The sequence below is a fragment of the Cupriavidus sp. GW823-FHT07A04 genome (assembly GCF_058794615.1).
This window is the reverse complement of sequence record NZ_JBXAHA010000011.1, coordinates 57672-282278: the sequence shown is the minus strand read 5'-3', so window position 1 is coordinate 282278 and position 224607 is coordinate 57672. Positions and strand designations below refer to the sequence as shown.

198 protein-coding genes, 3 tRNA genes, 2 pseudogenes and 1 riboswitch (2 of these 204 running past the window's edge) are annotated in these 224607 nt (G+C 66.3%); of the genes and pseudogenes, 91 read left to right on the top strand and 112 right to left on the bottom strand.

All coding sequences use genetic code 11. The annotated features are described in order from the left end of the window. A protein-coding gene (locus tag AC1Q7Q_RS20840) for a glycosyltransferase family 2 protein (RefSeq protein WP_492373279.1) crosses the window boundary here: on the top strand, positions 1–646 show its 3' portion. Its footprint begins 209 nt before the window's first position; the window shows 646 of its 855 coding nt (coding positions 210–855); its start codon lies off the left edge, out of view; the stop codon is at positions 644–646. A gap of 243 nt (positions 647–889) precedes the next feature. Further along, positions 890–1954 carry an MraY family glycosyltransferase gene (locus tag AC1Q7Q_RS20835; protein ID WP_492387207.1) on the top strand — a complete coding sequence of 355 codons (1065 nt, stop codon included), beginning with the start codon at positions 890–892 and terminating at the stop codon, positions 1952–1954. A gap of 25 nt (positions 1955–1979) precedes the next feature. Here the strand turns inward: AC1Q7Q_RS20835 and AC1Q7Q_RS20830 are convergent, their stop codons facing one another. Genes AC1Q7Q_RS20830 through AC1Q7Q_RS20815 form a run of 4 tightly spaced genes read right to left on the bottom strand, consistent with a single transcriptional unit; the run spans position 1980 to position 6794 of the window. Continuing rightward, complete coding sequence (locus AC1Q7Q_RS20830; RefSeq protein ID WP_492373281.1) at positions 1980–3092, bottom strand: glycosyltransferase family 4 protein; 1113 nt, start codon at positions 3090–3092, stop codon at positions 1980–1982. Beyond that, positions 3089–4300, bottom strand: a complete 1212-nt coding sequence (locus AC1Q7Q_RS20825) for a lipopolysaccharide biosynthesis protein (protein ID WP_492373282.1) — start codon at positions 4298–4300, stop codon at positions 3089–3091. Before AC1Q7Q_RS20825 ends, AC1Q7Q_RS20830 begins: the two co-directional genes overlap by 4 nt. 20 nt (positions 4301–4320) lie before the next feature. Further along, the gene (locus tag AC1Q7Q_RS20820) at positions 4321–5421 is read right to left on the bottom strand and encodes a glycosyltransferase (RefSeq protein ID WP_492373283.1); all 1101 of its coding nucleotides are present in this window, start codon (positions 5419–5421) and stop codon (positions 4321–4323) included. A 59-nt stretch (positions 5422–5480) separates the two neighbouring features. Continuing rightward, complete coding sequence (locus tag AC1Q7Q_RS20815) at positions 5481–6794, bottom strand: sugar transferase (RefSeq protein ID WP_492373322.1); 1314 nt, start codon at positions 6792–6794, stop codon at positions 5481–5483. Between the two features lie 363 nt (positions 6795–7157). Between AC1Q7Q_RS20815 and AC1Q7Q_RS20810 the strand changes: the two genes are divergently transcribed. The 4 genes from AC1Q7Q_RS20810 (at position 7158) to AC1Q7Q_RS20795 (ending at position 11963) form a co-directional block, all read left to right on the top strand. Next, a complete protein-coding gene (locus tag AC1Q7Q_RS20810) occupies positions 7158–8543 on the top strand; it encodes a phosphomannomutase/phosphoglucomutase (protein ID WP_492373284.1) in 1386 nt (461 codons plus the stop codon). Between the two features lie 4 nt (positions 8544–8547). Further along, positions 8548–9615 (top strand): lipopolysaccharide heptosyltransferase I, encoded by a 1068-nt coding sequence (gene waaC / locus AC1Q7Q_RS20805; protein ID WP_492373285.1) that lies wholly within the window; start codon positions 8548–8550, stop codon positions 9613–9615. Further along, positions 9615–10928 carry a lipid IV(A) 3-deoxy-D-manno-octulosonic acid transferase gene (gene waaA, locus AC1Q7Q_RS20800; protein WP_492373286.1) on the top strand — a complete coding sequence of 438 codons (1314 nt, stop codon included), beginning with the start codon at positions 9615–9617 and terminating at the stop codon, positions 10926–10928. Before waaC ends, waaA begins: the two co-directional genes overlap by 1 nt. Positions 10929–11126: 198 nt before the next feature. Next, positions 11127–11963: an META and DUF4377 domain-containing protein gene (locus tag AC1Q7Q_RS20795; RefSeq protein WP_492373287.1), complete on the top strand. Its 837-nt coding sequence runs from the start codon at positions 11127–11129 to the stop codon at positions 11961–11963. Between the two features lie 97 nt (positions 11964–12060). On the opposite strand, the gene AC1Q7Q_RS20790 is transcribed toward AC1Q7Q_RS20795, so the two are convergent. The 6 genes from AC1Q7Q_RS20790 to AC1Q7Q_RS20765 form a co-directional block, all read right to left on the bottom strand. Further along, entirely contained in the window at positions 12061–13548 is a 1488-nt protein-coding gene (locus AC1Q7Q_RS20790; protein ID WP_492373288.1) for a TolC family outer membrane protein, read from the bottom strand. Positions 13549–13671: 123 nt separating this feature from the next. After that, on the bottom strand, positions 13672–13995 hold the full coding sequence (locus tag AC1Q7Q_RS20785; RefSeq protein WP_043348625.1) for a rhodanese-like domain-containing protein: 324 nt from the start codon (positions 13993–13995) through the stop codon (positions 13672–13674). A gap of 14 nt (positions 13996–14009) precedes the next feature. Next, on the bottom strand, positions 14010–14663 hold the full coding sequence (locus tag AC1Q7Q_RS20780) for a protein-L-isoaspartate O-methyltransferase family protein (RefSeq protein ID WP_492373289.1): 654 nt from the start codon (positions 14661–14663) through the stop codon (positions 14010–14012). Between the two features lie 189 nt (positions 14664–14852). Further along, a complete protein-coding gene (locus AC1Q7Q_RS20775; protein ID WP_492373290.1) occupies positions 14853–18059 on the bottom strand; it encodes an efflux RND transporter permease subunit in 3207 nt (1068 codons plus the stop codon). Positions 18060–18071: 12 nt separating this feature from the next. Next, positions 18072–19205, bottom strand: a complete 1134-nt coding sequence (locus AC1Q7Q_RS20770) for an efflux RND transporter periplasmic adaptor subunit (RefSeq protein WP_492373291.1) — start codon at positions 19203–19205, stop codon at positions 18072–18074. Beyond that, on the bottom strand, positions 19202–19993 hold the full coding sequence (locus AC1Q7Q_RS20765) for a TetR/AcrR family transcriptional regulator (RefSeq protein WP_492373292.1): 792 nt from the start codon (positions 19991–19993) through the stop codon (positions 19202–19204). The genes AC1Q7Q_RS20770 and AC1Q7Q_RS20765 overlap by 4 nt, the downstream gene beginning before the upstream one ends. A 168-nt stretch (positions 19994–20161) precedes the next feature. On the opposite strand from AC1Q7Q_RS20765, the gene AC1Q7Q_RS20760 reads away from it, so the two are divergent. From AC1Q7Q_RS20760 to AC1Q7Q_RS20750, 3 genes are all read left to right on the top strand, one after another. After that, entirely contained in the window at positions 20162–20446 is a 285-nt protein-coding gene (locus AC1Q7Q_RS20760; RefSeq protein ID WP_492373293.1) for a YkgJ family cysteine cluster protein, read from the top strand. Between the two features lie 19 nt (positions 20447–20465). Next, positions 20466–21026: a DUF1439 domain-containing protein gene (locus tag AC1Q7Q_RS20755; RefSeq protein ID WP_492373294.1), complete on the top strand. Its 561-nt coding sequence runs from the start codon at positions 20466–20468 to the stop codon at positions 21024–21026. 191 nt (positions 21027–21217) lie between these two features. Continuing rightward, entirely contained in the window at positions 21218–22099 is an 882-nt protein-coding gene (locus AC1Q7Q_RS20750; protein WP_492373295.1) for an undecaprenyl-diphosphate phosphatase, read from the top strand. A gap of 109 nt (positions 22100–22208) precedes the next feature. On the opposite strand, the gene trmB is transcribed toward AC1Q7Q_RS20750, so the two are convergent. The 4 genes and pseudogenes from trmB to AC1Q7Q_RS20730 all read right to left on the bottom strand — a co-directional run bounded on the left by trmB (position 22209) and on the right by AC1Q7Q_RS20730 (position 24516). Beyond that, a complete protein-coding gene (gene trmB, locus AC1Q7Q_RS20745) occupies positions 22209–22976 on the bottom strand; it encodes a tRNA (guanosine(46)-N7)-methyltransferase TrmB (RefSeq protein ID WP_492373296.1) in 768 nt (255 codons plus the stop codon). Between the two features lie 75 nt (positions 22977–23051). Then, positions 23052–23126, bottom strand: a tRNA-Gly gene (locus tag AC1Q7Q_RS20740). Between the two features lie 269 nt (positions 23127–23395). Beyond that, positions 23396–23571: pseudogene (locus tag AC1Q7Q_RS20735) on the bottom strand (methyl-accepting chemotaxis protein); the annotation flags it as partial. A 27-nt stretch (positions 23572–23598) separates the two neighbouring features. Then, positions 23599–24516 carry an aldose epimerase family protein gene (locus tag AC1Q7Q_RS20730; protein WP_492373323.1) on the bottom strand — a complete coding sequence of 306 codons (918 nt, stop codon included), beginning with the start codon at positions 24514–24516 and terminating at the stop codon, positions 23599–23601. 273 nt (positions 24517–24789) lie between these two features. Here AC1Q7Q_RS20730 and AC1Q7Q_RS20725 point away from each other — a divergent pair, with 273 nt between their 5' ends. Continuing rightward, entirely contained in the window at positions 24790–25275 is a 486-nt protein-coding gene (locus AC1Q7Q_RS20725) for a cupin domain-containing protein (RefSeq protein WP_492373297.1), read from the top strand. 45 nt (positions 25276–25320) lie between these two features. Here AC1Q7Q_RS20725 and AC1Q7Q_RS20720 read toward each other — a convergent pair whose 3' ends face one another. Further along, on the bottom strand, positions 25321–26535 hold the full coding sequence (locus AC1Q7Q_RS20720) for a polyhydroxyalkanoate depolymerase (protein WP_492373298.1): 1215 nt from the start codon (positions 26533–26535) through the stop codon (positions 25321–25323). Between the two features lie 502 nt (positions 26536–27037). Here AC1Q7Q_RS20720 and AC1Q7Q_RS20715 point away from each other — a divergent pair. Continuing rightward, the gene (locus tag AC1Q7Q_RS20715) at positions 27038–27694 is read left to right on the top strand and encodes a glutathione S-transferase family protein (RefSeq protein ID WP_416049381.1); all 657 of its coding nucleotides are present in this window, start codon (positions 27038–27040) and stop codon (positions 27692–27694) included. A gap of 67 nt (positions 27695–27761) precedes the next feature. On the opposite strand, the gene AC1Q7Q_RS20710 is transcribed toward AC1Q7Q_RS20715, so the two are convergent. Both AC1Q7Q_RS20710 and ubiD read right to left on the bottom strand, forming a co-directional pair. Beyond that, entirely contained in the window at positions 27762–29798 is a 2037-nt protein-coding gene (locus AC1Q7Q_RS20710) for an acetoacetate--CoA ligase (RefSeq protein ID WP_492373299.1), read from the bottom strand. Between the two features lie 82 nt (positions 29799–29880). Then, positions 29881–31410 carry a 4-hydroxy-3-polyprenylbenzoate decarboxylase gene (ubiD, locus tag AC1Q7Q_RS20705; RefSeq protein WP_492373300.1) on the bottom strand — a complete coding sequence of 510 codons (1530 nt, stop codon included), beginning with the start codon at positions 31408–31410 and terminating at the stop codon, positions 29881–29883. Between the two features lie 632 nt (positions 31411–32042). Here ubiD and AC1Q7Q_RS20700 point away from each other — a divergent pair. Further along, entirely contained in the window at positions 32043–33110 is a 1068-nt protein-coding gene (locus AC1Q7Q_RS20700) for a lytic transglycosylase domain-containing protein (RefSeq protein WP_492373301.1), read from the top strand. A gap of 87 nt (positions 33111–33197) precedes the next feature. On the opposite strand, the gene AC1Q7Q_RS20695 is transcribed toward AC1Q7Q_RS20700, so the two are convergent. The 20 genes from AC1Q7Q_RS20695 to glyA form a co-directional block, all read right to left on the bottom strand. Next, the gene (locus AC1Q7Q_RS20695) at positions 33198–34379 is read right to left on the bottom strand and encodes a pyridoxal phosphate-dependent aminotransferase (protein ID WP_477135379.1); all 1182 of its coding nucleotides are present in this window, start codon (positions 34377–34379) and stop codon (positions 33198–33200) included. 162 nt (positions 34380–34541) lie between these two features. Beyond that, positions 34542–35063 (bottom strand): transcription antitermination factor NusB, encoded by a 522-nt coding sequence (gene nusB / locus AC1Q7Q_RS20690; protein WP_492373302.1) that lies wholly within the window; start codon positions 35061–35063, stop codon positions 34542–34544. After that, complete coding sequence (gene ribH / locus AC1Q7Q_RS20685) at positions 35056–35559, bottom strand: 6,7-dimethyl-8-ribityllumazine synthase (protein WP_150984096.1); 504 nt, start codon at positions 35557–35559, stop codon at positions 35056–35058. The genes nusB and ribH overlap by 8 nt, the downstream gene beginning before the upstream one ends. A gap of 66 nt (positions 35560–35625) precedes the next feature. Next, entirely contained in the window at positions 35626–36738 is a 1113-nt protein-coding gene (gene ribBA, locus AC1Q7Q_RS20680; RefSeq protein ID WP_492373303.1) for a bifunctional 3,4-dihydroxy-2-butanone-4-phosphate synthase/GTP cyclohydrolase II, read from the bottom strand. 258 nt (positions 36739–36996) lie between these two features. Continuing rightward, entirely contained in the window at positions 36997–37626 is a 630-nt protein-coding gene (locus AC1Q7Q_RS20675) for a riboflavin synthase (protein ID WP_492373304.1), read from the bottom strand. Between the two features lie 84 nt (positions 37627–37710). Continuing rightward, positions 37711–38829, bottom strand: coding sequence for a bifunctional diaminohydroxyphosphoribosylaminopyrimidine deaminase/5-amino-6-(5-phosphoribosylamino)uracil reductase RibD (gene ribD, locus AC1Q7Q_RS20670; protein ID WP_492373305.1), 1119 nt, complete (start codon positions 38827–38829; stop codon positions 37711–37713). 60 nt (positions 38830–38889) lie between these two features. Continuing rightward, positions 38890–39462 (bottom strand): GspH/FimT family pseudopilin, encoded by a 573-nt coding sequence (locus tag AC1Q7Q_RS20665; protein WP_492373306.1) that lies wholly within the window; start codon positions 39460–39462, stop codon positions 38890–38892. A 7-nt stretch (positions 39463–39469) separates the two neighbouring features. Next, positions 39470–39919, bottom strand: a complete 450-nt coding sequence (locus AC1Q7Q_RS20660) for a type IV pilin protein (protein WP_492373307.1) — start codon at positions 39917–39919, stop codon at positions 39470–39472. Positions 39920–39984: 65 nt separating this feature from the next. Further along, positions 39985–41517, bottom strand: coding sequence for a pilus assembly protein (locus tag AC1Q7Q_RS20655; RefSeq protein WP_492373308.1), 1533 nt, complete (start codon positions 41515–41517; stop codon positions 39985–39987). Beyond that, the gene (locus AC1Q7Q_RS20650; RefSeq protein ID WP_492387206.1) at positions 41514–42050 is read right to left on the bottom strand and encodes a pilus assembly protein; all 537 of its coding nucleotides are present in this window, start codon (positions 42048–42050) and stop codon (positions 41514–41516) included. The genes AC1Q7Q_RS20655 and AC1Q7Q_RS20650 overlap by 4 nt, the downstream gene beginning before the upstream one ends. Before the next feature lie 86 nt (positions 42051–42136). Further along, entirely contained in the window at positions 42137–43069 is a 933-nt protein-coding gene (locus AC1Q7Q_RS20645; protein WP_492373310.1) for a PilW family protein, read from the bottom strand. Further along, entirely contained in the window at positions 43066–43503 is a 438-nt protein-coding gene (locus AC1Q7Q_RS20640; protein ID WP_492373311.1) for a type IV pilus modification PilV family protein, read from the bottom strand. The genes AC1Q7Q_RS20645 and AC1Q7Q_RS20640 overlap by 4 nt, the downstream gene beginning before the upstream one ends. A 165-nt stretch (positions 43504–43668) precedes the next feature. Continuing rightward, a complete protein-coding gene (locus AC1Q7Q_RS20635) occupies positions 43669–44232 on the bottom strand; it encodes a GspH/FimT family pseudopilin (RefSeq protein ID WP_492373312.1) in 564 nt (187 codons plus the stop codon). A 6-nt stretch (positions 44233–44238) separates the two neighbouring features. Then, positions 44239–44685 (bottom strand): type IV pilin protein, encoded by a 447-nt coding sequence (locus tag AC1Q7Q_RS20630; RefSeq protein WP_492373313.1) that lies wholly within the window; start codon positions 44683–44685, stop codon positions 44239–44241. 18 nt (positions 44686–44703) lie between these two features. Further along, complete coding sequence (locus AC1Q7Q_RS20625) at positions 44704–48675, bottom strand: pilus assembly protein (protein ID WP_492373314.1); 3972 nt, start codon at positions 48673–48675, stop codon at positions 44704–44706. A gap of 30 nt (positions 48676–48705) precedes the next feature. Continuing rightward, positions 48706–49329, bottom strand: a complete 624-nt coding sequence (locus AC1Q7Q_RS20620) for a pilus assembly PilX family protein (protein ID WP_492373315.1) — start codon at positions 49327–49329, stop codon at positions 48706–48708. Next, a complete protein-coding gene (locus AC1Q7Q_RS20615) occupies positions 49320–50252 on the bottom strand; it encodes a PilW family protein (RefSeq protein ID WP_492373316.1) in 933 nt (310 codons plus the stop codon). The genes AC1Q7Q_RS20620 and AC1Q7Q_RS20615 overlap by 10 nt, the downstream gene beginning before the upstream one ends. Positions 50253–50260: 8 nt before the next feature. Continuing rightward, on the bottom strand, positions 50261–50899 hold the full coding sequence (gene pilV / locus AC1Q7Q_RS20610) for a type IV pilus modification protein PilV (RefSeq protein ID WP_492373317.1): 639 nt from the start codon (positions 50897–50899) through the stop codon (positions 50261–50263). A 141-nt stretch (positions 50900–51040) separates the two neighbouring features. Then, entirely contained in the window at positions 51041–51508 is a 468-nt protein-coding gene (nrdR, locus tag AC1Q7Q_RS20605; protein WP_006162931.1) for a transcriptional regulator NrdR, read from the bottom strand. A gap of 159 nt (positions 51509–51667) precedes the next feature. Then, on the bottom strand, positions 51668–52915 hold the full coding sequence (gene glyA, locus AC1Q7Q_RS20600) for a serine hydroxymethyltransferase (RefSeq protein WP_150984111.1): 1248 nt from the start codon (positions 52913–52915) through the stop codon (positions 51668–51670). Between the two features lie 122 nt (positions 52916–53037). Continuing rightward, positions 53038–53140, bottom strand: a riboswitch (ZMP/ZTP riboswitch). Between the two features lie 161 nt (positions 53141–53301). On the opposite strand from glyA, the gene ybgC reads away from it, so the two are divergent. The 10 genes from ybgC to AC1Q7Q_RS20550 all read left to right on the top strand — a co-directional run bounded on the left by ybgC (position 53302) and on the right by AC1Q7Q_RS20550 (position 61040). Beyond that, positions 53302–53706, top strand: coding sequence for a tol-pal system-associated acyl-CoA thioesterase (gene ybgC, locus AC1Q7Q_RS20595; protein WP_043352192.1), 405 nt, complete (start codon positions 53302–53304; stop codon positions 53704–53706). Next, positions 53703–54386, top strand: coding sequence for a protein TolQ (tolQ, locus tag AC1Q7Q_RS20590; RefSeq protein ID WP_043348531.1), 684 nt, complete (start codon positions 53703–53705; stop codon positions 54384–54386). Before ybgC ends, tolQ begins: the two co-directional genes overlap by 4 nt. Positions 54387–54428: 42 nt before the next feature. Next, positions 54429–54866: a protein TolR gene (tolR, locus tag AC1Q7Q_RS20585; protein WP_043348529.1), complete on the top strand. Its 438-nt coding sequence runs from the start codon at positions 54429–54431 to the stop codon at positions 54864–54866. A gap of 15 nt (positions 54867–54881) precedes the next feature. After that, a complete protein-coding gene (gene tolA, locus AC1Q7Q_RS20580) occupies positions 54882–56009 on the top strand; it encodes a cell envelope integrity protein TolA (RefSeq protein ID WP_492387205.1) in 1128 nt (375 codons plus the stop codon). 229 nt (positions 56010–56238) lie between these two features. After that, positions 56239–57567 (top strand): Tol-Pal system beta propeller repeat protein TolB, encoded by a 1329-nt coding sequence (gene tolB / locus AC1Q7Q_RS20575; RefSeq protein ID WP_492376359.1) that lies wholly within the window; start codon positions 56239–56241, stop codon positions 57565–57567. A gap of 17 nt (positions 57568–57584) precedes the next feature. Then, a complete protein-coding gene (gene pal / locus AC1Q7Q_RS20570) occupies positions 57585–58100 on the top strand; it encodes a peptidoglycan-associated lipoprotein Pal (RefSeq protein ID WP_173430687.1) in 516 nt (171 codons plus the stop codon). Between the two features lie 18 nt (positions 58101–58118). Next, positions 58119–58877: a tol-pal system protein YbgF gene (ybgF, locus tag AC1Q7Q_RS20565; protein WP_253928682.1), complete on the top strand. Its 759-nt coding sequence runs from the start codon at positions 58119–58121 to the stop codon at positions 58875–58877. 151 nt (positions 58878–59028) lie between these two features. After that, positions 59029–59712, top strand: a complete 684-nt coding sequence (gene queC / locus AC1Q7Q_RS20560) for a 7-cyano-7-deazaguanine synthase QueC (protein ID WP_043348516.1) — start codon at positions 59029–59031, stop codon at positions 59710–59712. A 65-nt stretch (positions 59713–59777) separates the two neighbouring features. Beyond that, the gene (locus AC1Q7Q_RS20555; protein WP_492376358.1) at positions 59778–60893 is read left to right on the top strand and encodes a YeeE/YedE family protein; all 1116 of its coding nucleotides are present in this window, start codon (positions 59778–59780) and stop codon (positions 60891–60893) included. 71 nt (positions 60894–60964) lie between these two features. Continuing rightward, positions 60965–61040: transfer RNA gene (locus AC1Q7Q_RS20550), tRNA-Lys, on the top strand. An 88-nt stretch (positions 61041–61128) separates the two neighbouring features. Here the strand turns inward: AC1Q7Q_RS20550 and AC1Q7Q_RS20545 are convergent. From AC1Q7Q_RS20545 to AC1Q7Q_RS20525, 5 genes are all read right to left on the bottom strand, one after another. Next, positions 61129–63024: a S9 family peptidase gene (locus tag AC1Q7Q_RS20545; protein WP_492376357.1), complete on the bottom strand. Its 1896-nt coding sequence runs from the start codon at positions 63022–63024 to the stop codon at positions 61129–61131. Between the two features lie 45 nt (positions 63025–63069). Continuing rightward, a complete protein-coding gene (locus tag AC1Q7Q_RS20540; RefSeq protein ID WP_492376356.1) occupies positions 63070–64236 on the bottom strand; it encodes an AI-2E family transporter in 1167 nt (388 codons plus the stop codon). Between the two features lie 163 nt (positions 64237–64399). Further along, the gene (locus AC1Q7Q_RS20535) at positions 64400–64906 is read right to left on the bottom strand and encodes a DUF3318 domain-containing protein (RefSeq protein ID WP_492387204.1); all 507 of its coding nucleotides are present in this window, start codon (positions 64904–64906) and stop codon (positions 64400–64402) included. Further along, positions 64903–65283 (bottom strand): phage holin family protein, encoded by a 381-nt coding sequence (locus tag AC1Q7Q_RS20530; RefSeq protein ID WP_492376354.1) that lies wholly within the window; start codon positions 65281–65283, stop codon positions 64903–64905. Before AC1Q7Q_RS20530 ends, AC1Q7Q_RS20535 begins: the two co-directional genes overlap by 4 nt. Before the next feature lie 170 nt (positions 65284–65453). Next, positions 65454–65729, bottom strand: a complete 276-nt coding sequence (locus AC1Q7Q_RS20525; RefSeq protein WP_006162945.1) for an ElaB/YgaM/YqjD family protein — start codon at positions 65727–65729, stop codon at positions 65454–65456. Between the two features lie 281 nt (positions 65730–66010). Here AC1Q7Q_RS20525 and AC1Q7Q_RS20520 point away from each other — a divergent pair, with 281 nt between their 5' ends. Next, complete coding sequence (locus AC1Q7Q_RS20520; RefSeq protein WP_492376353.1) at positions 66011–66649, top strand: peroxiredoxin; 639 nt, start codon at positions 66011–66013, stop codon at positions 66647–66649. A gap of 159 nt (positions 66650–66808) precedes the next feature. Here AC1Q7Q_RS20520 and AC1Q7Q_RS20515 read toward each other — a convergent pair whose 3' ends face one another. Further along, positions 66809–68002: an acyl-CoA dehydrogenase gene (locus AC1Q7Q_RS20515; RefSeq protein ID WP_006162948.1), complete on the bottom strand. Its 1194-nt coding sequence runs from the start codon at positions 68000–68002 to the stop codon at positions 66809–66811. A 215-nt stretch (positions 68003–68217) separates the two neighbouring features. Between AC1Q7Q_RS20515 and AC1Q7Q_RS20510 the strand changes: the two genes are divergently transcribed. After that, positions 68218–69033, top strand: coding sequence for an IclR family transcriptional regulator (locus AC1Q7Q_RS20510; RefSeq protein WP_043348497.1), 816 nt, complete (start codon positions 68218–68220; stop codon positions 69031–69033). A gap of 54 nt (positions 69034–69087) precedes the next feature. Here the strand turns inward: AC1Q7Q_RS20510 and kynA are convergent, their stop codons facing one another. The 3 genes from kynA to kynB are packed head-to-tail and all read right to left on the bottom strand — an operon-like array spanning position 69088 to position 71952. Continuing rightward, complete coding sequence (gene kynA / locus AC1Q7Q_RS20505) at positions 69088–69963, bottom strand: tryptophan 2,3-dioxygenase (RefSeq protein ID WP_150984125.1); 876 nt, start codon at positions 69961–69963, stop codon at positions 69088–69090. A 13-nt stretch (positions 69964–69976) separates the two neighbouring features. Beyond that, positions 69977–71233, bottom strand: coding sequence for a kynureninase (gene kynU / locus AC1Q7Q_RS20500; RefSeq protein ID WP_492376352.1), 1257 nt, complete (start codon positions 71231–71233; stop codon positions 69977–69979). A 53-nt stretch (positions 71234–71286) separates the two neighbouring features. Then, entirely contained in the window at positions 71287–71952 is a 666-nt protein-coding gene (gene kynB / locus AC1Q7Q_RS20495; protein WP_492376351.1) for an arylformamidase, read from the bottom strand. A gap of 162 nt (positions 71953–72114) precedes the next feature. On the opposite strand from kynB, the gene AC1Q7Q_RS20490 reads away from it, so the two are divergent. Beyond that, positions 72115–72597 carry an Lrp/AsnC family transcriptional regulator gene (locus AC1Q7Q_RS20490; protein WP_043348484.1) on the top strand — a complete coding sequence of 161 codons (483 nt, stop codon included), beginning with the start codon at positions 72115–72117 and terminating at the stop codon, positions 72595–72597. Positions 72598–72610: 13 nt separating this feature from the next. On the opposite strand, the gene AC1Q7Q_RS20485 is transcribed toward AC1Q7Q_RS20490, so the two are convergent. Beyond that, on the bottom strand, positions 72611–73075 hold the full coding sequence (locus tag AC1Q7Q_RS20485; protein ID WP_492376350.1) for a MarR family winged helix-turn-helix transcriptional regulator: 465 nt from the start codon (positions 73073–73075) through the stop codon (positions 72611–72613). A gap of 18 nt (positions 73076–73093) precedes the next feature. Continuing rightward, entirely contained in the window at positions 73094–73648 is a 555-nt protein-coding gene (locus AC1Q7Q_RS20480; RefSeq protein WP_006162962.1) for a flavin reductase family protein, read from the bottom strand. Positions 73649–73819: 171 nt separating this feature from the next. Between AC1Q7Q_RS20480 and AC1Q7Q_RS20475 the strand changes: the two genes are divergently transcribed. The 4 genes from AC1Q7Q_RS20475 to AC1Q7Q_RS20460 are packed head-to-tail and all read left to right on the top strand — an operon-like array spanning position 73820 to position 78639. Next, positions 73820–74926, top strand: coding sequence for a 2,5-dihydroxypyridine 5,6-dioxygenase NicX family protein (locus AC1Q7Q_RS20475; protein ID WP_492376349.1), 1107 nt, complete (start codon positions 73820–73822; stop codon positions 74924–74926). Further along, positions 74923–75786 carry an alpha/beta fold hydrolase gene (locus AC1Q7Q_RS20470; RefSeq protein ID WP_492387203.1) on the top strand — a complete coding sequence of 288 codons (864 nt, stop codon included), beginning with the start codon at positions 74923–74925 and terminating at the stop codon, positions 75784–75786. The genes AC1Q7Q_RS20475 and AC1Q7Q_RS20470 overlap by 4 nt, the downstream gene beginning before the upstream one ends. Before the next feature lie 58 nt (positions 75787–75844). Beyond that, a complete protein-coding gene (locus AC1Q7Q_RS20465) occupies positions 75845–77089 on the top strand; it encodes an acyl-CoA dehydrogenase family protein (protein ID WP_492375086.1) in 1245 nt (414 codons plus the stop codon). Continuing rightward, positions 77086–78639: a class I adenylate-forming enzyme family protein gene (locus AC1Q7Q_RS20460; RefSeq protein ID WP_492375087.1), complete on the top strand. Its 1554-nt coding sequence runs from the start codon at positions 77086–77088 to the stop codon at positions 78637–78639. Before AC1Q7Q_RS20465 ends, AC1Q7Q_RS20460 begins: the two co-directional genes overlap by 4 nt. Here the strand turns inward: AC1Q7Q_RS20460 and AC1Q7Q_RS20455 are convergent. Next, positions 78596–79534, bottom strand: a complete 939-nt coding sequence (locus tag AC1Q7Q_RS20455) for a LysR family transcriptional regulator (RefSeq protein ID WP_492375088.1) — start codon at positions 79532–79534, stop codon at positions 78596–78598. The two genes, AC1Q7Q_RS20460 and AC1Q7Q_RS20455, sit on opposite strands and share 44 nt — an antisense overlap. A 125-nt stretch (positions 79535–79659) precedes the next feature. On the opposite strand from AC1Q7Q_RS20455, the gene AC1Q7Q_RS20450 reads away from it, so the two are divergent. Both AC1Q7Q_RS20450 and msrA read left to right on the top strand, forming a co-directional pair. After that, positions 79660–80670, top strand: coding sequence for a cyclase family protein (locus tag AC1Q7Q_RS20450; protein ID WP_492375089.1), 1011 nt, complete (start codon positions 79660–79662; stop codon positions 80668–80670). A gap of 83 nt (positions 80671–80753) precedes the next feature. Then, entirely contained in the window at positions 80754–81296 is a 543-nt protein-coding gene (gene msrA / locus AC1Q7Q_RS20445; RefSeq protein WP_492375090.1) for a peptide-methionine (S)-S-oxide reductase MsrA, read from the top strand. A gap of 16 nt (positions 81297–81312) precedes the next feature. Here the strand turns inward: msrA and AC1Q7Q_RS20440 are convergent, their stop codons facing one another. From AC1Q7Q_RS20440 to AC1Q7Q_RS20420, 5 genes are all read right to left on the bottom strand, one after another. Further along, positions 81313–82389, bottom strand: a complete 1077-nt coding sequence (locus AC1Q7Q_RS20440; RefSeq protein ID WP_492375091.1) for a DUF72 domain-containing protein — start codon at positions 82387–82389, stop codon at positions 81313–81315. Between the two features lie 8 nt (positions 82390–82397). Then, positions 82398–83630 (bottom strand): class I SAM-dependent methyltransferase, encoded by a 1233-nt coding sequence (locus AC1Q7Q_RS20435; protein ID WP_416049344.1) that lies wholly within the window; start codon positions 83628–83630, stop codon positions 82398–82400. Positions 83631–83828: 198 nt separating this feature from the next. Further along, a complete protein-coding gene (gene pdxH / locus AC1Q7Q_RS20430) occupies positions 83829–84467 on the bottom strand; it encodes a pyridoxamine 5'-phosphate oxidase (protein ID WP_174422553.1) in 639 nt (212 codons plus the stop codon). A 139-nt stretch (positions 84468–84606) separates the two neighbouring features. Beyond that, positions 84607–85800: an MFS transporter gene (locus AC1Q7Q_RS20425; RefSeq protein WP_492387202.1), complete on the bottom strand. Its 1194-nt coding sequence runs from the start codon at positions 85798–85800 to the stop codon at positions 84607–84609. 293 nt (positions 85801–86093) lie between these two features. Next, complete coding sequence (locus AC1Q7Q_RS20420) at positions 86094–88343, bottom strand: AsmA family protein (protein ID WP_492375092.1); 2250 nt, start codon at positions 88341–88343, stop codon at positions 86094–86096. Between the two features lie 188 nt (positions 88344–88531). On the opposite strand from AC1Q7Q_RS20420, the gene tcdA reads away from it, so the two are divergent. Next, positions 88532–89443 (top strand): tRNA cyclic N6-threonylcarbamoyladenosine(37) synthase TcdA, encoded by a 912-nt coding sequence (gene tcdA, locus AC1Q7Q_RS20415; RefSeq protein WP_492375093.1) that lies wholly within the window; start codon positions 88532–88534, stop codon positions 89441–89443. A gap of 16 nt (positions 89444–89459) precedes the next feature. Here tcdA and AC1Q7Q_RS20410 read toward each other — a convergent pair whose 3' ends face one another. Further along, complete coding sequence (locus tag AC1Q7Q_RS20410; protein ID WP_416049340.1) at positions 89460–90038, bottom strand: P-loop nucleotide/nucleoside kinase family protein; 579 nt, start codon at positions 90036–90038, stop codon at positions 89460–89462. A gap of 157 nt (positions 90039–90195) precedes the next feature. Between AC1Q7Q_RS20410 and AC1Q7Q_RS20405 the strand changes: the two genes are divergently transcribed. After that, positions 90196–90636 (top strand): bacteriohemerythrin, encoded by a 441-nt coding sequence (locus AC1Q7Q_RS20405; protein ID WP_174422549.1) that lies wholly within the window; start codon positions 90196–90198, stop codon positions 90634–90636. Positions 90637–90659: 23 nt separating this feature from the next. On the opposite strand, the gene AC1Q7Q_RS20400 is transcribed toward AC1Q7Q_RS20405, so the two are convergent. Both AC1Q7Q_RS20400 and trxA read right to left on the bottom strand, forming a co-directional pair. Further along, on the bottom strand, positions 90660–91049 hold the full coding sequence (locus tag AC1Q7Q_RS20400) for a cupin domain-containing protein (protein ID WP_492375094.1): 390 nt from the start codon (positions 91047–91049) through the stop codon (positions 90660–90662). A 65-nt stretch (positions 91050–91114) separates the two neighbouring features. Beyond that, positions 91115–91960 (bottom strand): thioredoxin, encoded by an 846-nt coding sequence (gene trxA, locus AC1Q7Q_RS20395; RefSeq protein WP_492375095.1) that lies wholly within the window; start codon positions 91958–91960, stop codon positions 91115–91117. Between the two features lie 260 nt (positions 91961–92220). On the opposite strand from trxA, the gene AC1Q7Q_RS20390 reads away from it, so the two are divergent. Next, entirely contained in the window at positions 92221–93936 is a 1716-nt protein-coding gene (locus tag AC1Q7Q_RS20390) for a long-chain fatty acid--CoA ligase (protein WP_492375096.1), read from the top strand. A 57-nt stretch (positions 93937–93993) separates the two neighbouring features. Here AC1Q7Q_RS20390 and AC1Q7Q_RS20385 read toward each other — a convergent pair whose 3' ends face one another. Together AC1Q7Q_RS20385 and AC1Q7Q_RS20380 are read right to left on the bottom strand one after the other, a co-directional pair. Then, positions 93994–94797, bottom strand: coding sequence for an ankyrin repeat domain-containing protein (locus tag AC1Q7Q_RS20385; RefSeq protein WP_492375097.1), 804 nt, complete (start codon positions 94795–94797; stop codon positions 93994–93996). A 16-nt stretch (positions 94798–94813) separates the two neighbouring features. Further along, positions 94814–95518 carry a gamma-glutamylcyclotransferase gene (locus AC1Q7Q_RS20380; RefSeq protein ID WP_253928705.1) on the bottom strand — a complete coding sequence of 235 codons (705 nt, stop codon included), beginning with the start codon at positions 95516–95518 and terminating at the stop codon, positions 94814–94816. A 125-nt stretch (positions 95519–95643) separates the two neighbouring features. On the opposite strand from AC1Q7Q_RS20380, the gene AC1Q7Q_RS20375 reads away from it, so the two are divergent. Further along, the gene (locus AC1Q7Q_RS20375; RefSeq protein ID WP_492375098.1) at positions 95644–96534 is read left to right on the top strand and encodes a DUF1223 domain-containing protein; all 891 of its coding nucleotides are present in this window, start codon (positions 95644–95646) and stop codon (positions 96532–96534) included. A gap of 99 nt (positions 96535–96633) precedes the next feature. Beyond that, complete coding sequence (locus tag AC1Q7Q_RS20370; protein WP_043348426.1) at positions 96634–96954, top strand: hypothetical protein; 321 nt, start codon at positions 96634–96636, stop codon at positions 96952–96954. Between the two features lie 120 nt (positions 96955–97074). On the opposite strand, the gene AC1Q7Q_RS20365 is transcribed toward AC1Q7Q_RS20370, so the two are convergent. From AC1Q7Q_RS20365 to AC1Q7Q_RS20330, 8 genes are all read right to left on the bottom strand, one after another. Continuing rightward, positions 97075–97422, bottom strand: a complete 348-nt coding sequence (locus AC1Q7Q_RS20365; protein ID WP_006162999.1) for an FKBP-type peptidyl-prolyl cis-trans isomerase — start codon at positions 97420–97422, stop codon at positions 97075–97077. 96 nt (positions 97423–97518) lie between these two features. After that, positions 97519–98067, bottom strand: a complete 549-nt coding sequence (locus AC1Q7Q_RS20360) for a YaeQ family protein (RefSeq protein WP_043348422.1) — start codon at positions 98065–98067, stop codon at positions 97519–97521. 96 nt (positions 98068–98163) lie between these two features. Next, a complete protein-coding gene (locus tag AC1Q7Q_RS20355; protein ID WP_492375099.1) occupies positions 98164–98868 on the bottom strand; it encodes an alpha/beta hydrolase in 705 nt (234 codons plus the stop codon). 18 nt (positions 98869–98886) lie between these two features. After that, positions 98887–99198, bottom strand: coding sequence for a hypothetical protein (locus tag AC1Q7Q_RS20350; protein ID WP_441634391.1), 312 nt, complete (start codon positions 99196–99198; stop codon positions 98887–98889). Positions 99199–99343: 145 nt separating this feature from the next. Then, positions 99344–99946 carry a YceI family protein gene (locus tag AC1Q7Q_RS20345; protein ID WP_492375100.1) on the bottom strand — a complete coding sequence of 201 codons (603 nt, stop codon included), beginning with the start codon at positions 99944–99946 and terminating at the stop codon, positions 99344–99346. Positions 99947–99957: 11 nt separating this feature from the next. Then, the gene (locus tag AC1Q7Q_RS20340) at positions 99958–100341 is read right to left on the bottom strand and encodes an MAPEG family protein (RefSeq protein WP_492375101.1); all 384 of its coding nucleotides are present in this window, start codon (positions 100339–100341) and stop codon (positions 99958–99960) included. 79 nt (positions 100342–100420) lie between these two features. After that, positions 100421–100639, bottom strand: coding sequence for an RNA-binding S4 domain-containing protein (locus AC1Q7Q_RS20335; RefSeq protein WP_043348411.1), 219 nt, complete (start codon positions 100637–100639; stop codon positions 100421–100423). 4 nt (positions 100640–100643) lie between these two features. Further along, complete coding sequence (locus AC1Q7Q_RS20330; RefSeq protein WP_492375102.1) at positions 100644–102422, bottom strand: glutamine--tRNA ligase/YqeY domain fusion protein; 1779 nt, start codon at positions 102420–102422, stop codon at positions 100644–100646. A 214-nt stretch (positions 102423–102636) separates the two neighbouring features. On the opposite strand from AC1Q7Q_RS20330, the gene AC1Q7Q_RS20325 reads away from it, so the two are divergent. Next, positions 102637–104076 carry a CoA transferase gene (locus AC1Q7Q_RS20325; protein WP_492375103.1) on the top strand — a complete coding sequence of 480 codons (1440 nt, stop codon included), beginning with the start codon at positions 102637–102639 and terminating at the stop codon, positions 104074–104076. A gap of 53 nt (positions 104077–104129) precedes the next feature. On the opposite strand, the gene AC1Q7Q_RS20320 is transcribed toward AC1Q7Q_RS20325, so the two are convergent. The 6 genes from AC1Q7Q_RS20320 to AC1Q7Q_RS20295 form a co-directional block, all read right to left on the bottom strand. Next, entirely contained in the window at positions 104130–104747 is a 618-nt protein-coding gene (locus tag AC1Q7Q_RS20320) for an FMN-binding negative transcriptional regulator (RefSeq protein ID WP_492375104.1), read from the bottom strand. 4 nt (positions 104748–104751) lie between these two features. Next, on the bottom strand, positions 104752–105399 hold the full coding sequence (locus AC1Q7Q_RS20315) for a pyridoxamine 5'-phosphate oxidase family protein (RefSeq protein ID WP_492375105.1): 648 nt from the start codon (positions 105397–105399) through the stop codon (positions 104752–104754). 96 nt (positions 105400–105495) lie between these two features. Then, on the bottom strand, positions 105496–106356 hold the full coding sequence (locus AC1Q7Q_RS20310) for a PhzF family phenazine biosynthesis protein (protein WP_492375112.1): 861 nt from the start codon (positions 106354–106356) through the stop codon (positions 105496–105498). A 120-nt stretch (positions 106357–106476) separates the two neighbouring features. Then, positions 106477–106875 carry a thiol-disulfide oxidoreductase DCC family protein gene (locus AC1Q7Q_RS20305; protein ID WP_492375106.1) on the bottom strand — a complete coding sequence of 133 codons (399 nt, stop codon included), beginning with the start codon at positions 106873–106875 and terminating at the stop codon, positions 106477–106479. A 173-nt stretch (positions 106876–107048) separates the two neighbouring features. After that, positions 107049–108674, bottom strand: a complete 1626-nt coding sequence (gene ggt, locus AC1Q7Q_RS20300) for a gamma-glutamyltransferase (RefSeq protein WP_492375107.1) — start codon at positions 108672–108674, stop codon at positions 107049–107051. Between the two features lie 70 nt (positions 108675–108744). After that, positions 108745–109722: a Bug family tripartite tricarboxylate transporter substrate binding protein gene (locus tag AC1Q7Q_RS20295; protein ID WP_150984157.1), complete on the bottom strand. Its 978-nt coding sequence runs from the start codon at positions 109720–109722 to the stop codon at positions 108745–108747. A gap of 232 nt (positions 109723–109954) precedes the next feature. Between AC1Q7Q_RS20295 and AC1Q7Q_RS20290 the strand changes: the two genes are divergently transcribed. The 3 genes from AC1Q7Q_RS20290 to AC1Q7Q_RS20280 all read left to right on the top strand — a co-directional run bounded on the left by AC1Q7Q_RS20290 (position 109955) and on the right by AC1Q7Q_RS20280 (position 112120). After that, positions 109955–110872, top strand: a complete 918-nt coding sequence (locus AC1Q7Q_RS20290; protein ID WP_492375108.1) for a LysR substrate-binding domain-containing protein — start codon at positions 109955–109957, stop codon at positions 110870–110872. 150 nt (positions 110873–111022) lie between these two features. Further along, positions 111023–111433 (top strand): MerR family transcriptional regulator, encoded by a 411-nt coding sequence (locus AC1Q7Q_RS20285; RefSeq protein WP_492375109.1) that lies wholly within the window; start codon positions 111023–111025, stop codon positions 111431–111433. Positions 111434–111493: 60 nt separating this feature from the next. Beyond that, positions 111494–112120, top strand: a complete 627-nt coding sequence (locus AC1Q7Q_RS20280) for an NAD(P)H-dependent oxidoreductase (protein ID WP_492375110.1) — start codon at positions 111494–111496, stop codon at positions 112118–112120. A 61-nt stretch (positions 112121–112181) separates the two neighbouring features. Here the strand turns inward: AC1Q7Q_RS20280 and AC1Q7Q_RS20275 are convergent, their stop codons facing one another. After that, positions 112182–113684, bottom strand: coding sequence for a tripartite tricarboxylate transporter permease (locus tag AC1Q7Q_RS20275; protein WP_174422528.1), 1503 nt, complete (start codon positions 113682–113684; stop codon positions 112182–112184). Between the two features lie 12 nt (positions 113685–113696). Continuing rightward, positions 113697–114158: a tripartite tricarboxylate transporter TctB family protein gene (locus AC1Q7Q_RS20270; RefSeq protein WP_043348382.1), complete on the bottom strand. Its 462-nt coding sequence runs from the start codon at positions 114156–114158 to the stop codon at positions 113697–113699. Positions 114159–114504: 346 nt separating this feature from the next. On the opposite strand from AC1Q7Q_RS20270, the gene AC1Q7Q_RS20265 reads away from it, so the two are divergent. Continuing rightward, positions 114505–116235 carry a potassium/proton antiporter gene (locus AC1Q7Q_RS20265; RefSeq protein ID WP_492375111.1) on the top strand — a complete coding sequence of 577 codons (1731 nt, stop codon included), beginning with the start codon at positions 114505–114507 and terminating at the stop codon, positions 116233–116235. Positions 116236–116476: 241 nt separating this feature from the next. On the opposite strand, the gene AC1Q7Q_RS20260 is transcribed toward AC1Q7Q_RS20265, so the two are convergent. From AC1Q7Q_RS20260 to AC1Q7Q_RS20250, 3 genes are all read right to left on the bottom strand, one after another. Continuing rightward, positions 116477–117511 (bottom strand): tripartite tricarboxylate transporter substrate binding protein, encoded by a 1035-nt coding sequence (locus AC1Q7Q_RS20260; RefSeq protein ID WP_492375177.1) that lies wholly within the window; start codon positions 117509–117511, stop codon positions 116477–116479. Positions 117512–117587: 76 nt separating this feature from the next. Further along, positions 117588–118043, bottom strand: a complete 456-nt coding sequence (locus AC1Q7Q_RS20255; RefSeq protein WP_150984164.1) for a DUF2214 family protein — start codon at positions 118041–118043, stop codon at positions 117588–117590. Between the two features lie 159 nt (positions 118044–118202). Next, the gene (locus AC1Q7Q_RS20250; protein ID WP_253928722.1) at positions 118203–119423 is read right to left on the bottom strand and encodes a CaiB/BaiF CoA transferase family protein; all 1221 of its coding nucleotides are present in this window, start codon (positions 119421–119423) and stop codon (positions 118203–118205) included. A gap of 332 nt (positions 119424–119755) precedes the next feature. Here AC1Q7Q_RS20250 and alaS point away from each other — a divergent pair, with 332 nt between their 5' ends. After that, positions 119756–122380 carry an alanine--tRNA ligase gene (gene alaS / locus AC1Q7Q_RS20245; protein WP_492375178.1) on the top strand — a complete coding sequence of 875 codons (2625 nt, stop codon included), beginning with the start codon at positions 119756–119758 and terminating at the stop codon, positions 122378–122380. Between the two features lie 287 nt (positions 122381–122667). Here alaS and AC1Q7Q_RS20240 read toward each other — a convergent pair whose 3' ends face one another. The 3 genes from AC1Q7Q_RS20240 to AC1Q7Q_RS20230 all read right to left on the bottom strand — a co-directional run bounded on the left by AC1Q7Q_RS20240 (position 122668) and on the right by AC1Q7Q_RS20230 (position 125850). Next, positions 122668–123429 carry a slipin family protein gene (locus tag AC1Q7Q_RS20240; RefSeq protein ID WP_492376622.1) on the bottom strand — a complete coding sequence of 254 codons (762 nt, stop codon included), beginning with the start codon at positions 123427–123429 and terminating at the stop codon, positions 122668–122670. Between the two features lie 2 nt (positions 123430–123431). Next, positions 123432–124877 carry an NfeD family protein gene (locus tag AC1Q7Q_RS20235; protein ID WP_492376621.1) on the bottom strand — a complete coding sequence of 482 codons (1446 nt, stop codon included), beginning with the start codon at positions 124875–124877 and terminating at the stop codon, positions 123432–123434. Positions 124878–124971: 94 nt separating this feature from the next. Next, positions 124972–125850, bottom strand: coding sequence for a LysR family transcriptional regulator (locus tag AC1Q7Q_RS20230; protein ID WP_492376620.1), 879 nt, complete (start codon positions 125848–125850; stop codon positions 124972–124974). 122 nt (positions 125851–125972) lie between these two features. Between AC1Q7Q_RS20230 and AC1Q7Q_RS20225 the strand changes: the two are divergent. The 6 genes and pseudogenes from AC1Q7Q_RS20225 (at position 125973) to AC1Q7Q_RS20200 (ending at position 130490) form a co-directional block, all read left to right on the top strand. After that, positions 125973–127177, top strand: a pseudogene (locus AC1Q7Q_RS20225) (YbfB/YjiJ family MFS transporter). A gap of 131 nt (positions 127178–127308) precedes the next feature. Beyond that, a complete protein-coding gene (locus tag AC1Q7Q_RS20220) occupies positions 127309–128082 on the top strand; it encodes a class II aldolase/adducin family protein (RefSeq protein WP_492376619.1) in 774 nt (257 codons plus the stop codon). A 96-nt stretch (positions 128083–128178) separates the two neighbouring features. Further along, positions 128179–128367 carry a 4-oxalocrotonate tautomerase gene (locus AC1Q7Q_RS20215; protein WP_043348354.1) on the top strand — a complete coding sequence of 63 codons (189 nt, stop codon included), beginning with the start codon at positions 128179–128181 and terminating at the stop codon, positions 128365–128367. Positions 128368–128477: 110 nt separating this feature from the next. Further along, a complete protein-coding gene (locus AC1Q7Q_RS20210) occupies positions 128478–129509 on the top strand; it encodes a threonine aldolase family protein (RefSeq protein WP_492376618.1) in 1032 nt (343 codons plus the stop codon). 55 nt (positions 129510–129564) lie between these two features. Next, a complete protein-coding gene (locus tag AC1Q7Q_RS20205) occupies positions 129565–130152 on the top strand; it encodes an NUDIX hydrolase (RefSeq protein WP_043348348.1) in 588 nt (195 codons plus the stop codon). A gap of 110 nt (positions 130153–130262) precedes the next feature. Next, a complete protein-coding gene (locus AC1Q7Q_RS20200; RefSeq protein ID WP_043348346.1) occupies positions 130263–130490 on the top strand; it encodes a sulfurtransferase TusA family protein in 228 nt (75 codons plus the stop codon). Positions 130491–130579: 89 nt separating this feature from the next. Here the strand turns inward: AC1Q7Q_RS20200 and galU are convergent, their stop codons facing one another. Then, positions 130580–131458 carry a UTP--glucose-1-phosphate uridylyltransferase GalU gene (gene galU, locus AC1Q7Q_RS20195; protein ID WP_459371554.1) on the bottom strand — a complete coding sequence of 293 codons (879 nt, stop codon included), beginning with the start codon at positions 131456–131458 and terminating at the stop codon, positions 130580–130582. Positions 131459–131510: 52 nt separating this feature from the next. Beyond that, positions 131511–134378 carry a valine--tRNA ligase gene (locus AC1Q7Q_RS20190; RefSeq protein WP_492376617.1) on the bottom strand — a complete coding sequence of 956 codons (2868 nt, stop codon included), beginning with the start codon at positions 134376–134378 and terminating at the stop codon, positions 131511–131513. Between the two features lie 322 nt (positions 134379–134700). On the opposite strand from AC1Q7Q_RS20190, the gene AC1Q7Q_RS20185 reads away from it, so the two are divergent. Continuing rightward, on the top strand, positions 134701–137067 hold the full coding sequence (locus AC1Q7Q_RS20185; protein WP_492373991.1) for a UvrD-helicase domain-containing protein: 2367 nt from the start codon (positions 134701–134703) through the stop codon (positions 137065–137067). 33 nt (positions 137068–137100) lie between these two features. Here the strand turns inward: AC1Q7Q_RS20185 and AC1Q7Q_RS20180 are convergent, their stop codons facing one another. Next, the gene (locus AC1Q7Q_RS20180; RefSeq protein WP_492373992.1) at positions 137101–138078 is read right to left on the bottom strand and encodes a tripartite tricarboxylate transporter substrate binding protein; all 978 of its coding nucleotides are present in this window, start codon (positions 138076–138078) and stop codon (positions 137101–137103) included. Between the two features lie 69 nt (positions 138079–138147). Continuing rightward, positions 138148–138915 carry a GntR family transcriptional regulator gene (locus tag AC1Q7Q_RS20175; RefSeq protein ID WP_492373993.1) on the bottom strand — a complete coding sequence of 256 codons (768 nt, stop codon included), beginning with the start codon at positions 138913–138915 and terminating at the stop codon, positions 138148–138150. Positions 138916–139042: 127 nt separating this feature from the next. On the opposite strand from AC1Q7Q_RS20175, the gene AC1Q7Q_RS20170 reads away from it, so the two are divergent. Next, the gene (locus AC1Q7Q_RS20170; RefSeq protein WP_492373994.1) at positions 139043–139843 is read left to right on the top strand and encodes an amidohydrolase family protein; all 801 of its coding nucleotides are present in this window, start codon (positions 139043–139045) and stop codon (positions 139841–139843) included. A gap of 45 nt (positions 139844–139888) precedes the next feature. On the opposite strand, the gene AC1Q7Q_RS20165 is transcribed toward AC1Q7Q_RS20170, so the two are convergent. The 4 genes from AC1Q7Q_RS20165 to AC1Q7Q_RS20150 form a co-directional block, all read right to left on the bottom strand. Next, positions 139889–140689 carry a BPSS1780 family membrane protein gene (locus tag AC1Q7Q_RS20165; protein ID WP_006159000.1) on the bottom strand — a complete coding sequence of 267 codons (801 nt, stop codon included), beginning with the start codon at positions 140687–140689 and terminating at the stop codon, positions 139889–139891. 5 nt (positions 140690–140694) lie between these two features. Next, positions 140695–141678, bottom strand: a complete 984-nt coding sequence (locus tag AC1Q7Q_RS20160; protein ID WP_309406871.1) for a homoserine kinase — start codon at positions 141676–141678, stop codon at positions 140695–140697. Between the two features lie 197 nt (positions 141679–141875). After that, on the bottom strand, positions 141876–142310 hold the full coding sequence (locus AC1Q7Q_RS20155) for a hypothetical protein (protein ID WP_492373995.1): 435 nt from the start codon (positions 142308–142310) through the stop codon (positions 141876–141878). A 206-nt stretch (positions 142311–142516) separates the two neighbouring features. Continuing rightward, positions 142517–143455 carry an LOG family protein gene (locus tag AC1Q7Q_RS20150; RefSeq protein WP_254615357.1) on the bottom strand — a complete coding sequence of 313 codons (939 nt, stop codon included), beginning with the start codon at positions 143453–143455 and terminating at the stop codon, positions 142517–142519. A 4-nt stretch (positions 143456–143459) separates the two neighbouring features. On the opposite strand from AC1Q7Q_RS20150, the gene polA reads away from it, so the two are divergent. The 4 genes from polA (at position 143460) to AC1Q7Q_RS20130 (ending at position 149860) form a co-directional block, all read left to right on the top strand. Beyond that, entirely contained in the window at positions 143460–146273 is a 2814-nt protein-coding gene (polA, locus tag AC1Q7Q_RS20145; protein ID WP_492373996.1) for a DNA polymerase I, read from the top strand. A 199-nt stretch (positions 146274–146472) separates the two neighbouring features. After that, positions 146473–147801, top strand: coding sequence for an NAD(P)/FAD-dependent oxidoreductase (locus AC1Q7Q_RS20140; RefSeq protein WP_492373997.1), 1329 nt, complete (start codon positions 146473–146475; stop codon positions 147799–147801). A 159-nt stretch (positions 147802–147960) separates the two neighbouring features. Continuing rightward, positions 147961–148833 carry a dienelactone hydrolase family protein gene (locus AC1Q7Q_RS20135; RefSeq protein ID WP_492373998.1) on the top strand — a complete coding sequence of 291 codons (873 nt, stop codon included), beginning with the start codon at positions 147961–147963 and terminating at the stop codon, positions 148831–148833. A gap of 193 nt (positions 148834–149026) precedes the next feature. Continuing rightward, positions 149027–149860, top strand: a complete 834-nt coding sequence (locus AC1Q7Q_RS20130; RefSeq protein ID WP_492374036.1) for a ZIP family metal transporter — start codon at positions 149027–149029, stop codon at positions 149858–149860. A gap of 30 nt (positions 149861–149890) precedes the next feature. On the opposite strand, the gene AC1Q7Q_RS20125 is transcribed toward AC1Q7Q_RS20130, so the two are convergent. From AC1Q7Q_RS20125 to AC1Q7Q_RS20115, 3 genes are all read right to left on the bottom strand, one after another. Continuing rightward, positions 149891–150748 carry a sulfurtransferase gene (locus tag AC1Q7Q_RS20125; protein WP_492373999.1) on the bottom strand — a complete coding sequence of 286 codons (858 nt, stop codon included), beginning with the start codon at positions 150746–150748 and terminating at the stop codon, positions 149891–149893. 90 nt (positions 150749–150838) lie between these two features. Further along, positions 150839–151759 carry a DMT family transporter gene (locus tag AC1Q7Q_RS20120; protein WP_441634467.1) on the bottom strand — a complete coding sequence of 307 codons (921 nt, stop codon included), beginning with the start codon at positions 151757–151759 and terminating at the stop codon, positions 150839–150841. Positions 151760–152014: 255 nt separating this feature from the next. After that, positions 152015–153118, bottom strand: a complete 1104-nt coding sequence (locus tag AC1Q7Q_RS20115; RefSeq protein ID WP_174428233.1) for an aromatic ring-hydroxylating oxygenase subunit alpha — start codon at positions 153116–153118, stop codon at positions 152015–152017. Between the two features lie 358 nt (positions 153119–153476). Between AC1Q7Q_RS20115 and AC1Q7Q_RS20110 the strand changes: the two genes are divergently transcribed. The 4 genes from AC1Q7Q_RS20110 (at position 153477) to folE2 (ending at position 157706) form a co-directional block, all read left to right on the top strand. Next, positions 153477–153767 carry an exodeoxyribonuclease VII small subunit gene (locus AC1Q7Q_RS20110; protein WP_492374000.1) on the top strand — a complete coding sequence of 97 codons (291 nt, stop codon included), beginning with the start codon at positions 153477–153479 and terminating at the stop codon, positions 153765–153767. Further along, entirely contained in the window at positions 153764–154684 is a 921-nt protein-coding gene (locus AC1Q7Q_RS20105; protein WP_492374001.1) for a polyprenyl synthetase family protein, read from the top strand. The genes AC1Q7Q_RS20110 and AC1Q7Q_RS20105 overlap by 4 nt, the downstream gene beginning before the upstream one ends. Before the next feature lie 59 nt (positions 154685–154743). Continuing rightward, entirely contained in the window at positions 154744–156654 is a 1911-nt protein-coding gene (gene dxs, locus AC1Q7Q_RS20100) for a 1-deoxy-D-xylulose-5-phosphate synthase (protein WP_492374002.1), read from the top strand. A gap of 248 nt (positions 156655–156902) precedes the next feature. Next, positions 156903–157706 (top strand): GTP cyclohydrolase FolE2, encoded by an 804-nt coding sequence (gene folE2, locus AC1Q7Q_RS20095; RefSeq protein WP_150984189.1) that lies wholly within the window; start codon positions 156903–156905, stop codon positions 157704–157706. Between the two features lie 67 nt (positions 157707–157773). On the opposite strand, the gene tsaD is transcribed toward folE2, so the two are convergent. Then, positions 157774–158814: a tRNA (adenosine(37)-N6)-threonylcarbamoyltransferase complex transferase subunit TsaD gene (tsaD, locus tag AC1Q7Q_RS20090; RefSeq protein ID WP_492374003.1), complete on the bottom strand. Its 1041-nt coding sequence runs from the start codon at positions 158812–158814 to the stop codon at positions 157774–157776. Positions 158815–158997: 183 nt separating this feature from the next. Between tsaD and AC1Q7Q_RS20085 the strand changes: the two genes are divergently transcribed. The 6 genes from AC1Q7Q_RS20085 to AC1Q7Q_RS20060 all read left to right on the top strand — a co-directional run bounded on the left by AC1Q7Q_RS20085 (position 158998) and on the right by AC1Q7Q_RS20060 (position 166094). Continuing rightward, positions 158998–160272 (top strand): BaiN/RdsA family NAD(P)/FAD-dependent oxidoreductase, encoded by a 1275-nt coding sequence (locus AC1Q7Q_RS20085; protein ID WP_492374004.1) that lies wholly within the window; start codon positions 158998–159000, stop codon positions 160270–160272. Between the two features lie 110 nt (positions 160273–160382). Then, positions 160383–160595 carry a 30S ribosomal protein S21 gene (rpsU, locus tag AC1Q7Q_RS20080; protein ID WP_043348281.1) on the top strand — a complete coding sequence of 71 codons (213 nt, stop codon included), beginning with the start codon at positions 160383–160385 and terminating at the stop codon, positions 160593–160595. 140 nt (positions 160596–160735) lie between these two features. Then, positions 160736–161185, top strand: a complete 450-nt coding sequence (locus AC1Q7Q_RS20075) for a GatB/YqeY domain-containing protein (protein WP_492374005.1) — start codon at positions 160736–160738, stop codon at positions 161183–161185. 225 nt (positions 161186–161410) lie between these two features. Continuing rightward, positions 161411–163225, top strand: coding sequence for a DNA primase (gene dnaG / locus AC1Q7Q_RS20070; RefSeq protein ID WP_150984193.1), 1815 nt, complete (start codon positions 161411–161413; stop codon positions 163223–163225). Positions 163226–163711: 486 nt separating this feature from the next. Beyond that, the gene (gene rpoD / locus AC1Q7Q_RS20065; protein ID WP_492374006.1) at positions 163712–165988 is read left to right on the top strand and encodes an RNA polymerase sigma factor RpoD; all 2277 of its coding nucleotides are present in this window, start codon (positions 163712–163714) and stop codon (positions 165986–165988) included. 27 nt (positions 165989–166015) lie between these two features. Then, a tRNA-Ile gene (locus AC1Q7Q_RS20060) sits at positions 166016–166094 on the top strand. A 73-nt stretch (positions 166095–166167) separates the two neighbouring features. Here the strand turns inward: AC1Q7Q_RS20060 and AC1Q7Q_RS20055 are convergent. Further along, on the bottom strand, positions 166168–166530 hold the full coding sequence (locus tag AC1Q7Q_RS20055; protein WP_492374007.1) for a hypothetical protein: 363 nt from the start codon (positions 166528–166530) through the stop codon (positions 166168–166170). Between the two features lie 287 nt (positions 166531–166817). Here AC1Q7Q_RS20055 and AC1Q7Q_RS20050 point away from each other — a divergent pair, with 287 nt between their 5' ends. Then, on the top strand, positions 166818–167345 hold the full coding sequence (locus AC1Q7Q_RS20050) for a DUF3455 domain-containing protein (protein ID WP_492374008.1): 528 nt from the start codon (positions 166818–166820) through the stop codon (positions 167343–167345). A gap of 82 nt (positions 167346–167427) precedes the next feature. Here AC1Q7Q_RS20050 and AC1Q7Q_RS20045 read toward each other — a convergent pair whose 3' ends face one another. Both AC1Q7Q_RS20045 and AC1Q7Q_RS20040 read right to left on the bottom strand, forming a co-directional pair. Beyond that, entirely contained in the window at positions 167428–167895 is a 468-nt protein-coding gene (locus AC1Q7Q_RS20045; RefSeq protein WP_492374009.1) for a hypothetical protein, read from the bottom strand. A gap of 53 nt (positions 167896–167948) precedes the next feature. Then, the gene (locus tag AC1Q7Q_RS20040; protein WP_492374010.1) at positions 167949–168281 is read right to left on the bottom strand and encodes a hypothetical protein; all 333 of its coding nucleotides are present in this window, start codon (positions 168279–168281) and stop codon (positions 167949–167951) included. A 326-nt stretch (positions 168282–168607) separates the two neighbouring features. On the opposite strand from AC1Q7Q_RS20040, the gene AC1Q7Q_RS20035 reads away from it, so the two are divergent. From AC1Q7Q_RS20035 to AC1Q7Q_RS19965, 15 genes are all read left to right on the top strand, one after another. Next, entirely contained in the window at positions 168608–170245 is a 1638-nt protein-coding gene (locus tag AC1Q7Q_RS20035; RefSeq protein WP_492374011.1) for a ShlB/FhaC/HecB family hemolysin secretion/activation protein, read from the top strand. Positions 170246–170312: 67 nt separating this feature from the next. Then, positions 170313–172103 (top strand): DUF2341 domain-containing protein, encoded by a 1791-nt coding sequence (locus AC1Q7Q_RS20030; RefSeq protein ID WP_492374012.1) that lies wholly within the window; start codon positions 170313–170315, stop codon positions 172101–172103. A 15-nt stretch (positions 172104–172118) separates the two neighbouring features. Beyond that, positions 172119–172529 (top strand): ExbD/TolR family protein, encoded by a 411-nt coding sequence (locus tag AC1Q7Q_RS20025; RefSeq protein WP_006158977.1) that lies wholly within the window; start codon positions 172119–172121, stop codon positions 172527–172529. Positions 172530–172539: 10 nt separating this feature from the next. Then, positions 172540–173250, top strand: coding sequence for an energy transducer TonB family protein (locus AC1Q7Q_RS20020; protein WP_492374013.1), 711 nt, complete (start codon positions 172540–172542; stop codon positions 173248–173250). Positions 173251–173324: 74 nt separating this feature from the next. Beyond that, the gene (locus AC1Q7Q_RS20015; protein ID WP_492374014.1) at positions 173325–175091 is read left to right on the top strand and encodes a putative porin; all 1767 of its coding nucleotides are present in this window, start codon (positions 173325–173327) and stop codon (positions 175089–175091) included. A gap of 10 nt (positions 175092–175101) precedes the next feature. After that, the gene (locus tag AC1Q7Q_RS20010; protein WP_492374015.1) at positions 175102–175896 is read left to right on the top strand and encodes a hypothetical protein; all 795 of its coding nucleotides are present in this window, start codon (positions 175102–175104) and stop codon (positions 175894–175896) included. A gap of 191 nt (positions 175897–176087) precedes the next feature. After that, positions 176088–177029, top strand: a complete 942-nt coding sequence (locus AC1Q7Q_RS20005; protein WP_492374016.1) for a peptidylprolyl isomerase — start codon at positions 176088–176090, stop codon at positions 177027–177029. 124 nt (positions 177030–177153) lie between these two features. Further along, positions 177154–177675, top strand: coding sequence for a YbjN domain-containing protein (locus AC1Q7Q_RS20000; RefSeq protein ID WP_492374017.1), 522 nt, complete (start codon positions 177154–177156; stop codon positions 177673–177675). Positions 177676–177710: 35 nt separating this feature from the next. Continuing rightward, positions 177711–178193 (top strand): YbaB/EbfC family DNA-binding protein, encoded by a 483-nt coding sequence (locus AC1Q7Q_RS19995; protein ID WP_492374018.1) that lies wholly within the window; start codon positions 177711–177713, stop codon positions 178191–178193. Continuing rightward, positions 178174–179595: a trypsin-like peptidase domain-containing protein gene (locus AC1Q7Q_RS19990; RefSeq protein WP_492374019.1), complete on the top strand. Its 1422-nt coding sequence runs from the start codon at positions 178174–178176 to the stop codon at positions 179593–179595. The genes AC1Q7Q_RS19995 and AC1Q7Q_RS19990 overlap by 20 nt, the downstream gene beginning before the upstream one ends. 133 nt (positions 179596–179728) lie before the next feature. Beyond that, the gene (locus tag AC1Q7Q_RS19985) at positions 179729–180445 is read left to right on the top strand and encodes an STN domain-containing protein (RefSeq protein ID WP_492374020.1); all 717 of its coding nucleotides are present in this window, start codon (positions 179729–179731) and stop codon (positions 180443–180445) included. Continuing rightward, positions 180446–180961 carry an RNA polymerase sigma factor gene (locus AC1Q7Q_RS19980; protein ID WP_150984208.1) on the top strand — a complete coding sequence of 172 codons (516 nt, stop codon included), beginning with the start codon at positions 180446–180448 and terminating at the stop codon, positions 180959–180961. 90 nt (positions 180962–181051) lie between these two features. Then, positions 181052–182044, top strand: a complete 993-nt coding sequence (locus AC1Q7Q_RS19975; protein WP_492374021.1) for a FecR family protein — start codon at positions 181052–181054, stop codon at positions 182042–182044. Positions 182045–183072: 1028 nt separating this feature from the next. Beyond that, a complete protein-coding gene (locus tag AC1Q7Q_RS19970) occupies positions 183073–196677 on the top strand; it encodes a filamentous hemagglutinin family protein (RefSeq protein WP_492387201.1) in 13605 nt (4534 codons plus the stop codon). Between the two features lie 91 nt (positions 196678–196768). Further along, positions 196769–197191, top strand: coding sequence for a hypothetical protein (locus tag AC1Q7Q_RS19965; protein ID WP_492375448.1), 423 nt, complete (start codon positions 196769–196771; stop codon positions 197189–197191). A 7-nt stretch (positions 197192–197198) separates the two neighbouring features. Here the strand turns inward: AC1Q7Q_RS19965 and AC1Q7Q_RS19960 are convergent, their stop codons facing one another. Both AC1Q7Q_RS19960 and AC1Q7Q_RS19955 read right to left on the bottom strand, forming a co-directional pair. Beyond that, entirely contained in the window at positions 197199–197741 is a 543-nt protein-coding gene (locus AC1Q7Q_RS19960) for a GNAT family N-acetyltransferase (protein ID WP_492375447.1), read from the bottom strand. A gap of 107 nt (positions 197742–197848) precedes the next feature. Beyond that, positions 197849–198643 (bottom strand): IclR family transcriptional regulator domain-containing protein, encoded by a 795-nt coding sequence (locus AC1Q7Q_RS19955; RefSeq protein WP_492375446.1) that lies wholly within the window; start codon positions 198641–198643, stop codon positions 197849–197851. 196 nt (positions 198644–198839) lie between these two features. Between AC1Q7Q_RS19955 and AC1Q7Q_RS19950 the strand changes: the two genes are divergently transcribed. Both AC1Q7Q_RS19950 and AC1Q7Q_RS19945 read left to right on the top strand, forming a co-directional pair. After that, positions 198840–200486: an acyl CoA:acetate/3-ketoacid CoA transferase gene (locus AC1Q7Q_RS19950; RefSeq protein ID WP_492375445.1), complete on the top strand. Its 1647-nt coding sequence runs from the start codon at positions 198840–198842 to the stop codon at positions 200484–200486. A gap of 174 nt (positions 200487–200660) precedes the next feature. Then, positions 200661–201659 carry a Bug family tripartite tricarboxylate transporter substrate binding protein gene (locus tag AC1Q7Q_RS19945; RefSeq protein WP_492375444.1) on the top strand — a complete coding sequence of 333 codons (999 nt, stop codon included), beginning with the start codon at positions 200661–200663 and terminating at the stop codon, positions 201657–201659. 109 nt (positions 201660–201768) lie between these two features. On the opposite strand, the gene AC1Q7Q_RS19940 is transcribed toward AC1Q7Q_RS19945, so the two are convergent. Beyond that, positions 201769–202731 (bottom strand): LysR family transcriptional regulator, encoded by a 963-nt coding sequence (locus AC1Q7Q_RS19940; protein ID WP_492375443.1) that lies wholly within the window; start codon positions 202729–202731, stop codon positions 201769–201771. 107 nt (positions 202732–202838) lie between these two features. Between AC1Q7Q_RS19940 and AC1Q7Q_RS19935 the strand changes: the two genes are divergently transcribed. Further along, positions 202839–203816 carry a Bug family tripartite tricarboxylate transporter substrate binding protein gene (locus tag AC1Q7Q_RS19935; protein WP_492375442.1) on the top strand — a complete coding sequence of 326 codons (978 nt, stop codon included), beginning with the start codon at positions 202839–202841 and terminating at the stop codon, positions 203814–203816. Between the two features lie 133 nt (positions 203817–203949). Here the strand turns inward: AC1Q7Q_RS19935 and AC1Q7Q_RS19930 are convergent, their stop codons facing one another. From AC1Q7Q_RS19930 to AC1Q7Q_RS19920, 3 genes are all read right to left on the bottom strand, one after another. Continuing rightward, positions 203950–205725 carry a flotillin family protein gene (locus AC1Q7Q_RS19930; protein WP_492375441.1) on the bottom strand — a complete coding sequence of 592 codons (1776 nt, stop codon included), beginning with the start codon at positions 205723–205725 and terminating at the stop codon, positions 203950–203952. 65 nt (positions 205726–205790) lie between these two features. Then, the gene (locus AC1Q7Q_RS19925) at positions 205791–206450 is read right to left on the bottom strand and encodes a YqiJ family protein (protein WP_492375440.1); all 660 of its coding nucleotides are present in this window, start codon (positions 206448–206450) and stop codon (positions 205791–205793) included. Between the two features lie 63 nt (positions 206451–206513). Beyond that, entirely contained in the window at positions 206514–207212 is a 699-nt protein-coding gene (locus tag AC1Q7Q_RS19920) for a PspA/IM30 family protein (RefSeq protein ID WP_492375439.1), read from the bottom strand. 482 nt (positions 207213–207694) lie between these two features. Here AC1Q7Q_RS19920 and AC1Q7Q_RS19915 point away from each other — a divergent pair, with 482 nt between their 5' ends. Continuing rightward, positions 207695–209185 carry a DEAD/DEAH box helicase gene (locus tag AC1Q7Q_RS19915; RefSeq protein ID WP_492375438.1) on the top strand — a complete coding sequence of 497 codons (1491 nt, stop codon included), beginning with the start codon at positions 207695–207697 and terminating at the stop codon, positions 209183–209185. Positions 209186–209282: 97 nt separating this feature from the next. Here the strand turns inward: AC1Q7Q_RS19915 and gluQRS are convergent, their stop codons facing one another. Continuing rightward, a complete protein-coding gene (gene gluQRS, locus AC1Q7Q_RS19910) occupies positions 209283–210215 on the bottom strand; it encodes a tRNA glutamyl-Q(34) synthetase GluQRS (protein WP_492375437.1) in 933 nt (310 codons plus the stop codon). Positions 210216–210264: 49 nt separating this feature from the next. Beyond that, a complete protein-coding gene (locus AC1Q7Q_RS19905) occupies positions 210265–211188 on the bottom strand; it encodes a LysR family transcriptional regulator (RefSeq protein WP_309403664.1) in 924 nt (307 codons plus the stop codon). Positions 211189–211338: 150 nt separating this feature from the next. On the opposite strand from AC1Q7Q_RS19905, the gene AC1Q7Q_RS19900 reads away from it, so the two are divergent. Next, a complete protein-coding gene (locus tag AC1Q7Q_RS19900; protein WP_492375436.1) occupies positions 211339–212037 on the top strand; it encodes a pirin family protein in 699 nt (232 codons plus the stop codon). Positions 212038–212201: 164 nt separating this feature from the next. Beyond that, complete coding sequence (locus AC1Q7Q_RS19895; protein WP_253931787.1) at positions 212202–213194, top strand: CobD/CbiB family protein; 993 nt, start codon at positions 212202–212204, stop codon at positions 213192–213194. A 66-nt stretch (positions 213195–213260) separates the two neighbouring features. On the opposite strand, the gene AC1Q7Q_RS19890 is transcribed toward AC1Q7Q_RS19895, so the two are convergent. Genes AC1Q7Q_RS19890 through AC1Q7Q_RS19880 form a run of 3 tightly spaced genes read right to left on the bottom strand, consistent with a single transcriptional unit; the run spans position 213261 to position 215896 of the window. Then, positions 213261–213569 (bottom strand): putative signal transducing protein, encoded by a 309-nt coding sequence (locus AC1Q7Q_RS19890; RefSeq protein ID WP_150990815.1) that lies wholly within the window; start codon positions 213567–213569, stop codon positions 213261–213263. Between the two features lie 54 nt (positions 213570–213623). Then, on the bottom strand, positions 213624–214652 hold the full coding sequence (gene rsgA, locus AC1Q7Q_RS19885) for a ribosome small subunit-dependent GTPase A (protein ID WP_043348197.1): 1029 nt from the start codon (positions 214650–214652) through the stop codon (positions 213624–213626). Next, positions 214649–215896 carry a M48 family metallopeptidase gene (locus tag AC1Q7Q_RS19880; RefSeq protein WP_492375435.1) on the bottom strand — a complete coding sequence of 416 codons (1248 nt, stop codon included), beginning with the start codon at positions 215894–215896 and terminating at the stop codon, positions 214649–214651. Before AC1Q7Q_RS19880 ends, rsgA begins: the two co-directional genes overlap by 4 nt. Before the next feature lie 195 nt (positions 215897–216091). Here AC1Q7Q_RS19880 and orn point away from each other — a divergent pair, with 195 nt between their 5' ends. Beyond that, positions 216092–216748 carry an oligoribonuclease gene (gene orn, locus AC1Q7Q_RS19875; protein WP_492375434.1) on the top strand — a complete coding sequence of 219 codons (657 nt, stop codon included), beginning with the start codon at positions 216092–216094 and terminating at the stop codon, positions 216746–216748. Positions 216749–216815: 67 nt separating this feature from the next. After that, entirely contained in the window at positions 216816–217697 is an 882-nt protein-coding gene (locus tag AC1Q7Q_RS19870) for an AEC family transporter (RefSeq protein WP_043348188.1), read from the top strand. 19 nt (positions 217698–217716) lie between these two features. Here AC1Q7Q_RS19870 and mog read toward each other — a convergent pair whose 3' ends face one another. Continuing rightward, positions 217717–218370: a molybdopterin adenylyltransferase gene (mog, locus tag AC1Q7Q_RS19865; RefSeq protein WP_492375433.1), complete on the bottom strand. Its 654-nt coding sequence runs from the start codon at positions 218368–218370 to the stop codon at positions 217717–217719. Positions 218371–218421: 51 nt separating this feature from the next. After that, positions 218422–219039: a ribosome biogenesis factor YjgA gene (gene yjgA, locus AC1Q7Q_RS19860; protein ID WP_416049263.1), complete on the bottom strand. Its 618-nt coding sequence runs from the start codon at positions 219037–219039 to the stop codon at positions 218422–218424. A 57-nt stretch (positions 219040–219096) separates the two neighbouring features. Here yjgA and pmbA point away from each other — a divergent pair, with 57 nt between their 5' ends. After that, on the top strand, positions 219097–220467 hold the full coding sequence (pmbA, locus tag AC1Q7Q_RS19855) for a metalloprotease PmbA (protein WP_492376080.1): 1371 nt from the start codon (positions 219097–219099) through the stop codon (positions 220465–220467). 90 nt (positions 220468–220557) lie between these two features. Here the strand turns inward: pmbA and AC1Q7Q_RS19850 are convergent, their stop codons facing one another. The 3 genes from AC1Q7Q_RS19850 to AC1Q7Q_RS19840 form a co-directional block, all read right to left on the bottom strand. After that, positions 220558–221058, bottom strand: coding sequence for a dihydrofolate reductase (locus AC1Q7Q_RS19850; RefSeq protein ID WP_492376081.1), 501 nt, complete (start codon positions 221056–221058; stop codon positions 220558–220560). Next, positions 221055–221849, bottom strand: coding sequence for a thymidylate synthase (locus tag AC1Q7Q_RS19845; RefSeq protein ID WP_174427375.1), 795 nt, complete (start codon positions 221847–221849; stop codon positions 221055–221057). Before AC1Q7Q_RS19845 ends, AC1Q7Q_RS19850 begins: the two co-directional genes overlap by 4 nt. Before the next feature lie 187 nt (positions 221850–222036). Then, complete coding sequence (locus AC1Q7Q_RS19840) at positions 222037–222735, bottom strand: TerC family protein (RefSeq protein ID WP_492376082.1); 699 nt, start codon at positions 222733–222735, stop codon at positions 222037–222039. 551 nt (positions 222736–223286) lie between these two features. Here AC1Q7Q_RS19840 and egtD point away from each other — a divergent pair. Beyond that, positions 223287–224387: an L-histidine N(alpha)-methyltransferase gene (gene egtD / locus AC1Q7Q_RS19835; RefSeq protein WP_492376083.1), complete on the top strand. Its 1101-nt coding sequence runs from the start codon at positions 223287–223289 to the stop codon at positions 224385–224387. A gap of 150 nt (positions 224388–224537) precedes the next feature. Next, positions 224538–224607 carry the beginning of an SUMF1/EgtB/PvdO family nonheme iron enzyme gene (locus tag AC1Q7Q_RS19830; RefSeq protein ID WP_492376084.1) on the top strand. It continues 1190 nt past the right edge of the window, so only the first 70 of its 1260 coding nucleotides appear in the window; it begins with the start codon at positions 224538–224540; its stop codon lies off the right edge, out of view.

The window sequence follows — 224607 nt, the reverse complement described above, 5'->3', positions numbered from 1 at the left end:
CCAGCGCCTGAACCAGGGCATCGAATTGACGCGCGGGCGCTACATTGCCCGGATGGATGCGGACGATGTCTGCTTTCCCGAGCGCCTGGCCAGGCAAGTCGCGTTTCTGAACGCGCATGAGGAGGTGGATCTGGTCGGGTGCCGGGCCGTAGTCTTTCGGAACGACGGCGATATCGTGGGCCTGCTGCCATTTGCTGGCTCCCATGAAGCCCTGTGTGCCAGGCCGTGGCGGGGCATACCGTTGCCGCATCCGGGCTGGATGGGGCGGCGCGACTGGTTTGTCAGGCATCGCTACCTGTTTCCGGAAGTCAGGCGGGCGGAAGACCAGGAACTCCTGCTGCGAAGCTATTCGGAGAGCCAATTCGCCTGCCTGGACGATGTCTTGCTGGGCTATCGGCAGGGTTTCTTCGACCTGCGCAAGACCTTGCTGGCGCGGCGGTCGCTTCTGGCGGCCCAGGTTAAGTGCTTCCTGGCGCGTGGCCAATGGCCTTATGCGTTCGGGGCGATCGGCTTGACCGCAGCGCGCGTGGCCGTCGACCTGTTGGCCGCCCTGCCGCGCGCGGACAAGTTGTATTTCGTCCGCATGTCCGAGACAGCGTCCGCCGAGGTCGTGCGTACCCTGCGTCAAAGCCTGGACCAAGGCTGAAGCTGGTCCCGCGGGAGGAGGGCGCGGCGGCGCAGGTCGCGCTCTTCCTTGCCTGCGGCAAGGCCGACGCGCAATGACAACATGCATGCCAGTTGGGCGCAGAAGTGCCTCCCCATTTGATAAACTCCGCCAGGAACTGCGTCGGGCAATGTTCCGCGTCCGGACGCGAGAAGGTGACGTGTCGTCCGTTTTTGCCTTCCTAAAACTACAAGAGCCCGAAGGGGTCTCCGCACGAACTTTCCTATGTTTGAATTATTCTGGGTTCCCGCGATCTCCGCCATGTTGAGCGCAGGGGCGATTTTGGTATTGCGCCCGCTCGCGACGAAGGGGGGCTTGCTCGATCATCCGGGGGGGCGCAAGCGTCATGAAGACGCGACGCCGCTCGTTGGCGGCGTCGCGATCCTGATCTCGCTGTGGATATCGACAACGATGTTCATTCGCGGCCCGGACCATTACACGCCGCTGTACGTCGGTCTAACGCTGCTTGCGGTCGTTGGCGTCGTTGACGACCTCAAAGGCGTCTCGCCTCTGACCAAGCTGGCGTTTCAGTTCTGCGCCGCCATCCTGATGACCTCCTGGGGCGGGATCTTCCTGCATTCCCTCGGCGACCTGCTGAGCAAGCGCGACGTGATTCTCTTCAATTGGGGAATCCCGCTCACGTTGCTGGCGGTGTTGTCCGTCGTGAACGCGATGAACATGACCGATGGCATGGATGGCCTCGCTGGCGGGCTTTCGCTGATCGTGTTTGGCTGGTTTGCCTGGCTGGCGCGGGATATCGGGAATCTCACGGGATTCCGGATCTGCCTGATGCTGTGTGGGGCAATTATCGGTTTCCTGGTGTTCAATATGCCGAGTCCGCTGCGCAGGCGGCTGGTGTTCCTGGGCGACGCGGGGAGCTTGTTGCTCGGGTACGCCATCAGTTGGTTTGCCGTCGAACTATCCCAGGTCGAATACAATCCCGGTCGCAACGTCCCGCCCGTGGTCATGCTTTGGGTGGTAGGCCTGATCCTGGTCGATCTGCTGGCGGTCGTGCTCCGGCGGGCGATCCAGGGGAAAAACCCGCTTTCAGCTGACCGTACCCATCTGCACCACGTGTTGTTGCGCCTGGGTTTGAGCAGCAACCAGGCGGTCTGGGCGTTGCTTATCGGCAATTTCCTGTTTGGCCTGGTGGGCGTGGTTGCATGGAAACTGGGTGTGCCGGAATCCATCCTCTTCGTCGCTTTCCTGTGCTTCACCGGACTTCACCTGCTGGTCATGCGTCGCGCCTGGGTGTTCATCCGCTGGGCACGGCGGCTGCGTGTCAGGTAGCTGGCCGGCGCTGTCGACAAGCGACCTATGCCTTGCTGCGGCTGCCCGGTTGGCTCGGCGGCACGCTGAGCAGCGTTTCCCATTGTGCTGCTATCTGGCCTAGCGCATAGTCGGCAGCCGTTGCGCGGCCGGCCACAACAAGGGAATGCTGGAGTTGCGGGTCACCTATCACACGTATCAACGCCTGGGCCAGGGCTTGCGGGGTGTCCGGCGGTACCATCACCGCCTGGACGCCATCTTCTAATAGGGCCTTTGGCCCCGTCTCGCATGCCGTGGAGACAACGGGCAAGCCGAATGCCATGGCCTCCAGCAATACCAGCCCGAATCCTTCGTACCTGGAACTGAGGCAGAAGATGCTGGCATCCCGGTAGGCTGCGTCGATATCGGCGCGCGCGCCGGGCAAGCTGACGCTCTGCTCCAGACCCAGTTCCACGCGTAGTTTCTCAAGCGCGCCGCGCTCTTCGCCCTCTCCCACGATCTGCAATTTCCACTCGGGGCGGACATGCCGGACCTCGCTCCAGGCGCGCAGCAGTACGTCAAAGCCCTTGGCTTGCGAGAGACGCCCGACCGCGAGCACGGTCGGCTGCAACCGTGGCGCAGGAGATCCTGGCAAATCGAAAGGCAGCGGGTTCGGAATGGCAACGATGTTGTGCGGATGCGAGAGCGCGGATTGCCAGCGCGCCTTGTCCCGCTCCGTCAGCACGACCACGCGGGAATTGAAGCGTGCGGCCAGTCTCCTGGCAAGGCGGCGTGCCGGCTTGCCGAGGTCCTGATCGAAGTTGCAGTGTTCCCAGGACACGCGGCGCGTGGGCAGGCCGAAGGTGGCCGGCAGGGTAAACAGCGTCAGCATCGTGTCGACATCGATGAGCACGTCAACATGATGGCGAACAATATACCGCCGGATCCCGCGTACCGTTTGCAGGTACGCGCGCTTGAATGATGGCCGCTGGTCATACAGGGCATCGTGCGTAATCGCCGGATGGAGCGCGAAGCAGGAGCCTCGATCCCACAGGCTGAGGATATGGACGCGGTATCCGCGCGCGGCAAGTTCGCTGGCGATCGTCGCGGTGACACGTTCGGCCCCCGCGAAGGCATTGAGCGTTCCCGTCAGGAAGCAGATGGCCGGGCGTGACGTCATGGCCTGGCCTCGCCCGAGCGCGCGACGCGCAGCCACATGAAGGCGCCGCAGGCGGCCGCCAGCGCGTTGGCCACGGCATACCCCAGGATGGCGCCCCGGGCACCGAAGCGCGGAATGGCCAGGAGGTCGACCGCGACGGTAACGGCAAGGACCAACGCCCATTTGACGGCGATCCACTTTGGCTTGCGCAAATAGACTGCCAGCACGGAGAGTCCAACGTCGGTGAAGACCAGCGAGGAGGCCAGCGCGCTAAGGCGCAGCAAGCCGGTGGCCGAGGCGAATGCGGAGCCGTAGAGCAGATGAATGATCCAGGGCGCCATGAACGCGATGACAATGGCGCCCGCCATCCCAAGCGCGGTCATGGCCGCCGTGAGCTTCAGGACATTGAGGCGCATTTTGCGCGCATCGCTTTGCGAATAGACATAGAGCGGTGCGATGCCGGCAACAAGAATGGTCGCGATGGCGACATAGTTGTCCAGGATCTGCATGGAAGCGGCATAGGCGCCCAACTCTCCCAGCGGTACGATGGGCTTGAGTATCAGTTGGTCGATCCGACGCGCGCCAACCATCATCATGAAGCTGATCCAGAACAGGGTGCCCTCATTGAACAGGTGGCGCATCAGATCCGGATCGTGCACGACCGGTCCGGTCGATGTTTGCAAGCGGTAATAGAGGACCAGGCACAGGACGACGGCGACCGGCTCGAGCGCGAAGGCCGCTGCATACGGCGGTGCTGTGTGCGCGCCGCTCGCCAGCAGCATTGCGACGGTGCCTGCCTTGATGGCCAGTGCCACCAGATTGAAAAGCGTGCCGGGGCGGTTGCGGGCGTGCGCCTGCATCCACGCTGTCACCACCCCAAACGGCTCGCGCAGCAAGATGGCGATACCGAGTATCAGCGCCGCCAGCCATGATTCACGCGGCTGGCCGCTGGCGAGCAGGAAGCCGCAGATCAGCAGGTAGCCCGCGCAGGCCGCGGTAAAGCGCAACCTGAACACATGGACGAGCAGACGGTGCTGAAGCACAGGGTCGGGGGAGCCGACAAGGCGCGGGACCACGACCTCACTGCCGCAGATCAGGGCGACGGAAGCCCCGATGTAGACCAATGACTGCGCATACTGGAAGTGGGCGAAGCCCTCCGCCTCCAGTGCTCTTGCCAGCATGGCCACGATGCAGATACCGGCGATGACTTGCAGGCCACGGTCGAGCAATAGCCAGACAAGATTGCCTGCTATGCGCCGCCGCATGGATCGGAGTGGACCTGGTTCGCGGAGGCAGCACTGCACAGTTGCTGATATAGCGCCAGCCATCTCTCGGCGGCCGCCGAGAGGCTGTACCCGGACGCGATGCGCTGACGCCGGGCTGATTCGTCCTCGCGCGTCCCGGGGCTGGCGGACAGGGCGCCTTGCATGGCGCGCGCCAGGGCGTCGACGTCGTCAATGGGAACGATGCTGCCGGCATCACCAAGCAATTCCGCAACGCCGGGCGCGGCGGTGGCAACCACCGGGCGCCCGCACGCTAGTGCCTCGCCTACTACCAAGGGCATGCCCTCCACGCGGGAGGACAGCACGAACAAGTCGGCTGCGTTCAATAGCGCCGGGATGTCATTGCGGGTGCCTAGCAACCTGACCGACTGCGCAAGCTTCAGTTTGGCGATCTGGGCCTCGAGCGCCGGGCGTTCGGGGCCGTCGCCCGCGATCAGCAGTGTTGTCGACCGGCTCCGCTCCATCCGATAGTAAGCGTCGATCAGCACGGATTGCGCCTTCTCCGCAACCAGGCGGCCGATATTCAATACCAGGCGAGTGCCCGCATCAACACCGAGCTGGGCGCGTGCCAGTTCCCGCAGGTTCGGGTTCGGCTGAAACTGTTCTGTGTCGATGCCGTTGTGCACCACCACGATGCGATCGGCCCGGACCGCGCCGGTCTCGATCATGTGGGCCCGGCTGCCTTCGCTCACGTGCGTGGTCAGGGTGCACCAGCGATCGGTCAGCCGATAGGCAAGCATGCGTTGCGACCCTCCCTCGGAAAAACTGTGGGCTGCGCAGATGAGCGGTGGCGTAGGAGCAATCCTGGTCAGCAATCGCGCAAAGAGATTGGCGTGGAACATATGCGCGTGAATGATGTCTGGCTGCCAGCGCTGCAGGAATCGTCGCGTGGTCAGAAGCGCCTGCGCCATGGACAGCGGGGTCTTGCGCATGTCGAGCATGAGGCGCTCGACCGCATCCGAGATTGGCACTTCGCAATCCGGCGTCAGGCTGACCAGCGCCACCTGATGGCCCCGCGCGATAAACTCACGCGCGAGCGCCGCGACCTGTTGTTCCGCGCCGCCCATGCGCAAACCGGTCGTTACCAGCAAGATGCGCGAGGGCGCGCGAAGCCGAAAATCCGACATTAGCGGGCACCGTATCCCGTCATCAAAGTCCGCAAGGTCTTGACCGCAATCAGGAAGTCGAGCGCAAACGAGCAGTGCTTGACGTAGTACAGATCGTAGCTGAGTTTGGTGACGGTCTCTTCATGCGATCCCGCATAGCCCTGCTGAACCTGGGCCCAGCCAGAGAGTCCCGGCCGTACGAGATGGCGATAGGGATAGTAGGCAATGCTCTGCGCGAACTGCTCGACCATCGGCACTTGCTCCGGACGGGGGCCGATCAGGCTCATGTCCCCGGTAAGCACATTCCAAAGTTGCGGGATTTCATCAAAGCGGTATTTGCGGATGATGCGGCCCACGCGGGTGACGCGCGGGTCCTGTTTCGCCGCGAAGCGGGCGGGAGCGTCGTCTTCGCAGGTCATGCTGCGGAACTTGAGCATGACGAACTGCTTGCCGAACACGCCTACGCGGGGCTGGCGAAACAATGCCGGGCCAGGAGACTCAACACGCACTGCGACGGCCACGAGCAGCCCGAGCGGCAGTGCGAACGGCGCCAGGCACAGGGCGCCGGCAATATCGATCAGCCGCTTGATGAACCCGTAGAGGTAGTGCTCCGCATAGTCATCGAGGAAGTTTTCGTCGATATGCGCCAGGCCCACGCGTGCGGTCAGCATCTCGCCGACCCTCTCAACCGAGTACATGCGCACGTGGCTGAGCTTGAGCTGCGCCAGTGCCCGGGTGCGCTCGGGGTCCGCAGTGGCGCTGCGATCGAGCATCAGGCCATCGCAGCGGATGGCTTCCTGCAGTGAGCTGATGTGTTCGAACCGTGTTTGGCTGGCAGGCGCCGCGCCCGGCATGCTGAGAATCTCTTCGAGTTGCTTGAGTGCACCGGGATCGGTATAGCCGAACATGGGAATATAGTTGCCAACGAAGCGGCGATATCCGAACCAGATCCAGCCGAGCGTCGTGATGTAGCCAATCAGAAGTGCACCACGCGAATACTCGATATGGAAGGCCGCGAAGATCAGCAATAGTGCCCCGTAGGGCAGCGTGGCGGCGAGGCCGACCAGGCTGTTGCCCTCCATCGACGGCAAATGCAGTGACCGGTGGAGCAGCACAAAGGCTACTAGATAAGGCAGGGCAGACCACAACAGCGTGCGCGTGAACAAGCTGGTGACAAAGCCGGCTCGGTGGGCGGTTTCGGCCAATGCTGCATTTAGGGCGAACAGGAGCAGGCCGAGCAGGGCCCAGGCCAGCATCCGGCTTGCTCGCCGCGTCGTTTCTGAGCCCTGCGCGCGCAGGCCGAGAGGGGGGGGGGCGCTATCGATTTTCGTCATCGTGATCGGTGGACTAGCCTGCGTGCAGGGCATTACCTGCAATAACCGGCCTTCCCGAAAATCCGACGCTCGGGACGGTCCCATCCCTCAATGGGACCGTGCCCTGAGGGATGGGACAAGCGCGAACGAAAGGCATTAGCAGAGGCACGAGGCCTGAAAGTATTTTTTTGAGCACTTTTTCGGGACGCGCCAAGGGCGCCGGATGGCGGAAGGCGATGGTTGATATGCGGAATTTCCCGCACAACCTAGTGATTATAAACTGCCGGACTCGGCGCAATCCGGCAAAATATTGGCTTTGGCAAGGCCGTTCGCAACGCTCCCGGCAACGTTCCTCACTTTTACCGCCTACACACAGGATGACCCATGCAAGCAGATCCTTCCATTTTCAAGGCCTACGATATCCGTGGCATCGTCGACAAGACCCTGACGCGTGACGTGGCGCGTGCGATTGGCCTGTCCTTCGGTACGGCCGCCGCAGAGCAAGGCGAGCGCGCCGTGGTGGTCGGGCGCGACGGGCGCCTGTCGGGCCCGGACCTGCTGGGCGGACTGGTCGAGGGCCTGCGCGCCGCGGGCATGGACGTGATCGACCTCGGCATGGTGGCCACGCCCATGGTGTACTTCGGCACCAATGTCGAGCTGGCGGGGCGCCGCGCCACTTCCGGCATCATGGTGACCGGCAGCCACAATCCGCCCGACTACAACGGCTTCAAGATGGTGCTGGCCGGCAAGGCGATCTACGGCGAGCAGATCCAGTCGCTGCGCCAGCGCATCGACGCCGGCAAGTTCGCCAGCGGCGCGGGTGGCTACCAGCAGGTCGACATCCGCCAGCAGTACCTGGACCGCATCGTTGGCGACATCAAGCTGGCGCGCCCGATGAAGATCGCGCTGGATGCTGGCAATGGCGTGGCGGGTGCCTTCGTGGGCGACCTGTTCCGCGCGCTGGGCTGCGAGGTGACGGAGCTGTTTTGCGAGGTGGATGGCAATTTCCCCAACCACCATCCCGATCCGGCTCATGTGGAGAACCTGCAGGACCTGATGCAGTGCCTGCGCGACACGGATTGCGAGCTCGGCCTGGCCTTTGACGGCGACGGCGATCGCCTGGGCGTGGTGACCAAGGACGGCCAGGTGATCTTCCCCGATCGCCAGCTGATGCTGTTCGCCGAGGAGATCCTGTCGCGCAATCCCGGCCAGCAGATCATCTATGACGTGAAGTGCACCGGCAAGCTGGCCCCCTGGATCCGCGAGCACGGCGGCGAGCCGCTGATGTGGAAGACGGGCCATTCGCTGGTCAAGGCCAAGCTCAAGGAGACTGGCGCGCCCCTGGCCGGCGAGATGAGCGGCCACGTGTTCTTCAAGGATCGCTGGTACGGCTTCGACGACGGCCTGTACACCGGCGCGCGCCTGCTGGAGATCCTGTCCAAGCATGCCGACCCGAGCGCGGTGCTCAATGCCTTGCCTAACTCCAACTGCACGCCCGAACTGCAGCTCAAATGCGCGGAAGGCGAAGCCTTCACGCTGCTCGACAAGATCCGCGCCAATGCGAAGTTCGACGGCGCGCGTGAAGTCATCACCATCGATGGCGTGCGCGTGGAGTACCCCGACGGCTTTGGCCTGGCGCGTCCGTCCAACACCACGCCCGTGGTGGTGATGCGTTTCGAGGCCGACAACGATGCCGCGCTGGCGCGTATCCAGGCCGAATTCAAACGTGTGATCCTGGCGGAAAAGCCGGACGCGCAACTCCCGTTCTGAGCGGATGCCGTTGACTGAGCCCCTGACGGGAACAACGGGCAAATCCTTGACCCCGCATGCGCTGCCCGCGCGGCCGCGCATCCTGGTGGTCAAGGTCTCGTCGCTAGGCGACGTGGTGCATAACATGCCGCTGGTGCACGACCTGCGCGCGCGCTGGCCGGATTGCGAGATCGACTGGGTGGTCGAGGAGGGCTACGTCGATCTCGTGCGCTTGCTGCCCGAAGTGCGGCGGGTGATTCCGTTCGCGCTGCGGCGCTGGCGCAAGCGTTTCTACCAGGCTGCAACCTGGCAGGAGATCGGTGCGTTCAAGCGCGCCTTGCGAGAGGACGCCTACGACGCCGTGATCGAGACGCAGGGCCTGCTCAAGACTGCCGTCGTGGCACGCGTGGCCAACAGGCGCGAGGGCGCGCCCGTGATAGGGCTGGCCAATGCCACGCAAGGCTCCGGTTACGAGCCGGCCGCGCGGCTGTTCTATACCGAACCAGTGACCGTACCCCGCCAGACGCATTCGGTGCGGCGTTCGCGCCTGCTGGGCGCGGCGCTGGCTGGTGGCACACCGCCGGAACCGCCTCAATTCTTCGGCCCCGCCGCGCGCACGCTGCATGTCGACGATGCGCTATGGGCCGGCCTGCCAACGCGCTACGCAGTGTGCTTTCACGCTACTGCGGGCGCGAAGAAGAAATGGCCACTGGCGAGCTGGCATGACCTCGGCCGCCGGCTGGTGGGCGAGGGCCTGGCCATGTTGCTGCCCTGGGGCAACGACGCGGAACGGCGCGCGGCGCAAGAGATCGCTGCCGGCGTGCCGCAGGCGCAGGTGCTGCCGCGCTTTACGGTCATGCAGGGGTTCGGCCTGATCAATCGCGCCGAGGTGGTGATTGGCGTCGATACGGGGTTGGTCCATATCGCCGCGGCGCTGTGCCGGCCCACGGTCGAGATCTACACCGCGACGTGGCGCTGGAAGACGGAAGGCTACTGGTCGGACCGCATCGCCAATGTGGGCGACGATGGCATCGTGCCGTCCGTCGATGAAGTCTACGCGGCCGCCCGGCGCGTGCGTGGGCAGGGGAACTGATGCTGCGCGTTCTGTATAACCTGCTATGGCTGCTGGCGCTGCCGGTCGCGCTGCTGCGCCTGGTGTGGCGTGCCCGTAAGGAACCCGGCTACGTGCAGCACGTGGGTGAGCGCCTTGGCGCTTATGGCGGCCTGCCGTCGGCGGGCCCCTGGTTGTGGGTCCATGCGGTGTCGGTGGGCGAAACCCGGGCAGCCCAGCCGCTGATTGACGCGCTGCTGGCGCAATATCCAACCCATCGCCTCCTGCTCACACATATGACGCCCACCGGGCGGCAAACCGGCGCCCAGTTGTACGGTGCCGAGCCGCGCGTGCTGCAGTGCTATCTGCCGTACGACCTGTCGTGGCTGGTGCGACGCTTCCTGCGCTACTTCCGTCCGGATGCCGGGATGCTGATGGAAACCGAGGTATGGCCCAACCTTGTGCGCGGTGCCCGCGTGGCCGGCGTGCCGTTGCTGCTGGTCAATGCCCGGCTGTCGCCGCGCAGCTTCCGCCGCACCGCGCGCTTTGGCAGCGCCGCCACCGCGATGTATCGCGACTTCACCGCGGTGCTGGCGCAGACCCAGGGTGACGCTGAACGCTTCCGCGCGCTCGGGCTGCCGTCGGTGCAGGTGACCGGCAACCTCAAATTCGATATGCAACTGCCCGAGGCAGGCCTGCGGCGCGGCCGCTTGCTGCGCCAGGGGTTTGGCTCGCGCGCCGTGTTCGCCGCCACCAGCACGCGTGACGGCGAGGAAGCGTTGCTGCTGGAAGCGTTCGCGCGTTGGCAGGCGCTTGGCGCCGATGTGCCGCGCCCGGCTTTGCTGCTGGTGCCGCGCCATCCGCAGCGCTTCGATGAAGTCGCGGCGCTGGTCACGCGTGCCGGCTTCACGCTGCAGCGCCGCGGCACGCTTGGCGACTCCGCTGCGTGGGAGCAGGCGGGGCTGCCAGAGCCGGTCACGGCGGACGTGCTGCTGGGGGACTCCATGGGCGAGATGGCGATGTACTTCGCTGCCTCGGATATCGCCTTTATCGGCGGCAGCCTGCTGCCGCTGGGCGGGCAGAACCTGATCGAGTCCTGCGCCGCTGGCACGCCCGTCCTGATCGGGCCGCATACCTTCAACTTCGCGCAGGCCACGGAAGATGCCATCGCTGCCGGCGCCTGCCAGCGCGTGGCGGATGCCGATGCGCTGATGCGCGCGGCGGCAACGATATTGGGCGATGCGCCGGGGCTCGAAGCCATGCGCGGTAATGCGCGCGAGTTCGCGGTGCTTCACCGGGGTGCCACGGCGCGCACGATGGCTGCGCTGGGGCAGGTGCTCGGCCACGCGAACTAGGCGGTTCTGTATGGCAGTGCCGCCACTTTCCGCATGCCGCATGCGGAAATTGTAGGCCGCCGCCCGATGTCCCTCGTCTCCTGACGGTTGTTAAACTATTCCGCACGAGGGCCAGACTCGCGGCCCCACCCGGGCCTGCGAGCTGCCGCCGAGCGGTGCGGGCCGATCAAGCCGCGCGCCCCCACCAGGAGCTTCCAGATGCAGAGAATATTCCGTCTTTCACCCGCCGCGTTCACCGCGCGTGCCGCCGCTGTTGTGCTGCTGGCTGCTGCCCTGGGTGCCTGTGCCACGTCGCCCGCACCGGATTCGCCGGGTGCCGGCACCAGCCTGAACCAGGCGCAGACCGGCGGCCCTAGCCGCTGGGAGCTGGTACGCTGGCAGCTGGCCGATGGCACGCTGAAGTTCATTCCGCATGGCGACAACGGCGAGCCGATCATCTTTGAATTCAATGGCGGAATCGATTCCGCGCAGGGCACGGTGAGCGGGTATAGCGGCTGCAATCGCTTCACCGGGGGCTATGGCAAGACGGCAACGGGCATGCGCTTCGATCGGCTGGCGGGAACCCGCATGGCTTGCGTGCCGCCGCGCGGCGAGCTGGAGGGCGCGCTGCTCAAGGCAATGCAGTCACCGTTCACCACCGTGGGCACGCAGCCGTCGGCCGGGTCAACGGGGCGCCAGATCATCTGGAAGACCGTTGACGGGGACCTGCTGCAGTTCGTCGAGCGCGAGGGCGTGGGCCGGCGCGGCGCAAAGATGGATGCACAGGCGGCCACCGGCGGCGTGGAGAAGACGGTGTACGTGGATTCGCAGCGGGTGGAGTGCTCAGGCGTGGGCCGGCAGACCTGCTACCGCGTGCGCGAGAACCCGGGCGCGCCCTGGACGCTTTGGTATGGGCCGATCGAGGGGCTGGATTTCGAGCCGGGCGTGGCGTACACCTTGCGGGTGCGCGAGACGCGGGTTGAGAACCCGCCGATGGATGCGTCCGCGATTCGCTGGCAGTTGTTGAACGTGGAGTCTCGCACCCGGGCGAACTGAGCAACGCTGCGCCAGCAAGCAAAACGCCGCGGTTCACAGCCGCGGCGTTTTTTTTTTGAGCGGATGCCGATTGCTGCCAGGCTTGCGGCATTCACACTCAGCTGCGTGGCGCGGGCGCTCCGGCAATCGCCTCCTTGCGCGTGGCAGGGCGCTTTGCCGGTGGCGTGCCTGCCGGCAATGCCGTGCCAAGCTTGACCTTCTCCGGCAGCTTGTACATCGAGCCCGGGGTTGAGGTCAGCAGGGTGTTGATCTGCACCACGTCGTCCTCGGTCAGCGCTCCGGTGGCGGCCTTCAGGCGCAGCCCGTTCATGATGGTGTCGTAGCGCGCCTTGGCCAGGTCGCGGCGGGTGGAGAACAACTGCGCTTCGGCGTTCAGCACGTCGATGTTGATGCGCACGCCGACTTCGTAGCCGAGCTGGTTGGATTCCACGGCGCTCTGCGCGGAATGCTCGGCGGCTTCCAGGGCCTTGACCTGGGCGAGTCCGTTGGACACGCCCGAGTAGGTTTGGCGCGCGCTCTGGGCGGCGGTGCGGCGGGCAAACTCGAGGTCACTGGCGGCCTTGTCGGCCAGCGCGGCGGTTTCACGCACGCGCGACTGGATCTGGCCACCGGTGTAGATCGGCACACTCAGCTGCACGCCGATCTGGGCGCTGTTGTAGCGGCTGGAGATATTGACCTGTTGCGCGGCGTTGCCGGTGGAGTTGACAAAGCCGTACGACGCGACCAGGTCGACCGAGGGCAAGTGGCCGGAACGTGCCTTGTTGTACTCGCGCTGGGCTGAGTCGAGGTTGTAGCGTGCCAGGCCCACCTGGGGGTTGGTGTTCTCGGCCTGGCTGGCCCAGGTGTTTACATCGGGCGGCTGCGGACCGGGCAGCGTCGCGGCGGTGCGCAATCCGAGCAGTTCGTCGACCGGCTTGCTGGTGATCTGCTGCAGGTTGGCGCGTCGGATTTCGAGGTCGCTCTGCGCTGCGATCTCGGTCGAGGTGGCGAGGTCGTAGCGGGCCTGCGCGTCATTGGCGTCGGTGATGGTGGCGGTGCCGACCTCGAAGTTGCGCTTGGCCTGCGCCAGTTGCTCGCCGATGGCTTTCTTCTGCGCGCCGGCCAGGTAGAGGTTGTCCTGCGCGGCCAGCACGTCGAAGTAGGCCTGCGAGGTGCGGGTGATCAGGTCGAGCTGCGCCTGGCTGAAGGTCACCTCGCCAGCCAGCGCGGCCAGTTCGCCCTGCTTGTAGGTTTCCCAGCGATCCCAGCGAAACAGCGGCTGGATCAGTTGCAGCGACCAGTTATTGTTGTTGATAAAGCGGTCCGACACCAAGGGCACGGTCTGATCCACATTGGTGCGCGTGGCGTTTAGCGTGCCGCTGACCTGCGGCAGCAAGCCGGAGCGTCCCTGGGGCAGCTTTTCCTGGCTGGCCATCAGCTGCGCGCGCGCGCTGGCGAACTGCGCGTCGTTGGCCTGTGCGTCGCGGTAGACCTGGAGCAAGTCGGCGCCATGCGCGGCCGGCAGATGCAGCAGCGCAAGCAGGGAACCCGTCAGTGCCAGGCGCGTCTTGGGCACGCCCCGCGCAGGGAAAAGCGCAAACCTCATGACATCTCCAGTCTGCCGGGCATCGGGCGCGCGGCTAACGTTTCTAACGATCAGCGTTCAAGGGAGTTGGCGCCGCAGGAGGCCGGCGCCCTGGGGGTGATGCTTGCCGTGCTCTTACTGTGCTCAGTACTTCGGCATGGCCGGGTCGACCTGCTCGGCCCAGGCGTGCACGCCGCCGGTCAGGTTGTAGACCTTGGCAAAGCCTTGCCGCTCGAGGAAGCTTGCCACCTGCATGCTGCGCGCGCCGTGATGGCAGATGCAGACGATATCTGCGTCTTCGTCAAGCTCGCCGGCACGTGCCGGGATCTGGCCCATCGGGATATGCGTGATGCCGGGCATGGCGCAGGTCTGCACCTCCCAGCCTTCGCGTACGTCGAGCAGCACCGGCTGCGGCCGGCTGGCATCCGCCAGCCATTGCACCAGTTCGGGCGCGTTGATTACCTGCATATCTTGTTTCCCGCTCAGAAATGGAAGCGCGACGGCTGCTCTGCGCCCAACAGCGGCGTGATGGCGGTCTCGAACAGGTTGACAGTCTTGTACTCGTTCTCGCTGACGCGCGTGATGATCTGCGCTTCCATGGCCGGCAGCGCGCCGACGAAGGCGGCAATGCGCCCGCCGACCTTGACTTGCGACAGGATGGACGCGGGCACCGAGGGCAACGCGCCGGAAATGCAGATCACGTCGTAGGGGGCGCTCGCGGCCCAGCCGGTGGCGGCATTGCCTTGGGCCACGTCGACATTGGTCACGCCGGCATCGGCCAGGTTCTTGCGGGCCAGCTCGGCCAGTTCCGGCAAGATGTCCACGGTCAGGACGTGGCGCGCACGGTGGGCGAGCAGGGCAGCCATGTAGCCAGAGCCGGCGCCGATTTCCAGCACTTGTTCATGCTTGCGCACGGCCAGGTCCTGCAGGATGCGGGCTTCCACGCGCGGGGCCAGCATGTTCTGGCCGCCCGGCAGCGGGATTTCCATGTCGACGAAGGCCAGCGCGGCATAAGCCTGCGGCACGAACTGTTCCCGCTTGACTACCGCCAGCAGGTCCAGGATTTCCTGATCCAGCACATCCCAGGGGCGGATTTGCTGTTCGATCATATTGAATCGGGCTTTCTCGAGGTCCATCTTGCCATTCCTTCCAATGCCAACCGCTAATCAGTTCAGAGTTCCGGCCGCGCGGTGCGAGGGGCCGGGGAAATCCGTCAAACCTGACATTTTAACCCCGCGCCAAGACACTTGCCCAAGCGCGTCGCCCAAGTTGTGGCCTCCATGCCGCAGTCCGGCCTTGGCTGAGGCATTCCGGGCTGGCTTGCCTCATTCCGCGCTTGCTGGCTTGTGCGCCGCCGTGTCGTCGGCTGCCGGCGCGGTGGCGGAAGCCGCCTGAGCTTGCTTGCCGCGCCACTTGCGGCCCAGCCACGCGCTGAAGTCGTCGAGGTACGTATAGATCACCGGGACCACCACCAGGGTCAGGATCGACGAGGTGATGATGCCGCCGATCACCGTCTGGCCCATTGGTGCGCGTTGCTCGGCGCCTTCACCCAGGCTGAAGGCCAGCGGCACCATGCCGAAGATCATGGCCAGCGTGGTCATCAGGATTGGCCGTAGCCGCACCCGGGCAGCGGCAACCAGCGCGGCCTCGCGCGACATCGGTGGCTGGCCGTCGGCGCCGCGCCGGGCCTGGTTGGCAAAATCCACCAGCAGGATGGCGTTCTTGGTCACCAGCCCCATCAGCATGATGAAGCCGATGATGGAGAACATGTTGAGCGTGGAGCGGAACAGCAGCAGTGCCGCGAACACGCCCACCAGCGTGAGCGGCAGCGAAGTCATGATGGCGATCGGCTGGAAGAAGCTGGCGAACTGCGAGGCCAGGATCATGTAGATGAAGATCACCGCCAGCGCCAGCGCCGACACCGCGAAGCCGAACGACTCGTTCATCGACTTGGTGGAGCCGCCGAAGCGGTACTTGTAGCCCGCCGGCCAGTTCATGCCATCCAGCGCCGCCTTGACCTCGCGTGCCACCTCGCCTTGCGAGCGCCCGGCGGTATTCGCGGTCAGCTCCACTTCGCGTGAGAGGTCGCGCCGGCTGATCTGGTTGGCGCCGGTGGTCGGCACCAGTTCGGCGATCTGGCGCAGGGGCACCATGCGCGGCGAGCCGTCGGTGTTGGTCTGGTTGCCGGCGATCATCAGCGCGCTGAGATCCGCCATGCCGGTGCGGGCGTCCTTGGGCAGGCGCACGCGCACGTCGTAGTTCTGGTCGTCGGGGGCGCGCCATGAGCTGATGGCGTCGCCGGCCAGCAGCGGGCGCAGCGCGTTGCCGATCTGCACGATGCCCACGCCCAGGTCGGACGCAAGCTCGCGGCGGATGCGCACTTCCACGGTGGGGCGGTCGTCCTTCATGCTGGAGTCGAGGTCGGTCAGGCCGCGCACGGCGGCCATGCGCCGGCTGGCTTCCAGCGACAGGCGCCGCAGCGTTTCCAGGTCATCGCCCTGGATCGACACCTGCAGCGCCTTTTGCCCGCCGGCGCCATCCGGCATGCCGACCATGGTCAGCGTGATGCCGGCGATGCTGGCCATGCGCTCGCGGATCATCGGGTTAAGCTCTTTGGTGGTGAGTTTGCGCGCGCGGCGCTCGGTCAGGCGCACCGACACCAGCGCGTTGTTGCGCCCGGAGGTATTGCCCGAGTTGATGGTGGCGTAGGTGTAGGCCACCTCGGGGAAGGCCTTAAGCGCGGCTTCCACCTGCCTGACCTTGGCTTCGGTAACGGCCAGGGAGGTGCCCACTGGCGTGGTGAAGCCTACCTGGGTTTCGCCCAGGTCGGCGGCCGGTACGAATTCCGTGCCGATCAGCGGCACCAGCGCGAAGCTGCCCAAGAATGTCACCGCCGCGATGATGGCGGTGGCCAGCCGGTGCTTGAGCGCCCAGCCCAGCATCGAGCCATAGCCGTGGCCGAGCGCATCCATGCGCGCCGAGAACCAGTCCAGCATGCGGCCCACGGTGCGGCCGTACAGGCTCTTCTTGTTGCCGGTGCCGTGCAGGTCGGGGTCGTGCCAGACCGAGGAAAGCATCGGGTCCAGCGTGAACGAGACGAACATGGAGATCAGCACCGCCGCCACGACAGTCACGCCGAACTGGTGGAAGAAGCGGCCGATGATGCCGCCCATGAAGCCCACCGGCAGGAACACCGCCACGATGGAGAAGGTGGTGGCCAGCACCGCCAGCCCGATCTCGTTGGTGCCGTCGAGCGCTGCTGTGCGATGGTTCTTGCCCATCAGGTTGTGCCGCACGATGTTCTCGCGCACCACGATGGCATCGTCGATCAACAGGCCCACGCACAGCGACAGCGCCATCAGCGTGATCACGTTGAGCGTGAAGCCAAACATGTACATCACGCCGAACGTGCCGATCAGCGCGATCGGCAGGGTCAGCCCGGTGATGACCGTGCTGCGCCACGAGCCGAGGAAGAGGAAGACGATGGCCACGGTCAGGAAGGCGCCTTCGAGCAGCGTGGAGCGGACTTCCTTGACGCTGCTGCGGATGCCGCGTGCGGCGTCGTTGACCACGGTGAGCTGCACGCCCGCGGGCAGCAGCTTGCGCACTTCATCGGTCATCTTGATCAGGCCATCGACGGTGTCGACCGTGTTCTGGCCCTGTGCCTTCACCACCGCCAGGAACAGTGCGCGCTTGCCGTCCAGCATGGCCAGGCTCTCCTGCTCCTCCTCGCCGTCGCGCACGTCGGCCACCTGCTCCAGCGTGACCGGCTGGCCGGCCCGGCGCGCCACGATGATGTGGCGGAAGGCATCCGGCGTGATGACGCGGCCCTTGATCTGCACCACCGTTTCGGTGGAGGTGGAGCGCAGCTCGCCCGCGGGGAGTTCCTGGTTCTCGTTGCGGATGGCGTCCATCACCTGGTTCACGCCGATGCCGAGCGCCTCCAGCTGGGCGGGGCGGATACGGATCTCCACTTCGCGCTTGGTGCCGCCAACGAGGCTGATGGCGCCCACGCCGCGCACGGTCTCCAGCCGCTTGCGCACGATCTGGTCGGCGATGGTGGTCAGCTCGCGCTGCGTGCGCTCGGCCCCAGGCGCGTTCGACACGGACAGGTAGAACACCGGTGCGTCCGACGGGTCGTAGCGTAGCACGCGCGGGTCTTTCACCTCGTCGCGGAACTGCGGGCGGATCAGCGCGATCTTGTCGCGCACGTCCTGCGCGGCCTGGCCGACATCGACGGACAGGTCGAACTTGATCACCACCACCGAGGTGCCTTGGTAGGAGTGCGAGAAAATCTCGTCGATACCCGAGATGGTGTTGACGATTTCCTCGATCTTGCGGGTGACGTCGGATTCCACCGATTCCGGCGCGGCGCCTGGGTACTCGGTCTGCACCACGACGATGGGGAAGGTGATGTCCGGGAACTGGTCAACCGGCAGGCGCTGGTACGAGAACAGGCCGATCACGATGAAGGCCATCATCATCATGGTGGCCAGCACCGGGTTGTGGATGGACAGGCGGGTGAACCACATGGGCGGGGGCTCCTACGCCTTGACCAGCTTGACGCGGCTGCCCGCGCGCAGGGTGCCGAGGTTGTTGCGCACCACCTTGGCGCCGGTGGCCAGGCCGCCGGTGATTTCCACCAGCCCGCTCGCATCGTCGCGGATGCCAAGCTTGACCTGTCGCTCAGCCAGTACGTCATTCTCCACGCTGTAGACGAACGCGCGCTCGCCATCGTTGCGCACTGCTGTGGCTGGCACCGCCACCACGCCGGCGTGGTGGCCGAGCACCAGCGAGCCCTGGGCGAACATGCCCGCGCGCAGGCGCGCCTCGGGGTTGTCCACCCGCACATAGACCATGATGCTGCGTGTGCCCTGGCTTACCGCCGGGTTAATGCGCACCAGCTTGCCCTCGAAGCGGCCACTGCCTTCCACGTCGAGCTGCACGGCCTGGCCGACGGCAACGCGAGCCACATCCGCCATGGGGATCGGCGCCTCGAGTTCCAGCGCGCGCAGGTCGACCACGTCGATCAGGCGCGTGTCGGGCGAGACCTTCTCGCCCGGCTGCACCGCGCGCGCGGCTACCAGGCCATCCAGCGGTGATTTGACGATGGTGTCGGCGAGCGCTTTCTGCGCGACTTCAAGGCCGCCCTGGGCGGCGTCGAGATTGGCGTGCGCCACGTCCAGGTTGCTCTGGAAGTTGTCGAAGGCGGTCTTTGAGATAAAGCCCTTGGCCACCAGCTCGCGGTTGCGCTCGAAGGTCTGCTTCGAATTCTCATACTGGCCGCGCGCGGCCAGCATCTGCCCGCGCGCCTGCGCCACCTTGGCCTGGTATTCGGTCGCATCGATGCGCACGATGACCTGGCCGGCGCGCACGGCTTCGCCCTCGCGCACCAGCACTTGCTGTACCTCGCCCGCGACCTTGGCCTTGACCGAGGCCTGATTGAGCGCCCGCAGCCCGCCCGACAGCGGCAGCGACACGCGCAAGTCTTGCGTGGTGGCCTCGACCAGGTCGGATGGCAGGAACTCCACCAGGTCTTGCACCGCGGCAGCCGGGGCCGCCGGGCCCGCGCCGGGCTTGCCATTGCTTGCCTTGCGCACGGCGGCGGCGGCGCTGAGCACGGCAACCACCGCGATGGTGGCGATCGCAGCGATCAGGATCTTCTTGCGTCGGGTCATGCGGTCTCCGGCGGCGGCGCAGGGATCTCCCGCGCGGCCTGCTGCCCCTGCGCTTGTGCCAGGGCTTCTTGTTGTATCTGTTCCCAGACGTAGGGGCCGACCTTGGGCGGCAGCGGCGTATCGCGCGCCGCGCCGGTGGTCAGGCCGAACAGCAACATCTGGAGCAGGTTGTCGAGGAACGCCTCGGGGTCGATCTCGATGCGCGACGACGCGCTGAACGCACGCTGCCACAGCATCAGGAACATCAGCGGCGCGCAGATCAGCGTTGTGGTCGGGTTGGCCGGCATGTCGCGCAACTCGCCACGCGCCACGCCGCGCTTGAGCACGCGCGCGAACAACTCATCGCCCGGCAGCACCACTTCCTCGTGGTAGAACTGGGCAATGTCAGGAAAATGGCTGGATTCGGCCATGATCAGCTTGGTCAGGCCGGCCACCGGCGTCGCCCCGACCAGGCCCCACCAGCCGCGCAGCAATTCCCTGAGCAACTCCGGCGTCGAGCCCTGGTAGTTCTCCACCAGGTCGATGCCCCTGGTCAGGGTCGGCACCAGGTTTTCGCGCACCACTGTCTTGAACAGCTCTTCCTTATTAGCAAAGTACAGATAGACGGTGCCCTTGGACACGCCCGCCGCGGCGGCGACATCTTCCAGCCGGGTGGCCGCATAGCCGCGTTCGACGAAGAGATCGAGCGCGGCGGCCACCAGTTCCTGTGGGCGCGCGGCCTTGCGGCGAGCCCAGCGTTTGGTGTTGGCGGATTCCTGATTCTGGCTCTGGCCTGGCGGGTTTTTCACTGGGGCGCTGTGCACCTCTGCGGGCGGGCGCTCCGCGAGATTTGCTAATAAATAACTCTTGGGTCAGTAATGTAGTGGAGGGCAATCCGGCGGTCAAGCGCGGGGAGGGCCGTACGGCTTGGGGCACAATATGGTCTGCCGGGCGTTGTCCGCGCCTGAACCATTGCCATGTCCCCTCAGTCTGAACTCACTTGCCGGCCCGATTGTGGCGCTTGTTGCACCGCGCCCTCCATCACCTCGCCGATTCCCGGCATGCCCGATGGCAAGCCGGCCGGCATACCCTGTGTGCAGTTGCTGCCCGATCGGCGCTGCGCGATTTTTGGCGAGCCCACGCGGCCGGCATTTTGCGCCGGGCTCAAGCCCTCTGCCGACATGTGCGGCGAAACCCGCGGGCATGCGCTGGCCTGGCTGACGCAGCTCGAGGTTGCCACCGCGCCTGGCCGCACAGCCTGAACCCGCAAGGAACAAACAGATGGTCATGATCAATCGCCGGCGCTGGCTGGCAGCAAGCGCCGGCGCCGCGCTGGCCGCGGCACTCGTCGGCTGCGGCATGATGGGCAACGACTACACCTTCTCGCAGAGCCAGCTGCAATCGGCCCTGGAGCGCAAGTTTCCGTTCAACAAGCGCTATATGGAGCTGTTCGACATCCAGCTCGCCAACCCGCAGCTCACGCTCGACCCCAGCCGCAACCGGGTGAACGTGCAGTTCGACGCGACAGTGAACAACCGCCTGTTCTCCGGCGAGCCGATGACCGGCCGCTTCGCGCTGGACAGCGGGTTGCGCTACGACCCGGCCAGCCGCGCGGTGGTGCTGCAGGACCCGCAGGTCCAGCAGTTCGACGTCAAAGGCCTGCCGCCTCAACTCACGCGCCAGTTCAACGCGCTCGGCGGCATCCTTGCGGAGCAGTTGCTGCAAGGCTATCCGCTCTATACCTTCCGTCCCGACGAGCTGCGCCTCGCCGGCACCAGTGTCGAACCCGGTACAATCACCGTTTTGCCCAACGGGATCAACGTCAAGATCAATCGGCCTTGATGACGCGCCGCGCCCAGGCATGCACGTTGCGCAGCCACTGCGGTGTCATGGTCGTGGCGGATAGTTGTGATTCCTGGCGCCTGGCGCGTGGCTGATGACATAGGGCTGACGGTTGCCCGTTTCCCTTTTGCTCGCCTGTCCTTGGCTTTTCCTTCGCTCTTCCATTCAGCATTCCACACATTCCAATCAGCATGGATATTGCCCTCGCCCTGAAAGCTGTGATCCTCGGCATCGTCGAAGGACTGACCGAGTTTCTGCCCATCTCCAGCACAGGTCACCTGATCCTCGCCGGCCAGCTGCTCGACTTCAATGATGAAAAGGGCAAGATCTTCGAGATCGTGATCCAGTTCGGTGCCATCCTGGCGGTTTGCTGGGAGTTCCGCCACCGCATCGTCACCGTGGTGGGCGGACTGGCCACCGATGAAAAGGCCCGGCGTTTTGCCATCAACGTGATCGTGGCCACCGTGCCGGCGATCGTGCTGGCGCTGGTATTCGGCAAGTGGATCAAGGCTCACCTGTTTAACCCGATCACCGTGGCCACCGCATTCATCATCGGCGGTGTGGTGATCCTGTGGGCCGAATGGCGGGAAAGCCATCGCGGCCAGGTATCGCACCCGCAGGGCAATGCGCTGCTGGAGGCCGCCAAGGCCGGCGCGCCGCGGATCGAGTCGGTAGACGACCTGAACTGGCGCGATGCGGTCAAGGTCGGGCTGGCGCAGTGTTTCGCGCTGATCCCGGGCACCTCGCGCTCAGGTGCCACCATCATCGGCGGCATGCTGTTCGGGCTGTCGCGCCAGGTAGCCACCGAGTTCTCCTTCTTCCTGGCGATCCCGGTGATCTTCGGCGCCACCGTCTACGAGCTGTATAAGTCGCGCGCGCTGCTGTCCGCCGACGACCTGGGCATCTTCGGCATCGGCTTCGTCTTCGCCTTCCTGTCCGCCTTCTTGTGTGTGCGCTGGCTGCTGCGTTTTGTCGCCACCCATGACTTCAAGCCGTTTGCCTGGTACCGGATCATTTTCGGCGTCGTTGTGCTGGCGACGGCATACTCTGGGCTGATCGCCTGGCATGCCTGAAGGCGATAGCGGTAGATAGTACCGGCGACAACTGTCGCACCATGAAAAAAGCGTGGCTCAAGGCCACGCTTTTTTCATGGTGCGACGGCGTGCGGCGCGGCCTTCGCCTTCAGGCCCGCTTGCGGAACACCACGTCCCACACGCCATGGCCCAGCCGCACGCCGCGGCGCTCGAACTTGGTCACCGGGCGGTAGTCCGGCCGCGGCGCAAAGCCGCCGGCGGCGTCCGAGGTGTTGGTCAGGGTGGGTTCGCCCGACAGCACTTCCACCATCTGGTGGGCATACTCTTCCCAGTCGGTCGCGCAGTGCAGGTAGCCGCCCGGCTTCAGGCGGTTGGCCAGCAGCTTGACCAGCGGCGGCTGCACCAGGCGCCGCTTGTTGTGGCGCTTCTTGTGCCACGGGTCGGGGAAGAAGATATGCACGCCATCCAGGCAGGATGCCGTCAGCATGTGCGCGATGACCTCTACGGCGTCATGCGGCATGATCCGCACATTGCCGATCTCGCGTTCGCCCAGCAGCTTGAGCAGGGCGCCCACGCCGGGTTCATGCACCTCACAGCCCAGGAAATTGTCCTGAGGGCGCAGTTGCGCGATATGCGCGGTGGTCTCGCCCATGCCGAACCCGATCTCGAGGATCGCTGGCGCGGCGCGGCCGAACGTGGCCTCCCAGTCGAGCGGTTGCGGTGCGTAGGGCAGGATGAAGCGCGGCCCCAGGTCATCGATGGCACGCTGCTGGCCGGTGGAGGTTCGCCCCGCGCGGCGCACGAAGGAACGGATGCGGCGCGGGTGTGCCACGTCGCTGCCGTCGGCAGCCTTGGCGGGCGCGTTGTCAGCGTCGTCGGCTGGCGTCGGGTCGGAACTGGGGTCTTGGGGGAGCATGGCAACAAAAAAGCCGCCGGGCGATCCTGATCGGGCATGCGACCAGTGGCGAAGGCGGCTCGTCTCAATCTGATGTGGAGCGGGCGATGGGAATCGAACCCACGTCTTTAGCTTGGGAAGCTAAGGTAATGGCCATTATACGACGCCCGCAAGAAGCGCGATTCTACGCGGGATGCCCCGGCAAGCGCAAGGTGTGCGGGCGCCGGATCCTATGAAAAGTGCATTATCTCGCGCTCCGGCACACCGGCGGAACCGGTGCGCCGGGACCCGCGTGGCCCCTTAGCCGCCAAACACCGGAGTGGCACCGGCGACGTTCAGGGCCCGATCCGGCTGGCCAGATCCATTCCCGCCGATCCGGAACACGGCCACCGCCGCTGACAAGCGGCGCGCCTGCTCTTCCAGGGAGCCGGCTGCCGCGGCAGCTCCGCGCCGGATTCCACGCGCGAGGTCGATGCGCCGATCAGGCCCTTGATTTCCTTGGTGGCGCCCGCGCTGGGCTGGGCGAGCGAGCGCACCTCGGTGGCGACCACGGCGAAACCGCGCCTTGCTCGCCCGCGCGAGCCGCTTCCACCGCCGCTTTCAGCGCCAGGATGTTGGGGAAACTTGAAGGCGCGATGGCGCCCTATGGAGCCACCCGCAGCCGGCAGACCGCCGCTTCCTCCTGGCCCGGCGCGAGCCAGCGCAGCCCCGTGCCGTGGTGGATGGCGTTGGGCAGGCCGAGCCAGGGTTCCACGCAGTAGAAGTCGGAGTCGGCGCGCTCCGACCAGGTGGTGACCGCGAACCACGGCGTGCTGCCAGGCGCGTCCAGCTCGATCACCAGCTTGCGGCCATGCGCAGCGGTGGCATCGGGCGGCGTGGCCAGCGTGCAGTGGCGCGGCGCCGCGGGCTGCGCATGCAGGACGTGAAAGGTGTCTTGCAGGCGCGGGTCGTCGAGCTGATAGGTCTCGGCGCCTTGGCCGTCCGATGCCAGCGAGCCGTCGGGGCGCTGGCGCATCCGTTGCGCGACTGGCATGGCCAGCGTGGAAGCGGCGCGCGCCTGGTGGGCAAGCGGGAAGTAGAAGTGGTGGCCAGCGTAGTAAGGCAGGGCCTGCTCGCCGGTATTGCGCGTGCGCAATGTGGCTTCGAGGTTGTCGTCGAGCAGCCGGTAGGTGACCTCGAACAGGAACTCGAAGGGGTAGGCCGCGCGCGTTGCGTCCGACGCTTGCAGCGTCATGGTCAGGCTGCGTCCCGCCTCAAACCGCGTGACCGCGAAGGGCAGGTCGCGCGCGAAGCCGTGGATCGGCAGCGTCCGCACGGTGCCACTGGCGTCTTTCCATGCGCCGGGCGCGCTGTCGACGAAGTGCCTGGCAATGAAGGGGAACAGTATCGGGTTGCCGCCACGCACGCGGGCCAGTTGGGACCAGTCGGCGTTCTCCGGCCAGTAAAGGATGTCCTCGCCGCGATGCACCCAGCGCACCAGGCGGGCGCCGAACTGCGGGGCGAGCAGCATGAAACTGGAATCGTCTCCGACCCGGATCAGTTCCTGGCCTTGGAAATGCATAGAATTGAGAGGCAGCATGCAAGTTGCGGCGGGAGTGGGCATCGCTGCATGATAGCCGTCAACGTGCCTTGCCGCGGCACCTGCCCGGTGCTCGGCTGCGCCCCGGACGGGTGCAGAGGCGTCGGGCGTTCATCAGACATGTGCTTTTCGCAGCGATCGGTGCGCCACATTCGGACCGGTTCTTGCCGCTTTCGGCGCTGCGTGGGCACGCGGTCGCTGGCGTGAATGTTGCGTCGCAGCGCAGAGCGTTTCCCTCAGCGAAAGGAGCTTGTCATGGCCGAGTCCCTCAGCAAGTCCAGCGCGTCCGCCGGCGATGCCGCCACGGATGCCTCTCCCACGAAGTTCTCCCACGTGCGCCCGCAAGACACTGCCTTCGTCGACCAGGGTTTGCGCGATTTCTTCCTGTATCGCGACCTGGGCATTGCCGAGGCCACCGGCGGCAAGCTGCTGGTGCAACTGGTCAAGGCCAACCAGCCGCCCGAGCAAGGCACCGGCTGGCACCGGCACGAGGCGCAGTTCCATGTGGTACTGATGCTCAAGGGCTGGGCGCGCTTCATGTACGAGGACAAGGAGACACTGGTGGCGACTGGCGATTGTGTGCACCAGCGCCCCGGCATCACGCATTTTCTGTTCGACTACTCGCCGGACATGGAGTACCTGGAGATCGTGGGGCCGGCGGATTTTGGCACCGTCGAGGTCGAGGGTCCGTGCGCGGTGCCGGCGGTGACGCCGTGGCCGGCGGACCAGACCGCTGCCTAGACACCTGGCTACCTGGCCGCGCCGCGCGGCCTTATGCGTTCAACCTCACGCGTTCATATGGACGGCATTGCGCACTAGCGGATAGACCTGCGAATCCCAGCGCTTGCCATTGAAGACGCCGTAATGCCCCACGCCGGTTTGCACGTGGTGCATGCGCATATAGGGCCGCAGGCTGCCGCACAGTTCCTGCGCGGCCATGGTCTGCCCGATGGCGCAGATATCGTCGCGCTCGCCCTCCACCGTGAGCAGCGCCGTGCGGTGGATCGCGTGCGGGTTCACGCGGCGCCCGCCTACGTCCAGCAGGCCCTGCGCCAGCAGGAATTCCTGGAACACCATGCTCACGGTTTCGAGATAGAACTCCGCGCTCAGGTCCATGGTGGCGAAGTATTCCTCGTAGAACACCTGGATCGCATCCGCGCGATCATGCTGGCCGCTGGCACGCAGATCGTAGAGGTCGCGGAAAGCCTGCTGGTGGCGCTCGCTGTTCATGCTCATGAAGGCGATCAGCTGCATGAAGCCGGGGTAGACGCGGCGCATCGCGCCGGCAAAGCGAAGCGGCACGTAGCTGGTGAGCGAGCGCTCGAACCATTCGATGGGCTGGCTGGTGGCGAGCTCATTGACCTTGGTCGGGTTGATGCGCGCGTCGATGGGGCCGGCCATCAGGATCAGGCTCGGCGGCTGCGCCGGATCGCTATCTTCCGCCATCAACGCCACGGCGGCGAGCGCCGCCACGGTCGGCTGGCACACCGCCATCAGGTGCGTGCCGCCGCCCAGCACGTGCAGGAAATCGATCAGATGGTAGACGTACTCGTCAAAGCCAAAGCGGCCGTGCGCCAGCGAGATGTCGCGCGGGTTGTGCCAGTCGGTGATGTAGACATCATGATCGCGCAGCATGGTCTGCACGGTGCCGCGCAGCAACGTGGCAAAGTGGCCCGACATCGGCGCCACCAGCAGCACGCGCGGGTGGCCGGAGACACCGTGCTTGCGAAAGTGCAACAGCGAGCAGAACGGCGTGCTCGCGGTTACTTCCTCCGTAACCTGTACCGGTGTGCCGTTCACCATGACGCTGTCGATGGCGAACGGCGGGCGATGGTGCGTCAGGCGGCTTAGTGCGAGCACCTCGCAGGCCGCGCGCGTGGCAAGCATCGGCTCGCATCCTGCCAGGCGCGGATTTTCTGCTAGCGTGTTCGACACCATGTCGGCCAGGCTGCAGGCGGGCTGCATGAGATCCGCATAAGTCTGGTACACCTGATACAGCATGGCTCGCCCCCTTTTATGCGTTGACCTCATCAGCCGCAATATGCGTGCCACGGCGAATCGTGTTGGCATGAGGCTTGCGGGCCTGCCCGTATGGCGGAACGGGGTGACCTGTTCTGGTTCGTATGCGGCGCAAACGGCGCGCGCGAACTGCGCACGCGGATCTTCGCCAGTACATCTGCCTCATGCTGGTGCTGCGCGGCGCACCGTGCCGGTGCCGCCGTGGCCGCAGGATTTTTAGCCGCGAAACGGCGCGCCTGATGCAGGCTTTTTTCGGCTGCGGCGCAGGCCTCTGCGCCACATCAAGGCAAGAGCAAGGTAAGCGCAATCAGAAACTATGTCCCCGCCATGATGTAGTACAAATTCATAGTAGAAGCAGCGAACACAAAGCACACAACGCATAGCGCGACACTGCAGCGAGAGACACGGGCGCACCGTCTGCTGGCACACAGACGACGGGGTTCGCCCGCCGTGCAACGGCTTTTCCAGGTGGCAAGGAGGCGGGATGGCAAGGACGACACTCACCATCAGCAGTAAAACGTATTCATCGTGGTCTCTGCGCGGCTGGCTGCTGGTGCGCTTCGCGGGACTGGAATTCGAGGAGGTGCTGGTGCCCCCCGATGACGCCGCGGCGCGCGCGGAAATCCTGCTGCTGTCGCCCTCGATTCTCGTTCCCCGCCTGCTGCACCAGGGCGTGACCGTGTGGGACACGCTGGCTATCGCCGAGTATCTCAACGAGGTCCGCCCGAAGGCCGGCCTGTTGCCCGATGACCGTGCCGCACGCGCGCATTGCCGCGCCATCTGCGGCGAGATGCATTCGGGCTTTGCTGCCATGCGCGCGGCGTTGCCCATGAACTTGAAGGGGCACTTTCCTGGCTTCAAGGTGTGGTCGCGCGCGCAGGCCGATATCGATCGCATCGCGCAGATCTGGACCGAGTGCCTGACGCAATACGGCGGCCCCTATCTGTTTGGCGAAACGCGCACCATGGCCGATGCGATGTACGCGCCGGTGGTGACGCGCTTCGTGACCTACGGCGTGATGCTGGATCCGGCGCCGGTGGAGTACTGCAAGCAGATCCTGGCCATGCCGGAGTTGCAGGAATGGATCGCCGCGGCGAAGAAGGAACCCGACGAAATCAGCGAACTCGAAGTGGAGTTCTGACCTTCTTGCCAGGAGAAAGAAGAGGGCGCGCCGCGGCGTTCAAGGTTGCGGTGCGCACTTTCTCCTTTCACACCGCCGCGGACTCGCTGGCGCGCGCCGCGATAAATCGCTCGGCGTAGGCGAAATACCAGTCCAGCGCTTCCGGGTTGGCCATGGCGTCGCGGTTGGCGATCTTGTCGGGCGCGTGGCCCAGCAGCAGCTTCTTGATGGGCACTTCCATCTTCTTGCCCGACAGCGTGCGCGGCACGCCGGGCACCTGCAGGATCTCGTTGGGCACATGGCGTGAAGACAGCGCGCTGCGGATGCGTGCGCGCATGGTGTCGCGCAATGCATCGTCCAGCACCATGCCGTCGCGCAGCACCACGAACAGCGGCATATACGAGTCGCGTCCCAGGTATTCGAGGTCCACCACCATGCTGTCGAGCACTTCCGGCAGGTCCTCCACCACGCGGTACAGCTCGCTGGTGCCCATGCGGATGCCGTGCCGGTTGATGGTCGCGTCCGAGCGGCCGTAGATGATGGCGCCGCCGTGCGCGGTGATCTTGATCCAGTCGCCGTGGCGCCACACGCCGGGATAGGTATCGAAGTAGCTGTCGCGGTAACGCTGCCCGTTCGTGTCGCCCCATAGGAACAGCGGCATCGACGGCATCGGCGCCGTGCAGACCAGCTCGCCCACCTTACCCACCAGCGCATTGCCCGCTTCGTCGAAGGCTTCGACTTTCGCACCCAGGCAGCGGCACTGCATCTCGCCCGAGTAGACCGGCAGGATCGGGCAGCCTGCCACGAACGAGCCGGCGAAGTCGGTGCCGCCGCTCATCGGCGCAAGCCAGATGTCCGCGCCCACGTGGCGGTAGATCCAGTCATAGGCCTCGGCTGGCAGCGGCGAGCCGGTCGAGCCGAGCGCGCGCAGCCGGGAAAGGTCGGCCACGCGCGCAGGCTCGATCCCGGCCTTCATGCCGGCCGTGAAGAACGCCGCGCCAGCGCCAAAGGCGGTGACGCGCGCGGCATCCACGAAGCGCCACAGCACGCCGGCGTCTGGCCAGGCTGGATTGCCGTCGTAGAGCGCGATGGTGCTGCCCAGCAGCAGCCCCGCGATCTGCGCGTTCCACATGATCCAGCCGCTGCTGCTGTACCAGTGGAAGACGTCGTCCGGCCCGAGGTTGTTGTGAAACGCCATCAGCTTGAGCTGCTCGATGACGATGCCGCCGTGGCCGTGCACGATGGGCTTGGGCATGCCGGTGGTGCCGGAGGAGTAGACGATCCACAGCGGGTGGTCGAATGGCACGGATTCAATCGCCAGCGGTACGCGATGCGCCAGCACCGCCTGCCAGGCATGGCGGCGTACGTTGGCGGGAAGCGGGATGGCGTTGGGGGCGGCATGTGCATCAGTGTGCTCGCCCGGCACCAGTAGCAGGTCGGTGAGCGAGGGCAGGGCGGCGGCCAGGTCCGCCAGCACTGGCGCCCGATCGTAGGCCTTGCCGCCATAGCGGTAGCCATCGACGGCGATCAGCACCTTGGGTTCGATCTGGCGGAAACGGTCGCTCACCGCCACCTGGCCCATGTCGGGCGCGCAGCCCGACCAGATTGCGCCAAGGCTGGCGGTGGCCAGGAAGGCGACGACCGTGGCGGGGATGTTCGGCAGGTAGCCTGCCACGCGATCGCCGCGCGCCACGCCCATGCCGCGCAAGGCATGGGCCAGCGAGGCAACCTGCTGCTCCAGCACATCCCAGCTCAGGTCGGTGACCGCGATGGATTCGCCGGCGTAGCGGATGGCCGTGCGCTGGCGCGCGGCGCCGCTGCCGGCATGGCGGAACACTTGCTGCACGTAGTTCAGGCTGGCGCCTTCGAACCAGCGCGCGCCGGGCATCTGCGCGCTGCCGAGCACGCGCTCGGCAGGGCTATCGAAGCGCAGGTCGAAATAGGCGCGGATGGCGTCCCAGAAGGCTTCCAGGTCGGTCACCGACCATTGCCACAGCGCGGCGTAGTCGGCAAAGGCGAGGCCACGCTCGCTCTCCAGCCAGCGCATGAAGTGCGCAATGCGGCTGCCGTCGCGGAACGCCTGTGACGGCGTCCATCTCAGTTGCCCTTCTTCAAGGGTAGTCATGTCTCCTCCTCGGGTCCGTCTCGCGCGGACGTGCGGATGGGTTGCGATGCGGTTTTGGTGTGATCTTACATGCTGGCCGCCATCACGCTTTGGCGCGGGCCTCGAACAAGGCGTCCCACATGCCGTCGACCCGGGCTTTGACCGCGGCATCCATCTGGATCGGACGACCCCATTCGCGGGTGGTCTCGCCGGGCCATTTGTCGGTGGCATCGATGCCCATCTTCGAGCCCAGCCCCGACACCGGCGAGGCAAAGTCGAGGTAGTCGATCGGCGTGTTTTCCACCAGCACGGTGTCGCGCGCGGGATCGACGCGGGTGGTGATGGCCCAGATCACTTCCTTCCAGTCGCGCACGTCGACATCGTCGTCCACCACCACGATGAACTTCGTATACATGAACTGGCGCAGGAAGCTCCAGACGCCGAACATCACGCGCTTGGCGTGGCCGGCGTACTGCTTCTTCATGCGCACCACGGCCATGCGGTAGCTGCAGCCCTCCGGCGGCAGATAGAAGTCGGTGATCTCCGGGAACTGCTTTTGCAGCAGCGGCACGAACACTTCATTGAGCGCCACGCCAAGCACCGCAGGTTCATCGGGCGGCTTGCCGGTATAGGTGGAGTGGTAGATCGGATCGCGCCGCATGGTGATGCGGTCGATGGTGAAGACGGGGAACCAGTCCTGCTCGTTGTAATAGCCGGTGTGGTCGCCGTACGGGCCTTCCAGCGCATGCTGGTAGCCGGACGGGTGATCCGGGTCGGGCTGGATGTGGCCTTCCAGCACGATCTCGGCCGAGGCCGGCACGCTCAGCTCGGACAGCGTCGGCGTGATGCAGCCGGCTAGCGCGGTGCGGCTGCCGCGCAGCAGGCCCGCGAACTGGTACTCCGACAAGGTGTCGGGCACCGGGGTGACGGCGCCGAGGATGGTGGCGGGGTCCGCGCCCAGCGCCACCGCGATCGGGAACGGCTTGCCGGGGTTGGCCAGCGCGTGCTCGCGGAAATCCAGCGCGCCGCCGCGATGCGCCAGCCAGCGCATGATGACCTGGTTGCGGCTGATCACCTGCTGGCGGTAGATGCCAAGGTTCTGGCGCTTCTTGTGCGGACCCTTGGTGATCACCAGGCCCCAGGTGATCAGCGGCGCCGCGTCTTCCGGCCAGCACGTCTGGATCGGCAGGCGCGCCAGGTCCACGTCGTTGCCTTCCCACAGCACCTCTTGGCAGGCTGGGCTGTTGACGCGCTTGGGCGCCATGTCCCACACCGATTTAACGAGGGTGAACAGCTTGCCGGCTTCGCGCAAGCCACGGGGCGGCTCAGGCTCTTTGAGCGCCGACAGAACGCGGCCGATGTCGCGCAGGTCGGTCAGGCTTTCGGCACCCATGCCGAGGGCTACTCTGCGTGTCGTGCCGAACAGATTGGCCAGTACGGGCACGCTATAAGTCTGACCAGGCCGATGGGGATCGCTCGGGTTTTCGAACACGACTGCCGGCCCGCCCGCTCTCAACAGCCTGTCGCAAATCTCGGTCATTTCGAGGTTGGGCGACACAGGCGCACCGATCCGTTTCAGTTCGCCAAGGCCTTCCAGTTGGCCCAGGAAATCGCGCAAGTCGTTGTATTTCATGATTTATTCGATTGAGGCGCAGGCACGTTAGCGCACCTGTCCATGCAAGGTGTGTGATGCAATATTCACATTAATATGATGGGGCACAAAAAAATCGTCCCAATTTGTATGTCCAAATTGTAAATTTTTTGACTCCGCCTCGGTGGGCAAGGAAGGCCTCCATGCTTTGCCAGTACTGAGTTTCACCCAATGGAGGGGGCACGGAAGTGCGTCAAAGACCCTTGTTACATATAACCAAAAGCTTTGTTTATTCGAAACGTTATTCTTGACGATGTATAAAAGGGTTCCTACAATCCGGTTCTGCTCGTTGGAGTGTTGCGGTGCAGCACATTTTCTTCTGCCCTGTCAAGGGGATTAGTGGGGAATTATCCATATCTGATCATATGAGCGGATGCGTCTGAGCAGGACGGATTCGATCGATCGCCCCGGCCGTGGCCGGGTGCTTTGAGTAGTTCGCGGCAGGGCAGGCTCCCCCAAGAGCCTACCCTGTTTCTCGTTGGGCGCATGGGGAGCGCCCACCAACAGGTGCTGGACGTCTTTGCTGGGCGGCGCGGCATCCTTACTTGAATACGCGGTCAACGGGCGTGCGGCGCAGCAGCGTGGCACGAAGCGGACAGCGGATGGAGGTAAGTATGAGTGGTTGGAAAACCCTTCATCTTCCCGGAGTCGGGCGGGCATTGCAGGTCCGTTTCAGACACCCGGTACCCGGAGTGAGTCGGGCATTGCAGGTCCGCCTTGCACATCCGGTCGCTGGCCGCGCTTTACGCAGTGGCCGCGCAACGTTGAAATATGCCCTGAACAGTCTCGGGGTTGTGTCTGTAGTCGCCGCGGTATCGCTATCTGTCAGCCAGGAATGGCGTACGGCCCTGGCCGGTGCGCTGGCTGGCGAGGAAGCGCCTGCGGTATTGATGGAAGCGGCGGTGCCAGCCTCCACGGCCGATGTGGCCGCGGCCAAGCTGGGCCTGGCGATGGCGCAGTCCAAGCCGGCAGGATTGCCGACCGTGTCCGGTACGGACGACTGGGGCCAGCAGCCCGCCGGCAAGGTGCCCTCCGTGGCTCACCTGGCCGCGCAGATCCCGGCACAGCGCGTGGCGCTGGATGCACGTAACCCGGCCACGCTGGGCAGCGCGCGTGAGCAGGCCGTGGTGGCTGAGTACATCGCGCGCAAGTATCGCGTGGCGGCGCAGGCCACCGCGCAACTGGTGAAGGCCGCATACCTGACGGGGCGCGAGGTCGGCATCGATCCGCTGCTGATCCTGGGCGTGATCGCGATCGAGTCCAGCTTCAATCCGTACGCGGAGAGCGGCGTGGGCGCGCAGGGCCTGATGCAGGTGATGACCAAGGTCCATCAGGACAAGTACGAGGCCGTGGGCGGCGTGGCAGCCGCGCTGAACCCGTACGCCAACATCAAGATCGGTGCGCTGGTGCTCAAGGACTGCATCGCCCGCGCCGGTTCGCTGGAAGGCGGCCTGAAGTATTACGTGGGTGCGGCGACCACCAACACCGATGGCGGATATGGCGCGAAGGTGTTGGCAGAGCGTGCCCGCCTGCGCCAACTGCCTGGCGTGCGCAGCGTCGCGGCTGAGCCGGTGTCGGCCAAGCCGGAAGTGGCGGCGGATGCCAAGGCACAGGCCGAGCATCGTCACGGCACGGCCGGCGACAAGCTGGAAGCGGCAGGCAACGTCCCGAAAAGCGCCTGATCGCGGGATCCTCGTATCTCGGGCAGCGCAGAAAAAAAGCACCCTCCGGGGTGCTTTTTTTCGTTGCCTGACGGCTCTGGCTGGCGTTCAGGCGAAGAACTTGCCCAGGCGCGCCATGGCTTCCTCGATGTTTTCCATCGAGGTTGCGTAGGAGATCCGGATGTAGTCGCTCGCCGTGTATGGACCGAAGTCCTGGCCCGGCACCAGCACCACGCCGGCATCGTGCAGCATGGCCTGGGTCAAGGCATCGGCATCGCCGGCGGACGGGTGGTTGACGCCACGGCAGTCCGCATACACATAGAAGGCGCCATCCGGCTTGACCGGCACCCGCAGGCCCAGCGACTCCAGCGCCGGCACGATGGCATCGCGGCGACGGTGGAATTCCGCCTTGCGCGCGTCGTAGATCGCCAGCGCCTCGGGGGAGAAGCAGGCCAGCGCGGCGTGCTGGGCGACGGCTGACGCGCAGATGAACAGGTTCTGCGCCACTTTCTCGAAGGCGCCTACCAGTTCGTCCGGGACCACGAGCCAGCCCAGGCGCCAGCCGGTCATATTGAAGTACTTGGAGAAGCTGTTGACGGTGATCACGTCGTCGTCGAGGCTCAGCGCCGATACCGGCGGTGCATCGTACGACAGCCCCTGGTAGATCTCGTCGACGATGGCAAAGCCCTGGCGGGCCCGCACGGCCTTCAGGATGCGCGCCAGTTCGTCCGGCAGGATTGAGGTGCCGGTGGGGTTGGAGGGCGACGCCAGCAGCACGCCGCGGGTCTGCTCGCCCCAATGTGTCTCCACCTGCTCCGCCGTGAGCTGGAAGCGCTGGGCCGGGCCGCTCGGGATCATCTTCGCGCGGCCGTCGAAGGCGGCAACAAAATGCCGGTTGCAGGGGTAGCTGGGGTCAGGCATCAGCACCTCCGCGCCAATCTCCACCAGCACGGCGCAGGCCAGCAGCAACGCGGCCGAGGCGCCGGCGGTCACCACCACGCGGCGCGCAGGGATGTCGATCCCGTACATGGTCTTGTAATAGCCGGCGATGGCCTCGCGCAGCGGCGCGATGCCCAGCGCGCTGGTGTACTGGGTGACGCCGCGGCGCATGGCGGCCTCGGCGGCCCGCACCACGGGTTCGGCGGCGGTGAAATCGGGCTCGCCGATCCCCATGTGGATGATGTGGCGCCCGGCACGCTCGAGTTCGGCGGCCTGCTTGGCCAGCTCCATCACGTGGAAGGCATCGATATTGGCAAGACGGGAGGCAGTGGCGAGGCGCTGCAGATCCATGGCGGGATAGGCTTGGTGGGCCTGATAGGCGGGTTGATGGGGGTTAGGCTGCAGTTAAGCTGCCGTTAGTCGGGTGTTGGCCGCGGTAGAAGTAAAAACACCCGCCGGAGCGGGTGTCGGTACGGCAAGCATGGCACCGTGAACGGCGCCGGTTGCCGTCGTTCAGCGTCGGGCGGCCAGTTCCGGCGCGCGCACCTTGGCGGCCAGCTTGTCCAGCACGCCATTGACGTACTTGTAGCCTTCGACGCCGCCAAAGGTCTTGGTCAGTTCCACGGCTTCGTTGATGACAACCTTGTACGGGATGTCCACGCAGTGGATCAGCTCGTAGCTGCCGATCAGCAGGGCCGCGCGCTCGACCGGCGACAACTCGCTCACCGGGCGGTCCAGGAACGGCTCGAAGGCGCCCGTCAGCCGGGTTTCTTCGCGGATCGCGCCATTGAGCAGTGCATCGAAGTGCTCGCGGTCAGCCTTGTTGAAGCCTTGGGCGTCGTGCAGGTGGGCCTGGATCGCATCGGTATCGTTGCGGTTCAGCAGCCACTGGTACAGGCCCTGCAGCGCGAGTTCGCGCGAGCGGCGGCGCGCGCTCTTGGGCGCTGCCTTGGGCTCGGCCTTGGCGACGGGCTTGGCGCTGGCGTCGTCCGCCGGCTTGCCGGCGGGGTTGCTGCTCTCGGGCGCGTCACTCATCGTCGTCCTCGTCTTCATCCGCTTCCTGGCTGCGCAGCGAATCCAGCGCGGAGACCAGGTTGGCCATTTCCACCGCGGCGCGAGCGCAGTCGCGGCCCTTCTCGCGGGTACGGGCATGGGCCTGGGCGTCGGTGTCGACGGTCAGGATGCCGTTGGCGATGGGCACATTGAAGTCCAGGCCGACGCGGCTGATGCCGGCGCCCGATTCATTCGACACCAGCTCGAAGTGATAGGTCTCGCCGCGCACGACCGCGCCCAGCGCGACCAGCGCATCGAACTGGCCGCTTTCAGCCATCTTTTGCAATGCCAGCGGGATTTCGAGTGCGCCCGGCACGGTCACCACCAGGGTGTCCTCGCCTTCGATGCCCAGCTTTTCCAGTTCGGCGACGCAGGCTTCGAGCAGTTCGGCGCAAACCGGTTCATTGAAGCGCGCTTGCACGATGCCGATGCGCAGGCCTTCACCTTCGAGGTTGCTGGGGTAGAAACCGTGATCCATCTTATCTTCTCCTGGGTTCGGGGTGGCGGCCCGCGATAGGCTCGCGGCCGCCGTGTATCCGGTAGTTCAGTTAGCCTGGCCGCCGCTCATGGGCTGGTAGCCAGTCACTTCAAGGTCATAGCCGGTCATGCTCGGCATTTTCAGCGGAGATGCCAGCACGCGCATCTTGCCCACGCCGAGATCCTTGAGGATCTGGGCGCCGGTGCCGTAGGTGCGCAGGTCCGGCTTCACGCGCGGGCGGTTTTGCGGCGCGTCGAGCGCCGAGAACTGCGTGAACAATTGTTCGGCCGTGTCGCCGCAGTTCAGCAGCACCATCACGCCATGTTCGGACTGCGCAATAGCCTCGAGCGCGGCGGGCACGCTCCACGAGTGCGTGGTACGCGACACTTCCAGCAGGTCCAGTGTGGAAAGCGGCTCGTGCACGCGCACCAGCGTTTCGTGATCAGCCTGCGGGTTGCCCTTGACCAGCGCCAGGTGGGCGCGGCCGCTCGGCTTGTCACGATAGATGATGCTGTGGAACGTGCCATATGGCGTTTGCATGGTGCGCTCGCCGGCGCGCTCGATGATGCTCTCGGTGCGGCTGCGGTAGTGGATCAGGTCGGCAATGGTGCCGATCTTGATGTGATGCTCTTGTGCGAACTCGATCAGGTCCGGCAGGCGCGCCATGGTGCCGTCGTCCTTCATGATCTCGCAGATCACCGCAGCCGGCGTCAGGCCGGCCAGGGCGCCCAGGTCGCACCCGGCTTCGGTATGGCCGGCGCGGATCAGCACGCCACCGGGCTGGGCCGTCAACGGGAAGATATGGCCGGGCTGGACCAGGTCGGCGGCACGGGCATCCTTGGCCACCGCGGCTTGCACGGTACGGGCCCGGTCGGCCGCCGAGATGCCGGTCGTGACGCCTTCGGCTGCCTCGATCGACACCGTGAAGTTGGTGCCGTGCACCGTGCCGTTGCGGCTCACCATGGGTTGCAGCTCGAGCTGGCGGCAGCGTTCGGCGGTCAACGTCAGGCAGATGAGGCCCCGGCCGTACTTGGCCATGAAGTTGATCGCCTCCGGTGTGACGAAATCGGCAGCCAGGACCAGGTCACCCTCGTTCTCGCGGTCTTCCTCGTCAACCAGGATGACCATGCGGCCGGCACGGATTTCGGCAATGATTTCTTCTGTACGGGCGATTGTCATAGCTTGCAGGCTGGGAAGCTGGCTGAAGTTTGGGCTGGAATTCTGGCTGAATTTCGGGCGGGATGGCTTGCTGGCCGGCTGCCGCTTCAGGGTATACCGGCTGGCCGCGGCAGCGGTCTGGCCCAATATTGTACGTCAACCAGGCGCCGCAGGGCGCGCGGCGCCCGTAGGGCCAATGCAGATGGCCCTGCGGGCGGCGGCGGCCGGCGGAAAGTCAGATGGCCTTGGCAGGCCGCGTGGGTGCCGAAAAGGCGTGGGTCAGGCGGGTTTTGGCGCGCTCAGCATCCGCTCCACATAGCGAGCGATCAGGTCGATCTCCAGGTTCACGCGCGCGCCGGGCTTCAGGTCCTGCAGCGTGGTGACCTCGATCGTGTGGGGGATCAGGTTGATCGAGAACGTGCAGCCGTCTTCGTCGTCGATGACCTTGTTGACCGTCAGCGACACGCCGTTGACCACCACCGACCCCTTGTAGGCCAGGTAGCGTCCCAGCTCGCGCGGGGCGCGCACGCGCAGTTCATGCGACTCGCCGACCGGCGCGAAGTGGGTGACTTCGCCAAGCCCGTCGACATGGCCCGAGACCAGGTGGCCGCCGAGGCGGTCGGCCAGGGTCAGCGCCTTCTCCAGGTTGACCCGGCCGGGCTTGTCCAGGCCAGCGGTCTTGTCGAGCGATTCGCGGGAGACATCGACGTCGAAGGCGTCGCCGTCCAGCGCGATGACCGTCATGCAGGCCCCCTGGATGGCGATGCTGTCGCCAAGGATGACATCGGACAGGTCCAGCCCGTTGGCACGGATGCGCAGGCGCACACCGGCATCGGCTGCGGCTTCGCTGCTGCCCAGCGGGGATACGGTTTCGATGCGGCCGACGGCCGCGACAATGCCAGTGAACATGATCGATGCTTGATGCAATGGGAAAACACGCATGCTAGCAGGTGCGCAGCGGATTCGTTTTGCTCGCGGCTTGCCGGCAGGCGATCAGACGTGATCGGCGCGGCGCGCGATCAAGCGCAGGTCTTCGCCGATCATGCGCACGTCGTGCCAGCGGAAGGCTGCGGCGTCCTGCAGCCGCGCCAGGGGCGGCAACTGGAACATGCCTTGCGCGTCGCCCAGCAGCTTGGGCGCGAGGTAGATCAGCAACTCGTCTGCGCAATGCTCGCGGATCAGCGATCCGTTGAGCTTGAAACCGGCTTCCACGTGCAGCTCGTTGATGCCGCGCCGGCCGAGTTCTTCCAGCATGTGGCGCAATTCCACCTTGCCGTGGGGATTGGGCAGCACCACCACTTCCGCGCCGCGGGCTTCCAGGGCGCGACGGCGCGCGGCATCGTCAAAGGCGCAGAACACCAGCACAGGCTTGGCAAAGTCGCCGGTGTCCGGCGTCAGCAGGCGCGCGTCCAGGGGAATTTCCAGTCGGGAATCCACCACCACGCGCTGAGGCTGGCGCGGCGTGTCCACGGCACGCACATTGAGCTGCGGGTTGTCGTCGCGCACGGTGCCGATCCCAGTCAGGATAGCGCTGGCGCGCGCACGCCAGGCGTGGCCGTCGTCGCGTGCCGCCTGGCCGGTAATCCACTGGCTGCTGCCATCGTGCAGCGCGGTGCCGCCGTCGAGCGAGGCGGCCACCTTGACACGCACCCAGGGCAGGCCACGCGTCATCCGGTTGACAAAGCCGATGTTGAGTTCGCGTGCTTCTTTTTCGAGCAGGCCGCAGCGTACGTCCACGCCGGCTTCGCGCAGCCGCTGCAAGCCACGGCCCGAAACAGTCGGGTTCGGGTCCTCCATGGCCGCCACCACGCGCGCGATGCCGGCGCGCACGAGCGCGTCCGCGCAGGGCGGCGTCCGGCCAAAATGGCTGCAGGGCTCGAGCGTGACAAAGGCCGTGGCGCCCTTGGGATCGTTCCCGCGCGCTGCGGCATCCTTGAGCGCCTGGATCTCGGCGTGATCCTGCCCAGCGGGTTGGGTGAATCCCTGGCCGATGATCTTGCCGTCCTTGGACAACACGCAGCCAACGCGCGGGTTGGGCGTGGTGGTGTACATGCCACGCTCGGCGAGCGCGAGAGCCTGTGCCATGGCTGCGTGGTCGGTATCGGAGAACATGAGGCCTGGTGCTTCCTGCCGCGCGGGCGGTGAGTTGGATATGGTTACAGTCATCAGGTGTCAGGGCGGCTCGGACTGTGCGAGGCCGTCGCAATCGGCATCCTGCCCCGGCGTGCACAAGCGGACGCGGCCGTGGGCACCGAGCCTTAGCTGCCGCTGTTCGCCCCGGCAGGTCACGGTGAAGGTGGCGGCGAGAAACCCGCCTTGCTCTGAGCGAGAGTATCCCACAGCTGTCATGCGCAGCGTATTGCTGCCTTGCGCGGTCGAGCGCAGGGCGATGCGCAGGCAGGCGTCGCGCAGTTCGACGACAGCAAGCAAGGCGGCGTTGCCCTGGCCCGGCTCGTCCCCCGGCTCCAGCGCCAGCCGCCAGCCGTGGTCCAGCGACGAAGCACCCGGCAAGGGCGTCAGTACCACGTCGGATCGCCGGGCTACGGCGGCCGAGCGCGCCACCGCCAGCGAGCCGGCCAGGCGGTCTGCCGCCAGCATCACCTGCTGGCGCGCCTGCAAGCGCTGCCAGGACGGGAAAGCCAGCGCCGCCAGGATGGCCAGCACGGCCACGCAGGTCAGCAGTTCGGCAAGCGTTGCGCCGCGACGCGAATGCCGGTGCCAATTCCGGTGCCAGATCCGACGCACGGCCGCCTCAGCACGCCTGGGGCAGCGGCACCGGCTCCGTGGCAAAGGCCGGCTGGGCAAGCCACTCGCCGGTGCTGCGCAGAATCAGCGTGCCGCATGACGCATCCGGCGTCTGCGGCACGGCGCGCAGCTCCACGCAATGCGCGAGCCCGCTGCCCGGGCAGGCACTGGCATTGATCCAATGACGCGGGCGCGCTGCCTGGGCGGGCACCGACTGCGGCCACTTGCCGGCAGCCGTCGCGCCGCCCGGCTGGGCGGCGAAGGTCATGGTGGCGAGCGCGTGGCGCTCCAGGTCCAGCATCAAGCCGATCAGTGCGCTGCGCGCCTCGGCGCGCCTGCCGCGTTCCATATGCTGGTGCCAGGCAGGCATCACCATTGCCATAAGGATTGCGGAGACAGTCAGCGTGATCAGCAACTCGAGCAGGGTGAAGCCGATTGGGCGGTGGCAAGGTGTCATGCAGGGAGCTCCGGGAAGCGGTGGCGCGGTTGGCGGTGGATTGGTCTGGAAGACGTATCTAGGCCTCACGGCGACCCGGAGCGGATCAGCTCGCGCCAGCTGAGGCGGCCGGTGCGGCGGCTGGCGACGCTGCGGTTGAGTGGCACGGCGCGTCCTTCCTCCAGGGACCAGAGCGTCAGGGTCACGTCCTCACGCGAAGTAATGCCCGGTAGCGGTGCAAGTTTGGGCGGTAGTGCCGCGCGTTCGAGAACGACGGTCGCCTCGGCGCTGGCCCCGAACCCGGTTGCTACGTGAGTGGGAAGCCCGCCAGCCTGCGCGCTGGCAGTGGATTCGCCGCTCAGCGCGTGGATCAGGTACGCGCGCTGGCGCGCGTCGGGCGTCCGAGTGACAAAGCCGAGGTAGCCCGGGTCGGCGGGGAGAAGCCGTTCCAGGCGCTCGCCGGGATTGGGAAGAGGCAAGTGCCAGCCAGCGGTGGATACTTGTCGGCCTTGAATATCCGGCGTGTGAGCCTGCCGGCGCAGCACCACGCCGCCTCCTTGAGGCTGGGCCACAATGCGTGCGCCGCTGCGACTTGGGCTACCTGCGTCTGCGAGGGCCGTGCCGTCGAATACCGCGCTGACATGGGTGCCGGTTCCGTAAACCACCAGGTGGCCGCCAGCGGCGCTGATCAGGGCAGGGGGCACGATTGCGCGCGGCGAAGGTGCTGGGTTGTCCATCCGGTAAATGCAGTCGACGCGCCGGCCGCTATCGCGCCATGGCATTGCACCGCGCAAGTCGAAGCGCCAGAGCCCGCCGAGGGCATCCACCGCGTACGCCGCCAGGGCCACGCCGGAAGTATCTGGCAGGATGCTCGCGGCAAGCAGCGCGGGGTTGGGTCCGGCGCTCCCGCAACCGCCGGCCGGCAGGAGCAGCCGGCGTATCGCGTGGCGTCCTTGCCACGGCGCGTGCGTGGGTTTGTCCAGGGGCAGGATGGCGATGCCGGCCTGTTGCCCCGGCGGATCGCGATGCGGCACGCCTCGGTGGGCTTGGCGACCGTGCGAGGCGCCCAGCGTCACCATGGCGTACCAGCGCGGGCCTTCAGGCGTGGACAGTGCCAATGCGCGGACGGGGCCCGACGGGGCCAGCGGCAGCGTGTCGGAAGCCCTGGCCTCCCAGAGCGGTCCCGCTGGTCGCTGCGTCGCCACATTCGTGATGTCGAGGGCGAAAACACCTGCCTGTGGATCGGCTGCGTCCGCCGGAAGGCCACACAGCAGCACGGTGCGCCAGCGGCCGGGTTCGAGCGAGACGTCGGCAGCCTCGGGGTGGGGGCAGGGTGTGGGACCCTGTTTTGGCATTGGGCGCGGCTGGTAAGCGAGTACTTCGTCGCCGGACGTCGCATTGAACGCGCGCAGCCTGCCATCACGCATGCCTAGCCAGACCAGCTCGGCGCGCGCACCGTGCAGAGCAACGAACTCGGCGTGGCCCGGCCAGCCAGGCATCCACGTGGGAGGCGGCACCAGGACGGGCTGCATGCTGCCCGCGCCCTGTGCAGCGCCAGCGAGCAGCAGTCCGGCGGCGAGTGCGGTCAGCGAGTCGTGGAACCGGGCGGAGCGCGTCATGGCTGGAACTCGCTTTGCAGCAAGCTGCGTACCGCCGCGTCGCGCGCAATGCCTAGCGCAGTAATGCGGAAACGCAGGCGCGGCCCCGTGCCTGAAGCGTAATCGGATCCCAGCCATTCGCCAGGAGGGCGCTCGTGCATCAACTCGACAACGTACCGCGGCATGGCGCTCGCCCCAACCGCTCCGGATGGCAAGGCCGGCAGGGTAACGCCGCTGAATGAGCCCATCGCGATGCCGGTGGTCTCATCCGACCGGCGCGAATCGAGCCAATTCAACCATGGTGGCGGCATGCCCGGGGCGGGCCGGCAGAGTCCCCGCTGCGCGCCGGCGCCGCATTGGCCCGGCGGTGGCCACGCAGCAAGGCGGCTATGCACTCCGGACGCGCCGTTGCTGAGCGCCGCCATCAACTCCGCTTCCGCGTCGAGCAACGCCGTCTCCGCCGCGCGAAAGGCGACCTCCTGTTCGAGCTGGTAAGTGGCCACTTGCCTGCTGGCGAGCAGGAATTGAAGGCCAGCCAGGGTTGTGGCGGCCACAAGCAGAAGCATCGTGGCCGTCAGCAGGAGCGTGGTGCTCCCTCCGGCCCGGTTACCGCGCAGCAGGCAAGGCGCAACCGTCGCGCTCAGCATAGTGTCTGCCTGCAGGGCCAGGTATTGCGCGGGCGCACGGATGCCGAGAACACTCGTCGTATCAAGGCAGGCCGGTCGTGCGGCGAGAAGACGAGGTCGTCGACATGGAGGCCGGTGCCGGCATGCGCGCCCGGTGGGAACAAGGTGAGTACGGCCGGCGCTGCCGGCAGCGCCAGTGGGCGCTCACCACGCAGTACTAGTGCCACCTGCACCACCAGTACCTCGCGCCAGGCCGCATCGCCCCTGGCGCGCAGTTCCTCGGCGCGCAGGAACGCGTCGGCCTTGCCATCGCCATCGGTATCGATGCCGTATCGCAACTGCATGGCCTCCACGCCGCGCACCAGGGCGCCCGAAGTCCAGCTTCCCTCCAGCACCCGCCCGTCGCGCCGGCTGGCATAGCGGCATAACAGTTGCGGCTCGCCATCCGCGCCGGTGGCGATATAGATCAGGCTCTCCCCCGCATAAGCGCGGGCTGCGCCACCAGCCGATCCGCCAACGCTCACCGCCGGCAATGCATACCCGCTGCAATCGATCATGGTCTGGTCCGGTAGCGTCGGATCCTGCACGCGCCCGCTGCCGCTGAATCGCACCAGCAGCGCATCGCTGCCATTGATGCCACGGCGAGTGCAGGTAGGCAGCGCGGCAATGCCCGGCTGGCCGCAATCGTCGCGCCCTGACAGCGCCGGTGGTGCATTGGCCGGCAAGGCCGCGCCGACCGGCTGCCAACCGCTATGCCGGACCAGGTGGGAGAGGATCGCGAGCGCCCGCTGGCCGCGTTCTTCCAGTAGCACGAGATCGACGGCGGTGCGGTAAGTGACCTGGACGGCATGGAACGCAGACACAGCCAGCGCGCTGACCAGCAGGCTGAGAGCCAGGCCGACCATCAGTTCGATCAACGAGAATCCTTGTGCGCGACGAGCCCTCATGGCCGGATCCAGAGAGCGATGACGCGCAGCGCGGACGCGTCCCGCACGCCGCCGGCAGGTCTCGACGAAGCCAAGGACAGCGGCCCGACGACCGCCAGCCTTGATCCCGGCGAGCACCCGCCGCCCTCCGCCGAAGCAAGCGACTGGCACAGTTGGAGGTCATTAGGGCCAATGCCGCGCGCCTGAAGGGGAGACAGCGCGAGGCCCGGATCCCCCAATTCTGCCAATTCCGCGGCGGCCCGTGTAGCGTGGCCAAGAGCCTCATAGCCGCGCAGCGTGCCTAGTGCGAACGGCGCCAGCGCAGCAAGCGGCAGCAGGCCGACGCCGAGGACAGCGAGGGCGGTGAGGGATTCGACGAGGATGAAGCCGCCGCCGCGGCGATACAACGGGGGAAAGGCAGCTTGACGGATACGCGGTCTTGCTCGCACTTGCATGAAGGGCTCCCTTGGAAGGCGTTGTGCCCAAGAGTAGCCAGCATGCGCTCCGGAAAATGTTCCAGACTGTAGAGGTTGTGAGGCGGCTTGTTAATTCTGCGTGCCCGCAGCGCCAATGCGCGGAGCGGCGGCAATCCGATCCATCCGGTTGCCGCGCCAGATGGATCAGGGCGGTGCCAGCGCGCTCGCGGTGCAAGTGGTATCCCGCAACGGGTCACAGACTCGTGATCTGCCGAGCGCATTGATCTCCACCACGCGCTGCAGGGTACCCAGCGTGAAAGTTGCGGTCGCCGTGAGTTGGGATCGTGTAGCCGCCGTGATCGAATAGCCGACCGGTGAAAAGGCGACATATCCCGTTGCATTGGGGTTGGTATTGAAGGTGATGGTGATATCGCTGGGGATCGGATCGTATTGCGAAATCAATGTGTCACTCGTCGTGAAAGCACCGTCAGGCGTGCTGTGTTCAGAGAATACCTGCCAGCCATTGTTCCACGCCGCACCGATGGGAGCGACGGTGACATAGCTGTTGGTTGCGGCTGCCCCGGAGCGCGCCTGCGCGATGGCGGAGGCGAAGCCGTCGGCAGCCGAAACGAGGCGCTGCCGTCGCAGGAAGTCGCTCATGTTGGGCGTTGCCATGGCAAGCAGAATAGCGGCAATCGTCATCGTGATCACCAACTCTATGAGCGTGAATCCGCTCGCACGGGGGGGCTGGATCCGGAGCTTTTGCATACTTGCTTACCAGCAGCCTGCGGTCGTAGCATACACGCCGCTGGTAAGCATGTTGTACTTCTCGCCAGTACTGCGATAGACCAGTGTGCCGCACGTTGAGTCCGGTTTGATCGGGCTGGCTTGCAGTTCCACACACTGTCCATTCGATGCACCACATTGGGCCGCCAGGATCTGGTAGCTGCCGGTGGTGGGAGAATCTCCAGACCAGGTCTTGTAGCCAGTCCAGAGGGTGGTTGTACCCGCGCCGTAGTAGCTGTTTACCTGCGAAAAATGCCGCTCAAAGAGTTGCATGTCTTCGAGCAGGGCGGCCTTAGCTTCAGCACGCTTGCCCTTCGTAACATAGCTCGAGTAATTCGGGTAGGCAATCGCGGAAAGAATGGCAATGATACTCACCGTGATCACGGCTTCAATCAGTGTGAAGCCGCGCTGGGATGTCCTATTGGCGCGTTGCATAGCGAATCCCTTTCGATCCTAGTTCAGCGTGAAATTTCGAATCTCGCGCCATCCGGCACGGGCCTTGCGCATATTTGAATTGGTCGAATTTCCGCTCTGGCCATTGGCTCCGACAGATGCTGTGCCGGATGCGCCAAATGAGATGACCTGGGTGGTCTTCGTTTCGACGATGCCGCCGACCGCGCTGCGATTCGCGTTCGCGACGTTAATGACGATCACCGACGGCGCACCGAGCAGGCCGATGCTGGACAGATAGCCCGAAACCCCGTTTCCCGGCATGCCGGTCAGTGCGCCCAGCGCGTAGCTCCTGCTGCCACCGCTGGTGCCGCATGAATCCGTGCCGGTGTAGAGGGAGTTGAAGTACACGATCCCGTCCTGCGCAACCACGGAAGTGACTTGCCTCTCCGTCGAGTCAAGGAAGTCCAGAACCCAGCCAGGCTTGCGAGGCGCGGCATAGCCCGGAGCGTAAGACGAGGAATTGAAGGTGTACGACTTTCCGTCGGCAGCCGCCTGAATCGTTACTGCATTGAGCTTGCTGCGGTCGGGGACGTAGTTGGTGCCGCCGCCGTCGTAAATGCCATAGAACGAGTTGGTCTGGCTAACTGAGGAGGACGTGTCCGACAGTTCGTAATACTTGCCTGTGCCGAATAGCACCATGTACCCGCCGGGCGCGTAGACCACTTGCGGCTGAACCGTGATCGGCTGACGCCGCCCCTGTGAGTCGGTGGCGACAAACATCGGCTTACCGGGTGTTCCGCCGAAAGCCGGCAGGGCACCGGCGGTTGCATTGCCATTCCACGTGCTTGGGGTGCCAGCCACATTGAACTTCCACAAATTGCCCTGCAGATCTCCAGCGTAGAAGCTTGTGACACGGCCATTGGGGGCGCCAACGGAAGCCGGTGTGCTCAAGCCGTTCGCTGTAACGTAAGGCGGTACTGCCACGGGCGCGGGCGTGACTATCTTGAAGTAATTGCTGTTCAGGGTCCACGCGGTACCCGCTGTCTTGTCCAGTGAAAGCAAGAACAAGGCAGCTGGGGCATTGGCGTTCGAATAGCCGTCATTCTGGTTGGGATTCAGGCCATTGCCGACCACGACAAACCATTTGTAGACGGGGTTGCCGCTGGTATCCGTACCGGTTTGCAGCTTGGCGACGATCGGCGGGCCCATGACATTGCCCATGTCGGCGTCATCCTTGTCGGTGAACTCCCAGAGGACGTTGGCACCGCTAAAGGCTGTACCGCTCTTGCCGCCATCCGGATCGGTCACGTCCAGTGCGTAGATGCCTTGCGCGCCGCCACCGAACCCGCCAGCGAGTACGGATTTCCAGGCGCCGTTGACTTGTGCTTCTGTGACCAGGGGCGTGGCATCCACGTATGGGCGGTGCGAATAGCTCGGTGATGTGAGCTGCGGCAGCGCGCTGAATATGGCATTGGGCACGTAAGCAAGGACTTCGTCGCCAGTATTCGCATTGAAGCCGTGCAGCATGCCGTCGTTGGTTCCGACGTAAACCATCGGGGTGCGGCCGGTGTAGGTGGTCAGGAAGCTGCCGTAGCCACTATCGGTACGGGTTGCGGCAGGGTCACCCACAAAGACCGGGCCTGATCCGATGATGTCGCCGAATACCATCGTGCGGGCTCTGAACGGACCGCCACCGCCTTGCCCATTGCTTTCCTGTGTCCGGTCGCCACGAAGATAGTTGAGGCGATTTTGGCCGTTGCCATCATTCAAGCCAGAGTCAGGGTTGAGATTGAGTAGCGCCTGTTGCGCAGACGAGATGGCGTTCCCGGTGAACTGAAAGGGAACTCCCGCGCCGCTGGTCGAGTTGAGGGTGAAAATGGAGCGCGTACTCGGGCTCTTGCTGGCGAGCCGGTTCCCTGCCTCCCACGTTCTGGTCTGCGCGATCGTTACGGCCGTGCCGTCAGCGCTTTTGGAGATAGCATAGGCGCTCAACTGGCCGTTCCATTTCTGGTCGAACCCGGGCGTGTAGACAAAACCATTCTGCACGATGCGGTTGCTAGTGAGCGCGATGCCGGAGAGCGTGCCCGCGGAACTCGTGATCTGGACGAAGATCTTCTTGATGGCATCGATCATGGCCTGCGGCTGGCTTGCGAGGAACCAGTTCGATGGGACGTTCGATCCCGTGGGCGCAGCTTCCCACTCCGTGTTATTGGTAACGGTCGTTCCGCCCTGGCCGGCTGCCTTGAAGGGATTTCCGTCCCCGTTGCCACCGTCGATCTTATCATCCTTGAATCCGCCGTACTTTGCGGCGAGAAAGATCTGGCTCTGACGCTGGGTTGCGCCGACCGTTCCGTTTCCGGCTTCATTGACATCGATGCCAAACGTCGTGACGCGCGCAGAGGGCATGTCGGGGCGAAACGACGAGGTGTGCGCCCAGTAGGCGACCCCCGCAATGTAATAGGTTGACCAGTTAGAGGTCGGATGCAGGATGTCGCCCAGATTCGTGAACGAGGAGGGCAGGGGGGTGGCATTGCCCGCCGCTGGCGTGTTGGTTTCCAGTGCTCCGACCTTGTTGGTCCACGCTCGCACATCGAATCCGCTATAGCTGTCCACTGCCCGGGCAGGGTCGCCGTGCGAGGTGTCGACGTTGCCTGGAATGTAGTGATCCTCGTGGGTATTGATGTCGCCAATCGTCACGACGTAGTTGCGCTGGCAACTGTTGAGCATCGGGTCGGCATCCCAGGTCGTGTAGACGGGGAAGTTGTCTGCATAGGTCGTATTCGGAAGGCCGCTGATAGCTTGTGGGGTGGGGCCGTCCTTGTGGAACTGGAGGTAGCGGATGCTCTCGTAGAACAGTTCGCTGATCGGGTCATACGTCTTGTAGTTGCCGAGCGGGTTATCTGTTGGGCCGCCAAGGTCGCCCATTGTCTTGCCACTGAGTTGCGTGCTCGTGCGGCCAAACTGATTGAGGTAGTTGATAACCCCGCTGATTCCTTCTGTGCGGTTGAGCGGGTTCCGATAGAACACGCCCGTTGCCGGATCCCATTCCTTTGCGGTATTTGCGATCGTTCTCAGGTTGGAGTCAACCGCAGTAGTGCCGACATACTTCATCGGGGCCCGCAGCACCCCACCATAGCGCTCGTTCGGTGTCTTGCTGGTGTCATTGGTGCCGTCGTTCAGATAGCCGAAAGCCGCAAAACGCACGCGATCGGCATTTCTTTGCATCTGGCCGACGGGCTTGTAGTTGCTGCCATAGTTGTAGCAGAGGTCGGTGCGCGTAGTTGCCTCGCCGCTATCGCAAACCTGAATCTGGACACGGAAGCTACGTCGTTCCGTCAGCTTGCTGTTCTTGTAAACGTCGGCATATTTTCCCGGGCTCCCGCAGTTGCCGCTGCTATCGTCCGCATCGGAGAAGAAGATGTGGTTGCCACACGAAGCAATATAAATCGTGCTGTACGAGAACGGCGTTACCGCACTCGGCGCGCTGCTGATGTTGCTGACGGCCGTGACGCTCTTGACCGGGAAGTAACTATTGCTGCGGAAAAAGTCCGATCGGAGCACGGCACGCTGCAAGACCGTCTGGGTCGTGGTGTCCACCACGCGGTCGCCGCCGGTCATCGCCATCCGCAGTTCGTCGATCGAGGACGACGCGGCCCAGTTCATGAAGTTTCCGCTAAATGCGCTGGAACATTCATGGCCTCCATTGCCGGAGGCGTTGCCGCTGCTTGCAAAATAGCCATTGGTGCTGTCGTATGTATAGCACTTGGCTGCATTGAAGTAACCGAGGTAAGTCGTATTGTAGTTATATGACGTGTCGACGTTCTTCGAATTCAAGGGGCCGCGGTAGGCAGTACCCGTAGTCGGGAACTCTACCGAGAGCGTCATCATCAGGTTGGGGTGAATGTTTTGCGATTGCCCGAATAGAGGGGTCTGCGCAATTGTCACGGTTGGCACGCTAGGCGTGCTTGCCGCCCAAAGTGCAGTAGCCCATAGCATCGCGCACAGAGGCAACAGGCGTCGGAGTGTATTCATGAATTCGTTCCCGATTCGATGCTGGCTGTTCTAGTTGTCCGTCTTGCGGTACAGCGACTGAACCATTGCCTGGGTGGCGTTGTTGGGGCCAAAGCCAACCGCTGTCACCCGATACATATAGCGCGTGTTGTCAACGGCGCCGCCAATGGATTGATCAGGAAGCAACTCGATGATGTAGCGAGGCTTCTGGCTTGGAGTCAGGCCCGTCCCGGTCGGGAATGTCCGGCCCGTAAAGGTACCGTAGGCCACCGTCTGCGGGTTGGTGGCAGAAGCGCTCCAGCTAACGGTGTTCCATATCTGTGCATTGATATTTGCCAATGTATTGCACAGGCCCTGGTAGGGAGCGGCTACCGTTGTCCCGATATTGCATCCACCGTCGACCGTGAAGCCCGTCGCCGCTGTCGGCTGGAAAATTACCGAGCGGCTCTTGGGGCCGGTTGTGTTCTGGATGTCCATTTCGGCATCGCGCAAGGCGGCCTCAGCTGCCTGGAACGCAATCTCGAAATCGCGTTGATTGCGGGTTGTGCGTTTTGAGTCCAGCGCCAATCTCGCGCCACCCAGTGCCAGCACGGATATGACGAGCAGCATGATCAGCGCGGTGACCAGGGCAAAGCCGCGGGCTGGATATTTCACTGCTGGATGGTTCAGAGGCACGAAGGATCTCCCTGCATGCAACTCAGGTAGTTGCGCACTTGCACCGTTGCCGTGAACAGGCGGCGCGCGGACTGTGGGTTTTGAGTCGGCGTGAACGTGCCATCGGCGCCGTTGTATATAGGACCGAAGAGCTGGATCGTGGGCTGCCCGGAACTGTCTGCGCTTGCATTGTCGCCTCGCACGACCAAAGCCACCTTCAGCGCATAGACGCGTGCCCATTCGGCTGCGCCGACCTGGCTGGCGGGAACGAACTTGTCCGCCACTTCATCGTCATCTGTGGATACGCCGTAGAGCACCTGCAAGTTCTCTACGCCCGGGATAAGTTGCTGCGCGACAAAGGTAGACGTCTCCTTGCCGGATGCGCGCCGCCGGTATTTGCACATCAGATAGGGCAGGCCATCGGCGCCGTTCTGCACATAGAGAATCGAGAGTCCGCGTTGACTTGCCGCACTATCGATGCTGGACGGCGCGGCGACGGCTTGTCCGGAGCAATCCACCATGGATCCATCGCTCACGGTCGGGTCAGCCGCCGTCCCGACGCCGAAGAATCGAGTCAGCAACACGTCGCTGGCATTGACGGCGGCGCCAGCATCGCAACCCAGCGTCTCGTTGTCCGAGGGAGTTGAGCAGTTGTCCAGTCCCATCAGCATCTGCGAGCTGATCTGCATTGAGCCACCATCGCTGGCCGGAGGCGTGTAGGCAATCTGACGCAACATTCGTGAAACGACGCCGATCGCGAACTGACCGCGCTCCTCGAGGTTGGCGCTGTCATTGATGCTGCTATAGGTGCTGCGGGTCAGTAGGTAAAAGGAAGTTGATGCAACCAGCACCAGCATGCCAAGCGTCAGTGCAACCATCAGTTCGACCATGGAGAAGCCTGAGCTTCGCCGGCGACGACGGGGTGGTTGTCCGGAGCCGGCCATGAGCGTTCTCAATTGCTGACTCCCGGGTTGGCCACAATAACGATTTGTGGCGTTGCCGAGCCGTCGGCGGCTTGCGTGTCTGGCATGGTTGTACCGGTCGCGACATCTACCCCCGGCTTGTCGGCGAATCGAGATACCCAGCCCATCTTGATGACGATCGGGCTATCGCTGGCTTGGCCCGTGCCGCCGGCCGTGGCGTTGCACGCCCAGGTGTAGCCTGCGGAGGTGGAATAGTTGCTGGAGTCCCGGCAGATTACTGCACGCCCACCCGGCAGGGCCGTCTGGACGCGTCGCGTCCATTCGGCCAAATCGAACGTGACCATGTTGGCTGCGCAAACCGGGCTGCCGGACGTGCATGGAGTGGTAAAGAAATTGGCGCCCGTCGGCACCGCCGGGGCGCCGGTGCTCGTGTCGAAGAAGTAGCTGCTGTTACTGGCGAGCATTTGCGCGCTGTTAGCCCGCATGCGGTCTGCCATATCGCTGGCGAGCTGCAGCGCCAGCGTGTCATAGGACGCTTGTTGGGAGAATCGGAATGATTTGATAAGAAGATTTGCCACGCCGAGCACGCCGATGGCGAGCACGACGATTGCCACCAATGCTTCGAGCATGGTGAAGCCGGCCGTCCCCCGACAGCTTGACTGACCCATCTTGACCCTCGTCCGAAAAGACTACGTTCTTTTGGCTTTGTTCTATTTTTTGTAACTGCAACCCAGGTGGAAATATAGATATAGGAATTGCCACCTAGGACCCAGTTTGGGAGGAATTAAACAACGTCCACGTTACTTTTTCTACTGCTTCCGTGGGGTAGACGCCGAAAACTCATCCAGCATGTCGCGGAATTCCGACACATCCTCAAAACTCCGATACACCGAAGCAAACCGGATATAAGCAATTTTGTCCAACCGGCGCAGCTCGCGCATGACCAGTTCCCCGACCTGGCTGCTGGGGATTTCCTTCTCGCCGAGGGCGAGCAGTTTTTCTTCGATGCGGGTGATGGAGGCGTCGATGGCTTCGGCCGAGACCGGGCGCTTGCGCAGGGCGAGGCGCATCGAGTCTTTCAGCTTGTCGCGGGTATAGTCCGCGCGAGAGCCGTTTTTCTTGACGATGGCGGGGAAGAACAGCTCGATCCGCTCATAGGTGGTGAAGCGGCGGTCGCAGGATTCACAGCGGCGGCGGCGGCGCACCGTATCGCCTTCTTCCGACATGCGCGTGTCCAGGACCTGGGTGTTGGAGTGAGCGCAAAAAGGGCATTTCATGCCTGACCACCTCGAAGTATGAGCCGGGGCGCGTGCCGCGCAGGCAGCGTTTTGTCATTCTGTGTCGCGCCGGGCCGGGTTGGCAAGGCCCGCCGCAGGCGCGGCGTGCGCCGCGGCGGGGCTGCCGGCCACCCGCGGGGGGGCGGGTGGCGCTGGGCTTTAGCCGTAGACCGGGAAACGCTTGGTCAGGGCTGCCACTTGCTCGCGTACGCGAGCGATGTTGGCCAGGTCGTGCGGGTTTTCCAGCACGTCGGCGACGAGGTTGGCCACCAGGCGGGCTTCTTCTTCCTTGAAGCCGCGGGTGGTCATGGCCGGCGAGCCCAGGCGGATGCCCGAGGTGACGAACGGCTTTTCCGGGTCGTTGGGGATGGCGTTCTTGTTGACGGTGATGTGTGCTTCGCCCAGGACCTTTTCAGCTTCCTTGCCGGTGATCTGCATCGCGCGCAGGTCGACCAGCATGACGTGGCTTTCGGTGCGGCCGGAGACGATGCGCAGGCCGCGCTCGATCAGGGTTTCGGCCAACACGCGGGCGTTCTTGACCACTTGCTGCTGGTAGGTCTTGAACTCGGGCGACAGGGCTTCCTTGAACGCGACTGCCTTGCCGGCGATCACGTGCATCAGGGGGCCGCCCTGGATGCCGGGGAAGATGGCCGAGTTGATGGCCTTCTCATGCTCGGCCTTCATCAGGATCACGCCACCGCGCGGGCCGCGCAGGCTCTTGTGGGTGGTGGTGGTGACGAAGTCGGCGTGCGGCACCGGGTTGGGGTACTCGCCGGCGGCGATCAGGCCGGCGTAGTGGGCCATGTCGACCATGAACAGGGCGCCGATGGACTTGGCTACCTTGGAGATGCGTTCGAAGTCGATGCGCAGGGCGAAGGCCGAGGCGCCGGCGATGATCAGCTTGGGCTTCTTTTCCTGCGCCAGCTTTTCCAGTGCGTCGTAGTCGATGTCTTCGTTGGCGTCCAGGCCGTAGCTGACCACGTTGAACCATTTGCCGCTCATGTTGAGCGCCATGCCGTGGGTCAGGTGGCCGCCTTCGGCCAGGCTCATGCCCATGATGGTGTCACCCGGCTTCAGGGCGGCGAAGAACACGCCCTGGTTGGCCTGCGAGCCGGAATTGGGCTGCACGTTGGCGGCTTCGGCGCCGAACAGTTGCTTGACGCGGTCGATGGCCAGCTGCTCCACGACGTCGACGTACTCGCAGCCACCGTAGTAGCGCTTGCCGGGATAGCCTTCGGCGTACTTGTTGGTCAGTTGCGAGCCTTGCGCGGCCATCACGGCCGGCGAGGTGTAGTTTTCCGAGGCGATCAGCTCGATGTGCTCTTCCTGGCGCTGGTCTTCCTTCTGGATGGCGGCAAAAAGCTCGGGGTCGATCTGGTCGATCGTATAGCGGCTGCGTTCGAACATGGCGAAAACTCGTCTGAAAAAAGGGGAATTCCGAATGGCTTCGGGGTAGGGCGCGCGGGGAAGGCACAGGCGACCGGCGCTGGACGCGTTAGCTATCCGGCGCAGGGCGCACCCTGCTTCCCATTCGCTGCCCAGGCGAGCGGCAGGCGCTTGAAACATCGCGCCAGAGAACTTTGCGCTTCCTCGTGGTAGTGCCCACTGACTTCGCCAGTCGCGCAAGATGGAATGGTTGGCGGCAGTTTAACGCGAGGCGCTGGCCCGCTGCAAGACGGTGCTGCGGGGCCAAAGACCGAAAGTCAATGCCTTGTCCGTCAGGTAATGTAATTGTTGTAATGTCGGACAAGGGTTTACACCGGGTCGGGCTGGCTGCCGTTACAATCGCGGCCATGAGCAACAATGTGTGGGCCTTGCGGGTGTACTGGGAAGACACCGACGCGGGCGGCGTAGTGTTCTACGCCAATTACCTCAAGTTCTTCGAGCGCGCCCGTACCGAGTGGCTGCGCTCGCTTGGCATCGAACAGCAAGCGCTGGCCGATGAGTCGGGCGTCGTCTTCATCGTCAGAAGCACGGCGGTGGACTACAATGCCCCCGCCCGTCTGGACGACTTGCTTGAGATCCGGACACAGATTGAACGGGTTGGCCCGGCGTCGGTCCAATTCGCCCAAGAAGCCTGGCGTGGTGAGCAATTGCTGGCTACTGGCGCCATCCGGGTTGGGTGTGTTGATCGTAGCACATTTCGCCCGACTCCCATTCCCGCTCCCGTCCTTGCAACCATCAAGACCGCTCGATGAATCCCGTGACCGTCACGCAAGACCTGTCGATCATTTCGCTGGTGCTGCACGCCAGTGTGCTGGCACAGGCCGTCATGGCCCTGCTGCTGGTGATGTCCCTGTTCTCGTGGACATATATTTTCCGCAAGCATTTCTCCCTGCGCGCCGCGCGGACCCAGACCGAGGGGTTCGAGCGCGACTTCTGGGCCGGCGGCGACCTGCAGGCCCTGTACCAGAGCGCGGCCAACAATCGTCACAACACAGGCGCGCTGGAACGGATCTTTGAGTCCGGCATGGGCGAGTACCTGAAGGCGCGCGAGCGCAACAATGACGCCGGCGCGCTGCTCGATGCCGCACGGCGTGCGATGCGCGCGGCCTATCAGCGCGAGATGGATGTGATGGAGTCGCATCTTCCGTTTCTGGCGTCGGTAGGTTCGGTCAGCCCGTACATCGGCTTGTTCGGCACCGTATGGGGGATCATGAACGCCTTCCGTGGCTTGTCAAATGTGCAGCAGGCAACGCTTGCGGCCGTGGCGCCCGGCATTGCGGAGGCGCTGGTCGCCACCGCTATCGGCCTGTTCGCGGCGATTCCGGCGGTCATTGCCTACAACCGCTACGCCACCGAAGTGGATCGCCTGGCCATCCGCTTCGAGAGCTTCATGGAAGAGTTCCTGAACATCCTGCAACGGCAGACCCGCTAAAGCGCCGAAGCCACCAACGTCTTCGGTCAAGGAGAACCAGCAATGGCAGCGATACAGCGCCGTGGCGGCTCGCGCCGCCGGGCCAGTGCCGACATCAACGTCGTGCCTTACATTGACGTGATGCTGGTGCTGCTCGTCATTTTCATGGTGGCGGCACCGATCGTGAATCCCGCCGTGGTTGACCTGCCCAGCGTGGCCAACGCCACCCAGCAGCAAAAGGCCCCCCCCATTGTCGTGACCGTGCATGAGGACGGCGCACTGACCGCGCGCGGCAAGGATAACGCCGGCAACAGCTTTGAGCGCAAGCTCGACAAGCAGGGCCTGATCGACTTCGTGCATCAGCGCCAGAACGAGAATCCCGATCAGCCGGTGGTGATCGCCGCCGACCGCTCGGTCAAGTACGAGGCCGTGCTGGACGTCATGTCAGTGCTCAAGGCCGACGGCGTGAAGCGCGTCGGCCTGATGGTCAAGCCCAAGTAAGCACCGCCCCACGCGATGAAAACCGCCGCCTATCCTTATCAGCCGGCCCCGGAGCGGGGAACCCTGCGTTCCTTCCTGCTCGCGGTTTTCATGCACCTGTTGCTGGGCATCGTGCTGTATTTCGGCGTGCACTGGCAGAGCAGCACCCCGGTGGGCGCCGAAGCCGAGCTCTGGGATGAGATCCCGGCCACTACCGCACCGCCGCCCCCGCCGCCTCCCGCACCGCTGCCCGTCGTGCAAGCCCGTCCCGCGCCTCCTGCGCCAGCGGTGAGGTCTCGTGCCGAAGAAGACGCCGAGATCGCCCTCCAGCAGCAAAAGCGCCGCCAGGCCGAGGCCGCCGCCCGCGAAGAGGCGCGCCAGCAGGCCGACCTGCGCGCGCGCCAGGAAGCCGAGCGGCAGGAAGCGGCCCGCAAGGAGGCGGCCCGCAAGGATGCACAGCACAAGGAAGACCTGCGCCGCGAAGAGCAACGCCGCGAAGAACAGAAGAAGGACGAGCTGAAGAAAGAGGCCCAGCGCAAGGAAGACGCACGCAGGCAGGCCGCGCTGCAGGAGCAGCGCAAGGAGCAGGTTGAGCGCGAGCGTAAGGAAGCTGACGCCAAGGCCCGCGCCGAGGCTAAGAGCCGTGCCGAGGCTGACGCCAAGGCAAAGGCAGCCGCCGACGCCAAAGCCAAGGCTAACGCCGAGGCCAAGGCCGCCGCCAACGCGAAGGCCAAGGCCGATGCGGATGCCAAGGCCAAGCGCGACGCCGCTGCCAATGCCCAGCGCCACAGTGAACTGGCGCGGCTGCAGGCCATGGCCGGCGGCGGGGCGGCAGTCGGCGGCGCCGGCGGTGTCGGCAGCAGCGCCGGCAGCGGTGCCGGTTCGGGCGGCAAGGCCTCGCCTGGCTACCCGGATCGCGTGCGTCGCCGCGTCAAGCCGAATATCGTATTTACCGAAGACGTGCCTGGCAATCCGGCCGCGGTGGTGTCGGTTCAATTGGCGCCGGACGGCTCCTTGATGTCCGCGCGGCTATCCAAGTCCAGCGGCAATTCGGGCTGGGACAACGCCGTGCTGCGCGCCGTGGAGCGCTCTGATCCGCTGCCCCGCGACGAAAACGGCAAGGCGCCAGCCAGCTTCACGATCACCTTCAAGCCTAAGGATTAAGAGGGACGGCGATGGTGACGACATGGGAACATTCGAATTGCAACATATTGCAACCTACGTCGATGCACCGCAGTCCCAACGCTACGATGACAGGTTGCCTGACGCAGCCGGCAAATGTGCCCGGGGCACGCGATACGGGCATGCGACAAGCCTTCAGCATGCTTGCCCGTTCCACGGCTCCCGTTTGCCGGCCGCGCTCGATGAATATTGATCTCGATTGAGGAGCAGCATGCGAAAGCTTTGGGCCCCCCTTTGGCTGGCCGCGCAGCGGCACGGCACCCGCGCGCACGCCCTGTTTGCCGGGCTGGCCGTGGTGCTGGCTTGTTCGGCCGGCAGCGCACAGGCGCAATTGAACGTTGAAATCACCGGCGTCGGCGCCAGCCAGCTCCCCATCGCCACGGCCAACTTCCAGGGCGAAGCTCAGGCCCCGCAAAATCTCACCGCTATCATCCGCAGCGACCTGCAGCGCAGCGGCCGCTTCCGCAATGTCGACCCGGGCGGCGCCACGGTGGCGGAGTCTGCCAATGCCGATCTTGGCAGCTGGAAGGCGCGCGGCGCCGATGCCTTCGTGGCCGGCAGCGTCACACCCACCGGCAACGGCCAGTACGACGTGCGCTTTCGCCTCTACGACACCGTCAAGGGCACCAGCCTGGGTGGCCTGGCCTTCACTGTCAGCGCAAACCAGCTGCGCGTGACCGGCCACAAGATCGCCGACTACATCTACGAGAAGCTGCTGGGCGAGCGCGGCGTGTTTGCCACGCGGCTGTCCTATGTCTCGCGGGTGGGTGGGCGTTTCCAGCTGCTGATCTCGGACTCCGACGGCCAGAACTCTCAGGTGGCGCTGACCAGCAACGAGCCGATCATCTCGCCTTCGTGGTCGCCGGATGGCAGCAAGGTCGCTTACGTGTCCTTTGAAGCCAAGAAGCCCGTGGTCTACGTGCACGACCTGGCGACCGGCAAGCGCACGCTGGTGTCGAACCAAAAGGGCAACAACAGCGCGCCTTCGTGGTCGCCTGACGGCCAACGCCTGGCGGTGGCGCTGTCGCGCGATGGCAATACCCAGATCTACCAGGTTGGCGCCGATGGCTCCGGGCTCAAGCGCCTCACCCGCAGCAGCGCCATCGATACCGAGCCGCAATACGCGCCGGATGGCCGCAGCATCTACTTCACCAGCGATCGCGGCGGTGCGCCGCAGATCTACCGCATGCCGGCCGGCGGCGAAGAAGGCGGCGCAGCCCAGCGCGTGACCTTCAAGGGCAGCTACAACGTGAGCCCGCGCATTTCCCCGGATGGCAAGCAGCTGGCCTACATCACCCGCAGCGGCGGCTTCAAGCTGCAGCTGATGGATCTCGGCAACGGCGATGTGACCTCGCTGACCGACACCGCCAACGACGAGGCTCCGAGCTTCGCCGCCAACGGCAAGTACATTCTTTATGCCACCCGGGTGGGAGGTCGCTCGGTGCTGGCGGCAGTGTCCACTGACGGGCGTACCCGGCAGGTTTTGTCGCTCCAGTCCGGCGAGGTTCGCGAGCCGTCCTGGGGACCATTCATGCAATAAACGAGGAGTTCCTAGCCATGACCAATATGATGACCAAAACCCTTGCCGTCGCCGCTCTGCTGGCCCTCGGCGCTTGCAGCTCCGGTGTCAAGCTGGACGACACCGCCAACGCCGGTGCCGGCAACAAGGGTACGCCTTCGACCGACGCCCGCGCCGTGGCGCCGGTGGACGTGTCGCGTGATCCGCTGAACGATCCGAACAGCCCGCTGGCCAAGCGCAGCGTGTACTTCGACTTCGACAGCTACAGCGTCAAGTCCGACTACCAGGGCATGCTGTCGGAGCACGCCAAGTACCTGGCCGCCAACAAGGGCCGCCGCATCCTGATTCAGGGCAACACCGACGATCGCGGCACCAGCGAATACAACCTGGCCCTGGGCCAGAAGCGCGCCGAAGCCGTGCGCCGCTCGCTGTCCTCGCTGGGCGTGCCGGAAACCCAGATGGAAGCCGTCAGCCTGGGCAAGGAAAAGCCCAAGGCAACCGGCCACGACGAAGCCGCCTGGGCAGAAAACCGCCGCGCGGACATCACGTACTAATCTGCGGACAGCCATCTCATGAAAGCACGCGTCTCCAAGTTGGTATTGCTTACTGCGATGTCCTGCGCCAGCCTGTTGCCGTTTGCACAGGCGCGGGCCGGCGTGTTCGACGATGACGAGGCGCGCAAAGCCATCGTCAACATGCGGGACCAGTTCAACGGTTTCCAGGCGACGGCATCGCAGCGCATCGACCAGAACAGCCGCGCCCAGCTCGACATGCAGAACCAGCTCGAAGGTCTGCGCCAGGAAGTGGCGCGACTGCGCGGCCAGAACGAGATGCTGCAGAACGAGGTGACGACGCTGCAAAAGCAGCAGAAGGACTACTACGCGGACCTGGATGCGCGCCTGAAGAAATTCGAGCCGCAACAGGTCACCGTGGATGGCCGCGAAGGGCTGTCGCAACCTGGCGAGAAGACCGAATACGATGCCGCGCTCAAGCAGTTCCAGACCGGGGACTTCAAGGGCGCCGGCAACGTGTTCGCGGGCTTCATCAAGAAGTACCCGCAGAGCCCGTACGTGCCGCTGGCGCAGTTCTGGCTCGGCAACTCGCTGTACGCGCAGCGCGACTACCGCGGCTCGACCTCGGTGCTGCAGAACATGGTGCAGGCCTATCCGGATCACCCCAAGGTGCCGGATGCGCTGATCGCCATCGCCAACAACCAGATCGAATCGGGCCAGAAGCCCGCAGCCCGCAAGACCCTGGAGCAGGTGGTAGCCAAATACCCCGGCACCGAGGGCGCGCAGGCGGCGAGCAATCGCCTCAAGACGCTGAAGTAAGCGCCTGAGAGGGCGGGGCGCTGTTAAGCGGCCCAGGTAGCAGTCAGTACACTAAAGGCCCGCATCCGCGGGCCTTTAGTCTTGGGCGCGCTAAAATACCCGATTCGCCTCGAATTTTGCGTGGCGCCTCCAGGCGCCGCGCCGTGCCATCATGAAAAAACGCGCTATCGTCCTGCTTTCCGGCGGCCTGGACTCCGCCACCGTCCTTGCCATGGCCAATGCGCAGGGCTTCGAGACTTATGCATTGTCGATGCGCTACGGTCAGCGCCACTCCTCGGAACTGGAGGCTGCAAAGCGCGTGGCCGCAGCCCTGGGCGCGGTGCGCCATGAGATCATCGACCTGGACCTGCGACGCTTCGGCGGCTCCGCGTTGACCGACGATAGCCTTGAGGTGCCTACGGATGGCGCCGTCGGCGGCATTCCGGTGACCTACGTGCCGGCCCGCAATACCATCATGCTGTCGCTGGCCCTGGGCTGGGCCGAGGCCGTTGGCGGCCGTGACCTGTTCTTCGGTGCCAACGCGGTCGACTACTCTGGCTATCCGGATTGCCGGCCCGAGTACGTGTCTGCCTACGAGGCGCTTGCCAACCTGGCCACCAAGGCCGGCGTCGAAGGCGAGCGCATCCGCGTGCATGCGCCCATCATCGACATGACCAAGGGCGAGATCATCCGCGCCGGCGTCAAGCTCGGGGTGGACTACGGCATGACGGTGTCGTGCTATAAGGCCGACGACGACGGCCGGGCCTGTGGCGTGTGCGACTCTTGCCGCATCCGCCGCGCGGGCTTCGAGGCCGCTGGGGTGCCTGATCCCACCCGCTACCAGGGCGCAGCCTGACGGTTGTCGTTGCCACCAGCGCGCTTGCGCGCACCCACCCGTTCCGCTTCCCCCGCCGGACACCCATGCCCGAAATCGATATTGCCGCGCTCAGCCGTACCATACTGGCGAGCACCTTCATCCTGACCTTCCTGTTTGGGGCGGTGCTCCAGCGCACGCACTTCTGCACCATGGGTGCGGTCTCCGACATCGTCAATATGGGTGACTGGACCCGCATGCGCATGTGGGGGCTGGCCATCGGCGTGGCCATGATCGGCACCGCCGCACTGGCTGCGGGCGGCTACATCGATCCCACCAAGACCATCTATGCCGCCAGCAAGCTCAGCTGGCTCTCCGCCCTGGTGGGCGGGCTGATGTTCGGCTTCGGCATGGTGCTGGCCTCGGGCTGCGGCAGCAAGACGCTGGTGCGTATCGGCGCGGGGAACCTGAAGTCGGTGGTGGTGTTCGTCTTCCTGGGGCTGTCGGCCTATATGACGCTGCGCGGCTTGTTTGGCGTGATTCGCGTGAACACCGTCGATGCCGTGGCGCTCACTCTGCCCACCACGCAGGACCTGCCCTCCGTGCTGGCGCACGCCAGCGGCATGGCGCGCGCCACCCTGCAAGTCGGCATCGCGCTGGTGGTGGGCGGGGCGCTGGTGATCTGGGCGCTGGCGGGACGCGGCTTCCGCACCTTCGATAACCTGCTTGGTGGCCTGGCCGTGGGCCTGATCATCGTGGCCATGTGGTACGTGTCCGGGCACCTCGGCTATGTCGCTGAGGATCCCAATACGCTCGAGGAACTGTTCGTTGCCAGCAACAGCGGCCGCATGGAGAGCCTGAGCTTTGTCGCTCCCTACGCCTACACGCTCGACTGGCTGATGATGTTCAGCGACAAGAGCAAGGTGCTGACCATCGGCATCGTCAGCGTGTTCGGCGTGGTGGCCGGCGCCGCTGCGTACGCACTGGTGACCCGCACCTTTCGCTGGGAAGGCTTTGGCAACGCCGAGGACGTCGGCAACCATCTGGTGGGTGGCGTCCTGATGGGCGCGGGTGGCGTGACCGCGCTGGGCTGCACCATCGGCCAGGGGCTGTCAGGCGTATCCACGCTGGCGATTGGCTCGTTTATCGCGCTGGCCGGCATCCTGCTTGGCTCGGTGCTCGGCTTCCGCTACCAGATATGGCGCCTTGAGCGCATGATCTAGCACGAGTAGTTCGTGTTCAAAGGTTGACTTTAGGGCCAAGATATTCCTATAATCGCGGCTTCAGTTTTTCCGGGTCGTTAGCTCAGTCGGTAGAGCAGCGGACTTTTAATCCGTTGGTCGCGTGTTCGAGTCACGCACGACCCACCAGCATTGCGAAAAGGCGTAGCGGGCAACCGTTACGCCTTTTTTGTTTCATTTGCCCGCGCCCGATGCGCGGGCGCGGAGCGGTCGCAAATCAGCCTTCCCTGGCCAGGTGCCTGGCGAGAAACGCTTCCATGGCTTCGTAGAAGTCGAAGGTGTTTTCCTCGTTGTGGAAGCCGTGGCCCTCGTTTTCCTTTAGCAGGTATTCCACATCCACGCCGCGCGAGCGCAGCGCTTGGACGATCTGGTCGCTCTCCGCTCGCCTGACGCGCGGATCGTTGGCGCCTTGCGCCACCAGCAGCGGCGTGCGGATCTTGTCCGCGAAGAACACCGGCGAGGTATCGTGCAGGGCTTGGCGCTCGGCTTCCACGTTGGGGTTGCCGACCATCTCGTACAGCATGTCTAGCATCGGTTTCCAGTACGCGGGAATGGTCTCCAGCAGCGTGAACAGGTTCGATACGCCGACATAGTCGATGGCCGCGGCGTAGCGCTCCGGCGTGAAGGCGACGCCCGCCAGCGTTGCATAGCCGCCATAGCTGGCGCCGTAGATCGCGATGCGCTTAGGGTCCACGATGCCTTGTGCGACGAGCCAGTCGACGCCATCGTCGATATCGTGCTGCATCGTCTTGCCCCACTGCTTGAAGCTCGCCTCCCAGAATGCGCGACCGTAGCCGGTGGAGCCGCGGAAGTTGATCTGCAGCACGGCATAGCCGCGATTGGCCAGCAGCTGCACCTCGGGGTTGAAGCCCCATACGTCGCGCGTCCACGGGCCGCCGTGCGGGTTGACCACCAGTGGCAGGCCCCGCGGCGCAGGCTCGCCCGCGCTGGCCACCGGCAACGTCAGGTAGCCGTGGATCTGCAGGCCGTCGCGCGAGGTGAAGCGGATTGGCTGCATGCCGGCCATGTCGGCTTCATCCAGCCAGGGCTGCACCTTGCCTAGCGTGACCAGCTTTTGCGTGCCGCTGTCGTACAGGAAGCGCGTGCCGGTGGTCTTGTCGCTCGAGGCGGAGACGATCATGCGGGTCTCAATGCGCGTGATGCTGGTGACGTGGTGCTCGTAGCCCGGCAGTTGCCGCTCCAGGTCGGCATGGATCTGCTCGGCGTGGGCGTCGAAGAAATGGCGGTGTGTCTTCCAGTCGGTGTACCAGGCGGCGGTCAGCACGCGGCGATGCCGCGAGTAGGACAGGCCGCCGACATCTACCTCATCGTGCTCGAAGACCAGGCGGCCTTCCTTGGCGGTCTGCGGATCGAATTCGAATATCGCCGTCTTGTCGCGGCCGCGATTCGACTGCACATACAGCTGCTTGTCGTCGAAGGTGAAGAACAGCGGCGAGACCGTCTCGCGGAAGTCGGTGGTCAGGATCGGGCGGAAAGGCTCGTCCTCGGCATCGCGGTAGAGCAGGGTGGTGTTCACGCCGTCGCTGGCGGTCGCTACCCGCAGGCGGCCTGCGTGGTCGGTGCCCCAGCTCATCACGTTGCCCGGGTTTTCCGCGATCTGCACGGACTCGCCAGTGACGACATCGACGCGCAGCACGTCGAATACTTCCGGGTCGCGCTTGTTGTGCGACAGCAGGATATGGCGGTCATCGTCCTCGAGATCGTCGATGATCTCCGCGCGCACGCCCGGGTACGGGGTCAGGTCGACAGGTTCGCCGCCGTCGATCGGCACCGACAGCACGTGGAAGTTCTCGTCGCCGCCAAAGTCCTTCGCGTACAGGATGTGCGCGTTGCCTTTCCACGTGTGGAAGGGCAGGTCGCGCTCGCTCTCGTGGGTCAGTGGCCGGGCTTCGCCCAACATGTTGCCTTTGGTGTCGATGGCCTGCACGAAGACGTTCTGGCGGCCCTGGTGCCGGGCGAGGAAGGACAGGTGGCGGCCATCCGGCGAGATCGAGAACTGGGAACGGTCCGGTTTGCGGAACAGTTCACGCACGCCGTAGTGCTTCACCTTTGCCGGCGCCTGTGCACCGGTTGATGGGTTGTCTTGACGCAATGCTCACTCCTTGGTGTGTCTGGGGCCGGCAAGCGGCGCCAGGGCTCAGTCCGTGCGCGCCGCCTCGGGGCCCGGTGCCTGGGCGCTGGCTTGCCCGGTTGCGCCTGTGGACGGTGCGGGCGGCGTCGGGTCCTTGTCGTGCGCGGCGTCCCGGCGCTCGATTTCTTCCCGCGTGGACGTGGACAGGTCCCAACTGGCGATAAACAGCGCGGCGATCAGCGGGCCGATGACGAAGCCGCTCAGCCCGAACAGCGCCATGCCGCCCAGCGTGGAGATCAGCACTACCCAGTCGGGCATGCGAGTGTCCTTGCCAACCAGGATAGGGCGCAGCACGTTGTCCACCGCGCCGATCACCACCGCGCAGAAGCCGATCAGGATGGAGCCCTTGCCCACGTCGCCGGTCAGCAGGAAGTAGATCCCCACCGGTCCCCAGATCAGTGCGGCGCCCACCGCAGGCAGCAGCGACAGGAAGCCCATCAGCACACCCCACAGCAGCGAGCCCTGGATGCCGAGGAACCAGAAGGCCAGGCCGCCCAGCGCGCCTTGCACCGCGGCCACGGCGATGTTGCCCTTGACGGTGGCGCGGGCCACGGTGGTGAACTTGCGCAGCAGGTGCTGCTTGTGCGGCTCGCTCAGCGGGATCGCCCGCATGATGATCTTGGAAAGCTGCGGGCCATCGCGCAGCAGGAAGAACAGCAGGTACAGCATCACGCCAAAGCTGACCACGAACTGGAATGTGTTCTGCCCGATGCTGAGCGCCTGCGCGGCGATGATCTGGCTGGCCTGGGCGGCCCCCGCGGTGAGCTTTTGCTGCAGGTCGCCGATATCGGTCAAGCCGAAGCGGTCCAGCACCCTTGTCACCGACGGCGGCAGGGCGTGCAAGGCTTGCTGGAAGTAGGCGCCGAAATTGAGCTGGCCGGACTTGATCTGCTGGTAGACGGTGCTGCCTTCCTGGATCAGGGCGCCGGTGACAAAGATCAGCGGCAGCACGACGATCAGCAGGCATAGCGTCAGCGTGGTCAGCGATGCCAGGTTGCGTCGGCCGCCCATGCGCCGGGTCAGCCAGTTGTTGGGTGGCGTGAAGATGATGGCCAGAATGGCGCCCCAGAACACGGCGCCGAAGAAAGGTCGCAGGACGAAGCAGAAGGCTATCGACACGACTGCCAGCAGCAGGTAGAACGCCTTTTGCTGCATTTCCGCTCGTTGGGTCATTGTGCTGTCACCTTGCGTCGAAAAAGCGTTGGAGCGCGCGCCGCTATGGTGGCGTACGGCGGCTCGCCGCGGCGCGTGGCGCTGATTGCCTTCATTGCCTTATGACAGGCCCTCGGTAGGCAAGGCCGACGCAGGTGGCGGCCTTGCATGGCGCATCGCGGTGCTAACGCACCAGCGGGTCGCGGAACCCTGTGTCGACGGTGTCGGACGGGGTCTTGCGGGCATCCTGGACGGAGCTTTTCTGAAAAGTCTCGTAGGCCCAGTAGCCGGCCGCGGCCAGCGCGCCGAGCTTGGACAGCTTCCAGCCCCAGCGCAGCACCGGGGTCTTGCGCAGCAGCGGCAGCGCCAGGGACACGGCTGAGCTGAGCAACGGGTAGTCCTTGGCGAGTCCAAGCAGCTTGAGCCAGGAGGCGGGCCGGGTCATGCGCGGCAGCCAGGTGCTGAAACGGCCGAGACGGGTCGCGCTGCCACGGACGTGATGGAGCGCCTGGGCGCAGTCGTAGCGCTCAAGCGCGGCGCGCGTGATCAGCAGCTCCTTGCGAATGGCAAGGGGCAGGCGCACCTCCCGCGCGAAACGTACGGGGCGTTGGTGCGAGCGAGGCGCTTTGGAGGTGGGTGCGGTGCCGGCCGCGTTGTCGGCCGGCTCGCCTGGGGTGTGTGGTGTGCTCATCGGCGCAGGATCTCCCGGTCTTTATCGATCTCGGCCAGCGTCGCTTCGAACAGGGGCGGGGCATTGCGCACCAGATGGCGGGCAACCGCGAGGCAGATTGCGCAGGCGGCCAGGTATAACGCAGCCAGCACGCCCAGGGCCTGCCAGCGGTAGGTGTCCCAGAACACGATGGCGATCAATACGGTCAGCGTCACCATTGCCAGGCCAAAGAACACCAGGCCGAAACAGGCCAGCAAGGCCATCTTCATCAGCCGGGAGCGTTCTTCCGCGAGTTCGACACTGGCAAGTTCAAGGCGAGTCTGCACCATTGCCACCAGTGATCCTGCCAGGCTGCGCAGGGCATCCATAAACTTGGGGGAAGAGGTGGGGTCGCTCATTCAATTCCGGCGAAGGCGTGCAGCAGCGAAGCGCTGCACCTGCTGCAGACGGGGAGCCCCGCCAGCGGTGCGGGACTGCTGGCGGGGCGTTGCCCGGCACTGCGCCGCGACATGCTGCGGCCCAGGTGCAAGGCGTTCGGGTTCATGCGCGAGGCCTGCGGCCTGGCGAATTACTTGCGGTTCAGCAATAGGCCGATCAGCAGGCCGACGCCGGCGGCAACGCCGACAGCGCGCCACGGATGGTCATGGACGTAGTCGTCGGTGGCGCGTGCAGCCGCCTTGCTCTTGGTGACCACGGCGTCCTGGAGGTCTTGGGCCTTTTCTTTGGCTTGTTTCAGCAGGCCCATGCCGCGCTCACGCAGTTCGGCAGCTTTTTCGCCTGTGGTCGAGGCCGCTTGCTTAAGCAGTTCTTCGGCATCGGACAAAACGGTCTTGACATCGCTCATCAGTTTCTCCTGTTGCGGGCGGTGGTTTCGGATTGTGACATTTTGCCTTCCCCGCACGTTGTCGGGCAGCTTCTCGCCCTCTTTACTAGCATATGCGGGGAACCGCCGTGGTTTCAACACCACGAGTCCGACACAGCGTGTAGGACTGTGACGCAGGACAAAGGTCTTAACAAAGGTCTTAATACAAAAAGGTGATTTTGTAGTGACTTTATATTCGTTTGGGTTGGATCGCAATCGCACTAGAGTGGTTCCACCCTATTTTGCCTCTTGAGGAGACCCGCATGGCTCTACGTCTCGGTGACATCGCGCCGGATTTCGAACAGGATTCCAGTGAAGGCCCGATTCGCTTTCATGAATGGCTGGGCGACAGCTGGGGCGTGCTTTTCTCGCACCCGGCCGATTTCACACCGGTCTGCACGACCGAACTCGGCCTGACGGCGAAGCTGAAGGGTGATTTTGCCAAGCGCAATGTCAAAGTCATCGCACTGTCGGTCGATCCTGTCGAGTCCCATCGCGAGTGGATCAAGGATATCAACGAGACCCAGGGTACCACGGTCAATTTCCCCATCATCGCCGATGGCGACCGCAAGGTTTCCGAGCTGTACGACATGATTCACCCCAATGCGAACGCGACCTTGACGGTGCGCTCGCTGTTTGTGATCGACGCGGAAAAGAAGGTGCGGCTGACCATCACCTACCCGGCCAGCACCGGGCGCAACTTCAATGAGATCCTGCGGGTGATCGATTCGCTGCAGCTCACCGACAACCATAGCGTTGCCACGCCGGGCAACTGGCAGGACGGCGAGGATGTGGTGATTGTGCCCTCGCTGAAGGACGAGGACGTGATAAAGCAGAAATTTCCGAAGGGATACAAGGCCGTGCGGCCTTACCTGCGGCTGACGCCGCAACCCAACAAGTAAGCAAGCAGCCGGCCGGGGCGCGTAGCGCCGGGCCGGCGGACCGGTGTTGTACAACGATGGGCTCGCCCGTCGTCTCTCCTTGGTAGTGTGCTTGGCCCGGCTTCGCAGCCGGGCCTTTTTATGTCTTGCGAGAGAGCGGGCGGGCCCGGGCGGCGTGCTTTAGAAGAACGCCTGGATGCCGGTCTGGGCGCGACCCAGGATCAGCGCGTGGATGTCATGGGTGCCTTCGTAAGTGTTGACCACTTCGAGGTTGACTACGTGACGGATCACGCCGAACTCGTCCGAGATGCCGTTGCCGCCGAGCATGTCGCGCGCCACGCGGGCGATGTCCAGCGACTTGCCGCAGGAATTGCGCTTCATGATCGAGGTGATTTCCACCGCGGCGGTGCCTTCGTCCTTCATGCGGCCCAGGCGCAGGCAGCCTTGCAGGCCCAGCGTGATCTCGGTCTGCATGTCGGCCAGTTTCTTCTGCACCAGCTGGTTGGCGGCCAGCGGGCGGCCGAACTGCTTGCGGTCCAGCGTGTACTGGCGCGCGGTGTGCCAGCAGAACTCGGCGGCGCCCAGGGCGCCCCAGGCGATGCCGTAGCGGGCCGAGTTCAGGCAGGTGAAGGGACCCTTCAGGCCGGACACGCCCGGCATCAGGTTCTCTTCCGGCACGAACACCTGGTCCATGACGATTTCGCCGGTGATCGAGGTGCGCAGGCCAACCTTGCCGTGGATGGCAGGTGCCGACAGGCCCTTCCAGCCCTTTTCGAGGATAAAGCCGCGGATCGCTTCCTTGCCGTCGTCGCCGACCAGCTTGCCCCACACCACGAATACGTCGGCGATGGGCGAGTTGGTGATCCACATCTTGGCGCCGGACAGCTCATAGCCGCCTGCCACCTTCTTGGCGCGTGTGATCATGGAGCCCGGGTCGGAGCCGTGGTTCGGCTCGGTCAGGCCGAAGCAGCCGATCCACTCGCCGGTTGCCAGCTTAGGCAGGTATTTCTGCTTCTGCGCTTCGCTGCCGAATTCGTGGATGGGCACCATCACCAGCGACGACTGCACGCTCATCATCGAGCGATAGCCTGAATCCACCCGCTCCACTTCGCGCGCGATCAGGCCGTAGGCCACGTAGTTCAGGCCGGGGCCGCCGTATTCCTCGGGAATGGTGGGGCCGAGCAGGCCCAGCTCGCCCATCTCGCGGAAGATCTCGATGTCGGTCTTCTCATTGCGGAACGATTGCAGTACGCGCGGGGCGAGCTTGTCCTGGCAATAGGCCAGGGCGGCGTCGCGCACCATGCGCTCGTCGGCGCTCAGTTGGTCGTCCAGCAACAGCGGGTCAGCCCAGTGGAATTCGGCGTTGGCAGCCATGTAGGTCTCCTTCGGTAGTGCAGGTCTAGTGCAGATCGGGATGGGCGGCCTCGCGAGCCAACCCTGAATTCAGGAAGTATCGGCGCATTCCGCGGTCCGCCGTGGTGCTTTTGCGGTTCCGCATTGCGGAACTTTGTTCCGATGATGTAGTATATCGCAATGCGCGATCCATGCAATAGGGCGCGCTGCCTCCATCCAACCCGCGGAGATCACTTTTGGCCACTGAATCGCAAGCCACGCCTGCGGCGGATGCCGCCAGCGCCACACCGCGCGAGAGCGATCCCAATTTTGTTGCCGCGCTGGCGCGCGGCCTTGAGCTGCTGCGTTGCTTTCGCACTGGCGAGTCGATGCTGGGCAACCAGGATTTCGTGCGCCGCACGGGCTTTCCCAAAGCCACCGTGAGCCGGCTGGCCGGCACACTGGTGCAACTGGGCTACCTGCGCTACGACGATAGCCTGGGCAAGTACGCACTCGATGCCGGCGTGCTGGCACTAGGCTATTCCTACCTGTCCGCGTCCAATGTGGTGACGCTGGCGCGCCCGCACATGCTGGCGTTCGCGCAGGCTTACGGGGTGTCGGTCTCGCTGGGCAAGCGCGAGCGCATGGAGGTGATCTATCTTGAATCGATTCGCAACGATGCGGGCGTGATGCTGGGGCTGGGCGTGGGGTCGCGGCTCTCGCTGGTATCGAGTTCCATGGGCCGCGCTTACCTGGCGGCCTTGCCGGCAGCCAAGCGCGAACGGGTGCTGGCAGAGTTTGCCCTGGCCTATCCCGAACAGTGGAAAACCCAGGAGGCGGCGATGCGTGCCACGGTGGAGCAGGCGTCGACCCTGGGCTATGCGGCGTCGTTCCGTGACTGGCACCCAGCCATCCACGCATGCGCGGTGGCATTCCGTCCGGTGGGGGAGAAGGAGCTCCACATGCTGAGTTGCAGTGCGTCCTATGGCTCGGTCGAGGAAGCGGTGTTTCACGACAAGCTGGCGCCGGCCTTGCGCGCGCTGGCGGCGCGGCTGTCGGACCCGGCGCTCTGAAGCGCGGCGACGCCGGCCTTGGCCGGTGTCGCGTTCCCAATACGTACGGCCCGCTTACAGATCCGTTCGCAGCTTCCACAACTCCGGGAACAGCACCACGTCAAGCATCTTGCGCAGGTAGCTGACGCCTTCGGTGCCGCCGGTGCCGCGCTTGAAGCCGATCACGCGTTCCACGGTGGTGACATGGCGGAAGCGCCACTGCCGGAAAGCATCTTCCAGGTCGACGAACTTCTCGCCTAGTTCATACAGTTCCCAGTGCGCCTCGGGCTTGCGATAGACCTCTAGCCATGCCGCTTCCACCGAGGCGTTCTCGCCGGCCGGCTTGGTCCAGTCCCGCTCGATGCAGGCCGCATCGATGGCAAAGCCGCGCCGCGCCATCAGGCGGATCGCTTCGTCATACAGCGACGGCGTGCGCAGGGCTTCTTCTACCAGCGCCAGGTGTTGCGGCTGGTGCGCATGCGGGCGCAGCATGGCCGCGTTCTTGTTGCCGAGGATGAACTCGATCTCGCGGTACTGGAACGATTGGAAACCAGACGACATCCCGAGGTAAGGGCGCATCGCCGAGTACTCCGGCGGCGTCATCGTCGCCAGCACGCTCCACGCCTGCACCAGTTGCTCCATGATGCGCGAGACTCGCGTGAGCATCTTGAAGGCTGGCGGCAACTGGTCCTGGCGCACGCATTCGCGCGCGGCGCGCAGCTCGTGCAGTGCCAGCTTCATCCACAGCTCGCTGGTCTGGTGCTGCACGATGAACAGCATCTCGTTGTGCTCGGGCGAGAGCGGATGCTGGGCGTTGAGAATCTGGTCCAGCGCCAGGTAATCGCCGTAGCTCATGTCCTTGGCGAAATCCATCTGGGCGTCGTGCCAGCTGGCATCGCTGGTCTCGGTGGCGCCTGCGCCCGACATCGGGCATCCCTTGTGGTTGCTCATGGCGTGCTCCTGCTCAGGTCACCAGGCCGCGCGTCTGGTGACGCTCGGCCTTGTAGGTGCCGCTGTCGAGCACGTCGCGCAGGATTTCCACCGCATCCCAGACTTCGGTGAAGCTGGTGTACAGCGGCGTGAAGCCAAAGCGCGCGATGCGTGGCTCGCGGTAGTCGCCGATCACGCCGCGCTCGATCAGGGCCTGCACCACAGCAAAGCCGTCCGGATGGGCAAAGCTCACATGGCTGCCGCGGCGCGCATGGGCGCGCGGGGTCACCAGTTCGAGCGGGTGCGCGGCGCAGCGTGTTTCCACCAGTGCGATAAAGAGGTCGGTCAGCATCAGCGACTTGGCGCGTAGCGCTGCCATGTCGGTCTGGGCGTAGATATCGAGCCCGCATTCGACCATGGCCAGCGAGGCAATGGGCTGGGTGCCGCACAGGAAACGCGCTACGCCTTCGCGCGGGCGGTAGCCGGGTTCCATCGCGAACGGCGCGGCGTGGCCCCACCAGCCGGACAGCGGTTGCCAGAAGGCATCGCGCAGCGACGGCGCGACCCACAGGAAGGCGGGCGAGCCGGGGCCGCCGTTGAGGTACTTGTACGTGCAGCCGACCGCGTAGTCCGCACCCGATGCCTTGAGCGCCACGGGCACGGCGCCGGCCGAGTGGGCCAGGTCCCACACCGTGAGCGCGCCGCGGGCATGCGCCATCTCGGTCACGCTGGCCATGTCGAGCATTTCGCCGGTCTTGTAGTTGACATGGGTCAGCATCAGCACGGCGGTGTCGGCGTCCACCGCCGCATCGATCTCCTCGGGCGCATGCACCAGGCGCAGCGAATAGCCTTGCTGCAGCAGGTCAGCCAGCCCCTGTGCGATGTAGAGGTCGGTGGGGAAGTTGCTGGCTTCCGATACGATCACCTTGCGCTTCGGGTCGCGGGTCTGCTGCACGCGCAGCGCGGCCGCCAGCACCTTGAACAGGTTGGCGGAGGTGGTGTCGGTCACCACGACTTCGTCCTCGCCGGCGCCGACCAGCGGTGCCAGCATATTACCCAGGCGCTGGGGCAGTTCGAACCACCCGGCCGTGTTCCAGCTGCGGATCAGGCCCGTGCCCCATTCCTCGCTCACCACTTCGGCGGCGCGTGCCGCGGCGCTGCGCGGGCGCGCGCCCAGCGAGTTGCCATCGAGGTAGATCACGCCTTGCGGGAGCGCGAACTGGTCGCGCAGGTGGCGCAGCGGATCTTCTTGGTCGAGGGCGAGGCATTGCTCGCGGGTCAGTGCGGTCATGTGTGAGAGGTTTCCTGGGGGGAGGTTGGGGTCGGGTCGTTCAGTGCGATCGTTCAGGCCAGGCTGCGCAGCACGGCACGCACCGGGCTTGCATCGAGTCCGGCAAAGCGCAGGGGCAGGGCAATCAGTTCGTAGTCGGCCTCGGCCACGGCGTCGAGCACCAGGCCTTCGAGGATGGCCAGGCGATGCCGGCGCACCATGTTATGCGCGGCCATGGTCTTGGATTCCTGTGGGTCCAGCGAGGGCGTGTCGATGCCGACCAGCGTCACGCCGTGCTCTGCGAGCAACGCGATGGTTTCCGGCGCGACCGCGCAGAAGTCCGGGTCCCACTTCGCCAGCGGTGCTTGCTGGTAAGTGCGCAGCAGCACACGCGGCGGTACGCCTGCCAGCGCGTGTTCGATGTGGCGGGGCTCGACCAGCGGGGCCGCACCGATGCAATGGATCACCCGGCACGGGCCGAGGTAGGGCGCCAGGTCCACCGCGCCGATGGGCGCGCCGTCGGCGGCGTAGTGCAGCGGCGCATCGGCATGGGCGCCGGTGTGGGGCGACAAGGTAATGCGCCCGACATTGACGGGGCAGTGGGCGTCGATCTGCCAGTTGCGCTCGAGCTGGAACGGCGTGTCGCCCGGCCACACCGGCGTGTCGGGCGAGAGCGCGGGACTGATATCCCAGAGCTGGCGCGGCCTATCGTTGGTATCGGGGGTGGGGCGGTTCGTCATCGGGGGCTGACGCCTGGGAGCGGCGTTCCAAGGCTCTTCATGGAGCGGATGACGGCATGATAGTCAATATTACGGACAAGAGGCTTGCGAAATGGCCCGTGGATTCCAATGGTTTTCGCATAGAATTTCATTTGTGAAGAGATTTATGGAAGAATCTGCGAAATGAACCTGGATCCCATCGATTTGCGCATCCTGACCTGCCTCCAGGAGAACGGGCGCATCAGCAACCAGGACCTGGCCGACCGCGTGGCGCTGTCGCCTTCGGCCTGCCTGCGGCGGGTGCGTTTGCTGGAGGAGGACGGTGTGATCGGCGGCTACCGGGCGTGGTTCGACGCCGAGCGGCTCGGCCTGGAACTGGAGGCGATCGTGCAGGTGTCGATGCGCCCCGAAACCGAGGGCTGGCACGATACCTTCAACGCGGCGGTGCAATCCTGGCCTGAAGTGGTGTCGGCCTACATCATCACCGGCGACAGCAATTACATCCTGACCGTGCAGGCGCGCAACCTCAAGCACTACTCGGATTTCATCGTGAACCGGCTCTACCGCACGCCGGGCGTGATGGATATCCGCTCGAACATCGTGCTGCAAAGGATCAAGACGGATGGCTCGCCGCTGGCGGTCGTCAAGGGCGAGCCGCGGCCCTGAGGGCTGTCGCCACTCAGCGCGGCGCGTGCAGCGCGATCAGGCGGCGCAAGGTGTCCTTGAGCTGATTGCCCTGCGCGACGCCAAAGTCATCCAGCACTTGTTGCTCGTGGGCGGCGGCTTGGTCTAGCAAGGCGCGGGCGCGGCTGCGCCCGCGCGCGGTGATCGATACCAGCGCATGGCGGCGGTCCAGGGCGCCGTTGCGCCGCGTGACGAGGCCGTCGGCGGCCATGCGGTCGATCAGCTTGGTCAGGGTGGGCTGCTTGGTGAGCGTGATATCGGCCAGCGCGCCGATGGTGCAGTCCGGCCGGCCGGTCAGCGTGGCCAGCACGCGCCATTCGGGCACGGAGAACCCGGCTGCCTCGACCTGCCGGTGGAACTCGCCCGACACAAGGTGGCTGGCCCGCGCCAGCAGATAGGGCAGGTAGCCATCTACAAAAGCGTCTGGGGCCGCCGGGGCCGGCTTGGGCGAATCCTTCATGGCTGCTGCGCCCGGACTTCAGTCCGTCAGCGGATCGGTGGTGGCAAAGCGGCCGTCGTGGAACACCAGCGGGTTGCCCGCGTTGTCGTGCACGCCGCAGCGCTCCACCTCGCCCACGAAGATGACGTGGTCGCCCTCGTCGTAGCGGCTGCGGTTGTGGCATTCGAACCAGGCCAGCGCGTTGGCCAGGATCGGCAGGCCGTTCTCGGACAGGCGGTAGTCGACACCCGCGAAGCGGTCGCCCTTGAGCGTGGCGAAGCGCTGGCACAGGTCCAGTTGCGAGGCCGACAGCACATTGATGATGTAGTGCGAGCCGTCGCGGAACATCGGCAGGCTGTTGGCGCGCGTGGCCATGCTCCACAGCACCAGCGGCGGATCGAGCGAGACCGAGTTGAACGAGCTGGCGGTAATGCCCACGAACGGCGCGCCCGGCGGCGAACCAGGGCCCGCGCGGGTGGTGATCACCGTCACGCCGGTGGCGAACTGGGACAGCGTGCGCCGGAAGTGCAGCGTATCGAAATCGGGAGAAGCGGCCTTGCCGATGATGCTTGGCGTGGCCTCAGGCATGCCCATAGCGCGGGCTCCACTGGGATCCATGAAATTTCATATATTATTTGCGCCAGCGACAAGAATCACAAGCACAAAGCTAATGCGTCCGGCGGGAGGCATCGGTGGGCTGGCGCACCAAGGCCATTCCCCCGGGACCCTGCCAGGATCGCAGCAGATCGCACCAGGAGGAGACCTATGCTCATCGAGCAAATCGAGCACCGCTGGCTGGCGGCTTTTCGGCGCACCCTTGAACTGTGCGCCCTGTCCGCCCAGGAAGTGGTTGGGATTGTAACGGAGTCCCAATCCCGACGCGTCAATGTGGAGTTGGCGGAACTGGCGGTGCAATCGCTGGGCGCCACGCCCGTGCGCATCCGGGTGCCGTCCCCGGCGCTTGCCGCCCCCGCGCCCGTGCGTTCCACCGGCGCCAGCGATGCCTTGCAGCAACTCGCCCCGGTGGTGGCCGCCTTGCAGCGCTGCCACCTGGTGATCGATTGCACCGTGGAGGGCCTGCTGCATGCGCCCGAACTCCCGCTGATCCTCAAAGGCGCCGACGGCGTCGTGCCGCGCCTGCTGATGGTCAGCAACGAACATCCCGAGATCCTGGAGCGCTGCCTGCCCGATCCCGCGCTGGAGAGCAGCGTGCGCGCGGCCATGAAACGGTTGCGCGGCGCAGGCGAGATGCGCGTGCATTCGGCCGCCGGCACCGAGCTGCGCGTCGGGCTCGCAAGCGCGCGCGTCGGCGGCGTCTGGGGCTACTGCAACAAGCCCGGCCAGGTCGCGCACTGGCCCGGCGGCCTGTGCCTGGCCTTCCCCGCCGGCGGGCAGGTCAACGGCACGCTGGTGCTCGCGCCGGGCGACGTCAACCTGACCTTCAAGACCTACCTGCGCGACACCATCGTCTGCCATATCGAGGATGACTACATGGTCGGCATCGAAGGGCAGGGCATGGACGCCGACATGATGCGCGGCTACTACGCGGCGTGGGCCGACCGCGAAGGCACGCGCGACGCCTACGCGGTTTCGCACGTGGGCTGGGGCTTGAACCCGCAGGCCCGCTGGGATGCGATGACGTTCTACGACAAACGCGACTGCAACGGCACGGAGCTGCGCGCCTTCGCCGGCAACTTTCTCTACTCCACCGGCGCCAACGAGGTCGCCGGCCGCCACACGCTGGGCCACTTCGACCTGCCGCTGCGCAACTGCACGATCACGCTCGACGGCGTGGGCGAGGTGGACGAAGGCCGGCTCGCCGGCCCGGCCACGCCCGAAGCGGCCCAAACAAACAACAAGGCAAGCGCATGAACGAGAACGTGAATCCTGGCCCCCAGCCCCAGCCCCAGCCCCAGCCCCAGCCCCAGCCCCAGCCCCATGCCAATGGCATCTCCATCATCGCGCAGGGCACCGGCCCCGTGGCCGTCGTGATGCTGCATGGCATCGGCGGCGGCAAGGCCGCGTGGCCGGCGCAGATCGCTGCGCTGGTGCAAGCGGGCTATCGGGCGGTGGCCTGGGACATGCCTGGCTACGGCGACAGCGCCATGATCGATCCCTGTGATTTCGCCGGGCTGGCGCATGCCTTGCAGCCGGTGCTGCAGGCCGAGCGCGACGCGGGCCGGCGCGTGGTGCTGCTAGGCCACAGCATGGGCGGCATGGTCGCGCAGGAAGCTTACGCAGCCATGCCAGGACTGATCGACGCAATGGTGCTGTCCGGTACGTCGCCCGCATTCGGCAAGGCCGATGGCCAGTGGCAACGCGACTTCGTGGCCGCGCGCACGGCGCCGCTCGATGCCGGCAAGACCATGGCGGAGATGGCCAACGGGCTGGTGCGCGCCATGGTCGCGCCGCAGGCCGAGCCTCGCGCGGTGGCGTTCGCCGCCAGCGTGATGGCGGCCGTGCCGCCCGACACCTATCGCGCCGCTTTGCAGGCGCTGGTGCGCTTTGACCGGCGCGAAGTGCTGGCGCGCATCACCGTGCCGGTGCTGGTGCTGGCCGGCGAACACGACGCCAATGCCGCGCCCGCCGTGATGGAGCGCATGGCGCAGAAGATCGCTGGCGCCGAGTACCTGTGCTTGCCCGCGGTGGGCCACCTGGCTTGCATGGAGCGCCCGGCGGATTTCAATGCCGCCGTGCTCGGCTTCCTGGGGCGGCATTTCCCGCTGCACTGAATCCACAAGAACATCGAGGCATCGCCACGCGTGTGGCCGATGCCCGGGAGACACGATCATGCCATTGGACTTCATCCCCGCCGTCGGCAGCGCCGATTTCACCGAGGCGCAGGAGCGCCTGCTGACGCTCGCCAACCGGCTTGGCCGCGAGCGCTTTGCCCCGCGCGCGGCGCAGTGGGACCGCGAGGCCAGCTTCCCCTTTGCCAACTATGATGATCTGCGCGAGGCCGGCCTGCTGGCCTTGTGCGTGCCGCGCGAGTTTGGCGGAGAGGGCGCGGACTTCGCCACGTATTGCATGGTGGGCGCGGAGATCGGCCGCTTTTGTGGCGCCACCGCGCTGACCTACAACATGCACATCTGCTCCACCATGTGGACCGGCATGCTGGCCGACGGCATCGCCATGACGCCCGAGCAGCGCGCCGAGCACGAGGCCCGGCGCGAGCTGCACTTTGCGCGCGTGGTGAAGGACGGCGCGATCTACGCTCAGCCCTTCTCGGAGGGCTCGGCCGCCGCAGCCGGGCGCGCGCCCTTCGGCACCAGCGCACGCAAGGTCGAAGGCGGCTGGGTGCTCAATGGCCGCAAGATCTTTGCGTCGCTGTCGGGCGCGGCGGACTACTACGGCATCCTCTGCACGGAGGAGTGCGCGGACCACTCGCCCGATATGCGCGACACGCTCTACATCGCGGTGCCGGGCGAGGCCGAAGGCCTCACCGTGACCGGAGAGTGGGACCCGATGGGCATGCGCGGCACGGTGTCGCGCACACTGCTGCTCAAGGATGTGTTCGTCGCCGACCAGGAGCAACTGATGCCGCGCGGCGTCTATTACAAAGCGGCGCAGACCTGGCCAGCCATGTTCTTCACGCTCTCGCCGACCTATCTCGGCGTGGCGCAGGCCGCATACGACTTCACCGTGCAGTACCTGCGCGGCGAAGTGCCGGGCCAGCCGCCGGTGAAGCGCCGCATGTATCCCACCAAGCAGATCGCCGTGGCGCAGATGCGCATCCAGCTGGAGAACATGCGCTCGATCTTCTGGCGCGTGATTCATGAAGCCTGCGCCAGCCCGGGGAAGGATGCGCGCATGCGGCTGTACGCTGCGCACTACAGCGTGATGGAAGGCGCTAACGACATCGCCCGGCTGGCGATCCGCACCTGCGGCGGCCAGTCCATGCTCAAGGACCTGCCGCTGGAGCGGCTCTATCGCGATTCGCGCTGCGGCGCGCTGATGCTGCCCTGGACCGCCGAGCTGATCCTGGACCGCATGGGGCGCGAGACCCTGTACGAGTCGGGCGAGCGCGACGAATGAGCGAGCGCGCCAACCGGCTGTTCGCTGGCACGCCGGAGCCGGGCGCGCTGCTGCGCACGCTGCATGCGCATGTCAGTGCCGCGCCCCTGCGCCCGGCGCTGCATAGCCTCGGCTACACCATCGACTATGGCAAGCTGTGGCGCCGCGTGGAACGCGTCTGCGCACACCTGGCCGGCACCTGGGGCGTGCAGCCGGGCGATCGCGTGGGCACGCTGTGCCTGAACCACGATCTGCAGCTCGCCATCCTGTTCGCGTGCGCAAGGCTCGGGGCCATCTTCGTGCCGCTGAACTTCCGGCTGGCCGTGCCGGAGCTGAGCGCCATCGCCGCGCATGCGGGCATTCGCCTGCTGTTCCACGATGCGCCGCACGCGCAGGCTGCGGCGGCGGTGGCAGCCGCCCTGCCGGAGCCTGCCGCGCGGGCGCCGATCGATAGCCTGATCGACCGGCCGGCGCCGCTGGACACGCCCCTGCCGAGGCCATCGCAGCCGTCCGGCGAGGCGCCCCTGCTACTGGTCTACACCTCCGGCTCCACAGGCCATCCCAAGGGCGCGCTGCACACGCAGGCCGGCTTGCTGGCCAACGCGCGCGCGAGCTGGTGGGCGCACGGCATGACGCGGGACGACCATGTGCTGTCCGTGCTGCCGCTGTTCCATGTGGGCGGCTTGTGCATCCAGACGCTGCCGGCATTGCTGGCCGGGGCGCAGGTGACGTTGCACCAGCGTTTCGCGCCGGATGCCTGGCTCGATGCGTGCGCGCAGACGCAGCCCACGCTGTCGCTGATGGTGCCAGCCACGCTGCGCGCCGTGCTGGAACATCCCGGCTGGCCAAGCGTGGACCTCTCTTCGCTGCGCGGCGTGATGGCTGGCTCCTCGCCGATTCCCCGCGCGTACATTGATGCCTTCCATGCGCGCGGCGTCCCGCTCGGGCAGGTCTACGGCGCTACAGAGACCGGTCCCGTATCGGTCGTGCTGCGCCTGGACCAGGCCAAGGCCCGGCCCGGCTATGCCGGCTGGCCCCAGCCGGAGGTACAGGTACGGCTAGCCGATGCGCAAGGCATTGCGGTCGCCGATGGCGAAGTGGGCGAGCTCTGGCTCGCGGGCGCCAACCTGATGCAGGGTTACTGGCGGCAGCCGGAGCATCCGGATTTCCGCGATGGCTGGTTCCGCTCGGGAGACCTAGCGCATCGCTATACCGATGGTTGCATCGAGGTGGTCGGCCGCAGCAAGGACATGATCATCTCGGGCGGGGAGAACATCTATCCGGCCGAGATCGAGAACGCGCTGCTGGGCCTGCCCGGCGTGCTGGATTGCGCGGTGGTGGGGCTGCCGGACGCGCGCTGGGGCGAGGTGCCGGTTGCCGTCGTGGTGGCTGCCGCCGGCGCGGATCGCGCCGCGCTGGCGCCAGAGGCGCTGCGTGAAACGCTGGCGCTATCGATTGCGCGGTTCAAGCTGCCGCAGCGGGTGGTGCTGGTGGACAGCCTGCCCAGGAGCGCGCTTGGCAAGGTGCTCAAGCCCCAGTTGCGGGCGATGGTGGCGGCGTCGTTGCGCTAGCGTCCGGCTGGCCTTGCAGAGCCTCGGCCAGGAACGCCACGAACGCGCCCACCTTCCGTTGCAGGTGCCGGTGGCTGGCATAGAGCGCATAGATGCTCCGGCCGGCCAGCGCATGCTCCGGCAGCACCCTGACCAGCTCGCCGCGCGCCAGCAGGGGCAGCGCGATGAATGAGGGCAGCGCGCCGATGCCTAGCCCGGCCAGCAGCATATCGCTGAGCAGCAGGCTGTTGTTGGCCGAGAAGCGCGCGGGCACTTCGATGCTGGTGGTGCCTTGCGGCCCTTCCAGGTGCCAGCTGCCGGGATAGTCGGCCAGCTGGTAGGCCAGGCAGTCGTGGTTGCGCAGATCCTCGACGGTGCGCGGCGTGCCGCGCGCTGCCAGGTAGGCGGGGGCGGCGCAGATGGTTTGCTCTACCTTGCCCAGCCGCCGCGCGATGAGGGACGAGTCCGTCAATGCAGAGCGGATGCGCAGCGAGACGTCGAAGCCCTCCGACACCACGTCCAGCAAGCGGTCGTCCAGGGTCAGCTCGACCTGTACCTGCGGATAGCGCGCCATGAACGTCACCAGCAGAGGCGAGAGCACCTTGAGCCCGAACGATAGCGGCGCGTTCACGCGCAGGCGGCCGCTGATCTCATCCGTGCCGGCGGCTGTAGCCCGCTCCAGCGCATCGAGCTCGTCGAGCAGGCGGCAGCACTCGGCAAAGTAGGCGCGGCCGGTTTCCGACAGGCGCATGCGGCGCGTGGTGCGCTGGATCAGCAGCGCGCCCAGGCGCGCCTCCAACTGGCGCACCTGCTTGCTGACCGCGGCGGTCGACTGCCCGAGATCGGCGGCAGCCTGGCTGAAGCTATCGCGTTCCACCACGCGCCGGAAGGTGCGCATCGCCGCGAGCAGATCCATATATTTTCCTGCTGGTTGAATATGTTTGTCTGAATTTGCAGATTATCTACCATCACGTGCCTAATAGGATGGCGGCATGCCTTCCACGTTGCTGTGGAAACCGCCAATCCAGTCAGGAGTCCACTATGTCCTTTCGTCTTACCCCTGCCGCCAGCGCCACGCGCCGCCTGGCCGCTTTTTCCCTGCCGCTGCTGTTCGCGCTACTGAGCGGCGCCGCTGGCGCGGCGCCCCAGGTGGGCGTCAGCCCCTGGGGCCCTAAGGATGAGATCGGCCGCCTCAACCTGATTACCCCGGCCTCGCGCGCCGCCATCATGGCGCGGGTTTCCGGCACGCAGGCCTACGACCTGGCGGTGGACTACTTCATCGGCATGCCGAGCTGGCAGGCCGCCGGCGATCCGCCCTACCAGATGTGGATGACCCATACCCCGCACGGCAACCTGGTGGCTGATTCCATGCAGGTGGGCGAGGCGATGAACCGGCATGTCAGCTACAGCGGCTCGGCGGTTTCCATGTATGCCCACATGGGCACGCATATCGATGCGCTGAACCACTTCGGCCTGAACGGCAAGATCTGGAATGGCTATTCCGCTGCCGAGCACCTGGGCGATCGCGGCTGGAAAGTGACAGGCGCGGAGAAGTTGCCGCCGATCGTCGCCCGTGGCGTGCTGATCGACGTGGCCGCGGCCAAGGGGCTGGACATGCTGCCCGACAACTACCGCGTGACGCGCAAGGACCTGCGCGAAGCGCTGGACAAGCAAGGCGTGGCGCTGGAGCAGGGCGATGTGGTGCTGATCCGCACCGGGCGCATGCAGCACTATGAAAACGCCCAGGCCTATATGGCCAACCCGCCGGGACTGGGACTGGATGCAGCCAGGTTCCTGGTCGAGGAAGGGGGCGCGATGGTTGTGGGGGCCGATAACCTGAGCTTCGAGACGTTCCCGGCGGAGGTGCCCGACAACTACATCCCGGTCCATACTTATTTGCTGGCGCAGCAGGGCGCACCGATCATCGAGCTGGTGAACCTGGAGGCCTTGTCGCGCGAGCGCGTCTACCAGTTCGCTTTTATCGGCGCCTCATTGAAGTTCCGCGGGGCCGACGCCGCGCCGATCCGGCCGGTCGCTTTGCCGATCCGTTAGGCGCGGCGTCCATTGCAGTCTCGGGCGGCGTGAAGGGTGGCGAACGAGTATGCTACCTATAGTCATGAGCCGGAGAGATCAAGATGGACAACGAGCATGAGATTGCCACGCTGGGCGGTGGTTGCTTCTGGTGCCTGGAAGCGGTGTACCAGCAAGTCAAGGGCGTACGGGCCGTGGAGTCGGGCTATACCGGCGGCCACGTAAACCATCCGACTTACGAGCAGGTGTGCAGCGGCGACACCGGGCACGCCGAAGTGGTGCGCGTGACCTTCGATCCCACGGTGATCAAGTTCCGCGAGATCCTGGAGATCTTCTTTGCCATCCACGATCCCACCACCCTCAACCGGCAGGGCAACGATGTCGGCACGCAGTACCGCTCGGTGATCTTCACCAACACGGAGCCGCAGCGTGCCATGGCCGAGTATGTGATGCGGGAGGTGGCGGAGCACAAGCTCTACGATGCGCCGCTGGTGACGCAGATCGAGCCCACGCAACCGTACTGGCGCGCGGAGGAAGGCCACCAGAATTACTTCCAGAACCACCCGAACCAGGGCTATTGCTCGTTTGTGATTTCACCCAAGCTGGCCAAGTTCCGGCAGAAGTTCGCGCATCACCTGAATCGCTGATGCGCCGGGCCTGCGCTCAGCTTGCTTCCAGGCGCTCGGCAATGGCCTCGGCCAGCCGCACACAAGTCAACGGCGCCGAGCCTTCCGCCTTGTTGCTGACGATCACATAGGCGGGCTGGCCCGCGCGCAGCGTGCGCACCACCTGCTCGGCGATCACCGCGCGGGTATGCGGGTCTTCGTCGATCAGCCGGTCAAACGGCGCGTAGCGGGATTCGGCTTGCTCGTAGGCAAAGCCCGCATGCAACATCCACCGCAGCACCAGCGGTCCTGGTGCGCCCTCGTCCATGAGTGCTTGTGCTGGCAGTTGCCGTTCGGCCGGCGGCATGCGCTCGCGCGCGGACAGGCAGAAACGCACGCCGCGTGCGCGCAGCAGCTTGATGAAGCGCGGCGTGAGCAAGGCGGCATCGCGCAACTCCACAGCGTAGCAGGCGTGCGGTGTCGTGGCGGCGTCGAGCGCGGGCAGGGCGCCGAGGAAGGCGTCGAGCCGCGACAGGAAGCCGGCGCTGTCGGTGGCCATCGCACCTAGCGGGGAAAGCTGGAACAGCAGCGGCCCGCACTTGGCGCCGAGGCCCGCGGTGGCCGGCGCGACGAAATCGCGCGCGGCGATCTCGGCATCGAGGAAGCTGGCGTTGGCCAGCCGGCCGGCGCCTTCGGACGTGCGCAGCCACGGATCGCAAACGCTGGCAGGTGCCTTGACCAGGAAGCGGAAGTGCGCGGGCACCTGGGCCGCGTAGGCAACGTAGTCGGCAAGCGGGATCGGCGCGTAGAACCCGCGATCGATGCCGGCGGCACGCAGCAAGGGATGCTGCGAGTAGGCGGCCAGTCCTTTGCGCGAAAGCAGGCTGTCGGTGTACTCCCCCTGGTAGACCAGGCCGTTCCAGCCGCCATAGGACCATGATGATGTGCCGAGATGCAGCCCGGCCGGCAGGCGTTCGGCCAGCGCGAGCAGGGCAGGGTCCGGGGCCGGCGCCAGTACACTTTTGCCGCGCGATGGCTTGGCGGCAGCGGTCGGGGAAGCTCCGGCAAGTGGTGCGGCGCCGGCAGCGGCCACCCCTGGCGGCTCCAGCAGGCCGCCGAACAGGTCTTCAGTCAAGCCGATTTTCAGTCAAGCGATTTGTCGTAGATGTAGCGGCGCGACCAAGGCAAGCTCTGCGACGAGAGGCCGGCCTTGTGGCAAACCACCTGGTAGATCGACATCTGGTCGGTATCGAAGGCATGGCCGCAGCCTGCCAGGTAGACGCGCCAGATGCGGTATTTCTTCTCGCCCACCATGGCCCGGATGGTATCACCCTGCGCTTCGAAGTTGTCCGCCCAATGTTGCAGCGTGCGCCGGTAGTGGCCGCGCATCAACTCTACATCGGTGGCTTCCAGGCCGCCGCGCTGCAGGGTGTTGAGCACCATGCCGATGTGCGGCAGCTCGCCCTGCGGGAACACGTAGCGGTCCATGAACTCGGAGCCGTCCATGGGCGTGGCGCCGCTGTCGGGGTCGGGCGACGTGATGCCGTGGTTCATGGCGAAGCCATCATCGGCGAGCAACTCGCGCATGCGGCCGAAATAGGCGGGCAGGTTGTCCTTGCCGACGTGCTCGAACATGCCGACGCTGGTGATGCGGTCGAAGGTGCCGGCCGTGTCGCGGTAATCCTGCAAACGGATCTCGATGCGGTCGGACAGGCCCGCCTGCCTGACGCGTTCGGTCGCCAGGTCGAACTGGTTCTGCGACAGCGTGATGCCCACGCAGCGCGCGCCGAACTTTTCCGCCGCGCGGATGACCAGCGCGCCCCAGCCGCAGCCAATGTCGAGCAAGGTCTGTCCGGGCTGCAGCCGGATCTTGGTCAGGATGTGGTCGATCTTCTTGCGCTGGGCGGTGGCAAGGTCTTCATTGCCATGCTCGAAGTAGGCGCAGGAGTACACCATGCCCGGGTCCAGCCAGAGCCGGTAGAACGCGTTGGATACGTCGTAGTGATACTGGATCGAGGCCTTGTCCGCCGCCTTGGTGTGGGCGAAATGCTGGGCCACCCGTGCCAGTGCGCCACCGGCCTGCGCGCTGGCGGCAGCCGAGAAGCGGTAAGCCACGGCGATGATGTCGCTGAGCGTGCCGTCCAGGTCGATCTTTTCCTGGACATAGGCTTCGCCGAGATTGTCGAGGCTGGGCGTGAGCAGCAGGGGCAGGGCACCCGCCTCGCGTATGGTCAGGGTCACCGCGGGATGATCGAAGCGGCCGAGCGGATACTCGTTGCCGTTCCATAGCCGCAGCCTCACAGGGAGATTGGCCCGGTCGCGCAGATCGGCGATCCAGTGGTCCAGTTGCTTGTCCAGTGCTTGCTTGAAAAACATGCGGCCTCCCTCCTGATGGTTGCGGCACACTCCTCGAACTACAGCACAGGGCAGGCGGGGCCTGCTCCTGGTGGCCGCTTCCTCACAAAACCGGAAAGCGACCCTGACTTACTTTACGACAATTCCTAATTTTGTGCAGTGCGCGGCCTCGGCAACCGGTGGCACCGCGGCTCATGGCGCTCAGGGCGCTCAGGGCGCTCAGGGCGACAGACGCACGATTTGCCAGCTGCCGTCCGGCGCCAGGCGGTAGGCGATCCGGTCGTGCAGGCGCGACGGGCGTCCCTGCCAGTACTCGATGCGGGTCGGCACCAGCCGGTACCCGCCCCAGTGCGCCGGCCGCGGCGGGTTATCGCCGAACTTGGCGCGGAAATCCGCTTCGCGCTGCTCCAGCACCGTGCGGTCCGCCACCTCGCGGCTCTGCTCCGAGGCCCATGCCCCGAGGCGCGAGCCGAGCGGACGCGTCGCGTAGTAAGCATCGCTCTCGCTATCGGTAACTTTTTCAACGCGTCCTTCCACGCGCACCTGGCGCTCCAGCTGCACCCAGTGGAACAGCAGCGCCGCGCGCGGGTTGGCGGCAAGGTCCAGGCCCTTGCGGCTTTCGTAGTTGGTGAAGAACGTAAAGCCCTGGGTGTCCATGGCCTTGAGCAGCACAATGCGTGCCGAGGGCTGGCCGTCGGCGTCGACGGTGGCCAGCGTCATGGCATTGGGTTCCGGGAGCTTGGCGTGGATGGCTTCATCGAACCAGCGCTGGAACTGGCTGATGGGATCGGACGCCACGTCGGATTCGGACAGCGATCCGAGTACGTAGGTGCGGCGGAGGTCGGCGAGTTGGGTCATGTCGGATCAGGTATCGAGTCAGCAGGCCGCGCGCGGGGCAAGCATGCACGGCGCCGGCGGCCTGTCTGATTTGAGTATAGCGAAAGCGCAGCGGACCGCATTTGCGCCTAAGCAACTTATGCGCGATGCCGTGGGCGCCTCAGGCCGGCGGCTGGGGCAGCTTGCGGGCCTGGCCACGCGAGTAATAGCCGGCCACGCCCATTGCCCCTGCCATCGACAGGAAAATCGGCAGCATGCCAAGCGCCGTGCCGACCACGCCAAAGGTCAGCGGCCACACCACCTGGCTGGTATTGAGCACGGCCGAGCGCAATCCCAGGGCCTCGCCGGCGCGCCCGGTGGGCGAGGCCGTGTGCAGGATGTTCATGACGTTGGGCTGTGCGCTGCCGAGCGCCAGGCCCAGCAGGAAGGCCAGGCAGCACATCAGCCAGAACTCGGCCGCGAAGGGGTAGAGCAGGTAGGCCACCGCCCCGACCAGCAGCGCGACCCGAATCACCTTCCACTCCGAGAGCCGGCGCGACACCAGCGGCATTGCCACACGGATGGCGAAGGTGGCAATGGCGAAGGCACCCAGCACCCAGCCGACCGACGACGGCGAAAGGCCAACCCGGGTGCCCTGGATGGGAATGAGGAAGGCGTGCAGGTCCCAGGCCGCCGACAGGACCGCACTGGCGATAAAGACCGCGCGCAACTCCGGGTGGGCAAGCAAGCCCAATGTGGAGTTGCGGGTGCCGTCCACGATGGCGCCGCGCGCGGCGCGCCCGCCGTGTGCCGGCAGCCGCCCGCGCATGAAGTACAGGCCGACCAGCCCTGCGGCCGCTACCGCCACCAGCACAAAGAAAGCCGGGCGGTAGCCAGCGTGCTCGATCACATAGCCCATCATCACCGGGCCCAGCGTGCCGGAGAACGAGAATCCCAGCGCTTGGAGCGTGTAGTTGCGCAGCCGCGTGCCATCGGTGGAAATCTGCCCGATCAGCAACTGCATGGCGACCTGCACCAGCATGAAGCCGACGCCGATCAGCGCGCAGGAAAGGTAGAGTGCCGCGATGCCCGGCCACACTGCCGGCAGCAGCGTGCCCGCGACCACCATCAATGAGCCCGCGGTCATCGGCTTGCGTGGCCCGATCTCGTCGATGCGCTTGCCGGCATGGATCGCCAGCAGCATCGGCAGCAACGCATAAAGCGACATCAGGATGCCGAGCGTGACGGTCGAGGCTTTGAGCGAGAGGGCAAACAGTGACACCACGACGCGGCTGGCATTGAAGGCTACGTGGTTGCACACCGTTAGGGCGATCAGGCAGCCGATCGGCGGGACGGTGGCATGTAGCGGCGTCATGCAGGGGCGGGGGCTGGAGGGGAAATCGGGAAAAACAAGTGCGGCCGAAACCGCACCCTGAGAAGGACGCCGGCCTCGAAATGCATCGGAGCCAGACATCCGCTTCATGCCACGTATTGGAAACTTCGTTGTAAATGGCCGTTTAATTATGCGGCCGAATGTGGGCGATGCACAACGATGCCTTGCATTGCAATGCACCAAAGTGTTGCGTAATTGCGTCGACGGCGGGATGGGTGTCGCAAGGTGTCGCAAGCAGGCAACGCCCGGCTTGCAACCGAGCGGCGCACCGCCGGTCAGCCGCCCTGATAGAGCGTATTGCCTGGTGCTGGCCGATCGGGTGCGCCGGGGCGCGACGGTGCAGTGGGCTTGACCGGTGCCGAGGCGGCGGGCGTGGCTTGCGCGTCCGGCGAAGGGGCAGGGCCGGCCGCCTGGCTGGTCTTGCCGGTCTTCGGGTCGCGGTAGGCCTGCCCCGGCGGCGGCGCGGTCGGGCGCGTGCGAATCTCCGCCAGCAGCTTGCCGCACTGGCTGTCGGGCGCAGCCGATAGATCGATCAGGGGCAGGACTGCCGTGGCCACCGGCGCGACCAGCGCCAGTGCCACCACGCCGCCGGCGCGCAAGGCCAGCACGCCGATGTCCGGGCTGACCGAGGGCTTCTTCAGCGTGCCGCCCACATAGAGCGGCGAGCGCAGCGAGAAGATGCGCAGCCCCTTGGAATCCGGCCGCACGGTGAGCGCTAGCCGCTCGCTGCCAAGGTCGATGGCGCCGCTGGTGTCGATCACGGCGTCCTGGGTGTCGATGACGAAGACGCGCGAGCGCGCCACGCCGTTGGTGAAGCTGAAATCGCTGACGCCGCAATGGATCTGCACCGGCTTGTCGCCGAACAGCTTGGAGATCACCACGCTGCCCACGTTCAGGCCCATCGCCTCGAGCAGGAACTTGCTGACCGTGCCGTTTTCCACCAGCAGCTTGGCCTCGCCATTGGACGAGCCCAGCAAGGCCGCCACCGAGTTGCCGGTGGCGCTCAGCTTGGCGCTGCCGTTGACCTCACCCACGCTGGCGCGCATCGACTCGAACTTCGGGAACAATTGCTTGAGCTGGAGGTGGCGCGCTTTCATGTCGATGGTGGCGGCGAGCGGCTCGCGCTTGCCGTTGAGCTGCAGCGAGGACATCAGGTTGCCGCCGGCCACGCCGAAGTTCAGCGGGTCCAGTGTCAGCACGCCATCGTCGAGCTTGAGGTGGGTGACGAGGTCGGTGATCGGCAGGTCGGCGGTGCGGATGATGCGCTTGCCGGTGAACTTCACGTCGGCGTCGATGCTGTCCCAGCGCTCGGTACGGAACGGCGCCACCGGCAGCGCCTTGTCGGCGGGCTGGCGCACTGTGCTGTCGGATGCTGCCTGCCCGGGCTTGGCGTCCGCACCGATCAGCGGAGCCAGGTCCTCAAAGCGCAGTTGCTTCGATTCCAGTTCGCCCGACAACAGGGCGCGTGGCTGGCGCTGCGTGTAGGTGAGCGAGCCGTTCAGGTCGCTGCCGCCGACGCGCCCGGAAAACTTGTCGTACCGGTACACGGAAGCACCTTTGCGCAAGGTGGCAACCAGCCGGCCGCGGGTCTCGTAGGGCGGAGTGCTCGGCAGCACGATGCCGGTCAGCGCGTACAGCTTGGCCATGTTGTCGCCGGACAGCTGTAGGTGCATGTCGAGCGCGCCCAGGTGGGCGGGGTTGGTCAGCGTGCCCTCCACGACCGCGCGGGTGTTGCCCACCCGCACATCGGCCTGCAGCGGGAAGGGGTCCTGTGTATCGCGCAGGCTCAGCACGGTGCCGGCCTTGCCGGTGGCGTTGATGGTGGCCTGGTTGTAGCGTCCCGTGGCCTTCCAGCGCAGGCCATAGCGCTGGCCGGCGCTGCCGGGCTGGCCGACGGCGCCGGCCGTGCCGGATGCCGGGGGCGCGATCAGGGCGCCGTCGCGGGTCTTGTCGTAGAGGGCGGCGTCGCCGATGGTGTCCAGGCGCGCCTGCAGCTCAATCTTCATTGCCTGGTCGTCCAGCGCCAGGTCGCCGCGCGCCAGCGAGATCTCGCCGATGTCGAGCCGCCATGGCGATGGCGCCTTGCCGGCGGGCGTGACGAAGGTCCAGTTGTTGCGCTGGTCGGCCAGCCGCTCCAGCCAGACCGCGGGGCTGTCGACGGTAATGCTGGGGATCGAGATCTGGTGGGAGAGCAGGGGCAGCGGGCGTAGCACGAAGATCAGCTCGCGCACGGTGGCAAAGTTGGCCTCCTGTGCCCATTCCGGGTTGCCGACGGTGATATCCCGGGCAGACAGGCGTGGCCAGGGGACCCAGGTGTGCCAGCCGGTCTCGCCCTCGGCGCTGCGCCAGGTCAGGGTGAGGTCGCCATTGACGGCAAAGGGCCGGCCGATGGCCTCGGTAACCTTCTGGTTCAGCCACGGCTTGAGGCGGTTCCAGTCGAAGGTCAGAATGATCACGACAAGCGCCGCGATCAGCACCAGCGGTGTCAGTACACTCCAGAGAACGGCCTTGCGGCGCAGGGGCATGGGATCGGTTTCCTGGTTGGCGCCGGCAGCCGCGCGCACTCTGCGAGACAATGCGGCGGTCGAACCACTGCTGTGGGTATTGTATAGTTGCGCGCCCCGCTCCCCTGTCGGCGCTTGGCTGACAAGGTGCGGCAACGCGCGCTTTTCCCCCGCAGTGTCCTCCAATTCAGCCAGCTTCGAGCGTAGAAATGAGCAACCCCGTCCCCGCAATCTCCACCCAGCCGGAACCGGAGCTGGCGCAACTGCCGCCGGCCCTTACCCACGAGAGCCCGGAGGATGACGACTACCACCGCCGCTTCGGCGGCGTGGCGCGCCTGTACGGCGCGGCGGGCCTGGCGCGGCTGGAGGCGGCCAGCGTTTGCGTGGTCGGCATCGGCGGCGTGGGCAGCTGGGCGGCCGAGGCGCTGGCGCGCAACGCGGTCGGCCGCGTCACGCTGATCGATCTGGACCATATCGCGGTATCCAACACCAACCGCCAGATCCACGCGCTGGGCGACGCCTATGGCCGCGCCAAGGTGCAGGCCATGGCGGAGCGCATGGTGCAGATCAACCCGCGCTGCCGGGTAACCGAGGTGGACGATTTCGTGACCCCGGAGAATCTGGTCGAACTGCTCGACGGGCACGACTACATCATTGATGCGATCGACTCGGTCAAGGTCAAGATCGCCATGCTGGGCTGGGCCCGCCGCATGGGCCGGCGCATCATCACCTGCGGCGGCGCCGGCGGCCAGCTCGACCCGACCCGCATCCGCGTGGTGGACTTTTCCCGCACCGTGCAGGACCCGCTGCTGGCCAAGGTGCGCTCCACCCTGCGCAAGGACTGGGGCTGGCCGCGCAACCCCAAGCGCAAGTTCGGCATCGACGCGGTCTTCTCCGACGAGCCGCTGCGCTATCCGGAGCCCGAGCAGCAGTCCTGCGAGATCGACGAGGCCCCGCAAGCCGCGCCAGGCACCTCGGCTGAGCCGCCGGCCGGCCCGCAGGGCCTGGCCTGCGCCGGCTTCGGCTCCTCGGTGGCGGTCACCGCGGTGTTCGGGATGGTGGCGGCGTCCAGCGTGCTGGCCGCCCTCACGGCGCCGGACGTTTCGACGGCGCCGGAATGAGCATCGCGGCGGCTGGCTACGCCGCGAGCGTGGCCAGCAGGGCGTTCAGCGCGGCGTCGTCCGGCGCCGTATTGTCGAAGTAGGCCAACTCGGGGTACTGCGCCGGCTCGGGCATGAAGCGCCGGGTGCGGTAGTCGTCCCAGTGCGCCAGCTTGTAGGCATCGTTTGGATTGGCACGCTTGACGATGCGCGCATGCGCCTCGTTCTCCGGCAGGTGCACCCACAGGGTGCGCACGATGGTGCCGGCGGGCACGTGCAGCCATTCGGGATCGTGCAGCAGGTGGTCGCGCACCTCGCGCGATAGCGGGCCCACCACGATCACGCTGATGCCCAGGGCGAGGTTCTCCCGCGCGGTATCCAGCAGGCCATGATATTCCGCATTGCGCAGGTACTTGAGGTAGGTCGGGCTGTCGCGGTCGTTCGGGTCCCCAGTCAGCGCGCCCATTGCGGCGGCGCTATAGCCGCCGTAGAGCGTGTCCTTGTCGAGCAGGCAGAACGGCTCGCCGGTGGCCTGCATCAGTGGGCCGATCAGGCGGTGGGCCAGGGTGGTCTTGCCGGTGCCGGCATGGCCGCAGAAGAAGAGCAGTCGGGGCATGGGAAGCCAGGAATCAGCCTGGTGCGGTGATGGAGCCAGCCCTGAGCATACCCTGCGCGTGCCGCCGGCCTTGGCGGCGCTGCGGTTTGTCCTGGATCAGTCCGGGCCGCCGCGGATTCGGTATCCTTGCGGTTTTCGCGATGTTGTCCCTTCCGATATGACCGATTCCTCTTCGCCTGGCACCGCCACGCTGGCCCCCGACCTGTTGTTGGGCGAGCCGGTCACCGATGCCACCCACGCCGAATTCGTCCAACTGCTGGATGCCGCCACGCGCGCCGACGATGCGGGCTTCCTGGCAGCCCTGGACGAGTGGATCGACCACACCCGCCATCATTTCGGCCAGGAAGAAGCGTGGATGGAGGCGATGGCCTTCGGCCCGCAGCATTGCCACCGCGGCGAGCACGAGCAGGTGCTGGCGGTGGCCGGTGCGGTGCGCGACAAGGTGGCCGAGGGCGACCTGGCGCTGGGCCGGCGGCTCTTGTCGGAGCTGCCCGGCTGGTTCGACCAACACGTGAAGGCGATGGACGCGATGATGGTCAACCACATGCGCGAGAACGGCTTTAGCCTGATCGAGGCGCCCTCGGAGCAGGCGGGCTAAATGGCCTGGATGGCCTAGATTGCCTAGCTGGCGTCGGCGGCAGCCCGGTCCAGCACGACAAAGTGCTTGCGCACCGGTTCGAGCACCTCGAACAGGCCGGTGAAGCCGGCCGGGATCACGCAGGCGTCGCCGGGCCCGAATTCACGGGCGTTGCCCGCGTCGTCGCTGATGCGCAGGCGGCCGCTGATGACATGGAAGAACTCCTCCTTGCCAGCCGGAAACGCAATGCGCCACGCGCCCGGCTCGCAAGCCCAGATGCCGCAATCGAAATCGCCCTGGCTGGCGCTGTAGTGCGTCCAGGTGGTGCGGTCCGGGTTGCCGGCAACCAGCCGGTCCGGGCGTGGGCGATCGTGGCTGGGAAGCGGTTCGGGGTCGGTCTGGAAGTCGATCAGGCGGGGCGGGGAGGCAGTCACGGCGGAACAGGGCGGTTGCAGGGAAATAAAACGGCGGGCCCGGCCCGCCGCGTTCACCCGCCAGTTTAATTGAGCGCCGAGGCCAGCAGCCGGCGATAGCGCGACACCACGTCAGGCTGGTCGCTCATCAGCTTGAATACCGACAGCATGGCCGTGCGGCCGATATCGTCCTCGAAGGTGCGATCCGTGCGCGCGATGGCCAGCAGTTGCTCCAGCGCCGGCTCATATTGCCGATGCGCGATCAGCGCGCGCGCCAGGTCCAGCCGCGCCTGCAGGTCACCGGGGGCGTCGGCGACACGGGCCGCCAGGGTGGCCGCGTCGGGCAGGTCCGAGGCACCGCGCATGGCCTCGATCCGGGTGCAGAGCGCAGCGTAGCCGTCCTCCTGGGCCGCGTTGGGGGACAACATGCCGAACTCCGACTGGGCCTGGTCCAGCGCATCCTCGTCCAGCAGGAAACCGATGTATTCAAGGCGAGCGGCATCAAAGCCAGGATCGAATGCCAGCGCCGCCTGGAACGCCGACCTGGCCGCCTCGCGGTCGCCCGCGCCGGCAGCGTCGCGGGCAGCACGCAGGGCCACCCTTCCCGGGTCGGGCATCACCCGGGCAACAAACTCGCGCAGCCCGGATTCCGGCAGCACGCCGGTGAACTGGTCCACCGCCTGGCCGTCGGCGAACGCCACCACGTGGGGAATGCTGCGCACGCCGAAATGCGATGCCAGCTCCTGGTTCTCATCCACGTTCACCTTGGCCAGCCGCCATTTGCCGGCCGCCTCGCCCTCAAGCTTTTCCAGCATCGGCCCCAAGGTGCGGCAAGGGCCGCACCACGGGGCCCAGAAATCCACCAGCACGGGGATGTGGCGCGACGTCTCGATCACGTCGGCGTCAAAATTCTGCAGGGTTACGTCGCTCATGGCTTGGCCTCGGAGTGTGGAACGCCGGCGCGAATGGCTCCACTCGCGCAAAGACGTCTTGTGTCTCATATTGGGACCGCCCCGCCGAATGCAACCTTTGCACGCCGCGCGGCATGGATGCCGGCGCAGGCAAGGGTAAGCGATGGATTGAAAAAAGAACGGTCGTTCGGTTATATTGCTTGACTGATTGCTGGTTTCGACAAATTCATCTCTCGCCTCGCATCCAAGACCAGGTCGGATAGACCGCACAGGAGACCTTTATGCAGACCCCCCAGCCCGCGCGCCCGCATTTCCAGTTCTGGCCCAAGCGCGTGCCCACCAAGATCGTGCTGCCGGAGACCTCGCTCTGGTACAACCTGGTGGTCTCCGCCCATCGCTACGCCGACAAGGCGGCCATCCGGTATTTCGGCAACGCCATCACCTTCCGGGCGCTGGAAGCCCAGGCCAGCGCCATGGCGGGCTGGCTGCAGCAAAAGGCCGGCGTGAAGAAGGGTGACCGGGTGCTGCTGTATATGCAGAACTGCCCGCAGTTCATCATTGCCTATTACGCGATCCTGCGCGCGGATGCCGTGGTCGTGCCGGTCAATCCGATGAACCGGTCTGAGGAGTTCAAGCACTACATCACCGACGCGCAGGCCAGCGTGGCGATCTGCAGCGCGGATCTGGCCATGGGCGCCGAGCAGGCCAATAACGAGTTGCCGCCCGAGCAGCGCCTGCAGCACCTGCTGGTCACGCAATACAGCGATGCGCTGCCGGCCAGCTACGAGAACCCCGAAGACGCTCCAGGCGCCTGGCTGACCACGCAGCATCCGCTGCCGGCCGGCGCCACCCCCTGGGCCGAGGCGCTTGCCGCGCAACTGGTGCCTGGCCCGCATACCGCGGGCCCGGACGATATGGCGGTGATGCCCTACACCTCGGGCACCACCGGCTTTCCCAAGGGTTGCATCCACACCCACCGCTCCGTCATGCATAACGTGATCGGCGGCGGCATCTGGAGCGGTAGCGGCGCGGAATCGACGATCCTGGCGGTGCTGCCACTGTTTCACGTGACCGGCATGCAGTACGGCATGAACGGCCCGATCTACAGCGGCGCTACCGTGGTGATGCTGCCGCGCTGGGACCGCGAAGTCGCGGGCCGGCTGATCTCGCGCTTCCAGATCACGCACTGGACCAACATCCCGACCATGGTGATCGACTTCCTGGGCAGCCCGAACCTGGACCAGTTCGACCTGTCGAGCCTGCGCTATATCGGCGGCGGCGGCGCGGCCATGCCGCAGGCGGTAGCAGAGCGCCTGAAGCAGCAGTTCGACCTTAATTACATTGAAGGCTATGGCCTGTCCGAGACCATGGCGCCGACCCACAGCAATCCGGGCGAGCGGCCCAAGCTGCAGTGCCTGGGTGTGCCCACCTTCAATACCGACGCGCGCGTGATCGACCCGGTCACGCTCAAGGAAGTGGCGGTCAACGAGACTGGCGAGATCATCGTGTGCGGCCCGCAGGTGTTCAAGGGCTACTGGGGCAAGCCGGATGCCACGCGCGATGCCTTCATCGAATTCGAGGGCAAGACCTTCTTCCGTACCGGCGACCTGGGCCGCATGGACGAAGAGGGCTACTACTTCATCACCGACCGGCTCAAGCGCATGATCAACGCGTCGGGCTTCAAAGTGTGGCCGGCAGAGGTGGAGAACCTGCTGTACAAGCACCCCGACGTGCAAGAGGCCTGCATCATCGGCACGCGCGATGCGTATCGTGGCGAAACCGTGAAGGCGGTGGTGGTGCTCAAGACACATGCCAAGGGCAAGACCACGCCCGAGGAAATCATCGAATGGGCCAAGGAAAACATGGCGGCCTACAAGTACCCGCGTGTGGTGGAGTTTGTCGACGCGCTGCCCAAGTCGGGCACGGGCAAGGTGATGTGGCGCGCGCTGCAGGAAAGCGAGAACGCGCGCAGCGCGGAGTCGAAGCCAGCGGCCTGAGTGGCCCGAGCGGGTAGCGTCGCATCGGCGGGATGCGCGGGCACGTCCGTGCCCGCGTCAGTGCCCGCGCACGCGCACCAGCATCTTCACCATGGTCTTGTAGCTGCGCTCGCGGGCGTGCCGGGTTGGGGTGGTGCCATCCCGGTCGGCAAGGTTGGCGTCCGCGCCCGCATCCAGCAGCAACTGCACGGTGTCTTCATACCGCGCGCTGCCGTCGCCCATGACGATGGTCTCCAGCAAGGCGGTCCAGCCCTGGCGGTTGATATGGTCGACCGCCACACCGGCTTTCAACAATACCTTCACCACTTCGGTATTGCCATGCTCGCACGCGGCGATCAGGGCGGTGTTGTCGTAGCTGTCCGTGCTGTTGAGGTCGGCCCCATGCGCCAGCGCCAGTTGCACCAGCTCGAGCTGCCCGGTGGCCGCGGCCAGCAGGAAGGGGCTGTTGGATTCCATGTCCTTGCGGTTGACATCGGCGCCCGCCGCCACCAGCGCCTTGGCTACCTCGGTATGGCGGCTATAGACCGCCACCAGCAAGGCACTGCGGCCGCGTTCGTCGGCGGCCTGGGCGGAAGCGCCCGAAGCCAGCAAGCGCTTGACCAGTTCGAGATCTCCCAGCGTTGCCGCGGCAAGGAGATTGCGGTCGAGCCCGCCAACGCCATCGTGCGCGGCAGCGGCGGAGCCCGCAGAGCCTTGCCCATGCGAGCGCGGCGATGACTGGGCCGGGCCATTGCTGGCAGGGCGCGCCGCCAGCGTCGATCCGCCGGGTCCGGCCAGCAGCGCGCCGCCCATCAGCAATCCGGTCAGCCCCAGCACTTCGGCAAGCACCAGTCGGCGGGGGCGGGCAGCAGGGCGTGGCATCCTGGTCGATCCTGGGTCAGGCGGGTTCGCTGACAGCCTGTGCGGCCGTGGCATCCGTATCCTGCAGCCGGCGCCAGAGCCGGCCCAGGTAGGGGTCGTCGACCCCGTTGGTGGCAAGGCCAAGCAGCGTCTGTTGCAGGTACTCGCGGGCCGGGCCATACAGGCCACAGGCGTGGCGCAGGCAGGCCACCACGCGGTCGTCCGGCAAGCGTCCGGCATAGGCTTCGTGCTCGCGGTTCATCACGAAGGCCAGGGCGCGCTGCCGCGGGCTGCCGTTCATCTTCACATTGAGCCAGCGGGGATGGTAGGCGCCGGTCAGCATCTCGCGGCGCCACAGCAGACGGAATTCCTGCTCGATCATGTGATGGGGGATGCGGAAGACGACGCCCTGGCACGAGCCGCCGCGGTCCAGCGCGAGCACCAGGCCCGGGTCGTCCCAGGTGCCGCGATTGATGCGCGAGTACAGGTAGAAGCCGCGGTGGTAGCCATGCACGGTAGCCAGCTGGCGGTCCGTGTGAATCACCATCGGGTTCCAGATCAGCGAGCCATAGCCGAACAGCAGGACATCGCCGGCCAGCCCGGGCGTATCCGGCCGCTGGTCCAGCGTAGCGCGCAGAGAACGCTCGAAAGCTTCTTCGGGAAGTAGCGAGGAAGCCACCGGCGTGCTGCAAAGAGAAGCACGCAGCCGATCTGTTTCGAGATCTTGTCGGGTGATGGCCATGATGCAAGCATAATCCAAAGCTGCGCGGCAGGCGGCATGGAAACCACATGGCACGCAGAAATGTCTGTAAGGTCCGGCAGGCTGTATGCGACTGACAACGGTCAGGCAGCCTTCGGAGGTCCAGCATGCACAAGCATCTCGAACAATGGGCGCAGGCCAATGCCATCGCGCACCGGGCAGCCGGGCCGCGCACCCCATCGCGGAAATCCTGCAAGCCCAGGTCTTGGCCTGTGCGCTGGGCACCGGTGCTGATGCTCGCCGCGCTGGCCGGCCCGGTGCGCGCGACGGCAGGCTCCGTGCCGGCAGCATGCCTGCACGACAGCCCGCCCCAGCGGCTAGCGCTGATCGAGCTCTACACCTCGGAGGGCTGTAGCAGCTGTCCGCCGGCCGATCACTGGCTCGGCACGCAGGCCGCTCGGCTGCCGGCCTCGCAGGCACTGGCGCTGGCGCTGCACGTCGACTACTGGGACAGCCTGGGCTGGCGCGACCGCTTTGCCAGCCCGGTGTTCACCGCTCGCCAGCGCACGCTGGCGAGCGCCGTCGGCAGTCATACGGTATATACGCCCGAGGTGTTTGTCGGCGCGCGCGAGCAGCGCCGCTGGCACGATGCAGGCGAGGTCGCGGCGCGCGTCGCCGAGATCAACGCGCAAGCGCCCGGCGCCTCGCTTCGGCTGGGCTGGCAGGCGCTCTCCGCCGGGCAAGTGCAGGTCGCGCTGAACGTGACGCCCGCGGCCCGCTCCGGGCCACTGCAGGCCTATGCCGCGCTGGTCGAGGACGGGCTGGTGTCGTCGGTGAAGGCCGGCGAGAACCAAGGCGCCACGCTGCATCATGAGCGTGTCGTGCGGCTCTGGCTGGGCCCCTTCGCGGTGCCGGCCGAGGGGCTGGCCTGGTCGGGCAGCGTGCCGCTGCCAACCGGGGCCGACCCGCACAAGCTGGCCTGGGTTGCCTTCGCGCAGCAGCCCGGCGCCGAGGTGGCGCAGGCGGTGCTGGCGCCGCGCTGCGAATTGTCTGGCTGACGCAGGGATTCCTGTCGCGGACTGGCACTATCTGCCGGGCAAGGTGGCGGTATCGCCTGCTATGTCTTTACAATGGGGCATCAACCAGGAGAACAGGCTATGGCGCGCACGCTCACGGTAGTTTTCGGTACCGGCAAGGAATTTGGCTTCACCATTGGCGACGCAGAGTTGGCGGCGGTCACCGAGGATGCTGGCTGGCGCTGGTTCGACCGCGAGTACGCCGAGCTCGATTGCCAGGCCTCCAGTCCGGTCGGCAAAGTGCTGGTGATCGACAAGATCCTCAGCGTGGCCAAGTTCTCTGGTGAGCAGCGCTTCAGCGGCGATGCCGCGTGGGCCCAGGACTACGCCCGCCATGCCGCCCGCCTGCTGGACCGCGACAAGGTCCGGGTCGACGTGGGCAACGCCGCGATCAGTTTCTGATCGCGGCCTGTCCGCGGCGCAATGCAAAGAGGGGCGCCGGTGGGCGCCCCTCTTTCTTGTGCGATCCGCGCAAGGTGCGGATGGATGCGATCGGCCGCTGCCGCAGCGGCGGCCAGGCGATCAGACCGCCAGCAGTTCCACTTCGAACAGCAGCGTGGCGTTGGGCGGGATCACGCCGCCCGCGCCGCGCGCGCCGTAGCCCAGCTCGGCCGGGATCACCAGGCGGCGGGTGCCGCCAACCTTCATGCCTTGCACGCCTTCATCCCAGCCGCGGATGACGTGGCCGGCGCCCAGCGGGAACACGAACGGGTCGTTGCGGTCCTTGCTCGAGTCGAACTTGCGGCCGGCTTGCTCGTTTTCGTAGAGCCAGCCGGTGTAGTGCACCGTGACATGCTTGCCTGCCGTGGCTTCGGCGCCTTCGCCGGTGACGGTGTCTTCAAATTGCAGGCCGGAGGGAGTGGTATTCATGGATGGCTTCCTTGTGCTGTATCAGCGAGGGTCACGGGTTCGGTGAGGCCGGCGGCAAACCGGCCGCACCGGGCGGATTGGTTGAACGGGTTTGGCTCAGCCCGCGGGTTGTTGCAGGACTTCGAGCGTGATGCGGACGTTGTGGTCGTCGTCGCTGACCCAGATCTCGCTATCCTGGATTGTCACCGACAGCCGCATGGCGCGCTGGGCCAGGGCAGCAAGTGCTTCTACCGCCTCGGCCGGCACATTGTAAATGGTCACGTTGCGCAGCTTGCCCGCCTTGCCGGCCATGCCCTTCCACCATTCACGCGCGCTCGCACCATTGTAGGTGAACACGGTGACGCGATCGGCACGGGCCGCGGCGCGCTTCAGGCGCGATTCGTCGGGCTGGCCCAGCTCGATCCAGTGTGCGATGTCGCCGGTGAGGGTCTTTTCCCACAGGTCCGGCTCGTCGGGCTCGTCCAGGCCGCGGGTGAAGGTCAAGGTGTCGCTGGCTTCGCAGGCAAAGGCCAGCAGCCGCACCATCATGCGCGCGTCGTTTTCCGACGGGTGCTTGGCAATGGTCAGGGCGTGGCTGCCGTAGTAGGGCCGATCCATGTCGGAGACGGACAGTTCGGCCTTGTAGATGGTGGATTTAAGAGCCATGAAGGAAGCGGGGGCGGCAAAGGCTGCGAGAAGCGAAAGGCCGCATCATACGTGAATCGGGCGGGGCGATCTCGCGCCGGACTTTCAAGTGCGCGCTCAGGCGCCCACGGCGCGTAGCGCGATCGTGCTCAGCCGGTTGGCAAAGCCGGGCTGGTTCTGCCAGGCCTCGCCCAGCAAGTGGCCGGTATCCGGCAGGTCGATCACCTCCACGCGCTCGGCCAGGCCGGCGCGTTCGGCGAGCGTATCGGCGATGCCGGGCGGAATGACCGCATCCTCGGCGCCGCGCACCAGCGTCAGGCGGCCGCGGAACCCGGCAATGAGGTCGAAGGCGAGCGAGGCGCGCCAGCTGCCGGGGGTGCGCAGCACTGCCGTAAAGGCCGGGCCGAACGGGAGTTCGAACGCGGCCGGGGCATAGGCGGCGCCCACCAGCGTCAGCAGCCGCCCGATATGGTTGCGCGGGTCGGCGGCCAGCCGCACGGCGATTTCCCCGCTCATGCTGATACCGATCACGGCCCGGGGGGCGGTGCCGTCAAGGTGCGCCAGCGCCGCCTGGGCCTCGCGCAGGCGCTTGGCCAGCGAGTTGGGCGTGCGCGCCGAGCTTTCGCCGTGGCCGGAAAAATCGATGGCAACGCTGCCCACGCCCCGCGCGGCAAGCGCCTGGCGCAAGGCCAGCCAGCGCGCGCGGTGGCTGGTGCCCGCGCCGTGCAGCAGCAGGCAGCTCGCGCCGTTGCCGGCGTCCAGGCGGTCGGCGGCCAGCGTTTCGGCGCCGGCCTCGATGTCAAAGCGCAGGGGCGTGCTCATGGTGGGCCTGGCGGCGCTTCAGCGGGATTTCTTGTAATCGCTCAGGTAGTAGCGCAGCAGCGCCGACGCCAGCGTCAGGCAGAGAAAAGCGAGGGCAATCACCATGGCGTGCCCGGCGGGGCTGTCGATCTGTCCCGACAGGGCCAGGCTGGCCAGCCAGCTGCCTACCGGCAGGATCATCAGGGGCACCAGCAGCGCGCGGCGCCCATAGGTGCGCAGCGCCCACGCGGGGAAATTGCGCAGGAAGGCCATCGGGATGCTGCAGATCAGGCAGGCGCCCGCGGCGGCTAGCGAGGCCGCCACCACATCCCCAACTTGAATCGTGATCATTGTTCTCGGGTTCCCCGTTCAGGAGGGGGCCGGGAAAGGGCCGGCCGGAAAAATGCAAACCGCTGATTCTACAGAAGAATTCCGGTTTTCAGGTGCCGCTGGGCCGACATGTCGCAGCGGCAGGAAGGCGAGCGTGACGTGGCTATCACTCCAGCGCCGGCAGTGCCGGCGTGGCTTCCACCGACAGGGTCAGAACCACGGTATCACCCACGTCCGGCAGGAAGCGCGTCATGCCAAACGCGCTGCGCGACAGCACGGCGCGGAAGTCTCCGCCGCACACGTGGCGCTTGATGCCGAACAGGGAGATCTCGCCGCAGCTGAAGCGCTCGGCTTCCAGCCGCAGCGGCTGCGTGACGCCGTGCAGGGTCAGCTCGCCTTCCACGGCCACCAGCCGGTCCCCGTCCCGCACGAAGCGATTCGCGCGTAGCCGGACCACGGGAAAATTCTGGGCATCGAGAAACTGGGCTGAGCGCAGGATGCCGTCCAGCGTGCGGTTGCCGGAATCGACCGAGTCGGCATCGACCGTGAAATCGATCGCGCCGCTGCCGCTGGCTTCGTCAAAGCTGATGCGGCCATCGATCTTGCCGAAGCGCCCGCGCACCGAGGTCCGCTCAAAGTGGCTGGCGGCGAAGTACACCGTGGTGTGCGTCGGGTCCACCGCGAAGTTGACAGGCTCAGCCTGCACCGTGCCAGGCAGGCACGGCGTCAGCAGGCAGAGCGCGCAGGCGACAGTTGTCGAAAGCCGCATGATGCGTGTCCTTAGTGGACGAACACCGGCAACAGGAAGATACCGATCACCGACAGGAAGCCGATGGTCCAGCACAGCGTGCGCAAGGTGGCGCGATCTGCCAGGTAGCACACGGTGTACATGATGCGCGCGGCGAGGAAGACCAGCGCCAGTTCATCGATGCGCGCCGCCGGTGCTTGCAGGTGCGTGGCGCACAGCACGGCCGCGGCGAAAAAGGGGAAGGCCTCGAAGTGATTGCGGTGCGCCATGTCGGCGCGCCGCGCGCGCCCGCCCTGCTTTTCCAGCCAGCCGCGCGGGTCGTGGTTGTCGTAGGCGCGTCCGCTCGCCTTGGCCACGCCTACCGTCACGACGGGCAGGATCCCCGCCAGCAGCACACACCAGAATGCGATCGGCATTGTCATTTCCTTTGCTTGGAGGAAAACGCCCGGCGACCGGACTGGGCGGCCGCCGGGCGTGCTCGCGAACGCGACGGCCTCAGGCCGCCACCACGCGGATTTTCACACCAGCCACGCTGACCACCTGGCCGGCGCGGATCTTGGCGGTCTTGCGCGATTCCACCGCGCCGTCGACCGAGACTTCACCGGCCGCCACCAGCGCCTTGCCGGCGCCGCCGCTATCGCACACGCCGGCGACCTTGAGCAGGTCGTTCAGGGCGATATGCTCGCCCTCCAGCGGGAAGGTTACGGTTTGCATGGGCCTATTTCCCCCAGCTGTCGCGCAGCCCGACGATGCGGTTGAAGACCGGCTTGCCCGGCTTCGAATCCACGCGGTCGGCGACGAAGTAACCCTGGCGCTCGAACTGGAAGCGATCCTCCGGAGCGGCTTGCGCCAGGCCGGGTTCCAGGTAGGCCGTGACGATCTTCTTCGAGTCCGGGTTCAGCGCGTCGAGGAAGTTCTTGCCGCCGGCGTCCGGGTTCGGGTCGTTGAAGAGGCGGTCATACAGCCGCACTTCGGCTTCATAGGCATGCGCCACACTGACCCAATGGATGTTGCCCTTGACCTTGACGCTGTCCGCGCCCGGCGTGCCGCTGCGGGTCTCGGGCAGGTAGTTGGCGTGCACGGCGATGACCTTGCCGTCGGCGTCGCGGTCCACGCCCGTGCATTCGATCACGTAGCCGTGGCGCAGGCGCACCTTGCTGCCCGGGGTGCCGTCCTCCTTGGGCGCGAACAGGCGGAAGTAGCCCTTGGGCGGCGCTTCGCTGAAGTCGTCGCGCTCGATCCACAGCTCGCGCGTGAGCGGGAAGACGCGCATGCCGAGCTCCGGCTTCTTCGGATGCACCGGCGCCGTGCAGTCGTCGCTCTGGCCTTCGGGGTAGTTGTCCAGGATCAGCTTGAGCGGGTCCAGCACGGCGGCGCCACGCGCGGCGCGCGCGTCGAGGTCGTCGCGCACGGCGCCTTCCAGCGTGCTCATGTCGATCCAGCTATCGGACTTGGCCACGCCGATGCGCTCGCAGAACAACTGGATCGATTCGGGCGTAAAGCCGCGGCGGCGCACGCCCACGATGGTAGGCATGCGCGGATCGTCCCAGCCGTCCACGCGGTTTTCAGTGACCAGTTGCAGCAACTTGCGCTTGCTGGTGATGGCGTAGGTCAGGTTCAGGCGGGCGAACTCATACTGGTGCGGCAGCGGCTCGCTGAACACGCCGCATTCGCGCAGCTGCGCCAGCACCCAGTCGTACAGCGGGCGGTTGTTCTCGAACTCCAGCGTGCACAGCGAATGTGTGATGTTTTCCAGCGCGTCCGAGATGCAGTGGGTGAAGTCGTACATCGGGTAGATGCACCACTTGTCGCCCGTGCGGTGGTGATGCGCGTGGCGGATCCGGTAGATCACCGGATCGCGCATCACGATGTTGGGCGCGTTCATGTCGATCTTGGCGCGCAGCACGTGCTCGCCGTCGGCGTACTTGTCGTCGCGCATGTCGCGGAACAACTGCAGGTTTTCCTCGACGCTGCGGTCACGGTACGGCGAAGGCGTGCCCGGGCGGGAGAAGTCGCCGCGGTTGGTGGCGATCTGCTCGGCGCTTTGGCTATCCACGTAGGCGACGCCGCGCTCGATCAGCTTTTCGGCGAAGGCGTAGAGCTGGTCGAAGTAGTCGCTGGCGTAATACAGGTGCGGCTGCTTGCTGCCGTCCTTGGCCGTGGTGTCCCAGCTGAAGCCGAGCCAGTGCACCGCGTCGATGATGGAATCGACGTATTCGGTGTCTTCCTTGACCGGGTTGGTGTCGTCGAAGCGCAGGTGGCAGCGGCCGCCGAAATCGCGCGCCATGCCGAAGTTCACGCAGATGCTCTTGGCGTGGCCGATATGCAGGTAGCCATTGGGCTCCGGCGGGAAGCGGGTGATGACGGGGGGCAACGGCTCGCCCTGGGCATCCTGGCGGCCGGCGTAGGTGCCGGCGGTGAGGTCCTGGTCGATGATGCTGCGCAGGAAATTGGATGCGGCGGTCGTGCTGTCGTTGGCTTTGGGGTCGTTGCTCATGGTGGCGCCGGTGGGCGGTTAAGTCAGGAGGCGGGGCGGCGGCCGGAGTCTGGCGCGCAGCCTGCCGCGCTGCTCGATTGCATGGCGGAATGCCGGATCGGGTGATTTTACCGTGCCGGGGACCAGAGTCGTGCAAACTCCGCGCACGGGCGCAAAAACACCCGGCACGGCCTAGGATGGAGAGAGCGCACCCGCCCTGTGGAGCCTTGCCGCCATGCCGACGCCAACGATTTCCCAAGCCACCCGCCCAACCCCGCTGGAGGCCGTCGCCGGGCTCTGGCTGGCCGCCGGGCTGCCAGCCGCAGCCCTGGACCGGCTGCAGCTCAGCGGTGCCGATCCGGTGCTGCCGTCGTCGTTCGCCGTGGGCACGGCCGCCCAGGCCAGCCTGGGCGCGTCGGCGCTGGCCGCCGCCATGCTGTGGCAGCAGCGCAGCGGGCGCTGGCAGGACGTGGCCGTCGACATGCGCCACGCCGTGGCCGAGTTCCGCAGCGAGCGCTACCTGCGCGTGGGCGGCGAGCCCGCGCCGGAGTTCCGCGACAAGGTGTCTGGCCTGTACCGCTGCGGCGACGGCCGCTGGGTACGCGTGCATGCCAATTTTCCCCATCATCGGGACGGCGTGCTGCGCATCCTGGGCTGCCCGCACGATCCCGCCGCGGTGCGCTCATCCTTGCAGAAATGGGACGCCGAGGCCTTCGAGGCCACCGCCTCCGAGGCTGGCCTGGTCGTGGCCGCCCTGCGCAGCTTCGACGAGTGGGACCGCCATCCGCAGGGGCAGGCGTTGCACGGCATGCCGCCACTCACCATCGAGCGCATCGGCGAAGCGCCGCCGCAGCCGCTTGCCGCGCTGCCCGCGGCCGGCGCGCGCCCGCTGTGCGGCGTGCGCGTGCTGGATTTCACCCGCGTCATCGCCGGGCCGGTAGCCGGACGCACGCTGGCCGCGCACGGAGCCGATGTGCTGCAGGTGAGCGCGGCCCACCTGCCCAGCATCGCCCCGCTGGTGATCGACACCGGGCGCGGCAAGCGCGCCTGCCAGCTGGACCTGCGCGACCCCGACGACAAGCGCGCGCTGCACAAGCTGCTGCACGGCGCCGACGTGCTGATCCAGGGCTATCGCCCGCAGGGGCTGGCGGAGTTGGGGGTGGGGCCGGAGGCGGTGGCCCGCGCCCGCCCGGGCATAGTCTATGTGACGCTAAGTGCCTATGGACATGTGGGTCCCTGGGCTGGCAAGCGCGGCTTCGATTCGCTGGTGCAGACTGCCAGCGGTTTCAATCAGGCCGAGGCGTTCGCGGCGCGCAGCGAGGAGCCGCTGCCGCTGCCGGCGCAAGTGCTGGATCATGCGGCCGGCTACCTGCTGGCGCTTGGCGCCATGGCCGGGCTGCATCGCCGTGTGGCCGAGGGCGGCAGCTGGCATGTGCGGGTGTCGCTGGCGCAGGTAGGCCAGTGGTTGCGCGGCCTGGGCCGGGTCGAGGGCGGGTTGCAGGCGCCGGACCAGTGCTTTGAGGACGTGGAAGACCTGCTGGTGACGTTGCCGTCGGGCTTTGGCGAATTGCGCGCGGTGTCGCACGCGGGACGCTTGTCCGAGACGCCCGCGTACTGGGCGCTGCCGTCGGTGCCCCTGGGCACGCATGCGCCTGAGTGGCTGCCGCGCGCCTGAGCAGCGCATGGGCTGGGTTCGAAGCTGGCCGTGAGGGGGGCTTCGGGCGTTCTTCAGGCGCCAGTCATGCGCGCCATCCAGTCCGCCATGTCGCGCTCGATGGGGTTGCCTTCCCGCTGGGCCGCGAGAATGCGGACGCGGTCGCCCTCCGGGCGGTTCTGGCTGAGCTTGAACTTGGCTTCGATGCGCGTGGGCACGATGCGCAGGCCCACGATGGCGCCCAGCATTTTCTGCTGGAAATCCTCCGGCAGCGCACGCCACTGTGCAGCGTAGCCGGGCTCGTTCTGCGCGATCAACCGCTTGAGCAGCGCATCCTTGGCGCCGGCGTCATGGATGGTGGCGATCTCTGCGTACACATGCACGGCCACGTAGTTCCAGGTCGGCACCGACAGCTTTTGTTCGTACAACGATGGCGACACATAGCCATGCGGCCCCTGGAACACCAGCAGGGCGCTTGGCGTCTGCTCCAGCCAGCGCCAGTGCGGGTTGGCACGCGCCATATGGCCTTCGATCTGCCAGGCGTCGCCGCTGCGCTGGGCCACCACCGGCAGGTGGGTGGCGAACGGCAGCCCGTCGGCGTCGTTGCCGATCAGCGTGGCAAAGGGGTAGCGGCGCATGACCTCGTCGATGGCGTCGCTTTCGATGCTGGCGAAGTGGGATGGCGTGTACATGGGATCAATACAGGGTTTGCTTCATCCGCGCGGGCTGCGACTCGTCGTAGGCGGCGCCGTCGAAGGGCGCCTGGCTCACGGCGGCGAGGATGGTGCCGTTGCTCGGCAGGCTGCTGCGCGCCACCTGTGTTTCCGGGGCCCACAGCTTGGAGCGCACCAGCGCGCGGGCGCACTGGAAGAACACCGACTGGATCGAAATCACCAGCACGGTGGCCGGCGCCTTGCCATCCACTATGCAGCGCGCGATCAGCGCCGGGTCCACCGAGACATGGGCGGTGCCCGCCACGCGGATGGTCTCGTTGACGCCCGGGATCACGAACAGCAGGCCCACGCGCGGGTCGGTGATGATGTTGCGCAGGCTGTCCAGGCGGTTGTTGCCGCGCCGGTCCGGCAGCAGCAGCGTGCGCTCATCCAGCACCTGCACAAAGCCCGGCGCATCGCCGCGCGGGGAGACTTCCGCGTACTCTGCGCCCACCGTGGACAGCAGGCAGAGCGGGGCGGCCTCGACGAAGGCACGGTAGTGCGGGTGCAGATAGTCGACTTCCTTGGCGAGCGAGGCTTCGCCGGCTTCGGCGTAGTGGGCCTCCAGCTCGGCCAGCGTGGTCAGGGCGTGCGGCGTGGTCATGTCGGTTGGCGCATGTGGGTGGCGCATGTGGGGGCGCTCGTCAGGGCGTTGGGAAGACCTAGCAGACGCTCACTGTAACGCAGTAGCGCGCCCTTTGTCGCGTTGACGCCGCAGTCCTGCGTGTTACAGGTTGATGGTGCCGCGTCCCAGCTCGATCACGCGCCCGCCCACGCGGATGGCCTGCTCGCCGGTGACCTCCAGGCGCAGCGTGCACGGCCGGTCGACCGCCTCGCCCTGCGAGACCTGGTAGGCGGCCGGCAGCGCGTGGTCGTTGGCGATCAGCCAGCCGCCCAGGTTGGCGCAGGCCGAACCGGTGCCCGGGTCCTCGGCCACGCCACCACCTTGCTTGGTGAAGAAATAGCGCGACACCACCTGGCCCGGCCGGGTCGGGTCGAACGCGAAGACGTAAGCCGTCTTGCGGCCCAGGCTGCTCTGCGGCCAGGATGCCAGGCGTGCGCTGTCAGGCTGCGCGCGGCGTACCGCATCCACGCTCTTCACGGCCACCATCAATTGGTCGGCGCCGGTGTCGACCCAGATCGGCGCCGCCAGCAGGTCGGTCTCGGCGAGTCCGAGCAGCGATGCCATCTGCGCGTCCGGCAGGCCCGCCGGCGCGGTCCTGGGCGCACCCGCATGCGGCGCGGTGAAGGTCCACACGTCGCCCTGCGCGGTCACCGGCACCACGCCCGCCTTGAACTCCAGCGTGAGCGCGTCGCCGGTAGTGGCCAGGTCGCGCACCACATGGGCGGTGCCCAGCGTGGGATGGCCGGCAAAGGGCATCTCGTAGCCCGTGGTGAAAATCCGGACGTGCGCGCTGGCCTGCTCGGAGGGGAGGATGAAGGTGGTTTCGGACAGGTTGAACTGCAGTGCCAGGGCCTGCATGGTGGCCGTATCGAGCCCGCGCGCATCCTCGAACACGCACAGGGGATTGCCGCCGAAGGTGGATTCGGCGAAGACGTTGAGCAGGCGGAAAGCGTAGGTGGTCATGGCGGCCGGGGCGAAAGCAAAGGTGAAGGCCTCAGTGTAGTGCCCTACGCGGCGCACACCATGCACAGTCGTCGCCATGGCAAGCAGGCCAGTTGCAGACAGTCGGATGAGGCGCCCGGCTTAGCGCCGGCCCGGCGTGCAGATGCCGTCCGCGCAGCCGTAGCCCAGCAGCCGGCTGGCGCGATAGCGGTTGCGCGCAAACCAGCGGTAGAGGTGCTGCCACGCCGGGCGGGTAGCCTGCAGCCTGAGCGGCCACACCAGCCAGCCCAGGCCGATCAGCGCATAGCTCTCGGCGATGCAGTCGATGCCAACCAGCAATTGGCCGTCGGCGCGCACGCCATGCAGTGCCGTATCCATGGCGGCGAAGGTGGTGCCATAGGCCGCGGGATCGAAGCCCTCGCCGCGCATGTCGAGGTATCCCAGCCGGCCGTGGCGGTCGAGCCTGGCCATGCGCCGCATTTCGGCGGCGCAGAGCGGGCAACTGCCGTCGAAGAACAGCGTCAGTGCGGGCGTGCTCATGTCATGTTCTCCTCCACGTGGTGCGATCTGGCTTGCGTTTTGTCAGTAATTTCTGTCAATACAGAAATTTAAGGTGAGATCGGTCGCCACGTCAAGGTGATCTGCACTGGCGGTGCACAGCCAAAAAAAAAGCCCGCCTTGCGGCGGGCGCTCCCAGTGCTACTTACGGGTACTCAAAACCCTACGGCCTGCCCGTCGCGCCGGCTGTCGCTGGCGGCCACATAGCCATGCTCGGCATCATCCGACAGGCGCCAGATAAACTGCCCCGAGCCGAAATCCATGTACGGGTCGTCGACCGACTTGAGTTGGTGGCCGCGAGCCTTCAGGCCAGCAACGACCGCCGGATCCATGGTGGATTCGACGTCCAGCGTGAAGTCGCGGTTGACCTTCCAGCGCGGTGCGCAGCAGGCGGCCTGCGGCTGCTGGTTGTAGTCCACCATGCGCACCACGGTCTGCAGATGGCCCTGCGGCTGCATGTCGCCGCCCATCACGCCGAAGCTCATCACCGGCTGGCCGTCCTTGGTCAGGAAGGCCGGGATGATGGTGTGGAAGGGGCGCTTGCCGCCGGCCACCACGTTGGGGGATTTCGGGTCCATCGAGAAGCCCACGCCGCGGTTCTGCAGGCTGATGCCGGTGCCCGGCACGACCACGCCGGAGCCGAAGCCCATGTAGTTCGACTGGATGAACGAGATCATCATGCCGTTCTCGTCGGCGGCGGTCAGGTAGATGGTGCCGCCGACCTTGGGCATGCCGAAATCGAAGTGCGTGGCGCGCTCCATGTCGATCAGCTTGGCGCGCGACTTCAGGTATGCGTCGTCCAGCATCTGCTCGGGCGTGACTTCCATGCTGCCAGGGTCGGCCACGTAGCGGTAGAGATCGGCAAAAGCCAGCTTCATTGCCTCGATCTGCAGATGCTGCGACTCGACCGAATCCACCGGCAGCGCGGCCATGTCGAACTGGTCAAGGATGCCCAGCGCCACCAGCGCGGCGATGCCCTGGCCATTCGGCGGGATCTCGTGCAGCTCGTAGCCGCGATAGGCCTTGCTGATCGGCTTGACCCAGTCCGGCTTGTAGTTGCGCAGGTCGTCGGCCGTCATGGCGCCGCCGCATTCCTTGCTGAAGGCGACGATCTTCTCGGCGATCTCGCCTTCGTAGTAGGCGCGGCCATTGCTGGCGCCGATCTTGCGCAGCGTGTCGGCGGCAGCCTTGAGCGTGAACTTCTCGCCCACGTTGGGTGCGCGCCCATTGGGCATGAAGGCCTCGGCGTAGCCAGGCTGGTCCTTGAGTTCCGGCACGGCGGCGGCCCATTTGTGCGCCACCACCGGCGGCACGGCATAGCCGCGCTCGGCGATCTCGATGGCGGGCTCCATCAGCTCGGCAAAGGGCAGCTTGCCAAAGCGCTCGTGCAGCGCGGCCCAGCCGGCGATCACGCCCGGCACGGTGACGGCGTCCCAGCCGCGCACGGGGCGCTTGGCGATGCCGTTGGCGTCCGTGCCGTACTTGCTCTTGAAATACTCGGGGCTCCATGCCGCCGGCGCTACGCCTGAAGCGTTCAGGCCATGCATTTCCTTGCCGTCCCACAGGATCGCGAAAGCATCGCTGCCCAGGCCGCACGAGACCGGCTCGACGATGGTGATGGCCGCCGCCGCCGCGATGGCTGCATCGACGGCGTTGCCGCCCTTGAGCAGCATGCGCAGGCCGGCCTGCGCCGCCAGCGGGTGCGAGGTGGACACCACGTTGCGCGCGAACAGCGGGATGCGCACGGAAGGGTAGGGATTGGTCCAGTTGAAGTTCTGCATGCTTGTCTCGGTTCGATGCGCTGGCAGCGCTTAGCCGCAATGCCGCGGCGGGCTTGCCAGCGTTCGTACGTTATTCCACGGTGATCTTGCGATCCTTGATCAGCTTACCCCAGCGCGCGCTGTCCTTCTTGACCATAGCGGCGAACTGGGCCGGCGTGCCGCCAACGGGTTCCGCGCCCAGCTTGCCCAGGCGCTCCTTCACGTCGGGCGCCTGGATCGCCTTGTTGAACTCGGCGTTGAGGCGGTTCACCAGCTCGGCCGGCATCTGCTTGGGGCCATAGATGCCGAACCAGGTATCGGACTCGAAGCCGGGCAGGCCGGACTCGCTGGCGGTCGGGATCTCGGGCGCCAGCGGCGAGCGCTTCAGGCTGGTCACGGCCAGCGCCTTGAGCTTGCCGTCCTTCACGTGCGGCAGGCCCGAGACGATGCTGTCGAACAGGATCTGCACCTTGTTGGAGATCAGGTCGGGCACGGCCAGCGCGGTGCCGCGATACGGGATGTGCGTGATGAATACGCCAGCCTGCGCCTTGAAGGCTTCGGCGGTCAGGTGCACCACGGTGCCATTGCCGCTGGACGCGTAGTTCAGCTCGCCCGGATGCTTCTTGGCGTAGTCGATCAGCTCCTTGACGTTCTTCACCGGCAGGCTGTTCGGCACCACCAGCACGTTGGTGGCGATGGCCACCTGGCCGATCGGCGTGAAGTCGGTCTCGGTGTTGTACGGCAGGCGCGTGTTGATGTACGGCCCGATCGAATGCGTGCTGGTAGTGGCGATCAGCAGCGTGTAGCCGTCGGCCGGGGCCTTGGCGGCCATGTCGGAGCCGATGGCGCCGCCAGCGCCGGGCCGGTTGTCGACCACGATCTGCTGGCCCATGTTGGTGCCCACTTTCTGCGCGATGGCGCGAGCCAGCAAATCGGTCGCGCCGCTGGCCGGGAACGGTACGATCAGGCGGATCGGCTTGTTCGGGTAGGTGTCGGCGAGTGCCGGGACGGCGCTCAGCGCAAGTCCCGTGGCGAGGCTCGTGCCAAAGAGGCGCAGCCAGTGTTTCATGGTGATCTCCGGATCGGGGAAGCAAGGCAAACGCAGGCCGGGGCCGGCCCTCGGGCAACACACCCCGCCGCGGATGCTGCCAGGCGGTGCTGCGGATCAATTATTCCGTGCAGGTCATCATAATGAAAGCTAATATTTCTTTCTTATGTCTAAAGGTTTTCTTAAGTATTAGTGCGCCGAATAAGACATACGCCAAGCCACGCACCAAGCCACACATCATGACGTTCTCCCCATGAGCACCATCCGTTTCCTGCGCACCTTCGTTGCCGTGGCCGACCACGGCTCCTTTGCCGCCGCCTCCGAGCGAGTCGCCCTGACCCAGGCCGCGGTCAGCCTGCAGATGCGCGCGCTGGAGATGGAACTGCGCCGCGAACTGTTCGACCGGGGCGGCCGGGTGGTGGCGCTCAATGCCGGTGGGCGCGAGCTGTTGCCGCAGGCGCGCCGCATGCTCGCGCTCTACGACGAGATGCGCTTGCCCCCGGAAGCGCCGGACGCGATGGCCGGCGCGGTAGCGGTGGGCGCGGTGGTGTCGGTCATGGGCGGCCTGTCGCATGTGGTGGCGCGCATGAAGCGCGAATACCCGGCGCTGGACGTGCGCCTGGTCAGCGCCAAGTCGATCGAACTGGCGGCGCAGGTGGAGTCCGGTGAGCTGGACGCGGCGATGCTGGTGGAAGGGGCGGGCCGCCTGCCCGGCACATTGGTGTGGACGCCGCTTTACCAGGAGCCGCTGGTGGCGATTGCCGGGCGCGACAGCCTGGGCGCGAACGCGCGCGAAGCGCTGGCGGCCAACCCCTTCCTGCGTTTCGACCGCGGCCAGCGCACCGGCATGCTGGTTGCGCGGGCGCTGCGCCGCGCGCATCTGCGCGTCAATGAGTTCCTCGAGCTGAACTCGATCGAGGCGCTCGTCGAACTGGTGCGTCAGCAGGTCGGCGTGACCGTGGTGCCGTTGCTGCAGCGTGCGCGCTGGCTGGAGGACGAAGCGCTGCGCATCCTGCCGCTGGAAATCGGCGGCGCGCCGGTGCTGCGCACCATCGGCATGCTGGAGCGGCGCGACCAGGCGCGCCGCCACGTCACGGCAGCCGTGCGGGACGCCTGCGCAGGCCTGTTCGATGCCCCTGGCACTGGCGAAAGGCACCTCGGGGGGGCTTGACTCTGCCCCTAAGGGCAAGCCTTACCCTTTGAGGCGCTTGCGGCAAGGTTCGCGCCCAAGGTTCGCGCCATAAGCCAAGCCAGGGCAAGCCGCCGGATGCCACTGGCGTTTCGTGCTTTCGTACCAATACCAATGCAAGGAGGAACGGGGATGTTCATCGGAGAAATTGCCAGGCGCACGGGCGCGTCGCCGAAGGCGATCCGCCACTACGAATCGCTTGGCTTGCTAGGGCAGGTCACGCGCGCCGGCTCATACCGCGTCTACGCGGACGACGCAGTCAGGCAGGTCGGGTTGATCCGGCAGGCGCAGGCCCTGGGCTTTCGCCTGGCCGAGCTGCTCCCGGTGATGGATGCGGGCGCGGGGGAGCCGGACTGGCACCGGCTCGTGCAGCAGGTCGACAGCAAGCGCGCGAGCCTGCGCGAAGAAATCCACAGGTTGCGCAAGCTGGACGCAGAGCTTGGCGAGATCGGCGCGGAAATCCGTGCGTGCCTTGGCCGTGGCGAAGCGCGCGAAGCGGCTAGCGATCCGCCGCACGACGCAATGGCGTGCCCGCAGCCTTGACTCTGCCTCAAGGGGCAAGCCTTACCCTCGCGGCGTCAACCTTTTTTGGAGAGCGTCGCGATGCGGCAGCGAGTACTGGTGATCATGGGTCACCCTTCTAACCATGGCTTGTGCGGCGCCATCGCCAGGACCTATGCGGCCTGCGCCGAAGCCGCGGGGCACGAGGTCCGGCTGCTCAGGCTGGATGTGCTGAAGTTCGATCCCATCCTGCATGCGGGCTACAACGCCATCCAGGGCCTCGAGCCCGATCTGGTCGAGGCACAGGAAGCCATGGCCTGGGCGGGACACCTTGCCTTCGTCTTCCCGATCTGGTGGGGCGGCCCGCCCGCCTTGCTCAAGGGTTTCCTGGACCGCGTGTTGCTGCCCGGCTTCGCCTTCAAGTACCGCGCCGGCAAAGCGTTTCCCGAGCAGCTCCTGAAGGGCCGCTCGGCGCATCTGCTGGTGACCATGGATACGCCGCCCTGGTATTTCAAATGGATCTACCGCATGCCGGGCATCCGCCAGATGCGCAATACCACGCTGGAGTTCTGCGGGATCAAGCCGGTCAGCACCATGGCGTTCGGCCCGGTACTGGGCTCGCAGCCCGGGCAGAGGGATGCCTGGCTGGCGCGAGCCGGCGCGCTCGCCGCCAGCATCCGGGCGCCGCAGCGGGCAAGGCATGAAAAAAGGTGCCTTGCGGCACCTTGAGGGTCTTCTCTGGCATCGTCGCTCGCGGCCTGCACGGATACCGGCCGCGGGACTTGCTCTCTTATTCTTCCTGGAAAGCTTCTTCGCGCTTGTTCTTGATCGACGGCAGTGCCACGATCAGGACCAGCACGGCGGCTGCGATCAGCAGGCCGAGCGACAGCGGGCGGGTCAGGAACACGCTGAACTCGCCGCGCGACAGCAGCAGGGAGCGGCGGAAATTCTCTTCCATCATCGGCCCCAGCACGAAGCCCAGCAGCAACGGCGCCGGCTCGCACTTGAGCTTGATGAACAGGTAGCCGATCACGCCGAAGGCCGCGGTCTGGAACACGTCGAACGTGGTGTTCTGGACCGAGTACACGCCGATGCAGCAGAACACCAGGATGGCCGGGTACAGGTAGCGGTAAGGCACCTTGAGCAGCTTGACCCAGATCCCGATCAGCGGCAGGTTCAGGATGATCAGCATGAAGTTGCCGATCCACATCGAGGCGATCAGGCCCCAGAACAGCGCGGGGTTGCTGGTCATGACCTGCGGGCCCGGCTGGATGTTGTGGATGGTCATTGCGCCCACCATCAGCGCCATCACGGCGTTGGGCGGAATGCCCAGCGTGAGCAGCGGGATGAAGGAGGTCTGCGCCGCGGCGTTGTTGGCCGATTCCGGACCCGCCACGCCTTCGATGGCGCCCTTGCCGAACTCATGCGAGAACTTCGAGGTCTTCTTTTCCAGCGAGTAGGCTGCAAACGAAGCCAGCGCCGCACCGCCGCCCGGCAGGATGCCCAGCGCGGAGCCCAGGAACGTGCCGCGAAGCACTGCCGGGATCATGCGCTTGAAGTCTTCCTTGGTCGGGAACAGGTTGGTGATGTGGTCCGTGAAGGTTTCGCGGGCATCTTTTTGTTCCAGGTTCGCGATGATTTCCGCGAAGCCGAACACACCCATGGCGACCGAGACGAAGTTCAGTCCGTCGGTCAGCTCAGGCACGTCGAACGAGAAGCGCGCTGCACCCGAGTTCACGTCGGTGCCGACCAGGCCCAGCAGCAGGCCCAGCACGATCATGGCGATGGCCTTGACCAGCGAGCCCGAAGCCAGCACCACGGCGCCGATCAGGCCCAGCACCATCAGCGAGAAGTACTCGGCAGGGCCGAACTTGAACGCCAGTTCCGACAGCGGCGCTGCGAACGCGGCCAGGATCAGGGTTGCCACGCAGCCGGCGAAGAACGAGCCTAGGCCGGCGGTGGCTAACGCCACCCCCGCTCGCCCTCGCCTGGCCATCTGGTAGCCATCGATGGTAGTCACCACCGACGACGATTCACCCGGCAGGTTGACCAGAATGGCGGTGGTGGAGCCACCGTACTGGGCGCCGTAGTAAATACCGGCCAGCATGATGAGCGCGGCCACCGGCGGCAGCGTGTAGGTCACCGGCAGCAGCATGGCGATGGTGGCCAGAGGCCCCAGGCCCGGCAGCACGCCGATCAGGGTGCCCAGCACGCAGCCCAGGAAGGCGTATGCGAGGTTTTGCAGGGTCAGGGCGGTCGAGAAGCCCAGGCCCAGGTTGGCTAGTAGTTCCATATGGCCGTCTCCTTATCCTGCCAAGAATGCCGGCCACACCGGCATCTGAAGATTGATGCCGTAGACGAAGGCGCCCAGGCTGATGATCACCAGGACGATGGCGTTGACAACGGCACCCTTCCAGCTGAATTCATGGCTGGCCATCGACGACACCAGCACCAGCACCAGCACCGACAGCACCATGCCCAGCGGCTTGAGCATCAGGCCGAACAGCACCACCGAACCCAGGATCCACAGCAAGGTCTTGATGTCCCAGCGTGCGAGCTGGTCTTCTTCCTTCTTGGCGGACAGGGAACTCCACAGCACCAGCGCGCCCAGCAAGGCGAGCACGATGCCGAGCCAGAACGGGAAATACCCGGGGCCCATCTTCGCGGCAGTACCCATGGAATACCCGCGTGCGACCCAGGAAAAGCTGAATCCGACCAGGATGAACATCAGGCCGGAGGCAAAGTCCTTTTGGCTACGAATGCGCAAAATGATTCTCCTCGAAAAAACTGCTTGAAATCCGTGCGGCTAAGGATGTTGCGGTGCGTCAAAAGCGCGCGCGCAACCGTCCCGCCGCTGGCAGGGAGGAAATTAAGGGGAAGACCTTTCAGCTACCTTTCAGATGTCTGCAAAAATGGTCAATCTGCGGGTATCTCCCTAGGAGACATCCAGGGGCCGCTTGCTTCGTTGCCGGGTGCCGCTTTCACGTCTGCGCGGCAGAGTGGTCATAGGGCTGCGCTATCATCGACGGTTGCACTGCCGTTGCCGATGCGTGCGCAGCCCGTGGCCGATGCGGCACGGCATGAAAAGGTAAAAGGGAAAAGGGAAAGCCGTTTTGGAAAGCATTGACCATGTCATCCTGATCGGCGCCGTCGTGATGTCGCTGGGCATTGTGGTGGGCGCCTTCTCGGCGCGCGCGGGCGTGCCTTTCCTGCTTGTCTTTTTATCGGTCGGCATGCTGGCCGGCGTGGATGGCCCCGGCGGCATCCGCTTCTCCAATACCTGGCTGAGCTTCCTGGTCGGCAATCTCGCGCTGGCGGTGATCCTGCTCGATGGTGGCTTGCGCACCCGGCTGGCCACCTTCCGGGTGGCGCTGAAACCCTCGCTGTCGCTGGCGACCGTCGGCGTGCTGGTCACGACCGGCCTGGTGGGCCTGTTTGCCGCCTGGGTGCTGGAGATCGACTGGAAGCTGGGCCTGCTGCTGGGCGCCATCGTCGGCTCGACCGATGCCGCGGCGGTGTTCTCGCTGCTCAATACCAGCGGCATCCGGCTCAAGGAGCGGGTGGCGAGCGTGCTGGAAATCGAATCCGGCATCAACGACCCGATGGCGATCTTCCTGACCCTCACCCTGATCGACTGGATCGCCGCGCCCGCGGGCCTGAGCCCCGGCGCGCTGTTGTGGCGCCTGGTGGTGCAGTTCGGGGTCGGCGGATTGCTCGGATTAGGCCTGGGCTACTGCATGGCCAACGTAATGGAGCGCATCCGCGTAGCCGAAGGCCTGCAGGCCATCCTGCTGTGCTCGGGCGGCGCCATGGTGTTCGCCATCGTGCAGACGGCGGGCGGCAGCGGCTTCCTGGCCGTCTACCTGACCGGCATCCTGGTGGGCAACCGCGACCGCGCGGTAGGCCCCGACACCATGCGGGCGATGGATGGCATGGCCTGGCTGTCGCAGTCCGCGATGTTCCTGCTGCTTGGCCTGCTGGTGGCGCCGCACCGGATCTGGGAAGTGGCGCTGCCGGCGGTGGCGGTGGCGGCATTCTTGATGCTGGTGGCGCGCCCGGCGGCGGTCTGGCTGGCGCTGCTGCCGTTTCGTTTCAGCGCCCGGGAGAAGGGCTTCGTGGCCTGGATGGGCTTGCGTGGGGCGGTGCCTATCGTGCTGGCACTGTTTCCCATGCTGCAGGGCATGCCTGATTCCGGCTTGCTGTTTCGCATCGCCTTTGCGGTGGTGCTGACCAGCCTGCTGCTGCAGGGCACCACCGTGCCGCTGGCGGCGCGGCTGGCGCGCGTGCTGCGTCCCGCCTATCCGGAGCCCGTGGCCCGCTCGCGGCTGCAGGGCACCCATGCGCCGGCGCTGGAGGTGATGCAGTTCAGGGTCGAGGCTGATTCGCCGATTGAAAACCTGCGCGCCGACCAGCTCGAATTGCCGCCCCGTTGCCGGCTGCTGACCGTGGTGCGGGACAAAGCGCTGGCTGCGCCCGATCAGACCGTGCTGCGGGCTGGGGACATGGTGTCGATTCTGGCGCCGGGGACCAGCGTGCCGATGCTGGCGCTGTTGTTCCATCGGCCTGGGCCGGCACCTGCCTGGGGCAAGGCTAGCCATGATTTCCTGCTGTCCGGGGAGGCCATGCTGCGGGATGTGGCGGGGCTTTACGGGACGCGGGAGTTGAGCCCTGCCGAGGCGGCACGGACACTGGAGGTCGCTTTGCAGGAGGCCTTTACATCACCACCAGTGGAGGGTGATGCCGTGGAGATCGCCGGGCTGAAGCTGACGGTGACGCGGATGGATGGGCCGCGGATTATTCAGGTGGGGTTGTTGTTGCCGCGCGCGGAGCCGGAAGCGATCTGACAAAGCAGGATTTGCGCCGGTGGTCTCCCCTCTCCCACTTGTGGGAGAGGGGCTGGGGGAGAGGGCGGGCGCTCGGTGCGCCTGCGTGCTGGAAAAAACCACGGGCTTAGCTTGAAGTGGCTCCTAGCTAAGCCACCCCTCTCCCCGGCCCTCTCCCCCTGAGGGGCGAGGGAGAGACAGCCGTCGTCATGGCGCGCGGCTTTGGCCCGGCTGGCGGCTTCGGCAAATGTCTCGAGGCGGATCAATCCACCTTGGCGCCCGACACCTTCACGATCTGCGCGTACTTCTTCAGCTCGCGCTGCACCAGTGCGCCGAACTGCTCCGGCGTGGTTGGTGCCGGCTGGGCGCCGATGCGGGCCAGCTTTGCCTTCATGTCGTCGGTCTTGAGAATGGCGACGATCTCGTGGTTGAGGCGGTCGACGATCTCTTTCGGGGTGTTGGCCGGGGCGAACACGCCGAACCACGTGGAAATGTCGAAGCCTTCCAGGCCGAGCCCCTTGCCGGCTTCCGCGATAGTGGGCAGCTCGGGCAGGGCGGCGGCGCGGGTGGCGGTGGTGACGGCGAACGCCTTGAGCTTGCCGGCCTTGATGTTGGCCGCCGCGGAGGCGAGGTTATCGAAGATCATGTCGGTCTGGCCGGACAGCACCGACAGCTGCGCAGGCGAGGCGCCGTTGTAGGGGATGTGGACCATGCTGACCTTGGCCATGCTCTTGAACAGCTCGCCCGACAAATGTCCCGCGCTGCCGTTGCCGCCCGAGGCGTAGTCCAGCTTGCCGGGGTTCTTGCGCGCGTATTCCACCAGCTCACGCACATTGTTGATATGCAGTTCGGCAGCCTTGCCGGGATGCATGACGAGTACGTTGGGCACGTCGGCCACCAGCGTGATCGGGCTGAAGTCCTTCACCGGGTCGTACGGCATCTTGGCGAAGAGGCTGGGGTTGATGGCGTGGGTGGCCACGGCGCCCATCACGATGGTGTAACCGTCGGCCGGCTGCTTGGCCACGTAGTCGGCGCCGATATTGCCGCCGGCGCCCGGGCGGTTTTCCACCACCACGGGCTGGCCCAGGCTGTCCTTGAGCTTGTCGCCGATAGCGCGCGCCACCGTGTCCAGCGGGCCGCCGGCCGGGTAGGGCACGACGAACTTGAGCGGCTTGGTCGGGTAGGCGGCTGCCGCTGCGGAGGCCGGCGCGGCGCTAAAGGCGCTAAATGCGATAAGGGTGCCGATAGCGGGCAGGGCGGCGGCGAGCAGCGCCGCGGCGAGTTTTTTCTTTAGCATGGAGATACGTCGGGTTGGATCGGGAATCTGGGTGCGCCAGGCGCCCTGGGGCATCTGGCGGCGAGGGCGCTGCGGCCTATTTCATGCCGATGCCGCGCGCCATCATTACCGCGCACAGCGGCAGCAGGATCAGCAGGTGGGCCTGGATCATGACCCAGCGCCGCGCGGACTTCAGTTCGGCGGGCATGGGCACGAAGTCCGGCAAGCTGCGCGCCTGGCGGCGCCACCGCTGGATGGCGAAGGTGGGCGGCAGCGAGCACAGGGCGATCACCACGAACACGGTGATCTTGGCGTGGAACCACGGGTTGTGCAGGTAGAACTGTGCGCCCTTGGCGCCGTAGAACAGCCGCAGCAGGCCGGTTGCCAGCACCGCCATGGCAGTGAGGAAGTAGAGCAGGTCGTAGATCGACAGGCGCTTGAGCACGGGCGGCGTCATGCCGGGGCGCAGCACGACCGCCTCGGCGGTCATCAGGGCGATCAGCAGGAAGATGAAGGTGTAGTGCAGGAAGGCCAGCAGGGCGTCGGTCAGCATCCAAACTCCTTTTGTGGTCAGGCATGCGCCGTACGCCGGCGCGCGCGGGGTCAGGGTTCTTGCTTTTTCTCGCTACGGCAACGGTTATGGGAACAACGACGACAAACTCCGGCTCGCCGCCCGCGCGCCGCCACTGCAGGCACACAGGCGGCCAGCACCTTACAGCACGCCCTTGGCGCGCAGCGCGGCTATCTGCTCCGGCGTGTAGCCCAGCATGTCGCCAAGCACCGCGTCGGTGTGCTCGCCCAGCAGCGGCGGGTGGCGCACGGCCTCGGGCGGCGTCGCGCTCATCTTGATCGGGCTGCCCACCAGCTTGACCTCGCCGGCGCTCGGGTGCGGCAGGTCCACGCGCAGGCCGCGCGCCTTGACCTGGGCATCCTCGAACACGTCGTCCAGCGTGTTGATCGGGCCGCAGGGCACGCCGGCGGCTTCCAGGTCGAGGATCCACTGGGCGCGGGTGCGGGGCTTGACCATGTCGGCGAGGATCGGCACCAGCACATCGCGATGCGCAACCCGCTGCGGGTTGGTGGCGAAGCGCGGGTCGTCGGCCAGTTCGGGGCGCCCGCCGGCAACGACGAACTTGCGGAACTGGCCGTCGTTGCCCACCGCCACGATGATCCAGCCGTCGGCCGCCTGGAAGGTCTGGTAGGGGACGATATTGGGGTGCGCGTTGCCCCAGCGCCTGGGCGCTTCGCCGCTGGCCAGGTAGTTGGTGTTCATGTTGGCCAGCATGGCCACCTGCACGTCGAGCAGGGCCATGTCGATGTACTGGCCTTCGCCGGTGCGCTCGCGGTGGGCCAGCGCGGCCAGCACGGCGATGGTGGCGTACTGCCCGGTCATCAGGTCGGAGATGGCCACGCCGGCCTTCTGCGGGCCGCCGCCGGGCAGGTCGTCGCGCTCGCCGGTCAGGCTCATGAAGCCGCCCATGCCCTGGATGATGAAGTCGTAGCCCGGGCGCGCCGCGTAGGGGCCGGTCTGGCCGAAGCCGGTCACCGAGCAATAGATCAGGCCCGGCTTGATCGCCTTGAGGGAGTCGTAGTCCAGCCCGTACTTCTTCAGCTGGCCGACCTTGTAGTTCTCCAGCACCACATCGCTCTGGGCGGCCAGCGCGCGCACCAGTTCCTGGCCCTCGGGCGTGCTGATATCGCAGGTCACCGAGCGCTTGTTGCGGTTGGCGGCCAGGTAATAGGCAGCTTCCGCGGTATCGCGGCCTTCGCCGTCCTGCAGCCAGGGCGGGCCCCAGGTGCGGGTATCGTCGCCGGCGCCGGGGCGCTCGATCTTGATCACGTCGGCGCCGAAGTCGGCAAGGTTCTGGGCGCACCATGGCCCGGCGAGAACGCGGGTCAGGTCGAGGACGCGGAGGTGGCTTAAAGCTCCCATGGGGTGTATTGCGGATCCGGCAAGGGGTGGGCGAGGGAAGGCCGGGCGGCCCCGCCGTCTGGTCTGGGTGGCGGCTTGCAGGGCAATCGGAGGCTGGCGCGAAACCAGGCTCGGGGGCGTCCGGCTGGGACAGCCAGCACTTTACCACCGGCAGGCCGCCGGGCGCACATCGCGGCCGGCCCGGATCGCGGCGGCGCGCGGTATTGCGGGCGGCGCAAGGCGAATCCCCGGCGGAATGCCGCGCGCTCAGGCTTCCCCGTATAATCAACGGTTTGCAAAACCATCTTGACCGACAGCGCCCTGCCACGACGTGGGACGCCCTTGCCCAGAACATGAAAGTCTCCGACATCCGCAGCAAGTTCCTGCAGTACTTCGAATCGAAGGGCCATACCGTGGTCCGCTCGTCCAGCCTGGTGCCGGGGAACGATCCGACGTTGCTGTTTACCAACTCCGGCATGGTGCAGTTCAAGGACGTGTTCCTGGGCACCGACAAGCGCCCGTACACCCGCGCGACCTCGTCGCAGCGCTCGGTGCGCGCCGGCGGCAAGCACAACGACCTGGAGAACGTGGGTTACACCGCGCGTCACCACACCTTCTTTGAAATGCTCGGCAACTTCTCGTTTGGCGACTATTTCAAGCGCGAGGCGATCCAGTACGCGTGGGAGCTGCTGACCAAGGTCTACCAGCTACCGGCCGAAAAGCTGTGGGTCACGGTGTACGCGGAAGACGACGAAGCCTATGACATCTGGGCCAAGGAAGTCGGCGTGCCGCCCGAGCGCATCGTGCGCATCGGCGACAACAAGGGCGCGCGCTACGCCTCCGACAACTTCTGGCAGATGGCCGACACCGGCCCCTGCGGACCGTGCTCGGAGATCTTCTACGACCACGGCCCCGACGTGTGGGGCGGCCCCCCGGGATCTCCCGAGGAAGACGGCGACCGCTACATCGAGATCTGGAACCTGGTGTTCATGCAGTTCAACCGGGACGAGCAAGGCAATATGCCGCGCCTGCCCAAGCCCTGCGTCGACACCGGCATGGGCCTGGAGCGCATCGCCGCGGTGCTGCAGCACGTGCACAGCAACTATGAGATCGACCTGTTCCAGGCACTGATCAAGGGCGCTGCGCGCGAGACCGGCACCACCGATCTCAACAACAACTCGCTGAAGGTCATCGCCGACCACATCCGCGCGTGCTCCTTCCTGATCGTCGACGGTGTGATCCCCGGCAATGAAGGCCGCGGCTACGTGCTGCGCCGTATCATCCGCCGCGCCATCCGCCACGGCTACAAGCTGGGCCGCAAGACCCCGTTCTTCCACAAGCTGGTGGGCGATCTGGTGGGTCAGATGGGCGAAGCCTATCCGGAACTGTCCGACGCCGAAGCGCGCGTCGTGGAAGTGCTCAAGGCAGAAGAGGAACGCTTCTTCGAAACCATCGAGAACGGCATGTCCATCCTTGACTCGGCACTGGCCGACGTCAAGGCCAAGGGCGGTACCGTGCTCGACGGCGAACTTGCCTTCAAGCTGCACGACACCTTTGGCTTCCCGCTGGACCTGACGCAGGACGTGTGCCGCGAGCAGGAAATGACGGTGGACGAAGCCGCCTTCGACGCGGCCATGAACCGCCAGCGCGAGCAGGCCCGCGCCGCCGGCAAGTTCAAGATGGCGGCCGGCCTGGAGTACAAGGGCGACAAGACCACCTTCCACGGCTACGAAAAGCTGGGCGTGGACGGTGCGAAGATCACCGCGCTGTATGTGGACGGCGCATCCGTCGACACGCTGCAGCCCGGCCAGACCGGCGTGATCGTGCTGGATAACACGCCGTTCTACGCCGAGTCTGGCGGCCAGGCCGGCGACCAGGGCGAACTGAAGAGCGGTAGCGCCGTGTTCAGCGTGGTCGATACCACCAAGGTGCAGGCCGATGTGTTCGGCCACCAGGGCACGCTGGCGGGCGGCGCGCTCAAGGTGGGCGACAGCGTCACCGCGCAGGTGGATGCGCAGCGCCGCGCGCGCACCGTGCGCAACCACTCGGCCACCCACCTGATGCACAAGGCATTGCGTGAAGTGCTGGGCAGCCACGTGCAGCAGAAGGGCTCGCTGGTCGACGCGGACAAGACCCGCTTTGACTTCTCGCACAACGCGCCGATGACCGACGAGCAGATCCGTCGCGTCGAGGAGATCGTCAACGCCGAGATCCTGCAGAACGCAGCTACCGGTGCTGAAGTCATGCCCTTCGACGACGCGGTCAAGAGCGGCGCGATGGCGCTGTTCGGCGAGAAGTACGCCGACGACGTGCGCGTGCTGTCGATCGGCAGCTCCAAGGAACTGTGCGGCGGCACCCACGTGACCCGCACCGGCGATATCGGTGTGTTCAAGATCGTGGTGGAAAGCGGCGTGGCAGCGGGCATCCGCCGCGTCGAAGCCATCACCGGCGACAACGCGCTGCATTACCTGCAAGCACTGGACGCCAAGCTGAACGAAGCCGCCGCCGCGCTCAAGGCGCAGCCGTCCGAACTGGTGCCGCGTATCGGGCAGGTGCAGGAACAAGTGCGCGCGCTGGAGAAGGAACTGGAGCGCCTCAAGAGCAAGCTGGCTGCTTCGCAAGGCGACGAGCTGGCGGCGCAGGCCATCGACGTCAAGGGCATCAAGGTGCTGGCCGCACAGCTCGACGGCGCCGACGTCAAGACGCTGCGCGAAACCATGGACAAGCTCAAGGACAAGCTGGGCACCGCGGCCATCGTGCTAGGCGCGGTGGCCGACGGCAAGGTCAGCCTGATCGCTGGGGTGACCGCCGATGCCACCGCCAAGGTCAAGGCCGGCGAGTTGGTCAACTTTGTCGCGCAGCAGGTCGGCGGCAAGGGCGGCGGCCGTCCGGACATGGCGCAAGCTGGCGGCACGGAGCCGGCCAACCTGCCCAAGGCGCTGGCAGGTGTCGGCGAGTGGGTCGCGGGCAAGGTTTGAGGCAGGTCTGAGGCAGATCTGAGGCATTCGCCGAAGCCGAGGAATGGGCCAAAGCCGCGTGCCATGACGACGGCTGTCTCTCCCTCTCCCCTCAGGGGGAGAGGGCCGGGGTGAGGGGTGGCTTAGCTAGGGGCCACTTGAAGCGAAGCCCATGGTTGTTTCCAGCATGACGGCGTGACGAGCACCCGCCCTCTCCCCCAGCCCCTCTCCCGCCCGCGGGAGAGGGGAGTGACCCCCTGCGCAGATCTACCTTTGTCAGCAGTCTGAGGCGCCCCAGGCGCCTTTTTTCACGTCGACTCGCGGCTCAGCTTTCCCACCAGCGTCAGGATGTCGATGGGCAACGGAAACACGATCGTCGAGCTCTTGTCGCCGGCAATCTGCGTCAGCGTCTGCAGATAACGCAGTTGCATCGCTTGCGGTTCCCTTGCCAGCATCTGCGCGGCTTCCAGCAGCTTCACCGAGGCCTGCAACTCGCCCTCGGCATGAATCACCTTGGCGCGCCGTTCGCGCTCGGCCTCGGCCTGGCGCGCGATGGCGCGGATCATGGTTTCGTTGAGGTCGACGTGCTTGATCTCCACGTTGGAGACCTTGATGCCCCAGCTATCGGTCTGGGCATCGAGCGCTTTCTGGATGTCGATGTTGAGCTGCTCGCGCTCGGCCAGCATCTCGTCGAGCTCATGCTTGCCCAGCACCGAGCGCAAGGTGGTCTGCGCCAGCTGGCTGGTGGCCTCGAGGAAGTTCGCCACCTGGATGATGGCGCGCTCCGGGTCGATCACGCGGAAATACACCACCGCATTCACCTTGACCGACACGTTGTCGCGCGAGATCACGTCTTGCGGCGGCACGTCCATCACCACCGTACGCAAGTCCACGCGCACCATCTGCTGCACCGCCGGGATCAGGATCACCAGCCCTGGGCCTTTCACCTTCCAGAAGCGCCCCAGCATGAACACCACGCCGCGTTCGTACTCGCGCAGCACGCGGATCGAGGAAACAATGAGCAAGGCAACGATGAAGACCAGACCGCCTGCGCTGAATCCAAATGCCATGATCATGCTCCTTGGGTGGATGGGGGAATCGGGCCGGATGTCGTTCCAGACGCGTGGAGGGAGCGCACTTCGAGCAGCAGCCCATTGCGCCCGATGACCAGCACCGGCTCGCCGCGCGCCAGCGGCCGCAGGCTATGTACCCGCCAGCGCTCGCCACGCACCTCGGCCCAGCCGTCTTCCTGGAGATCGTCCAGGATCACGCCGGGCGTGCCGATCATCGCGTCGCCGCCATTGATCGCGGGCATGCGCCGCGCGCGCCAGAGCAGCGTCCAGACGGCGAACAGGAACACCGCGCTGGCCAGTGCCAGGCTGCCGATCAGCCACAGCGGAATGCCGAAGCCGGGCACATTCGTATCGATCAGCATCACCGCCCCAAAGATAAAGGCGATGATGCCGCCCACGCCCAGCGCCCCAAAGGTGGGCAGGTATAGCTCCGCCACCATGCAGCCGATGCCCAGTGCGATCAGCCCCAGGCCCGCGTAGCTGACGGGCAGCATATGCAGCGCGAACAGCGCCAGCAGCAGGCAGATCGCGCCGCCAATGCCGGGTACCACCATGCCCGGCGTGGAGAACTCGAAGATCAGGCCGTAGATGCCGGCCATCATCAGGATCAGCGCCACGCTGGGATCGGTGATGACCTCCAGGAAGCTGTCGCGCCAGTCCGGCTCCAGCACCTGCACCGGCGCGTGCGCCGTGCGCAGCACGCGGTCCACGCCGGCGGCCTGGATGTGCTTGCCGTCCACGGCGCGCAGCAGTGCAGGCAGGTCGGGCGCGATCAGGTCCGCGACCTTCTGCGCGACCGCCTCGCTGGCCGACAGGCTGACCGCCTCGCGCACCGCGCGTTCGCCCCACTCGGCATTGCGCCCGCGCAATTGCGCCAGGCCGCGGATATAGGCCGAGGCGTCGTGCATCTGCTTGCGCTCCATGGTGTCCTGCGGCGGCGCGCCGGCAGGGGCGGAGGCTGGGGCCGCCTCTGGCTTCTGTGGCCCGCCGATGCCGATCTGCACCGGGCTGGCCGCGCCCAGGTTGGTGCCGGGCGCCATCGCGGCGATATGGCTGGCGTAGAGGATGTAGGTGCCGGCGCTGGCCGCGCGCGCGCCGCCCGGATAGACATAGCTCGCCACCGGTACCGGTGAGGCCAGGATGCCCTGGATGATCTCGCGCATCGACAGGTCCAGCCCGCCCGGGGTGTCCATTTCCAGCACGATCAGCTGCGCGCCGTCAGAGCGCGCGCGCGCCATGCCGCGCTCGATAAAGCTCGCGCTGGCCGGGCCGATCGCGCCTTTGAGCGGGATGACGAAAACGGGCGGGACAGCGCCGGTGGCCGCGGGCGCGCTCGCCTGCGCATTGGCCGGCGTGGCGGGGACCAGCGGCGTCGCCGCCAAGGCAACGAGGGCTAGCCAGAAGGCCGTTGCAAGCCATCGCAGGAGCATCGGGACATGCTTCATGGCAATGACGCCGGCACGTGGAGTGCAAACGCGGCGCCACTTCCAGTGTAGGCGACCGGGCACATCTTGCCCGGTGTGGCGGCAGCTGGCGGACTCAGGCGGCCGCGGCCAGTCCTGGCCGTGGGGCGCGGAATGTGTCGGCCAAGGCGCCCAGCGCGGTATTGGCCATGGCCGGATGCCAAGCCAGCAACGTGGTGACTTTGCCGGCCTGGCCGAGGTCGTGGAGGCTGATCTTGGGCAGGTCGCGGTACAGGCCAAGTACCGAGCGCGGCACAATCGCCACGCCAATGCCGGCTGCGGCACAAGCAATGATGGCGTGATACGAGCCCAGCTCCAGCACCCGGCGCGGCGGGCTGCCGCTGGCGCCGAACCAGGCTTCGAGCCGGCCGCGGTAATTGCAGCCGGACTCGAACGACAGCATGGTGCGGGTTTCCAGGTCTGCCGCGCTGTGTATGGGAGCATGGCGCTCGCGGGCGATCAGCACCAGCTCTTCCTCGAACGCCGGCAGCGACGCCAGCGCTGGATCGTCCAGCGGCTGGGCCACAAAGGCGCAGTCCACCTCGAAGCGCGCCAGCGCCTGCAAGGCCTGGCGCGTGGGGCAGGTCACCAGCTCAAGCTCCACGTCCGGCCACGCCTGGTGATAGGCGGCCAGCACGGCGGGCAGGCGGCTGGCCGCCGTGCTCTCCATCGAGGCGATGCGCAGGCGGCCTTGCGGCCTGGCCGGCAGCACGGCCTGGCGGGCTTCTTCGGCCAGGTCCAGCACGCGGCGGGCGTAGTCGAACAAAGTCTGTCCGGCCGGCGTCAGCACCATGCGCTTGCCGTCACGCAGGAACAGATCGACGCCGAGCGAGGCCTCCAGCTGGCGGATGCGGGTGGTGACGTTGGACTGCACGCGGTGCAGGCGGGTGGCGGCGCGGGTGATGCCGCCTTCCTCCACGACGCAGCGGAAGATTTCCAGGGAAGCCAGGTCCATTGCGATCCCCTTGCCGGGTGTGATGATGTAGTGATGACGAACAAACGATCATCTCTGAAAAAGATGATTGAGTTCTCAATTATTCATTTTTCGGTTCGTTGACCGGAGCGTAGCATGCGCCTATGAAATCCACATCCACACTGGCACCCCGCAACGCTGCCGCGCCGGCGCAGGCACAGCCTGGCGTCTGGGCCGTGGCCTTGGCGGGGCTGGTGGCGCTGGGCGTGGCGATGGGCGTTGGCCGCTTCGCCTTTACGCCGCTGCTGCCCATGATGCTGCACGACGGCAGCGTCACGCTGGGCGAGGGTGGCTGGCTGGCCACGCTGAACTACCTGGGCTACTTCGCCGGCGCCGCCGCTTGCCTGTTCATCCGGCCCGACCCGGCGCGCATGGTCCGGCTCGGCATGGTGGCCACCGTCGTGCTGACGCTTGGCATGGCCGCGCCCGGCGGCATGGCGGCCTGGGGCCTGTGGCGCGCTGCGGCCGGCGTGGCCAGCGCGATGGTCATGGTCTACGGCTCGGCCTGGTGCATGCACCGGCTGGCCGAACTGGGCCGGGCGTCGCTGGGTGGCGTGATCTTTTGCGGGCCGGGCATTGGCATCGTTATCACGGGCGTTTCCGTCTTTGCCATGGTGAGCGCCGGCTGGCGGGCCAGTTGGGGCTGGCTGGCCTTCGGCGTGCTGGCGGTGCTGCTGGTCAGCGCGGTCTGGCAAGTCTTCACGCCCGCGCCGCGCACGCAGCCGGCCCGGCCGCGTCGGCGCAAGCGGCGCCCCGGCTGGGCCGCGAGACCTGGCTGCTGACCTTTGCCTACGGCCTGGCGGGCTTCGGCTACATCATCACGGCCACGTTCCTGCCGGTGATCGCGCGCCAGGCCATGCCGGGCTCGCTGTGGGCAGACCTGTTCTGGCCCATCTTCGGCGTGGGGGTGACCATTGGCGCCTTCGTGGCCTCGCGCGTCAGCACGGAGCGCGACAATCGCCGGCTGCTGGCCTTTACCTATGTGATGCAGGCGATCGGCGTGGCCATCGCGGTGGTCTGGCCAACGGTGGCTGGTTTCGCGCTCAGCAGCATGCTGGCCGGGTTGCCGTTCAATGCGCTGGTGTCGTTCGCCATGCGCGAGGCGCGCCGGTTGTGGGGCGCACAGGCGCAGCGCCTGATGGGCCTGATGACCGCCAGCTACGGCCTTGGCCAGATCGTCGGGCCGCCGCTGGCCACGGCGCTGGTGGCACGCACCGGCGGCTTCGCCGCCTCGCTTGGTTGCGCAGTGGCGGCCCTGTTGCTGGGTGGCGCGATCTTCGCCTGGATGAGCCGGCAACAACGCAGATAATCCGGCCCTGCCAAGGTGCCGGGGCACGTCCTGACGCAGCGCCTGCCTTGCGCTACAGTATCGCCTTTGCCGCCCCCGGCGCCGGTTGGCTGAACCGGCGCGCGGCACCCGCGCGGCGCAGGAGCCGAACCATGTCCTTTGCCTTGCAGCCCGCCCGTGCCGCGGGCGCCACTCAACCCGTCACGCAAGCCGAGTCGCGCATGCGCGTCGACCTGGCGGCGGCTTACCGCTTGTGCGCCCGGCAGGGTTGGGACGACCTCATCTACACCCATATCTCTGCAGCTGTGCCGGATGAGCCCGATCACTTCCTGATCAATCCGTTCGGCTTTGCCTTTGACGAAATCCGCGCCAGCGACCTGGTCAAGATCAACGGCCGCGGCGAGGTGGTGGGCGACAGCACCCATGCGGTCAACGTCACCGGCTTCGCGCTGCATGGCGCGGTGCATGCAGCACGCCCCGATGCGGTGTGCGTGATGCACCTGCACAACAGCGCTGGCGTGTCGGTATCGGCCCAGGCCTGCGGCCTGCTGGCCCTTTCGCAGCACGCCTTGCGCTTCTATGGCCGGCTGGCCTATCACGACTACGAAGGCCTGGCGTTCACGCCCGCCGAGAGCGCGCGGCTGACCGCGTCGCTCGGCCGGCATCCCGCCATGCTGCTGCGCAACCATGGCACGCTGACGGTTGGCCGGACCGTGGCCGAGGCGTACGTGCTGATGGCGACGCTCATCAAGGCCTGCGAGATCCAGCTTGGCGCGCAGGCTGGCGGACAGGTCGTGCAGCCGCCGCATGCGCTGGCACAACGGGCGTCCGAGCAGCTTGACGACGGCGGCGCCGTCGAGGGCGAACTGGAATGGCCGTCGCTGTTGCGCAAACTCGATAGAATCGATGCTTCGTACCGCGACTGACTTTGACGGGTGCTGGCAGATCCCTCCGCGCATCGCCAGGGCAATCCGCAACGGACAGCGAAAAACAAAACGACAACAGGAAACAGGAAACAAGCCATGCCGACTTACCACGTAGAACTCTTCGAAGGCCGCACCATCGAGCAAAAGCGCAAGCTGGTCGAGGAAGTCACCCGCGTCACCTGCGAAACCCTCGGCTGCTCGGCCTCGGCCGTGGATATCATCATCACCGACATCAAGCGCGAGAACTGGTCCACCGGCGGCCAGCTGTGGGCTGACAAGAAGTAAGCCACGCGCAGCTACGCCGCAGACCGCCCCAGACAAAAACCGCTCCGGGCCAAAGGCCACAAGCCCCGACGCCCATGGCACGCGCCACGCCACCCGCCACGGATCTCCCCATGCAGCATTTCGCCTCCGACAACTACGCCGGCTTCTGTCCGGAGTCGCTCAAGTATTTCCTCGAAGCCAACGGCAGCGGCCACGAGCAGGCCTATGGCGACGATTCGTGGACGCAAAAAGTCTGTGACCGGATCCGCGAGCTGTTCCAGACCGATTGCGAGGTGTTTTTCGTCTTCAACGGTACCGCGGCGAACTCGCTGGCGCTGTCCGCGCTGTGCCAGTCCTACCACTCGGTGATCTGCCATGAGCTGGCACATATCGAGACCGATGAGTGCGGCGGCCCGGAGTTCTTCTCCAACGGCTCCAAGCTGCTGACCGCGCCTGGCGCCAACGGCAAGCTCACGCCCGAAGCGGTGGAAGCGCTGGTGACGCGCCGCTCCGATATCCACTATCCCAAGCCCAAGGTGGTGTCGCTGACGCAGTCGACCGAGGTCGGCACGGTGTACACGGTGGAGGAAGTGCGAGCCATTGCCGCCATCGCCAAGCGCCGCCAGTTGCGCGTGCACATGGACGGCGCGCGTTTCGCCAATGCCGTGGCATCGCTGGGCGTGCATCCGTCGGAGATCACCTGGCGCGCAGGCGTGGACGTGCTGTGCTTCGGCGGCACCAAGAACGGCCTGCCGGTGGGCGAGGCGGTGGTGTTCTTCGACCGCAAGCTGGCCGAGGACTTTGCTTACCGTGTCAAGCAGGCCGGGCAACTGGCTTCCAAGATGCGTTTTATCTCGGCCCCATGGCTGGGCTTGCTCGAGAACGATGTGTGGCTCGGCAACGCCCGCCATGCCAATGCCATGGCGCAGTTGCTGCATGAGCGCATCGCCACCATCCCCGGCGTGCGCATCATGTTCCCGACCGAGTCCAATGCTGTCTTTGCCGAGCTGCCGCTCGCGGCCATCGAGGCGCTGCGTGCCAAGGGCTGGCGCTTCTATACGTTTATCGGCGCCGGCGGCTGCCGCTTCATGTGCTCGTGGGATCTGCAGCCGGAAACCGTCGAGGCGCTGGCCGCGGATATGCGCGCGGCCTGCGGCGCGTGAATGCCGCCGCCCTTATAAAATGGCAACATAACAATACAAAATCAGGAGCTCCCGCATGGCCGTTTACCGATACTGTCCGCAATGTGGATCGCCGCTGGAATTGCTGCCGCATTCCGGGCGCGAACGTGATGCCTGCATCCAGCCAGAGTGCGGCTTTGTCCACTGGAACAACCCGCTGCCCGTGCTGGCCGCGGTGGTGGAATATGAAGGCAAGCTACTGCTGGCGCGCAATGCCGCGTGGCCTGAAAAAATGTTCGCGCTGGTGACCGGCTTCATGGAGCGCGACGAGACGCCGGAGCAGGGCGTGGCGCGGGAGCTCAAGGAAGAAACCAACCTGGACGCGCACTCGGTATCGCTGATCGGCGTGTACGAGTTCATGCGCAAGAACGAGCTGATCATCGCCTACCATGTGCAGGCGAGCGGCACCATCGCGTTGTCCGAGGAATTGGCCGACTACAAGCTGGTGGCGCCCGAGGACATGCGGATCTGGTCGGCGGGCACGGGCTTCGCGGTGGCCGACTGGCTGGCCTCGCGTGGCCATCCGGTGCGGTTCTTCGATCGCCAGACTGGCGAGGACATTCCCGACCCGCGCCGGCGCGAAGGCCTGGGACAGCCGGGCATTTCGCTACAATACCGGCCATAATCATCAGTCATCGATGCGACACGGCAGGCACGGTCCCATGGCCTAATGGCGACTAACGGCCACAACGGGCCATGCCGGACCCTGAGCGCACAGAACCAAGGAAGAGAGGAATGGAGTTCCAGAAAGAAGTAGATGCGCGCGGCCTGAACTGCCCGCTGCCGATCCTGCGCACCAAGAAGGCGCTGGCCGACATGCCCAGCGGCGACGTTCTCAAGATTCTCGCCACCGATCCCGGCGCCACGCGGGATTTCCAGGCGTTTGCCAAGCAGACCGGCAACGAACTGCTGTCGCACCAGGAAGTGGACAAGGTGTTCGTGTTCTACATGCGCCGGCGTTAAATCAACGACAGCTTGACGCGGGCGCGCCCCGCGCCAAATGAAAAAAGCCGCATTTGCGGCTTTTTTCATGGCTCCAGATCTTCTGGCACTCAGATACTATTGGCGCGCGCGCGCAGGTAGGTGCTGAATTCGTCCATCACCTCCGGGTGCTTGAGCGCAAATTCCACGGTGGCCTTCAGGTAGCCCAGCTTGCTGCCGCAGTCGTAGCGCACGCCCTTGTAGCGGTAGGCCAGCACCTGTTCCTGGCTGAGCAGGGACTGGATGGCATCGGTGAGCTGGAACTCGCCGCCCGCGCCCGGCTTGAGGTTGCGGATATGGTCGAAGATGCGCGGGGTCAGGATGTAGCGGCCAACCACGCCCAGGTTGGACGGCGCATTCTCGGGCGCCGGTTTCTCGACAATGTCCGACACCTTGATCACGCCTTCGTCCCATTCGCGGCCATCCACCACGCCGTAGGAGCGGCTCTGCTCCGGCGCGATCTCTTCCACGCCCAGCACCGAGCAGTTGTAGTGGCCGTACATGTCCACCATCTGCTTCATGACTGGCGGATCGCCATCCAGCAGGTCATCGGCCAGCATCACGGCGAACGGTGCGTCGCCCACCAGCTTTTCCGCGCAGAGCACGGCATGACCAAGGCCGAGCGCCTCGGGCTGGCGCACATAGAAGCATTCCACGTGCGACGGCTTGATCGAGCGCACCAGGCTGAGCAGGGCCTGCTTGTTCTTTGCCTCGAGCTCCGCTTCGAGCTCATAGGCCTTGTCGAAGTGATCTTCGATGGCGCGCTTGGAGCGGCCGGTGACGAAGATCATCTCGGTGATGCCCGCAGCCATGGCTTCTTCCACGGCGTACTGGATCAGGGGTTTGTCGACCACCGGCAGCATTTCCTTCGGGCTTGCCTTGGTAGCCGGCAAAAAACGAGTGCCGAGACCGGCTACCGGGAAGACAGCCTTGGTGACGCGGGTTTCCATATCGGTTTTCCTTATCAATTCGGTGTAGACAACCCTGCTGGTGATGCAAAGCTCATGCCGGCAAACGCTGTAGTTGATCCTGCAGCTTGACCAGCGTCTGTTCGAAATCCGACAAACGCTGGGTTTCTTGCGCGACGACGGCGGGCGGTGCCTTGGCGACGAAGCTCTCGTTGGACAGCTTGCCACGGCACTTGCCGAGTTCGGCGCTGATGCGCTCTATTTCCTTGGACAGGCGCACGCGTTCCGCGGCCACGTCGATTTCGATCTTCAGCAGCAGGTGGTTGCCGCCGACGATGGCCACCGGCGCGCCGGCACCTTCCGCCATCAGGGCATTCTGATCTTCGAATACCTTGACCTCCGAAAGTTTCGCCAGCGCCTGCACATAAGCCTGGGCCGACGTCAGGAACGCGCTGTCGCCCTCAGCGTACAGCGGAATGCGCTGGGCCGGCGAGATGTTCATTTCGCCGCGCAGGTTGCGGCAGGCGTCGACCACGGCCTTGAGCTGCGCGGTCCATTGCTCGGCGGCCTCGTCGATCTTTGCCATGGCGGGCAGGGGATAGGCCTGCAGCGCCAGCGTCTCGCTGCCGTCGCCCTTGGCGCGGCCGGCCAGCGGCGCTACCTTCTGCCACAGCTCTTCGGTGATGAAGGGGATGATCGGGTGGGCCAGGCGCAGCACGGTTTCCAGCACGCGCAGCAGCGTGCGGCGGGTGGCGCGCTGCTGCGCGGGCGTGCCGTTCTGGATCTGGACCTTGGCCAGTTCCAGGTACCAGTCGCAGTACTCGTCCCAGACGAACTTGTAGATGGCGCTGGCGATGTTGTCGAAGCGATACTCGGCAAAGCCCTTTTCCACTTCGGCTTCCACGCGCTGCAGCAGCGACACGATCCAGCGGTCCGGCTGCGAGAAATGCAGGTAGCCGTCGGGGCCGCAGTCGTTGCTGCACGGGCCCATGCCGCAGTCGTGCCCTTCGGTGTTCATCAGCACGAAGCGCGTGGCGTTCCACAGCTTGTTGCAGAAGTTGCGATAGCCTTCGCAACGGCCGGTGTCGAAGTTGATGTTACGGCCCAGCGTGGCCAGCGAGGCGAAGGTGAAACGCAGGGCATCGGCGCCGAACGCCGGAATGCCCTCGGGGAATTCCTTCTTGGTCTTTTTCTCGATCTTGGGCGCGTCCTTGGGACGGCGCAGGCCGGTGGTGCGCTTCTTGAGCAGCGGCTCGAGCTCGATGCCATCGATCAGGTCGACCGGGTCCAGGGTGTTGCCCTCGGACTTGCTCATCTTCTTGCCTTCCGAATCCCGCACCAGACCGTGCACATAGACGGTATGGAACGGCACCTTGCCGGTGAAGTGCTTGGTCATCATGACCATGCGCGCCACCCAGAAGAAGATGATGTCGTAACCGGTAACAAGTGCCGACGACGGTAGAAAATGTTGCAACTCCGGCGTCTCGGCGGGCCAGCCCAGCGACGAGAAGGGCACCAGGGCCGAGGAGAACCAGGTGTCGAGCACATCGTCCTCGCGGCGCAGCGGCCCGGTGCTGCCGGCTGCGCGCGCCAGGGCCTGCGCCTCTTTCTCGGTACGGGCGACGAAGCACTTGCCGGCCTCGTCGTACCAGGCCGGGATCTGGTGGCCCCACCACAGCTGGCGCGAGATGCACCAGTCCTGGATGTTCTCCAGCCACTGGTTGTAGGTGCTGTTCCAGTTATCGGGGATCAGCTTGATCTCGCCGCTCTGCACGGCGTCCAGCGCCACTTCGGCAATCGAGCGGCCCGGGTGGAAGGTGCCTTCCGGCGCCGGCTTGCTCATGGCCACGAACCACTGGTCGGTCAGCATCGGCTCGATGGCACTGCCAGTGCGCTCGCTGCGCGGCGTCATCAGCTTGTGCTTCTTGACCTCGGCCAGCAGGCCCTGGGCATCCAGGTCCGCCACGATGCGCTTGCGCGCCTCGAAGCGGTCCAGGCCGGCATAGGCGGCGGGCGCGTCGGCGACGATCTTGGCGTCGAGCGTCAGGATGGACAGCTGCGGCAGCTTGTGGCGCTGGCCAACCGCATAGTCGTTGAAATCATGGGCAGGCGTCACCTTGACCACGCCGGTGCCGAACTCGCGGTCGACGTAGTCGTCGGCGATCACCGGGATATCGCGGCCGGTGAGCGGCAGGCGCACGAACTTGCCGATCAGGTGCGCATAACGCTCGTCCTCCGGGTGCACCATCACGGCCACGTCGCCCAGCATGGTCTCGGGGCGGGTGGTGGCCACCGTCAGGTGGGTCAGGCCGTGCACGGTATCGGCTTCGGCCAGCGGATAGCGGATGTGCCACATCGAGCCATCTTCCTCGACGTTGTCCACTTCCAGGTCGGACACCGCGGTGCCCAGCACCGGGTCCCAGTTGACCAGGCGCTTGCCGCGGTAGATCAGGCCTTGCTCGAACAGGCGCACGAAGACTTCGGTGACCGCCTTGGACATCTCCGGCGACATCGTGAAGTACTCATGGCTCCAGTCGATCGAGGCGCCCATGCGGCGGATCTGGCGCGTAATCGTCGAGCCGGACTCTTCCTTCCACTCCCACACCTTCTCGACGAACTTTTCGCGGCCTAGCTCATGGCGCGATACGCCTTGCGCTTCCAGCTGGCGCTCCACCACGATCTGGGTGGCGATGCCGGCGTGGTCGGTGCCCGGCACCCACAGGGTGTTTGCGCCGCTCATGCGGGCATGGCGGGCCAGGCCGTCCATGATGGTCTGGTTGAAGGCATGGCCCATGTGCAGCGTGCCGGTCACATTGGGCGGCGGCAGCTGGATGCAGAAGTCCGGACGGTCCGGGTCGAGGGTCGGCTTCGCGATGCCGCGCTTCTCCCACTCTGGGCCCCACTTGGCCTCAATGGCGGCGGGTTCGAAGCTCTTGGCAAGGGACTGGTCTTGGGCGGTCATGCTCGGATGTCGATGATTACGTCGGATTCTGCGGGCCAGGCGGGCAGGGGCAACGCGCCGGGAAAACATCAAATTATAGGGGAGGCGGGTGGGGGGCGCGCGATTTCGGCCCGGGATCGGCCGCGCGGCGTCATTTTGCCGGTGCATTGCCCTGCCTGAAAGTGCTCTGCTTACCTCTCGCGAGGGGATCGGCCGCGCTTTTTTGCGCCATTTTGCGTGGTTCCCGGCCCGCCGCCGGACGATCCCCCTGTCCGGCGGCCGGGGCCGCGCGGGCACGGGGGGCACCCCGGTATAATTCGGGGCACTCCACAAGGCCTCTCCGATGTCCGACCTGCTTGCCAATCTCAATGCTGAACAACTAGCCGCCGTCACTTTGCCCGACGAGCCGGCGCTGATCCTGGCTGGCGCGGGCAGCGGCAAGACGCGTGTGCTGACCACCCGGATCGCATGGCTGATCCAGAACGGCCGGGTGTCGCCCGCCGGCCTGCTGGCGGTGACCTTTACCAACAAGGCCGCCAAGGAAATGATGACGCGGCTGACGTCGATGCTGCCGATCAACACGCGCGGCATGTGGATCGGCACCTTCCACGGGCTGTGCAACCGCATGTTGCGCGCGCATTACCGCGATGCCGGCCTGCCGCAGACCTTTGCCATCCTCGACAGCCAGGACCAGCTCTCCGCCCTCAAGCGCCTGCTCAAGTCGCTGAACGTGGATGACGAGAAGTACCCGGCCAAGAACCTGCAGTACTTCATCAACAACGCCAAGGAGCAAGGCCTGCGCCCGGCCGACGTGGAGGCCAACGACGACTTCAACCGCCGCTTCGTCGATCTCTACGCCGCCTACGATGTGCAGTGCCAGCGCGAAGGCGTGGTCGACTTCGCCGAGCTGCTGCTGCGCTGCTACGAGCTGCTGCGCTACAACGACGCGATCCGCCAGCACTACCAGCACCGCTTCCGCCATGTGCTGGTGGACGAGTTCCAGGACACCAACGTGCTGCAGTACCAGTGGCTCAAGATGCTGGCCGGCTTCGGCACGCAGAACCCGGCCGCGGTGTTCGCGGTCGGCGACGACGACCAGAGCATCTACGCGTTCCGTGGCGCCAATGTCGGCAACATGCGCGACTTCGAGCACGAGTTCCGCGTGCGCCACATGATCAAGCTGGAGCAGAACTACCGCTCCCATGGCCACATCCTGGATTCGGCCAACCACCTGATTGCCCACAATTCGCGCCGCCTGGGCAAGAACCTGCGCACCGATGCGGGCCACGGCGAACCGGTGCGGGTGTACCAGGCCGGCACCGACGGCCAGGAAGCCGGCTGGATCGTGGAGGAAATCCGTGACCTGATCGCGCAGGGCATGAGCCGCTCGGAAATCGCCATCCTCTACCGCAGCAATGCGCAGTCGCGGGTGATCGAGCACGCGCTGTTCTCGGCCAGCATTTCCTATCGCGTGTACGGCGGCTTGCGCTTCTTCGAACGTGCCGAAGTCAAGCACGCGCTGGCTTACCTGCAGTTGCTGGAAAACCCGCGCAACGACGCTGCCTTTGGCCGCGTGGTGAATTTCCCCACGCGCGGCATCGGCGCGCGCTCGCTCGAAGCCCTGCAGGATGCGGCGCGCCAGTACAACTGCTCGCTGGCCGAAGCCGTGGCCTTCGTGCCCGGCAAGGCCGGCAGCACGCTGGGCGCCTTTGTGCGGCTGATCGAGCAGATGCGCGCCGAGACACGCCGCATGACGCTGCCGGAAACAGTCGAGTACGTCACCAATACCAGCGGCCTGATCACGCACTACCGCGCTGAAAAAGAAGGCCAGGACCGCATCGAGAACTTGCAGGAACTGGTGACGGCGGCGCAGGCGTTCGTGACGGAGGAAGGCTTTGGGCTGGATGCGCTGGCCAGCGCGATTCCGGTCGGGCGCGATGGCGCGCAGCCGCTGCCCGCGCTGGCCGAGGGCGACCAGGCCCAGCAGGTGCTGGACCCCGAGGCGCTGCCGGCGGTGATGACCCCGCTGGTTGCCTTCCTCACCCATGCCTCGCTGGAAGCCGGCGACAACCAGGCGCAGGCGGGCCAGGACGCCGTGCAGATGATGACGGTGCACGCCGCCAAGGGGCTGGAGTTCAACGCGGTCTTCATCACCGGGCTGGAAGAGGGGTTGTTCCCGCACGAGAACAGCGCCACGGAGGCCGACGGGCTGGAGGAAGAGCGTCGCCTGATGTACGTGGCCATCACGCGTGCGCGCGAGCGGCTCTATCTCTCGTTCGCGCAAAGCCGCGTGCTGCATGGGCAGATGCGCTATCACGTGCGCTCGCGCTTCTTCGAGGAGCTGCCCGAGGAATCGCTCAAGTGGCTGATGCCGCCTGCGCAGGCCTATGGCGGCGGCGGTGGTTCGCAGCGCCGCCAGCAGAACGAGGGCGGCTGGGGCCGCGACTGGTTCAAGAAGGCGGAGGACGTTCCCTATTCGGGCACCCAGCCTACCGGCGGCATGGACACCGGCAACGGCTACGCCGACGCCAAGCGCCAGGCCGGCTCCGGCTTGCGTATCGGCCAGAGCGTGTTCCACAACAAGTTTGGCGAAGGCGTGATCGCCGGGCTCGAAGGCGAGGGCGAAGCCGCCCGTGCAAATATCAAGTTCAAGCGCCACGGGGCCAAATGGCTGGTGCTGTCGGTCGCCAAGCTGGACCCGATCGACTGAGCGGACGGGCGCCCAGTCGACCAGGCAGAGGAATCAGTCCAGCTGGATGTTGCCCTCCTTGATCACCTTGGCCCATTCGGTGGTCTGGGCCTGGATGAACTTCGCCGCCTCGCCCGGCGTGCCGGCCACGATCTCCCCGCCCAGGCTGGTTACGCGCTCGCGATTCTCCGGCAGGTTGATGACCTTGCGGATCGCATCCGACAGGCGCTTGACGATTTCCGGCGGCGTGCCCGCCGGCAAGAACACGCCATTCCACTCGTAGACCTCGTAGTGCGGCACGCCTGCCTCGGCCAGCGTTGGCGTGTCCGGCAGGATGGCCGTGCGCTTGGCGCCGGTCACGCCCAGCACGCGCAGCTTGCCCGCGCGCACATGCTGCAGGCCCGACGCCGTGTTGGCGAAGAACACCGGCACCTGCCCGGCAATCACATCGGCCATGGCCGGGCCGCCGCCCTTGTACGGCACGTGCAGCAGGTCCAGCTTCATGCGCTGCGCGAACAGCGCGCCCGCCAGGTGCTGGGCCGAACCGTTGCCCGAGGACGCATAGGCAATGCTGCCCGGCTTGGCGCGTGCCATCGCGATCAACTCCTGCGTGGTCTTGGCCGGGAACTGCGGGTTCACGACCAGCATGTTGGGATACAGCGCCAGCACCGAGACCGGGATGAAGGACTTGACCGGGTCGTAGGGCAGCCGCTTGTAGAGCGAGGGGTTGGCGGCAAACGAGGCGGCGTCGAGCAGCACCGTATAGCCGTCCGGGGCGGACTTGGCGACCAGGTCCGTGCCGATCTGGCCGCCCGCGCCGGGCCGGTTGTCCACCACGATGGTCTGGCCCAGCTCCTGGCCCAGGCGCGGCGAGATCAAGCGGGCCATGGTGTCGGCACCGCCGCCGGGCGCATAGGTGACTACCAGCCGGATGGGCTTGGCCGCGGGCCAGGCCTGTGCGTGCGCAAGGCTGCTGGTGCCGGCAGCGAGCCAGAACAGGGCGGTGGCGCAAAGTCGGATCGGGAATCGCATGGGTCTCCTCGGAATGTGTAGGTCTGGGTGCTTGCGCCGGCCCGCGCTTGCGGTGGCGTCGCGCGGGGCTCAGCGAACCTCGGCGCGGTAGTGGAAATCGTCGGCATTGCCCAGCGTCTGGCGGAACTCCACGCGCCGGCCCGCCAGGTCAAACGCCACGCGGCTGACCGCCAGCGCGGGATGGCCTTCTGGCAAGCTCAGCTGGGCGGCCTCGCGTGCGCCAAGCCGGGTGAAGCGCAGGTCGTCGACGGCGCGGCCGACCGTGACGCCGCAACGCTCGGCATACATCGGGTAGAGCAGGGGCGCGAACTCGGCCGGCTTGAGCGTGGCCAACGTGCCGAACAGCAGCGCCGGCAGCCAGATGGTCTCGAGCAGGCGGACCTGGCCTTCCCAGCCGCGCTGGCGCAATACGCGCAACACCGGCGTTCCCGCAGCCAGGCCAAGCTGCACGGCGACATCCGCCGGCGCCGCCAGCGTGCGCAGCGACACGATGCGCGACTCGGGAATCTCCGAGCCGGCATCGCCAAAGCGGAAGAACCGCGCCATGGTGGCGCCGGTCAGCGCGCCGCGCACAAAGGTGCCGCGGCCATGCACGCGTTCCAGCAAGCCTTCGTCCACCAGTGCCTGGATGGCGGCGCGCATGGTGCCCAGCGCCACGCCGTAGTGCTCCGCCAGTGCGCTCTCGGCCGCAATGGCGGTACCGGAAGCCCATTCGCCGGCCAGGATGCGGCCCTTGAGCGCGGTCGCGATGCGGGCCCAGCGCGGCGCCGCCAGGCTGGCTGGCGTGGCGTCGAGGCCGGCTCCCGTCGGGTCGGGCAGGGCGGAACGGTCTGGCATTCGTGTCTCCATGCGTGCCCCGGCAGCGGTGCCTGTTCGGGGAGAGAGGTGGGCTCTAGTCATCTATAGGACTAGAGCATAGAATGGAGGGGCGCGGGTGTCAACCGGCGCTACCATTCATGGCGGCATGCGCCGTTCCTTGGGCCAGAACATGTTCCAGATCGATTCCCATTTCCACGTGTTTTCCGCCGAGGCTCCCGCCGTGGGCGGGGCGCGCTACCGGCCCGCCTACGGCGCCAGCCTGGCGCAGTGGCAAGCCATCTCCGGGGCCCATGGCGTGCGCGCGGGCGTGGTAGTGCAGCCAAGTTTTTTCGGCTGCGACAATAGCGAGCTGGAAGCAGCGCTGGCGGCTTCGCCCGCGCTGCGCGGTGTTTGCGTGGTGGGCCCGGAGGCATCCGCCGGCGAGTTGGCGCGGCTGCATGGCCTGGGCGTGCGCGGCCTGCGCTGGAATATGGTGGGGCGGCACGACGACGCATCATGGCGGGATGCGCGCTGGCCCGCGCTGCTGGAGGCGGCCCACGCGCTGGGCTGGCACCTGGAGTTGCACACCGATCCGGGCCGGCTCAACGAGCTGCGGGCCTGGCTGCCGGCGGTGCCGATCGCACTGGTGCTGGATCATTTCGGCAAGCCCGCGCCGGGCGCGCAGGCCGACGCGCCGATGCTGGCTTGCGCCGCGCACTGGCGTGGGCAGAGGGAGGTCTACGTCAAGCTGAGCGCGCCGTATCGCGTGGCGGCGGACCTGGCAGGCGTGGTGGCTGGCTGGCACCACTGCCTGGGCGAGCAAGGCTTGCTATGGGGATCGGACTGGCCTTGGACCAATCACGAGGCCGAGGCCGGCTATGCCGGCCTGCAGTGCAAGGTGTGGGAGTGGCTGGGCCCGCTGTGCGAGGCGCCGGACCGAAACGCGGCCCGGCTGTTCGGCCTGTGAGCCGGGTGACCCGGGTGACCCGGGTGACCGCGGCGTGACCTGCCTTCAGGCGGCCAGGTCCGGCCTGCCGGCGGCTTCTTCCGGCACGACATTGAAGCAGCCGCGGTAAGTGGCGTAGAACGAGCAATACATGATCGCCAGCATCAGCAGCGAGTACGGCGTGACCAGGAAGGACAGCACCGCCTCAGCCCCCAATGCGCCGAACAACGCCTCCAGGAAGAACGGCACCGCCACCAGCAAGACCGCGAACACCACGCCATAGGCCAGGAACGCGCCACGGTTGCGCCAGCACGCGGTCCAGCTGAAGAACAGTGCTTTGACCGGCGGCACGTTGTGCCACGCGGTGAGCAGCGGCGCAAACCAGAACAGCATGGCAATCGGCGTGTACAACGCGGCCCCGATCATCAGCGCGAAGTAAAGCTGCCGCACGGATTCCGCCGACGGCGCTTCTTCCTTGAGCAGGATCGGCACCAGCGTGCTGATGTCCACCAGGCTGCCCGCGATGAGGCTCAGCACGAAGACCAGGCCTGCGTAGATGCCACCCAGCACCAGCAGGTTGCGGCTTGCCTGCTTGCCGTTGCCGCGAAACCCCGCCAGTAATACGGTCGGCAGCACGCGCTTGTTCAGGATCACCTCGCGGCAGGCGGTCATGATGCCGACCGACAGGCCCGGGGTGACCACCAGCAGCGCGATGATGCCGATCAACGGCACGAACACGGCCAGTTGCGCGGCGATCAGGTAGACAAACAACAGCATCAGGAAGGCGAGCGGGTTCTTGCGGAACAGCCAGACACCCTGGCGGAACCAGACATAACCTTCCTTGGCGGAGACTTCCAGTAATTGCATGACGGTCAGGTCCAGGGCAGCGCGGCGGCTTCGATGCGCCGGCGCAGGATGCGTTCAAAGTGGGTCGGGTCATGCGGTTGCAGCATGTCGGCCTCGCGTGGCAGGTAGAAGTCCCACAGGCGGGAAATCCAGAAGCGCAGTGCGCCGGCGCGCAGCATGTCGCGCCAGTGCTGTGCCTCGATGGGGCTCAGCGGCCTCACGGCATGATAAGCCCGCAGCAAGGCCTGGCCGCGGGCGGCGTCGAGCGCGCCGCTGGCCAGGTCGATGCACCAGTCGTTGACGGTGACGGCCAGGTCGAACAGCCACTTGTCGTTGCCGGCGAAGTAGAAATCGAAGAACCCCCCCAGTTTCTCCTGCCCGGCGGGGCCGTCCTCGAACAGCGCGTTGTCACGGAACAGGTCGCAATGGCAAGGGCCGCCGGGCAGCGCCGCGTAGTCCGCACCGCCGAAGAAAGCGGTCTGGTGGGCCAGTTCCTCGCGCAACAGCGCTTGCTGGCCGGCATCCAGGAAGGGCAGGATCTCGCCTTCCGTTTGCTGCCACCACGGCAGGCTGCGCAGGTTGGGCTGCTGGCGCGGATAGCTCTGGCCGGCAAGGTGCATGCGGGCGAGCATGTCGCCGACTTGTGCGCAGTGCCCCACGCCTGGTGCCAGCTGCGAGCCGCCCGGCAGGCGCGTGACGATGGTCGCCGGCTTGCCCTTGAGGGCCCGCAGGATCTCGCCGTCGCGCCCCGGGATGGGCGCCGGCACGCGGATGTCGTGCGCGGCCAGGTGGGCCATCAGGTGCAGGTAATACGGCAGTTGCTCGAACGTCAGGCGCTCGAAGATGGTCAGCACGTACTCGCGTGTGACACCGTCCTGCTCCATGGTCAGGAAGAAGTTACTGTTCTCGATGCCTGAGGCAATGCCGCGCAAGTCGCGCATTTCGCCCAGGTTGTAATCAAGGAGCCAACTGGCGATCTCGTCCGGCGAGACCGTGGTGAATACGGCCATACTCTTTGTGTGAATCGAAACGGATGGCGGCGGGCGCAAGCAGAGCTTGGCTTTCGCGGCACGGATGCCGGAAGCGCCGGCGCGGCCCCGCCGTGATCATCTGGCGGGGTCGTGTGAAATCGGAAAACAGAAAACAAGTAGCAGAAGCGAAAACCAGGACCCGGGAGCCGGGGTGCTAAAACCCGGCACGCCGACGCTCAGAATTGCAGCACTTTGACCGATGGTACGCGGTTCGTGTCGTGGTCCCGGATCTTCGGCGAGCTGTCTTCCGGCTTGCTCATCTGGTATTTGGTGCCCATGCCGGACTTGACCTCGATATCGGTGGCCTGGCCTTTGTTCTTGTATTCCCGGATCTGGGTGCCATCCCGCTCATTGAGCTGGAAGCTCGGTTCGCGCGGCTGGTTCAGCTGGGTCTTGGCCGGCGAGGTGATCGGCCGGTTGTTGATCTGGTTCAGCTCTTGCTGGGTCAGCGCGCCGCCTGCCTGCTCGGCCGGCTGCGCCATCACCGCGGCCGGGGCGCCAAGCGCCACCAATGCTGCAAAAGCCAGCGCGCGCAGGGCGGCCGGACGAGGGGCTCCAAGCGGCTCCGGCGCTTGCGCGCGGGCGGTGGCCAGGAGTGAGGGGGAGGTCATTGAAGGCTCCTGCGCGGCGCAGCAGGCCGGGGGCATGCTGCGCCACAAATGGCGCTGCAGCCCGGCGGCGCCGGGCTTTGGCAGTGTGTCAGGCTTCCATTCTAGCAATTCCTGCCCGCGCCGGGCCCCTTGCGGTGACCCTGCGGGCACCTTTGCGGGGCGGGTGGCGCGCGCGGAAGCAGCCTGGCGGGCCTGTTCTACCTGGCTTACAGGTAGAACATCTCTTCCTTGGGCGGGATCGGGTTGTCGCCACCGCGCTGCTCGTAGTACTCATATACCGCTTCGAGCACTTCGTGCGGCTCGTCCACGATCTTCATCAGGTCGAGGTCATGCTCGGCGATCAGGCCCATCGGCAGCAGGGTGAAGCGGAACCAGTCAAGCAGGCCCTTCCAGAAGCGGCTGCCGAACAGCACCACCGGCACGGCGCGGGACTTGCCGGTCTGCACCAGCGTCAGCACTTCGGCCAGCTCATCCAGCGTGCCGAAACCGCCCGGCATCACGATAAAGGCGTCCGAATTCTTGACGAAGGTGACCTTGCGCGTGAAGAAGTGGCGAAAGCGCATGGCGATGTCCTGGTAGGGATTGCCTTGCTGCTCGTGCGGAAGCTCGATGTTCAGGCCCACGCTGGCTGACTTGCCCGCGTGGGCGCCCTTGTTGGCCGCCTCCATGATGCCCGGGCCGCCGCCCGAGATCACCGCGAAGCCGGCGTCGGAGAACAGGCGGGCGATCTCGATGGTGCGCTGGTAGTAAGGTGAATCCTCGCGCAGGCGCGCGCTACCGTAGATCGATACCGCCGGGCGGATCTCCGAAAGGTACTCGGTCGCCTCGATGAACTCTGCCATAATCGTGAACATTTGCCACGAAGCGCGCGCCTTCTTTGCTGTCGCGCGGTCTTCGTCGGCCAGCGCACGCAGGCTGGGAATCATCTTGCGTGGGTTGGCGCGGATGCCGGCGGCGGGAGACGTATCTCCCGGGCCATCGGCAGCGGCGCTGACCGTCACGTTCACATCCATATCGGCCGCGGTGGTAATACTGCCTTGCGCGGCCTGCTTGAGGGCTGCCGCCGGGTTATCGGCGCCGGCTGCGTCGGAAGGGGGGGCGGCGTTCGCACCGCCTGCGGCGGCACCAGTCAATTTTGAGTCCATGGGAATGTCGGATAGTCCAAAAACACTCTTGCTCGTCGATGGGTCGAGCTATCTGTATCGTGCGTATCACGCTCTGCCGGACCTGAGGAACGGTGAGGGCCTGCCCACAGGGGCAATCTACGGCATGATCAATATGCTGCGCAAGCTGCGCAGCGATTTCCCGGCAGAGTATAGCGCCTGCGTGTTCGACGCCAAGGGTAAGACCTTCCGCGACGACCTGTATCCGGCCTACAAGGAGCATCGCCCGTCGATGCCCGAGGACCTGGCCAAGCAGATCGAGCCGATCCACGAAGCGGTGCGCGCGCTGGGCTGGCCCATCGTGGTGGTGGAAGGCGTGGAGGCGGACGACGTGATCGGCACGCTGGCGCGCCGGGCCACCGCCGAAGGCATGCGCACGGTGGTCTCCACCGGTGACAAGGACCTGGCGCAACTGGTCGACGACCACGTCACGCTGGTCAATACCATGAGCGGGGAAATCCTCGACCCGCCCGGCGTGGCCGCCAAGTTCGGCGTGCCGCCGGTGCGCATCGTCGACTATCTCTCGCTGATTGGCGACGCCGTGGACAACGTGCCCGGCGTGCCCAAGGTGGGCCCCAAGACCGCGGTCAAATGGCTGACCGAGTACGGCACGCTCGACGATGTCATGGCCAATGCCCCCGGCATCAAGGGCGTGGTGGGCGAGAACCTGCGCAACACACTGGCGTGGCTGCCCAAGGCGCGCGAGCTGGTGACGGTCAAGACCGATTGCGACCTGACGAGCTCGCTGGCCGACTTCCACCAGCTTGAGGGTGGCAGCGAGGACAAGGACAAGCTGATTGACTTCTTTGCGCGCTATGGATTCAAGACCTGGCTGCGCGAGGCCACCGGCGAAAGCCTGCCCAACCCGCGCGCCCAGGCACGCGCAAGCGCGGCGCCGCCTGCGGCCGGCGCCGCCGCGGCGGGAGCCGACCCGGGTCCGGCCCAGGGCGGCCTGTTCGACAGCGCCCCGGCCCCGGCCCAGATCCGCTATGAAACCGTGGCCACCGAGGCGGCGCTGGAGGCCTGGATGCGGCGCATCGAAACCGCGCCGCTGGTGTCCATCGATACCGAGACCACTTCGCTGGACCCGCTGCAGGCCCAGCTGGTCGGCATCTCGCTGTCGATCGAGCCAGGCGAAGCCTGCTATATCCCGGTGGCGCACCGCGGCCCGGACGTGGTGGGCCTGGAAGCCAATGGCCAGCTCACGCGCGAGGCCGTGCTGGCACGCATGCGCGCCTGGCTCGAAGACCCGTCGCGCGGCAAGGTCGGCCAGAACCTGAAGTACGATTCCCATGTCTTTGCCAATCACGGCGTCAGCCTGCGCGGCATCGTGCACGACACCATGCTGCAGAGCTACGTGCTGGCGTCCCATCGCAACCATGGCATGGACAGCCTGGCCGAGCGCCTGCTTGGCCTGAAGACCATCAGCTACGAGGAAGTGTGCGGCAAGGGCGCGAGCCAGATCGGCTTTGACCAGATCGACATCGCGCGCGCCACCGAGTACGCGGCCGAGGATGCCGACGTCACGCTGCGCCTGCATTGCAACATGTACCCGCAGGTCGAGGCGTTGCCGGGGGTGCATTACGTCTACGAAAAGATCGAGATGCCGGTCTCGGTGGTGCTGCAGAAGATCGAGCGCAACGGCGTGCTGATCGACGCCGAGCGCCTGGGCGCGCAAAGCACGCAGCTCGGCCAGCGCATGCTGACGCTGGAGCAGGCCGCGTACGAGGCCGCGGGCCAGCCTTTCAACCTGGGCTCGCCCAAGCAGATCGGCGAGATCCTGTTCGGCCAGATGAAGCTGCCGGTGGTCAAGAAGACCGCCAGCGGTGCGCCATCCACCGACGAAGAGGTGTTGCAGAAGCTGGCCGAGGATTACCCGCTGCCCAAGCTGCTGCTGGACTATCGCGGCCTGTCCAAGCTCAAGTCCACCTACACCGACAAGCTGCCGAAGATGGTCAACCCGGCCACCGGCCGCGTGCATACCAGCTACGGGCAGACCACGGCGGTGACCGGCCGGCTGGCTTCCACCGAGCCCAACCTGCAGAACATCCCGGTGCGCACCGAGGAAGGCCGGCGCATCCGCGAGGCCTTTATCGCCGGGCCGGGCAACGTGATCGTGTCGGCCGACTACTCGCAGATCGAGTTGCGCATCATGGCCCATATCTCTGGCGACGAGAACCTGATGCGCTCGTTCGCCGAGGGCGAGGACGTGCACCGCGCCACCGCCGCGGAGATCTTCGGCGTGGCGCCGGATGCCGTCAGCAGCGAGCAGCGCCGCTATGCCAAGGTCATCAACTTCGGCCTGATCTACGGCATGAGCGCCTTCGGCCTGGCCGGCAACCTCGGCATCGAGCGCGAGGCTGCCAAGCACTACATCGACCGCTATTTCATGCGCTATCCGGGCGTGGCGCGGTACATGGAAGAAACGCGCCAGACCGCGCGCGAGCAGGGCTTCGTCGAGACCGTGTTCGGGCGCCGCCTGTGGCTGCCGGACATCAATGGCGGTAACGGCCCGCGCCGCCAGGGCGCCGAGCGCGCCGCCATCAACGCGCCGATGCAGGGTACTGCCGCCGACCTGATCAAGCTGTCGATGATCGCGGTGCAGGACTGGCTGGAACGCGATGGCCTGGGCACGCGCCAGGTCATGCAGGTGCACGATGAACTGGTGCTGGAAGTGCCGCAGGCCGAGCTGGAACTGGTCAAGGTGAAGTTGCCGGAACTGATGTGCAACGTGGCTGAACTGCGTGTGCCGCTGGTGGCCGAGGTTGGCGCCGGCAGCAACTGGGAGGAGGCCCACTAAGCGCGCGGGGCGGCCTTCGGGGCCGCCCCGGGATTGCACCCGTCCCGGTATTCCTGCATCCTGGTTTCGATTGAAGCGACCGCTGAATCGGTGAATGGCGTCTTGCCAGTTGTGCTGCTGTGCAGCAGACTGATGAAAAGCCGAGGTCACTGGCTCGCGTCAGGCCCCGCAAAAGAATATCGACGACACTGGGTAGATCATGAGCACAGAGGGAAGGGCGCATCGCATCATCGTAGTCGGAGGAGGAGCAGGCGGGCTGGAGCTGGTCACGCGGCTGGGCGACAAGCTCGGCAAGGGCGGGGCCGCGCAGGTGGTACTGGTCGACCGCTCCCCCACGCATATCTGGAAACCGCTGCTGCATGAAGTTGCCGCCGGCAGCATGGATCCCCACACCCATCAACTCGAATACGTGGCGCAGGCCCGCTGGCATCATTTCGAATTCCAGCAAGGCGAGCTGACCGGCATCGACCGGGATCGCAAGACGATCTCGGTGGCGGCCTGTGTCGATCTCGACGGCACGGAGCTCTTGCCCGCACGCGATCTTTCCTATGACACCCTGGTGCTGGCGATTGGCTGCGTCACGCATTTCTTCGGCGTGCCCGGCGCCGCCGAGAACGCCATCGCGCTCGATACCGTGGACCAGGCGGAGCGCTTCCGCCGCAAGCTGATCTCGGCCTGCGTGCGCGCCCAGAACGGGCGCGGGCGCATCGGCGAGGATGGCCGCCCGCGCGTGGATGTTGCCATCATCGGTGCCGGCGCCACCGGTGTCGAGCTCTCTGCCGAGTTGCGTAATACCGCGCACGTGCTCAGCGCCTATGGGCTGCATCAGCTTGATCCGCGCCGCGATGTGCGCATCCACGTGGTCGAGGCCGGCCCGCGCATCCTGCCCGCGCTGTCCGAGCGCGTGTCCACCGAAACCACCAAGCTGCTGCACAAGCTCGATATCGAAGTCCTCACCGCCGAGCGCGTGACCGAAGTCACCGAGGATGCGGTGCTGACCGCCAGCGGCAAGCGCATCGACGCCGACCTGACGGTGTGGGCCGCCGGCATTACCGCGCCGGCGGTGCTTTCCACCCTGGGCCTGCCGGTCAGCCGCATGGGCCAGATCATCGTCAAGCCCACGCTGCAAAGCGAGATCGATCCCGATATCTTTGCCTTTGGCGACTGCGCCAGCTGCCCCTGGCCCGAGAAGCAGGGCGCCGTGCCGCCGCGCGCCCAGGCCGCGCACCAGCAGGCCACGTTCCTCTACGGCGCGCTGCGCGCGCGCCTGGACGGCAAGCCGCTGCCGTCTTTTGGGTTCAAGGACCTGGGCTCGCTGGTGTCGCTGGGGCATTTCAGCGCGGTCGGCAGCCTGATGGGCGGCCTGATCGGCGGCTCCATGTTTATCGAAGGGTTGATGGCGCGCGTGATGTACAGCTCCCTGTACCGCATGCACGTCATGGCGTTGCACGGCGCCGTGGGCATGGGGCTGGATACCGTGACCCACTGGCTGCGCAGCAAGACCAGCCCGCGCGTCAAGCTGCACTGACACGCGCCGGCGCAGGGCGAATCGCACTGCGAATCGCCCCGCTTGCCGGCCGCGTGCGCTGGACTCCATGTTTGCTTAGAATCGGATCTCGCCACGGCGGCGGTGCCGCGCCGTGCGTTGTCCATCCAGATTCGCCATCCATGTCAGACAGGAGACCGCATGCTGAAGCCAGAAGTCGACAGCCTCGTACCCAGCCAGTCCTATGACCGCCGCGCCTTCGTCAAGACGGCGCTGGGTTCGGCCTTTGCCGCAGCAGCCTTGCCTGTGATGGCACAGGCCATCAAGACCGATTTCGCAGGCCTTGCCGCCGGCGAGGTGACGATTCCCTCGGGCGGCTTCAACATGCCGGCGTACCGCGCCCAGCCGGAAGGCAAGACCAACCTGCCGGTGGTGCTGGTGGTGAGCGAGATCTTCGGCGTACATGAGCACATCGCCGACATCTGCCGGCGCTTTGCCAAGCTGGGCTACCTCGCCATCGCGCCGGAGCTGTTCGCGCGCCAGGGCGACCCAAGCAGCTTCGGCACCATCCAGGAACTGCAGGCGAAGCTGATCTCCAAGGTCCCTGATGAACAAGTGATGGGAGACCTCGACGCGGCGACGGCCTGGGCCAAGGCCAACGGCGGCAACACCAGCCGCCTGGCCATTACCGGCTTCTGCTGGGGCGGGCGCATTACCTGGCTGTACGCCGCGCACAGCCAGCAGGTGAAGGCAGGCGTGGCCTGGTATGGCCAGCTGGTGGGCGAGCCGACCCCGATCAAGCCGCGCAACCCGATCGACCTGGCCGGCCAGCTCAAGGTGCCGGTGCTGGGCCTCTACGGCGGCAAGGACACCGGCATCACGCAGGAACAGGTCGAGAAGATGAAGGCGGCGCTGGCGGCATCAAGCGACCCCTTTGCCAAGGCTTCCACGTTCGTGGTCTACCCGGAATCCGGCCATGCCTTCAACGCGGACTACCGCCCGAGTTACCGGGAAGCGGATGCCAAGGACGGCTGGCAGCGTTGCCTGGCCTGGTTCAAGCAGCACGGGGTTTGAGGCGCGGCACGCCCTGGTGCGCATTTGCAGCAGGGTGCGGCGCTGTCGCGCCCGTAGCCAGGAGCGGCTTGTGCCACGGGATTTGCAAAACCGGCTGCAACCTACGTACAATGCGGGCTTCGTTTCTTGCAACCGTGTTGCGTTTGAGATCGATGCTGCTCCCTAAGAACGGAAAAGCCGATCCCGGGAGCCCATCATCGATTCCACGCTTGTCTACATCCTGCTTGCAGCCACCATCTCGGGGGTGGGCAGTATCTTTGGCGCGGCGCTGTTGTCGCTGACCGTGGCTTCCCGCGTGGTCGAGCGCATGGTGAGTTTCTCGGTGGGGGTGCTGCTGGCCACGGCGCTGCTGCATTCCCTGCCCGAGGCGTTCGAGTCCGGCGCCGATCCGCGTGCCTTGTTCGGTACCTTGCTGGCCGGCCTGCTCGGCTTCTTCCTGCTGGAAAAAGTCGCGCTGCTGCGCCACTCGCATCATCACGAGGGCGATGGGCACCACCATCACCACGGCCATGACCGAGAGGAAGCCGGCCGTAGCGGCATGACCATCCTGGTGGGCGACACCTTCCACAATTTCGCCGACGGCATCGTGATCGCCGCGGCCTTCCTGGCGGATCCGCATATTGGCCTGGTCACCGCGCTGGCCATCGCCGCGCACGAGATCCCGCAGGAGGTGGGCGATTTCATCGTGCTGCTCAACGCCGGGTTCTCGAAGGCGCGCGCCTTTGCCTTTAACCTGCTGTCCAGCCTGGCGGCGATCGCTGGCGGCGTGGTGGGGTATTACCTGCTCGACCAGATGAGCGGCTGGATTCCCTACGTGCTGGTGATTGCTTCAAGCAGCTTCGTCTATATCGCCGTAAGCGACCTGATGCCGCAGATGCAGCGCAAGCCGCGCTGGCGCGAATCGATCATCCAGGTCGTGCTGGTCGCCACCGGGATCTGCGCCATCTTCTTCATCACCAATGGCGTGCACGAAGCGCATGACCATGGTCATGGCCATGCACATGGCGTGGCGGCTGCCGCCAGGTAAGCTGGCCCTGGCGGCTTGCGCCGCTCGCCATCAGGCCCCGCTTGCTACTGGCCGCGCCGGGTCGGCGCACCACTCGCTCCACGAGCCCGGATAGAGCGCGGCGCCCGGCATGCCGGCTACTTCCAGTGCCAGCAGGTTGTGGCAGGCGGTCACGCCCGAGCCGCACTGCATGATCGCCTCGCTGGCCGGCTTGCTGCCCAGCACTTGCCCGAACTCCTGGCGCAACGCGCTAGCCGGCTTGAAGCTGCCGTTTTCTCCCAGGTTGTCCTTGAAGAAGCGGTTGGCCGCGCCCGGGATATGCCCACCCACGGGGTCCAGCGTTTCATTCTCGCCACGGAAGCGGTCTGCCGCACGGGCGTCCACCACCAGCCGGGCCGGGTTTGCCAGGTTCGCCAGCACGGCGTCGGCGTCCACCGTGGCCACCAGCGCCGCCTTGCGCGTCAGGTTGCCCGGGGTTTCGGGCTCCGGCGTGTTGCCTGCCTCGAGCGGCAGGCCCGCCGCCACCCACGCATTCTTGCCGCCATCCAGCACGGCCACGGCGCCGTGGCCCAGCCAGCGCAGCAGCCACCAGGCGCGCGCCGCGTACATGCCGCCCTGCGCGTCGTAGGCAATGAGCTGGGTGTCTTCGCTAACGCCCAGCACGCGCAGGCGCGCGGTCAGCGTGTTCGGGTCCGGCAACGGGTGCCGGCCGTTGGTGCCGGTTTTCTCGCCGGACAGTTCGTTGTCCAGGTGCAGGTAGAAGGCGCCGGGCAGGTGGCCCACGTGATAGGCCTCGCGTCCGGCGGCCGGGTTGGCCAGGTCGAAACTGCAGTCGATCACGACGCTGTGGCGGCTGCCGTCTTCGCGCAGCGCGCGCAGGTCCTGGCTGGAGATCAGGGTGGTGAACATGGCGTAACCTTGGGTTGGGATCGTTGCGCCGCAACGGCACGGGCAGGCGCGGTGAGAGGGCGGGGTGAGCACGGTCCGCCACCCCCGATGCTACACCTCGGGGTGCACTTCCGCCTCGGCCGACTTGACCGGGGTATCAGCGGTTGGCTGCCGGTTGGAGCCTTCGCGCGCCCGGGTCAGCGTGGTGGCGATGCCGCTGGCGATGATCAGCGCCATGCCGACCCAGGACAGCCAGTTGAGCTGGTCGCGCCAGACAATCATGCCCCATAGGCTGGAGAACACGATGCCGGCGTATTGCAGGTTGGCGGTGAGCAGCGTGTTGCCGCGTTTGTAGGCGCGCGTCATCGCGGTCTGGCCGAGCGTGGCCAGGATGCCGATCGCCAGCAGCAGGCCCGCGCCGCGCCAGGTGTGGGTGCTCGGGCCGGTGTACAGCATCCAGGCCAGGCCGACCACCATCCCGACTGCCGAGAAATAGAACACGATGCGGCCTTCGGGCTCGCCCAGCTGGCCGAGCTGGCGCACCTCGACATAGGCCAGCGCGGTGAACATGCCGGAGATCAGGCCGATCAGGCCACCGGTGAGCTGGTTATGGCCGACAGAAGGCTGCAACAGGCAGATTACGCCGCCGAACGACATCAGGATGGCGCCGATCAGCTTGCGGTCCGCGCCGCCGGTGCCGGTCAAGGCTGCGCCGGCGCCCAGGATCAGCGCGATCCAGACCGGCGACATGTAATTCAGGGTCATCGCCGTGGCCAGCGGCAGCATGGTGATCGAGGTGAACCACAGCAGCAGGGCGGTCACGCCGAACAAGCTGCGCTTGATATGCATGGCCATGTGCGGCGTACGCACCGAGGTGCCCGACGAAGCCAGCACAGTCCACATGATGATCACGCCGATCAGGCTGCGGTAGAACACGATCTCGCCCGTGGCATAGATCTCGGATGCCAGCTTGACGCCCACCCCCATTAAAGAGAAGGCGAAGGCGGCGAACAGCATCCAGAGCGATTGCATGGTGGGGCGAAAGGAAGAATGGACAGCGCGCGAAGCGGGTCCTGGCGGGGGCGGGGATCCGAATCGCGAAAGGCTCCGCATGGGGCGAATGGCCGGCAGGGCAGGCGGCGAGACGCCGGACGCACACCGGAAGCGGCGATTGTATCAGCGAGTGTGCACCGCACCAAAGGCAAAACGGACCGCATGGGCGGTCCGTTTTGCTTGCGTCTGCGCTGCGCTGTCGATGCCGCGGCTCGCTGGGACTTGGCTGGCGGGTCAGTCCGTGAAGGACATGGCGCGGCGATACCATTCATGAAAGTGCTGCATACCGTCTTCCATGGGCGACTGGTATGGACCCGTCTCACTGACGCCGCGTTTGGCCAGCGCCCGGCGCCCGGCATCCATGCGCTCTGCGATCTCGTCGTCCTCGACGCAGGTTTCCATGTAAGCGGCGCGCTCGGCCTCGACGAACTCGCGCTCGAACAGCGCGATCTCCTCGGGGTAGTAGAACTCCACGACGTTGCGCGTCTTGTTCGGCCCGAGCGGGTGCAGGGTGGAGACCACCAGCACGTTCGGATACCACTCCACCATGATGTTGGGGTAGTAGGTGAGCCAGATCGCGCCGTACTTGGGCAGCACGCCGTTGTTGAAGCGCAGCACGGCCTCATGCCACTTCTGGTACGTAGGGCTGCCCGGGCGCTTCAGGCCCGCGTGCAACCCGACCGTCTGGACGCTGTGCCAGTCGCCGAACTCCCAGCTCAGGTCGTCGCAGGAGACAAAGCTCCCGAGGCCCGGGTGGAACGGCACGACGTGGTAGTCCTCCAGATAGACCTCGATAAAGGTCTTCCAGTTGTAGTTGCACTCGTGGATCTCGACGTGGTCGAGCAGGTAGCCTTCGAAGTTCAGGTCTTCGGCCACGCCCAGGCGGGCCAGGTCGGCGCGAACGTCGCGCTGCCCCTCGAACAGCAGGCCGTTCCAGTTCTGTAGCGGCGAGCGGTTCAGGTGGACGCACGGACGCTCGGCGAAATGCGGCGCGCCGAGCAGTTCGCCCTTCAGGTCGTAGGTCCAGCGGTGCAAGGGGCAGACAATGTTCTTCGCATTGCCGCGGCCATTGAGCATGATGGCCTGCCGATGGCGGCAGACATTGGACATGAGCTCGATCCCGTCGGCATTCCGTACCAGGATGCGGCCCTCGTCCTCGGCGGCCAGCGCCTGAAAATCGCCCGTTTCGGGGATCATCAGTTCGTGGCCGACATAGCCCGGGCCCTTCTTGAACAGCAGTTCCAGTTCTTGTTGATGCAGTGCCTCGTCGATGTAGACGTTTACGGGCAACTGCGTATCAGCCGGCACCAGTTTCAGCGCGGTGCTGAGATTGGACATTATCCCCACTCCCTATGACAGGCGAAAGCAGTGAACAACCCAACCATCGAAAAAGAAATCGATTTGGGAAAGACGGTCAGTCGCGCCCTGGCCTGCTTCCGGGCCGACGGATGGGGATCGCGCTGACGAACCGCGGATTGTACCCGAGCGAAAAAGTTAAGGGACTGATTATTTAGCCTTTTTAGCGAAAAAGTCGACCCGGGTCGTCATGGAGGTGTCGTTCAGGGCGCATTCGGAAAGACGACCCAAGCGCACAAGTCACTTTCCGGCAACGCTGTCCATGCCCTCTGTTGCATGGGATGCGGGCAATGTCCCGCTTTGGCGTAAAATCCCAGCTTCCCCAGATTCAATGTCCGCAATGCCAAAGACTACGAGCTCCCCGGCCCAGGCCGATCCGGCCGCGACCGACCAGCGGTCCGCCTCCGCGCCGCCCGCCTCCTACGAGGCTGCCATGGCCGAACTGGAGGCCATGGTCGCCAGCATGGAGGGCGGCGCCTTGCCGCTGGAAGATTCTTTGGCCGCGTACAAGCGCGGGGCCGAACTGGTCAGGTATTGCCAGCAGATGCTCGAACGCGTGGAACAACAGGTTAAAGTGCTGGAGGGCGATGTGCTCAAGCCCATGGCCGCCGACGCCGGAGACCTGGAATGAGCGAATCGCATCAAGCTATCGACGCCGGCGATTTCGCTGCCTGGATGCGCGCCACGGGCGCCAGGACCGAGGCCGCGCTCGACGCCGGGCTGCCGGCTGTGGAAACAGTGCCTTGCACGCTGCACGAAGCCATGCGGTATGCTGTGCTCGGCGGCGGCAAGCGGGTTCGCCCCTTGCTGGTGCACGCGGCCGGTGAAGTAGCGGGCGCTGCCCCTGAGGCCTGCGACGCGGCAGCCAGCGCGGTGGAGATGATCCACGCGTACTCGCTGGTGCATGACGATATGCCCTGCATGGACGATGACGATTTGCGTCGTGGCCGTCCCACCGTGCACAAGGCCTACGATGAAGCGACGGCGCTGCTGGTGGGCGACGCGCTGCAGACCCAGGCCTTCGTGGTGCTGGCCGAATCGGCCTTGCTGGCCTCGCTCGACGCTGCCGCGCGCCTGCGCCTGGTAGCGGAACTGGCCCGGGCATCCGGCTCGGTGGGCATGGCAGGCGGGCAGGCGATCGACCTGCAGCATGTCGGCCTGGCCATGTCGCTGGAAGAACTGGAAGGCATGCACCGCATGAAGACCGGTGCGTTGCTGCGCGCCAGCGTGCGCATGGGCGCTTACTGCGGTGCCGTGGACGAAGCCGGCCTGGCCGCGCTCGACCGCTACGCCGCAGCCGTGGGCCTGGCGTTCCAGGTGGTGGACGATATCCTCGACGTGACCGCGGATACCGCCACGCTGGGCAAGACCGCCGGCAAGGACGCGGCAAACGACAAGCCGACCTACGTGTCGCTGATGGGGCTCGAACCTGCACGCCAGCTGGCGGAGCAGCTTCGGGCCACGGCGCATGAAGCGTTGGCGGTGTTCGGCGCGCGCGCCCGACGCCTGGGCGAACTGGCCGATCTTATCGTGCTGCGCTCGAATTGAATGGATACGCAGGAAAAACTGACAACCGGGCACAAGAATCCGGCCGCCGAACGGACATCATGACCTACGCACTGCTCAAAACTATTGACGACCCCGCAGCCCTTCGCAGGCTGGACCGCCGCCAGCTCAAGACGCTGGCCGACGAACTCCGCGCCTACGTGCTCGAATCGGTGTCGCAAACCGGCGGCCACCTGTCGTCCAACCTGGGCACGGTCGAGCTGACCATTGCCCTGCACTATGTGTTCAATACACCGGACGACCGCGTCGTCTGGGACGTGGGGCACCAAAGCTATCCGCACAAGATCCTGACCGGTCGCCGCGACCGCATGCATTCGCTGCGCCAGTGGGGCGGCATCTCGGGCTTCCCGCGCCGCTCGGAAAGCGAGTACGACACCTTCGGCACCGCGCATTCGTCCACCTCCATCTCGGCTGCGCTGGGCATGGCGCTGGGTGCGCGCACGCTGGGCGAGAAGCGCGTTTCCATCGCCGTGATCGGCGACGGCGCGATGACCGCCGGCATGGCCTTCGAGGCCATGAACAACGCCGGTGTCTACAAGGACCTGCCGCTGCTGGTGGTGCTCAACGACAACGACATGTCGATCTCGCCGCCGGTGGGCGCGCTCAACAGCCACCTCGCGCGGTTGATGAGCGGCAAGTTCTACGCGGCGACCAAGAAGGGCATTGAACGCGTGCTGTCAGTGGCCCCGCCGGTGCTCGAGTTCGCCAAGCGCTTCGAGGAACATGCCAAGGGCATGATGGTGCCGGCGACGCTGTTCGAGGAATTCGGCTTCAACTACATCGGCCCGATCGACGGCCATGATCTCGAATCGCTGGTGCCGACGCTGCAGAACATCCGCCAGCGCGCCCTCGAAGGCGGCGGCCCGCAGTTCCTGCATGTGGTCACCAAGAAGGGCCAGGGCTACAAGCTGGCCGAGGCCGACCCGATCCTGTACCACGGCCCCGGCAAGTTCAACCCGGCCGAAGGCATCCGCCCGTCGACCAAGCCGGCCCGCAAGACCTACACGCAGGTGTTCGGCGAATGGCTGTGCGACATGGCCGCCGCCGATCCCAAGCTGGTGGCGGTGACGCCGGCCATGCGCGAAGGCTCCGGCATGGTCGAGTTCGAGAAGCGCTTCCCCAGCCGCTACTACGACGTGGGCATCGCGGAGCAGCATGCCGTGACGTTCGCCGGCGGGCTGGCCTGTGAAGGCCTCAAGCCCGTGCTGGCGATCTACTCCACGTTCCTGCAGCGCGGCTATGACCAGCTGATCCACGACGTGGCGCTGCAGAATCTGCCGGTGGTGTTCGCACTCGACCGCGCCGGCCTGGTCGGCGCCGACGGCGCTACCCATGCGGGTGCCTACGATATCGCGTTCCTGCGTTGCATCCCCAACTTGATGGTGATGACGCCGGCCGACGAGAACGAATGCCGCCAGCTGCTGACCACCGCGTACCAGCAGGATTGCCCGACCGCCGTGCGTTACCCGCGCGGCGCCGGCACGGGCGTGGCGACCGAGGCCGCGCTCACCGCGCTGCCGGTGGGCAAGGGCGAGATGCGCCGCACGGGCGGGGCGCGCGCCGGCCAGCGCGTGGCTTTCCTGGCGTTCGGCTCGATGCTGCATCCGGCGCTGGGCGCGGCCGAGGCGCTCGACGCCTCGGTGGCCAACATGCGCTTCGTCAAGCCGCTTGACGAGGCGCTGGTGAAGAAGCTCGCGAGCGAGCATGACTACCTCGTCACCGTCGAAGAAGGCTGCGTGATGGGCGGCGCTGGCAGCGCGGTGCTCGAAGCGCTGGCCGCCGCCGGCATCGCCATGCCGGTGCTGCAGCTCGGCCTGCCCGACCGCTTCGTCGATCATGGCGACCCGGCCTTCCTGTTGTCGCAGTGCGGGCTGGACGCCAAGGGCATCGAGCAATCGGTGCGTGAGCGCTTCAACCTGGCCCAGCCTGCCGTCGCCACCCGCGCGGCCTGAGCCAACGGCGCGCCCGCAGCTTGCGGGCGCGCCGGTTTTCCTGATGGTTTCCTGATGCCATCACCCGTGCATCCCGTACGGGTATCGCCCCGCTCGTGGGCAGTCAAAGGCAAATTCCCTTAGAATCCCAGGTTCTGTGTTCGCAGCTGCGGGAAGCCATCGGCTTTGCCATCCCCGCGGTTTCACACTCGTTGCGCGGCAAGGTTGACTGCGAAAAATGCCGCGACCGTAGAGGAAACCTGATCGATATGAATGACATCAATCCCGCCTTTGTGATGCCCGACGTGCAGTCGAGCCTCGATACCCGCCAGATCCCCATCCAGCGGGTTGGCGTGAAGGGCGTGCGTTACCCCCTGTCGCTGAAGACGCCGGCTGGCGTACTGGCCACCGTCGGCACCTTCAATCTCGATGTGCACCTGCCTGCCGACCAGAAGGGCACGCACATGTCGCGTTTCGTCGCGTTGCTGGAAGAAGAGCGCGAGCCGCTGGAACTGGCGAGCTTCCGCACGCTGCTCGACAAGATGCTGGTCAAGCTGGAAGCCGAGGCTGGCCGCATCGAAGTGACCTTCCCGTATTTCATCAACAAGACCGCGCCGGTATCCGGCGTGCAATCGTTGATGGACTATGAAGTCACGCTGATCGGCGAAGTGCGCAACGGCGCCACCAAGGTCTTCCTGAAAGCCCTGGTTCCGGTCACCAGCCTGTGCCCGTGCTCGAAGAAGATCTCGCAGTACGGCGCGCACAACCAGCGCTCGCACATCACCATGAACGTCGAACTGGCGGCCGACCTGCCGGTCGAGGCGCTGGTGCGCATGGCCGAGGAAGAAGCCTCGTGCGAGTTGTGGGGCCTGCTCAAGCGCCCGGACGAGAAATTTGTCACCGAGCGCGCTTACGAGAACCCCAAGTTCGTCGAGGACCTGGTGCGCGATATCGCCATGCGCCTGAATGCGGACGATCGCATCGTGGCCTATGTGCTGGAGGCCGAGAACTTCGAGTCCATCCACAATCACAGCGCCTACGCCGTGATCGAGCGCGACAAGCGCGCGCAGTAAGCCCGCCGTGCCGCAGTAAAAAAAGCCACCGTAAGGTGGCTTTTTTTACTGCATCGAAGCGTTCGCTTCAGGCGGCGGGGCGCTCCGGCAGCCGGATGTCCGACAGCTCCCAGCGCGGCGTCACGCCGTAGCCGTAGTCGCGCTTGGCCAGCTCCGGCGCGGCTTGCAGCCGCATGGCGCCAGCGAAGGCGATCATGGCGCCGTTGTCCGTGCAGAAGGCCAGGTCCGGATAGTAGACCTCGATCTTCTTCTGCGCGCCAAGCTGGTTCAGCCGCTCGCGCAGCTGCCGGTTGGCGCCCACGCCGCCGGCCACCACCAGGCGCCGGTGCCCGGTCTGCTTGAGGGCGGCCATCGACTTGGCGGCCAGCACGTCGACGATGGCATCGACAAAGGAGCGTGCCAGGTTGGCCCGGTCCTGCTCGCACACATTGCCCAGCTTGCGGGTTTGCGTGAGCACGGCGGTTTTCAGGCCGGCGAAGGAGAAATCGAGGGTGCCCGAATGCAGCATCGGACGCGGCAGGGCGTACGTGCCGGGCACGCCGAACTCGGCCAGCCGCGAGACTTCGGGGCCGCCCGGGTAGCTCAGGCCGAGCAGCTTGGCGGTCTTGTCGAACGCTTCGCCGGCGGCATCGTCCAGGGTCTCGCCCAGCAAGGCGTAATCGCCGATGCCGCGCACTTCCATCAGCTGCGTGTGCCCGCCCGAAACCAGCAAGGCAACGAACGGGAATGGCGGCGGATTGGGTGTCAGCAGCGGCGACAGCAGGTGGCCTTCGAGATGGTGCACGCCCAGCATCGGCACGTTCAGTGCGAAGCCCAGGGCGTTGGCCACCGATGCACCCACCAGCAGCGCGCCGGCCAGGCCAGGGCCTTGGGTGAAGGCAATCGCATCGATGTCGGCGCGGGTGCGGCCGGCTTCGTCGAGCACCTGCTGCAACAGCGGCAGCACGCGGCGGATATGGTCGCGCGAGGCGAGCTCAGGCACGACGCCGCCGTAGTCGCGGTGCATGGCGATCTGCGAATGCAGGGCGTGGGCGAGCAGGCCGGATTGCGTGTCGTAGAGCGCGAGGCCGGTTTCGTCGCAGGAGGATTCGATGCCGAGGACAAGCATGGGGCAGGCAAGGCCGGCATCAGCGAGGCCGGCAAATCAAGGGGTTGGAGCGGCCTGACGACCATCGGGCCGGCAGCCGGGCATGAGGCCAGCAGGGTAGCACAGCGGCGCTGGCCATGCTTTTCGCTACAATCGCCGCTTCTTCCGCAGGCACTAATCAGGCATTCATTGGGCAAGACAGACATGGGCAGCAAGCAGACCACAGAGACCGGCCGGGCCGGCGCGCGCGCAGGGCGCTTCGACGTGGCGGTGCTTGGCGCCGGGGCCGCCGGCATGATGTGCGCCGCTGTGGCGGGGCAGGGTGGCGCCAGCGTGGTGCTGATCGACCACGCCACCAAGGTGGCGGAGAAAATCCGCATCTCCGGTGGCGGGCGCTGCAATTTCACCAACCTGCAGGCGGGGCCGGCCAATTTCTTGTCGGCTAATCCGCACTTTTGTCGTTCCGCGCTGGCCCGCTACACGCCGCAGGATTTCCTCGCGCTGATGCGCAAGCATGAGATCGACTGGCACGAGAAGCACCGCGGCCAACTCTTCTGCAACGACAGCGCCGAGCAGGTGATCGAGATGCTGCGTGCCGAATGCGGCGCGGGCAACGTGCACTGGCGCACCGGCTGCGGCGTGGAGGAGGTCAGGCGCGAGGGCGACGATTTCCTGCTGATGACGGCAAGCGGGCCGGTGCGTGCCGGCGCGCTGGTGGTGGCCACGGGCGGCCTGTCCATCCCGAAGATCGGCGCCACCGACATCGGCTACCGCATCGCCCGCCAGTTTGGGCTGGGCGTTGTCGAGACGCGCCCGGCGCTGGTGCCGCTGACGTTCGACGGGCAGGGCTGGGCGCCGTTCGTGCCGCTGGCCGGCGTGTCGATGGAGGTAGATATTGCGACGGGTAACGGCAAGACGGCCGGCGCTTTCCGCGAGGACTTGCTGTGGACCCATCGCGGCCTGTCCGGCCCGGCCGTGCTGCAGATTTCCAGCTTCTGGCGCCCTGGCACGCCGATCACCATCGACCTGTTCGACGGCAACGACGCCAGTGAATGGCTGCTCGAGCAAAAGGGTGGCAGCCGCAAGCACCTGGCCAACCTGCTCGCCGAGCGCCTGCCGGCGCGTCTGGCCGACGCCTGGTGCGCGGCAGCGGGCCTGAACGGCGCGCAGCCGCTGCACGATATGCCGGACAAGGCACTGCGCCGGCTGGGCGCGGCGCTCAACAGCTGGCAACTGGTGCCGGCAGGCACCGAGGGCTACCGCAAGGCCGAGGTCACGCTTGGCGGCGTGGACACGCGCGCGCTGTCGTCGGCGACCATGATGGCGCGCACCGTGCCCAACCTGTATTTCATCGGCGAGGTGGTCGACGTCACCGGGTGGCTGGGCGGGTACAACTTCCAGTGGGCGTGGGCATCCGGCGTGGCCGCCGGGCAGGCCGTGGCAGAGAGCGCAAGGGCCATGGCGGCGGGGACAGCCTGAGTGTCGTAAGCAGCATGGCGGCAAAAAAACCGCCATACGGGCTTGACAGCGGTTGTGCTACACTTGTAGCTTTCGTAAAACCGCTAACAGCTGCTACTTATTTCAGCAAAATGACCACGATCCACCTTAAAGAAAACGAGCCGTTTGAAGTTGCCATGCGTCGTTTCAAGCGCACCATCGAGAAAAACGGCTTGCTGACTGAATTGCGGGCTCGCGAGTTTTACGAAAAGCCGACGGCTGAGCGCAAGCGCAAGAAGGCCGCGGCCGAAAAGCGCCACTACAAGCGCATCCGCAGCCTGATGCTGCCGAAGAAGATGTACTGAGCGTACCCTTCGCGTTCCGCATCAAAACCCGCTGTGGGCAAGGCTCCGGCGGGTTTTTGCATTGGCGGCCCGACGGCCGGCGTTGCGCCTGCCGGCACCATCCCGGCACCATCCCGCCCAAACTTTCCTGGAATAATGCGATGTCCCTCAAAGCCCGTGTAACCGAAGACATGAAGGCCGCCATGCGTGCCCGCGAGACCGAGCGCCTCGGCACCATCCGCTTGCTGCTGGCTGCCATCAAGCAACGGGAAGTGGACGAGCGCATCGAGCTCGACGACACCGCCGTGCAGGCCGTGATCGAAAAGCTGATCAAGCAGCGCAAGGACTCCATCTCCCAGTTCACCCAGGCCGGCCGCACCGACCTGGCCGACAAGGAGAGCGCGGAAATCGAAGTGCTCAAGGTCTACATGCCGGCGGCCCTGTCGGATGCGGAAGTGGCCGCCGAAGTGCAGGCCGCGGTCACGGAAACCGGCGCCACCGGCCCGCAGGACATGGGCAAGGTCATGGCCGTGCTCAAGGCCAAACTGGCCGGCCGTGCCGACATGACCGCCGTCTCCGGTCTGGTCAAGGCCGCGCTGGCGGCGCGTTGAGCGGGGCGGGCCGCCAGCTGGCACCTGGCGGCCGGAGGCCGCGGAGTACGGCTAAAGGCACTTTTTGCCCGGCACCCCTCGCCGGCGCTGGCTGCAATCCGTTGCGTCTGCACTACAATGTAGTGTTAAGAGGCCGGAAAGCGCAGTGCCGGTCACGCACTTCATGAACCAGATATCGCCGCTGCCCGGTACCACGGGCAGTTCGGCCATAGGACGACAAGCCGGGTGATTCCGCAATCCTTCATTCAGGACCTGCTCAACCGTGTCGACATAGTCGATGTGGTGGGCAAGTACGTGCAGTTGAAGAAGGGCGGCGCCAACTTCATGGGGCTCTGCCCCTTTCACAACGAGAAGTCGCCGTCGTTCACGGTCTCGCCGACCAAGCAGTTCTATCACTGCTTTGGTTGCGCAGCGCATGGCTCGGCCATCGGCTTCCTGATGGAATACTCGGGGCAATCCTACCCCGATGCTGTGCGCGAGTTGGCGCAATCGGTCGGCCTGTCCGTGCCCGAGGAGCGCGACCGGCTGCCGCCGGCCCAGCGCGCCGAAGTGCAGGCGCGCTCGCTGGCGCTGTCCGATGCCATGACCCGCGCGACCGAGTTCTACCGCAAGCAATTGCGCAGCGCGCCGCAGGCGATCCAGTACCTCAAGAGCCGCGGCCTGACCGGCGAGATCGCGGCGCAGTTTGGCCTGGGCTATGCCCCGGACGACTGGCAGGGGCTGGAGTCGGTGTTCGGCAATTATCGCGACGATGCGATCGCCGGGCCGCTGGTGGAAGCCGGCCTGATGATCGAAAGCGCCGAGAAGCGCGACGCCGACGGCAAGCCGCGGCGCTACGATCGCTTCCGGGACCGCATCATGTTTCCCATCCGCAGCACCAAGGGCCAGGTGATCGGCTTTGGCGGGCGGGTGATGGGGCAGGGCGAGCCCAAGTACCTGAATTCGCCGGAAACGCCCCTGTTCAGCAAAGGCACCGAGCTATATGGCCTGTTCGAGGCCCGCCATGCGATCCGGGAAACCGGCTATGTTTTGGTGGTCGAAGGTTATATGGACGTGGTGGCCCTGGCTCAGCTGGGCTTTGCCAACGCCGTGGCCACGCTGGGCACGGCCTGCACGGCAGTGCATGTGCAAAAGCTGTTGCGCCAGACCGATGCCGTGGTGTTCTCGTTTGACGGCGATGCGGCCGGGCGCCGCGCGGCGCGCCGGGCCCTGGAGGCCTGCCTGCCGTACGTGGCGGACAACAAGACCATCCGCTTCCTGTTCCTGCCCGCCGAGCACGACCCGGACAGCTATGTGCGCGAGCAGGGCACCGACGCGTTTGCCGCGCAGGTGCGCGATGCCATGCCGCTGTCGCGCTTCCTGCTGCAGGTAGTGTCGGAGGGGCAGGAGCTGCGCCAGGCCGAGGGGCGCGCCCGCGCCCAGTACGAGGCCAAGCCGCTGCTGCAGTCCATGCCTGCAGGCGGCCTGCGGTTGCAGATCGTGCGCGAGCTTGCCGATGCCACCGGCACCACGCCGGCCGAAATCGAAGCCGTCTGCGGGCTGGCGAGCGACCCGGCACGGGTCGGACGCTTTGCCCAGCCGCGGCCGCGCACCAAGCGCCAGGCCCCCACCGGGCTGGAGCAGCGGGTGCTGCAGTTGCTGATGCGCTACCCGCAGCTGTCGAGCCGGCTCGACGCCGATAGCCGGGCACTGCTGCTCGAAGACGAGCAGGCCGACGCCGAAGTGCTGGCGCACCTGGTGTCCGCGTGCGACGAGTTGCAGGGCGAGGTGAACTTCGCGGCCTTTAGCGAGCATCTCGCACAGTCGCCGTACGCCGAGGTCTACGCCAATGTGCGCGCCGCGGTACTGCGTGAAGAGATCGATGAGGAACCTGCCGAGCAGGAGTTCGATACCGCCATCGCCAAGCTGCTGGCGGGGCCGTTGCGCCGCGAGCTCGACATGCTCCAGCAGTCGGTGATCATGGGCACTGCGGATGAGCAAGGCAAGAGCCGCATGCGATGGCTGGTCAGCGAGATCAATCGCCGGCGGCAGTTGGGTTGAATTGGGTTGAATCGGGTTGACCGTCCGGTAGGTCGGGCAAGGTGGGTGGTGACAAATAAGTGAGGGCTTGGCGCGGCATGGCTACGCTTAAGCCTTGATTTTTCAGGTGAAAACCTCACCTGTTGGGAAGCCGGCTAATTGCTAGTGCTACAATAGCCGGTTTGGATAGCGAGATCTTTCTCTCCCCTTCTGGTGAAAGTGAGCGTGCCAATGGCAAAGGCCAAAGCAACCGAAAAGGTTTCCACTAAAACTCCCCAATCGGGGAGCGGCAAGGCGTCCGTGAAAACAACGGCGGCTGCGAAGACAGCCGCGTCAGTCAAGGCGCCAGCCCAGCCTGTGCCAGCTAAGACAGCTCGGAGCGCCAAGGCGCCCGCAGCGTCCACTTCCACCGGGATCCGCCCGTCCGAAAACCTGAAGCCCTCGACTTCGGCACACGAGAGCGGCGATAGCGCCAATACAAGCGGCAAGCACGCCGCATCTGTACCTGTGAAAGGCAAGAGTATTACCGTGGCGAAACAGCAGAATACCGAAGTCGAGAGCAAGAAAGCGGCAGCGACCAGCGCCAAGACCGGAGACGCCAAGCCAGGCGCCGCCGAGCCCGAGGCCACGCCGAATGCCACAACTTCCGCCCCCGTTGCATCCGAGCGTCCCGCCGCTCCGGCAGTCAAGCCGGAGCCGAAGAAGCGTGGCCGCAAGCCCAAGGCCGGAGCGCAGCACGACGACAGCACACCAGACGACGTGACTGAAGAGCTTTACGAAGACGAGATCCCCGCGGCGGCAACGCCGACTGCAGCGCCTAAGAGCGAAAAGCAAAAGGCTCGCGACCGCAAGGCCAAGGAAAAGGCTCTGCTGAAGGAGTTCGCCTCGACGCAGCAGGGTACCGAGGAAGAACTGGAAGTACGCCGCCAGAAGCTCAAGGCGCTGATCAAGCTCGGCAAGTCGCGCGGCTACCTGACGTACGCGGAGATCAACGATCACCTGCCGGACGACATGGTCGATTCGGAAACGATCGACACGCTGGTCGCCACGCTCAACGACATCGGCATCGCCGTCTACGAGCAGGCGCCGGACGCGGAAACGCTGCTGCTCAACGACAACGCACCGTCGGCCACCAGCGAGGAAGAAGCCGAGGAAGAGGCGGAGGCGGCACTTTCCACCGTTGACTCCGAATTCGGCCGCACCACCGACCCCGTGCGCATGTATATGCGCGAGATGGGCACGGTGGAGCTGCTGACGCGCGAAGGCGAAATCGAAATCGCCAAGCGCATCGAGGCCGGCCTGAAAGACATGGTGATGGCGATCTCCGCCTGCCCGGTCACGATCTCCGAGATCCTGGCCTTGGCCGAGCGCGTTGCCAGCGATGAAATCAAGATCGACGAGTTCGTCGACGGCCTGATCGACCCGAACGCCGCGGACGTGCCCGTGGCCCCGCCGGCTCCGGCCGTGGTGGCGGCTGCCGAGGAAGACGAGCCGGAATCTGACGGCGAAGAGTCCGACGAAGACGAGGATGACGATGCCGGCGGCCTGGCTGCCTCGGCACGCCAGCTCGAAGAACTGAAAGTGGCCGCGCTGGAAAAATTCCGCGTGATCGCCGAGCAGTTCGACAAGATGCGCCGCTCGTTCGAGAAGGAAGGCTACAAGTCCAAGTCCTACGTCAAGGCCCAGGAAGCCATCCTGAACGAGCTGATGAGCATCCGCTTCACCGCCCGCAACGTCGAACGCCTGTGCGACACGCTGCGTGGCCAGGTGGACGAAGTGCGCAAGCTCGAGCGCTCCATCCTGAAGATCGTGGTGGACAAGTGCGGCATGCCGCGTGCGGATTTCGTCGCCCGTTTCCCGGGCAATGAGACCAACCTCGAGTGGATCGACACGATTATCAAAGACGGCAAGCCGTACAGCACCATCGTCGAACGTAATGTGCCGGCCGTGCGCGAGCTGCAGCAAAAGCTGATCGACCTGCAGATGCGCGTGGTGCTGCCGCTCAAGGAGCTCAAGGAAGTCAACCGCAAGATGAGCGAGGGCGAGAAGCGCGCCCGCGAAGCCAAGCGCGAGATGACCGAGGCCAACCTGCGCCTGGTGATCTCGATCGCCAAGAAGTACACCAACCGCGGCCTGCAGTTCCTCGATCTGATCCAGGAAGGCAATATCGGCCTGATGAAGGCGGTGGACAAGTTCGAATACCGCCGCGGCTACAAGTTCTCGACCTACGCGACGTGGTGGATCCGCCAGGCCATCACCCGCTCGATCGCCGATCAGGCGCGCACCATCCGTATCCCGGTGCACATGATCGAAACGATCAACAAGATGAACCGCATCTCGCGCCAGATCCTGCAGGAAACCGGCAACGAGCCGGATCCGGCAACGCTGGCCGAGAAGATGGAGATGCCGGAAGACAAGATCCGCAAGATCATGAAGATCGCGAAGGAACCGATCTCCATGGAAACGCCGATCGGTGACGACGACGACTCCCATCTTGGCGACTTCATCGAAGACACCAACACGCTGGCCCCGGCCGAAGCGGCGCTGCACGGCTCCATGCGCGACGTCGTCAAGGATGTGCTGGATTCGCTCACGCCGCGCGAAGCCAAGGTGCTGCGCATGCGTTTCGGCATCGAAATGAGCACGGACCACACGCTGGAAGAAGTCGGCAAGCAGTTCGACGTCACACGCGAGCGGATCCGTCAAATAGAAGCCAAGGCATTGCGCAAGCTGCGTCACCCGAGCCGCTCGGATAAGCTAAAGAGTTTCCTTGAAGGCAGTTGATCGGTATCATGCCGGTCTGACTTTCCAGGGCCTCTAGCTCATGCCTGGTTAGAGCAGCGGACTCATAATCCGTTGGTGCCGTGTTCGACTCACGGGAGGCCCACCATAGTTGAAAAAGCCCCGCAGATTCCTGCGGGGCTTTTTCTTTGCCGCGTCGGACTTAATCTGAGCAGGCCGCCCTATTTGTCCATGCCGGCAGCGGGCGATTTTTTCTGGCTTGACGCCTTGCCAGCTGGCTTCTTGGTAGACGCTTTTGAGTCGGTGAGCGCCGAGGCCGTGTTCTGGTTGGCACCCTGGGTGTACGGGTCAAACTTGTCGTTGGCCTTTGCGGTGTCTGGCACGTAGCCGTCCTTGTTGGTAGCGCGTTCGGCATCGGGTACGTAGCCGTCTTTATTGGTCGTGCGTTGAGGGTCCGGCACATAGCCGTCCTTGTTGGTGCTACGCATGTTGTAGTCGTAGCGATCCGCTGGATTTGCGGGGCCTGCGGCGTAGACGGTAGCAGGCAGGAGAACTGCAATTGCCATTGCGATAGCGATCTTCATGGATGACTCCTTCCAATCAAAGTCGATGCAAAGCCGATGACCCTCGCGCGCTCAACTGGCGCAACGGTCCGCCTATTAGCGTAGCCGTCAGGCTTGCAGAATTCCAGTGATCATTTTGCTGCCCGCCTGTGGCTGAGCCCATGTCTGCAGTTCGCTACTTCAACCGCATCCAGTGGCAACGCGGCCGGCCGGGCCTGCCGCGTTTGCTGCGATTGCCGTGTCTTCCTCCGTTTCCTTGCCATCGCGCCGGAGGTACTATTCTGACCGGGCTCAGGCAAGGAGGGTGTATGCCGCAAGATTTCCACACCAGTCGCAAAGCGCATCGCATTGCCCTCGCCGGAGCATGCTTGTTGGTTTCTTGCGCCGTTGCCCAGGAGGCCGCGCCGCCTGAGCTCCAGCCCGCCGACGTCCATCGTACGATCGCGACCCTGCATGCGTCCGGCGTGCAGATCTATGTATGCAAGCGCGATCAGGGCAGTTCATTGGCGTGGGCGTTCAAATCCCCCGAAGCGGATCTGCGCGACGATTCCGGCAAGCTCATCGCCCGGCACTACGCCGGGCCGACCTGGGAGGCGCCGGACGGCAGCAAGATAACCGGCAAAGTACTGCGGCAGGCCGCAAATGCCAGGGCGCCCGACAGCATTGCGCTATTGCTGTTGCAGGCGACGAGTTCCGGAGGGGCGGGCTTGCTAGCGGGAGTGCATTACGTTCAGCGCTTGAACACGCAAGGCGGCATTGCGCCCGCTCAGGCCTGCACCGAGGAAGGACAGGAAAGCCGCGTGCCTTATCGCGCGGACTATGTATTTCTCGAATAGACGCGTCTCGTCGAGGCAGGCGCGTTCGTTCCGATGGCGTTGCCGTCCGCGCCGCTCGGGCGAGCCGCGCAGCACCAGGCCTTCAAAGCTTCTGCACCGCAGCCAGGTCGAATATCTTCGCCCAGCGCAACGCTTCCTTCCGGCTTGCCATCGGGATCTGCCAACTGTCTTGCGCCTGGTGTTCGAGACGTAAGGCAAGCATCCATGCGCTGCCGTTCTCCAGCGCGGTGGCACTCGCTATATCGGCAAAAATAAACTTCGCCTGCTGTCCGTCGACATCCAGTGCGCCACGCTTGCGCTCCGGATCCACGTGCATCGTCCCCCATGCGCCCTCCAGCGACAGGATGCGCTCGCCCTTGATCTTGACGCCGTGGATCGCGCGGTAGCGGCGGACCAGGCTTGCGACGAATGCCACGAGCAGCGCCGCGCAGAACAAGACGGCGGTGGTCCCGGCGATCGCGCCATAGGCTGCGGCCACCGTGGCGTACAGGCGGACCGCACCATAGATGAGGGCACCGATCAAGGCGAGGCCGGCGATGATGAATGGCACGTCTTTTCCCTTAAAGAAACCGTGGTGAATGGAGTGGCTTGCCGCTAAGGCGGCTATGGCCGCTGCGGCGTGACCGATGTGCCGAAGGTATTGCCCATGCGGTGGCTGGTCGCCGAGTAGTTGAACAGCCCCAGCGCGTTGGAGGGACGCTCCACGATAGCCTCGGACGCCAGCTTGCGCTCCGAGGGTGGCTGGCCGGGGGTGGGCTTGGGGCTTAGCTTCTGCGTCAGGCAAGGAAACGACGGGGCCCGCATGCCATTGACTTCGACCTCGACACAGCTCGCCGTGCCGTCCCCCGTTGGTGGGGATGCTTCCGCGGCGACTAGCGGGCAGGCCGCGCCAAGGCTACCTGCGGCAATCACTACAGCGTTCAGCCATCCGCGCATTTCGTGCTCCGTCTTCATTGATTGCCAACTACGCCATTGGCGACATGCCTGAAGTGTAGCGCTCCATTCCGAGTAGCGCGGCATGCAATTGCTCCGCGATATCGCCGCCGTTGAGGCGCATCGCCATGCCCCGCGCCGGCACATGAAGCTTTCGTGACAAACGACAGTCGGCGCGCGGGCCGTTCGTCTAACCAATCGTACGCGGCGCTGAAATGATGACCGCTCATCATGGCCTCATCGGATGCGATCGCTTACGACTTGCCTCTGGTCGAGGCGCCGGCGCAAGGGAACGACGGCAATTGTTTCGCAAGGGATTGAGCAAACACATGCATGACAAGAACAAGAACGATGCGTCCGCGCGCTGGAGGGCGCTATGTCTGGCGATGCTAGGACTAGGGACGCAGGGAACCGCGATGGCGCAGGCCCCCGCTGCCACCGAGGCGGCAACGCCGGGCGTGCAGGCCGATGCGCAACGGCGCGTCGACATCAACGAGTACATCGTGCGTGGGAACACGGTGCTGGATGCGCGCGCGATCGAGCGCGCGGTCACGCCTTACCTTGGGCCGAAGCGCACGCTGAAGGATATCGAGGGCGCGCGCGATGCGCTGCTGGCGGCCTACCAGGCAAAGGGATACCAGTCGGTCTACGTGGACCTGCCTGAGCAGCAGGCGGTTGGCGGCGTGGTCTTCCTGCAGGTGAGCGAGACCAAGGTGGGTCGTGTGCGTGTGGTGGGAGCGCAGTACAACTCGCCGGTAGAGGTGCGTGAGCAGGTGCCCGCGCTGGCGGAGGGCGCGGTGCCGGACTTCAACCAGGCGCAGACGGAGCTCACTGCCTTGAACCGGACCGCGAACCGGCAGGTGATGCCGCTGGTCAGGCAAGGCGCGCTGCCTGGCACCATGGACGTTGATCTCAAGGTCGAGGACAGCAGCCCGTGGCGGGCAAGCGTGGGCCTGAACAACGACTACAGCGCGGATACCAAGCAACTGCGGGCCACGGCTTCGCTGGGCCACGACAACCTCTGGCAACTGGGGCACAGCGCCTCGGTCAGTTTCTTTGGCGCCCCGCAGGACCTGAACCAGACCCAGGTGTGGTCCGGCTCGTATGTGGCGCCGCTGCGTGGCACTAACTGGGGCCTCGAGGCTTCCGGCTACAAATCGGACAGCAACGTCGCGACGCTAGGCGGCACCAATGTATTGGGCAAGGGCTATGCGGTTGGCGTGAAGGCCACCTACACCGTGCCGAACACCGGCGCATGGTGGCACGCGTTCAGCGCCGGCGTGGACTTCAAGGACAACGACGAGGTGACGCGCCTTGGCAGCGCCGGCGATACGGTGCCGCTCAAGTACGCGCCGATCACGCTTGGCTACTCGGGCTTCGGCCAGACGGAGCGCGGCACCTATGGCCTGAACCTCTCGCTGGTCGCGGGCACGCGCAGCTTCCTTGGCTACGGCAGCACCGCGCAGCAATTCGACTACAAGCGCTACAAGGCGTCGCCGAGCTTCATGGTGCTCAAAGGCGATACCAATGGCTCCTACACCTTCGCGGGCAACGCGCAGCTGGGCTGGCGCCTGGCGGCCCAGATCACGGATTCCCCGCTGGTCTCGAACGAGCAGATCGCGGCCGGCGGCATGAACTCGGTGCGCGGCTACCTGTCCGCCGAGACCACCGGAGACTATGGCGTGGTCGGGTCCGTGGAAATGCGCACGCCGCCGCTGGCCTTCTTCACTTCCGTGGTTGAAAACTGGCGTGCTTACCTGTTTGCCGATGCCGGCCAGGTCCGTCTGCGCGATCCGTTGCCCGAGCAGAAGAGCAACGTCTCGCTCGCCTCGGTGGGGGTGGGCACTACGTTCCGCCTCGGCCAGAAAGTCACCGGGCGCCTGGACCTGGGCTATCCGCTCAAGGACGGGCCACGCACGCAGCGTGGCGACCCGCGCGTGAACTTCAGCGTCACCGCCAGTTACTGAGCGCGTGCGGCGCGCCGCTTCCAACCTGAAACATCGACTCCCGACGAGCTAACCGAGAACCACTGTCATGCGACGCATCCTTTTGCTCGTGCTCACGCTGCTGAGCACACTCCTGCCGGACCTGGCCCATGCCTGGTGGCAGCCCGACTGGGCTTATCGCAAGCCGATCACGATCGACGCCGGCCCCAAGGCCGGCGCGATCGGCGGCGATGCCGGGCGTACCCCGGTGCTGCTGCGCCTGCATACCGGCAACTTCAGCTTTGAAGGCGTGAGCGAGACTGGCGCCGACCTGCGCTTTGTTGCCGCCGACGACAAGACCGTGCTTAACCACCAGATCGAACAGTTCGATCCGCTCTTGGGCATCGCGCTGATCTGGATCGACGTTCCGTCGGTCTCGGCGGCGGGCCCGCAGCAGCTGTGGATGTACTACGGCAACGCCAAGGCGCCGGCATCGGGCAACGGCCAACGGACCTTCGACCCTGACTACACGCTGGTCTACCACTTCGCCGAAGGCAGCGTACCGGCCCGCGACACCACGGCTTACGGCAACCACAGCCAGACCGCTGTGGTGAGCGTCGATGGCACGGTCATCGGCAAGGGCGCGCAGCTCGGCGCCGCCCCGCTGGTGCTGCCGTCGTCGCCGTCGCTGGCGCTGGCCGCGGGCGCGCCGTTCGGCTTTTCCGCCTGGGTACGCCCCGAGAAGCTCGGCCCGCAGCAAGTCGTCTATGCGCGCCGCGATGGCGCGGGCGAACTCGTCATCGGCATCGACCAGGGCGTGCCGTTCGTGCAGGTCAATGGCCAGCGCAGCAATCCCGGCCAGCCCGTGCAGGCGGGGCAGTGGTCGCACCTGGCAGTCAAGTCCGATGGCAAGAGCGTGTCGCTGTATGTCGGCGGACGTCCTGCCGCGTCGCTGGCAACCGCCTTGCCGGCGCTGAACACGCCGGCCACGCTCGGTGCCGACGCGGCGGCGGCCAACACGCCGGCCGCAGCGACCGCGCTGAGCCCGTTCACCGGTGCCATCGATGAAGTGCGCTTGTCCAAGGTGGCGCGCCCGGATGCGCTGATCCTCGCCGACGCCGTATCGCAAGGTGCCGAATCGCGCCTGGCCGTGTTCGGCGCGGACGAGCAGCAGGCCGGAAAGAGCCATTTCGGCTTCATCCTCGCCGCCATGCCGCTGGACGCCTGGATCGTGGTGGGCCTGCTCGGCATCATGATGGCGCTGTCGTGGGCCATCATGATCAGCAAGGGCCGCAGCTACGGCGCCACCTCGCGCGCCAACGCTGCCTTCATGGTGCATTTCCGCGAAGCGGCCGGCGCGCCGCTGGACCAGTTGGCCAAGAGCAACCGCGTACCCGAGGCCGTCAAGGCGGATTCGTCGCTGTGGCGCTTGTATGAAATGGCGGTCGAGGAACTGCACCGCCGCCATCAGATGGGCTACGACCTCAACGCGGTCTCCGACGCGACCATCAGCGCGATCCGCGCGGCCATGGATGGCGTGATGGTGCGCGAGAGCGAGCGCATGGCCAAGCGCATGAACTGGCTGTCGACCACCATCGAAGGCGCGCCATATGTGGGCCTGTTCGGCACCGTGATCGGGATCATGCTGGTGTTTGTCGTGGCGGCCATGGCCGGCGCGGTGGATATCAACTCGGTGGCGCCGGGCATGGCCGCGGCCTTGCTGTGTACCGCCGCCGGGCTGGGCGTCGCGATTCCCGCGCTGTTCGGCTACAACTGGCTCGCCTCGCGCTCGGATTCGATCGGCGCCGACATGGCGGTGTTCGTGGACGAGTTCGCCACGCGCCTGGCCGAAGAGCAGGGCGAGGGACGTCGCGTCCCCGCTGCCCTGCACCGGGCTTAAGGGGAGCGCGCGGCCATGGCATACGCAGCCAAGTTCGGCACCAAGAAGCGCACGGGCGGCATCAACATCACGCCCTTCGTCGACGTGCTGCTGGTGGTGCTGGTGATTTTCATCCTGACCAGCAATGCCAGCATCCCGGGCATCAAGGTGGACCTGCCCAAGGCGAGTTCGTCGGTCGCGCTGGAGAAGCCCAAGACCAAGGCCATCACGATCGACAACGCGGGCCAGGTCTTCCTCGACGCCTATCCGGTGACGCTGCCGGAGCTGGAGGAGCGCTTGCGCACGGAGAAGGCGCTCACGCCGGATTTCCCCGTGATCGTGCGGGGCGACGCCGCCGTGCAGTACGCGAAGGTGGTGGAGGTGCTGGACCTGCTCAGGCGCATCGACCTGAACCAGATCGGCCTCGTCACCGGCAAGCCGGCGTGAGGAGAGTCGGGTGAAACATCGTGATCCAACTCTTCCGCCCCGGCAGCGTGCCATCGCCTTGTGGCGCCGCTGGGGCGGGCTGATCATCGGCGCGCTGGTCATCATCGGGCTGGCCGTGCTGGTCTGGCGCTTGCTGTCCGACACCGCCAGCACCAAGCGCGAGGTGGCGGCCACGCCGATGCTGGTGCTGCCACCGCCACCGCCGCCGCCTCCCGAGCCCGAGAAGCCGCCCGAACCGGTGCCGGAGAAGGTCAAGCCGGAAGTGGTCGAGCCCGAGCCCAAGCCGGCGGACCCGCAGGAAGCGCCGAAGGACGACGCACCCCCAAGCCCGTCGAAGGATCTCGGCGACCCGGTCACGATCGACGGCGCGGCGCAAGCCGGCACGGATGCATTTGGCATCCAGGCCGGGCGCGGCGGCGGCATGACCGGCGGTGGCGGCGGGCTGGGCAGCAGGTCCTATTCGAGCTACGTCTCGGGTGCCTTGCAGCAGGCCTTTGCGCGCGACCAGCGCACCCGGCAGCTGGCGTTCGAGGACATCCGCATCGAGCTGTGGCTGGACGCCGACGGCCGCGCCACGCGTGCGCAACTGGTGCGCAGCACCGGCAACGCGCAGACCGATGGAGCCGTGCTGGCCATGGTGCGCGATTTCCGGGCCGACGAACGGCCGCCGGCATCGCTGCGCTTTCCGATGCGCATGTCGATCAAGGGGCGCCGGCCGTGACGTGGCCAGCAGGCCGCCGCCGCAAGTCTCACCGCATGCCCAACCTATTCCACCTCATTCTCGTGAACGAACCGATGAACCATCCAGCACACTCCCGCCGCCATGCGGAGCCGGCCCGCAAGACCCACGCGCTGGCCGCCGCCATGGCGATCGCGCTGCTCGGCGCAAGCGGCGCGGGCTACGCGCAAGGCGCGGCACCCGCCGATAGCACCATGGTCAAGCTGATCCGTGGCCTGATGCAAAGCGGTGCCCTGAAAAAAGATGCCGGTGAAGCCTTGCTTGCCCAAGCCCAGACCGAAGCCATGGCGCAGCAGCAGGCGCAGCGCGTGGCGTCGGCAGCGCCGGCCGCCGCTGCCGGCGGGTTGCGCGTGGAGCCGGGCGACGTGCGCGTGCCCTATATTTCCGACACTGTGCGCGACCAGATTCGCGACGAGGTCAAGGGGCAGGTCATGGCCCAGGCCCAGGCCGAAGGCTGGGCGGCACCGAACGAAACGCCGGAGTGGACCAAGCGTATCCGCATCGAAGGGGACGTGCGCGTGCGCGACGAGTCGCGCTTCTACTCCAGCAACAACAGCGATATCGCCATCGACTGGGCGGCCATCAACCAGGGCAGCGGCTTTGACGTCAACCCGAACACCAATCTCTCGCTGCCGCCGCTGGTCAACACGCGGCAGAACCGCGTGAGCCTGCTGCGTGCCCGCGCCAGGTTCGGCGTGCTGGCCGATATTTCCGACAGCACGCATGCGGGCATCCGCATTGCCACCGGCAACGACGACAGCCCGGTGTCCACCAACCAGACCCTGGGCGGCGGCCTGGCCAAGAAGAACGTGTGGCTCGATCAGGGCTGGCTGTCGTACAAGCCGGCGGAATGGGTCAACCTCACGGCCGGGCGCTTCGGCAACCCGTTCGTGTCGTCCGACCTGCTGTTCTCGAACGACCTGAACTTCGACGGCCTGGCCGCGCAGTTCGACAAGGCGTTGCCCAACCGGGACGTCGCGCTGTTCGGCACACTCGGCCTGGTGCCGCTCGAGTATTCCTCCGACAGCTTCCCCAGCCGCAGCCAGAACAAGGCGAGCAGCGAGAAGAAATGGCTGCTGGGTGCGCAGATCGGCGCGAGCTGGAAGCTCAACAACGACAATCGCCTGCGCGGTGCGCTGGCGTACTACGACTTCCGCAACGTCAGCGGGCAGGTGTCGCAGCCTTGCGCGTTGTACGCCGGCGCCGACGGCTGCAGCACCGACTGGTCACGCCCGGCCTTCATGCAGAAGGGCAACACGCTGATGCTGTTGCGCAATATCGCGCTTAATCCGCTGGATCCGGCCGGCACGCCGCAGCCGCAATACGTGGGCCTGGCGTCCAAGTTCCAGCTGCTGGACCTGAACTTCCGCTGGGAAACCAAGGTGGCGGGCAGCCTCGGCCTGCGCATGGATGCGAACTACATCCGCAACCTGGCCTATGACGAGGGCGGCATGTTCTCGCGCGCAAACGGCGGCATCGTCAATAACTTCGGCGGCAGCGGCGGTACCAGCCGCGCGGACTTCAAGAGCGGCGGCAACGCCTATATGTTCCAGGCCACGCTGGGCAAGCCCGTGACGCTGGCCAAGGGCGACTGGAACATGCTGCTTGGCTACAAGCGCATCGAGCCGGATGCCATGCCGGACGGCTACAACGATTCGACCTTCCACCTGGGCGGCACCAACGCACGCGGCTACTACGTGGGCGGCTCGTACGCGCTCGACAAGAACACGTGGGTGACCGGCCGCTGGACGTCGACCAAGGAGGTCTATGGCCCGCCGCTGGCGATCGATATCTTGCAGGTCGAGATCAACACGCGCTTCTAGGAGGGATACCGTGTCATCCACATCACGCTTGCGCGGCGCCTGGCGTCCGCTGGCGCTCGCCGCCAGCTTCATGATGGCCGGCGCAGCGGCTCACGCCCAGCCGGCCCAGACCATGGAAGAGCGCCTGCGCGCCCAGTTGCGCATCACCACCACGCAGCTGCAACAGGCGCAGAACGAACTGGCCGCGCTCAAGGCCGGCGCGCCACATGCCGGCGCCGCGCCATCCGGCGCGGACGCCGACGCGAAGAAGGAACTGGAGCGTGCCCGCGCGCAACTCGCTGCCGAGCGCCAGGAGCGCGAGCGGCTGAGCGACAGGAACCAGCAGGCGCAACAGCAGGCACAGGCGGTTGCCGAGAAGGCCAGCACGCAGATTGCACAGTACCGCAACGCTTATGACGAACTGCTCAAGCTCGCACGCGCGGCCGAGGCGGACCGCCAGCGCCTGGCCCTGGAGGCCAAGACGCAGCACGCCACCTTGGCACAGTGCGAGGCCAAGAACGCGAAGCTCTACGCAGTGGGCCAGGAGATCCTGCGCGCCTACGAGACGGTGGACCTGGGTACGGTGATGATCGCGCGCCAGCCCTTCGCGGCGCAGAGCCGGGTGAAGTTCGAGCAGATCGCGCAGGAGTACGGCGACAAGCTGTACGAAGGGCGCTTCGTGGCCGGCGCTGCGGCAGCCGCCGACGCACCCGCGCAGGCGGCCGCCGAGGTCAAGGCTGCGGCGAGCACCACGAGCACCACGAGCACCGCAAGTGCCACAAGCACCACGAGCGCCACGGGCGCGGCAGAGGCGCCACGCCCATGACACGCAAAGCCAGCAACGGACCGTGCATGGCGGTGGCGCCGAGCCTGCTGTTGCTGGGGCGTGAGTGTTTTGTCATGTTGCTGCGATGTCATGAGGCGCGCAGGCCAGTGCGCGGGCAAGGCGATGCCGCCGGTCCGCACAGGCGTTCGCCCGCGCTCCCGGAGAAAAAAGGTAAGACACAGATGATTCGAATGAAATCGCATGTCCAGTCCATGCTGCCGCCCGTGCGCACGGCCATCGGCGTCCTGCTGGCCTCGTGGCTGAGCGCAGCGCCGGTGCAGGCGGCGGAGCCCGCACCGGCAAGCGGTCCGGTGGTGGCGCGCGCCGGCTCGGTCACCGTTGGCCAGGATGACGTGGAGCGGCTGCTGCAAGGCCTGCCGGAAGCGGACCGCGCCGCGGCCAGGAGCAACCGCGCGGGCATCGAGAGCTGGCTGCGCCAGCGCCTGGCCAGTGAAGCGCTGCTGCGCGAGGCACAGGGCAAGGGCTGGGCGGAACGACCCGAGGTGAAGGCGCGCGTCGATGCCGCCGTGCGCGAGATCTCCGCGCGGATCGTTGCCTCTACCTACCTGGAGTCGGTCACGCAGTTGCCGGCGGGCTATCCGTCCGAGCTCGAGGTGAAGGCGGCCTATGAAGACGGCAAGGCGAACTTCCAGGTGCCCGCCACTTACCGCGTCGCGCAGATCTTCCTGGCCACCCAGGGCAGCGATGCCGCGGCCACGGCCAAGGTGCGCGACGAAGCCCGCAAGCTGGCCACGCAGGCACGCCAGGGCGATTTCGCGGCGCTCGCCAAGAGCCGCTCGCAGGATCCCCGCGGTGCCGAACGCGGCGGGGAGGTCGGCACGCTGCCGCTGGCGCAGATGCTGCCGGAAGTGCGCGATACCGTTGCCAGGCTCAAGGTTGGCCAGGTGAGCGACCCGGTGCAATCGGCCGCGGGCTTTCATGTGGTGAAGCTGCTGGACACGCAGGCTGGCCGCACCGCAACGCTCGACGAGATCAAGCCGCAGTTGGTGGCGGCGATGCGCCAGCAACGCCAGCAGCAGCTCGTGCAGGCCTATATGGAGAAGCTGGTGGCGCCAGGTGCGGCCAGCATCGACACCGCCGCGCTGGATGCCGTGCTGCAGAAAGCGAACTAGAAAAACGATGCAGGCACGGATCACGGCGCCCGGTCACGCAAGCCTCAATCCCTATCCAAATTTCAATCCAAATTTCAATCCAAGTTTCAATCCAAGTTCCAATCATTTCAACACCAGGATACCCATGAACACCACCGCAACCCAGATCGACACCTCGGCAGACAGCCAACCCGCACTGCTGATGGCAGTGACTTCGGAGCAGGTCTGCGATGCCATCAAGGCCGCCGGCTGCGCCGTGACGGCCATCGAGCAGGACGGCGTGCTGCGCCTGCACAGCGCCAGCCACGGCGTTGGCTTCCAGGTCCTCTGGGGCAACTCGGCTGCGCCGGATGCGTACCTGGATTTCACGCTGAGCTGTCCGCTGCGGGTGCAAGGCGGCGCGTTGCCCGAGGGTGTGCTGGGCGACTGGCATCGCGCCAAGCGCTTCGCGCGCGTCGCGCAGCACGGCGAATTCCTGGTGCTTGAGATGGACGTGGTGATCTCCGGCGGCGTGGGCCCCGACTATCTCACCGTGGCGCTGCAGCTGTGGACGCAGATGATGGGCCAGTTTTTCCTGCATCTGCGCAACTTCCAGCCGGCGGCATCGGATGCAACTGCGGATGCTCCTGCGGATGCTCCTGCGCAGGAAGAGGCAGCCGCCGCGTAGTGGCCAACGCACCATGACGAAAGACAGGAACTTCGATGCATTCCCCGATTGAGCCAAGCCGGCAGGCCAGTCCTGCCGCGCGCAAGCTGGCTGCGCCCCGGAAAATGTGGGGGCGTTTGCTCCGTACGCTGGGGCTGGTGGGCCTGGGCCTGGGCCTGGGCGCGGCGTCTTCCGCCGCCGCCCCGGCGCAGCCGTTCCCGCAGCACTGGATGCGCTATGCGCAACTGGCCAGCACGGAGTTCCAGGCGCGGCTGGGGGACCCGGCCGACGCGAGCGCCCTGCGTTTGCAGGATTGGATGCAGGCCCGCGCGCAGCCGTCCGCGTCGTTGGTGATGCGTGTGTGGCTTGCTCCCAATGGCCGTGTGGAGCGCATGGAGTTCGACTCGCTGGGCAATCCGCAGGCCGACGCGGACCTGCGCGCGGTGCTGATGACGAAGGCGTTGCCCGAGCCGCCGCCGCCGGATATGCGCCAGCCCATGGTGCTGGAGCTGGGGCTGGATGGCGCGCAAGCGAGCTGACGTGGCGATGGCTTTGGACCCGGGCCGCCGCGGCGGTCTTGCGCGGCGCTCGCTGGCTTTTGCCACCATGGCGCTGCTTTTCGCGCTGGCGGCAGGCACGGCCGGATGCGCGCCGCTGCAGGCGGCGGCGTGGCGAGCCGCGCCCGATTTCTCGCGGCTGGTCCGCGAGAACGGCCCGGCCGTGGTCAACATCGGTGTGGCCCGCGAGGCGTTGCCCGATCCGCTGCGCGGGCGTGCGCAGGGCCAGGACAATGTCGACGAGACCAGCCTGGGCTCGGGCTTTATCCTTAGCGGCGACGGCTATATCCTCACCAACGCGCACGTGGTCGCGCGCGGGTCCCTGGTCAGCGTGAAGCTGACCGACCGGCGCGAGTTCAAGGCCAGGCTGATCGGGCTGGATGCCGTTGCCGACGTCGCCCTGCTCAAGATCGACGCCACCGGCTTGCCGACGGTGAAGATCGGCGACGCCGCGAGCGTGGAGGTGGGCAGCTGGGCCCTGGCCATCGGCTCACCCTATGGTTTCAGTAACTCGGTCACGGCCGGTATCGTCAGCGCCAAGGGCAGGGTGCTGCCTGGCGCCGAGTACATGCCCTTCCTGCAGACCGACGTGCCGGTCAATCCCGGCAACTCCGGCGGCCCGCTGTTCAACCTCAAGGGTGAGGTGATCGGCATCAATTCGCGCATCTACAGCCGCAGCGGCGGCTATCAGGGTTTGTCGTTCGCCATTCCCATCGATGTGGCCATGCGCATCAAGGACCAGTTGCTGCGCCAGGGCGCGGTGACACGCGGGCGTATCGGCGTGGCGGTGCAGGAGGTCTCGCAGGCACTGGCCGATTCGTTCCGCCTGCCCCGGCCTGCGGGCGCGCTGGTGAGCTATGTGCAGCCCGGCGGGGCCGCCAGCCGGGCCGGCATGAAGCCGGGCGATGTGATCCTGCAGGTGGGCGCGCGCGACGTCGTGCAGTCCGCCGATGCGCTGATCTGCATCGCGGACCTGGCCCCCGGCGTTGTCGTCCCGCTGCGCATCTGGCGGGACCGCGCCGCGCTCGTGCTGGAGGTGCGGCCCGATCGCTTCGACGCGCCACGGGTGGCGCGCACGGCGGCGCCCGGGCACGCGCCGCTGGGCATGATGGTCAGGCCGCTGTGGGCGCAAGAGCGGCAGGTGCTGCGTATCGACGGTGGCCTGCTGGTGCAGCGCGTGAACGCGGCTGCGTCGCGCGCCGGCATGAACGCCGGCGACGTGATTCTCGCCGTCAACGGCCAGCCGGTCGACAGCATCGAGGCGCTGGCCGACGAGGCCAGCGCGGCGGACGGCGCGGTGGCGCTGCTGGTCCAGCGTGGCAACGCGCGGTTGTTTATCGCGATCGAGACGCAGCAGCCGGCGGGTCCCGGCCAGGAGGAGTGAGCCATGTCACGGCAGTGGCTGGCACGCCTTCACGGCGGCGTCACATTGGATCCCTACGATGCGCACGGGTATGCACTTGGGCCACGCGCTCGATGCGGCAAGGACTCCTCAACGCACATGGCATTGGATAGTGATGGCAAGCTTGGTCGCAGCCCCCGGTGCGCGCGCACTGGTCGTCTATATGGCGGTCCTGGCCCTCTGCCTCGCCTGCCAGCAGACCCGCGCCCAGCAGCCCGCCAACCGCGGCGCGGTGGAGATGGCATTCGACCTGCCGGCCCAGCCGCTCAAGCAAGCGTTGGCGCAATACGACGCGCAGACCAGCCTGTCCGTCTTCTTTTCCTCCGAGCTGGCAGCGGGGCGAACCTCGACTGCTGTCCACGGCACCTTCAGCCCGGAAAACGCCTTGCGCAAGATGCTCGAGGGCACGGGGCTGAGCGTGCAGGCAGCCGCGGCCGATGCCTTCGTGCTGGTGCCCGCGCCGCGCTACGCGGACACGGCCGTCGCGCAGCCCCCGGCCAGCGCCGCGCGGCAATATGACGGCGCCGTGCAGTCGCAGGTCTATCAGGCGCTATGCGCGCGGCCCGCACTCGCGCTCGGGGACTATCGCCTCGCGCTCTATGTGCAGCTCAACGCGGCCGGCCACGTTGCGCACGTGCGCCTGCTGGACACCACCGGCGACAAGGCACGCGATGCGGCCATCATCGAGACCGTGGAGCACGTCGATGTGGGCCAGCCGCCCGGGGATCCGGCCAAGGCATTCGTGCTGCTGGTCAAGCCGGTGCGCTGTGACGCCGCGGCGGCCCGCTCCGGCTCGTGCCAGCCGCCCTGCGGCCGGCAGGCGAGCCGATAGATGAGCGACTCCAGCCGCTCCAGCTTGCGCGAGCTGCTTGCGCAACGCTACGACGACCTCAAGCGCCGCCTGACATGGCGCCTGGGCTCGGCCGAGCTCGCCAGCGATGCGCTGCACGATACCTGGGTGCACCTGGAAGACCGCAAGGAGGAGGGCGAGCCGGTCAAGAGCCCGGCCGCCTACCTGATGCGCATGGCCACCAACCTGGCGCTGGACCGGCTGCAGCGCGACCGCCGCTACATGAGCGCAGAAGAAATGGAGACGCTCATGGCCGAGATCGTCGATCCCGCGCCCGGCCCCGCGCAAACGGTCGCGGCGCGTGACGAGGTCGAGGCCGTTGCACGCCTTATCGAAAGCATGCCGCCACGCCGGCGGGCGATCTTCCTCGCGGTGCGGGTCGATGAACTCTCGAACCAGGAGGCCGCGGTGCGCTTCGGCGTGTCGCCGCGGCTGATCGGCCTGGAGCTCAAGCGGGCCCATGAGTACTGCATGGCCCATAGCCCCAAGCATGGATGAAAAAAAGCATGCCGATCTGTTGCTTCCCAACCGTCTTGTCTATGTCCATGGGCAAACCACGGTGGCGGCTCGCTTGATGCCATGATACGAATGATGATTCCTGCGCGACAACCGGAACGCACGCTCGACGCGATCGAGCGGCAGGCGCTCGCCTGGGTGCGCCGCGTGGCGGCGGGCGAGATGACGCAGGCCGACGGCGCCGCGCTGCGGCGCTGGTGCATGGCCGATCCCGCCAACCGGGCTGCTTTGTCCGTGGCACGGCAGCGATGGGCGCAGCTGGGCGAGGCCAGCCAGCTGGTGGTGGCCCGCAACCCGGCCAGCCTGCGTTTTGCCGGGACGCCGCGCGCGCCGAACTGGCAGCGGCGTGCATTTCTCGGCGGCGCCATGAGCGCGGCGGCAGCCGCGGCGACGGTGGCCGTCATCCGGCCGCCGCTGGGCCTGTGGCCTTCCGTGGAGGAGATGCGCGCGGATTACCGCACCGCGACCGGCGAGCAACGCCGGCTGGCGCTGGCCGAGGATGTCACCGTCGAGCTGAATACGCGCACCAGTATTGCCGTGCGCTCCGGCGCGGGGCGTGTGCAGGGCATCGACCTGATCGCCGGCGAAGCCGCTGTCGATACCTTGAACGCGCCGCGGCCGTTCGCGGTTGTCGCCGGGCCGGGGCGCGCGTTTGCGCAGAGCGCGCGGTTTGAAGTGCGGGTCACGCCTGCCGGTGTATGCGTGACTTGCGTCGAGGGGACCGTGCAGGTGGCGCACGGCGCAGGCATCGCGACGCTGAGCGGCAAGCAGCAACTCACCTACGATAGTGCTGCGCTCGGGCGCATCGTGCATGTCGATCCGACATGGATGCCGGCGTGGCGCGATGGCTACCTGCGGTTTGCCGATACACCATTGCATGAGGTGGTTGAGGAGATCAATCGCTACCGGCCGGGCAGGGTGGTGCTGTTGGATAAGCGGGCGGCAGGCAGGCATGTGACGGGGCGGTTTCAGATTCGGTCGCTGGATAAGGCGATTGCGCAGATACAGCGCTCACTTGGGTTGGAGGTGCGGTCGTTGCCGGGGGGGATTGTGTTGCTTAGTTAGGTGTTTCTTAGGGGGCTTTTGGTTGCTGCTGACGTGGGTGGGCGGTGTTTTAATGCTTCTAGCTGCTGGCGCGGCTGTACGGTATTGGCTGTTTTAGAACGTGTGAGATGTCACTTTTCTTTACTCGTAAAGAAAAGTAACCAAAAGAAAGCGATCCTTGCAGGAGGCTGGCGTGGCGTCATTGGGAATCCCAATGGTTTCGTCGTACGGCCCTGGGTGCTAATGGACTCGTGCCGTTACCAGTTTAGATCATCACGCCCCAGCCAATGCCCAGGGATTCGTGGTGGCCCCCCCCGGTAGCGGCCACCACGAACTTCAAGCCGTCTATCGCTCGCGGAGTGACCGGCCACGAAGTTGCAGGCGTCCCGTTTCCGTCGTGGGCGCGGTGGCACCGATTTGATAGGCCCGAAGAATCTCTTCACCGCGCCCACCCCACCACGAAACCATCATGGTGTGATATATCGTGGCGCTTCGGACCGGTACCGGCAGATGTGTGAACGAGCAGGGATGCCGCTACCGAGCAGCCTCACCACGAAACCAGCGTCATTTGCTGGATAGTGGTCCTTTAAACCGGTAACGGCACGAGGCCGTTAGAACCCGGGGCCTGACGACGAATCCACCGGGCTGCGCAACCCAGAAAAGCCAGCCTCCTGCAAGGATCGCTTTCTTTTGGTTACTTTTCTTTACGAGTAAAGAAAAGTGACATCTCACACGTTCTAAAACAGCCAATACTGTACAGCCGCGCCAGCAGCTAGAAGCAATAAAACCCCGCCCCCAAACGCCAACAGCAACCAGAAGCCGCCCAATACCCCCCCAATAACCCCCCCAATAACCCCCCCTATCCCCCTGTCACGAAATCTTCAAATAAAACCTTGCCGATTCCCCCGCGCCCAACGGTCTAGATCCCAGGAGCATCGACGGCGCTTGCCATCGATGGACATGATCGCAGTGCCTGTTCGCCAAGCAATGCCGGGCAATGCCGGGCGAGCGGGCCACGCCGAATGAGCTAGACGGGAATGGAAGCCAGAATGAACATGCGCGTTCACTACAAGAAGATGCCCTCGCGACAGACAACGCGATTCAGCAGAACGGTACTCACGATCCGACCCCTGGCCCACGCCATCGCGTTGCTCGTGGCAGCCGGTGGCAGCATGCACAGCGCGCATGCGCAACAAGCCTTCAGCCGCGCCTGGATGGCGCAAAAGAACATGATGCAGGACACGGCGGCGGCAACCGGCCGCCTGCCCAATGGCCAGCCCGCCGCATCGCTGACCAACCCGCAGGCGCAACAGCAACGCGCTAACGAACAACTGCAACGCTCCATCGACAACCTCAACGTGGCGGCGCGCGGCATTGCTGCCATGCAGGCCGCGCAGGCCGCCGCGCGGCAGGCCGCGATGAACGATGCGTCGGTGCCCGATGGCCTGGCCGAAGGCGGCCTGAAGGTGGATACCAACAGCCTCACTGCGGGCTGGATCAATGCGAGGCCGCTGGACAAGGAAACCGGGCAGAAGGTCGTCGACGGCAGGACGCAGGTTACCGTCCGGCAGACCGCGGACAAGGCCATCCTGAACTGGGAGACCTTCAACGTCGGGCGTAACACCACGGTGCAGTTCGACCAGCAGCCGAGCTGGTCGGTGCTCAACCGCGTCAACGATCCGCAGGCGCGGCCCAGCCAGATCCAGGGGCAGATCAAGGCAGACGGCACGGTGATGATCGTCAACCGCAACGGCATCCTGTTCTCGGGCAGCAGCCAGGTCGACACGCGCAACCTGGTGGCGGCAGCAGCGGGCATGACGGATTCGCAATTCCGCAAGGGTCTGTACAGCGATGCGCTGGGCGTCGGCTATGTGCCGACCTTTGCCAACGACCTGGTCAGCACCCCGAGCACGTCATCGAACGGCAATGCCACGGGCGACGTGATCGTCCAGGCCGGCGCGCGCATCGCAACGCGCAAGCCGCAGTCGGTGACCGAAGGTGGCGGCTATGTACTCCTGGCCGGGCGCGAAGCGCACAACCACGGATCCATCTCCACGCCTGGCGGGCAGGTCACGCTGGCCGCCGGCGACAGCTTTATCATCCGCAAGGGCGTTGGCACCGATGCCAACCAGGATTCGAGCACGCGCGGCAACGAGGTCAGCGTGCAGCGCAACGCCGGCAGCCTGGCAGGCCGCGTGAGCAATAGCGGCTTTCTCCAGGCGGCGACCGGCGACATCACGCTGGTTGGCCGCAGCGTGGAGCAGTCCGGCGTGGCGCTTGCCAGCACCTCGGTCAACACGCGCGGCACGCTGCACCTCACAGCCGTAGGCGACGCCGAGAGCCGGGTGATCCTGGCGCCCGGCAGCGTCAGCGCGATCCTGCTCGACGACAGCAACGCAACCGCCCTGGATGCGCAGCGCGATGCGCTGATCAAGGATTCCGCGCGGCCGAGCGATGGCGCCTACAACCGGCGCGACCAGTCTTTGGTGAAGATCGATTCCAGCGGCGACGTCGACTTCCAGTCCGACTCCATGACGCTCGCCACCGGCGGCCAGGTAATGGTGGGCGCCGTGCGCCGCACGCGCGTGGCGGACCGCGCCGCGATCGACGTGGCTGGCGCCGTGGGCGTCAGCGTGGCGATGGAATCCAACAACGTCATGATCAACGTGCAGGGCAACGAACAACGCGACGCCCCGCTCAACCGCGACAGCAAGCTGCTCAACAACGCCAATATCTGGATCGACCGCCGCACCCTGGTGCGCGTCGCCGCGGGCACCAACGGCTATGCCACCGAGCGCATGTACACGGGCGGCGGCCTGCTGGAAGTCAGCGGCTACCTGAGCACCGGCGGCCACAGCATCGGCGAATGGGCGGCGCAGGGCGGCACCGTGGCCTTCAGCGGCGGCGAGCTGGTCACGCAGGCCGGGTCCGGCATCAACGTCTCCGGCGGTTCGCTGAACGTGCAGAGCGGCATCATCAAGCAGACCTGGCTCAGGGGAGCTGACGCTCGCTTGTATAACCTGGCTACCGCGCCTGCGGACAACCTCTACACCGGGCTGTATCGCGGCTTCGAGAACACGCACGCGCGCTGGGGCAAGAACACCACGGAATACTTCCTCAGCCCGCTGATCGCGCCGGGCGAGCGGCTGGAGAACGGCTACACGGTCGGGCGCGATGCCGGGCGCGTGGTTGTTGGCACGCAGTCCGCGGTGCTCGAAGGCCATATCGACACCACGGTATTCCAGGGCGATCGCCAGCGCGACGCGCGGGATGGCAGCCTGGACGGCTACAAGCAATCGCAGATCGCCGCGCCACGTGCCGGCCAGTTGATCGTCGGGCAGCTCACGCCGATCTACGACAGCAAGACCGGCATGCTGCGCGACAGCCCGCAGGCACTGGTGAAACAGGTGGATATCGACGTCGTGCAAGGCATCGCGGATGGCCTGGCCATGACGGACGCGCTGCCCGACGAGCGCAAGGGCAAGTTGCGCCTGGATGCCGGGTGGATCAACGGGCTAGGCCTGGGCGCCTTGAAGGTCTACGCCAGGGACGGCATCGACGTTGGCGCCCCCGTGCAAGTGGCCGCGGGCGGCGACCTCGCGCTGCATGCCACGCAGGTGGATGTGCGGGCGGACCTCGCGGCGCGCGGCGGCCGCATCGCGCTGGGCAACATGATCAATCAGTACACCAGCAGCGCCGGTGGCGCCTGGCTGGATGTGCCGGTGGCGGCGTTACCGGCCAAGGGCTATACGCCCGGCGTTTCGGTGGGGCAAGGTGTCACATTGGATGGGCGCGGGCTGTGGTCCAACCTCGAACTGGACTTCACCCGGATCGGCGGGCTGCCCTACGTCAACGGTGGTGCGATCACCATCAGCAGCACTGGCGACGTCACCCTTGGCACGGGCAGCGTGCTGGATGTGTCGTCGGGCGCGGCGCTGCTCGCCGGCAACAAGGTGCAAGGCGGGCGGGGCGGCAATATCACGCTGTTGTCCAACCAGAACGACGTCGCTGGCAAAGGTTCCGGCGCGTTGCGGATGAACGGCGAACTACGCGGCTATGGCGTCAAGGGCGGGGGTACGCTCACCATCGATACCGGCGTGGGCATTGCCATCGGCGGCGGCTTGCTGGCCGACAGCGGCCTGTTGCCGGCGGGCCAGTCGGTATCGGTCAACCTGACGCTGGCGCAGTCGGTCACGCTGCCGGCCGGCACGGTGCTGCCCAGCGATTTCACCTACGCGGCGGACACCGTGGCGCCGGGCCAGGCGATGCAAGGCAACCCGCTGTTCAGCGCGACGCGCAAGGTCACGCTGCAAGCGCCGTGGCTGGTGCCGCGCGGCACGACCTGGAACTTCGCGGTCATCGACGACAAGGGCCGCTTTTATTCCAATGGCAACATCGCCCCCGCCGGTACCGTGCTGGTAGGCTCATCGGGCGACCTGGCACCGGGCTACGTGGTGCCTGCGGACGTCTTTCCCAACGGCATCCCCGTGCCCGAGTTCAATAGCACCCTGCAGGCCGGCACGCCGTTGCCCAAGGACGTGGTGCTCGCCGAGGGCGCCAGGCTGCTGGCCGGCACGAAGCTGCCGGGCGCGGTGGCGGTCAAGCCGCTGCTGGTGATCGGCAACGAGGTGTTCCAGAGCGGCTTCTCGCGCTACGCCGTGGCCGCCCAGCAAGGCGTGCAGGTCGCCCGGGATGCCAACGTGGCGGTAGCGATGCCGGTGCTGCGCTTTGACGCCTCTGCGGGCCACGCGGTGGCAAGTGGCGCCGATCCGGCGCAAGTCCTGGAGCGCTGGCTGCCGCCCCTGTGGCAGGAAGACCCGCTCAAGGCCACGCTGACCCAGCGCGGCGGCGCCGACCTGGCATTGTCGGCCGGTTCTGTCTACACCCAGGCGCCGCTGGTCATCGGGCAGGGCGCCACCGTGACCGTCGATCCGGGCCGTGCGCTGACCCTGCAGGGCAATGGCCAGATCACCGTCGAGGGCACGCTGAACGCCTGGGGCGGCAATATCGCATTGCTGCCGGGCAAGCTTGGCACCGGCAACCAGGCGGACCGGCCCAACGGCATCGCCGATGCCATGTCGATCTGGATCGGCAACGGCGCCGTGCTCGATGCCGCCGGGCGCGCGGTCACCGCTGTCGACGCGCGCGGGAACGTATATGGCAAGGTGGGCCAGGGTGGCACGATCGAGATCGGTGCGCGCCATAACCTGGACGCTACCCAGATCGACGCCGCGGACGCCTTCGTCGTGGTTCGGCCGGGCGCGCGCATCGATGCCTCTGGCGCTTCCGCGCGGCTGGACCTGCCCGGGCTGGGCGCCACGCAGGTGGCGAGCGACGGTGGCGTCATCGCGCTGAGTTCCTTGCGCGGCCTGTTCCTGGACGGCAGCCTGCGCGCGGCCGCCGGCGGCCAGGGCGCCGCCGGCGGCACGCTGGCGCTGAACCTGGAGACACCGGCCTACGGCCCGGTGGACAACTATACCCAGAAGAGCCCCAGCGTCGAGGACGCGGTGCGGGCCGCGCGCGAGCTGGTGGTGGCGCAAACGCAGGGCGCCACCGCGCTGGCGGCCGGACTGCGGCCCGGCGAGCGCGATGCCGCCCTGGCCTACGGCGCCGGGCGCATTGGCGTGGACCACATCGGGGCGGGTGGGTTCGACAACGTTGCACTATTGGCCAACGGCTTGATCAGTTTCGATGGCAACGTCAACCTGGCCGTAGGGCAGAGCTTGCGCCTGACGACCGGCGCGATCGCGCTGGCGGAGCATGCCGCTGCCGGCACCCAGGTCAGCCTGGCCGCGCCCTATGTTCGCCTGGCCGGCACGACCCGTGTTCCGCCCGACTTCTACTACATGCCCAACCCCACTGTGAACACCGTGGGCGTGCCGCTGGTGTCGCAAGGCACCCGGCTGCAAGTCGAGGCGGATCTGCTGGACCTGGTGGCAGCCACGCAGCTCGGCGTGCGCGGCGTCATTAAACGCAACGCTGACACATCGCTGACGGTGGAGCGAGGTGCCTTCGACGAAACGACCCTGCGCAGCCGCGGCGACATGCGCATGTACCGCGCCGCCTCGCTGAGCGTACCCGGCAACCTCACGCTGGCGGCCGCGCAGATCTACCCGGGCATGGGCGACAGTGGTTCGGTGACGGTCGGACAGCGCAGTTTTCTCGACAACTACGGCAACGTCCAGCGCGAATTCGACCCGGCGCGCCACCTCAACATCGAGCGCGTGGGCGATGAACTGCCCGCCATGCCCTATTCCGTCTTCGGCCGCCTGACCTTGCGCGCCCCGACCATCAACCAGGGTGGCGTGGTGCGGGCGCCGCTGGGCAACCTCGAGCTGGGATCGGTGGGCTATGGCGCTGTGACGGAGCACCTGAACCTGCTGCCGGGCAGCGTGAGCTCGATCAGCGCCAACGGCCTGGTCATGCCCTATGGCGGCTCGCTCGACGGGCTCAGCTACCTGCACGACGGCAAGGACGTGGCGTTCAACGGCGTGGGTAATGGCCCGGCCATCACCCTGGCCGGCAAGACGATCGACGTGCGGCAGGACGCGGTGCTGGACCTCAGCGGTGGCGGCACGCTCACCGGCGCGGCCTTCCTCGCCGGGCGCGGTGGCTCGGTGGACGCGCGCATGAATCCGCTGGTGCAGGTCGGCGCCCGCGGCGGCTTCACCTTGCCGGGCCTGTCGACCAACCCGGTCTATGCGATCGTGCCGGGCGTGCAGCCCGGCTATGCGCCGGTGGTGGCCGAGAAAGGGGCCAGCGATCCGGCCATTGGCCGCCAGATCACCATCGGCGCCGGCGTGCCGGGCCTGCCCGCTGGCACCTACACGCTGTTGCCTTCCACCTTCGCCTTGTTGCCCGGCGCGTTCCGCGTCGAGCTCAACGGGCTTGGCCATGGCACGTTGGCGGCCGGTGGCGCCATGGCCATGCGCAATGGCTCGTACGCGGCCTCGGCGCAGCTGGGCGTGGCCAACACCGGCATCCGCAGTGCCGTGCCTACCCAGGTCTTCCTGACGCCTGCCGACGTATTGCGCAGCTATTCGCAATACAACGAGATGAGCTACGCGGATTTCGCGCTGGCCCAGGCCGCACGCGAGGGCGTGCCACGCGTCCAGCTGGAGCGGGACGCCAAGACACTGCGCTTGTCCTTCGCGCCGAGTGCGCCGCGCGCCCCTGGCGATGAACCCGTCCTGCACTTTGCGGGGCGCACCTTGTATGCGCCCGCCGCAGGCGGTTTTGGCGGCAGTGCGCTGATGATGGGCGAAACCAGCTATGAAATCCTGGCTGCCGGCGCGGCGCCGACGCCGGGCTTTGTCGGCACCTCGCTGTACGCGGCGGATATCAATGCCATCGGCGCCTCGCGCATTGGCATCGGCGGGCTGCCGTCAGTGCGCTATGTCGACTACACCGGCAGCAGGCAACGCGCCAACATCGCCACGTTCGATAGCGGGGCGTGGAGCATCTTCCTGCGCGAAGGCGCGGTGCTGAAGGCCGCCGAGGTGTACCTGGTGACTAGTACCAAATCGGGCGGCATCTTCGTGGAGCAGGGCGGCGGCATCAATACGCTGGGGCAGGGCAAGGCGGCCTGGGATTCCACCAACGGCTATGTCTACGACCCGGGCTCCAGCAGCGTGCTGGCGGTCTCCAACGGCTGGCTGGACATGCTGGCTCCCGGCTATAGCGCGGATCCCGTCCGGGGCGCGGGCCGCATCGACATCGGGGCCTGCAGCCCGGGGGCTGTCTGCCACGGCACCACGCCGCTGTATTCCGAAGGCACCATCGCTGCCTCGACCGACCAGAGCTTCAACCTGCGCGACGCGGCACGCTATGGCACCCGCAACCTGGTGTTGTCGGTCGGCGCAATCAACGCGGGCAACCAGGCGACGCTGGCGGACCTGGCCGCGCGCAATGCGCTGCCGCCAGGCCTGACGCTGAACCAGGAGGTGCTGGACCGGCTCCTGAAGGGCGACACCAGCACCGGCGCGCCGGCGCTGGAGAACCTGGCGCTGACCGCGCGCGACGCGCTGCGTTTCTATGATTCGGTGGAGCTCTCCACCATCGACCCGGCCACCGGCAAGTCCTCGCTCGCGCGCCTGGTGCTGGGCACGCCGGCCATCCAGGGCTATGGCAGTGCCGATGCGCTGGCCCGCATCCACACCGACATCCTGGTGTGGAACGGCGCGACCAATGCGCCGGGGCTGGTGGCAACCGGCGGCGCCGGCACGGGCAGCGGCCGCCTGCAGGTCGACGCGAAGCAGATCGAGTTCGGCTATGGCCCCAACAGCCGCCCCGATACCATCCACGCCATGGACCGGATGGTGCTGGGCTTCGCTCAGGTCGACCTCAACGCCAGCGAGCGCATCACCGCCAACCAGAAGGGGTCGCTCGCGGTCTACCAGTCGCAAGGCGCCTGGGACGACGCCACCAAGGGCTATGCCTACAGCGGCGGCAACCTGAATCTCAACACGCCGCTGCTGACCGGCCAGGCGGGCTCGGTCAACAAAATCACCGCCGGCGGCGACATCCGCTTGACCGCGCCTGCCGGTGCCGCCGCGCTGGCCTTGTCCGGCAAGGCCCTGGCCGAGGCCCTGGGCGCGGAGATCGCGCTCAACGGCAACAGTGTGGCGCTGGATAGCACGGTAGTGCTGCCCAGCGGCAAGCTCACCGTGTCCGCCGAGCGCGACGTGGTGTTGCGCGACGGCGCGCGGCTCGACCTGGCCGGGCGCAAGCTCGATTTCTATGACGTCAGCAAGTACAGCTGGGGCGGCGACGTGGTGCTGGAAAGCCGCGCCGGCGACGTGCGCCAGGCGGCGGGCGCGCTGATCGACGTTTCCGCCAAGGAGAACCGCGCGGGCAAGCTCACCGTGCTCGCGCTGGGCGCGGGCGCGGGCACCATCGACCTGCGCGGCAGCGTGCTGGGCGGCAGCAGCGGCCACTACGATGCCGGCGGCACCCTGGTGCCGTTTGCTGCCGGCGGGGCGGATATCCGCGCGCAGCATATCGCCGATTTCACGGGACTGAACCAGCGCCTCAACGACGGCAAGCTCTCCGGCATCCGCAGCTTCCAGCTCAAGCAGGGCGACCTGGCCATCGGCGACGAGCTCAAGGCGCGCGAGGTCAGCGTGTCGGTGGACGGCGGCAAGCTGACCGTGACCGGCACCATCGACGCCAGCGGCGAGCAGGTCGGCAGCATCCGCCTGGCCGCGCGCAACGGCGTCACCATCGGCGGCGGCGCACTGCTCGACGCGCACGGCACGGTGCTGCGCGTGGACAGCTACGGCCAGGTCATCGAAGCGCCCAACCGCGCCACCATCGAGATCAACGCCGGCACGGGCCGGCTCACGCTGGAGCGCGGCGCGCGCATGGACCTGCGCGCCGGCACCGGCGCAGGCGCACAGTCGCTCGGCACGGTCGAGCTCAACGCCCCGCGCCTGGGCGGCGCCACCGGCAACGATATCGATATCGACGCCAGCGGCGCGCTGCGCATCGACGGTGCGCGCTCCATCGCGGTCAACGGCTTCTGGTCTTACAAGGACGCGGCCTGGGGCACCGATCCGATGGCCGACGGCCGTCCCTACCAGGTCATCAACCAGGCCTACCTGGACGCCAAGCACGCAGATAGCCTGGTGTTCATGAGCAATGCGCTGGCCAACGGCGACCTGATGAACCGCAAGCTCGCCGGCCTGCGCGGCTACGCGGATGCTTTCCACCTGCGCCCGGGCGTGGAGATCGTCAGCGCCATGCCGGATGGCGACCTGCACATCGACGGCGACATCGACCTGTCGCGCTACCGCTATGCCAGCGTCAACCCGCGCACGCAGCAGACCGGCGTCTATGGCTCCGGCGAAGCCGGCGCGCTGGTGCTGCGCGCGGGCGGCAACCTGAATGTCTATGGCAGCCTGACCGATGGCTTCGACGCCTCGGCGCTGCCGGTCACCCCCGACGATCAGGGCTGGGTGCTGGTCAAGGGCAGGGTGCCCTGGGGCGGCGATGTCGTCATCCCGCAGGGCCAGCTGGTCACGCTGGCGGAAGACACCTTCTTCCTGTCCGGCCGCACGCTCAACTACGACCTGCCGATCAAGGCGGTGAGCCTGCGTCCCGGCACGGTGCTGCCCGCGCGCGCCACGCTGGCGGCGGACCTGGTGCTGCCAGCCGGTACGATACTGGGCGGCGCGGTGCGCGATGCGCAAGGCAATGTCGTGCAAGCGGCGGGTACGGTGCTGTCGCAGCCGCTGACGCTGGCCAGCGGCATGCAGCTCGATGCCGGCAACCGGCTTGCCGGCGGAGCCAGCGTGGCGGCCATGACCTGGCCTGCCGGCGTGCCGCTGCCGCAGACCGGCACGAGCGTGGAGACCGCGCCAGGGGTCTACCTGGCGAACGCACTTGCCTTGCGCAAGGGCGCGGTGATCCCGAGCGAAACGGTGGTCAAGCTGCCGGACGACGCGGTCATGGTGTCGCTGCGCCCAGGGGACGCCAGCGGCAACCAGGGCCGCAACTGGGCGCTGGCGCCGATGCTGCCCGAGGGTTCGCAATCGTGGTCGGTGCGGCTGGTGAGTGGCGCCGACACGCAGGCCGCGGACACGCGCGCCTTGCAGACGCACGGCAAGCAGGCGTCCATGCTGCTGGCCGACACCCACTACGGCCTGGTCTCGACGAACGTCTTGTTGCCGGGCACCGGCTTGCCGGGCGAATACGTGTGGGCGGGGGATTCGCTGGAAGTTATCGGCATCGAGCCCGGCACGCCGATCGACCTGGACCAATGGGGCGGCGAGCAAGAGGTCAAGAACCTCAACGACCTGGGGTATGGCTTGCTGGTCGTCAAGGTCAAGGACGGCACGCCCCCGGTGTACAGGACGCAGCTGCAGCCAGCCCGGCAGCAGCTCTTCAGCGTGCTGCGCACCGGCACCGGTGACCTGGACCTGATCTCGGGCGGTGACTTCACCATGACCTCGCCGTTCGGCGTCTACACCGCCGGTACGCAGTCCGCCGGCGTGGGCGCGGCGTACAACCTGCCACGCGCCACTGCCTTCGACGGCACGCTGCTGGGCCCGGATGGCACGACGTTTGCGCCGTATATCGATGGCGGCAGCCAGAGCCTGTACCGCGCCTGGTACCCGGAGCACGGCGGCAATGTGCTGGTACGCGCCCAGGGCGACGTGAAGGGTGACCTGATCGGCGTCAGAGGCAACCAGTCCCGGACCGACGCGATCGGCGCCCTACGCGCCCACGTCGGCTCCACCGCCGTTGGCAACTGGCTGTGGCGCCAGGGCACCGGCAGCGCCGTGACAGGCAGCGAAGGCGTGCCCACCGCCTGGTGGGTCAACTTCGGCAGCTATGTGGCCGGCCCGACGGAAGGCTACGACTTGTTCGCGAGCGCGCCGTTCCTGGTCGGGTTCACCGGCATCGGCACGCTGGGCGGCGGCAACCTGGTGCTGGAGGCCGGCGGCGACGCCGGCATGCTGTCGTCGCGCATGACCGCATCCGGCAGCTTTGTGTCCCGCAGCCAGGGCTTGAACCTGGCGGTGGCCAGCACGGGCCGCGTTTCGGCCGATGGCAAGCAGCTCACCCTGACCGGCGGCGGCGACCTCGACATCCGCATCGGCGGAGGGCTCAACCCCGTGGCGGAAGTGCGCGCCTTCTCCTCGCAGACAGGTGACGTCACGCCGGCCACCCGCTACTCGGGGGTATATAGCGATATCAACAGCACCTTCGTCAACCTGCGCGGGGCGTTGCGCATGGAGGCCGGTTCGGTGGGCGGCATCGAGCTGCGTTTCGACCGCGCGGATCCCGCCGAATCGCGTGCCTACGACGTGTACAAGGCCACGTCCTCCATCGCCGGCGGCGGGCCGGTGCTGGTACCCGGCGATGCCGGCGTGCGCATCGACGCGCGCGGCGACCTGGTGCTCGGCGGCGTGGGCGACCCGGGGCGTGTGGCGCTGGTCAACAACGGCACGCCGTTCCGGGCCAACGGCGCCAGCTACACCGGCGACGGCTGGACCTGGTTCTCGCTGTGGACGCCGGGCACCGCCATCGACCTGTTCAGCGCGGGCGGTAATCTGACGCCGTCCACCGCGGCGGCGGACAATGGCTATTCCGGCAACCATACGGCGACCGACGGGCGTTTCATGATGCCGTCGGTGCTGCGCGCGGTGGCGGCCAGCGGCAGTCTCTACTACGGCAATTCCAGCACCGGCGCCATCGATGGAACGAACCGGCCGGTCCAGTCCAGCACCACGCTGATGCTGGCCCCGTCGCCGGTGGGGCCGCAATACGCCCGCATGGGCGCGGGCCAGCTGGAGCTGCTGGCCGCCGACTCGATCTACGCCGGGGGCTATGGGATCACGCAGTCTGGCGCCGATCCCACTGCCCTGCCAAATCCGTTCAACGCCGCTTTCAGCGGCAGCACGGTGAAGATCATCTACGGCACGCTGAAGCTGAGCAATATCAGCCCGGACGGGCTGGCAGCCAGCGTGTTCCTGGCGAACAACGGCGGCGCAGTTACATACCAGGCCTACCCGTTGTTTAGTTTCACGCCACCCACGGCCTCGGGCTACGCGGTCCCCGGCAGCCAGCCGGCGCGCTTCTATGCGGTCGATGGCGATATCGTCGGCCTGCGCACGGGGTCGATCATTTCCCGTGCCAATGGCGTCGGTTCGGCCCTCACGTTCGGTAACTGGTATGAAGGCAGCGGACCGGTGGCGATCCGCGCGGGGCGCGACCTTGTCAACGCGGGCACAGCGCTGGGCGAGGCCGAAGACGTGCCCGCCGATGGCCACGGCTGGTACCTTCCTCCTCGCCGCGGCGACGGCACCTTTGCCGAGAAGCCCGTCCCGGTCCTGAATGCCAGCGCGCGTGGCAACCTGATCGTGCATAACAACGCGGACGATGTGTCCGTGGTCTCCGCGGGCCGCGATATCCGCATGAGCAACTTCTACGTGGCCGGTCCCGGCCTGCTGGAAGTCACCGCCGGGCGCGACCTGTACATGGCCGACCGGGCCGAGCTCAAGAGCATCGGGCCGGTGGCCAACGCGACCCCGGGCGACCGCGGCAGCGGCGCCAGCATTGCGGTGGCGGCGGGTGTGGGCCGCAACGGGCTGGACTTCAACGCCTTCGCCAGGCGCTACCTGGATCCCGCCAACCAGGCAGACGCGGGCCGCGCGCTTGCCGACCAGCCGGGCAAGGTGGTGGCCATCTACAGCGGCGAGCTGAAGCTGGCTGACTGGCTGCGCGCCCAGTTCGGCTACGCGGGCGACGAGGCCGGCGCGCCGGCCTACCTGCAAAGCAAGCAGGCGGAGCTTGACAGCACGCGCCAGCAAGCCTTGGCGGCCGGCGCGGCCGCCCCCAACCGCGACCTGCGGCGCGAGTACGGGCTGGCCGGCCAGCTGCACCTGGTCAACTGGCTGAGTGGCCGCTTTGGCGGGCATAACGGCCTGGGCCTGCACTTCGACGCGGCCAGCATGGACGCGCGGCAGTTCTTCGCCGCGTTGCCGGCCGAGCAGCAGCGGGCCTACCTGCGCAACGTGTACTACGCCGAGCTCAAGGCCGCCGGGCGCGAGTACAACCAGGCGGGTGGCCCGCGCGAAGGCAGCTACCTGCGCGGCCGCGAGGCCATCGCCACGCTGTTCCCCACGCATGACGCGCAGGGCAACGCGCTTGCCTACGAGGGCGACCTGACCATGTTCAGCAGCGCCAACTACTACGCCCCGGTCTCCGGGGCGCAAGCCACCAAGCGGCCGCTCAAGGGCGTCACCTACCTGCGGCGCGACGAGTACAAGGCGGCCGGCAACCCATACAACGTGGGTGTGTACGACCTGCTGGACGCCGGCATCCATACGGACTTCGGCGGCGACATCGACATCATGACGCCAGGCGGGCGCACGCTGGTCGGCGTGGATGGCGGTTTCGTCCCGGGCGAGGGCTCGGGCGTGCTGACGCAGGGCGCCGGCGAGGTCCAGATCTACGCCAGGGACAGCATCCTGCTGGGGCAGAGCCGCATTTTCACCACCTTTGGCGGCAACATCCTGGCGTGGTCGGCGCAGGGCGACATCAACGCCGGGCGCGGCTCCAAGTCCACCGTGGTCTACACGCCGCAGCGGCGTGTGTACGACGGCATCGGCCTGGTCACGCTGTCGCCCACCACGCCGAACACCGGCGCGGGCATCGCCACGCTCAACCCGGTTCCCGAGGTACCGCCGGGCGACATCGACCTGATCGCGCCGCTGGGCACCATCGACGCGGGCGAAGCCGGCATCCGCGTGTCTGGCAACATCAACATTGGCGCGCTGCACGTGGTCAACGCCGAGAACATCCAGGTGCAGGGTAAGGCCACCGGCATCCCCGTGCTGGCCGCGGTGAACGTTGGCGCGCTGACCAACGCCAGCGCGGCGGCTTCGCAGGCGGTGGGCGCGGCGCAGGACGCGCTGCAGCGCGAGCGCACGGCGGCGCGCCAGGGCTTGCCGTCGATCTTCACGGTGCGCGTGCTCGGCTTTGGCACGGATGCGGATGAGGCAGCGCCCAAGGCGAGGGAAGGCGCCAAGGTGGCGCCGGCCAGCTACGACCCCAACGGGGTGGTGCAGGTGCTGGGCCAGATGGAGCTGAGCGAGTCGCAGCTCAGCCAGCTGAGCGCCACGGAGCGCCGCAATCTCCAGCGCTGAGCGCCTGGCGGGGGCGTTCCCGCGCGCGCGCCGGCTGCAATGGCGCCACCCGTGGTGGGCGTGGCAAGTGTTGTCATGGAGCGTGGCGACCTTGGCTGCGCCTACCTTCCTCACCATCGGCGTGCTGCTGATGCGGGACGCGCGCAGCGATCATCCGTTCTTCTGGCCGTCGCTGATGGGGATCGTGGCGGCAGCCAATGCCGTGGCGATCCTGCGCATCAACCACCTGCACCGGCATGCCGCCTTCACCGGACGCGTGGCACTGGCGCTGCGGTATTCGTGCGCCGGCATGTCGTCGGGCTGCGCCATGTTCCTGGTCCTGGGCTGGGGCACGGGCGTGCTGCCGGAGATGGTGGCGCCGATGGCGGGCACGGTCGACGCGGCCGCGCCCGTGGTGGCGACGGCGCCGTGGAGCGCGGCGATTGCCGTGCTGTTCGGCGTTGGCTCCTTCGCGCATGCTGGCGTGCTGCATGCATGGATCGGCTTTTGCCATGCGCAGGAGGGAGCCGGCTAGCGGATGGCTAGCCAGACTTGCGCACCACCGGCCGCGTGAAGATCAGCGCGGTCTCGGTGCCGGCGGTGTCAGGGTCATAGAGGTCCCAGTCCAGCCCGCACAGCGAGAATCCCAGCGCGCGGTAAAAGCCGATGGCCGGGTAGTTGGTGTTTTGCGTTTCGGCGCGCAGGCAGCGGGCCGGCGTTGCTAGCAGCAGGCGGTTGATTTCCCCCAGCAGCACGCGGCCGATGCCGGTGCCGCGGAACGCGGGCGCGACGATGATGGCGCTCAGCAGCGCGGACCGGTTCCAGGCTTCGAGCCTGACGGCGGCAAAGCCGCCGATGTCGCCGCTTGCGCTCTCGAACACCAGCGCGTGGTCGGCCTTGGCGCAATCCTGCTCGAAGCCGGACGGGTCGTAGTGGTTGAGCACGGGCTGGCCCAGCACCTGCTCCACGAGCCAGATGCCCAGCGGGCCGCTTTTGACCGCGTAGATGCGATCGGTCTCGTAGGTGGTGTCGAGCTTGAGGATGCCGGCGCCGTCACGCGCCCAGTCGAGCGGTCTGATAGTCATGCGGTGATGCTTTCAAGTGCGGTGCGTGCCGGCCTTGACCCGTTTCCCATTCTAGGCGTCCCGCCCTGGTTGTGCATTGCTGATGCGCCGCCCGGGCGCCGATGCCCTCAACGCCGGCGCAGCAGCGCCTCAAGCTCACCCGCGGCGTGCTTGAGCGCCGGCAGGTAGTGCTGCTCCAGGTGCGCCGCGCCACGGCTGCCCAGCACCATGCTCAGGCCCAGTCCCGCCACCACCTTGCCGGACTCGGCGCGCACCGGCACCGAGATGCCGGCGAAGCCGTCCACCAGTTCGCTGATCAGCGTGCAGTAGCCGTCGCCGCGCACTTGCTTGAGCGTGCGCGCCAGTGCCGTGCGCGAGCTGACCGTGAACGGGGTGAGCTTGCGTAGCTGCGCGGTGGCAAGGTAAGCCTCGAGCGCCTTGTCGTCCAGCCCGGCCAGCAGCACGCGGCCGAGCGAGTGGGCGTAGGCCGGCATGCGCCGCCCCACGCCCATGTCGACGCGCAGGATCTGCGGTGGCTCTTCGCGCGCCACCAGCGCCACCGATTCACCGTCCAGCACGCCCAGCGAGCAGGTTTCCCCCGTCTGCTCGGAGAGCGCCTTGAGGTAGGGCGCGGCCAGTTGCGGCAGGTTCATCGATGCAAAGTACGCGTAGCCCAGGTCCATCACGCGCGGGGTGATGGAAAAGTCCCGGCCGTCCTGCGCGACATAGCCATTGTGTTGCAGGGTCAGCAGCAGCCGCCGCGCCGCGGCGCGGGTCACGTCGAGCTGTTCCGCCACGTCCTGCATGGTGAGGCTCCCCGCGCCGGAGGCGAACAGGCGCAGCAGCGCCAGGCCATTGGTCAGCGAATCGAGCAGTTCTTCCTTTTTCTGCGGGTTGGCCAGGGGCGTGTCGGGGCTGTTCATAGCGTGAGGAGACGGAAACAGGGTGATTTTAGTGCGCTGAACGCACTTGCGCGATGTCGGCATGACTACGTATGATAGGTGTTTTGCGAACAAATGTTCGCGGAATATGTGGTGTGCAGCGCGGAGTGCGGTCCGGCGCAATGCGTGCAGGCAGCACGCCGCACGCCGCGCCGAGAAGAACACGATGGAGACAGCCATGAAGGTCATCAGCGCGCAGCAGGCGGCTGCGCTCGTGCAATCCCGGTGGACCGTGGCCAGCGCCGGTTTCGTGGGCGCCGGCCATGCCGAGGCGGTAACGGACGCACTCGAGCGCCGTTTCCTGGACGCCGGCATGCCGCGCGACCTGACGCTGGTGTATTCGGCGGGGCAGGGCGACCGCGGCGCGCGCGGCGTGAACCACTTCGACAACGCGGGCATGACCGGGCGCATCGTGGGCGGGCACTGGCGCTCCGCCACGCGCCTGGCCTCGCTTGCCATGGCCGAGGCGTGCGAGGGCTACAACCTGCCGCAGGGCGTGCTGACCCACCTGTACCGTGCCATCGCCGGCGGCAAGCCCGGCGTGCTGACCAAGATCGGCCTGCACACGTTCGTGGATCCGCGCACCGCGCAGGACAGCCGCTACCACGGTGGCGCCATCAACCGCAGCGCGCAGGCGGCAATTGCCGAGGGCCGCGCGAACTGGGTCGAGGCGGTCGATTTTCGCGGTGACGAATACCTGTTCTATCCGAGCTTCCCGATCCACTGCGCGCTGATCCGCTGCACCGCCGCCGATACGCGCGGCAACCTGAGCACGCACCGCGAGGCCTTTCACCACGAACTGCTGGCGATGGCGCAGGCGGCGCACAACTCCGGCGGTATCGTGATCGCGCAGGTGGAGTCGCTGGTGGATCACCACGACAACCTGCAGGCCATCCACGTGCCCGGCATCCTGGTCGACTACGTGGTGGTGAGCGAGAACCCGGCGCATCACCAGATGACGTTCGCGGAGCAGTTCAATCCGGCCTACGTGACGCCGTGGCAAGGAGAAGCTGCCGGCACTGTCAACGTCACCAGCGCACCGGCGCCAGCGGTGCCGGCAGTGCCCCCGGTGCTTGATGCCCGCACCATCGTGCAGCGGCGCGCGGTGCTGGAGCTGGCGCGCAGGCAGCCGCGCGTGGTCAACCTCGGGGTTGGCATGCCCGCCGCCGTCGGCATGCTGGCGGTGGAGGCCGGCGTTGACGGCTTCACGCTCACGGTGGAAGCCGGCCCGATCGGCGGCACGCCCGCGGATGGCCTCAGCTTTGGCGCATCCGCCTATCCGGAAGCGATCGTCGACCAGCCGGCGCAGTTCGATTTCTATGAGGGCGGCGGCATCGATCTCGCCATCCTCGGGCTGGCCGAGCTGGACGGGCACGGCAACGTCAACGTCAGCAAGTTTGGCGAAGGCGCTGAAGCGCTGATCGCCGGCGTCGGCGGCTTTATCAACATCACGCAGAGCGCCAAGGCCGTGGTCTTCGTCGGCACGCTCACCGCCGGTGGCCTGGAGGTGCGCGCCGAGAACGGCGCCCTGCGCATCGCGCGCGAAGGCCGCGTGAAAAAGATCGTGCCGCAGGTCTCGCACCTGAGTTTCAACGGCCCTTATGTGGCTTCGCTCGGCATCCCCGTGCTCTACATCACCGAGCGTGCGGTCTTTGAGATGCGCCCCGACGCCATCGGCGCGGAGCACCTGACCCTGATCGAGATCGCGCCGGGCATCGACCTGCAGCGCGATGTGCTGGACCAGTGCGCCACCGCGGTCACCGTGGCGCCCGACCTGCGCACCATGGATGCGCGATTGTTCCGCTCAGGTCCATTGAAGCTCTGAAGCTCTGAGGCGCGCCGCGCCGCCGCCCGATAACAAACGACCGGCCATGACCGGTCATGGAGGAGGCCATCGAAGCTTTGTCCTGTCTTTCCCGTTAGTGTTGCTGGATCGCCGACGCGCGCGCGGGCTGTCAAGCCGGCACGCGTCATTGCTGGATTACGTTTCATACTCATCATGCAGAAGACAAGCCGTCGTATTTTCTCGCGCCGCCTGGGTGCGGCCATCCTGGGCGTTTCGCTGCCGCTGTGCGCGCCGCAGGCCTTCGCGCAAGCCTATCCGTTCAAGCCAATCCGCCTGGTGGTGCCGTTCCCGCCGGGCGGCCCGACCGATACCGCCGCGCGCATCATCGGCCAGAAGATGGGCGAATCGCTCAAGCAGACGGTGGTGGTGGACAACCGGCCAGGCGCTTCCGGCACGATCGGCGCGGAAGCCGTCGCCAAGAGCGCGCCGGATGGCTACACGCTGATGGTGCTGGCCACGCCCACGCTGCTGGCGCCGCACCTGATCAGCCGCAAGGGCTACGACATCTTCAAGGATTTCACGCCGATCGGTTCCGCCTACGACCTGCCCATTGTCATGGTGGTCAACCCGCAGGCCATGCCCGACGTGACCGACCTGCAGCAATACATCGCCCGCGCCAAGGCCAAGCCTGGCGCGCTCAACTACACCAGCGCCGGCAATGGCAGCTTTGGCCATCTGTCCACCGAACTACTCAAGAGCACTGGGCATTTCGACGTGCAGCACGTGCCCTACAAAGGCAGCGCGCCGGCGATCTCCGATCTGCTGGCCGGCCAGGTGCCGATGATGTTCTCCGACATGATCGCGGCGCTGCCGCACATCAAGGCCGGCAAGCTGCGTCCCATCGCCGTGGGCTCGGCCAAGCGCGTGAGCTTCACGCCCGATGTGAAGACGGTGGCGGAGCAGGGATTCCCCGGTTTCGAGGCCACCGCCTGGGGCGGCCTGCTGGCCCCCGCCGGCACGCCCAAGGATGTGATCGCCAGGTTGTCGGCCGAGCTGAAGGCGGCGCTGGCCGATCCCGTGGTGCAGGAAAAGATGCTCGGCGCGGGCACGGTCGCTGCCTACCAGCCGCCGGAACAACTGGCATCGCGCATGCGCAACGACTACAAGAAGTGGGGCAAGGTGATCCAGGACAACGGCATCAAGAGCGACTGAGTCTGGCAGGTGCCATCGAACGTTGCCGGCCAGGATTGGATCGGTAGTGGAGAAGGGCCGGACACACGGGGTGTCCGGCCCTTATTCTTTTTTGCTCCGCTTTGGGCGGCTACGAGGCGGGCAAGTCGGACAGGCCGGGCAGAGGCAGCTTGTCGTGCATCGCGGGCGGCCCCGGCAGGATCTGGTGAACCAGGCCGACCAGCGCCTGCGCCGCCGGCGACAGCGAGCGCCCGGCGAGCGAGACCAGCCCATACGCGGCCTTGAGATCGATTGGCGGCGTGACCTGCAGGGCCACGAGCGCGCCGCTGGCTTGCTCCGCGGTCATCATGGCCCTGGGCACCAGGCCGATGGCGTCGGTGTTGAGGATCAGCGTGCGCAGCGTGTGCATGTCGTCGCAGGTCACCGTGAGCAACTCGCGCGCGCCCTCGCCAGCCTCCGCGCGGATGCGCTCGCGAAAGAAGTCCGCCACCCGCGCCGGGATGCGCGGGCCGGCCACGGGAAACGCCAGCAGGCCGGTCAGCGCGGCCGCCCCGCGCGCGGCCAGCGCATGGCCGCTGCGCACGAAGAAGCTGGTCTCCAGCGAGCGCAGGCGGTCGATCCGCAACTGCGCTTCATCCTTCAGGCTCTGGCTCTCGCCCACAAAAAAATCCAGCTGCTCGGCCTTGAGCTTTTGCACCATCGAAGGCGTGTCCGCGATCTCGATGTCGATTCGCAGCTTGGGATAGCGCGCCAGCAGCGCCGTCAGCACGGGCTCCATCAGGATGGCCGCGGCAAACGGGCCAAAGCCTACGCTCACTTCGCCCATCTCCACGTCGCGCAGCAGTTCCAGGTCGCGCCGCAGCTCGCGGCCTTCGCGCAGCATGCGGCGCGCCCGCTCCAGCACGATGCTGCCGGAGGCCGTGGGGCGCGCCTTGCCGTAGCTGCGGTCCAGCAGCTGGCTGCCGAACTCGTCTTCCAGGCCCTGGATGCTGCGCGAGAGCGCCGGTTGCGACAGGTGCAGCGCGGTGGCGGCGCGGGCAAAGCTGCCTTGCTCGATCAGGGTGACGAAATGATGCAGGCGGCGCAGGCCCATGATTTTGTTTTTTATGCATGGAAAACTGAAAAATATTGCATTGGACGTATTTTCTCAAGTCGGTAAGCATGTCCCGACCAATAAAAGAAGATTTCTGGAGACTAGGCATGGTTCGACGCGCTTTGCTTGCGCTTGCCCTTGGCGGCACTTCCCTGATGACTTCCCACGCCATGGCTGATGCTTACCCGGCCAAGCCGGTGCGCGTGGTGGTGCCCTATGCGGCCGGCGGCGGCAGCGATATCGTGGCGCGCGCGCTGGGCGAGAAGCTGAGCAAGAAGCTCGGCCAGCCCATCATCGTGGACAACAAGGCCGGCGCCTCCGGGATCATCGGCACGGACGCGGTGGCCAAGGCGGCGCCGGACGGCTACACGCTGCTGGTCACGATCACGCAGTCCGTGCTGACCAACCAGTTCCTCTACAACCGGCTGCCCTACGATCCGCGCAAGGACCTGACGCTGGTCAACGTGATCGCCGATGCGCCGCTGGTGCTGGTCACCACGCCATCGCTGCCGGTCAAGTCAGTCAAGGAGTTGGCCGACTACGGCCGCGCTCACAAGGGAAAGGTCAGCTATGCCTCCTGGGGTGTCGGCTCGTATCCGCACCTCGCCGGCGCGTATTTCAGCAAGGTCACGCATGGCGATATGGTGCACGTGCCGTACAAGGGCGAGGCCCCCATGCTGCAGGACCTGCTTGGCGGCCAGGTGCAGTGGGCCGTGGCCAGCGTGCTGTCGGCCAAGCCTTACATCCAGAGCGGCAAGCTCAAGGCCATCGCGGTGACGGGCACGCAGCGCAGCCCGGTGCTGCCGGACCTGCCGACCTTCGCCGAGGCGGGCATGGACGACAACGCGTTCAAGGTGTTGGGCTGGATTGGGTTGCTGGCGCCGGTCGGCACGCCCGCGCCGGTGGTGGCGAAGCTGGATGAAGAGGTGCGCGCGCTGATCCAGGCGCCGGACATGCAGGCGCGTTTCGCCGCGCTGGGCCTGCGCCCGGTGGGCAGCACGCCTGCCCAGTCGCAAGCCATCTTTGCGCGGGAATGGCCGGTGTGGAAGACGCTGGTGGCGGAGTCGGGCGCGAAACTGGATTAAGCCGCAATGGAAAAAAGGGCCGCATGCAGTGAATGTATGCGGCCCCTCGCTTGGCCGGTAAGCCTCTTAGCCTCTTAGCCTCTTAGCCCATTAGCCCATTAGCCCATTAGCCTATTCGCCGGTCGGCCAGCCGTCAGTTGCTGGCGTTGCTTCCCGGTTCGATCTCCGGCGCGTTGGCGGCATGGCTGGCGTGCTTCAGCGGCAAGACCTGCGCGTCGTCCGTGTGCGATGCCGCTTGCGCGGCCGCGAGGCTGGGAACCAGGCCCTGCAGCGAGCCGCCGGCCAAGCCCACTTCCTTGAGCAACGAATCGATCAGCGGCGCATGCGCGCGGTAGGACAGCGCGGCGGACATCGCCTGCTCCGCGAGATTGCCGTTGCCATTTCCATTGCCGCCACCGTTGCCTGCGCTGCCGGCTGGCGCCGCGCCGCCGCGGTTGAGGCCGTCGACCTGGATGATCTTGATGCCATCGATCGCCTTCATCGGCTCCACGCTCTGCTGGATCACGCCCGGCAGCGCCTGCAGCAGCGCCAGCTTGAACTTCAGGCTGGTCTGGTCCGACGACAGCGCGTTGATGGCGTCGTTGAGCGCGCGCTGCGCCTCGGCTTCGGCCAGGCCCTTCTTGCGTGCGGCCTCGGCCAGTTCGACGATGGCGGTGGCCTGCATCTGCGCTGCCTCGCGCTCGGCGCGCGCCTGCGTGGTGACGTGCACCGCCTGGGTCTCGGCCTCCTGCGCGGCCTCGATCAGGGCCACCTGCTTGGCCCGGTCGGCTTCAGCGGTGCGCCGTGTGGTCTCCACCATCTGCTCGGCCTTGACCGCTTCAGCCAGCGCCTCGTTGGCGCGCCCCTGCGCCTGCGATTGCGCTTCCGATTTGGCGGCGATCACGATGGCCTTTTCCTGTTCGGCGATTTCCGTCACCTTGGCCTGCTCGATGGCCGCCATCTGGGTGACGCGCTGCTGCTCGATTTCCTTGACCCGCACGTCGCGCTCGGCTTCGACCTTGCGCGTGCGCACGGCCTGCTCGCGCTGGATCTCGGACTCCTGCACCTGGCGCTCGGCGGTGATGCGGCTTTGCTCGGCCTCCTGCTTGCGCTCGGCCTCGTAGGACGCGATGCGCGCGTTCTGCTCGGCGGTGCGGGTCTTCACCTGCTGTTCCTGCTCGAGCTTCATGAACGATTCCTGCTGCTCGATCTCCAGCTTCTTGGCCAGCGCGTCGCGGTTCTTCTCGCGCACGGAGACCTCGGTGTCCTGCTCGACTTCGTTGCGTTCCTTGCGGCGGCGCTCGGTTTCCTGCGTGAGCTTGGTCAGGCCCTCGGCATCGAAGGCGTTGTTGGGGTCGAAGAACTCCTTCGAGGTCTGGTTGAAGTTGGTGAGCGACACGCTCTCCAGTTCCAGCCCGTTCTTGGTCAGGTCTTCGGCCACGGTGTTCTGCACGCCCTGCACGAATTGCTCGCGCGCATCCTGCAGGTCCTGCATGCTCATCTGCGCCGCGGTGGAGCGCAGCGCGTCGACGAACTTGTCGTCCACCAGCGCGCGCAGGCTCTCCGGCGCCAGCGTGCGCTGGCCCAGCGTTTGCGCGGCGGTGGACACGCCTTCCACGGTGGGTTTGACGCGCACGAAGAACGCCACCACCACATCCACGCGCATGCGGTCCTTGGTGATCAGGCTGTCGCGTGAGGCACGGCTGACCTCCAGCTTGAGCGTGTTCATGTTGATCGGGATGATTTCATGGAACACCGGCAGCACGATGGCGCCGCCGCTCATGATCACCTTTTGCCCGCCCAGCCCGGTACGCACGAAGGCGCGCTCGGCCGATGCGCGCGTGTACAGGCGCGAGAAGATCAAGCCGATGATGCACAGGCCGAGTACGCCGGCCAGGCCGATGACACCCCAGAAGATGATGGAATCCATATTGGTTCTGATGCTCCCTTGGAACTTGGAAAAAATACCGCGGACGGCTTGCGTCCGCGTGTGGCCTACAGCAGATCGGGCCGCGGGTTGACGATGGCGCGATACAAGGTGCCGGAGGTGCGCGCGACGATCAGTACGGTTTCGCCGCGCGGAAAACGCTGGCCAGGCTCGTCCGGCTCGACGCGCAGGTAGTGGGCCTGGCCATACTCATCCACCAGGCGCGCTTGCGCCGGATTGCCGGCCGAGGCCTCGCCGAGCGTGACCTGGGCAACGCGCCCGACGAAGTCGAGTTCGGAGATGGCGGAGGATTCATCCTGCGGAAAATAGCGACCCACCACGCCGCCGGTGGCGCGCACGAAGGGCAGGGCGCCCAGCGTGGCGAGCACCACCGCGAGCGACACGGGCAGCAGGTGGCCGGCCACGGCAGCGATCACCCATTGGAGGATCAGGCCGACGATGGCAAAGCCCATCAGGAACAGCACAATCAGCATCAGCAGCGGCACGCGGCCCACGTGCAGCCAGCCGAGAAACTGGCCGATGGCGCTAGCATCGGCCGCGCTGGCGGCGGTGTGGTCCAGCGCGAAATGCGTGACCAGGAAGCTGTCGGCCTGCTGCGACAGGGCGAGGCCAAGCAGCAGGGCCAGCGCCTCCAGCACGCCGATGACTACCATCAAGCCAATCGCCACCACGAACGGGGCATTGCCCGGCAATAACAGCTGATTCATTTCGGCTTTCTTATTGTGCTGAAGCGGTCGGGATCGGCGGAGCCGGTGTTTGGTGTGCGGCGCTCAGGAGCGCGCCGCGCCGCGTGCGGCCTTCAGGCGCTCGAGGCGCTCGTTGATGCGCTGTTCCTTGTGCAGTGTCTCCAGCCGCTTGAGCAAGGAGGCATCGGCGCTGGAGCTGCCGGCGCCGAGCCCGGCCACGCCGGTGGCGCCGGTCATGGCGCGGTTGAAGCCTTGCTCGAGTTGTTCGGCACGCGCGCCGGCGCTGGTGCCTGGCGCGGCGCCAACGCCGGCGCCCGCGCCCGCGCGCTCGGCGGCTGCGCGCGCGGCCACCATGCCGGCCAGCGCCTGCTCCATCTCGGCGCGCTTGGCGCGCAGGCCAAGCAGGTCGGCTTCGGCCGCCTCGGATTTTTCAACGGCTTCCTGCAGGCTGCCGTTGAGCGTGCCGAGCTGGTCCTCGAGGTCGATCTGGCGCTCGGTGCCCGCGCGCGCCGCGGCGTCGTCGCCGTGGTGGAGCGCCACCGTGACTTGTTCGTCGAGCCGCTCGATCTCGTTGTTGAGCCGCGCGATGGCCTTGGCGGCCTGATGCTTGGCGGCCTCGTGCTGGCCCAGCCCGACCCGCGCCTGCGCGATCACCTCGTCAAACTCGCGCAGGTACTGCTCGAGCACGGCTTGCGGCGTGCGCGCCTCCAGTGAGCTGACCAGTGCGTGCACATTGGCGGTCAGCAGTCGTTTCACACGGTTACCCAGGCCTTCTGTCGTCATGGTGTGTTTCCTCGGCAAATCGATAAGACGCCGCCCAGGCGGCGATGGCAACACGAAAAATTGGGATATTAGGTGGTTTTTCGTGCGCTATTAATCGTTTTTGTTATTTTTAACATTTACGGGGCGCCGGCGTCCAGTTCGGCGGACTCGTAGGCCGGCCGCGACTTGACCGCAACACGGCGAGCACGCGCCCGGTGACATAAAGTTGAAGTCCGCGGCGCCGAAACTGGCGTAGCCGCCACACCCGCACTACCCTTAAATGGGCCGCTAATGCTACAATCTAAGTCTTTGATTTACATGAGCTATTGATCGCGCGGCGGAATTGCCCGCAGAGGCACGGACAGACGACGGCTTGCAGTGGCGTGCGGCAACACAGCGCGCCCCACGCGGCCGGCCCCTAAATCCATGCGCAGATCTCCCCCGCTCGGTTCAAGACGCGTGTCCGTTGGCGCCGGGTTCGCCTCCTGCAAGACACGGAAACCATGACGACTACGACCACTGACCAGACCACCCCCGAGATCACCTTCGACAGCTTCGGGCTGGATGCGCGCATCCAGCGTGCGCTGTCCGAGCAGGGCTACACCAAGCCCACTCCCATCCAGGAGCAGGCGATTCCCGTGGTGCTGCTGGGCAAGGACGTGATGGGCGCGGCCCAGACCGGCACCGGCAAGACCGCCGGCTTTGCGCTGCCGATCATCCAGCGCCTCTTGCCGCTGGCCAGCGCCAGCGCCTCGCCGGCCCGCCATCCGGTGCGCGCCCTGATGCTCACCCCCACCCGCGAACTGGCCGACCAGGTCTACGACAACGTGGCCCGCTACGCGCGCTTCACGGACCTGCGCAGCACGGTGGTGTTCGGCGGCGTGGACATGAACCCGCAGACCGAAGCCCTGCGCCGCGGCGTGGAAATCCTGGTGGCAACCCCGGGCCGGCTGCTCGACCACGTGCAGCAAAAATCGGTGAACCTGTCGCAAGTGCAGATGCTGGTGCTGGACGAGGCCGACCGCATGCTCGACATGGGTTTCCTGCCCGACCTGCAGCGCATCATCAACCTGCTGCCGGCACAGCGCCAGACGCTGCTGTTCTCGGCCACCTTCTCGAACGAAATCAAGCGGCTGGCCGCCAGCTACCTGCACCAGCCGGTCACCATCGAAGTGGCGCGCAGCAACTCGGCCAACGAGAACGTGCGCCAGACCGTGTTCCAGGTCGAAGACGGCCACAAGCAGGCCGCCGTGGTGCACCTGCTGAAGACGCGCGCTGCCGAAGGCCTGTCGCGCCAGTGCATCGTCTTCGTCAACAGCAAGATCGGCTGCTCGCGCCTGGCGCGCCACCTGGAGCGCGAAGGCATCAACGCCGCCGCCATCCACGGCGACAAGACCCAGACCGAGCGCATGCAGACGCTGGATGGCTTCAAGCAAGGCAATATCGATGCGCTGGTCGCCACCGACGTGGCGGCGCGCGGCCTCGACATTCCCGACATGCCCTGCGTGATCAACTTCGACCTGCCGTTCAGCGCCGAAGACTACATCCACCGCATCGGCCGTACCGGCCGTGCCGGCGCCAGTGGCGATGCCCTGTCGATCTACGTGCCGGCCGATGAGCGCCTGCTGGTTGATATCGAGAAGCTGCTCAAGCGCAGCCTGCCGCGTACCGCGCTGGTGGGGTTCGACCCCACCGGCGCCGGCGCCCGCGCAGACGAGAATGACCGCCGCCGTGCCCGCACCGAAATGCGCCGCCCGCGCGCCAATGGCGACGGCGAGGAGCCGCGTGCGCGCCGCAACGATCCGGCCAGCTCGCGCAACACGTTCCGCCCCTCCGACGATTCCTTCTTCTCGCGTCCCTACGAGCCGAGCGCCGCGGCGATTGCCGCGCAGCCCGACGTGACGGACAACAATGCCGCCGCCTTTGGCCGCGGCCGTCCGGCGCCCAAGCGGCAGCTGGCGGCGCTGCTGGGCGGCGTGCCGCGCAAGTCCTGAGCGCCACGGAGCGGCACCGCGCGTAGCGGATCGCTGCCGCCGCAGCCAGCAAGACAGGCGCCTTCGGGCGCCTGTCTTGTTTTGGGCCTCATGCCATTCAGGGGGGCGTCGTCGCTTCGCCGTGCGCCTGGGCGGGCAGGCGTTCCAGCAAGGCCGCCCAGCCGGCAGTGGCATCGCTCAGCCAGCTCTCCACCGATTGCGCCGCGCTCGCCAGTCCCAGGTGCGCGCCGGCCGTGCGCAGTGCCGCCAGCGGATCGAGGTCGTCGATGGCCTGCGCGCCGCTTTGCTTGCTGAGCTTCTCGCCCAGCGCGTTGGTCACCACCGGCACGTGCAGGTACGACGGCGTGGGCAGCCCCAGCAGATGCTGCAGGTGGATCTGCCGCGGCGTGGAGTCGAGCAGGTCGGCGCCGCGCACGATATGCGTGATGCCCTGGTGGCCATCGTCGACCACTACCGCTAGCTGGTAAGCCCACAAGCCATCGGCGCGGCGCAGCACGAAGTCGCCGAGCTCGGTCGCGAGGTCCTGGCATTGCCGGCCTTGCCAGCGGTCGTCGAAGCAGATCAGCGCGGCGTCGCCGTCTGGCACCCGCACCCGCCAGGCGCGGGGCAGCTTGCCATGCAGGCCGTCGCGGCAGGTGCCGGGATACCCGAGTGTCTGGTGGCGCTCACGCGCATGCAGCAGCGAGTCGGCGATTTCCTTGCGCGAGCATCCACAGGGATAAGTCCGATGGTCGGCATCGAGCTGGCGCAGCGCTTCGGCGTACAGCGCTTCGCGCCGGCTCTGCCATTGCGGCGGCTCGTCCGGATGCAGGCCGAGCCGCGCCAGGGCGCGCAGGATCTGCTGGTCCGCGCCGCGCACGCAGCGCGGATAGTCGATGTCCTCGATGCGCACCAGCCAGCTGCCTAGATGGGCGCGTGCGTCGAGCCAGCTGGCCAGCGCGGTGACCAGCGAGCCCATGTGCAACGGGCCGGTGGGGGAGGGCGCAAAGCGGCCCCGGTAGCTGGGCGCCGGGCTAGGGCGGGTAGGCATGACGAAAGCAGGTGTTAGGCGGTGATGGGTCCGGCGATGGGTCTGGTGCTTAGTCAGGCTGGCCCGGCTGCTGCTGGAGCAGGGCTTGCGCCAGGCGCGGGTCGTCCAGCTTGTTGGCCCACCATTGCAGCGCCTTGCCGCGCGTGCTGGTGCGCCAGGCTACCTTGAAATTGCCGGGGGCGCGTACCTCCAGGGTCTCGCGTGCCTGCAGCACGCCGCTTTCGATAAAGGGCTGCGCCATGGGCGCCGGCAGCCAGCCGCAGCCCAGGCCGCGGATCTGGGCTTCGAGCTTGTCGCGCATGGTGGGCACCACCAGCACGTCCTGCCCGGCGAGCACGCCATGGGTGCGGGCGGGCAGGTTGCGCGAGGTATCGCCCACGGCCACGATGCGGTGCTTGGCAATCTGCAGGGTGGTCAGCGGGCCGGGCTCGGTCGCCAGCGGATGATGCGCGGCCACCGCGAAGACAAAGGGCATGGAACCCAGCGGGCGCACCTGGAAGCCCTGGGTGCTCGGCGCATCGTAGGCGCCGCCGATCACCAGGTCGGCGCGGCTGCTGACCAGTGCATCCCACGCGCCGCCCAGCACTTCCTTGGCAAAGCGCAGCCGGGTGGCATCGTTCTCGGCATAGAAGTCCTGGATGACCGGCAGCAGGGCGCGGAAATTGATCAGGTCGTCGACCACGATGGTCAGGGTGGCTTCCCAGCCGGTGGCCAGCCGCTTGACGCGGCGGGCCAGGTCGTCGGCGGCGTGCAGCAGGTGGCGGCCTTCGTCCAGCAAGGCGCGCCCGGCGGGCGTGAGCTCGGCGCGGTGGCGGCGTCGGTCGAATAGCAGCACGTCCAGGTCTTCCTCCAGCTTGCGCACCACATAGGTGAGCGCGGAGGGCACTTTGCCCATCTCGTGCGCGGCGGCGGCAAAGCTGCCCTTGCGCTCGATGGCGTCAAGAACTTCCAGGGATTCGAGAGAGAGTGCCATGTTCAGAATTTCTGAATGAATGCTTCTAAGATCGGTCCGCCAAATATACGCCTGCCACCCTAAACTGCCTAGCATCGAAACGTTGCGCAAGGCCAGGACTAGGATAAACCCAGCTCCTGCGCCGATGTGGCCTGAAGGAGGGCCGTCAAAATGATTGAAATCAGAAAGGCGGGTGAACGTGGTTATGCCGATCATGGCTGGCTCAAGTCATACCATACGTTTTCCTTCGCGGACTACTACGATCCCAAGCACGTGCAGTTCGGGCCGCTGCGCGTCATCAACGAAGACCGTGTAGCGCCGGGCATGGGTTTTGGCACCCATGGCCACCGCGACATGGAAATCATCAGCTATGTGCTGGAAGGCGAGCTGGCCCACAAGGACAGCATGGGCAACGGCAGCGTGATCCGCCCCGGCGACGTGCAGCGCATGAGCGCGGGCACCGGCGTGCGGCACTCGGAGTACAACCACGCCGCACACGACACCACGCACTTCCTGCAGATCTGGATCCTGCCGGAGAAGTCCGACCTTGAGCCCGGCTACGAGGAAAAGCACTTTCCGGCGGCCGACAAGCGCGGCCGGCTGCGCCTGGTGGGCAGCCGCGACGGCGCCGAGGGCTCGGTGGTGATCCATCAGGACATGCGCCTGTATGCCGGCTTGTTTGACGCAGACGAGTCCGCCACGCTGGCGCTGGCGCCCAAGCGCAAGGCCTATGTGCATGTGGCGCGTGGCCGCGTCACCGTCAATGGCAAGGCGCTGGAAGCGGGCGATGCCGCACAGCTCGAAGGCGCCGAGGCCGTGACCCTGGCGCACGGCGATGGTGCCGAAGTGCTGGTGTTTGACCTGCCCTGAGGCGTTGCTTCGGCAGCCCGCAGCCCGCCCGCTTTGCCGGCGGGCAGCGGCGCTTTGTCTGGGCGGGTTTGCCGTATGCTATCGTCTCGCTATAGATAAGATAAGCGATCAGCCCGGCACACGCGCCGCCTGATGCGCCCTGGCCATCGACACCCAGACCAGAGATGACATTTGTATCCGTTCTCCTCGCGCTGATCGCCGAGCAGTTCCGCGCCCTGGGCCGCAACAATCCGATCTACGACATCGTGCGCGTTCTTGCCGAGCGCGCCGAGCATGCCTTTGACACCGGGCGCCCGCGCGATACCGCGCTGGCCTGGTTCACGGTGGTGCTGCCGCTCACGCTGACCGCCATGGTGGTGCACTACCTGCTGGCCTCCATCAGCGTGGCGCTCACGCTGGCGTGGAATGTCCTGCTGCTCTACCTCACCCTGGGTTTCCGGCAGTTCAGTCACTTCTTCACCGATATCCACGAGGCGCTCAACCGCGATGACCTGCCGCGCGCCCGCGCGCTGCTGCACCAGTGGACCGGTCTCGAAACCATCGAAATGCCGGTCACGGAAATCGTGCGGCATACCCTGGAAGCCGCCATCGTGGCAGTGCACCGGCATGTGTTCGGGGTGTTCTTCTGGTTCCTGGTGCCGATCGGCCCGGGCGGCGTGGTCTTGTACCGCATCGCCGAGTACCTCGCGCGCCACTGGAATATCCCCTCCACGGAGCGCAGCCCCGCGCTGGGCCGCTTTGCCGCGCGTGCCTTCTACCTGCTGGACTGGATTCCCTCGCGGCTGACCTCGGTCGGCTTTGCCATCGTTGGCAATTTCGAGGATGCGGTCTATGCGTGGCGCAACCATGCGCGCAAGTGGAACGATGCCGTCAACGGCATCCTGCTTGCCAGCGGCGGCGGCGCGCTTGGCGTGCGCCTGGGGGTGCCTCTGGCCGAAGAGAGTACTGCCGTGGTGCTGCGCACCAGCCTGGCCGGCCCGGCGGTGGACTATGCACCGGGCATGGAAGACGATAGCGAGCCCGAGGCGGTCGCGCCGGAATTCGGGGTGGAGCCCAACGTGCGTACGCTGCAATCGGCCATCGGCCTGGTGTGGCGTGCCGTCGTGCTGTGGATGCTGCTGCTGGCGATGTTGTCGCTGGCGCTCTGGGTGGGCTGAGCCAACCCCGCTGTATCCGTTGACCGTTGACCATCGACGCCCGCGCTTGCCGCGGGCGTTTCACTTTCAGGGTTGCCGCGGCGCGCCGCATTGCCAGCACGAGCCGAACTGCGCATCGTGCCATTCCCCGCAGGACACGCAGGCCCACCGCGGCCCCGGCGCCGGATTGGCGGCGGCGTGCAATACCTCCCAGGCCTCGGCCTCCCGTTCATCGTCGATCAGCCAGACCTGGGGCGCGCTTTCGCGAAACGGGATGTCGCCCATGGCGCCAGCCAGCCACGTATTGCGCAGGTCGGCGCGGATGCCGGCGGCTTCCAGCACGTTCTGGCAGTGCGCGGCATGGACGAGGGAAGGGGTCGATAGCAGTAGTTTCATCGGGATCGGGTGCGCTGCATGCCCGTTTGCCTGCAGGCGGTGCGCCCGATTACCTTACCACGGCTTTTGCTGGCGGGATTCGTGCAGCAGCTGCGTGTAGAGCTGGTGGCGCCGGCCGGAGATCTCGCCGGCCTTCATCGACGCCAGTACACCGCAGCCGGGTTCGTTGATGTGGTGGCAATTGTAGAAGCGGCACTCGGTCAGGCGTGGGCGGAATTCAGGGAACGCGCGCTCCAGCATGCCTTCGCTCAGGTGGTGCAGGCCGAACTCCTGGAAACCCGGCGAATCGATCAGGCAGCCACGCTGGCGCGCTTGAGGATCTGCGCCATCCGCGCTATCCACGCCATCGGCCTCGCCATCCACGCTGGCGGGCAGGTGGTAGAGGCGGGTGAAGGTGGTGGTGTGCTTGCCCGAATCCAGCTTGGCGGAGATTTCCCGGGTTTGTGCTTCCACGCCCGGGATCAGCAGGTTCAGCAGGGAGGACTTGCCCATGCCCGACTGGCCGATCAGGATGCTGGCGCGGTGCGCCAGCTGCGGGCGCAACTGCGCCAGCGTATCGTCCGGCGATCCGTGCACCGACAGGAACAGCGTCTCGTAGCCAAGCCCGCGGTACAGCGCCAGGCGGCCGCGCGCTTCTTCCAGCCGCTCGGTCAGGTCGATCTTGTTGAGGATGATCAGCGGGCGGATGCCCAGTGCTTCGGCGGACACCAGCGCGCGGCCCAGCAGGTCTTCCGAGAAGCCCGGCTCGGTCGCCAGCACGATCACTACCTGGTCGATATTGGCGGCCAGCAGCTTGGACTTGAACTGGTCCGAGCGATGCAGCAGGTTCTTGCGCGGCTTGAAGCCGGTGATCACGCACTGGTCGGACGCGGCGCGCTCGATGGTGACGCGGTCGCCGACCGCGCATTCGCTGCGCTTGCCGCGCGGGAAGCCGTGCAGGCGGCTGCCGTCGTCCAGCTCGATCACATAGTGGCGCCCGTGCGCGGCGACGATCAGCGCCTCCTCGGCGGCGGCGCCATTGGCATTGGCTTTGGCAGGGCTTGGGGCGCGCTGCGGGCCTCCCCGGCTGGCGGCGCGGCTCATGCGTGCGCCAGCAGGCGGTCGATCCGCTGTGCTGCCGGTGGGTGCGAGTAGTAGAAGGCGCTGTAGATCGGGTCGGGGGTCAAGGTAGAGGCATTGTCCTTGTAGAGCTTGACGAGGGCAGAGACCAGGTGGCCGGCATCGGTCTGGCCGGCCGCAAACGCATCCGCCTCGAATTCATGGCGGCGCGAGGTCTGGCTGGCCAGGGGGCCGAGCAGGAAGGTGAATACCGGCAAGGTCAGGAAGAACAGCACGAGGGCAAGGGCGTGATTGGTGGTGCCGAGGTTGGGCAGCACGCCCAGCCCGGTGTAGAACCACGTGCGGCTGGAAAGCCAGCCCAGCGCGGCGAGGAAGACCAGGCTCAGCGCAAAGCTGACCAGCATGCCCTTGAGGATGTGGCGCCGCTTGAAGTGGCCAAGCTCATGCGCCAGCACCGCTTCGATCTCGTCATCGGCAAGGCGCTCCATCAGCGTGTCGAAGAAAACGATGCGCTTGGCCGCGCCGAACCCGGTGAAGTAGGCATTGCCGTGCGCGCTGCGCTTGCTGCCGTCCATCACGAACAGGCCGCGGCTGCGGAAGCCGCATTTCTGCAGCAGGCGCGTGATGCGGGCTTCCAGCGAGGCATTGGCCAGCGGCTCGAAGCGGTTGAACAGCGGCATGATCACCGACGGGGCAATCATCTGCACAAAGATGGTGAAGGCGATCCACGTCAGCCAGGTCCAGGCCCACCAGTACTCGCCCATATGTGCCATCAGCCACAGCACGGCGAGCAGCAAGGGCAGGCCTAGCACGCAGCCAATGGCGGTCATCTTGAGCATATCGGCCAGGTAGAGCTTCCAGCCCATGCGGTTAAAGCCAAAGCGCTGCTCGATGCCGAACTGCCCGTAGAGCGAGAAGGGCAGGTCGACCAGGCCCCCGATCACGGCCACGCTGGCGATCAGCGCCACGCTGTAGGCGTAGCCCGGGCCGAAGGTGTCGATCCAGAACTGGTTGATCCACTGCAGCCCGCCCAGCATGGTCAGCACGATCAACAGCGCTGCGCCAGCCAGCACTTCCAGCATCGACAGCCGGGTGCGGGCGATGGTGTAGTCGGCCGCCTTCTGGTGGGACGACAGCGTAATGGTGTCGGCAAAGCGGGCAGGCACCGCATGACGGTGTTGCGCCACATGGCGCACCTGGCGGGCGGCCAGCCAGAGCTTGGTCAGCACCATCAGCATCAGGGCGGCTAGGAACAGAAACGTGAACATCGGGCAGAGCCTTGTCGTGTGAAGCCTTGGCGTACGCGGTGGCGGCCGGACCGCCGAAGCGGGTTTCCGAGCGCGTTGGAACCGGCGGCGGCGGCGGATATGCGAGAATTATAAGTTGTTCGTGCCCGCTGCCCCGTGTTCCTGATCCGGAGCGCGGGCGCGCCCCCTTTTGCTTCTCTTTCGATTGCAGTCCAGATGACCAGCCAAAATACCCACGTCCCCAGCGGCGTCAAATCCGTCAAGAGCGAAAACAACCTGATCTGGCTGGACATGGAGATGACCGGCCTGATGCCCGACACGGACCGCATCATCGAGATCGCCATCGTCGTGACGGACTCCGAACTCAACATCCTGGCCGAAGGCCCGGTGCTGGTGATCCATCAGGAAGACGCCGTGCTCGATGGCATGGACAACTGGAACAAGGGCACCCACGGCCGCTCGGGCCTGATCGACAAGGTCAAGGCCTCGACCCTGACCGAAGCCCAGGCCGAGGTCGAGCTGCTGGCCTTCCTCAAGCGCTGGGTGCCTGCCGGCAAGTCGCCCATGTGCGGCAACTCGATCTGCCAGGACCGCCGCTTCATGGCACGCTACATGCCCAAGCTGGAGGCGTTCTTCCACTATCGCAATCTCGACGTCTCCACGCTCAAGGAGCTGTGCAAGCGCTGGGAGCCGGCCATCCACAAGGGCTTCATCAAGCGCCAGCTGCACACCGCGCTGGCCGATATCCTGGAGTCCGTGGAAGAGCTGCGCTACTACCGCACCCACTTCATCCGCCAGTCGGCACCGGCGGCAGCACCTGCAGCCGCGGCCGAGGCCGAAGCGAGCGCAACGCCGGACACCCCGGCCGCCTGATTTTTTCTCCTCCCATGTCACTGCCAAGGCGCCCTGCGGGGCGCTTTGGCTTAACGGCAGCCCGCCCATGCTTGCGCGCATCGTCTCGATCATCACGCCGGTCATCCTGATCATCCTGGTCGGCTGGCTCTACGGGCGCCGCGCGCATCCCGACATGTCCGGGATCAACCGCGCCACGCTCGATGTGATCGCGCCGCTGCTGGTGGTGTCGGCTTTTGTCAGCAAGGAATTCGTGCTGGCCGACCAGCTTGTGCTGCTGGGTTGCGCGGTTGCCGTGGTGCTGGGCTCGGGGTTGCTGGCGTGGCTTGGCGCGCGGCTGCTGGGGGCGGATCCGCGCACCTTCGTGCCGCCGATGATGTTCAACAATTGCGGCAACATGGGCTTGCCGCTATCGGTGTTCGCGTTCGGGCCGGTCGGGCTGGCGCCCGCGGTGGCGCTGTTCGCCGCGTCCAACCTGATGCACTTCACCATCGGCATGAAGATCGTCAACCGGCACGCGTCGATCACGCAGATCGCGCGCAATCCGATGGTGCTGGCAACGGTGGCGGGGGTGGGATTGTCGCTGGCGCGGCCGTGGTTCTCGCTGCCGGAGCCGGTGTTCCAGTCGATCAAGCTGCTGGGCGACGCCACTGTGCCCCTGATGTTGTTCGCGCTCGGCGTGCGCATGAAGGACGTGAGCCTGCGCAACTGGGGCATGGGCGCGATCGGCGCCGTGGTCTGTCCGCTGACCGGCATCGCCTGCGCCTTGCTGCTGGCGCAGGTGGTGCCGCTGACCCAGCTCCAGCGCGGGCTGCTGTTCGTGTTCGCGTCGCTGCCGCCGGCCGTGCTCAACTTCCTGGTGGCCGATCATTTCCGGCAGGAGCCGGACCAGGTGGCGTCGATCGTGCTGCTGGGCAATGTGGCTGCCGTGGTGTTCGTGCCGGTGGGACTGTATCTGGGGCTGCGATAGCGTGGCTGCCCCCTGAGGTTCACGCGGCGGGTTTGGCGCGGATCGCGTGCTTGGGGCGCCACACCTTGGCCACGGCTTCGTCAGTGTCGATGTAAGGCCCGCCGATCAGGTCGACGCAGTAGGGCACGGCGGCAAAGATGCCTTGCACGATGGATTTGCCATCCTCGCCACGCAGTCCTTCCAAGGTTTCACGGATGGCGCGCGGCTGTCCCGGCAGATTGATGATGAGGGCGGCGCGGCTGGCGGTTTCGCGAATCACCGCCACCTGCCGCGACAGGATGGCCGTGGGCACGAAGTGCAGGCTGACCTGGCGCATCTGCTCGCCAAAGCCAGGCATTTCCTTGGTGCCTACCGCCAGCGTGGCCTCGGGGGTAACGTCGCGGCGCGCCGGGCCGGTGCCGCCGGTGGTCAGCACCAGATCGCAGCCGGCCACGTCGACCAGCTCGATGAGCGTGCGCGAGATCAGCGCCTGCTCGTCAGGGATTAGCCGCTCCACGGCCTGCCAGGGCGAGCTCAGGGCGCGCCCGAACCAGTCGCGCAGCGCCGGGATGCCCTCGTCCTGGTAGGTGCCGGTCGAGGCACGGTCGGAGATCGAGACAAAGCCAACCAGCAGTTCGTCCGGGTGCCTGCGGGCAACGGGATGGACCAGCGCGGGCGTTGTGGTTTGCGTCATCTTGTCCCCATTTCCTTGGTTGCTGCGTTTTGGATGTCGGCTATATGCCGGTTATTCGCCGGCTTCCGGCTCGGGTTCCTGCTCGCCGGTGGCCGTGGCCTGCTTGCTTTCCAGCGCGGTCTTGACGGCCTGGAACAGCTCGCGGAAGTAGCGCGGCGGCTTGTTCATCTCGTGCTCTTTGCGCGCGTTGCGGATGATGTTGCGCAGTGCCTGGACGTCGCTGGCCGGGTGCTCGGCCAGGAATTTCGTCAGCGCGGCGTCGTCCGCCAGCAGCAGCTCGCGCCAGCGCTCGACCAGGTGCAGCTTAGCCGTCTCGGCCTTGCTGGTGCCCTTGAAGCCTTCCAGCACGCGCTGGATGGCGGCCACTTCGTCATCGTCCAGCCTGCGCATGACCTTGCCGACATACTGCATCTGGCGGCGCTTGCCTTCGTGGTTGGTGATGCGCCGCGCGTCGCGGATGGCATCGGCCAGCGCTTCAGGCATGGGCACGCGCGCCAGGCGGTCCTTGGGCAGGGCCTCAAGTTCCACGCCCAGGTCTTGCAGGGCGAGCATGTCGCGCTTTTTCTGCGACTTGCTCTTGAGCATGTCGTCGTCGTCGGCCGGCTCAGGGGTGAACGGGTCGGGGAAGCCGGAGGCGTTCCGGGGGGAGGGGCGGGTGTTTCGCGTCATGGTTGGCATTTTATCTTGCTATGATTCTTGTTTGGACTTTTGATGACCGCGCCCACAATGGATCAATCCGCAGACCAGACCACCCACTTCACTTATACCCAGGCCCAGCTCAGCGAGATGGCCGCCGATGTGCTGCGGGTGGCACGCGAGCTGGGCGCCACCGACGCGGCTACCGAGATCTCCGAGGGCAGCGGCCTGTCGGTGTCGGTGCGCAAGGGCCAGGTGGAAACCATCGAGCAAAACCGCGACAAGGTAGTGGGCGTCACGGTCATGATCGGCCAGCGGCGCGGCAACGCCAGCACCTCGGATTTCTCGCCGGCGGCCCTGCGCGCCACGGCCGAGGCGGCTTACAACATCGCTCGCTTCACCGCGGAAGACGATTGCGCCGGCCTGGCCGAAGAAGCGCTGCTCGAGCGCAACCCGCAGGATCTCGACCTGTTCCACCCCTGGAATATCGACGCTGAGCAAGCCATCGAGCTCGCGCGGCGCGCCGAGGCGGCCGCCTTCGCGGTCTCGTCGCGCATTCGCAATAGCGACGGCGCCAGCGTCTCGGCCCAGCATTCGCAGTTCGTGCTGGCCACTTCGCGCGGCTTCACGGGCGGCTACCCGTATTCCCGCCACTTTATTTCCTGCGCGCCGATCGCCGGCACCGGCAGCGGCATGCAGCGCGACGACTGGTACTCGTCCAAGCGCGCGCCCGGCGCGCTGGCCGCGCCCGAGGACATCGGCCGCTATGCCGCCGAACGCTCGCTGGCCCGCCTGAATGCGCGCCAGTTGTCGACGCGCCGCTGCCCGGTGCTGTTCGAGGCACCTCTGGCCGCCGGCCTGCTCGGCGCCTTCGTGCAGGCCGTGTCCGGCGGCGCGCTGTACCGCAAGTCGACCTTCCTCTACGACACATTGGGCAAGGCGGTGTTCGCGCCGCATATCCATATCCACGAGCAGCCCCACCTGCCGGGCGCCATGGGCAGCGCACCCTTTGACGAAGAAGGCGTGAAGACCCACGCGCGCGATGTGGTGCGCGGCGGCGTGGTGGAAGGCTATTTCCTCTCCACGTACTCGGCGCGCAAGCTGGGCATGACGACCACCGGCAACGCCGGCGGCTCGCACAACCTGACGCTCTCCAGCAAGCTGACCACGCCGGCAGACGACTTCGCCGGCATGCTGCGCAAGCTGGGCACCGGCCTGCTGGTGACCGAGCTGATGGGGCAGGGCGTGAACTACGTGACGGGTGATTACTCGCGCGGCGCGTCAGGCTATTGGGTCGAGAACGGCGTGATCCAGTACCCGGTGGAAGAGATCACCATCGCCGGCAACATGAAGGAGATGTTCCAGCAGATCGTGGCCATTGGCGCCGATGCGCTGGTGCGCGGCACCAAGGAAACCGGCTCGGTCCTGATCGAGCAGATGACCATTGCCGGCGGCAACTAAAACGACAGCGGCGGCCTGAAGACAGGCCGCCGCGCGCGTAAAACGTCAGCGACGTCAGCGACGCTTGAAACTTTCCGTTTGAGGCGGCCGTTATTCCTCGCCCGACGGCGGGCGCTCGTACGTCACGAACGCGTAGTCGAAACCGTTCGCCTCCGAATGATGCCGCTCGCGCTGCGTCGCGACCCACTGCTGCGGGTCGATGGCCGGAAACACCGCGTCGCCCTCCACATCCGCATCGATTTCCGTCACCACCAGCCGGTCAGCGCTGGGCAGGGCCTCGGCATACAGCTGCGCGCCGCCGATCAGGAAGATCTGCGGGGCGCCCACGCATAGCCGCTGCGCTTCTTCCAGCGAGTTCGCCACGTCGCAGCCCTCGATGCGCAGGTCGCGGTTGCGGCTCACCACGATATTGCGCCGGCCCGGCAGCGGCCGGCCGATCGACTCCCACGTCTTGCGGCCCATCACGATGGGCGCGCCCATGGTGGTGCGCTTGAAGTGCGCCAGGTCCTCGGGCAGGCGCCAGGGCAGGGTGTTGTCGCGGCCGATCACGCCGTTGCGGGCTTTCGCCACGATCAGGGTCAGCAACGTCATACGGCCACCGGTGCCTTGATGGCCGGATGCGATTCGTAGCCCACCAGTTCGAAGTCCTCGTATTTGTAGTCGAAGATGCTGTCGGGCTTGCGCAGGATCTTCAGTTGCGGCAACGCCATCGGTGCGCGCGCGAGCTGGGTTGCCACCTGCTCGGCATGGTTGCTGTAAATGTGGCAGTCGCCGCCGGTCCAGATGAAGTCGCCTACCTCCAGCCCGGTCTGCTGCGCGATCATGTGCGTCAGCAGCGCATAGCTGGCGATATTGAACGGCACACCAAGGAAGATATCGGCGCTGCGCTGGTACAGCTGGCAGGACAGGCGGCCGTCGGCCACGTAGAACTGGAAGAATGCATGGCAGGGCGGCAGCTTCATCTGCGCGATCTCGCCCACGTTCCAGGCCGATACGATCAGCCGGCGCGAATCGGGATTGCTGCGGATCTGCGCCATCAGGTCGGTGATCTGGTCGATGTGGCGGCCGTCCGGCGTGGGCCACGCGCGCCACTGCGAGCCATAGACCGGCCCGAGCTCGCCGTTTGCGTCGGCCCATTCGTCCCAGATGCTGACGCCGTTGTCCTTCAGGTACTGGATGTTGGTCGAGCCCTTCAGGAACCACAGCAGTTCGTGAATGATCGACTTCATGTGCAGCTTCTTGGTGGTCACCACCGGGAAGCCTTCGCGCAGGTCGAAGCGCATCTGGTAGCCAAACACCGAGCGCGTGCCGGTGCCGGTGCGGTCGGCCTTTTCGGTGCCATGCTCTTGCACATGGCGCATGAAGTCGAGGTACTGTTTCATCGGCGCGGGTGTTGGGGAAAAGTGACGCGACAGCGGTGTGCGCGTATGGCAGGCAATCTGCTAACCGAATAGCAAATTGCTAAAGGGTTAGCATTTTATCGCAAAGCAAAACGGGCCGCCTTTCGGCGGCCCGTGGCGACCCGTTTTCAGGTTCCAGCTAGCTCGGCGGCGCTGGCGCCGTCGCGCATTACTGCGCGGCAGTAGCCGGAGCCCGGCGCTTTTGCACCAGGTAGCCGCCGCCCAGCACGCCGCCGACGACCACCACGAACAAGCCGTAGTAGGCCAGTGCGTTGCTGTTGAAGAACTCCTTCACCAGCGGCTCGCTGACGATCATCTTGACTGCCGTGAAGGCCAGCACGCCGGCACCCGCGAAGATGATCGAGGGGAAGCGCGACATCAGCTTGAGCACCAGGCTCGAGCCCCACACCACGATGGGGATGCTGATGAGCAGGCCCAGCACCACCAGCAGGAAGCTACCGTGCGCCGCGCCAGCCACAGCCAGCACGTTGTCCACGCCCATCACAGCATCGGCGATGATGATCGTCTTCATCGCGCCCACCAGGGTGGTTGCGCCCGCGCCATGCTCGTCGCCATTGCCGTCATCGGACAGCAGCTTGTAGGCGATCCACACCAGGGCCGCGCCGCCGATCAGCAGCAGGCCAGGGATCTTGAGCAGCCACACCACGCCGACCGTCATGGCCGAACGGACCACGACCGCGCCGACAGTCCCCCAGATGATGGCCTTCTTCTGCAGGTGGGGCGGCAGGTTGCGCGCCGCCAGGGCGATCACGATCGCATTGTCGCCGGCCAGCACAAGGTCAATGACGACGATGGATAGCAGTGCCGTCAGGAACTGCATCGTGAACAAATCGGTAAACCATTCCATGAAATCTCCTCGAACAACGAATAGCTAAGAGCCGTGCGTACGCACCGGTTTGGCCTGGAGACATGATGTGTGGGAGCTTGGGGCGCCTTTGCAAACCATGAAACCAGGTTGCAAAGGTCTTGCTCGACCGCTGATGGTACTTGGCGCGGTCAGCACAACCGGAGACTGTCAGTCCCGGAATGACGATTGTGCTAAGGGCATGGCCCCGGAGCTACTCCCCTTTGAGGGGCGATCCAATCCGGGCGAGCCCGAAGCAGATACGCTGAGGCGGATTATAAACGATGCTGCGTATTTTTTGTGGGGGCGCTGTGGCGGCATTGCGGCGGCAAACTGTTGTTGAACAAGGCGCACTTTCTGGTTTTCACTGCACTGAGGATTTTGTGCAATGCGGTAAGCACACTCCGCGCTCGCCAGCTATCCTGAGAAGACTTGCATCGGCTGATGCGCCCCAGACGTCACCGGAGGCGGATCCCTTGCAACTCCCGCGCATGCCGTGACGTGCGGGCCCCTGGGGGTTTTATGCAGTGCCCATCGACCATCAAGGAAACGTCATGCCGGCAGTCCCGACCCCGCTGAATCCACTGAACGTACGCCTCAATCACACCCAAGCCAATCACAACGGCACCTCGGCCCTGAAACCCAACGGCCCCCCCGCCAGCAGCGTCGTCGTCGGCAACGGCCATGCGCAGCCGAACCCGGTGCCCCGGCTGGATTTCATCCAGCAGTACCACGAGGACAGTGGCGCGCTACGCGGCGAGATCACGCGCGGCCTGCTGGCCGGCGCCGCCAGCATCAGCCCCAAGTTCTTCTACGACGTGCTCGGCTCGCGCCTGTTCGAGGCCATTACCGACCTGCCCGAGTACTACCCCACGCGCACCGAGGCCGCGGTCTTTTCTGCATTTGCTCCCGCCATGGCCGCGCGCGCCGGCAGTGGCTGCGTGCTGATCGACCTTGGCGCGGGTAACTGCCAGAAAGCGGCCCGGCTCTTCGGCAGCCTGCAGCCGGCGCAATACGTGGCGCTGGATATCTCGGTGGAGTTCCTGCGCGGCACGCTGTTCTGCCTGCAGCAGCAGCATCCGCAGATTCCCATGCTTGGCCTGGGCGCCGACCTGTGCGTGCCGCTCGATCTGCCGCCCGAGGTCAGGCACGGGCGCCGCCTGTTCTTTTATCCAGGATCCAGCATCGGCAATTTCGCACCAGCCCAGGCGCAGGCCTTGCTGCAGCGGCTGCGGGCCGCGGCGGGCAGGGGGGATGGCGTGCTGATTGGCGTGGACCTGCTCAAGGACGAGCAGGCGCTGGTGGCCGCCTATGATGACCCGCTGGGTGTGACCGCCGCCTTCAATCGCAATGTGCTGCGCAACCTGAATCGCATCGTGGGCAGCGACTTTCAGCTTGAGGACTGGCGTCATGTGGCCAGCTTCGACCGCGAGGGGTCGCGCATCCAGATGCACCTGCAAGCTGAGCGCGAGGTCACCGTGCACTGGGCGGAGGGTAGCCGCGGCTTCCGCGCGGGCGAGCAGATTCATACGGAGGATTCGTATAAATACCGCCCTGACGACTTCGCTGCCTTGCTCGAGGCTGCGGGCTTCGACGATCCGGTCTGGTGGAGCGATCCGCGCGGATGGTTCGCGGTGTTCCACGCCCGGGTCTGAAGTCTGAGGCTACGGTGCCCACCGCGAGGGGGCGGCTGGGCCTGGTGTCATAATGCCCGCATCTATCCGGCGAAAGGTGCGGCGCATGGCGCACGCGGCTCGCCGGATCACGCAACCGGGTGCCAATCCCATTCTCCGGCAGGGTGTTCGATGAGCGGCTTTTCCATGCTTCCCGACCTTCATTTCAACGGCGGCAAGGCCGTCTGGGCCGATGCCCGGC

Excerpts from the sequence above, each read along its gene's own strand:
- AC1Q7Q_RS20835 (WP_492387207.1), top strand. The coding sequence starts at position 890 with ATGTTTGAATTATTCTGGGTTCCCGCGATCTCCGCCATGTTGAGCGCA.
- AC1Q7Q_RS20830 (WP_492373281.1), bottom strand. The coding sequence starts at position 3,092 with ATGACGTCACGCCCGGCCATCTGCTTCCTGACGGGAACGCTCAATGCC.
- AC1Q7Q_RS20820 (WP_492373283.1), bottom strand. The coding sequence starts at position 5,421 with ATGGGCGGCGCGGAACAACAGGTCGCGGCGCTCGCGCGTGAGTTTATC.
- AC1Q7Q_RS20815 (WP_492373322.1), bottom strand. The coding sequence starts at position 6,794 with ATGACGAAAATCGATAGCGCCCCCCCCCCTCTCGGCCTGCGCGCGCAG.
- AC1Q7Q_RS20810 (WP_492373284.1), top strand. The coding sequence starts at position 7,158 with ATGCAAGCAGATCCTTCCATTTTCAAGGCCTACGATATCCGTGGCATC.
- waaC (WP_492373285.1), top strand. The coding sequence starts at position 8,548 with ATGCCGTTGACTGAGCCCCTGACGGGAACAACGGGCAAATCCTTGACC.
- waaA (WP_492373286.1), top strand. The coding sequence starts at position 9,615 with ATGCTGCGCGTTCTGTATAACCTGCTATGGCTGCTGGCGCTGCCGGTC.
- AC1Q7Q_RS20795 (WP_492373287.1), top strand. The coding sequence starts at position 11,127 with ATGCAGAGAATATTCCGTCTTTCACCCGCCGCGTTCACCGCGCGTGCC.
- AC1Q7Q_RS20790 (WP_492373288.1), bottom strand. The coding sequence starts at position 13,548 with ATGAGGTTTGCGCTTTTCCCTGCGCGGGGCGTGCCCAAGACGCGCCTG.
- AC1Q7Q_RS20785 (WP_043348625.1), bottom strand. The coding sequence starts at position 13,995 with ATGCAGGTAATCAACGCGCCCGAACTGGTGCAATGGCTGGCGGATGCC.
- AC1Q7Q_RS20780 (WP_492373289.1), bottom strand. The coding sequence starts at position 14,663 with ATGGACCTCGAGAAAGCCCGATTCAATATGATCGAACAGCAAATCCGC.
- AC1Q7Q_RS20775 (WP_492373290.1), bottom strand. The coding sequence starts at position 18,059 with ATGTGGTTCACCCGCCTGTCCATCCACAACCCGGTGCTGGCCACCATG.
- AC1Q7Q_RS20770 (WP_492373291.1), bottom strand. The coding sequence starts at position 19,205 with ATGACCCGACGCAAGAAGATCCTGATCGCTGCGATCGCCACCATCGCG.
- AC1Q7Q_RS20760 (WP_492373293.1), top strand. The coding sequence starts at position 20,162 with ATGTCCCCTCAGTCTGAACTCACTTGCCGGCCCGATTGTGGCGCTTGT.
- AC1Q7Q_RS20755 (WP_492373294.1), top strand. The coding sequence starts at position 20,466 with ATGGTCATGATCAATCGCCGGCGCTGGCTGGCAGCAAGCGCCGGCGCC.
- AC1Q7Q_RS20750 (WP_492373295.1), top strand. The coding sequence starts at position 21,218 with ATGGATATTGCCCTCGCCCTGAAAGCTGTGATCCTCGGCATCGTCGAA.
- trmB (WP_492373296.1), bottom strand. The coding sequence starts at position 22,976 with ATGCTCCCCCAAGACCCCAGTTCCGACCCGACGCCAGCCGACGACGCT.
- AC1Q7Q_RS20730 (WP_492373323.1), bottom strand. The coding sequence starts at position 24,516 with ATGCATTTCCAAGGCCAGGAACTGATCCGGGTCGGAGACGATTCCAGT.
- AC1Q7Q_RS20725 (WP_492373297.1), top strand. The coding sequence starts at position 24,790 with ATGGCCGAGTCCCTCAGCAAGTCCAGCGCGTCCGCCGGCGATGCCGCC.
- AC1Q7Q_RS20720 (WP_492373298.1), bottom strand. The coding sequence starts at position 26,535 with ATGCTGTATCAGGTGTACCAGACTTATGCGGATCTCATGCAGCCCGCC.
- AC1Q7Q_RS20715 (WP_416049381.1), top strand. The coding sequence starts at position 27,038 with ATGGCAAGGACGACACTCACCATCAGCAGTAAAACGTATTCATCGTGG.
- AC1Q7Q_RS20710 (WP_492373299.1), bottom strand. The coding sequence starts at position 29,798 with ATGACTACCCTTGAAGAAGGGCAACTGAGATGGACGCCGTCACAGGCG.
- ubiD (WP_492373300.1), bottom strand. The coding sequence starts at position 31,410 with ATGAAATACAACGACTTGCGCGATTTCCTGGGCCAACTGGAAGGCCTT.
- AC1Q7Q_RS20700 (WP_492373301.1), top strand. The coding sequence starts at position 32,043 with ATGAGTGGTTGGAAAACCCTTCATCTTCCCGGAGTCGGGCGGGCATTG.
- AC1Q7Q_RS20695 (WP_477135379.1), bottom strand. The coding sequence starts at position 34,379 with ATGGATCTGCAGCGCCTCGCCACTGCCTCCCGTCTTGCCAATATCGAT.
- nusB (WP_492373302.1), bottom strand. The coding sequence starts at position 35,063 with ATGAGTGACGCGCCCGAGAGCAGCAACCCCGCCGGCAAGCCGGCGGAC.
- ribH (WP_150984096.1), bottom strand. The coding sequence starts at position 35,559 with ATGGATCACGGTTTCTACCCCAGCAACCTCGAAGGTGAAGGCCTGCGC.
- ribBA (WP_492373303.1), bottom strand. The coding sequence starts at position 36,738 with ATGACAATCGCCCGTACAGAAGAAATCATTGCCGAAATCCGTGCCGGC.
- AC1Q7Q_RS20675 (WP_492373304.1), bottom strand. The coding sequence starts at position 37,626 with ATGTTCACTGGCATTGTCGCGGCCGTCGGCCGCATCGAAACCGTATCC.
- ribD (WP_492373305.1), bottom strand. The coding sequence starts at position 38,829 with ATGTTCTCCGATACCGACCACGCAGCCATGGCACAGGCTCTCGCGCTC.
- AC1Q7Q_RS20660 (WP_492373307.1), bottom strand. The coding sequence starts at position 39,919 with ATGACACCTTGCCACCGCCCAATCGGCTTCACCCTGCTCGAGTTGCTG.
- AC1Q7Q_RS20655 (WP_492373308.1), bottom strand. The coding sequence starts at position 41,517 with ATGACGCGCTCCGCCCGGTTCCACGACTCGCTGACCGCACTCGCCGCC.
- AC1Q7Q_RS20645 (WP_492373310.1), bottom strand. The coding sequence starts at position 43,069 with ATGAGGGCTCGTCGCGCACAAGGATTCTCGTTGATCGAACTGATGGTC.
- AC1Q7Q_RS20640 (WP_492373311.1), bottom strand. The coding sequence starts at position 43,503 with ATGCAAGTGCGAGCAAGACCGCGTATCCGTCAAGCTGCCTTTCCCCCG.
- AC1Q7Q_RS20635 (WP_492373312.1), bottom strand. The coding sequence starts at position 44,232 with ATGCAAAAGCTCCGGATCCAGCCCCCCCGTGCGAGCGGATTCACGCTC.
- AC1Q7Q_RS20630 (WP_492373313.1), bottom strand. The coding sequence starts at position 44,685 with ATGCAACGCGCCAATAGGACATCCCAGCGCGGCTTCACACTGATTGAA.
- AC1Q7Q_RS20625 (WP_492373314.1), bottom strand. The coding sequence starts at position 48,675 with ATGAATACACTCCGACGCCTGTTGCCTCTGTGCGCGATGCTATGGGCT.
- AC1Q7Q_RS20615 (WP_492373316.1), bottom strand. The coding sequence starts at position 50,252 with ATGGCCGGCTCCGGACAACCACCCCGTCGTCGCCGGCGAAGCTCAGGC.
- pilV (WP_492373317.1), bottom strand. The coding sequence starts at position 50,899 with ATGGGTCAGTCAAGCTGTCGGGGGACGGCCGGCTTCACCATGCTCGAA.
- nrdR (WP_006162931.1), bottom strand. The coding sequence starts at position 51,508 with ATGAAATGCCCTTTTTGCGCTCACTCCAACACCCAGGTCCTGGACACG.
- glyA (WP_150984111.1), bottom strand. The coding sequence starts at position 52,915 with ATGTTCGAACGCAGCCGCTATACGATCGACCAGATCGACCCCGAGCTT.
- ybgC (WP_043352192.1), top strand. The coding sequence starts at position 53,302 with ATGAGCAACAATGTGTGGGCCTTGCGGGTGTACTGGGAAGACACCGAC.
- tolQ (WP_043348531.1), top strand. The coding sequence starts at position 53,703 with ATGAATCCCGTGACCGTCACGCAAGACCTGTCGATCATTTCGCTGGTG.
- tolR (WP_043348529.1), top strand. The coding sequence starts at position 54,429 with ATGGCAGCGATACAGCGCCGTGGCGGCTCGCGCCGCCGGGCCAGTGCC.
- tolA (WP_492387205.1), top strand. The coding sequence starts at position 54,882 with ATGAAAACCGCCGCCTATCCTTATCAGCCGGCCCCGGAGCGGGGAACC.
- tolB (WP_492376359.1), top strand. The coding sequence starts at position 56,239 with ATGCGAAAGCTTTGGGCCCCCCTTTGGCTGGCCGCGCAGCGGCACGGC.
- pal (WP_173430687.1), top strand. The coding sequence starts at position 57,585 with ATGACCAATATGATGACCAAAACCCTTGCCGTCGCCGCTCTGCTGGCC.
- ybgF (WP_253928682.1), top strand. The coding sequence starts at position 58,119 with ATGAAAGCACGCGTCTCCAAGTTGGTATTGCTTACTGCGATGTCCTGC.
- queC (WP_043348516.1), top strand. The coding sequence starts at position 59,029 with ATGAAAAAACGCGCTATCGTCCTGCTTTCCGGCGGCCTGGACTCCGCC.
- AC1Q7Q_RS20555 (WP_492376358.1), top strand. The coding sequence starts at position 59,778 with ATGCCCGAAATCGATATTGCCGCGCTCAGCCGTACCATACTGGCGAGC.
- AC1Q7Q_RS20540 (WP_492376356.1), bottom strand. The coding sequence starts at position 64,236 with ATGACCCAACGAGCGGAAATGCAGCAAAAGGCGTTCTACCTGCTGCTG.
- AC1Q7Q_RS20535 (WP_492387204.1), bottom strand. The coding sequence starts at position 64,906 with ATGAGCACACCACACACCCCAGGCGAGCCGGCCGACAACGCGGCCGGC.
- AC1Q7Q_RS20530 (WP_492376354.1), bottom strand. The coding sequence starts at position 65,283 with ATGAGCGACCCCACCTCTTCCCCCAAGTTTATGGATGCCCTGCGCAGC.
- AC1Q7Q_RS20525 (WP_006162945.1), bottom strand. The coding sequence starts at position 65,729 with ATGAGCGATGTCAAGACCGTTTTGTCCGATGCCGAAGAACTGCTTAAG.
- AC1Q7Q_RS20520 (WP_492376353.1), top strand. The coding sequence starts at position 66,011 with ATGGCTCTACGTCTCGGTGACATCGCGCCGGATTTCGAACAGGATTCC.
- AC1Q7Q_RS20515 (WP_006162948.1), bottom strand. The coding sequence starts at position 68,002 with ATGGCTGCCAACGCCGAATTCCACTGGGCTGACCCGCTGTTGCTGGAC.
- kynA (WP_150984125.1), bottom strand. The coding sequence starts at position 69,963 with ATGAGCAACCACAAGGGATGCCCGATGTCGGGCGCAGGCGCCACCGAG.
- kynU (WP_492376352.1), bottom strand. The coding sequence starts at position 71,233 with ATGACCGCACTGACCCGCGAGCAATGCCTCGCCCTCGACCAAGAAGAT.
- kynB (WP_492376351.1), bottom strand. The coding sequence starts at position 71,952 with ATGACGAACCGCCCCACCCCCGATACCAACGATAGGCCGCGCCAGCTC.
- AC1Q7Q_RS20490 (WP_043348484.1), top strand. The coding sequence starts at position 72,115 with ATGAACCTGGATCCCATCGATTTGCGCATCCTGACCTGCCTCCAGGAG.
- AC1Q7Q_RS20485 (WP_492376350.1), bottom strand. The coding sequence starts at position 73,075 with ATGAAGGATTCGCCCAAGCCGGCCCCGGCGGCCCCAGACGCTTTTGTA.
- AC1Q7Q_RS20480 (WP_006162962.1), bottom strand. The coding sequence starts at position 73,648 with ATGGGCATGCCTGAGGCCACGCCAAGCATCATCGGCAAGGCCGCTTCT.
- AC1Q7Q_RS20475 (WP_492376349.1), top strand. The coding sequence starts at position 73,820 with ATGCTCATCGAGCAAATCGAGCACCGCTGGCTGGCGGCTTTTCGGCGC.
- AC1Q7Q_RS20470 (WP_492387203.1), top strand. The coding sequence starts at position 74,923 with ATGAACGAGAACGTGAATCCTGGCCCCCAGCCCCAGCCCCAGCCCCAG.
- AC1Q7Q_RS20465 (WP_492375086.1), top strand. The coding sequence starts at position 75,845 with ATGCCATTGGACTTCATCCCCGCCGTCGGCAGCGCCGATTTCACCGAG.
- AC1Q7Q_RS20460 (WP_492375087.1), top strand. The coding sequence starts at position 77,086 with ATGAGCGAGCGCGCCAACCGGCTGTTCGCTGGCACGCCGGAGCCGGGC.
- AC1Q7Q_RS20455 (WP_492375088.1), bottom strand. The coding sequence starts at position 79,534 with ATGGATCTGCTCGCGGCGATGCGCACCTTCCGGCGCGTGGTGGAACGC.
- AC1Q7Q_RS20450 (WP_492375089.1), top strand. The coding sequence starts at position 79,660 with ATGTCCTTTCGTCTTACCCCTGCCGCCAGCGCCACGCGCCGCCTGGCC.
- msrA (WP_492375090.1), top strand. The coding sequence starts at position 80,754 with ATGGACAACGAGCATGAGATTGCCACGCTGGGCGGTGGTTGCTTCTGG.
- AC1Q7Q_RS20435 (WP_416049344.1), bottom strand. The coding sequence starts at position 83,630 with ATGTTTTTCAAGCAAGCACTGGACAAGCAACTGGACCACTGGATCGCC.
- pdxH (WP_174422553.1), bottom strand. The coding sequence starts at position 84,467 with ATGACCCAACTCGCCGACCTCCGCCGCACCTACGTACTCGGATCGCTG.
- AC1Q7Q_RS20425 (WP_492387202.1), bottom strand. The coding sequence starts at position 85,800 with ATGACGCCGCTACATGCCACCGTCCCGCCGATCGGCTGCCTGATCGCC.
- AC1Q7Q_RS20420 (WP_492375092.1), bottom strand. The coding sequence starts at position 88,343 with ATGCCCCTGCGCCGCAAGGCCGTTCTCTGGAGTGTACTGACACCGCTG.
- tcdA (WP_492375093.1), top strand. The coding sequence starts at position 88,532 with ATGAGCAACCCCGTCCCCGCAATCTCCACCCAGCCGGAACCGGAGCTG.
- AC1Q7Q_RS20410 (WP_416049340.1), bottom strand. The coding sequence starts at position 90,038 with ATGCCCCGACTGCTCTTCTTCTGCGGCCATGCCGGCACCGGCAAGACC.
- AC1Q7Q_RS20405 (WP_174422549.1), top strand. The coding sequence starts at position 90,196 with ATGACCGATTCCTCTTCGCCTGGCACCGCCACGCTGGCCCCCGACCTG.
- trxA (WP_492375095.1), bottom strand. The coding sequence starts at position 91,960 with ATGAGCGACGTAACCCTGCAGAATTTTGACGCCGACGTGATCGAGACG.
- AC1Q7Q_RS20390 (WP_492375096.1), top strand. The coding sequence starts at position 92,221 with ATGCAGACCCCCCAGCCCGCGCGCCCGCATTTCCAGTTCTGGCCCAAG.
- AC1Q7Q_RS20385 (WP_492375097.1), bottom strand. The coding sequence starts at position 94,797 with ATGCCACGCCCTGCTGCCCGCCCCCGCCGACTGGTGCTTGCCGAAGTG.
- AC1Q7Q_RS20380 (WP_253928705.1), bottom strand. The coding sequence starts at position 95,518 with ATGGCCATCACCCGACAAGATCTCGAAACAGATCGGCTGCGTGCTTCT.
- AC1Q7Q_RS20375 (WP_492375098.1), top strand. The coding sequence starts at position 95,644 with ATGCACAAGCATCTCGAACAATGGGCGCAGGCCAATGCCATCGCGCAC.
- AC1Q7Q_RS20370 (WP_043348426.1), top strand. The coding sequence starts at position 96,634 with ATGGCGCGCACGCTCACGGTAGTTTTCGGTACCGGCAAGGAATTTGGC.
- AC1Q7Q_RS20365 (WP_006162999.1), bottom strand. The coding sequence starts at position 97,422 with ATGAATACCACTCCCTCCGGCCTGCAATTTGAAGACACCGTCACCGGC.
- AC1Q7Q_RS20360 (WP_043348422.1), bottom strand. The coding sequence starts at position 98,067 with ATGGCTCTTAAATCCACCATCTACAAGGCCGAACTGTCCGTCTCCGAC.
- AC1Q7Q_RS20355 (WP_492375099.1), bottom strand. The coding sequence starts at position 98,868 with ATGAGCACGCCCCTGCGCTTTGACATCGAGGCCGGCGCCGAAACGCTG.
- AC1Q7Q_RS20350 (WP_441634391.1), bottom strand. The coding sequence starts at position 99,198 with ATGATCACGATTCAAGTTGGGGATGTGGTGGCGGCCTCGCTAGCCGCC.
- AC1Q7Q_RS20345 (WP_492375100.1), bottom strand. The coding sequence starts at position 99,946 with ATGCGGCTTTCGACAACTGTCGCCTGCGCGCTCTGCCTGCTGACGCCG.
- AC1Q7Q_RS20340 (WP_492375101.1), bottom strand. The coding sequence starts at position 100,341 with ATGCCGATCGCATTCTGGTGTGTGCTGCTGGCGGGGATCCTGCCCGTC.
- AC1Q7Q_RS20335 (WP_043348411.1), bottom strand. The coding sequence starts at position 100,639 with ATGCAAACCGTAACCTTCCCGCTGGAGGGCGAGCATATCGCCCTGAAC.
- AC1Q7Q_RS20330 (WP_492375102.1), bottom strand. The coding sequence starts at position 102,422 with ATGAGCAACGACCCCAAAGCCAACGACAGCACGACCGCCGCATCCAAT.
- AC1Q7Q_RS20325 (WP_492375103.1), top strand. The coding sequence starts at position 102,637 with ATGCCGACGCCAACGATTTCCCAAGCCACCCGCCCAACCCCGCTGGAG.
- AC1Q7Q_RS20320 (WP_492375104.1), bottom strand. The coding sequence starts at position 104,747 with ATGTACACGCCATCCCACTTCGCCAGCATCGAAAGCGACGCCATCGAC.
- AC1Q7Q_RS20315 (WP_492375105.1), bottom strand. The coding sequence starts at position 105,399 with ATGCGCCACCCACATGCGCCAACCGACATGACCACGCCGCACGCCCTG.
- AC1Q7Q_RS20310 (WP_492375112.1), bottom strand. The coding sequence starts at position 106,356 with ATGACCACCTACGCTTTCCGCCTGCTCAACGTCTTCGCCGAATCCACC.
- AC1Q7Q_RS20305 (WP_492375106.1), bottom strand. The coding sequence starts at position 106,875 with ATGAGCACGCCCGCACTGACGCTGTTCTTCGACGGCAGTTGCCCGCTC.
- ggt (WP_492375107.1), bottom strand. The coding sequence starts at position 108,674 with ATGCAGAACTTCAACTGGACCAATCCCTACCCTTCCGTGCGCATCCCG.
- AC1Q7Q_RS20295 (WP_150984157.1), bottom strand. The coding sequence starts at position 109,722 with ATGAAACACTGGCTGCGCCTCTTTGGCACGAGCCTCGCCACGGGACTT.
- AC1Q7Q_RS20290 (WP_492375108.1), top strand. The coding sequence starts at position 109,955 with ATGAGCACCATCCGTTTCCTGCGCACCTTCGTTGCCGTGGCCGACCAC.
- AC1Q7Q_RS20285 (WP_492375109.1), top strand. The coding sequence starts at position 111,023 with ATGTTCATCGGAGAAATTGCCAGGCGCACGGGCGCGTCGCCGAAGGCG.
- AC1Q7Q_RS20280 (WP_492375110.1), top strand. The coding sequence starts at position 111,494 with ATGCGGCAGCGAGTACTGGTGATCATGGGTCACCCTTCTAACCATGGC.
- AC1Q7Q_RS20275 (WP_174422528.1), bottom strand. The coding sequence starts at position 113,684 with ATGGAACTACTAGCCAACCTGGGCCTGGGCTTCTCGACCGCCCTGACC.
- AC1Q7Q_RS20260 (WP_492375177.1), bottom strand. The coding sequence starts at position 117,511 with ATGCTAAAGAAAAAACTCGCCGCGGCGCTGCTCGCCGCCGCCCTGCCC.
- AC1Q7Q_RS20255 (WP_150984164.1), bottom strand. The coding sequence starts at position 118,043 with ATGCTGACCGACGCCCTGCTGGCCTTCCTGCACTACACCTTCATCTTC.
- AC1Q7Q_RS20250 (WP_253928722.1), bottom strand. The coding sequence starts at position 119,423 with ATGGGAGCTTTAAGCCACCTCCGCGTCCTCGACCTGACCCGCGTTCTC.
- alaS (WP_492375178.1), top strand. The coding sequence starts at position 119,756 with ATGAAAGTCTCCGACATCCGCAGCAAGTTCCTGCAGTACTTCGAATCG.
- AC1Q7Q_RS20240 (WP_492376622.1), bottom strand. The coding sequence starts at position 123,429 with ATGGCATTTGGATTCAGCGCAGGCGGTCTGGTCTTCATCGTTGCCTTG.
- AC1Q7Q_RS20235 (WP_492376621.1), bottom strand. The coding sequence starts at position 124,877 with ATGAAGCATGTCCCGATGCTCCTGCGATGGCTTGCAACGGCCTTCTGG.
- AC1Q7Q_RS20230 (WP_492376620.1), bottom strand. The coding sequence starts at position 125,850 with ATGGACCTGGCTTCCCTGGAAATCTTCCGCTGCGTCGTGGAGGAAGGC.
- AC1Q7Q_RS20220 (WP_492376619.1), top strand. The coding sequence starts at position 127,309 with ATGTCCTTTGCCTTGCAGCCCGCCCGTGCCGCGGGCGCCACTCAACCC.
- AC1Q7Q_RS20215 (WP_043348354.1), top strand. The coding sequence starts at position 128,179 with ATGCCGACTTACCACGTAGAACTCTTCGAAGGCCGCACCATCGAGCAA.
- AC1Q7Q_RS20210 (WP_492376618.1), top strand. The coding sequence starts at position 128,478 with ATGCAGCATTTCGCCTCCGACAACTACGCCGGCTTCTGTCCGGAGTCG.
- AC1Q7Q_RS20205 (WP_043348348.1), top strand. The coding sequence starts at position 129,565 with ATGGCCGTTTACCGATACTGTCCGCAATGTGGATCGCCGCTGGAATTG.
- AC1Q7Q_RS20200 (WP_043348346.1), top strand. The coding sequence starts at position 130,263 with ATGGAGTTCCAGAAAGAAGTAGATGCGCGCGGCCTGAACTGCCCGCTG.
- galU (WP_459371554.1), bottom strand. The coding sequence starts at position 131,458 with ATGGAAACCCGCGTCACCAAGGCTGTCTTCCCGGTAGCCGGTCTCGGC.
- AC1Q7Q_RS20190 (WP_492376617.1), bottom strand. The coding sequence starts at position 134,378 with ATGACCGCCCAAGACCAGTCCCTTGCCAAGAGCTTCGAACCCGCCGCC.
- AC1Q7Q_RS20185 (WP_492373991.1), top strand. The coding sequence starts at position 134,701 with ATGTCCGACCTGCTTGCCAATCTCAATGCTGAACAACTAGCCGCCGTC.
- AC1Q7Q_RS20180 (WP_492373992.1), bottom strand. The coding sequence starts at position 138,078 with ATGCGATTCCCGATCCGACTTTGCGCCACCGCCCTGTTCTGGCTCGCT.
- AC1Q7Q_RS20175 (WP_492373993.1), bottom strand. The coding sequence starts at position 138,915 with ATGCCAGACCGTTCCGCCCTGCCCGACCCGACGGGAGCCGGCCTCGAC.
- AC1Q7Q_RS20170 (WP_492373994.1), top strand. The coding sequence starts at position 139,043 with ATGCGCCGTTCCTTGGGCCAGAACATGTTCCAGATCGATTCCCATTTC.
- AC1Q7Q_RS20165 (WP_006159000.1), bottom strand. The coding sequence starts at position 140,689 with ATGCAATTACTGGAAGTCTCCGCCAAGGAAGGTTATGTCTGGTTCCGC.
- AC1Q7Q_RS20160 (WP_309406871.1), bottom strand. The coding sequence starts at position 141,678 with ATGGCCGTATTCACCACGGTCTCGCCGGACGAGATCGCCAGTTGGCTC.
- AC1Q7Q_RS20155 (WP_492373995.1), bottom strand. The coding sequence starts at position 142,310 with ATGACCTCCCCCTCACTCCTGGCCACCGCCCGCGCGCAAGCGCCGGAG.
- AC1Q7Q_RS20150 (WP_254615357.1), bottom strand. The coding sequence starts at position 143,455 with ATGGACTCAAAATTGACTGGTGCCGCCGCAGGCGGTGCGAACGCCGCC.
- polA (WP_492373996.1), top strand. The coding sequence starts at position 143,460 with ATGTCGGATAGTCCAAAAACACTCTTGCTCGTCGATGGGTCGAGCTAT.
- AC1Q7Q_RS20140 (WP_492373997.1), top strand. The coding sequence starts at position 146,473 with ATGAGCACAGAGGGAAGGGCGCATCGCATCATCGTAGTCGGAGGAGGA.
- AC1Q7Q_RS20135 (WP_492373998.1), top strand. The coding sequence starts at position 147,961 with ATGCTGAAGCCAGAAGTCGACAGCCTCGTACCCAGCCAGTCCTATGAC.
- AC1Q7Q_RS20125 (WP_492373999.1), bottom strand. The coding sequence starts at position 150,748 with ATGTTCACCACCCTGATCTCCAGCCAGGACCTGCGCGCGCTGCGCGAA.
- AC1Q7Q_RS20120 (WP_441634467.1), bottom strand. The coding sequence starts at position 151,759 with ATGCAATCGCTCTGGATGCTGTTCGCCGCCTTCGCCTTCTCTTTAATG.
- AC1Q7Q_RS20115 (WP_174428233.1), bottom strand. The coding sequence starts at position 153,118 with ATGTCCAATCTCAGCACCGCGCTGAAACTGGTGCCGGCTGATACGCAG.
- AC1Q7Q_RS20110 (WP_492374000.1), top strand. The coding sequence starts at position 153,477 with ATGCCAAAGACTACGAGCTCCCCGGCCCAGGCCGATCCGGCCGCGACC.
- AC1Q7Q_RS20105 (WP_492374001.1), top strand. The coding sequence starts at position 153,764 with ATGAGCGAATCGCATCAAGCTATCGACGCCGGCGATTTCGCTGCCTGG.
- dxs (WP_492374002.1), top strand. The coding sequence starts at position 154,744 with ATGACCTACGCACTGCTCAAAACTATTGACGACCCCGCAGCCCTTCGC.
- folE2 (WP_150984189.1), top strand. The coding sequence starts at position 156,903 with ATGAATGACATCAATCCCGCCTTTGTGATGCCCGACGTGCAGTCGAGC.
- tsaD (WP_492374003.1), bottom strand. The coding sequence starts at position 158,814 with ATGCTTGTCCTCGGCATCGAATCCTCCTGCGACGAAACCGGCCTCGCG.
- AC1Q7Q_RS20085 (WP_492374004.1), top strand. The coding sequence starts at position 158,998 with ATGGGCAGCAAGCAGACCACAGAGACCGGCCGGGCCGGCGCGCGCGCA.
- rpsU (WP_043348281.1), top strand. The coding sequence starts at position 160,383 with ATGACCACGATCCACCTTAAAGAAAACGAGCCGTTTGAAGTTGCCATG.
- AC1Q7Q_RS20075 (WP_492374005.1), top strand. The coding sequence starts at position 160,736 with ATGTCCCTCAAAGCCCGTGTAACCGAAGACATGAAGGCCGCCATGCGT.
- AC1Q7Q_RS20055 (WP_492374007.1), bottom strand. The coding sequence starts at position 166,530 with ATGAAGATCGCTATCGCAATGGCAATTGCAGTTCTCCTGCCTGCTACC.
- AC1Q7Q_RS20050 (WP_492374008.1), top strand. The coding sequence starts at position 166,818 with ATGCCGCAAGATTTCCACACCAGTCGCAAAGCGCATCGCATTGCCCTC.
- AC1Q7Q_RS20040 (WP_492374010.1), bottom strand. The coding sequence starts at position 168,281 with ATGCGCGGATGGCTGAACGCTGTAGTGATTGCCGCAGGTAGCCTTGGC.
- AC1Q7Q_RS20035 (WP_492374011.1), top strand. The coding sequence starts at position 168,608 with ATGCATGACAAGAACAAGAACGATGCGTCCGCGCGCTGGAGGGCGCTA.
- AC1Q7Q_RS20030 (WP_492374012.1), top strand. The coding sequence starts at position 170,313 with ATGCGACGCATCCTTTTGCTCGTGCTCACGCTGCTGAGCACACTCCTG.
- AC1Q7Q_RS20025 (WP_006158977.1), top strand. The coding sequence starts at position 172,119 with ATGGCATACGCAGCCAAGTTCGGCACCAAGAAGCGCACGGGCGGCATC.
- AC1Q7Q_RS20015 (WP_492374014.1), top strand. The coding sequence starts at position 173,325 with ATGAACCATCCAGCACACTCCCGCCGCCATGCGGAGCCGGCCCGCAAG.
- AC1Q7Q_RS20005 (WP_492374016.1), top strand. The coding sequence starts at position 176,088 with ATGAAATCGCATGTCCAGTCCATGCTGCCGCCCGTGCGCACGGCCATC.
- AC1Q7Q_RS20000 (WP_492374017.1), top strand. The coding sequence starts at position 177,154 with ATGAACACCACCGCAACCCAGATCGACACCTCGGCAGACAGCCAACCC.
- AC1Q7Q_RS19995 (WP_492374018.1), top strand. The coding sequence starts at position 177,711 with ATGCATTCCCCGATTGAGCCAAGCCGGCAGGCCAGTCCTGCCGCGCGC.
- AC1Q7Q_RS19990 (WP_492374019.1), top strand. The coding sequence starts at position 178,174 with ATGGCGCGCAAGCGAGCTGACGTGGCGATGGCTTTGGACCCGGGCCGC.
- AC1Q7Q_RS19985 (WP_492374020.1), top strand. The coding sequence starts at position 179,729 with ATGGCAAGCTTGGTCGCAGCCCCCGGTGCGCGCGCACTGGTCGTCTAT.
- AC1Q7Q_RS19980 (WP_150984208.1), top strand. The coding sequence starts at position 180,446 with ATGAGCGACTCCAGCCGCTCCAGCTTGCGCGAGCTGCTTGCGCAACGC.
- AC1Q7Q_RS19975 (WP_492374021.1), top strand. The coding sequence starts at position 181,052 with ATGATGATTCCTGCGCGACAACCGGAACGCACGCTCGACGCGATCGAG.
- AC1Q7Q_RS19970 (WP_492387201.1), top strand. The coding sequence starts at position 183,073 with ATGAACATGCGCGTTCACTACAAGAAGATGCCCTCGCGACAGACAACG.
- AC1Q7Q_RS19960 (WP_492375447.1), bottom strand. The coding sequence starts at position 197,741 with ATGACTATCAGACCGCTCGACTGGGCGCGTGACGGCGCCGGCATCCTC.
- AC1Q7Q_RS19955 (WP_492375446.1), bottom strand. The coding sequence starts at position 198,643 with ATGAACAGCCCCGACACGCCCCTGGCCAACCCGCAGAAAAAGGAAGAA.
- AC1Q7Q_RS19950 (WP_492375445.1), top strand. The coding sequence starts at position 198,840 with ATGAAGGTCATCAGCGCGCAGCAGGCGGCTGCGCTCGTGCAATCCCGG.
- AC1Q7Q_RS19945 (WP_492375444.1), top strand. The coding sequence starts at position 200,661 with ATGCAGAAGACAAGCCGTCGTATTTTCTCGCGCCGCCTGGGTGCGGCC.
- AC1Q7Q_RS19940 (WP_492375443.1), bottom strand. The coding sequence starts at position 202,731 with ATGGGCCTGCGCCGCCTGCATCATTTCGTCACCCTGATCGAGCAAGGC.
- AC1Q7Q_RS19935 (WP_492375442.1), top strand. The coding sequence starts at position 202,839 with ATGGTTCGACGCGCTTTGCTTGCGCTTGCCCTTGGCGGCACTTCCCTG.
- AC1Q7Q_RS19930 (WP_492375441.1), bottom strand. The coding sequence starts at position 205,725 with ATGGATTCCATCATCTTCTGGGGTGTCATCGGCCTGGCCGGCGTACTC.
- AC1Q7Q_RS19925 (WP_492375440.1), bottom strand. The coding sequence starts at position 206,450 with ATGAATCAGCTGTTATTGCCGGGCAATGCCCCGTTCGTGGTGGCGATT.
- AC1Q7Q_RS19920 (WP_492375439.1), bottom strand. The coding sequence starts at position 207,212 with ATGACGACAGAAGGCCTGGGTAACCGTGTGAAACGACTGCTGACCGCC.
- AC1Q7Q_RS19915 (WP_492375438.1), top strand. The coding sequence starts at position 207,695 with ATGACGACTACGACCACTGACCAGACCACCCCCGAGATCACCTTCGAC.
- gluQRS (WP_492375437.1), bottom strand. The coding sequence starts at position 210,215 with ATGCCTACCCGCCCTAGCCCGGCGCCCAGCTACCGGGGCCGCTTTGCG.
- AC1Q7Q_RS19905 (WP_309403664.1), bottom strand. The coding sequence starts at position 211,188 with ATGGCACTCTCTCTCGAATCCCTGGAAGTTCTTGACGCCATCGAGCGC.
- AC1Q7Q_RS19900 (WP_492375436.1), top strand. The coding sequence starts at position 211,339 with ATGATTGAAATCAGAAAGGCGGGTGAACGTGGTTATGCCGATCATGGC.
- AC1Q7Q_RS19895 (WP_253931787.1), top strand. The coding sequence starts at position 212,202 with ATGACATTTGTATCCGTTCTCCTCGCGCTGATCGCCGAGCAGTTCCGC.
- AC1Q7Q_RS19890 (WP_150990815.1), bottom strand. The coding sequence starts at position 213,569 with ATGAAACTACTGCTATCGACCCCTTCCCTCGTCCATGCCGCGCACTGC.
- rsgA (WP_043348197.1), bottom strand. The coding sequence starts at position 214,652 with ATGAGCCGCGCCGCCAGCCGGGGAGGCCCGCAGCGCGCCCCAAGCCCT.
- AC1Q7Q_RS19880 (WP_492375435.1), bottom strand. The coding sequence starts at position 215,896 with ATGTTCACGTTTCTGTTCCTAGCCGCCCTGATGCTGATGGTGCTGACC.
- orn (WP_492375434.1), top strand. The coding sequence starts at position 216,092 with ATGACCAGCCAAAATACCCACGTCCCCAGCGGCGTCAAATCCGTCAAG.
- AC1Q7Q_RS19870 (WP_043348188.1), top strand. The coding sequence starts at position 216,816 with ATGCTTGCGCGCATCGTCTCGATCATCACGCCGGTCATCCTGATCATC.
- mog (WP_492375433.1), bottom strand. The coding sequence starts at position 218,370 with ATGACGCAAACCACAACGCCCGCGCTGGTCCATCCCGTTGCCCGCAGG.
- yjgA (WP_416049263.1), bottom strand. The coding sequence starts at position 219,039 with ATGACGCGAAACACCCGCCCCTCCCCCCGGAACGCCTCCGGCTTCCCC.
- pmbA (WP_492376080.1), top strand. The coding sequence starts at position 219,097 with ATGGATCAATCCGCAGACCAGACCACCCACTTCACTTATACCCAGGCC.
- AC1Q7Q_RS19850 (WP_492376081.1), bottom strand. The coding sequence starts at position 221,058 with ATGACGTTGCTGACCCTGATCGTGGCGAAAGCCCGCAACGGCGTGATC.
- AC1Q7Q_RS19845 (WP_174427375.1), bottom strand. The coding sequence starts at position 221,849 with ATGAAACAGTACCTCGACTTCATGCGCCATGTGCAAGAGCATGGCACC.
- AC1Q7Q_RS19840 (WP_492376082.1), bottom strand. The coding sequence starts at position 222,735 with ATGGAATGGTTTACCGATTTGTTCACGATGCAGTTCCTGACGGCACTG.
- egtD (WP_492376083.1), top strand. The coding sequence starts at position 223,287 with ATGCCGGCAGTCCCGACCCCGCTGAATCCACTGAACGTACGCCTCAAT.